The sequence below is a fragment of the Lentzea sp. NPDC102401 genome (assembly GCF_044765805.1).
In the GTDB taxonomy this organism is placed as follows: domain Bacteria; phylum Actinomycetota; class Actinomycetes; order Mycobacteriales; family Pseudonocardiaceae; genus Lentzea; species Lentzea sokolovensis.
In genome coordinates, this window is record NZ_JBIWKS010000001.1 from 111,891 (window position 1) to 338,269 (window position 226,379).

215 protein-coding genes and 1 riboswitch (2 of these 216 cut by a window edge) are annotated in these 226,379 nt (G+C 69.9%); of the genes, 106 read left to right on the forward strand and 109 right to left on the reverse strand.

Annotated features, from left to right (window positions below):
* Positions 1–468 carry the 3' end of a fatty acid desaturase family protein gene (locus tag ACIRG5_RS00590; protein WP_402898003.1) on the forward strand. 570 nt of this gene lie to the left of the window's left edge, so the window shows 468 of its 1,038 coding nt (coding positions 571–1,038); its start codon lies beyond the left edge, outside the window; the stop codon is at positions 466–468.
* A 1-nt stretch (position 469) separates the two neighbouring features.
* Here ACIRG5_RS00590 and coaA read toward each other — a convergent pair whose 3' ends face one another.
* From coaA to ACIRG5_RS00605, 3 genes are all read right to left on the reverse strand, one after another.
* The gene (gene coaA, locus ACIRG5_RS00595; RefSeq protein WP_402898006.1) at positions 470–1,432 is read right to left on the reverse strand and encodes a type I pantothenate kinase; all 963 of its coding nucleotides are present in this window, start codon (positions 1,430–1,432) and stop codon (positions 470–472) included.
* Between the two features lie 35 nt (positions 1,433–1,467).
* Positions 1,468–2,649: an acetyl-CoA carboxylase biotin carboxylase subunit family protein gene (locus ACIRG5_RS00600; protein ID WP_402898009.1), complete on the reverse strand. Its 1,182-nt coding sequence runs from the start codon at positions 2,647–2,649 to the stop codon at positions 1,468–1,470.
* Positions 2,650–2,848: 199 nt separating this feature from the next.
* The gene (locus ACIRG5_RS00605; RefSeq protein WP_402898012.1) at positions 2,849–2,995 is read right to left on the reverse strand and encodes a hypothetical protein; all 147 of its coding nucleotides are present in this window, start codon (positions 2,993–2,995) and stop codon (positions 2,849–2,851) included.
* A gap of 169 nt (positions 2,996–3,164) precedes the next feature.
* Here ACIRG5_RS00605 and ACIRG5_RS00610 point away from each other — a divergent pair, with 169 nt between their 5' ends.
* Entirely contained in the window at positions 3,165–4,118 is a 954-nt protein-coding gene (locus ACIRG5_RS00610; protein ID WP_402898015.1) for a zinc-binding dehydrogenase, read from the forward strand.
* On the opposite strand, the gene ACIRG5_RS00615 is transcribed toward ACIRG5_RS00610, so the two are convergent.
* Together ACIRG5_RS00615 and ACIRG5_RS00620 are read right to left on the reverse strand one after the other, a co-directional pair.
* On the reverse strand, positions 4,109–4,525 hold the full coding sequence (locus tag ACIRG5_RS00615; RefSeq protein WP_402898017.1) for a nucleoside deaminase: 417 nt from the start codon (positions 4,523–4,525) through the stop codon (positions 4,109–4,111). The two genes, ACIRG5_RS00610 and ACIRG5_RS00615, sit on opposite strands and share 10 nt — an antisense overlap.
* On the reverse strand, positions 4,522–5,349 hold the full coding sequence (locus ACIRG5_RS00620) for an LLM class flavin-dependent oxidoreductase (RefSeq protein ID WP_402898020.1): 828 nt from the start codon (positions 5,347–5,349) through the stop codon (positions 4,522–4,524). Before ACIRG5_RS00620 ends, ACIRG5_RS00615 begins: the two co-directional genes overlap by 4 nt.
* Positions 5,350–5,532: 183 nt before the next feature.
* On the opposite strand from ACIRG5_RS00620, the gene ACIRG5_RS00625 reads away from it, so the two are divergent.
* Both ACIRG5_RS00625 and ACIRG5_RS00630 read left to right on the forward strand, forming a co-directional pair.
* A complete protein-coding gene (locus tag ACIRG5_RS00625; protein ID WP_402898023.1) occupies positions 5,533–5,886 on the forward strand; it encodes a 4Fe-4S dicluster domain-containing protein in 354 nt (117 codons plus the stop codon).
* Positions 5,883–6,815 (forward strand): TetR family transcriptional regulator, encoded by a 933-nt coding sequence (locus tag ACIRG5_RS00630; RefSeq protein ID WP_402898025.1) that lies wholly within the window; start codon positions 5,883–5,885, stop codon positions 6,813–6,815. The genes ACIRG5_RS00625 and ACIRG5_RS00630 overlap by 4 nt, the downstream gene beginning before the upstream one ends.
* A gap of 13 nt (positions 6,816–6,828) precedes the next feature.
* Here the strand turns inward: ACIRG5_RS00630 and ACIRG5_RS00635 are convergent, their stop codons facing one another.
* Positions 6,829–7,089 (reverse strand): hypothetical protein, encoded by a 261-nt coding sequence (locus ACIRG5_RS00635; RefSeq protein WP_402898028.1) that lies wholly within the window; start codon positions 7,087–7,089, stop codon positions 6,829–6,831.
* Positions 7,090–7,307: 218 nt separating this feature from the next.
* On the opposite strand from ACIRG5_RS00635, the gene ACIRG5_RS00640 reads away from it, so the two are divergent.
* From ACIRG5_RS00640 to ACIRG5_RS00650, 3 genes are all read left to right on the forward strand, one after another.
* A complete protein-coding gene (locus ACIRG5_RS00640) occupies positions 7,308–9,284 on the forward strand; it encodes a cutinase family protein (RefSeq protein WP_402898031.1) in 1,977 nt (658 codons plus the stop codon).
* A 72-nt stretch (positions 9,285–9,356) separates the two neighbouring features.
* Positions 9,357–9,887 carry a hypothetical protein gene (locus ACIRG5_RS00645; RefSeq protein WP_402898033.1) on the forward strand — a complete coding sequence of 177 codons (531 nt, stop codon included), beginning with the start codon at positions 9,357–9,359 and terminating at the stop codon, positions 9,885–9,887.
* 9 nt (positions 9,888–9,896) lie between these two features.
* Complete coding sequence (locus tag ACIRG5_RS00650) at positions 9,897–12,929, forward strand: fibronectin type III domain-containing protein (RefSeq protein ID WP_402898036.1); 3,033 nt, start codon at positions 9,897–9,899, stop codon at positions 12,927–12,929.
* 41 nt (positions 12,930–12,970) lie between these two features.
* Here ACIRG5_RS00650 and ACIRG5_RS00655 read toward each other — a convergent pair whose 3' ends face one another.
* Entirely contained in the window at positions 12,971–13,657 is a 687-nt protein-coding gene (locus ACIRG5_RS00655) for an SDR family NAD(P)-dependent oxidoreductase (RefSeq protein ID WP_402898039.1), read from the reverse strand.
* 92 nt (positions 13,658–13,749) lie between these two features.
* Here ACIRG5_RS00655 and ACIRG5_RS00660 point away from each other — a divergent pair, with 92 nt between their 5' ends.
* Positions 13,750–14,358: a TetR/AcrR family transcriptional regulator gene (locus tag ACIRG5_RS00660; RefSeq protein WP_402898041.1), complete on the forward strand. Its 609-nt coding sequence runs from the start codon at positions 13,750–13,752 to the stop codon at positions 14,356–14,358.
* A 1-nt stretch (position 14,359) separates the two neighbouring features.
* Here the strand turns inward: ACIRG5_RS00660 and ACIRG5_RS00665 are convergent, their stop codons facing one another.
* The 3 genes from ACIRG5_RS00665 to ACIRG5_RS00675 form a co-directional block, all read right to left on the reverse strand.
* Positions 14,360–15,760: a radical SAM protein gene (locus tag ACIRG5_RS00665; RefSeq protein ID WP_402898044.1), complete on the reverse strand. Its 1,401-nt coding sequence runs from the start codon at positions 15,758–15,760 to the stop codon at positions 14,360–14,362.
* On the reverse strand, positions 15,760–18,231 hold the full coding sequence (locus ACIRG5_RS00670; protein ID WP_402898047.1) for a glycosyltransferase: 2,472 nt from the start codon (positions 18,229–18,231) through the stop codon (positions 15,760–15,762). Before ACIRG5_RS00670 ends, ACIRG5_RS00665 begins: the two co-directional genes overlap by 1 nt.
* Positions 18,232–18,405: 174 nt before the next feature.
* Positions 18,406–18,993, reverse strand: coding sequence for a transglycosylase family protein (locus ACIRG5_RS00675; RefSeq protein ID WP_402898050.1), 588 nt, complete (start codon positions 18,991–18,993; stop codon positions 18,406–18,408).
* Positions 18,994–19,347: 354 nt separating this feature from the next.
* On the opposite strand from ACIRG5_RS00675, the gene ACIRG5_RS00680 reads away from it, so the two are divergent.
* Entirely contained in the window at positions 19,348–20,862 is a 1,515-nt protein-coding gene (locus tag ACIRG5_RS00680; protein ID WP_402898053.1) for a catalase, read from the forward strand.
* A 48-nt stretch (positions 20,863–20,910) separates the two neighbouring features.
* On the opposite strand, the gene ACIRG5_RS00685 is transcribed toward ACIRG5_RS00680, so the two are convergent.
* The 5 genes from ACIRG5_RS00685 to ACIRG5_RS00705 form a co-directional block, all read right to left on the reverse strand.
* Entirely contained in the window at positions 20,911–22,098 is a 1,188-nt protein-coding gene (locus ACIRG5_RS00685) for a GAF domain-containing protein (protein ID WP_402898056.1), read from the reverse strand.
* A 112-nt stretch (positions 22,099–22,210) separates the two neighbouring features.
* The gene (locus tag ACIRG5_RS00690; RefSeq protein ID WP_402900819.1) at positions 22,211–23,344 is read right to left on the reverse strand and encodes a glutamate--cysteine ligase; all 1,134 of its coding nucleotides are present in this window, start codon (positions 23,342–23,344) and stop codon (positions 22,211–22,213) included.
* Positions 23,345–23,497: 153 nt separating this feature from the next.
* Positions 23,498–24,526: a ribonucleotide-diphosphate reductase subunit beta gene (locus tag ACIRG5_RS00695; protein ID WP_245822242.1), complete on the reverse strand. Its 1,029-nt coding sequence runs from the start codon at positions 24,524–24,526 to the stop codon at positions 23,498–23,500.
* Positions 24,523–26,886 (reverse strand): ribonucleoside-diphosphate reductase subunit alpha, encoded by a 2,364-nt coding sequence (locus ACIRG5_RS00700; protein WP_402898060.1) that lies wholly within the window; start codon positions 26,884–26,886, stop codon positions 24,523–24,525. Before ACIRG5_RS00700 ends, ACIRG5_RS00695 begins: the two co-directional genes overlap by 4 nt.
* A gap of 110 nt (positions 26,887–26,996) precedes the next feature.
* Positions 26,997–27,211, reverse strand: a riboswitch (cobalamin riboswitch).
* A gap of 47 nt (positions 27,212–27,258) precedes the next feature.
* Entirely contained in the window at positions 27,259–27,864 is a 606-nt protein-coding gene (locus tag ACIRG5_RS00705) for a GntR family transcriptional regulator (RefSeq protein ID WP_402898063.1), read from the reverse strand.
* Positions 27,865–27,969: 105 nt separating this feature from the next.
* Here ACIRG5_RS00705 and ACIRG5_RS00710 point away from each other — a divergent pair, with 105 nt between their 5' ends.
* The gene (locus tag ACIRG5_RS00710) at positions 27,970–29,406 is read left to right on the forward strand and encodes an FAD-dependent monooxygenase (RefSeq protein ID WP_402898066.1); all 1,437 of its coding nucleotides are present in this window, start codon (positions 27,970–27,972) and stop codon (positions 29,404–29,406) included.
* A gap of 7 nt (positions 29,407–29,413) precedes the next feature.
* Here ACIRG5_RS00710 and ACIRG5_RS00715 read toward each other — a convergent pair whose 3' ends face one another.
* A complete protein-coding gene (locus ACIRG5_RS00715) occupies positions 29,414–29,812 on the reverse strand; it encodes a VOC family protein (protein WP_402898069.1) in 399 nt (132 codons plus the stop codon).
* Positions 29,813–29,874: 62 nt separating this feature from the next.
* Here ACIRG5_RS00715 and ACIRG5_RS00720 point away from each other — a divergent pair, with 62 nt between their 5' ends.
* Positions 29,875–30,882 (forward strand): helix-turn-helix transcriptional regulator, encoded by a 1,008-nt coding sequence (locus tag ACIRG5_RS00720; RefSeq protein WP_402898072.1) that lies wholly within the window; start codon positions 29,875–29,877, stop codon positions 30,880–30,882.
* On the opposite strand, the gene ACIRG5_RS00725 is transcribed toward ACIRG5_RS00720, so the two are convergent.
* Both ACIRG5_RS00725 and ACIRG5_RS00730 read right to left on the reverse strand, forming a co-directional pair.
* On the reverse strand, positions 30,842–31,786 hold the full coding sequence (locus tag ACIRG5_RS00725; protein ID WP_402898075.1) for a glycoside hydrolase family 6 protein: 945 nt from the start codon (positions 31,784–31,786) through the stop codon (positions 30,842–30,844). The genes ACIRG5_RS00720 and ACIRG5_RS00725 overlap by 41 nt on opposite strands.
* Before the next feature lie 93 nt (positions 31,787–31,879).
* Positions 31,880–34,093 (reverse strand): glycoside hydrolase family 9 protein, encoded by a 2,214-nt coding sequence (locus tag ACIRG5_RS00730; protein WP_402898077.1) that lies wholly within the window; start codon positions 34,091–34,093, stop codon positions 31,880–31,882.
* Between the two features lie 310 nt (positions 34,094–34,403).
* Here ACIRG5_RS00730 and ACIRG5_RS00735 point away from each other — a divergent pair, with 310 nt between their 5' ends.
* The 5 genes from ACIRG5_RS00735 (at position 34,404) to ACIRG5_RS00755 (ending at position 39,906) form a co-directional block, all read left to right on the forward strand.
* The gene (locus ACIRG5_RS00735) at positions 34,404–35,687 is read left to right on the forward strand and encodes an ABC transporter substrate-binding protein (protein ID WP_402898080.1); all 1,284 of its coding nucleotides are present in this window, start codon (positions 34,404–34,406) and stop codon (positions 35,685–35,687) included.
* Between the two features lie 71 nt (positions 35,688–35,758).
* Positions 35,759–36,733, forward strand: coding sequence for a carbohydrate ABC transporter permease (locus tag ACIRG5_RS00740; RefSeq protein WP_402898083.1), 975 nt, complete (start codon positions 35,759–35,761; stop codon positions 36,731–36,733).
* A gap of 2 nt (positions 36,734–36,735) precedes the next feature.
* The gene (locus ACIRG5_RS00745; protein ID WP_319974231.1) at positions 36,736–37,557 is read left to right on the forward strand and encodes a carbohydrate ABC transporter permease; all 822 of its coding nucleotides are present in this window, start codon (positions 36,736–36,738) and stop codon (positions 37,555–37,557) included.
* Entirely contained in the window at positions 37,554–38,876 is a 1,323-nt protein-coding gene (locus ACIRG5_RS00750; RefSeq protein WP_402898086.1) for a GH1 family beta-glucosidase, read from the forward strand. Before ACIRG5_RS00745 ends, ACIRG5_RS00750 begins: the two co-directional genes overlap by 4 nt.
* Before the next feature lie 28 nt (positions 38,877–38,904).
* Complete coding sequence (locus ACIRG5_RS00755) at positions 38,905–39,906, forward strand: LacI family DNA-binding transcriptional regulator (protein ID WP_402898089.1); 1,002 nt, start codon at positions 38,905–38,907, stop codon at positions 39,904–39,906.
* A 41-nt stretch (positions 39,907–39,947) separates the two neighbouring features.
* Here the strand turns inward: ACIRG5_RS00755 and ACIRG5_RS00760 are convergent, their stop codons facing one another.
* The 6 genes from ACIRG5_RS00760 to ACIRG5_RS00785 form a co-directional block, all read right to left on the reverse strand.
* A complete protein-coding gene (locus ACIRG5_RS00760) occupies positions 39,948–40,439 on the reverse strand; it encodes a cupin domain-containing protein (RefSeq protein ID WP_319974234.1) in 492 nt (163 codons plus the stop codon).
* A gap of 6 nt (positions 40,440–40,445) precedes the next feature.
* Positions 40,446–41,441 carry a cysteine synthase A gene (gene cysK, locus ACIRG5_RS00765; protein WP_402898093.1) on the reverse strand — a complete coding sequence of 332 codons (996 nt, stop codon included), beginning with the start codon at positions 41,439–41,441 and terminating at the stop codon, positions 40,446–40,448.
* 22 nt (positions 41,442–41,463) lie between these two features.
* Positions 41,464–42,108, reverse strand: coding sequence for a serine O-acetyltransferase EpsC (gene epsC / locus ACIRG5_RS00770; protein ID WP_319974236.1), 645 nt, complete (start codon positions 42,106–42,108; stop codon positions 41,464–41,466).
* The gene (locus tag ACIRG5_RS00775) at positions 42,105–43,013 is read right to left on the reverse strand and encodes a DMT family transporter (RefSeq protein WP_402898096.1); all 909 of its coding nucleotides are present in this window, start codon (positions 43,011–43,013) and stop codon (positions 42,105–42,107) included. The genes epsC and ACIRG5_RS00775 overlap by 4 nt, the downstream gene beginning before the upstream one ends.
* A 96-nt stretch (positions 43,014–43,109) precedes the next feature.
* On the reverse strand, positions 43,110–43,880 hold the full coding sequence (locus ACIRG5_RS00780; protein ID WP_402898099.1) for an SDR family NAD(P)-dependent oxidoreductase: 771 nt from the start codon (positions 43,878–43,880) through the stop codon (positions 43,110–43,112).
* 46 nt (positions 43,881–43,926) lie between these two features.
* On the reverse strand, positions 43,927–44,508 hold the full coding sequence (locus ACIRG5_RS00785; RefSeq protein WP_402898102.1) for a TetR/AcrR family transcriptional regulator: 582 nt from the start codon (positions 44,506–44,508) through the stop codon (positions 43,927–43,929).
* Positions 44,509–44,561: 53 nt separating this feature from the next.
* On the opposite strand from ACIRG5_RS00785, the gene ACIRG5_RS00790 reads away from it, so the two are divergent.
* Positions 44,562–45,584, forward strand: coding sequence for an alpha/beta hydrolase (locus ACIRG5_RS00790; RefSeq protein ID WP_402898105.1), 1,023 nt, complete (start codon positions 44,562–44,564; stop codon positions 45,582–45,584).
* Positions 45,581–46,057 (forward strand): GNAT family N-acetyltransferase, encoded by a 477-nt coding sequence (locus tag ACIRG5_RS00795; protein WP_402898107.1) that lies wholly within the window; start codon positions 45,581–45,583, stop codon positions 46,055–46,057. Before ACIRG5_RS00790 ends, ACIRG5_RS00795 begins: the two co-directional genes overlap by 4 nt.
* Here the strand turns inward: ACIRG5_RS00795 and ACIRG5_RS00800 are convergent.
* Complete coding sequence (locus ACIRG5_RS00800) at positions 46,050–46,889, reverse strand: helix-turn-helix transcriptional regulator (RefSeq protein WP_402898110.1); 840 nt, start codon at positions 46,887–46,889, stop codon at positions 46,050–46,052. The two genes, ACIRG5_RS00795 and ACIRG5_RS00800, sit on opposite strands and share 8 nt — an antisense overlap.
* Before the next feature lie 102 nt (positions 46,890–46,991).
* On the opposite strand from ACIRG5_RS00800, the gene ACIRG5_RS00805 reads away from it, so the two are divergent.
* Positions 46,992–47,738, forward strand: coding sequence for an SDR family oxidoreductase (locus tag ACIRG5_RS00805; RefSeq protein WP_402898113.1), 747 nt, complete (start codon positions 46,992–46,994; stop codon positions 47,736–47,738).
* A 59-nt stretch (positions 47,739–47,797) separates the two neighbouring features.
* Here ACIRG5_RS00805 and ACIRG5_RS00810 read toward each other — a convergent pair whose 3' ends face one another.
* Positions 47,798–47,995 (reverse strand): hypothetical protein, encoded by a 198-nt coding sequence (locus ACIRG5_RS00810; RefSeq protein WP_402898115.1) that lies wholly within the window; start codon positions 47,993–47,995, stop codon positions 47,798–47,800.
* 61 nt (positions 47,996–48,056) lie between these two features.
* Between ACIRG5_RS00810 and ACIRG5_RS00815 the strand changes: the two genes are divergently transcribed.
* Both ACIRG5_RS00815 and ACIRG5_RS00820 read left to right on the forward strand, forming a co-directional pair.
* Entirely contained in the window at positions 48,057–50,006 is a 1,950-nt protein-coding gene (locus ACIRG5_RS00815) for a hypothetical protein (RefSeq protein WP_402898118.1), read from the forward strand.
* Entirely contained in the window at positions 49,970–50,326 is a 357-nt protein-coding gene (locus ACIRG5_RS00820; protein ID WP_402898121.1) for a 5-carboxymethyl-2-hydroxymuconate Delta-isomerase, read from the forward strand. The genes ACIRG5_RS00815 and ACIRG5_RS00820 overlap by 37 nt, the downstream gene beginning before the upstream one ends.
* On the opposite strand, the gene ACIRG5_RS00825 is transcribed toward ACIRG5_RS00820, so the two are convergent.
* From ACIRG5_RS00825 to ACIRG5_RS00855, 7 genes are all read right to left on the reverse strand, one after another.
* Complete coding sequence (locus tag ACIRG5_RS00825; RefSeq protein WP_402898122.1) at positions 50,323–51,276, reverse strand: SDR family NAD(P)-dependent oxidoreductase; 954 nt, start codon at positions 51,274–51,276, stop codon at positions 50,323–50,325. The genes ACIRG5_RS00820 and ACIRG5_RS00825 overlap by 4 nt on opposite strands.
* A 21-nt stretch (positions 51,277–51,297) precedes the next feature.
* Positions 51,298–51,906 carry a TetR family transcriptional regulator gene (locus tag ACIRG5_RS00830; RefSeq protein ID WP_402898124.1) on the reverse strand — a complete coding sequence of 203 codons (609 nt, stop codon included), beginning with the start codon at positions 51,904–51,906 and terminating at the stop codon, positions 51,298–51,300.
* Positions 51,907–51,916: 10 nt separating this feature from the next.
* On the reverse strand, positions 51,917–53,317 hold the full coding sequence (locus ACIRG5_RS00835; RefSeq protein WP_402898127.1) for a fatty acid desaturase: 1,401 nt from the start codon (positions 53,315–53,317) through the stop codon (positions 51,917–51,919).
* A 63-nt stretch (positions 53,318–53,380) separates the two neighbouring features.
* The gene (locus ACIRG5_RS00840) at positions 53,381–53,650 is read right to left on the reverse strand and encodes a hypothetical protein (protein ID WP_402898129.1); all 270 of its coding nucleotides are present in this window, start codon (positions 53,648–53,650) and stop codon (positions 53,381–53,383) included.
* A 30-nt stretch (positions 53,651–53,680) separates the two neighbouring features.
* Positions 53,681–55,615: a GH36-type glycosyl hydrolase domain-containing protein gene (locus ACIRG5_RS00845; RefSeq protein WP_402898131.1), complete on the reverse strand. Its 1,935-nt coding sequence runs from the start codon at positions 55,613–55,615 to the stop codon at positions 53,681–53,683.
* A gap of 45 nt (positions 55,616–55,660) precedes the next feature.
* A complete protein-coding gene (locus tag ACIRG5_RS00850; protein ID WP_402898134.1) occupies positions 55,661–57,976 on the reverse strand; it encodes a VIT domain-containing protein in 2,316 nt (771 codons plus the stop codon).
* Positions 57,973–58,539 carry a MerR family transcriptional regulator gene (locus ACIRG5_RS00855; RefSeq protein ID WP_402898137.1) on the reverse strand — a complete coding sequence of 189 codons (567 nt, stop codon included), beginning with the start codon at positions 58,537–58,539 and terminating at the stop codon, positions 57,973–57,975. Before ACIRG5_RS00855 ends, ACIRG5_RS00850 begins: the two co-directional genes overlap by 4 nt.
* 131 nt (positions 58,540–58,670) lie before the next feature.
* Here ACIRG5_RS00855 and ACIRG5_RS00860 point away from each other — a divergent pair, with 131 nt between their 5' ends.
* From ACIRG5_RS00860 to ACIRG5_RS00870, 3 genes are all read left to right on the forward strand, one after another.
* Positions 58,671–59,663: a hypothetical protein gene (locus ACIRG5_RS00860; RefSeq protein ID WP_402898139.1), complete on the forward strand. Its 993-nt coding sequence runs from the start codon at positions 58,671–58,673 to the stop codon at positions 59,661–59,663.
* Positions 59,660–60,184, forward strand: coding sequence for a GNAT family N-acetyltransferase (locus ACIRG5_RS00865; protein ID WP_402898142.1), 525 nt, complete (start codon positions 59,660–59,662; stop codon positions 60,182–60,184). The genes ACIRG5_RS00860 and ACIRG5_RS00865 overlap by 4 nt, the downstream gene beginning before the upstream one ends.
* Positions 60,185–60,265: 81 nt before the next feature.
* Positions 60,266–61,393, forward strand: coding sequence for a BMP family protein (locus ACIRG5_RS00870; RefSeq protein WP_402900820.1), 1,128 nt, complete (start codon positions 60,266–60,268; stop codon positions 61,391–61,393).
* Here ACIRG5_RS00870 and ACIRG5_RS00875 read toward each other — a convergent pair.
* Positions 61,371–61,808 (reverse strand): hypothetical protein, encoded by a 438-nt coding sequence (locus ACIRG5_RS00875; RefSeq protein WP_402898145.1) that lies wholly within the window; start codon positions 61,806–61,808, stop codon positions 61,371–61,373. The genes ACIRG5_RS00870 and ACIRG5_RS00875 overlap by 23 nt on opposite strands.
* A 93-nt stretch (positions 61,809–61,901) precedes the next feature.
* On the opposite strand from ACIRG5_RS00875, the gene ACIRG5_RS00880 reads away from it, so the two are divergent.
* Positions 61,902–62,975, forward strand: a complete 1,074-nt coding sequence (locus ACIRG5_RS00880) for a sensor histidine kinase (RefSeq protein WP_402898147.1) — start codon at positions 61,902–61,904, stop codon at positions 62,973–62,975.
* A gap of 9 nt (positions 62,976–62,984) precedes the next feature.
* Here the strand turns inward: ACIRG5_RS00880 and vanX are convergent, their stop codons facing one another.
* From vanX to ACIRG5_RS00900, 4 genes are all read right to left on the reverse strand, one after another.
* Complete coding sequence (gene vanX, locus ACIRG5_RS00885) at positions 62,985–63,593, reverse strand: D-Ala-D-Ala dipeptidase VanX (RefSeq protein WP_402898150.1); 609 nt, start codon at positions 63,591–63,593, stop codon at positions 62,985–62,987.
* Positions 63,590–64,606 (reverse strand): D-alanine--D-alanine ligase family protein, encoded by a 1,017-nt coding sequence (locus ACIRG5_RS00890; RefSeq protein ID WP_402898153.1) that lies wholly within the window; start codon positions 64,604–64,606, stop codon positions 63,590–63,592. The genes vanX and ACIRG5_RS00890 overlap by 4 nt, the downstream gene beginning before the upstream one ends.
* Positions 64,603–65,559 (reverse strand): D-isomer specific 2-hydroxyacid dehydrogenase family protein, encoded by a 957-nt coding sequence (locus ACIRG5_RS00895; RefSeq protein ID WP_402898155.1) that lies wholly within the window; start codon positions 65,557–65,559, stop codon positions 64,603–64,605. The genes ACIRG5_RS00890 and ACIRG5_RS00895 overlap by 4 nt, the downstream gene beginning before the upstream one ends.
* Before the next feature lie 69 nt (positions 65,560–65,628).
* The gene (locus ACIRG5_RS00900) at positions 65,629–66,267 is read right to left on the reverse strand and encodes a TetR/AcrR family transcriptional regulator (protein WP_402898158.1); all 639 of its coding nucleotides are present in this window, start codon (positions 66,265–66,267) and stop codon (positions 65,629–65,631) included.
* A 134-nt stretch (positions 66,268–66,401) separates the two neighbouring features.
* On the opposite strand from ACIRG5_RS00900, the gene ACIRG5_RS00905 reads away from it, so the two are divergent.
* Genes ACIRG5_RS00905 through ACIRG5_RS00915 form a run of 3 tightly spaced genes read left to right on the forward strand, consistent with a single transcriptional unit; the run spans position 66,402 to position 69,888 of the window.
* Positions 66,402–67,205, forward strand: a complete 804-nt coding sequence (locus ACIRG5_RS00905) for an SDR family NAD(P)-dependent oxidoreductase (RefSeq protein WP_402898160.1) — start codon at positions 66,402–66,404, stop codon at positions 67,203–67,205.
* Positions 67,206–67,207: 2 nt separating this feature from the next.
* Positions 67,208–68,335, forward strand: a complete 1,128-nt coding sequence (locus ACIRG5_RS00910) for a DUF5938 domain-containing protein (protein WP_402898162.1) — start codon at positions 67,208–67,210, stop codon at positions 68,333–68,335.
* Positions 68,335–69,888 (forward strand): long-chain fatty acid--CoA ligase, encoded by a 1,554-nt coding sequence (locus ACIRG5_RS00915; protein WP_402898165.1) that lies wholly within the window; start codon positions 68,335–68,337, stop codon positions 69,886–69,888. Before ACIRG5_RS00910 ends, ACIRG5_RS00915 begins: the two co-directional genes overlap by 1 nt.
* A gap of 2 nt (positions 69,889–69,890) precedes the next feature.
* Here ACIRG5_RS00915 and ACIRG5_RS00920 read toward each other — a convergent pair whose 3' ends face one another.
* On the reverse strand, positions 69,891–70,325 hold the full coding sequence (locus ACIRG5_RS00920) for a hypothetical protein (protein WP_402898167.1): 435 nt from the start codon (positions 70,323–70,325) through the stop codon (positions 69,891–69,893).
* A gap of 248 nt (positions 70,326–70,573) precedes the next feature.
* On the opposite strand from ACIRG5_RS00920, the gene ACIRG5_RS00925 reads away from it, so the two are divergent.
* A complete protein-coding gene (locus ACIRG5_RS00925) occupies positions 70,574–71,182 on the forward strand; it encodes a TetR/AcrR family transcriptional regulator (protein WP_402898170.1) in 609 nt (202 codons plus the stop codon).
* A gap of 425 nt (positions 71,183–71,607) precedes the next feature.
* Here ACIRG5_RS00925 and ACIRG5_RS00930 read toward each other — a convergent pair whose 3' ends face one another.
* Entirely contained in the window at positions 71,608–74,607 is a 3,000-nt protein-coding gene (locus tag ACIRG5_RS00930) for an MGH1-like glycoside hydrolase domain-containing protein (protein WP_402898173.1), read from the reverse strand.
* 24 nt (positions 74,608–74,631) lie between these two features.
* On the reverse strand, positions 74,632–75,789 hold the full coding sequence (locus ACIRG5_RS00935) for a glycosyltransferase (protein ID WP_402898176.1): 1,158 nt from the start codon (positions 75,787–75,789) through the stop codon (positions 74,632–74,634).
* A 43-nt stretch (positions 75,790–75,832) separates the two neighbouring features.
* Between ACIRG5_RS00935 and ACIRG5_RS00940 the strand changes: the two genes are divergently transcribed.
* Positions 75,833–76,486, forward strand: a complete 654-nt coding sequence (locus ACIRG5_RS00940) for a methyltransferase domain-containing protein (protein ID WP_402898179.1) — start codon at positions 75,833–75,835, stop codon at positions 76,484–76,486.
* On the opposite strand, the gene ACIRG5_RS00945 is transcribed toward ACIRG5_RS00940, so the two are convergent.
* Together ACIRG5_RS00945 and ACIRG5_RS00950 are read right to left on the reverse strand one after the other, a co-directional pair.
* The gene (locus ACIRG5_RS00945; RefSeq protein ID WP_402898182.1) at positions 76,443–77,066 is read right to left on the reverse strand and encodes a cation transporter; all 624 of its coding nucleotides are present in this window, start codon (positions 77,064–77,066) and stop codon (positions 76,443–76,445) included. The two genes, ACIRG5_RS00940 and ACIRG5_RS00945, sit on opposite strands and share 44 nt — an antisense overlap.
* Entirely contained in the window at positions 77,059–77,376 is a 318-nt protein-coding gene (locus ACIRG5_RS00950) for a metalloregulator ArsR/SmtB family transcription factor (RefSeq protein WP_319974273.1), read from the reverse strand. Before ACIRG5_RS00950 ends, ACIRG5_RS00945 begins: the two co-directional genes overlap by 8 nt.
* A 252-nt stretch (positions 77,377–77,628) precedes the next feature.
* On the opposite strand from ACIRG5_RS00950, the gene ACIRG5_RS00955 reads away from it, so the two are divergent.
* Positions 77,629–78,207 carry a class I SAM-dependent methyltransferase gene (locus tag ACIRG5_RS00955; protein ID WP_402898185.1) on the forward strand — a complete coding sequence of 193 codons (579 nt, stop codon included), beginning with the start codon at positions 77,629–77,631 and terminating at the stop codon, positions 78,205–78,207.
* Here the strand turns inward: ACIRG5_RS00955 and ACIRG5_RS00960 are convergent.
* Positions 78,194–78,883: a TetR/AcrR family transcriptional regulator gene (locus ACIRG5_RS00960; protein WP_402898188.1), complete on the reverse strand. Its 690-nt coding sequence runs from the start codon at positions 78,881–78,883 to the stop codon at positions 78,194–78,196. The two genes, ACIRG5_RS00955 and ACIRG5_RS00960, sit on opposite strands and share 14 nt — an antisense overlap.
* A gap of 52 nt (positions 78,884–78,935) precedes the next feature.
* On the opposite strand from ACIRG5_RS00960, the gene ACIRG5_RS00965 reads away from it, so the two are divergent.
* On the forward strand, positions 78,936–80,360 hold the full coding sequence (locus tag ACIRG5_RS00965) for an MFS transporter (RefSeq protein ID WP_402898191.1): 1,425 nt from the start codon (positions 78,936–78,938) through the stop codon (positions 80,358–80,360).
* A gap of 91 nt (positions 80,361–80,451) precedes the next feature.
* Complete coding sequence (locus tag ACIRG5_RS00970) at positions 80,452–81,813, forward strand: alpha-amylase family protein (RefSeq protein WP_402898194.1); 1,362 nt, start codon at positions 80,452–80,454, stop codon at positions 81,811–81,813.
* 50 nt (positions 81,814–81,863) lie between these two features.
* Here ACIRG5_RS00970 and ACIRG5_RS00975 read toward each other — a convergent pair whose 3' ends face one another.
* The 4 genes from ACIRG5_RS00975 to ACIRG5_RS00990 form a co-directional block, all read right to left on the reverse strand.
* Positions 81,864–82,985 carry a S1 family peptidase gene (locus ACIRG5_RS00975; protein ID WP_402900822.1) on the reverse strand — a complete coding sequence of 374 codons (1,122 nt, stop codon included), beginning with the start codon at positions 82,983–82,985 and terminating at the stop codon, positions 81,864–81,866.
* A 170-nt stretch (positions 82,986–83,155) separates the two neighbouring features.
* The gene (locus tag ACIRG5_RS00980; RefSeq protein ID WP_402898197.1) at positions 83,156–84,256 is read right to left on the reverse strand and encodes a zinc-binding dehydrogenase; all 1,101 of its coding nucleotides are present in this window, start codon (positions 84,254–84,256) and stop codon (positions 83,156–83,158) included.
* Positions 84,253–84,666: an acyl-CoA thioesterase gene (locus ACIRG5_RS00985; protein WP_402898200.1), complete on the reverse strand. Its 414-nt coding sequence runs from the start codon at positions 84,664–84,666 to the stop codon at positions 84,253–84,255. Before ACIRG5_RS00985 ends, ACIRG5_RS00980 begins: the two co-directional genes overlap by 4 nt.
* Positions 84,667–84,679: 13 nt before the next feature.
* Entirely contained in the window at positions 84,680–87,049 is a 2,370-nt protein-coding gene (locus ACIRG5_RS00990) for a LuxR C-terminal-related transcriptional regulator (protein WP_402898203.1), read from the reverse strand.
* A 188-nt stretch (positions 87,050–87,237) separates the two neighbouring features.
* On the opposite strand from ACIRG5_RS00990, the gene ACIRG5_RS00995 reads away from it, so the two are divergent.
* Positions 87,238–88,089 (forward strand): alpha/beta hydrolase family protein, encoded by an 852-nt coding sequence (locus tag ACIRG5_RS00995; RefSeq protein ID WP_402898206.1) that lies wholly within the window; start codon positions 87,238–87,240, stop codon positions 88,087–88,089.
* 279 nt (positions 88,090–88,368) lie between these two features.
* Here ACIRG5_RS00995 and ACIRG5_RS01000 read toward each other — a convergent pair whose 3' ends face one another.
* Together ACIRG5_RS01000 and ACIRG5_RS01005 are read right to left on the reverse strand one after the other, a co-directional pair.
* Entirely contained in the window at positions 88,369–89,004 is a 636-nt protein-coding gene (locus ACIRG5_RS01000) for a TetR/AcrR family transcriptional regulator (RefSeq protein WP_402898208.1), read from the reverse strand.
* Between the two features lie 4 nt (positions 89,005–89,008).
* Positions 89,009–89,866 (reverse strand): hypothetical protein, encoded by an 858-nt coding sequence (locus tag ACIRG5_RS01005; protein ID WP_402898211.1) that lies wholly within the window; start codon positions 89,864–89,866, stop codon positions 89,009–89,011.
* A gap of 539 nt (positions 89,867–90,405) precedes the next feature.
* Between ACIRG5_RS01005 and ACIRG5_RS01010 the strand changes: the two genes are divergently transcribed.
* The 11 genes from ACIRG5_RS01010 (at position 90,406) to ACIRG5_RS01060 (ending at position 103,451) form a co-directional block, all read left to right on the forward strand.
* A complete protein-coding gene (locus ACIRG5_RS01010) occupies positions 90,406–92,070 on the forward strand; it encodes an RICIN domain-containing protein (protein ID WP_402898214.1) in 1,665 nt (554 codons plus the stop codon).
* Positions 92,071–92,241: 171 nt separating this feature from the next.
* Positions 92,242–93,561: a glycoside hydrolase family 43 protein gene (locus ACIRG5_RS01015; RefSeq protein WP_402898216.1), complete on the forward strand. Its 1,320-nt coding sequence runs from the start codon at positions 92,242–92,244 to the stop codon at positions 93,559–93,561.
* Between the two features lie 11 nt (positions 93,562–93,572).
* Positions 93,573–95,012: a family 43 glycosylhydrolase gene (locus ACIRG5_RS01020; RefSeq protein ID WP_402898219.1), complete on the forward strand. Its 1,440-nt coding sequence runs from the start codon at positions 93,573–93,575 to the stop codon at positions 95,010–95,012.
* Between the two features lie 46 nt (positions 95,013–95,058).
* On the forward strand, positions 95,059–95,988 hold the full coding sequence (locus tag ACIRG5_RS01025) for an arabinan endo-1,5-alpha-L-arabinosidase (protein ID WP_402898222.1): 930 nt from the start codon (positions 95,059–95,061) through the stop codon (positions 95,986–95,988).
* Positions 95,989–95,998: 10 nt separating this feature from the next.
* Positions 95,999–97,468, forward strand: a complete 1,470-nt coding sequence (locus tag ACIRG5_RS01030; protein ID WP_402898225.1) for a family 43 glycosylhydrolase — start codon at positions 95,999–96,001, stop codon at positions 97,466–97,468.
* Between the two features lie 310 nt (positions 97,469–97,778).
* Positions 97,779–98,951 carry a hypothetical protein gene (locus ACIRG5_RS01035; RefSeq protein WP_402898228.1) on the forward strand — a complete coding sequence of 391 codons (1,173 nt, stop codon included), beginning with the start codon at positions 97,779–97,781 and terminating at the stop codon, positions 98,949–98,951.
* A gap of 43 nt (positions 98,952–98,994) precedes the next feature.
* Positions 98,995–99,957: a prolyl aminopeptidase gene (gene pip / locus ACIRG5_RS01040; protein ID WP_402898231.1), complete on the forward strand. Its 963-nt coding sequence runs from the start codon at positions 98,995–98,997 to the stop codon at positions 99,955–99,957.
* Positions 99,958–100,064: 107 nt separating this feature from the next.
* Positions 100,065–101,711 (forward strand): hypothetical protein, encoded by a 1,647-nt coding sequence (locus tag ACIRG5_RS01045; RefSeq protein ID WP_402898234.1) that lies wholly within the window; start codon positions 100,065–100,067, stop codon positions 101,709–101,711.
* A gap of 59 nt (positions 101,712–101,770) precedes the next feature.
* Positions 101,771–102,127: a hypothetical protein gene (locus ACIRG5_RS01050; protein WP_402898237.1), complete on the forward strand. Its 357-nt coding sequence runs from the start codon at positions 101,771–101,773 to the stop codon at positions 102,125–102,127.
* A complete protein-coding gene (locus ACIRG5_RS01055) occupies positions 102,124–103,011 on the forward strand; it encodes a WXG100 family type VII secretion target (protein ID WP_402898240.1) in 888 nt (295 codons plus the stop codon). Before ACIRG5_RS01050 ends, ACIRG5_RS01055 begins: the two co-directional genes overlap by 4 nt.
* Positions 103,008–103,451, forward strand: a complete 444-nt coding sequence (locus tag ACIRG5_RS01060) for a hypothetical protein (protein ID WP_402898243.1) — start codon at positions 103,008–103,010, stop codon at positions 103,449–103,451. The genes ACIRG5_RS01055 and ACIRG5_RS01060 overlap by 4 nt, the downstream gene beginning before the upstream one ends.
* A 10-nt stretch (positions 103,452–103,461) precedes the next feature.
* On the opposite strand, the gene ACIRG5_RS01065 is transcribed toward ACIRG5_RS01060, so the two are convergent.
* On the reverse strand, positions 103,462–103,935 hold the full coding sequence (locus tag ACIRG5_RS01065) for a YdeI/OmpD-associated family protein (protein WP_402898245.1): 474 nt from the start codon (positions 103,933–103,935) through the stop codon (positions 103,462–103,464).
* A gap of 81 nt (positions 103,936–104,016) precedes the next feature.
* On the opposite strand from ACIRG5_RS01065, the gene ACIRG5_RS01070 reads away from it, so the two are divergent.
* On the forward strand, positions 104,017–104,364 hold the full coding sequence (locus ACIRG5_RS01070; protein WP_402898248.1) for a hypothetical protein: 348 nt from the start codon (positions 104,017–104,019) through the stop codon (positions 104,362–104,364).
* A 20-nt stretch (positions 104,365–104,384) separates the two neighbouring features.
* On the opposite strand, the gene ACIRG5_RS01075 is transcribed toward ACIRG5_RS01070, so the two are convergent.
* Both ACIRG5_RS01075 and ACIRG5_RS01080 read right to left on the reverse strand, forming a co-directional pair.
* On the reverse strand, positions 104,385–105,251 hold the full coding sequence (locus tag ACIRG5_RS01075) for a hypothetical protein (protein ID WP_402898250.1): 867 nt from the start codon (positions 105,249–105,251) through the stop codon (positions 104,385–104,387).
* Between the two features lie 50 nt (positions 105,252–105,301).
* Positions 105,302–106,957, reverse strand: a complete 1,656-nt coding sequence (locus tag ACIRG5_RS01080) for a choice-of-anchor B family protein (RefSeq protein WP_402898253.1) — start codon at positions 106,955–106,957, stop codon at positions 105,302–105,304.
* Between the two features lie 135 nt (positions 106,958–107,092).
* On the opposite strand from ACIRG5_RS01080, the gene ACIRG5_RS01085 reads away from it, so the two are divergent.
* From ACIRG5_RS01085 to ACIRG5_RS01095, 3 genes are all read left to right on the forward strand, one after another.
* Positions 107,093–108,538 carry a phenylacetate--CoA ligase family protein gene (locus ACIRG5_RS01085; RefSeq protein ID WP_402898256.1) on the forward strand — a complete coding sequence of 482 codons (1,446 nt, stop codon included), beginning with the start codon at positions 107,093–107,095 and terminating at the stop codon, positions 108,536–108,538.
* A 99-nt stretch (positions 108,539–108,637) separates the two neighbouring features.
* Complete coding sequence (locus ACIRG5_RS01090) at positions 108,638–109,096, forward strand: peptidase inhibitor family I36 protein (protein ID WP_402898259.1); 459 nt, start codon at positions 108,638–108,640, stop codon at positions 109,094–109,096.
* Between the two features lie 181 nt (positions 109,097–109,277).
* Positions 109,278–110,201 (forward strand): ArsR/SmtB family transcription factor, encoded by a 924-nt coding sequence (locus ACIRG5_RS01095; protein WP_402898262.1) that lies wholly within the window; start codon positions 109,278–109,280, stop codon positions 110,199–110,201.
* On the opposite strand, the gene lnt is transcribed toward ACIRG5_RS01095, so the two are convergent.
* The 3 genes from lnt to ACIRG5_RS01110 form a co-directional block, all read right to left on the reverse strand.
* Positions 110,178–111,647 carry an apolipoprotein N-acyltransferase gene (gene lnt / locus ACIRG5_RS01100; RefSeq protein ID WP_402898265.1) on the reverse strand — a complete coding sequence of 490 codons (1,470 nt, stop codon included), beginning with the start codon at positions 111,645–111,647 and terminating at the stop codon, positions 110,178–110,180. The genes ACIRG5_RS01095 and lnt overlap by 24 nt on opposite strands.
* Positions 111,634–113,082 (reverse strand): polyprenol phosphomannose-dependent alpha 1,6 mannosyltransferase MptB, encoded by a 1,449-nt coding sequence (gene mptB / locus ACIRG5_RS01105; protein WP_402898268.1) that lies wholly within the window; start codon positions 113,080–113,082, stop codon positions 111,634–111,636. Before mptB ends, lnt begins: the two co-directional genes overlap by 14 nt.
* Before the next feature lie 67 nt (positions 113,083–113,149).
* A complete protein-coding gene (locus ACIRG5_RS01110; RefSeq protein ID WP_402898271.1) occupies positions 113,150–114,742 on the reverse strand; it encodes a sigma-70 family RNA polymerase sigma factor in 1,593 nt (530 codons plus the stop codon).
* Between the two features lie 148 nt (positions 114,743–114,890).
* Between ACIRG5_RS01110 and ACIRG5_RS01115 the strand changes: the two genes are divergently transcribed.
* From ACIRG5_RS01115 to ACIRG5_RS01125, 3 genes are all read left to right on the forward strand, one after another.
* Positions 114,891–115,808 carry a DUF6891 domain-containing protein gene (locus tag ACIRG5_RS01115; protein WP_402898274.1) on the forward strand — a complete coding sequence of 306 codons (918 nt, stop codon included), beginning with the start codon at positions 114,891–114,893 and terminating at the stop codon, positions 115,806–115,808.
* A gap of 84 nt (positions 115,809–115,892) precedes the next feature.
* Complete coding sequence (locus ACIRG5_RS01120; RefSeq protein WP_402898276.1) at positions 115,893–116,834, forward strand: hypothetical protein; 942 nt, start codon at positions 115,893–115,895, stop codon at positions 116,832–116,834.
* Positions 116,835–116,895: 61 nt separating this feature from the next.
* The gene (locus ACIRG5_RS01125; RefSeq protein WP_402898279.1) at positions 116,896–117,306 is read left to right on the forward strand and encodes a Calx-beta domain-containing protein; all 411 of its coding nucleotides are present in this window, start codon (positions 116,896–116,898) and stop codon (positions 117,304–117,306) included.
* On the opposite strand, the gene ACIRG5_RS01130 is transcribed toward ACIRG5_RS01125, so the two are convergent.
* Positions 117,284–120,067 carry a BTAD domain-containing putative transcriptional regulator gene (locus ACIRG5_RS01130; RefSeq protein ID WP_402898280.1) on the reverse strand — a complete coding sequence of 928 codons (2,784 nt, stop codon included), beginning with the start codon at positions 120,065–120,067 and terminating at the stop codon, positions 117,284–117,286. The two genes, ACIRG5_RS01125 and ACIRG5_RS01130, sit on opposite strands and share 23 nt — an antisense overlap.
* Positions 120,068–120,302: 235 nt before the next feature.
* Between ACIRG5_RS01130 and ACIRG5_RS01135 the strand changes: the two genes are divergently transcribed.
* The 6 genes from ACIRG5_RS01135 to ACIRG5_RS01160 all read left to right on the forward strand — a co-directional run bounded on the left by ACIRG5_RS01135 (position 120,303) and on the right by ACIRG5_RS01160 (position 126,863).
* Positions 120,303–122,144, forward strand: coding sequence for a sigma-70 family RNA polymerase sigma factor (locus tag ACIRG5_RS01135; RefSeq protein ID WP_402898283.1), 1,842 nt, complete (start codon positions 120,303–120,305; stop codon positions 122,142–122,144).
* Between the two features lie 25 nt (positions 122,145–122,169).
* Entirely contained in the window at positions 122,170–122,967 is a 798-nt protein-coding gene (locus ACIRG5_RS01140; RefSeq protein ID WP_402898286.1) for a lipoyl protein ligase domain-containing protein, read from the forward strand.
* A gap of 5 nt (positions 122,968–122,972) precedes the next feature.
* Positions 122,973–123,749 (forward strand): polyprenyl diphosphate synthase, encoded by a 777-nt coding sequence (gene uppS, locus ACIRG5_RS01145; protein ID WP_402898289.1) that lies wholly within the window; start codon positions 122,973–122,975, stop codon positions 123,747–123,749.
* Between the two features lie 35 nt (positions 123,750–123,784).
* Entirely contained in the window at positions 123,785–124,735 is a 951-nt protein-coding gene (gene ppk2 / locus ACIRG5_RS01150) for a polyphosphate kinase 2 (RefSeq protein WP_402898292.1), read from the forward strand.
* A 56-nt stretch (positions 124,736–124,791) separates the two neighbouring features.
* A complete protein-coding gene (locus ACIRG5_RS01155; RefSeq protein ID WP_402898295.1) occupies positions 124,792–125,502 on the forward strand; it encodes a type 1 glutamine amidotransferase domain-containing protein in 711 nt (236 codons plus the stop codon).
* Positions 125,503–125,648: 146 nt separating this feature from the next.
* On the forward strand, positions 125,649–126,863 hold the full coding sequence (locus tag ACIRG5_RS01160) for a putative glycoside hydrolase (RefSeq protein WP_402898298.1): 1,215 nt from the start codon (positions 125,649–125,651) through the stop codon (positions 126,861–126,863).
* A 2-nt stretch (positions 126,864–126,865) separates the two neighbouring features.
* Here the strand turns inward: ACIRG5_RS01160 and ACIRG5_RS01165 are convergent, their stop codons facing one another.
* Positions 126,866–127,456, reverse strand: a complete 591-nt coding sequence (locus tag ACIRG5_RS01165) for a TetR/AcrR family transcriptional regulator (RefSeq protein ID WP_402898300.1) — start codon at positions 127,454–127,456, stop codon at positions 126,866–126,868.
* Between the two features lie 63 nt (positions 127,457–127,519).
* Between ACIRG5_RS01165 and ACIRG5_RS01170 the strand changes: the two genes are divergently transcribed.
* The gene (locus ACIRG5_RS01170) at positions 127,520–128,932 is read left to right on the forward strand and encodes an aldehyde dehydrogenase family protein (protein ID WP_402898303.1); all 1,413 of its coding nucleotides are present in this window, start codon (positions 127,520–127,522) and stop codon (positions 128,930–128,932) included.
* Between the two features lie 296 nt (positions 128,933–129,228).
* On the opposite strand, the gene ACIRG5_RS01175 is transcribed toward ACIRG5_RS01170, so the two are convergent.
* Both ACIRG5_RS01175 and ACIRG5_RS01180 read right to left on the reverse strand, forming a co-directional pair.
* Positions 129,229–129,768: a GNAT family N-acetyltransferase gene (locus ACIRG5_RS01175; protein ID WP_402898305.1), complete on the reverse strand. Its 540-nt coding sequence runs from the start codon at positions 129,766–129,768 to the stop codon at positions 129,229–129,231.
* Positions 129,768–130,322, reverse strand: a complete 555-nt coding sequence (locus ACIRG5_RS01180; RefSeq protein ID WP_402898308.1) for a CGNR zinc finger domain-containing protein — start codon at positions 130,320–130,322, stop codon at positions 129,768–129,770. Before ACIRG5_RS01180 ends, ACIRG5_RS01175 begins: the two co-directional genes overlap by 1 nt.
* Before the next feature lie 83 nt (positions 130,323–130,405).
* Between ACIRG5_RS01180 and ACIRG5_RS01185 the strand changes: the two genes are divergently transcribed.
* The gene (locus tag ACIRG5_RS01185; protein WP_402898310.1) at positions 130,406–131,344 is read left to right on the forward strand and encodes an EamA family transporter; all 939 of its coding nucleotides are present in this window, start codon (positions 130,406–130,408) and stop codon (positions 131,342–131,344) included.
* On the opposite strand, the gene ACIRG5_RS01190 is transcribed toward ACIRG5_RS01185, so the two are convergent.
* Complete coding sequence (locus tag ACIRG5_RS01190; RefSeq protein WP_402898312.1) at positions 131,341–132,369, reverse strand: AraC family transcriptional regulator; 1,029 nt, start codon at positions 132,367–132,369, stop codon at positions 131,341–131,343. The genes ACIRG5_RS01185 and ACIRG5_RS01190 overlap by 4 nt on opposite strands.
* Before the next feature lie 71 nt (positions 132,370–132,440).
* On the opposite strand from ACIRG5_RS01190, the gene ACIRG5_RS01195 reads away from it, so the two are divergent.
* The 4 genes from ACIRG5_RS01195 to ACIRG5_RS01210 are packed head-to-tail and all read left to right on the forward strand — an operon-like array spanning position 132,441 to position 137,081.
* Positions 132,441–133,886, forward strand: a complete 1,446-nt coding sequence (locus ACIRG5_RS01195) for a flavin-containing monooxygenase (RefSeq protein ID WP_402898315.1) — start codon at positions 132,441–132,443, stop codon at positions 133,884–133,886.
* 3 nt (positions 133,887–133,889) lie between these two features.
* On the forward strand, positions 133,890–135,533 hold the full coding sequence (locus ACIRG5_RS01200) for a GMC oxidoreductase (protein WP_402898318.1): 1,644 nt from the start codon (positions 133,890–133,892) through the stop codon (positions 135,531–135,533).
* Entirely contained in the window at positions 135,523–136,134 is a 612-nt protein-coding gene (locus tag ACIRG5_RS01205; protein WP_402898321.1) for an acetoacetate decarboxylase family protein, read from the forward strand. Before ACIRG5_RS01200 ends, ACIRG5_RS01205 begins: the two co-directional genes overlap by 11 nt.
* A 50-nt stretch (positions 136,135–136,184) precedes the next feature.
* Positions 136,185–137,081, forward strand: coding sequence for a dienelactone hydrolase family protein (locus tag ACIRG5_RS01210; RefSeq protein ID WP_402898324.1), 897 nt, complete (start codon positions 136,185–136,187; stop codon positions 137,079–137,081).
* A gap of 224 nt (positions 137,082–137,305) precedes the next feature.
* Here the strand turns inward: ACIRG5_RS01210 and ACIRG5_RS01215 are convergent, their stop codons facing one another.
* Together ACIRG5_RS01215 and ACIRG5_RS01220 are read right to left on the reverse strand one after the other, a co-directional pair.
* Positions 137,306–139,768, reverse strand: a complete 2,463-nt coding sequence (locus tag ACIRG5_RS01215) for an ABC transporter permease (protein ID WP_402900825.1) — start codon at positions 139,766–139,768, stop codon at positions 137,306–137,308.
* Complete coding sequence (locus tag ACIRG5_RS01220) at positions 139,768–140,514, reverse strand: ABC transporter ATP-binding protein (protein ID WP_402898327.1); 747 nt, start codon at positions 140,512–140,514, stop codon at positions 139,768–139,770. Before ACIRG5_RS01220 ends, ACIRG5_RS01215 begins: the two co-directional genes overlap by 1 nt.
* A gap of 144 nt (positions 140,515–140,658) precedes the next feature.
* Here ACIRG5_RS01220 and ACIRG5_RS01225 point away from each other — a divergent pair, with 144 nt between their 5' ends.
* Genes ACIRG5_RS01225 through ACIRG5_RS01250 form a run of 6 tightly spaced genes read left to right on the forward strand, consistent with a single transcriptional unit; the run spans position 140,659 to position 146,095 of the window.
* Positions 140,659–141,210: an RNA polymerase sigma factor gene (locus ACIRG5_RS01225; protein WP_330278117.1), complete on the forward strand. Its 552-nt coding sequence runs from the start codon at positions 140,659–140,661 to the stop codon at positions 141,208–141,210.
* Entirely contained in the window at positions 141,207–142,001 is a 795-nt protein-coding gene (locus ACIRG5_RS01230) for a zf-HC2 domain-containing protein (protein ID WP_402898330.1), read from the forward strand. The genes ACIRG5_RS01225 and ACIRG5_RS01230 overlap by 4 nt, the downstream gene beginning before the upstream one ends.
* An 8-nt stretch (positions 142,002–142,009) precedes the next feature.
* Positions 142,010–142,777, forward strand: a complete 768-nt coding sequence (locus ACIRG5_RS01235) for an ABC transporter ATP-binding protein (RefSeq protein ID WP_402898333.1) — start codon at positions 142,010–142,012, stop codon at positions 142,775–142,777.
* Entirely contained in the window at positions 142,774–144,132 is a 1,359-nt protein-coding gene (locus tag ACIRG5_RS01240) for a hypothetical protein (RefSeq protein ID WP_402898336.1), read from the forward strand. Before ACIRG5_RS01235 ends, ACIRG5_RS01240 begins: the two co-directional genes overlap by 4 nt.
* On the forward strand, positions 144,129–144,644 hold the full coding sequence (locus tag ACIRG5_RS01245) for a hypothetical protein (protein WP_402898338.1): 516 nt from the start codon (positions 144,129–144,131) through the stop codon (positions 144,642–144,644). The genes ACIRG5_RS01240 and ACIRG5_RS01245 overlap by 4 nt, the downstream gene beginning before the upstream one ends.
* Positions 144,645–144,697: 53 nt before the next feature.
* The gene (locus tag ACIRG5_RS01250) at positions 144,698–146,095 is read left to right on the forward strand and encodes an alpha/beta hydrolase (protein ID WP_402898341.1); all 1,398 of its coding nucleotides are present in this window, start codon (positions 144,698–144,700) and stop codon (positions 146,093–146,095) included.
* A 75-nt stretch (positions 146,096–146,170) separates the two neighbouring features.
* Here the strand turns inward: ACIRG5_RS01250 and ACIRG5_RS01255 are convergent, their stop codons facing one another.
* The 4 genes from ACIRG5_RS01255 to ACIRG5_RS01270 all read right to left on the reverse strand — a co-directional run bounded on the left by ACIRG5_RS01255 (position 146,171) and on the right by ACIRG5_RS01270 (position 149,701).
* Complete coding sequence (locus ACIRG5_RS01255; RefSeq protein ID WP_402898343.1) at positions 146,171–147,004, reverse strand: TetR family transcriptional regulator C-terminal domain-containing protein; 834 nt, start codon at positions 147,002–147,004, stop codon at positions 146,171–146,173.
* On the reverse strand, positions 147,001–148,380 hold the full coding sequence (locus tag ACIRG5_RS01260; RefSeq protein ID WP_402898346.1) for a flavin monoamine oxidase family protein: 1,380 nt from the start codon (positions 148,378–148,380) through the stop codon (positions 147,001–147,003). Before ACIRG5_RS01260 ends, ACIRG5_RS01255 begins: the two co-directional genes overlap by 4 nt.
* Before the next feature lie 66 nt (positions 148,381–148,446).
* Entirely contained in the window at positions 148,447–149,304 is an 858-nt protein-coding gene (locus ACIRG5_RS01265; protein WP_402898349.1) for a hypothetical protein, read from the reverse strand.
* Between the two features lie 4 nt (positions 149,305–149,308).
* Complete coding sequence (locus ACIRG5_RS01270) at positions 149,309–149,701, reverse strand: hypothetical protein (protein WP_319974894.1); 393 nt, start codon at positions 149,699–149,701, stop codon at positions 149,309–149,311.
* Between the two features lie 221 nt (positions 149,702–149,922).
* Between ACIRG5_RS01270 and ACIRG5_RS01275 the strand changes: the two genes are divergently transcribed.
* A complete protein-coding gene (locus ACIRG5_RS01275) occupies positions 149,923–150,369 on the forward strand; it encodes a hypothetical protein (protein WP_402898351.1) in 447 nt (148 codons plus the stop codon).
* A gap of 2 nt (positions 150,370–150,371) precedes the next feature.
* Here the strand turns inward: ACIRG5_RS01275 and ACIRG5_RS01280 are convergent, their stop codons facing one another.
* Positions 150,372–151,259 carry a DMT family transporter gene (locus ACIRG5_RS01280; protein ID WP_402898354.1) on the reverse strand — a complete coding sequence of 296 codons (888 nt, stop codon included), beginning with the start codon at positions 151,257–151,259 and terminating at the stop codon, positions 150,372–150,374.
* Positions 151,260–151,359: 100 nt separating this feature from the next.
* Here ACIRG5_RS01280 and ACIRG5_RS01285 point away from each other — a divergent pair, with 100 nt between their 5' ends.
* Together ACIRG5_RS01285 and ACIRG5_RS01290 are read left to right on the forward strand one after the other, a co-directional pair.
* Complete coding sequence (locus tag ACIRG5_RS01285) at positions 151,360–151,932, forward strand: helix-turn-helix domain-containing protein (RefSeq protein ID WP_330278114.1); 573 nt, start codon at positions 151,360–151,362, stop codon at positions 151,930–151,932.
* A 21-nt stretch (positions 151,933–151,953) separates the two neighbouring features.
* Positions 151,954–152,715, forward strand: a complete 762-nt coding sequence (locus ACIRG5_RS01290; protein ID WP_319974346.1) for an NYN domain-containing protein — start codon at positions 151,954–151,956, stop codon at positions 152,713–152,715.
* 10 nt (positions 152,716–152,725) lie between these two features.
* Here the strand turns inward: ACIRG5_RS01290 and ACIRG5_RS01295 are convergent, their stop codons facing one another.
* The 9 genes from ACIRG5_RS01295 to modA form a co-directional block, all read right to left on the reverse strand.
* On the reverse strand, positions 152,726–153,748 hold the full coding sequence (locus tag ACIRG5_RS01295; protein ID WP_402898357.1) for an LLM class flavin-dependent oxidoreductase: 1,023 nt from the start codon (positions 153,746–153,748) through the stop codon (positions 152,726–152,728).
* Positions 153,749–153,796: 48 nt separating this feature from the next.
* The gene (locus ACIRG5_RS01300) at positions 153,797–154,570 is read right to left on the reverse strand and encodes an HD domain-containing protein (protein ID WP_402898360.1); all 774 of its coding nucleotides are present in this window, start codon (positions 154,568–154,570) and stop codon (positions 153,797–153,799) included.
* Between the two features lie 54 nt (positions 154,571–154,624).
* Complete coding sequence (locus tag ACIRG5_RS01305; RefSeq protein ID WP_402898363.1) at positions 154,625–155,782, reverse strand: PrsW family intramembrane metalloprotease; 1,158 nt, start codon at positions 155,780–155,782, stop codon at positions 154,625–154,627.
* Entirely contained in the window at positions 155,779–156,408 is a 630-nt protein-coding gene (locus ACIRG5_RS01310) for a hypothetical protein (RefSeq protein ID WP_402898366.1), read from the reverse strand. Before ACIRG5_RS01310 ends, ACIRG5_RS01305 begins: the two co-directional genes overlap by 4 nt.
* A gap of 85 nt (positions 156,409–156,493) precedes the next feature.
* Entirely contained in the window at positions 156,494–157,108 is a 615-nt protein-coding gene (locus ACIRG5_RS01315) for a cysteine hydrolase (protein WP_402898369.1), read from the reverse strand.
* Positions 157,109–157,161: 53 nt separating this feature from the next.
* The gene (locus ACIRG5_RS01320; protein ID WP_402898371.1) at positions 157,162–158,019 is read right to left on the reverse strand and encodes an NAD-dependent formate dehydrogenase; all 858 of its coding nucleotides are present in this window, start codon (positions 158,017–158,019) and stop codon (positions 157,162–157,164) included.
* The gene (locus tag ACIRG5_RS01325; RefSeq protein WP_402898374.1) at positions 157,974–159,017 is read right to left on the reverse strand and encodes an ABC transporter ATP-binding protein; all 1,044 of its coding nucleotides are present in this window, start codon (positions 159,015–159,017) and stop codon (positions 157,974–157,976) included. The genes ACIRG5_RS01320 and ACIRG5_RS01325 overlap by 46 nt, the downstream gene beginning before the upstream one ends.
* The gene (modB, locus tag ACIRG5_RS01330; RefSeq protein ID WP_402898377.1) at positions 159,014–159,811 is read right to left on the reverse strand and encodes a molybdate ABC transporter permease subunit; all 798 of its coding nucleotides are present in this window, start codon (positions 159,809–159,811) and stop codon (positions 159,014–159,016) included. The genes ACIRG5_RS01325 and modB overlap by 4 nt, the downstream gene beginning before the upstream one ends.
* Positions 159,808–160,605, reverse strand: coding sequence for a molybdate ABC transporter substrate-binding protein (gene modA, locus ACIRG5_RS01335; RefSeq protein WP_402900831.1), 798 nt, complete (start codon positions 160,603–160,605; stop codon positions 159,808–159,810). Before modA ends, modB begins: the two co-directional genes overlap by 4 nt.
* Before the next feature lie 120 nt (positions 160,606–160,725).
* Between modA and ACIRG5_RS01340 the strand changes: the two genes are divergently transcribed.
* The 4 genes from ACIRG5_RS01340 to ACIRG5_RS01355 all read left to right on the forward strand — a co-directional run bounded on the left by ACIRG5_RS01340 (position 160,726) and on the right by ACIRG5_RS01355 (position 163,771).
* Positions 160,726–161,682 (forward strand): threonine/serine dehydratase, encoded by a 957-nt coding sequence (locus ACIRG5_RS01340; RefSeq protein WP_402898380.1) that lies wholly within the window; start codon positions 160,726–160,728, stop codon positions 161,680–161,682.
* A 4-nt stretch (positions 161,683–161,686) separates the two neighbouring features.
* On the forward strand, positions 161,687–162,394 hold the full coding sequence (locus tag ACIRG5_RS01345) for an ankyrin repeat domain-containing protein (RefSeq protein WP_402898383.1): 708 nt from the start codon (positions 161,687–161,689) through the stop codon (positions 162,392–162,394).
* Positions 162,395–162,614: 220 nt separating this feature from the next.
* Positions 162,615–163,340 (forward strand): anti-sigma factor domain-containing protein, encoded by a 726-nt coding sequence (locus ACIRG5_RS01350; protein ID WP_402898386.1) that lies wholly within the window; start codon positions 162,615–162,617, stop codon positions 163,338–163,340.
* A gap of 44 nt (positions 163,341–163,384) precedes the next feature.
* Positions 163,385–163,771: an NAD-binding protein gene (locus tag ACIRG5_RS01355; RefSeq protein ID WP_402898389.1), complete on the forward strand. Its 387-nt coding sequence runs from the start codon at positions 163,385–163,387 to the stop codon at positions 163,769–163,771.
* Positions 163,772–163,822: 51 nt separating this feature from the next.
* Here the strand turns inward: ACIRG5_RS01355 and ACIRG5_RS01360 are convergent, their stop codons facing one another.
* The 3 genes from ACIRG5_RS01360 to ACIRG5_RS01370 form a co-directional block, all read right to left on the reverse strand.
* Complete coding sequence (locus ACIRG5_RS01360) at positions 163,823–164,476, reverse strand: fasciclin domain-containing protein (RefSeq protein ID WP_402898392.1); 654 nt, start codon at positions 164,474–164,476, stop codon at positions 163,823–163,825.
* 160 nt (positions 164,477–164,636) lie between these two features.
* Positions 164,637–166,133 carry a molybdopterin-dependent oxidoreductase gene (locus tag ACIRG5_RS01365; RefSeq protein ID WP_402898394.1) on the reverse strand — a complete coding sequence of 499 codons (1,497 nt, stop codon included), beginning with the start codon at positions 166,131–166,133 and terminating at the stop codon, positions 164,637–164,639.
* Positions 166,134–166,209: 76 nt separating this feature from the next.
* Positions 166,210–167,037 (reverse strand): hypothetical protein, encoded by an 828-nt coding sequence (locus ACIRG5_RS01370; RefSeq protein ID WP_402898396.1) that lies wholly within the window; start codon positions 167,035–167,037, stop codon positions 166,210–166,212.
* A 185-nt stretch (positions 167,038–167,222) separates the two neighbouring features.
* Here ACIRG5_RS01370 and ACIRG5_RS01375 point away from each other — a divergent pair, with 185 nt between their 5' ends.
* The 3 genes from ACIRG5_RS01375 to ACIRG5_RS01385 all read left to right on the forward strand — a co-directional run bounded on the left by ACIRG5_RS01375 (position 167,223) and on the right by ACIRG5_RS01385 (position 169,420).
* Positions 167,223–167,672, forward strand: coding sequence for a nuclear transport factor 2 family protein (locus ACIRG5_RS01375; protein ID WP_402898399.1), 450 nt, complete (start codon positions 167,223–167,225; stop codon positions 167,670–167,672).
* Positions 167,673–167,707: 35 nt separating this feature from the next.
* On the forward strand, positions 167,708–168,322 hold the full coding sequence (locus tag ACIRG5_RS01380) for a TetR/AcrR family transcriptional regulator (RefSeq protein ID WP_402898401.1): 615 nt from the start codon (positions 167,708–167,710) through the stop codon (positions 168,320–168,322).
* A gap of 333 nt (positions 168,323–168,655) precedes the next feature.
* Positions 168,656–169,420, forward strand: coding sequence for an ANTAR domain-containing response regulator (locus ACIRG5_RS01385; protein ID WP_402898404.1), 765 nt, complete (start codon positions 168,656–168,658; stop codon positions 169,418–169,420).
* On the opposite strand, the gene ACIRG5_RS01390 is transcribed toward ACIRG5_RS01385, so the two are convergent.
* A complete protein-coding gene (locus ACIRG5_RS01390) occupies positions 169,356–170,381 on the reverse strand; it encodes a hypothetical protein (protein ID WP_402898407.1) in 1,026 nt (341 codons plus the stop codon). The genes ACIRG5_RS01385 and ACIRG5_RS01390 overlap by 65 nt on opposite strands.
* 65 nt (positions 170,382–170,446) lie before the next feature.
* On the opposite strand from ACIRG5_RS01390, the gene ACIRG5_RS01395 reads away from it, so the two are divergent.
* The 3 genes from ACIRG5_RS01395 to ACIRG5_RS01405 are packed head-to-tail and all read left to right on the forward strand — an operon-like array spanning position 170,447 to position 173,435.
* On the forward strand, positions 170,447–170,917 hold the full coding sequence (locus tag ACIRG5_RS01395) for a (2Fe-2S)-binding protein (RefSeq protein WP_402898410.1): 471 nt from the start codon (positions 170,447–170,449) through the stop codon (positions 170,915–170,917).
* A complete protein-coding gene (locus tag ACIRG5_RS01400; protein WP_402898413.1) occupies positions 170,914–172,941 on the forward strand; it encodes a molybdopterin cofactor-binding domain-containing protein in 2,028 nt (675 codons plus the stop codon). Before ACIRG5_RS01395 ends, ACIRG5_RS01400 begins: the two co-directional genes overlap by 4 nt.
* A gap of 26 nt (positions 172,942–172,967) precedes the next feature.
* Positions 172,968–173,435, forward strand: coding sequence for a MarR family winged helix-turn-helix transcriptional regulator (locus ACIRG5_RS01405; RefSeq protein WP_402898415.1), 468 nt, complete (start codon positions 172,968–172,970; stop codon positions 173,433–173,435).
* Between the two features lie 90 nt (positions 173,436–173,525).
* On the opposite strand, the gene ACIRG5_RS01410 is transcribed toward ACIRG5_RS01405, so the two are convergent.
* Positions 173,526–174,560, reverse strand: coding sequence for a LacI family DNA-binding transcriptional regulator (locus ACIRG5_RS01410; RefSeq protein ID WP_402898418.1), 1,035 nt, complete (start codon positions 174,558–174,560; stop codon positions 173,526–173,528).
* A 204-nt stretch (positions 174,561–174,764) separates the two neighbouring features.
* Between ACIRG5_RS01410 and ACIRG5_RS01415 the strand changes: the two genes are divergently transcribed.
* Genes ACIRG5_RS01415 through ACIRG5_RS01430 form a run of 4 tightly spaced genes read left to right on the forward strand, consistent with a single transcriptional unit; the run spans position 174,765 to position 179,212 of the window.
* Entirely contained in the window at positions 174,765–176,021 is a 1,257-nt protein-coding gene (locus ACIRG5_RS01415; protein ID WP_402898421.1) for an extracellular solute-binding protein, read from the forward strand.
* 19 nt (positions 176,022–176,040) lie between these two features.
* Positions 176,041–176,952 carry a carbohydrate ABC transporter permease gene (locus tag ACIRG5_RS01420; RefSeq protein ID WP_402898424.1) on the forward strand — a complete coding sequence of 304 codons (912 nt, stop codon included), beginning with the start codon at positions 176,041–176,043 and terminating at the stop codon, positions 176,950–176,952.
* 4 nt (positions 176,953–176,956) lie between these two features.
* The gene (locus ACIRG5_RS01425; protein WP_402898427.1) at positions 176,957–177,844 is read left to right on the forward strand and encodes a carbohydrate ABC transporter permease; all 888 of its coding nucleotides are present in this window, start codon (positions 176,957–176,959) and stop codon (positions 177,842–177,844) included.
* 18 nt (positions 177,845–177,862) lie between these two features.
* Positions 177,863–179,212, forward strand: coding sequence for a GH1 family beta-glucosidase (locus tag ACIRG5_RS01430; RefSeq protein WP_402898430.1), 1,350 nt, complete (start codon positions 177,863–177,865; stop codon positions 179,210–179,212).
* Here ACIRG5_RS01430 and ACIRG5_RS01435 read toward each other — a convergent pair.
* The 3 genes from ACIRG5_RS01435 to ACIRG5_RS01445 all read right to left on the reverse strand — a co-directional run bounded on the left by ACIRG5_RS01435 (position 179,187) and on the right by ACIRG5_RS01445 (position 183,187).
* Complete coding sequence (locus ACIRG5_RS01435) at positions 179,187–180,557, reverse strand: alpha/beta hydrolase (RefSeq protein ID WP_402898433.1); 1,371 nt, start codon at positions 180,555–180,557, stop codon at positions 179,187–179,189. The genes ACIRG5_RS01430 and ACIRG5_RS01435 overlap by 26 nt on opposite strands.
* Positions 180,558–180,620: 63 nt before the next feature.
* Positions 180,621–182,093, reverse strand: coding sequence for a phytoene desaturase family protein (gene crtI / locus ACIRG5_RS01440; protein WP_402900834.1), 1,473 nt, complete (start codon positions 182,091–182,093; stop codon positions 180,621–180,623).
* Positions 182,094–182,110: 17 nt separating this feature from the next.
* Positions 182,111–183,187 (reverse strand): polyprenyl synthetase family protein, encoded by a 1,077-nt coding sequence (locus ACIRG5_RS01445; RefSeq protein WP_402898436.1) that lies wholly within the window; start codon positions 183,185–183,187, stop codon positions 182,111–182,113.
* A gap of 142 nt (positions 183,188–183,329) precedes the next feature.
* Here ACIRG5_RS01445 and ACIRG5_RS01450 point away from each other — a divergent pair, with 142 nt between their 5' ends.
* The 4 genes from ACIRG5_RS01450 (at position 183,330) to ACIRG5_RS01465 (ending at position 186,456) form a co-directional block, all read left to right on the forward strand.
* A complete protein-coding gene (locus ACIRG5_RS01450; protein ID WP_402898438.1) occupies positions 183,330–184,256 on the forward strand; it encodes a phytoene/squalene synthase family protein in 927 nt (308 codons plus the stop codon).
* Between the two features lie 13 nt (positions 184,257–184,269).
* Positions 184,270–185,232, forward strand: coding sequence for a DUF5914 domain-containing protein (locus ACIRG5_RS01455; protein ID WP_402898441.1), 963 nt, complete (start codon positions 184,270–184,272; stop codon positions 185,230–185,232).
* Between the two features lie 73 nt (positions 185,233–185,305).
* Complete coding sequence (locus ACIRG5_RS01460; protein WP_402898443.1) at positions 185,306–185,593, forward strand: WhiB family transcriptional regulator; 288 nt, start codon at positions 185,306–185,308, stop codon at positions 185,591–185,593.
* Positions 185,590–186,456, forward strand: a complete 867-nt coding sequence (locus tag ACIRG5_RS01465) for a MerR family transcriptional regulator (protein WP_402898446.1) — start codon at positions 185,590–185,592, stop codon at positions 186,454–186,456. The genes ACIRG5_RS01460 and ACIRG5_RS01465 overlap by 4 nt, the downstream gene beginning before the upstream one ends.
* Here the strand turns inward: ACIRG5_RS01465 and ACIRG5_RS01470 are convergent.
* From ACIRG5_RS01470 to ACIRG5_RS01500, 7 genes are all read right to left on the reverse strand, one after another.
* Complete coding sequence (locus tag ACIRG5_RS01470) at positions 186,453–187,898, reverse strand: cryptochrome/photolyase family protein (protein ID WP_402898449.1); 1,446 nt, start codon at positions 187,896–187,898, stop codon at positions 186,453–186,455. The two genes, ACIRG5_RS01465 and ACIRG5_RS01470, sit on opposite strands and share 4 nt — an antisense overlap.
* Positions 187,895–189,106, reverse strand: a complete 1,212-nt coding sequence (locus ACIRG5_RS01475) for an NAD(P)/FAD-dependent oxidoreductase (protein WP_402898451.1) — start codon at positions 189,104–189,106, stop codon at positions 187,895–187,897. The genes ACIRG5_RS01470 and ACIRG5_RS01475 overlap by 4 nt, the downstream gene beginning before the upstream one ends.
* On the reverse strand, positions 189,103–190,626 hold the full coding sequence (locus ACIRG5_RS01480; protein WP_402898454.1) for an FAD-dependent oxidoreductase: 1,524 nt from the start codon (positions 190,624–190,626) through the stop codon (positions 189,103–189,105). Before ACIRG5_RS01480 ends, ACIRG5_RS01475 begins: the two co-directional genes overlap by 4 nt.
* Positions 190,623–191,315, reverse strand: a complete 693-nt coding sequence (locus ACIRG5_RS01485) for a class I SAM-dependent methyltransferase (RefSeq protein WP_402898457.1) — start codon at positions 191,313–191,315, stop codon at positions 190,623–190,625. Before ACIRG5_RS01485 ends, ACIRG5_RS01480 begins: the two co-directional genes overlap by 4 nt.
* Positions 191,302–191,619, reverse strand: coding sequence for a lycopene cyclase domain-containing protein (locus tag ACIRG5_RS01490; RefSeq protein ID WP_402900837.1), 318 nt, complete (start codon positions 191,617–191,619; stop codon positions 191,302–191,304). Before ACIRG5_RS01490 ends, ACIRG5_RS01485 begins: the two co-directional genes overlap by 14 nt.
* Entirely contained in the window at positions 191,612–191,938 is a 327-nt protein-coding gene (locus tag ACIRG5_RS01495) for a lycopene cyclase domain-containing protein (RefSeq protein WP_402898459.1), read from the reverse strand. Before ACIRG5_RS01495 ends, ACIRG5_RS01490 begins: the two co-directional genes overlap by 8 nt.
* Positions 191,939–192,039: 101 nt before the next feature.
* A complete protein-coding gene (locus tag ACIRG5_RS01500) occupies positions 192,040–192,501 on the reverse strand; it encodes a hypothetical protein (protein WP_402898462.1) in 462 nt (153 codons plus the stop codon).
* Between the two features lie 220 nt (positions 192,502–192,721).
* Between ACIRG5_RS01500 and ACIRG5_RS01505 the strand changes: the two genes are divergently transcribed.
* Positions 192,722–193,309 (forward strand): histidine phosphatase family protein, encoded by a 588-nt coding sequence (locus ACIRG5_RS01505; protein ID WP_402898465.1) that lies wholly within the window; start codon positions 192,722–192,724, stop codon positions 193,307–193,309.
* A 282-nt stretch (positions 193,310–193,591) separates the two neighbouring features.
* On the opposite strand, the gene ACIRG5_RS01510 is transcribed toward ACIRG5_RS01505, so the two are convergent.
* The 3 genes from ACIRG5_RS01510 to ACIRG5_RS01520 are packed head-to-tail and all read right to left on the reverse strand — an operon-like array spanning position 193,592 to position 196,598.
* Positions 193,592–194,935, reverse strand: a complete 1,344-nt coding sequence (locus ACIRG5_RS01510; RefSeq protein WP_402898467.1) for a PEP/pyruvate-binding domain-containing protein — start codon at positions 194,933–194,935, stop codon at positions 193,592–193,594.
* Positions 194,923–195,525, reverse strand: a complete 603-nt coding sequence (locus tag ACIRG5_RS01515) for a transcriptional regulator (protein WP_402898470.1) — start codon at positions 195,523–195,525, stop codon at positions 194,923–194,925. Before ACIRG5_RS01515 ends, ACIRG5_RS01510 begins: the two co-directional genes overlap by 13 nt.
* Positions 195,522–196,598 carry a TetR family transcriptional regulator gene (locus ACIRG5_RS01520; RefSeq protein WP_402898473.1) on the reverse strand — a complete coding sequence of 359 codons (1,077 nt, stop codon included), beginning with the start codon at positions 196,596–196,598 and terminating at the stop codon, positions 195,522–195,524. The genes ACIRG5_RS01515 and ACIRG5_RS01520 overlap by 4 nt, the downstream gene beginning before the upstream one ends.
* A 158-nt stretch (positions 196,599–196,756) precedes the next feature.
* On the opposite strand from ACIRG5_RS01520, the gene ACIRG5_RS01525 reads away from it, so the two are divergent.
* Together ACIRG5_RS01525 and ACIRG5_RS01530 are read left to right on the forward strand one after the other, a co-directional pair.
* Positions 196,757–197,602, forward strand: a complete 846-nt coding sequence (locus ACIRG5_RS01525; RefSeq protein WP_402898476.1) for an NAD-dependent epimerase/dehydratase family protein — start codon at positions 196,757–196,759, stop codon at positions 197,600–197,602.
* Positions 197,603–197,733: 131 nt separating this feature from the next.
* Positions 197,734–198,243 carry a LuxR C-terminal-related transcriptional regulator gene (locus tag ACIRG5_RS01530; protein WP_402898479.1) on the forward strand — a complete coding sequence of 170 codons (510 nt, stop codon included), beginning with the start codon at positions 197,734–197,736 and terminating at the stop codon, positions 198,241–198,243.
* Positions 198,244–198,261: 18 nt separating this feature from the next.
* On the opposite strand, the gene ACIRG5_RS01535 is transcribed toward ACIRG5_RS01530, so the two are convergent.
* From ACIRG5_RS01535 to ACIRG5_RS01555, 5 genes are all read right to left on the reverse strand, one after another.
* Positions 198,262–200,580 carry a hypothetical protein gene (locus tag ACIRG5_RS01535; protein ID WP_402898480.1) on the reverse strand — a complete coding sequence of 773 codons (2,319 nt, stop codon included), beginning with the start codon at positions 200,578–200,580 and terminating at the stop codon, positions 198,262–198,264.
* 201 nt (positions 200,581–200,781) lie between these two features.
* Complete coding sequence (locus tag ACIRG5_RS01540; RefSeq protein WP_402898483.1) at positions 200,782–203,142, reverse strand: bifunctional salicylyl-CoA 5-hydroxylase/oxidoreductase; 2,361 nt, start codon at positions 203,140–203,142, stop codon at positions 200,782–200,784.
* Entirely contained in the window at positions 203,139–204,725 is a 1,587-nt protein-coding gene (locus ACIRG5_RS01545) for an AMP-binding protein (protein WP_402898486.1), read from the reverse strand. The genes ACIRG5_RS01540 and ACIRG5_RS01545 overlap by 4 nt, the downstream gene beginning before the upstream one ends.
* Positions 204,726–204,750: 25 nt before the next feature.
* Positions 204,751–205,644 carry an acyl-CoA thioesterase gene (locus ACIRG5_RS01550; RefSeq protein WP_402898488.1) on the reverse strand — a complete coding sequence of 298 codons (894 nt, stop codon included), beginning with the start codon at positions 205,642–205,644 and terminating at the stop codon, positions 204,751–204,753.
* Entirely contained in the window at positions 205,641–206,123 is a 483-nt protein-coding gene (locus tag ACIRG5_RS01555) for a cupin domain-containing protein (RefSeq protein WP_402898490.1), read from the reverse strand. Before ACIRG5_RS01555 ends, ACIRG5_RS01550 begins: the two co-directional genes overlap by 4 nt.
* A 40-nt stretch (positions 206,124–206,163) precedes the next feature.
* On the opposite strand from ACIRG5_RS01555, the gene ACIRG5_RS01560 reads away from it, so the two are divergent.
* The 3 genes from ACIRG5_RS01560 to ACIRG5_RS01570 are packed head-to-tail and all read left to right on the forward strand — an operon-like array spanning position 206,164 to position 208,360.
* Entirely contained in the window at positions 206,164–206,580 is a 417-nt protein-coding gene (locus ACIRG5_RS01560) for a RidA family protein (RefSeq protein WP_402898493.1), read from the forward strand.
* Between the two features lie 58 nt (positions 206,581–206,638).
* Positions 206,639–207,490 (forward strand): fumarylacetoacetate hydrolase family protein, encoded by an 852-nt coding sequence (locus tag ACIRG5_RS01565; protein WP_402898496.1) that lies wholly within the window; start codon positions 206,639–206,641, stop codon positions 207,488–207,490.
* 15 nt (positions 207,491–207,505) lie between these two features.
* The gene (locus ACIRG5_RS01570; protein WP_402898498.1) at positions 207,506–208,360 is read left to right on the forward strand and encodes a PaaX family transcriptional regulator C-terminal domain-containing protein; all 855 of its coding nucleotides are present in this window, start codon (positions 207,506–207,508) and stop codon (positions 208,358–208,360) included.
* Here the strand turns inward: ACIRG5_RS01570 and ACIRG5_RS01575 are convergent.
* The gene (locus tag ACIRG5_RS01575) at positions 208,357–208,857 is read right to left on the reverse strand and encodes a M15 family metallopeptidase (RefSeq protein ID WP_402898501.1); all 501 of its coding nucleotides are present in this window, start codon (positions 208,855–208,857) and stop codon (positions 208,357–208,359) included. The genes ACIRG5_RS01570 and ACIRG5_RS01575 overlap by 4 nt on opposite strands.
* 110 nt (positions 208,858–208,967) lie before the next feature.
* Here ACIRG5_RS01575 and ACIRG5_RS01580 point away from each other — a divergent pair, with 110 nt between their 5' ends.
* The 3 genes from ACIRG5_RS01580 to ACIRG5_RS01590 all read left to right on the forward strand — a co-directional run bounded on the left by ACIRG5_RS01580 (position 208,968) and on the right by ACIRG5_RS01590 (position 211,160).
* On the forward strand, positions 208,968–209,312 hold the full coding sequence (locus tag ACIRG5_RS01580) for a hypothetical protein (RefSeq protein WP_402898504.1): 345 nt from the start codon (positions 208,968–208,970) through the stop codon (positions 209,310–209,312).
* A 14-nt stretch (positions 209,313–209,326) separates the two neighbouring features.
* A complete protein-coding gene (locus ACIRG5_RS01585; protein WP_319974899.1) occupies positions 209,327–209,812 on the forward strand; it encodes a glutathione peroxidase in 486 nt (161 codons plus the stop codon).
* A gap of 499 nt (positions 209,813–210,311) precedes the next feature.
* Positions 210,312–211,160 (forward strand): BTAD domain-containing putative transcriptional regulator, encoded by an 849-nt coding sequence (locus tag ACIRG5_RS01590; protein ID WP_402898505.1) that lies wholly within the window; start codon positions 210,312–210,314, stop codon positions 211,158–211,160.
* On the opposite strand, the gene ACIRG5_RS01595 is transcribed toward ACIRG5_RS01590, so the two are convergent.
* The 5 genes from ACIRG5_RS01595 to ACIRG5_RS01615 all read right to left on the reverse strand — a co-directional run bounded on the left by ACIRG5_RS01595 (position 211,131) and on the right by ACIRG5_RS01615 (position 216,234).
* Positions 211,131–211,649: a flavin reductase family protein gene (locus ACIRG5_RS01595; protein WP_402898508.1), complete on the reverse strand. Its 519-nt coding sequence runs from the start codon at positions 211,647–211,649 to the stop codon at positions 211,131–211,133. The genes ACIRG5_RS01590 and ACIRG5_RS01595 overlap by 30 nt on opposite strands.
* 9 nt (positions 211,650–211,658) lie before the next feature.
* Complete coding sequence (locus ACIRG5_RS01600; RefSeq protein WP_402898511.1) at positions 211,659–213,743, reverse strand: tetratricopeptide repeat protein; 2,085 nt, start codon at positions 213,741–213,743, stop codon at positions 211,659–211,661.
* Between the two features lie 11 nt (positions 213,744–213,754).
* Positions 213,755–214,960, reverse strand: a complete 1,206-nt coding sequence (locus ACIRG5_RS01605) for a hypothetical protein (protein WP_402898514.1) — start codon at positions 214,958–214,960, stop codon at positions 213,755–213,757.
* A 298-nt stretch (positions 214,961–215,258) separates the two neighbouring features.
* Entirely contained in the window at positions 215,259–215,381 is a 123-nt protein-coding gene (locus ACIRG5_RS01610; RefSeq protein ID WP_402898517.1) for a hypothetical protein, read from the reverse strand.
* 1 nt (position 215,382) lies between these two features.
* Positions 215,383–216,234: an alpha/beta fold hydrolase gene (locus tag ACIRG5_RS01615; RefSeq protein WP_402898520.1), complete on the reverse strand. Its 852-nt coding sequence runs from the start codon at positions 216,232–216,234 to the stop codon at positions 215,383–215,385.
* A gap of 122 nt (positions 216,235–216,356) precedes the next feature.
* On the opposite strand from ACIRG5_RS01615, the gene ACIRG5_RS01620 reads away from it, so the two are divergent.
* A complete protein-coding gene (locus tag ACIRG5_RS01620; RefSeq protein ID WP_402898523.1) occupies positions 216,357–216,941 on the forward strand; it encodes a CGNR zinc finger domain-containing protein in 585 nt (194 codons plus the stop codon).
* On the opposite strand, the gene ACIRG5_RS01625 is transcribed toward ACIRG5_RS01620, so the two are convergent.
* On the reverse strand, positions 216,920–217,597 hold the full coding sequence (locus tag ACIRG5_RS01625) for an alpha/beta fold hydrolase (RefSeq protein ID WP_402898526.1): 678 nt from the start codon (positions 217,595–217,597) through the stop codon (positions 216,920–216,922). The two genes, ACIRG5_RS01620 and ACIRG5_RS01625, sit on opposite strands and share 22 nt — an antisense overlap.
* 121 nt (positions 217,598–217,718) lie before the next feature.
* Between ACIRG5_RS01625 and ACIRG5_RS01630 the strand changes: the two genes are divergently transcribed.
* From ACIRG5_RS01630 to ACIRG5_RS01645, 4 genes are all read left to right on the forward strand, one after another.
* A complete protein-coding gene (locus tag ACIRG5_RS01630; protein WP_402898528.1) occupies positions 217,719–218,153 on the forward strand; it encodes a cupin domain-containing protein in 435 nt (144 codons plus the stop codon).
* Positions 218,154–218,216: 63 nt separating this feature from the next.
* Positions 218,217–218,933 carry a spermidine synthase gene (locus tag ACIRG5_RS01635; protein ID WP_402898531.1) on the forward strand — a complete coding sequence of 239 codons (717 nt, stop codon included), beginning with the start codon at positions 218,217–218,219 and terminating at the stop codon, positions 218,931–218,933.
* 57 nt (positions 218,934–218,990) lie between these two features.
* On the forward strand, positions 218,991–220,100 hold the full coding sequence (locus ACIRG5_RS01640; protein WP_402898533.1) for a VanZ family protein: 1,110 nt from the start codon (positions 218,991–218,993) through the stop codon (positions 220,098–220,100).
* Positions 220,075–220,482, forward strand: a complete 408-nt coding sequence (locus ACIRG5_RS01645) for an SRPBCC family protein (RefSeq protein WP_402898536.1) — start codon at positions 220,075–220,077, stop codon at positions 220,480–220,482. Before ACIRG5_RS01640 ends, ACIRG5_RS01645 begins: the two co-directional genes overlap by 26 nt.
* A 4-nt stretch (positions 220,483–220,486) precedes the next feature.
* Here ACIRG5_RS01645 and ACIRG5_RS01650 read toward each other — a convergent pair whose 3' ends face one another.
* Positions 220,487–222,595, reverse strand: a complete 2,109-nt coding sequence (locus ACIRG5_RS01650; protein ID WP_402898539.1) for an alpha/beta fold hydrolase — start codon at positions 222,593–222,595, stop codon at positions 220,487–220,489.
* Positions 222,592–223,665 (reverse strand): class I SAM-dependent methyltransferase, encoded by a 1,074-nt coding sequence (locus ACIRG5_RS01655; protein ID WP_402898542.1) that lies wholly within the window; start codon positions 223,663–223,665, stop codon positions 222,592–222,594. Before ACIRG5_RS01655 ends, ACIRG5_RS01650 begins: the two co-directional genes overlap by 4 nt.
* A gap of 106 nt (positions 223,666–223,771) precedes the next feature.
* Here ACIRG5_RS01655 and ACIRG5_RS01660 point away from each other — a divergent pair, with 106 nt between their 5' ends.
* Positions 223,772–226,379: the 5' portion of a helix-turn-helix transcriptional regulator gene (locus ACIRG5_RS01660; RefSeq protein ID WP_402900840.1), read on the forward strand. The gene runs 47 nt beyond the window's last position; only the first 2,608 of its 2,655 coding nucleotides appear in the window; its start codon is at positions 223,772–223,774; its stop codon lies off the right edge, out of view.

The following is a 226,379-nucleotide window of genomic DNA, read 5'->3' on the forward strand; positions in this document are numbered from 1 at the left end:
GAACTGCGCAACCCGTGGCGCGAGGCCGCTCTCCAGCTCCTGCCACTCGCCGCGTACCTCGCGGCGGCGTTCATCGTCCTGTCGCCCGTGAAGGCACTCGTGTTCATCGCGGTGCACCAGGGCCTGATGGGCGTCTACCTGGGCTGCTCGTTCGCGCCGAACCACAAGGGAATGCCGATCATCGCCGAGGGCCAGCGCCTCGACCACCTCCACAAGCAGGTGCTGACCTCGCGCAACGTCACCGGCGGCCTCTGGGTCGACGCGCTGCTCGGCGGCCTGAACCACCAGATCGAGCACCACCTCTACCCGCACATGCCGCGCCCCAACCTGCGCCGCGCGCAGCCCGTCGTCGAGGACTTCTGCGCCCGGCACGGCATCCCGTACAGCAAGACCACCATGGTCCGCTCCTACGCCGAGGTGCTGCGCCACCTGCACGACGCCGGAGCGCCGCTGCGTCAGGCGAGCTGAGCTACAGCTTCCGCAACCGGACCCGGTCCACCCGGTGGTCAGGGCCCTTCTGCAGCACGAGATGGGCCCGTGACCGCGTGGGCGCGATGTTGCGCACGAGGTTCGGGCTGTTGATCCGGTCCCAGATGTCGAGCGCGGTCCTGCGCGCGTCCGGCACCGACAGTTCCGCGTACCTGCGGAAGTAGGAGGCGGGGTCGCGGAAGGCGGTGCGCCGCAAGGTGAGGAACCGGTCGACGTACCACTTCCTGATCAGGTCGTGCTCGGCGTCGAGGTAGATGGTGAAGTCCAGGAAGTCGGCCACGAACACCGACGGCGCGTCCTCGGTGCGCCCGGTCCACGTCTGCAGCACGTTCAGGCCCTCGACGATGAGGATGTCCGGCGTCGAGACCCTCTCCACGTCGGGCAGCACGTCGTAGACCAGGTGCGAGTACTTCGGCACCTCGACGTCGTCGCGGCCGGAGGTGATCTCGTCCAGGAACCGGATCAGCCGGCGCACGTCGTAGCTCTCCGGGAAACCCTTGCGGTCCATCAGGCCGCGCTCCTTCAGCACCGCGTTCGGGTGCAGGAAGCCGTCCGTGGTCACCAGGGCGACCTCGGGATGGTTCTCCCACCTCGACAGCAACGCCCTGAGCACGCGCGCCGTGGTGCTCTTGCCGACCGCGACGCTGCCCGCGATCCCGATGACGTACGGCGCCTTCACCGGCTCGCGGCCGAGGAAGTCGTTCGCCACGTGGTGCAGGCCCTGCGTCGCGACCACGTACAGGTTCAGCAACCTGGACAGCGGCAGGTACACCTCGGTGATCTCCTCGACCGACAGCTCCTCGTTGAGGCCTTGGAGATCGGTCAGTTCCTCCTCGGTCAGCGTCATCGGCGTGGACTGTCGCAACCGCGCCCATTCGGCCCGGCTGAAGTCGAAGTGGCCGACCGCCGCACGGTCCCCTGTGGACAATTCCGAAGTGGACAAGCTCTCTCCCCGATCGTCCGCGTACCGGACCAGTCTCAGCTGAACCAGGCCAGATCGCCAACGGCGGCGACGTCCTGCGCGAGCCGGGCGGGATCGCGGTGCCACAGCAGCACCGAGGCGCCGATCAGCCCGCCGCCGGTCTCGTTGCCCTCCCTGGCGGCCCTGCGGACGTGGACCTCGTGCCCGCTCGCCAGACCGCTCAGGTCCGGGCCGGGCTCGTGGAACCTCGTGCCCGGCATGACCGGCGGCCACAGCCAGGCGGCCTGCAGGTCCTGCGCGACCGGTTCCGGCACCGGCAGCCCGGCCTGCATCCGCAGATTCGCCACCTCCAACTGCACCCCGGCGTGCAGAAGTGCCAGTTCCGACACCAGGGCGCCCGGTGCCCGGCCGGCGACCTCCAGCACCACCATTTCGCCATCGGTGTTCACCGCGAACTCGGTGTGCACGACGAAACTTCCCGAACTGCCCAACGCGCGCACAACGCGTTCGTTCATCTCGTGCGCGGCCTCGGTGAACTCCGACTCCCGTTCGGTGGCACCACCGAGGGTGCGCCCGGAGTGCACGCCTACCAACGGCCCCAGGTACCGGCCCACCTGCACCGGGGTGAGCTCGCCGTCCCGCACCAGCGCGTTGACGTGGTGCAGCGTGCCGTCGACGAACTCGTCGACCTGCCAGCCCGGCTCGCCGTCATGCCCGGCCAGCCAGTCACGCAGGTCCTGTGGCGTGTGCAGGAACGTGATGCCGCGCGAGTTCGCCTCCTGCCGCGGTTTCGCCACCGCCGGCAGGCCGATCTCCTCGAGCAGCAACTCGGCCGCCTCCGCGGTGACGACGGGTTCGAAGGCGTGGAACCGCGGCACCCGCACCCCACCGGCCGCGAGCAGCCGCTTCATGACGACCTTGTCCAGGTAGGCCGCCGGCCGGCGCGGATGCCGCGGCGCGAGGCCCAGTTCCTCCCGCAGCCGGGCGCACTCGGCCAGGCAGTACTCGTCGTTCGTCACGACCTCGACCGGTCCCTCGAAGCCGCGGATCTGCTCCAGCCACTTCTCCCGGTCCAGCACGGTCACCTCGGGCGCCGGGCCGGTGACGTCCTCGCGCAGCACCCCGTCCGCCGGGCCGTCCGTCAGCACGACGAGGTCGAACTCACCGGGAGGGAACGCCACGGACGGCGCGACGGTGAGCGGCTGTTTCGACTGCAACGCGACGATCGTCGTCCTCATCGATGATCTCCCCCTGCTCACGCGCGGACACCGGTCCCGGTCGAGCCTTCCGGAACCGCGCCCCCGCCCGCCAGCACCGCGGCAGTGGGATGGACCACGTCGGAGGCGGTGCCGTTGGTGGAAGCACCATGACCTGCGCCAGAAGCTCCACTGTGGACTTTCACAGAGATGAACGGGACTTGGTGATCGACACTTCGCCTCAGTGGGCACTCGCCCGCAGCTCGCGGACCAGCTCGCGCACGGCGAGGGAGTGCCTGGCCGCACTCGTGGTCACGTGGACCAGCCTGCGCGTCGGCCGGTCAGGACCGAGGCCGGCGAGCTCCACCCCCGGCGGTGGACCGATCACCGTGAGCCGCGGCAGTCCTGCGTCCGCCAGCAGGTGCGGATGCCTCGCGTGCCGCGTCCAGGATGTGTTCGCGGTTGTACCGCGCGTCGGAACGCACTGTCTGAGACAAACGACCGGGCATGCTCTCACTTCAGCGAAACGGACGGGTGCGTCCGTTAGTTTCGCGGTCGTGAGAGCTGTTGCGGTGCAGGAGTTCGGCAGTCCGGAGGGGATGGCCGTGGTCGACCTCGCCGCCCCCGTTCCAGCGCGGGGGCAGGTCTTGATCGCCGTCGAGGCGATCGGGGTCGGCGGGGTGGACGTGGTGATCCGGCGCGGTGATCTCGCCGCCTACGGGTTCCGCGAGGGCCATGTCCTCGGCGGTGAGGTCGCGGGCACGGTGATCGCGGCGGGCGACGACGTGGACGCGTCCTGGATCGGGCAACGGGTGTGGGCGGCCACCGGCACCGGGGGTGGCTACGCCGAGTACGCGGTCGCCGCGGACTTCGTCGCCCTTCCGGCGACCCTGTCCGCGGTCGACGCGGTGGCGCTCGGCAGCGCCGGACTCGTGGCGCACTTCGGACTCGCGCACGCCCGGTTCGCTCCCGGCGAGTCCGTGCTGGTGCGTGGCGCGTCGGGCAGCCTCGGGATCATGACGGTGCAGCTGGCGGCACTGGGTGGCGCCGGCGCGGTCGCGGTCACCACTTCCTCGGCCGCGCGGGGCGAACGACTGCGCTCGCTCGGGGCGACCGAGGTGCTGGACCGCTCAGGTCAGGGAGGCCAGGCCGGTTACGACGTCATCATCGACGTCGTGGCCGGGCCGGACCTGCCGTCGTTCTTCGGCAGGCTCAACCCGAACGGGCGCATGGTCGTGGTCGGCGCTGTCGCGGGCCAGCCGCCGGACGACTTCGGCACCCGGATGATGGGCGCGTTCCAGAAGTCGCTGTCGTTCGCGACCTTCAGCGCCTCCACAGTGTCCGAATCGGACGGACGAGCGGTGCGGACCGAGCAGTTCGCCGCAGCCGCGCGCGGCGCACTGCGGGTGGTGGTGCACGAACAGCTGCCGTTGACCGAGGCCGCGCTCGCGCACCGGAAGATGGACGCGGGCGAGGTGTTCGGCAGGATCGTGCTGATCCCTCAGGGGTAGTAGCCCTTGACCGGGATCCACGCCTCCTCGAACAGGTGCGGTCCGTCGGCCGGCACGTCGGCGAAACCGCCGGAGGTCCTCAGCATGTTCAGCTGACTGCCCGACAGCGCGAACACCACGTGCCCGATGCCCGACCGGGCCAGCGCTCCGGCGCACATCCCGCACGGCTCGCAGCTCGTGTACATGGTGGTGCCGGCAGCGGTGGCCGCGTCGAGCTTCTGGGCCGCCCAGCGGGCCAGCTTCAGTTCGGGATGGGCCGTGATGTCGTCGTCGGTCAGGCAGGAGTTGCGTTCCTCCGCCAGCACCGACCCGTCCGGGCCGACCAGCAGCGACCCGAACGGCGGGTTGCCTCCCGCCCTCGCCTCCGCCGCCAGTGCGATCGCCCTGCGCAGGTGTTCCTCGTTCACCGCATCTCCTTTCGCACCGCGGCCAGCGCGTGCCACGCCGCTTCCGGACGCCGAGTCTCCTCCGGATCACCGAGGAACGGGTCCAGGACCACGGCCTTCGCCCCGTCCGCGCGCAGTCGTTCGAGGTCGCCGACGACCTGGTCCAGCGTGCCCTCCCCCAGCCTGCGGTCGTCGAGCGGCTGGTCGGTCAGCCGCAGCAGGATGCGCGGCGCCAGTTCGGGCAGCGGCCGGTCCTCCGCCGCCGCGACCTTCCGCAGTCGCGTCAACGACTCCTGCCACCCGTCCGGGGTCTGCCGCAGCGGGTGCCAGGCGTCGCCGAGCAGGACCGCGCGCCGCAGGCCCGCGTCGCTGTCCCCGCCCACCCAGATCGGGATGTCCCCGGCGCGGTAACCCTCGTCGCGCCACGCCTCGCGCACCGTCGTGATCAGCTCGTCGGTGAGCTTGCCGCGACGGCCGAACTCGACGCCCAGCGCCTCGAACTCCTGCCGCGCCCAGCCGACCCCGACGCCGAGCACGAACCGGCCGCCGCTCAGTTCCGCCAGGTTGGCCGCCATTCGCGCGACCAGCAACGGGTGCCGGTACGGCGCGATCAGCACGGTCGTGCCCAGGGTGATCCGTTCCGTGACACCGGCGAGCCACGCCAGCGTCGTGAACGGGTCGTAGAACGGGGCCGGGTACTGCTGCGCCACGTCGGGCGTCACCACCACGTGGTCGGACACCATGAGCAGGTCGAAGCCCAGCCCTTCCACCGTCCGCGCCCAGTCACGCAGCACGGCCGGACTGGTGCCGGGGCCGAAGTTGGGGACGTTCACGCCGATCAACACGTGATCAAGACTAGGCGCACCCGGTCTGCCGCTGAAGGGAGTCTTCACGGCTTGGACCGTTTCGGCCGTGGAATCCACGGTAGGCCAAGCGACTCGACCGTCCCGAACTCGACCCCGCCCAGCACCACCGGATCACCTCCGGCGGGCTGGACGAGGTGTGGGCACGACCGGAGGAGCACTGACGTGATCGAACTGGTGTCGGCGGAGCGATGCATCACCTGCGACAAGTGCATCGAGGTGTGTCCCACCAACGTGTTCGACCGCGGTGAGGACGGGCTTCCGGTCGTCAGCAGGCAGTCCGACTGCCAGACGTGCTTCCAGTGCGAGGCCAACTGCCCGGCCGACGCGCTGTTCGTCGCCCCGCAGACGCACCCGGTGCCCGCGGAGTCGTTCGCGCACGACGAGGAACACCTGCGGCACACCGGTCTGCTCGGCAGCTACCGCAGGGAGATCGGCTGGGGCAGGGGACGCACGCCGGGGGCCGCGCGGGCGATCGGCCCGGCGCTCTCCCCTGCCAGCCCGCCGCTGATCTCATGAGCACGGCCGCGTCGGTCGTGCTCGGCACGGTGTTGCGGCAAGGGCCGATCCCGCGCAGTGCCATCGCGCGCACGTCCGGGCTGAGCCCGGCCGCGGTCACTCGTGCGTGCGCCGCGCTCGCCGAGCTGGGCCTGCTCGTGGACATGCCGCAAGCCGCGCCGTACCAGGGGATCGGACGGCCGCAGGTGCCGGTGGACGTCGACACCGGCAGGCACGTCGTGGCGGGCATCCACGTCGCACACCCGTACTGCACGCTGACGTTGCTCGACCTGCGCGGAAATGTCCTGGCCCGCCGGACGATCCCGCACGCCGACCCGGACGATCCGCACGAGGTGCTCAGCACGGCGGCCGACGAACTGCTACGGCTGAACATGGCCGACCGGCAGCGCGCCGACGCCCGGCGCAACTACGAGCGGATCCTCGCCGTGGCCGAGCAGGAGGTGGCCACGCACGGCGGCGGCGCGTCGCTGGAGCAGATCGCCCGCGTCGCCGGGGTCGGCTCGGCGACGGTGCGCCGGCACTTCCCCACCCGCCACGCCCTGCTGGAAGCCGTTTCAGCGCAACGGATCGAGGCGCTGTGCGAGCGGGCCCGTGAACTGGACGGCGTGGGCGACAGCAGGGACTCGTTGCTCGCCTGGCTGGACGACCTCGTCGCGTACTGCGTCGCCGCTCGCGGGCTCGCCACCGCCCTGGCCTGCGAGGGCGACCCGGGGAACGGCAACTCGTGCGCGTCCATGGTCGCGGAGGCCTCGGAACCGTTGCTGCGCCGCGCGATTCGGAACGGCGCGGTCCGCAGGGGCGTCACCGCGATCAAGCTGGTGACGTTGATCGTCGGCATCGTGATGGTCACCGAGCACCACCAGGATCCGGCCGCCTCAGCCGAACGGCTGTTCGCACTGGCCGTGGCGGGGATCAGCCCGGCGCGCTGACCGCACGCGTACGTCAGGCGTCGGTGGACAGGCTCACGACAACGCCGGTCTGGCCCGCGGGGACCAGAACACCCACCGCCCTGAAGCGCTCACCCTCGGCGACGACCTCGACGCTGAGCATCGGCAATCCGGGAGTGTCGAAGAACGGGCAACTGCCACCGAAGCCAGAGGGCGGCTCCGGCGGACGGCGGTAACCGGCCGCCACCGCGACGTCGATCTGCTCGCGCAACACGGCCTCAGCCGGGCCGGGGCGCAGCGAAAGGATCACGAGCATCGGCGTTCCAGCCAGACCGGCACCACCCGAGCGACGTTCGGCCACAAGGGTGCCTCGCCGTGCTCCGATCAGCCCGGCGACAGCGGCGTTTCGGCGGCGTGCGACAGCGACTGCCCAGCGGCGGCGAAAGAAAACCTTGATGGACAACGAAACACATCCTATGCGCACCCCCTGCGTCATCTGGGGGCGCGGCTCGTGAGTCGTGGAGAGGCCTGGCCATGGCCAAGTTTCGTGTGCTCAAACCATTCCTAATCATCGTAGCGCTGCTGTGCGGTCTCCTGCCGCTGCTCTCCTCAGCGGCCAGCGCCGATCCCGACTGTCCTGACGTCCTGGTGCTCGGCTCCCGCGGCTCCGGCGAGGACGCGGCGGGGTACGACGGTCTCGGCAAGCCGGTCGAGGCGTTCTGGCGGGAGTTCCGTCCACTTGTGCCCGCCGGCAAGACGGTGAAGGTCTGGCCGAACCCGTACCGCGCGGTCGCCGTCATGGGCCCGTTCGCCTGGGTGAACGGGCTGCTCACCGGTGCGTCCAACGGCAACTGGTTCCTCTACAAGAACTCCGTGCGCGACGGCGTCACGAAGCTCCGGCAGGAGATCACCGACCGGGTGGCCGCCTGCGGCACCCGCACCCAGCTCGTGCTCGCCGGCTACAGCCAGGGCGGCCAGGTCACCGCCGAGGTCTACGAGAACCTGCCCGCGACCGCACGGGACCGCGTGCTCGGGATGGTGCTGTTCGGCGAACCGAAGTTCAACTCGGAATCCGTCGCCGCGGAAGGCAACTTCGAGGTCGGCCGGAACGGTTCGCTCGGCACCCGCGCCGAGTACCAGCACCCCGGTCCGGTGCTGTCCTACTGCCACGCGCTCGACCCGGTCTGCCAGGGTTTCTTCGACTTCAACCGGCGCCTGCCCAAGAAGCTCGCGTTCGACGGCGCCCAGCACACCAACTACCCGACGCTCGGCGACAGCCCCGGCGGCGCCACCTATCCGCTGCAGGCGGCGCGGTCGTTCGCCAGCAAGCTGCGTCCGGCACCTCCGGCCGGCACGCCGACCGCGGTGATCACGCCGGTCGACGCCGCGGTCGTCGGTGAGCGGTTCGCGATCACCGCGGCCCAGTCGCAGGATCCACAGGACCGGAAGCTGACCTATGCGTGGGATCTCGACGACTCCGGCCAGTTCGCCACCGTCACCCCCTGCCCGATCGTGCACGCCACCTTCACCTCCCCTGGCGGCAAACGGATCGGACTGCGCGTCACGAACGACGCGGGCCAGAGCGCGACCACGCACGCCGTGATCGGCGTGTTCGACCCGGACAACTTCACCGGCCCGCCGGGCAAACCGACCTCGGTCACGGCCACGGCGTCCGCCGACCAGACCAAGGCGACGCTGTCCTGGAACGCCCCCGCAGACGGTTCTCCTGCCGAGGCGTACGAGGTGCTCACCTCCGACGGCGACCTGTTCGACTACGTCGACCACGGCGGCAGTGCCTCGATCACCCTGAACGCGGCGGACCTGCCGGTGTCGCTCATGGTGCGGGCGACCAACCGCGTCGGCAACGGCGCCCCGTCCGATCCCGTGGCCGTCTCGGTGGCCGGACCTGGCAAGCCGTCCGGTGACCTCAACGAGCTCTGGAACACCTACGGCGACCAAGGTGGACACTGGACCGGCGGCGACCGCACCGCGTCCGTGCGGTTGCCGGACGGACGCACCGCGTGGCTGTTCTCCGACACGTTCCTCGGCACGGTCAACCCAGACCACAGCCGACCGGCCAACACCCCGATGCCGCGCAACACCCTCGTCGTGCAGAACGCGAACGGCAGTCTCGGCACGACCCTGCACGGCGGCACCACGCAGGCACCCCGGTCGCTGGTCGAGGTCGACGGGTCGAGCACCGTGTACTGGGTGGGCGACGGCATCGTCGAAGGCGGCGCGCTCAAGGTCCTCTACAACCGCTACGAGACCACCGGCGGAGGCGGCCTGGACGTCCAGACCGCCGGCACTTCGCTGGCCACGTTCAGCCTGCCGGACCTGCGGCTCACCGAACTGCGGGCGCTGCCGTTGAGCGCGAATGTCGCGTGGGGTTCGGAGATCGTCACCGACGGCGGCTTCACCTACGTCTACGGCTCCGAGGACGTCACCGACGGCCCGAAGGCGGCCAAGGTCGCACGCACGACGAGTGTCGGTGGCACGTGGGAGTTCTAGACCGGCTCGGAGTGGTCGGCGCAGGAGTCCGCGGCCGAGCGGATCGTCACCGGCGTCGGCACCGCGTTCTCGGTGACGAAGATCGGGAACGAGTACGCGCTCGTCACGCTGGACAGCAACACCGCGTTCAGCTCCACCGTGGTCGGCTACTCCTCCGCCACGCCAACAGGTCCGTTCACCACGCCCCGCACGCTCTACCAGGCGCCGGAGGTGAACGCGGGCGGCAAGCCGATCATCGTCTATGACGCGAGCGTGCACACCCAGTACACCTCGGGCAGCCGGATCACCCTGTCCTACAACGTCAACAGCCTCAACCCGGACGACAACCTCGCCGACGCACGGATCGACCGGCCGCGGTTCGTCAGCGTCGACTGGACACCCGGGAACCCCACCGACGTGCCTGCCGCTCCCACCGACCTCGCCGCGCGCGACAACGGCGACGGCACAGCGACGCTCACGTGGCGACCGGCGACCGAGGCCGGCGTCGTGTACCGGGTCTACCAACGGGATCTCACCGCCGGGCAGCGCAGCTTCACCCGGATCTCGGCGGCGTACCCGACACCGACGGCCCACCTGGGTTTCCTGCGCGACCAGCACCAGTAGGAGTTCCGGGTGACCGCGGAGGCGTTCGGCGGCGAGAGTCCGCCGTCCAACACCGCCGCACTGACCGTGCACGTCGGAAAGCCGGACCCGCCGACCCGGCTCACCGCCGTCCCGAACGCCAAGGGCCAGGTAGCTTTGTCGTGGACGAAGTCGCCGAGCCCCGGCCTGATCGTCTACAAGGTCCTGCGCCGCGACGTCACCGGCGGTGAACCGGACTTCCAGCCGATCAACTTCCCCGATCCCGGCAAGAACACCGTCACCGACAAGGACCTGACACACCAGCACGTCTACGAGTACAAGGTCACGACGAACCGCAGCGGCCAGGAAAGCGATCCGTCCAACGTCGTCCAGGCGACGGCGTTCTACGCGCTGCCGGGAGCGCCGCACGGGCTGACCGCGACCAGCCGCGCCGACGGCCAGATCGACCTCCGCTGGCAGGCGCCGGAGGAGAACGCCTGGTACTGGGTCTACGTCCGGGATCTGACGATCGGCCAGTCCGACTACACCAAGCTCGAATACCCGATCACCACGTGTTGTGCGTTCACGGTGGGCCTGTTGCAGCACAACCACCGCTACGAGTTCGCGGTGTCCGCGATCAACCGCGGCGGCGAGGGCCCGAAGTCCAGCCCTGCCACGACGACCTCGACGTATCCGGCGCCGCAACCGCCCACCGGACTGACCGCGACGGCCTGCGACGGCCAGGTCACCCTGAAGTGGACCGCGAGCCCGATCAAGGACGTCTTCTACTGGATCTACCAGCGCGACCTCACCACCGACGAAAGCACGCTGACCAGGCTGCCGTTCCCGCTGTCGACGTGCTGCGAGTTCACCGCGGGCCTGCTCGCGAACGACCACCGGTACGAGTTCGCGGTCAGCGCCGCGAACCAGGCGGGCGAGTCAGCGAAGACGCCGTCGGCGGAGGCGACGCCGCGCGCCCCGTTGCCCGCCAAACCGACCGGCATCACGGCCACGCCGCAGACCAACGGCACCATCAAGGTCGACTGGCAGGAGGCCACCGCCGGCGTTCTGTTCAACCTGTACCAGCGGGACGTGACGGCAGGTCAGGACTTCGTCAAACTCCCCTACCCCGTCAGCGAATGCTGCACGTTCACCGCGGGCCTGCTCACCCACGACCACGTCTACGAGTTCAAGGTGGGCGCGGTCAACGGCACCGGCGAGAGCCCGCACTCCGACGTCGCCAGGGCCACCGCCCGCTTCTCACCCCCACCGGCGCCGGGGAACCTGCGGGGCGGCTCGGCCGGCGACGGCACCATCGCGCTCAACTGGGACGCGGCCGGGCCGAACCTCTTCTACTGGGCCTACAAGCGGGACGTCACCGCGGGTGAGAGCTTCCAGCGTGCCGCCTTCCCCACCGACAAGACCGAGGTCAGCTTCGGTTCGCTGGTGCACGGACACGTGTACGAGTTCCGGGTGACCGGCGAGAACGCCGCCGGTGAGGGCCCGGCGTCGAACACCGTGCAGGTGACGTCGTACGGCGGGCTGCCCGCGCCGCCGGGCGGTCTGTCCGTCACCGCCGGCGACGGTCAGGCGACGCTGACCTGGGCGGCGAGTCCGACCAGTGGTGCGCAGTACTTCGTGTGGCAACGCGACGCCACGGCCGGGCAGTCGTGGCAGCGCCTGCCCGTCCCGGTCAACTGCTGCTCGTTCACCGCGGGCCTGCTGGCCAACGGGCACACCTACGAGTTCCGGGTCACCGCCGCGAACGTGTCCGGCGAGAGCTCACCGTCCAACGTGGCCAGTGCGAGGCCCATGCCGCCACTGCCGGCCGCACCGGGCGGGCTCACCGCCACCGCGGGAGACGGCCAGGTCACCCTGCGCTGGAACGCCAGCCCGTCACCGAGCGTCCTGTACTGGATCGAGTACCGGTCGAACGGCGGCTGGACGCGTCTGCAGTACCCGCTGTCCACCTGCTGCACGTTCACCGTGCAGTACCTGACCAACGGCACCAACTACCAGTTCCGGGTGTTCGCCACCAACCTGTCCGGCGACAGCGCACCGTCCAACGTGGCCGGAGCGAGGCCGATGCCGCCACTGCCGGCCGCACCGGGCGGGCTCACCGCGACCGCCGGCGACAGCCAGGTCACCCTGCGCTGGAACGCCAGCCCGTCACCGAGGGTCCTGTACTGGGTCGAGTACCGGGCAGCCGGTGGCAACTGGACGCGTCTGCAGTACCCGCTGTCGAACTGTTGCGCGTTCACGTTGCAGTACCTCGGCAACGGCACGAACTACGAGTTCCGGGTGTTCGCCACCAACCTGTCCGGCGACAGCGCACCGTCCAACGTGGCCGGAGCGAGGCCGATGCCGCCATTGCCGGCGGCACCGGGCAGCACGTGGCATTCGATCGAGGGCAGCCGGATCAAGCTGCAGTGGTGGGCGTCCACGAGCCCGAACGTGCTCTACTACGTCTACTACCGGACCGGGAACGGGGCCTACAGCAGGCTCTACTACCCGTTCAGCCAGACGTTCGCGTCCATCCCCACCTTCGGCCCCGCCATCTACGAGTTCTACGTGACCTCGGTCAACCTGAGCGGGGAAAGCAGACAGTCACCGCACACCGTCGTGCGCTACAGGCCGCCGGACAACACGTCGAGCTGCGCCAGCGCCTGGGGCAGCGGGCTGGACCTCGGCAACCCGCCGCCGGGAATGCCGCTCCAGTACGACTTCCCCAGGTCGTCGATGTGCGGCTACCGACGCGGCGACCGCATCGACTACACCAGATCCTGGAACGCCGCCGGGGAGAAGGTCCTGTACGGCACGTTCCAGTACCAGGTCGTCGACTGCCAGACGAACACGATCGTGCTGGACCGACCGGTGAGCTACTCGATCCCTGACGGGGCACCCAGGGAGGGCTTCTCGGACAGCGGGTGGATGCCGATCAACTGGACGCACACCTACCGGATCCACGTCTGGGGACACGGACGCGTGTGGATCGAACTCACGCCCGAGTTCCCCTTCAGCGCGAACTTCAGCACGGAGGACTCCTACCATCGGCCGTTCGACAGCTGGAGCGGATGCTTCTGATCTGACAGCGGTGGCGAGGAGGATCGCCTCCTCGCCACCGTTCACCAGGGCAGTTCGCCGGACTCGTCCTGCAACGTCCCGGTCGGCCCGTCCGGCCCGAAGGTCGCGAACCGCACGACGACCCTGGCGCTCTCCTCCACCGGCCGGCCGATTCCGAACGCCGCGGTCATGTCGGTGGCGGTCGCGCCGGGCTCCAGCGCGTTGAACCTGATGCCCGGATGAGCCTTGGCGTACTGCACGGTCAGCATGGTCGCCGCCGACTTGGAGGCGGCGTAGAGCGCGAGCGGCAGGCCGAACTCGGGCCGCTCGGGGTTCGTCACCGCCCAGAACGACCCCAGGCTGCTCGAAACGTTGACCACGTTCGGGTTCGAGGACTTCCGCAGCAACGGCAGGGCCGCCTCCGTGACGCGCACGATCCCCACCGCGTTGGTGTCGAAGGCGCGCAGTGCCATGGGGCCGTCGAGGGCTTCGGTGGCGAGGATGCCCGCGTTGTTCACCAGCACGTCGAGCCGTCCCTCCTCGGCGTCGATCGCGGCCAGCGCGGCGGCCACCGAGGCGTCGTCGGTCACGTCGAGCTGGACGAACCGGGCGCCGAGTTCGGCCGCGGCCTTCTCGCCGCGTTCGGTGTCACGCGCACCGACGTAGACGACGTGGCCCAGGTCCAGCAGTTGCCTGGCGGTCTCGAAACCGATGCCCTTGTTGGCCCCGGTGATCAGCGTGATGGTCATGCGCTTCTGCCCCTCAGTTCTAGAGCGATCACTTCAGAACTCGACCGTAGCACGTTCTGCAGCGATCACTTCAGAAGAGGTAGGCTGCGCAGGTGACGACCACTCCGCGCCGTGCGACCGGCCGCCCCAGGGGGTTCGACGCCGACGAGGCGCTCGACCGCGCCCTGCTGGTCTTCTGGGAACAGGGCTACGAGGGGGCCAGCCTGGCCAACCTGACCGAGGCGATGGGCATCTCCACGGCCAGCATGTACGCGACGTTCGGCAACAAGGAGCAGTTGTTCCGCAAGGCCCTGGAGCGCTACGACGAGGGCCCGAGCGCGTACGTGCCCCTGGCCCTGGCGGAACCGACCGCGCTCGGCGTCGCCAGGGCGCTGCTCGCCGGCACCATTCGCACCACCACCCGCCCGGACCAGCCGCACGGGTGTCTGGGCGTGCAGGGTGCGCTGGCCACCGGTGACGCCGGGCGGGAAGTGCGCGCTCTCCTCGTCGACTGGCGCAAGAACGGCTTCGCGCGCATCCGGGAGCGGTTCGAGCGAGCCCTCGCGGAGGGAGATCTGCCCGCGGGCACCGATCCCGCGCTCCTGGCTCGCTACGTCGCGATCCTGCAGCAGGGCATCGCCGTGGAGGCCGCCGGCGGCGTCGATCCCGCGGAACTCCAGGAACTCGCCGACGCCGCCCTGCGCAACTGGCCGCTGCCCTGACTCACAGCTCCGTGTTGATGATGGCCTCCACCAGCACCTCGCCGTCTTCGGTCAGCGTGACTCCCCCGGCGTCGACCGACACGAGGCCGCGTTCGGCCAGGGAAGCGAACTTCTCCCGCCACGGGCTCTCGTGCAGGGACCTGCCGTACAACGCGCTGTGCAGATCGGCACGAAGTGGCTGCAACGTCGACAGCGCCATCTTGACCGCACGAGCCTCCTGCGCGGTGGCGTCGAACCCCGTCGCGGAGCCGAGCGGCACCCTGCCCTCGTCGACGGCCTGGGCGTAGTTCTTCCAGTTCACGTCGGTGATCGCCTCGGAGGCGCGGCAACTGGAGCTGCCACCGAGGCCGATCGCGACCTCGGCCTCCTGCTTGTCCTGGTCCACCATGATGGACTTCCACTTCTCCGGTCCGAGGCCGTCACGGGCGAAGTACATGGTGGGGTGCTCGGTGTAGCCGGCGGCGCGCAGGCCGTCGGTCAGCACCTCGCGCATCCGGTACTGCTCCTGCAACGTCGGCCAGAAGTGACCGTCCTTGACGAGCTTCTCGCGGTACTGCGGCAGCTGCCACGGCGCCGGCTGCTCCCCCGCCACCCCTGTCCTGGTCTCGGCGTAGGACTTCAGGTGCAGCTTCGTGCACACCACGGCGGTGATCTCGTTCTCCAGCACCACGTCGAGGTCGCGTTTGACGCTGTCGACGGTCTGGTCCAGCAGGCCGTACATCAGGTCGATGCTGACCCACTCGAAGCCGGCGGCCTGCGCGTTGCGGACGAAGTCGACGCACATCTGCGCCGAGTGCTCGCGGCCGCACTCCCGCAGCACGTCGTCGTCGAACGACTGCACGCCGCTGGACAACTTGGTGCAGCCCAGTTCCCTCAGGGTCTCGAGTTTGGCAGGGGTGAACGTGCTCGGGTCGCCCTCGAACCGGATCGTCGTGTCGTCGGTGAACCCGAAGTTCTCCCGGTAGAAGTCGAGCAACCGGCGGATGTCCTTCTCCGGCAACAACGACGGGGTGCCGCCGAAGACGTTGAACTCACCGACCGGCGCCGTCGCCAGCTCCGGCACGCGTTGTAACCAGAGCTCGGCCTCCCGGATGTTCCAGTCCACCCACTGCGTCAGCTTCTGCTCGTTGCGGCCGCCCTTGACCAGCACGACCGGGTACTGGCAGAAGCGGCACTTGTAAGCGCACGTGGGGATGTACGACCAGAGGTGGATCGGCGCGGTGCCGACGAGCTGATCGGTCAGGTCGTCGAGGAAGTCGTCGACGCCGTAGCCCTCGACGTTGCCGGGGAACACGTGCGCGCCGAACGGGTCTTCGGTGACGTAGTCGAGCAGGTGGGCGTTGGCGGGGTCCTGCAAGGCCGCCCACACCCTCGGTTCGGAGTTCGTCAGGACTCGGTTCATCAGAACACGCCTCCATTGCCGAAGTAGTTGTGCGCCTCCCCCGATTCGCGGTCCTCGCAGTAGTACTTCACGAACTCCGCGAACCTGGCGGCCGGTACCGAGTCGAAGCACTGCGGCAGCGGTGGCGGGAAGCCGATGTCCTCGCCGACCGTCGCGCGCAGCCGGGCGAAGATCTCGTCCCGGAACTCCAGGTACAGGCGGTACGACGGCGTCTTGTACGAGTGGATGGACAGGAAGTCGGTCACGCTCATCTCGGCCTTGATCTCGGCGATGCGCTCGCCCAGGCGGCGCGCGAGGTCCTCACCGAAGAACTCGACCACGGCGTCCTCGTCCAGAAAGGACGGTGTGAGCAGCACGGGGAGGATGGTGTTCTTCGGGGTGAAGTCCTTGATGGAGAACTCCCAGGCCTGCACCGCTTCTGCCTCGGTCAGGTCGACCGTCACCGGCGGCGCCTCCGGCCGGATGTCCCGCATGACGATGATGCCGTCGTTGCCGTACGCGCGGCCCGTGATGACCTCGTCGATGGCGTGGTTGACGCGCCGCGGGTTGATCTCGACCTTCGACTTCGGTGCGTAGGTGATGTCGTGGCCGGAGCCCGCGACCCGGATGCCGAAGTCCCAGTCGTCGGACAGGTGGTTGACGAACCGGCCGTGCTGCAGCTGGTAGAAGATCTCGATGCCACCGACGTCCTCGTAGGCCTCGCGCTCCACCGCGAAACCCTTGCCGTCGGGAAAGCCGCCGAACAACGAGAACGTCACCGCCCGGCACCGCAACGTGCGCTGGATCGCGTCCCAGAGTCGTGGCCTGCCGACGAAGTGCTCGGCGTTGTAGTAGTAGTCGCACACGCCGATCGCGGCCTTGTCCTTCTCCATCGCCGCGAGGAGCTCGGTGAGCCAGCGACGGTCGACCCGGCAGTCCGCGTCGGCCGACATCAGGTAGAAGCGCTCGCCGGGATCCTTCCGGTTCCTGCTCCTGCGCACCGCGAACTCCATGCCCGCCCGGCGCGCGCACGCGACGCCCTGCTCGCGTTCGCTGATCACCTGGATGTCGACCGGCGAACTCTCGGCGAACCTGCGGGCGATCTCGACCGTGTCGTCCGTGGAGTTGTTGTCCACCAGCACGATCTCGTAGGTGCTGGGATCGATGTCGTCCTGGTTCCGCAACGACAGCAGCACGGCGTCGATGTTCGCGGCCTCGTTGTACACCGGCAGCACCACGCTGAGCCGGACCTCCGCACCCATCGCGGGCGGGTACAACGTTGTCACCAGCTCGTCCGCGACCTCGCGGGTGTGCGTGCCGAGTTGCCGGTTGTGCGCCACCACTTCCGCCCGCCTCTCCGCGTTCGTCATGAGATCGTGCACCTGCCGCGCGAACTCCGGCGTCGGCAGGTCGTGCTCCAGGATGTCGAGGACCGGGGCCTCGAAACCCGCGTACACCGTGTCGTACAGGGCGTAGCGGCTCGCGATGTACGGCACGCCGGCCGCGATCGCCTCGCCGATGGGGTTGCCGTAGCTCTCGTAGTCGTACGACGTCAGGAACGACACGACGTCGGCGTGCGCGAGCAGGTCGCGTACCGAGAACTCCGCACTGGCCGACTCGCACGGCTCCAGCACACCGCCGAAGACGACCGGCACCCGAAGCTCTTCCGCGAGTGCACGGAGTTTCGCAGTCTCGGCCGGGTTCTCCTCGGTGTCGCCCGCGATGAACAGGCACGTGCCCGGGAGCTGGGCCACCAGGTGCAGGTCCCGGTCGATGCGCTTCTGCGGGATGATCCTGGTGAACCTGGCGATGATCTTCGTGTCCGGCGCGATGCCGTGCCGTTCACGGAAGTCCGGCCGCCCTGGCCGAGTCGGCGGGGTGAAGGTGTTCGGCAGCACGTCGAGATTGCGCAGCTGCGGCATCCATTCGAGCGTGCGCCGTTTCGCTTCCCCGTGCAGGGCGAAGTAGTGGATGTGCGGCGAGTTCACCATCGGAGGCGTTGCCGGATAGGGAAAGCTGCCGTACTTCGCTGGCTCGCTCTGCCACATCAGGTCGTGATCCCGCCACAACACGAACCGGCCGAGCTCGTGCGCGGCGCCGTATCTCGCGATCGCCAGATACAAAGCCTTCGTGTAGGCGACGTTCTCCGGCAGCGTGCCGTTCTCGACCACCACGAGCGTGACGCCGCGGTCCTCCCAGGTCCGCACGATCGCGTCGGCGAGTTCCGCGGTGACGCGATCGGTGTCGGGTAACTCGTTGCGACGCACGGATTCCAGTGTCGCGGCCACGAATTCCCGGTCGTATCCCGCAATGCGCGCGACGCCGTCGACGCGGTCGAGCGTCACCCAGTCCGGCACGCGTTCGTGCCGGTAGTCCTGGAAGAAGCGTCCTTTGTCGGCCTTGATGTCGTACCCGAGATCGAGATGAACGCGATAACCCTGGTCCGCGAAGGACTTGGTGGTCTTGAGAAACTCGACGACCACACCGGACATTGCCGTGGCATCGAAAGAAACACCCCAAAGAGCCGGCATTGGCTGCTCCGTTTCGAGTGAGTCACTCTCACTCGAACCTAGCATGGAAGCGCTTCCCCACCAGATCGCGTCTCAATGGGCTCGATGCCGAACGGACCGCTCACCACGTTCGGCGGTGAGCGGCCCGTTCTCGCGTCACTTCGTGGCGATCCTGTCCCCGACCCTGATGAGGTCCGGGTTGGTCAGGAACCGGGAGTTCTTGGCCACCAACGCCTGCCAGCCCCCGTCGACGCGGAGTTCGGTGGCGATGCTGCTCAGCGTGTCACCGGCTTTGATCGTGTAGTCGCCGTCCGGGTTGCTCGCCGACGGCGCGGCCACCGGGACCACGGGCACCACCCGTGACACGGCCTTGCTGCCGACCGGGACGTGCCGCTGCCGGACCGGCTGCGGGCTGCTGCCGCCGCGCCGTCCGCACGCGCCCCACGCTCCGATTCCCTGGCTGGCCAGCACGCGTTCCGCGACGCGGATCTGCTCCTCGCGGGAAGCCTGGTGGGCGCTGCCGGTACCGCCGTTGGCCTGCCAGGTGGACGGGCTGAACTGCAGTCCGCCGGAGTAGCCGTTGCCGGTGTTCGTCGACCAGTTGTTGCCGCTCTCGCACTGCGCGATCCGGTCCCAGTCGACCGACGGCGCGGCGGAGACGATGGTGCTGCCCGCCGCGATCAGTGCCGCCGTGGAAGCGGAGAGAAGCAGGACGCGGGCGGTGGTGGCGCTGAGATGACGCATGTCCCTTTTCGGGCCCCGCCGCGCTCTCGCCGCGAACGGCGCCTGTCCGGCGGAGACGTGTTCCGTGACCTGGAACAAGGCCCGGCCGCTGGACAGGTGAGCGCACGGCGGGCCCTGGTGCTGCAGCGGCCTTGCGGTCGCTGGCAGGACCGTAAGAACGCCGGGCCGGATCCGCACGTCCGGACGCGAGCAAGATCACTCGATCGGTGATGATCACGAACTTCGTGTTTCGGCTTCGCGCGACCGTGTTCACGGTGGACGTGTTTGCGTCACCGCCGTGAGGTCGATCCGTCGGTCAGCGGCTCGCCAGTCCGCCTATCGCACCCGTGTGCGCCGAGCAGCTGAGAGGAACCGATGTCTGACCTTCCCACCACCAACGACGCCGGCATCCCGGTCGAGAGCGACGAGCACTCGCTCACGATCGGCGCCGGTGGCCCGATCGTCCTGCAGGACCACTACCTCATCGAACAGATGGCGCAGTTCAACCGCGAGCGCATCCCGGAGCGCCAGCCCCACGCCAAGGGCAGCGGCGCGTTCGGCAGGTTCGAGGTGACCGCGGACGTGTCGGCGTTCACCAGGGCGGCGGTGTTCCAGCCTGGCGTCACGACCGACGTGCTGGCCCGGTTCTCGACCGTCGCCGGTGAGCGCGGCAGCCCCGACACCTGGCGCGACCCTCGCGGGTTCGCGCTGAAGTTCTACACCTCAGAAGGTGTGTACGACATGGTCGGCAACAACACGCCGGTCTTCTTCATCAAGGACCCGATGAAGTTCCAGCACTTCATCCGGTCGCAGAAGCGGCGGGCCGACAACAACCTGCGCGACCACGACATGCAGTGGGACTTCTGGACGCTGTCACCGGAGTCCGCGCACCAGGTCACGTGGCTGATGGGCGACCGGGGCATTCCGCGCACGTGGCGGCACATGAACGGCTACAGCTCGCACACCTACATGTGGGTCAACGCCGCCGGTGAGCGGTTCTGGGTCAAGTACCACTTCAAGACCGACCAGGGTGTCGAGTTCTTCACGCAGGACGAGGCGGACCAGCTCGCCTCCGCCGACACGGACTACCACACGCGCGACCTGTTTGAGTCGATCGCGAAGGGCGACAACCCGAGCTGGACGCTGTTCGTGCAGCTCATGCCGTTCGACGAGGCAGCGGGCTACCGGTTCAACCCGTTCGACCTGACCAAGGTCTGGCCGCACGGGGACTACCCGCTGACCGAGGTCGGCAGGCTGACCCTCGACCGCAACCCCACCGACCACCACACCGAGATCGAGCAGGCCGCGTTCGAGCCGAACAACCTGGTGCCCGGCATCGGCGCCAGCCCGGACCGCATGCTGCTGGGCCGGATGTTCGCCTACGCCGACGCGCACCGGCACCGTATCGGCGCGAACTACAAGCAGATCCCGGTCAACGCCTCGAAGTCGCCCGTGCACAGCTACAGCAAGGACGGAGCGATGCGCGTGACGAACGTGTCCGACCCCGTCTACGCGCCGAACTCCAAGGGCGGCCCGCGCGCCGACGTCGAGCGGTACGGCACACCGGCGGGATGGGCGGCGGAGGGCGACATGGTGCGCGCCGCGTACGTCTCGCACGCCGAGGACGACGACTGGGGTCAGGCCCGCACGATGGTCCGGGAGGTCCTGGACGACGACGCGCGGACGCGGCTGGTCGACAACATCGTCGGCCACCTGCTCAACGGTGTGTCCGAACCGGTGCTGGTCCGCGCGTTCGAGTACTGGCGCAACGTCGACGAGGACCTCGGCAAGCAGGTCGAGGCCGGGGTGCGCGCGAAGCAGGACGAGAAGGACCCGAAAGCGGAGAAGCAGGCGAACCCGGCACGCGAGAGCATGCAGCGAAAAGCCTGAACCAGGCCGTGAACGGGCTGGACGCCGTTGCTCGTCCAGCCCGTCGGCTCACCGGTTCCGGTAGGCCGCCAGACCGCCGAGTTCCTCGCTGGCGATGTAGACCGACCGCACGTGGATCAGGGCTTCCTCGACGTGGGCGGCACAGCCCCAGGCCGAGTCGCCCCACGAGTCGGCGACCTTGACCTCCGCCGCCGCCGTGCACCCCGGCCTGCCGCCGAGCTGGCAGTGCTCGGGGTGCGGCGTGGCGGCCTGTTCCGCCGCGGCCGCGCGCAGCTGGGCGGCGAGCTCGGCCGCGGCGGTGGCACGCTGCTCGGCGTCGGCGCGCAGTTCCTGCTCCGCGCGCATCGCCTCGGCCAGGCGCGCTTCGGCCGCCTGCTTCGCCTGCTCGGTGTGGTGGCGTTCGATGGCCAGGGCCGCGGTGCCGGCGAAGACGCTGATGAGGGCCAGGTCGGTGTCCTGCGGCGCCCGCGCGGTCCGGTGGTACATCGCGAACGTGCCCAGCAGGCCGCCGTCGCGCGCCAGGATCGGCGTGGACCAGCACGCGCCCAGCCCGGCCTGTCCGGCCAGGTGGCGGAAGTCGTTCCAGAACGGGTCGGTGGCGATGTCCGTGACGATCACCGGTTCCCGCCGGTGCGCCGCGGTGCCGCAGGAACCGACGCCTTCGCCCGTGGCGATCCCGTCGATGGCCTCGTTGTAGAACGCGGGCAGGCTGGGCGCGGCGCCGTGCCGCAGGTGCAGGCCATCGGGTTCGGCCAGCAGCACGGACACGAGCACCTCCTCCGGCGCCAGTTCCTCGATGCACCGGGCCATCCCGTCGAGCACCTCGGTCAGCGGCGCCTGCCGGGCGATCTGCTCCAGCAACGCGCGGTGTTCGGCCATCAGCCGTTGGGCGTGCTTGACCTGGGTGGTCTCCACGCCGATGACCGTCACTCCGGCCACGTCGCCGGCCGCGTCCCGGCGCGGTTCGCAGTTGAGGTCGAAGAACGCTTCCCGCGCGTGCGGCCCGGTGCCCAGCACGGCCCGGACGTCACGGCCGGTGCTCGGCTCACCGGTGCGGTACACCTCGTCCAGCAGGGGGTCGAGATGGGTCCGGTCCTCGCCGATGGTGGCCAGGAACGCCGGATTGGCGGTCTCCACCGCGTGTGCCGGCCCGGTGAACGCCGCGAAGATGGCGGCGGACTGCCCAAAAAGTGTCCTTACGTCCTCGGTCTGTTCCTGCGTGCCAAATGCGCTCACGGCGCGCCCTCTCGCCATGCGTCACAGGCTCGCTGCTTGACCTCGGACGCTCTTCTGCTGCCCCGCTCCACGGCGAGTTGCTGCGATCGTACGCACCGCTGACGATCGTCGATCACGAGCACTTCTGGCCGGGCTCGGCGCGGTCGGCGTTGTCGACGTCCAGCAGGCCGAGCAACGACTCCACCCTGCCCCCGCGGAACACCTGGCGCTGCCGGTCCGCACCGCATCCGTCGCCGTCCAGCAGCCGCAGACCTCGTTGCACCGCAGGCAGATCACCGTTGGACTCCAGCACAGGGGTGAGGCTGCGCACCAGGTCGTCCAGCTGCTCGCGCACCGGCCGCGTCTCGCCGGACAGCACGTCGAAGGTGTCACCCCGCAGGCCGTCGTTGGCCACGCCCCAGCACGCCTGTCTCAACGTCTCCTGTGGAACGTCCCGCGCCGGCACACCGCGTTCCACGTCGACCACGGCCTGAGCGACCAGGGCACGAACGAGTGCCGCGAGCAGCACCGCCTCGTCCGCGGTCGCCGCGACGTCCGCGACCCGCACCTCCACGGTCGGCAGGTCGGTGGCGGGGCGGACGTCCCAGTAGACCATCGCCCGGTCCAGCGCCGTGCCGGCCTTGATCATCGTGTCGGAGACCTCTTCGTAGTGCTGCCACGAGGTGAAGAACGGCGGCGGGCCGGACACCGGCCAACGCGACCAGATGGTCGAACGCCAGCTCGCGAAGCCCGTGTCCTCTCCGTCGGAGTACGGCGAGTTCGCGGTCACCGCCGACAGCACGGGCAACCAGGGCCGCACGTGGTTGCACACCTGCACGGCCGTCTCCCGGTCGGGCACGGCGACGTGGACGTGGCATCCGCAGATCAGCTGCTGCTCGGCGAGCGCACCGAACTCGCGGGCGATCCGCCGGAACCGCAGGCTGTCCGTGATCTCACCGGTCGCGCGCCCCAGCGGCGGCGCCCCGACTGCGATGGCCCGGCATCCCGCCGTTCGCGCGGCCTGCGCCACCAGTCGACGCAGGTCGAGCAGCTCGCGGTGAGCCTGCTCCGCGTCGGCGCACACCGTTGTGTTGATCTCCACCTGCGCCCCGGTCAGTTCGTGCTGCAGATCGAGGCCGAGCTGTTCCCGTGCGACGGCGACCACCTCGTCCGCACGGTTCACGGCGACGCCGGTCGCCGCATCCACCAGGAGGAACTCCTCCTCGACACCGAGGGTGGGACTCCACGCGTCCTTCGCTGACGCCATTTCCACGTCTCACCAACCTGCTCTGGGCGCGGTTGCGCGCCGGGGATTCCGGGAACCGGCGAATACCCCTTTCCCACCAGGGGAAACCCCACCAACGGCCAGCGGTGCCCCTGACCGGCTCTTCCCGGTCAGGGGCACCGCTGGCCGCACGACTCAGAAGTCCTCGTCGAACGCCACCGTGCCGGTCACACCGACCTGGTAGGCCGACACCCGCCGCTCGAAGAAGTTCGACAGCTCCTGCACGTCCTGCAACTCCATGAACGCGAACGGGTTCTTGGAACCGTAGATCGGCTCGATGCCGAGCACCTGCAGCCGCCGGTCCGCGACATGCTCCAAATAGGACCGCATGTCCGCCACCGACATGCCGGCGACGCCGCCACCGAGCAGGTCCTCCGCGAACTGCACCTCGGCGTCGACGGCCTCGCGCAGCATCTGCTTGACCTCCTCGTACAAGGAGTCGTCGAACAGGTCCGGCTCCTCGCGGCGCACGGTGTCCACGACGTCGAACGCGAACGCCATGTGCATCGACTCGTCGCGGAACACCCAGTTGGTGCCCGACGCGAGACCGTTCAGCAGGCCGCGTGAACGCAGGAAGTAGACGTAGGCGAAGGCGCCGTAGAAGAACAGGCCCTCGATGCACGCCGCGAAGCAGATCAGGTTGAGCAGGAACGACCTGCGGTCCTCCCGCGACTCCAGCCGCTTGAGGTCCGAGATCGAGTCGATCCACTTGTAGCAGAACTCGGCCTTGGCGCGGATCGACGGAATCGTCTCGACGGCGGCGAACGCCTCGATGCGGTCGTTCTCGTCGGGCAGGTAGGTGTCGAGCAGCGTCAGGTAGAACTGGACGTGCACGGCCTCCTCGAACAGCTGCCGCGACAGGTAGAGCCGGGCCTCCGGCGCGTTCACGTGCTCGTAGAGGTTGAGCACGAGGTTGTTCGCGACGATCGTGTCGCCGGTCGCGAAGAACGCGACGAGCCGGTTGACGAGGTGCCGCTCGGCCTCCGACAGCTTGTTCAGGTCGGCGAGGTCCGAGTGCAGGTCGACTTCCTCGACGGTCCACGTGTTCTTGATGGCGTCACGGAAACGCTCGTAGAAGAGCGGGTAGCGCATCGGCCGCAGGGTGAGGTCCATGCCGGGGTCGAGCAGGGCGTTCTGACGGGCGGTGCTGGCAAGCGTGGTCACTGGCAGGCCTCACAGGACTCGGGGTTTTCCAGGGAGCAGGCGATGGCGTCGTCCGACGTCACGACGGGCACCGCCGTGGTGGTGGTCGTCGTGGTCGCCTGCTGGATGCGCGTCGCCGGACGGGAGCGCAGGTAGTACGTGGTCTTGAGCCCGGCTTTCCAGGCGTAGAGGTACATCGAGGAGAGCTTGCCGATCGTCGGCGAGGCGACGAAGAGGTTCAGTGACTGGCTCTGGTCGACGTACGGGCCACGCGCGGCGGCCAGTTCGATCAGCGCCTTCTGCGGCAGTTCCCAGGCCGTGCGGAACAACGACCGCACGTCCTCCGGCAGTTCCGCGATGCCCTGAGCGGAGCCGTCGTCCTGCTTGAGCCGGTTGCGCACGGCCTCCGTCCACAGGCCGCGGGACTTGAGCTCGCGCACCAGGTAGGAGTTGATCTGCAGGAACTCACCGGACAGCGTCTCGCGCTTGAACGTGTTCGACACCTGCGGCTCGATGCACTCGAAGCAGCCGGCGATCGAGGCGATCGTCGCGGTCGGCGCGATCGCGATCAGCAGCGAGTTCCGCAGGCCGTGCTCGCTGACGCGTTCACGCAGAGCACTCCAGCGCTCGGTCTGCGTGGGCGTGACGCCCCACAGGTCGGGCTGCAGATCTCCCTTGGCTGCACGGGTTTCCCGGAACGCCGGGTGCGCACCCGCGGACGAGGCGAGCTCCGCCGACGACTCCAGCGCCGTCAGGTAGATCTCCTCGGCGATGCGCGTCGACAGCTCGCGGGCCTGCGGCGAGTCGAAAGGCAGGCGCAGCTTGAAGAACACGTCCTGCAGACCCATGACACCGAGACCCACCGGGCGCCAGCGCGGGTTGGACCGCGCCGCCTGCTCGGTCGGGTAGTAGTTGATGTCGATCACGCGGTCGAGGAACACGACGGCCGTGCGAACCGTGGAACGCAGGCGCTCCCAGTCGACGGAACCGGCGGTGTCATCGACATGGGCACCGAGGTTGACCGAGCCGAGGTTGCAGACCGCGGTCTCCTCGTCGCTGGTGACCTCCAGGATCTCCGTGCAGAGGTTGGACAGGTGCACCACGTTCGACGGCGACGCGGTCTGGTTGCACGTGCGGTTCGCGGTGTCCTTGAACGTCATCCAGCCGTTGCCGGTCTGGGCGAGCGTGCGGATCATCCGTCCATAAAGGTCACGAGCCTTGACCGTGCGGACGGCGCGGCCGGCCTCCTCGGCGCCGCGGTAGGCGCGGTCGAACTCGTCGCCCCACAGGTCGACCAGCTCGGGGATCTCGTCCGGGTCGAACAGCGACCAGTCCGCGTCCGCCTCGACGCGGCGCATGAACTCGTCGGGGATCCAGTTCGCCAGGTTGAGGTTGTGCGTGCGGCGCGCGTCCTCACCGGTGTTGTCGCGCAGCTCCAGGAACTCCTCGATGTCCGGGTGCCACGTCTCCAGGTACACGCAGGCGGCGCCCTTGCGCCGGCCGCCCTGGTTGACCGCGGAGACCGACGCGTCGAGCGTGCGCAGCCACGGCACGATGCCGTTGGAGTGGCCGTTCGTGCCGCGGATCAGCGCACCGCGCGAACGGACCCTCGACCACTGCACGCCGATGCCGCCGGCGAACTTCGACAGCCTGGCGATCTGCTTGTAGCGGTCGTAGATCGACTCGAGCTCGTCGCGCGGTGAGTCCAGCAGGTAGCACGACGACATCTGGGTGTGCTGGGTGCCGGAGTTGAACAGCGTCGGCGAGCTGGGCAGGTAGGCCAGCGACGACATCAGCCGGTAGAAGTCGATCGCCTCGGTCGCCGTCTGCGAGAGACCGCACGCGACGCGCAGCAGCCAGTACTGCGGCTGCTCGATCACCGAACGCTTCGCGGGGTGGCGCAGCAGGTAGCGGTCGTAGACCGTGCGCAGGCCGAAGTACTCGAACCGCCGGTCGCCTTCGAGGTCGATCGCGTCGTCGAGCTTGCGGGCGTTGGCGGCCACGAACTGCGCGGTCGCGTCGCCGATCAGGCCTTCGGCGTGGCCGAGCGCGATGCTCTGGCTGAAGGACATCACGCCCTGGCGGCGCACTTCCTTCTCGATGAACGCCGCGAGCAGACCGGCGGCGAGCTTGGAGTACTCGGGCTCCTCCGACACGAGCGCGGCTGCCGTCTGGATCGACAGCCGGTCCAGTTCCTCGGTGGTGGCGCCGTCGTAGAGACCGCTGATCGTCTTGGTGGCGACCCGCAACGGGTCGACGTCGTGCAGACCGACCGTGCAGCGCTCCACCGCGCGCACGATCTTGTTCAGGTCAACGGGTTCCAATGAACCGTTGCGTTTCTTGACGCGCATAGTGGTGGTGACCGTGTCGACCGCCGTCACTAGCTCTCTCCTCGCGAGCTCGGGTGGCCACGGGGACAGCGAGGAGTGAACGGGCGCGCGCGACCGCCACGTCCTCCCGCCCTCCCTCGGGGCCGCGGACACCCGCACGCAGGCACGTGCGGGGCGCTGGCAGGTCTTCGGACTCGTGGGCGAGCCTGTCGCCAGGCGCCTACCGGCCGTCGCTTCCCAGACATCGCGATGTCCAGTGCTTTCTGACGGCTTTCGTTCCCACTCACCGCTGCGGGGCAGTCCCGGACTCACACCGGGTTCCCTCTTGCGACGACCGATCTGGAGGATCGGCCGAACCAGCTTCGGAGCACAATACATGGGCGCGGTCGAGCCACGAGCAACTACATCTAGTGGGCGTGTCGCTCAGTTGGCCCAGAGGACGTCGGTCAGGGCGCGCAGGCTGTTGTGGATGTGGAACGACATCGCCAGCGCGGCCCTGTCCTCCTCCCCGTCCGCGATCGCCTGACAGATCACGCCGTACTCCTGCATGGTCACCGCCAGGCGTTCCGGCGAGCGGCGGGCCGCCTGCCGCAGCCGTCGCAGCTGTCCACGCAACGCGCCGAGCGCCTCGCCGAGGTAGGGGTTGCCGGCCGCCTCGTCGATCAACGCGTCCAGCCGCTCGATCAACTCCTCGGGGTCGCCGCCGGCGAACTCGGCGTGCAGGTGCGCGAACCGGGAGCGGTCGTGGGCGCGAGCGCACATCTTGACCGCGTACGTCTCCAACGCCTCCCGCATCTGGAACAAGTGCCTCACGTCGTTCAGCGCCACCTCGGCGACGAACGCGCCGCGCCCCGGCGTGATCCGCACGAGGTTCTCCCGCGCGAGTCGCTGGATCGCCTCCCTGAGGGGCGTGCGGGAGACACCGAGCCGTTCGGCGAGACGCACCTCGTTCAGGTGCGCACCCGGCGCCAGATCCCACGCCACGATCTCGTCGCGCAGCTGTTCATAGGCTTTGAGACTTTGACTCACGATCCCTGTATACACGGCGAATACACGGCTCACCATATATCGCTTGCGGCCAGATCCGGGGAGCTCCACACTGGGCCGCCGATACCGGGGCTGAACGGGTGGTTCATGTTCGATGTGATCATTGCCGGATGCGGTCCGACCGGCGCGATGCTGGCCGCTGAACTGCGGCTGCACGACGTGCAGGTGCTCGTTCTCGAAAAGGAACCGGAGCCCTCGTCGTCGTTCGTGCGCATTGTCAGTCTGCACATTCGCAGTCTGGAAATCCTGGTGATGCGCGGACTGCTGGACCGCTTTCTGGAACGCGGCAGGCAGCGCCCGGTCGGCGGAGCCTTCGGCGCCATCCCCACACCCACGCCCGACGGCCTGGACTCCACGTTCACCACCATGCTCGGCATCAAGCAGCCGACCGCCGAGCAGTTGCTCGCCGACCACGCGATCGCACTGGGCGCCGAGGTCCGGCGCGGTGCCGCGGTGATCGGGTTCGAGCAGGACGACGAGGGCGTGACCGTCGCACTGGCCGATGGCGAGCGGCTCCGGTCGCGGTACCTGGTCGGCTGCGACGGGGCCCGCAGCACGGTGCGCAAACTTCTCGGCGTCGGATTCCCAGGTGAGCCCTCGCGGCACGACACGCTGATGGGCGAGATGAAGTTCGGCGCACCGGAGGACGAGATCGCCGCCAAGATGGCGGAGATCCGCGAAACCAGCAAGGTGTTCCACCTCGGACATTTCGGGGACGGGATTTATCGCGTTGTGGTCCCCTGCTCGGAAGCCACCGAGGATCGCGCGGAACCGCCGACCATCGATGATTTCCGGCGGGAACTGCGCGCCGTCGCCGGAACCGATTTCGGCGCGCACTCCCCGGGCTGGTTGTCCCGTTTCGGTGATTCCACCCGATTGGTCGAGCACTACCGGATCGGGCGGGTGCTGCTCGCCGGCGACGCGGCGCACATCCACCCGCCCGCCGGTGGCCAGGGCCTGAACCTGGGTGTGCAGGACGCGGTCAACCTCGGCTGGAAGCTGGCCGCGCAGATCCGCGGCTGGGCGCCGGAGACGTTGCTGGACAGCTACCACGCCGAACGTCATCCGGTCGCCGCCGACGTCCTGGACAACACCCGCGCCCAGGTCCAGCTGTCGTCTCCCGAACCGGGCGCGCAGGCCGTGCGCAGGCTGCTCACCGAACTGATGGACATCAACGAGGTGAACCGGCGGCTGATCGAGAAGATCACCGCGATCGGCATCCGCTACGACTTCGGCGAGGGCCCCGACCTGCTCGGCCGCCGGCTGCCCGACACCGACCTGGCCCAGGGCCGCCTCTACGACCGGATGGGCCAGGGGCGAGGTCTCCTGCTCGACCGCACCGGACGTCTGGCCGTCGAGGGCTGGTCGGACCGAGTGGATCTCCTCACGGATCCCGTTGCGGCACTGGACGTTCCGGCCGTCCTGCTGCGTCCGGACGGGCACGTCGCCTGGATCGGCGAGGACCAGCAGGACCTGAACGACCACCTCGTCCGCTGGTTCGGCAAGCCGTTCACCGCCTCCTGACGAGCCGTCAGCGCGCGAACTTCTCGATGGCGGCCGCAGTGACCGGGGTGAAGAAGTTGACGAGGTTGCCGTCGGGGTCGCGGAACAGCAACGAGCGGTTGCCCCAGGGCATCGTGGTGGGTTCGGTGACGACGTCCTCCACGAAGCTCGTCAGGTTCTCACGCACGGCGTCCACGTCGTCGACGAGGAACTCGATGATGACGCTGCGGTTCGCGCCCGGCTCCGCCGATCCGGGCGCGAACAGGCCGACGGTGCGGGTGCTGCCGATCGCGAGGGTGCCCGAACGGGTGCTGAGCTCGGCGAAGTCGTCGCTCGCCCAGTTCGCCCGCAGGCCCGTGGCGCGCTCGTAGAAGCCGACGAGCCGGGTGACGTCGCCGGTGATGACACGGATCGAGATGAAGTCCATGACTGCACGCTAGAAGCGATACCGGACAGAATCCGCCCGGTATCTGCGGAATACTTTCGGGCATGCCCAGGCCCACCGCCCGCGTCCTCACCCTGCTGGAACTCCTGCAGTCGGGAGGCGTCCGGACCGTCGCCGAACTCGCCGACCGGCTCGGCGTGGACGAGCGCACCGTGCGCCGGTACGTCGAGCACCTCGTCGATCTCGACGTGCCCGTCGAGTCGGTGCGCGGCCGTTACGGCGGCTACCGCCTCGCTTCCGGCTACCGCATGCCACCGCTGATGCTGAACGACGACGAAGCGCTCGCCGTGCTGCTCGGCCTGGTCGCGGGGCGCCGATCCGGTTTGACGACGGCCACGAACACAGCCGGTGAGACGGCGGCGGCGAAGATCAGGCGCGTGTTGCCGCAGCGGCTCGGCGGCAGGCTCGACGCCGTCCTCGGCTCGATCGCCTTCACCGCGCCCGAAGGTGAGCCCGCCGCACCTGACGCCACCGTCCTGCTCACGATCGCCGACGCGGTGAGCCACCGTCGGCCGGTCTCGATCCGTTACACCGCAAGGGATGGCCGGCACAGCGAACGCACGCTGCACCCGTACGGGCTCGTCGCCCACTCGGGCCGGTGGTACGTGACCGGCGCCGATCCCGCGATCGGCGAGGACCGGACGTTCCGGCTGGACCGCATCGCCAGTGCACGCACGTTGCCCGGCTCGTTCGACCCGCCAGAAGGAGTCGACGCGGCGGAGCGGGTCCTCAGTGGACTCGCCACCGCCGCTTACCGGCACGAGGTGACGCTGCGGATCCGGGGAACGACCGAACAGATCCGCACCCGGCTGCCCGCGAGCGTCGCGATCATCACCGAGTCGGCACCCGACTGGTCTCACGTCGAACTGCGGGTGGAACGACTCGACTGGCTGCCCGGCGTCCTCGCGTCACTCGACCTGCCGTTCGTGATCGAGCGACCGGACGAGTTGCGCGACCTCGTGGAGGCACTGGCCGACCGGCTCAGGGATTCCGCCCGGCGCCGCCAGGTCGTCAGACGCCGTCGATCAGCCGGACGGCCAGATCGGGGTTGAACGTGCCCGCCGGCGTGGTCGGCGCGATGCCGCACGGGCCGTCGGACACACCCGGTGTCTTGACCCACAACAACAGGTCGGCACCGCCACCGATCTGCGGCGCCACACCGAGCTTGCGACCGGCCGGGTTGCACCAGCCGTCACCACGCCCGTTGCCGTTGCGGCTGGTGTCCACCACGAATCCGGCCTGATAGCCGAGGAAACCGTTGACCTGACCGGCGTAGCTCGTCGACTGGCTCGTGGTGTAGTAGTTCGACACGTTCACCGAGAACCCGCGCACGTTCCGCACGCCGGCCTCGTTCAGCCGGTACGCGATGGTGGACGGCGACACCCAGCCGGCGTTGCCGCCGTCGAGGTACGCGTACGTGTTGGGGGCCTTGGCCTTGAGCTGCTCGGTGGCGTACTTGAGCAGGCCCGCCATCTCCGTCCGCTGCGCCGCCGTCAGGCAGTCGTAGGCGGCGAGCGCGTCCGGTTCGATGATCACCACCGCGGGCTTGGTCCCGATCCCGGCCGCGAAGCCCGAGATCCAGGTCCGGTACGCGCCGGCACTTCCGGCGCCACCACCGGAGTGGCCACCGCAGGCGTCCCTGTTGGGGATGTTGTAGGCGACCAGGACGGGGAGTTCGTCCCGGCCGTCGGCCGCGCCCGCGTAGTTGGCCACGGTCGAGCCGATGGTGGAGTCGTTGCCGAACCAGCGCGCGATCGGCCGGGAGCCGATCGCGGTCTGGATCCGCGCGGACCTGGAGTCACTCGGGTTGTTCCGGGCCCAAGTGGCGGGCGCGGAGTTGGGATTGACGTAGAAACCGCTGGTCAGGTCGAGCGGGCTGGCTGCTGTGGCAGGGGTGGCCGGGGACAGCAGCAGGACCGCGCAGACCGCGATCGTCGAACGGGCAATCCACCGCACTGTGGATCTCCTCTCGGATGGACTCTTCCTCTCACCCGCCGCCCGCCCGGCAGTGCGCGGGGCGAGCGGCGGGAGTTCTCGTGGACGGGACGGTCAGCGGGTGTCGGCGAACGCCGCGACCCAGGCCAGGGCCGAGTTCCAGTTGATGGCGACCTCGTTCGTGGACCACGACCCGAGTTCGTCGAGGTAGCACTTCGCGGGCGCGCAGCCCGGCAGGTTCTGCTGTGCCACCGGGTCCTGCAGGCCCGAGTTGGGGCCGCCGGCGAGCGACCCGGCGGGCGGGTTCGGCATCCTGGCGTCGACCTGGTTGGCCCAGTGCCGGTGGTGCTGGTTCCTGCTGGCCTTCTCGCCGTAGCCGCTGACGAACGACTGGTTCAGGCCGTTGCGGCCGAGCAGGTAGTCCATCGACTCCAGCGCCGCGTCGCTGTACTTGCGGTTCAGCGTCGTGTCGTAGGCCATCGCCATGATCATCGACGCGGTGAGCGTCGCGCTGGTCGAGCCCCAGGCGTACAGGCCGTCCGCGGGCTTGGACGGGTTGGGGTAGCCCTGCGACCTCAGGTCGCGCAGGTGGCCGTCTGCGACGTTGATCACCCGCGCGCGGGCGGTGATCACGCGGTCCAGCGGGAACTGCAGCGGGAGCCGGAGGATCGTGAGGTCGGCGAGGCCGCCGGTGTCCTTCCAGGAGAACCCGGCCGAGGTGAGCTTCGTGGTGACCTTGTTCAGGTACTCGCGCTTGCCGGTCGTCCCGTAGAGCTCGGCCGCGGCCCACGAGAACTCGTCGGTCACGTTGGTGTCGTCGTAGGCGCCACCGCCGACGCCGTCCTCTTTCGGGGCGTACTTGGCCGGGTTGGCCAGGGCGGCCTTCCAGGCGGTCTCGGCCGCGGCGAGGCACTTGTCGGAGAACGCGCGGTCCCAGAGCTTGTAGACGCGGGCGCACTGGGCACCGGCGGCGGCGAGGTTCAGGGTGGCGGCCGTCGACGAGGCGTGCAGGTACCGCGGCTGCGGGTCGTTGCCGGGCAGCATCGGGTGACCGGTCCAGGCCAGGTCGTGGATCTTGTGGTGAACCATGCCCGCGAGCGGTTCGCCCGCCGGGACCTGCATCTTCAGCAGGAACTCCATCTCCCACCGCGCCTCGTCGAGCACGTCGGGCCGGTGGTTGTCCTGCTCGGGGATGGACAGCAGGCCGTCCCGGAAGCCTTCGACGTCGAGCGTGTAGAGCGACCGCTCGTAGGTGTCCATGAGCTGCCACGCGGCGAGGGCGCCGTTGACGACGTACTTGCCGTGGTCGCCCGCGTCGTACCAGCCGCCGCTCACGTCGAGCGAGTAGTCGCACTCCCCCGGCAGGCACGGCACCGACACGTCGCCCTGGTTCGGCGCCACACCAACGTGTCCAGCGGGGCGCGCGTACGCCTCACCCACGTACTTCGCCTCGATCGGGATGCCGCTGCGGTTGTGGTAGAAGTACGCCAGCGAGTCCCGTCGGAGCTGGTCATAGGGCTTGTCGGCGATGTCGAACGGGTAGCTGCTCTGGTCGCCGACCGTCAGCCTGTAACCGCTTCCAGCCTTCTTGTAGGCCGAGAAGTCGGCGATGTGCACGTGGTCGCGCGTCATCGCGTCGTCGCCCTTGACCTGCGTTTTCCCGGCCTGGACGACGGCTCCCGCGGCGTCGCGCAGCTGCCAGTCGACCGGCGTGGTGGAGCTGTTCACGATCGACGCGCGCTTGGTGCCCGCCGTCGGGTAGGCGTGCTGGTTCGTGCGCACCGGTGAGCCGTAGTCCCAGCCACCACCGGGCGGGATGACGCCGCCGGTCAGCGACACGTCGTCGATGCACAGCGTGTACGGCTCAGCCGACGCGCCACCAGCCTGGATCGCGACCTGGCCGCCGGTGCGAGTGGCCACTGTGGACGTACCGGTGAACTCGAACGTCTTGGGAGTACCGGTGAGTGCGGCGGCCTTGTTCAGGATCGTGGTGTTCGGCGCGACGGACAGAGCCACCGCCGCCCGCACCGTGACGCTCCGGGAAGCGGTCGCGGTGAAGCGCAGCGTGTAGGGCTGACCGGCCTCCAGCGGGATGTCGTTCTGGCCGATCATCGCCGTCCACGGGTTCGCGGTGCCGCCGGGGATCTGCGCGCACAGCCTGCCGCCGGCCACTGTGGACGGAGCGATTCCGCTGCTCCACCACGGGGTCTTCACACTGTCGAACTTGCCGTTGAGCACGCGCTCATAGGGCTCGGCCGCGGTCGCGGGTGCCGCGATCGTGGCGATCAGGACGAACGGAAGGCCGGTTGCCACCAGCCTGGTCTTCACGGACATACCGGGGGCCTCTCGAGGTCGACTGTCTCCCGGCGCGACCGCAGCGTCGAGGCGAATGTTCACCCACCCGACCCCGCGTGTCAACGATCCCGCGTCATCGAAATGTGACCGGCGCTACCTCTTCACATCCGGATGGCCTCGTGGTTACAGTCCTGTAAGCGCTCACAGTTTCCCCCGATCCCGGTGGGCGCGCACCGGCCGAAGCCGCAGCGTCGCAGCAGGTGAACGGTGTTCCAGTGGTCTGTCAGACGGCCAAATTCGGGTGTTAGCGCTTGCAGGCCATCCGCCAACCGGAGGTTCTTCGATGGGTGTTCGACCGAGGCGCGCTCTGCTCGCCACAACTCTGCTCAGCTCGCTGGTGGCCGTGTCCGCGTGTGGCGGCGCCGCCGACTCGGCGTCGTCGGGGGACGTCACGCTGATCGTCAAGACCTTCAGCCAGTTCGGCTACGACGAGCTCTACGAGGAGTACGAGGCGAGCCATCCCGGCATCAAGATCAAGGAGGAGAACATCGGCAAGCTCGGCGACTACACGCCGAAGCTGCAGCAGTGGCTCGCCACCGGGAAGGGCGCCGGCGACGTCGTGGCGATCGAGGAGGGCATCCTCTCGCAGTTCATGGCGAAGCCCGACCAGTTCGTGAACCTGCTCGACCACGGCGCCAAGGAACTCTCCGGCAACTTCCTGCCGTGGAAGTGGCAGCAGGCGTCCACTTCGGACGGCAGCAAGGTCGTCGGCCTCGGCACTGACGTCGGCGCGCAGGGCATGTGCTACCGCAAGGACCTCTTCGAGGCCGCGGGCCTGCCCACCGACCGGGAGGCGGTCGGCAAGCTCTGGCCCACCTGGGACGCCTACCTCAGCACCGGGAAGCAGTTCAAGGCCAAAACTCCCGGCGCCGGGTTCTACGACTCGACCGGCGGTGTCTACCTGAACATGCTGATGCAGTCGGGCGACCACACCTACTACGACGCCACGAACAAGCTCGTGATCGACTCGAACTCCGCCGTGCGGGCCACCTGGGACAAGTCCGTCGAGATGGTGAGGGCCGGGTTGTCGGCCAACATCGAGATGTGGAGTCCACAGTGGAACGCGGTCTTCAAGAACGGCACGTTCGCCACCATCCCGTGCCCCTCCTGGATGCTCGGCACGATCGAGAAGCAGGCGGGCCCGGAGAACAAGGGCAAGTGGGACGTCGCCAAGGTGCCGGGCAACGGCGCGGTGCGCGGCGGTTCGTTCCTCGCGGTGCCGGCGCAGAGCACGCACCAGAAGGAGGCCGCCGAGCTGGCCAAGTTCCTGACCAGCGCCAAGGGACAGACCACGGCGTTCAAGGCGAAGAACAACTTCCCGTCCTCGCCGCAGGCCATCGACGACCCGGCGGTGCAGGACTTCAAGAACCCGTACTTCGGCGACGCGCCCGTCGGCAGGATCTTCGGCGAGAGCGTGAAGGCGCTCAAGCCGGTCTACCTCGGCCCGGACAACAACGCCATCGGTGACCGCGTCGGCAACGCGCTTCTCGCGGTGGAGCAGGGCAAGCTCCAGCCCGACGAGGCCTGGGCCAAGGCCGTCGACGACGCAATGCGCCTGGCCAAGTGACGACCTGGCGGCCGGGGCGCTGCGGAGAAACCCGTCCCGGCCGTCATCCCCACACCACCTGAGGACACAAGTTGGTGACTGATCTGCGGCCGAGGACGGCCCCAAGCACTCCGGCGGCCGGGAGCAGGCCTCCCGAGCAGCCACGTTCCCGGCTGCGCGACCGGATCTCCCGCGTCGAGGTGAAGTGGTCGCCGTACCTGTTCATCGCGCCGTTCTTCGTGATCTTCGTGGTCTTCGGGCTGTTCCCGCTGATCTACACGGCCTGGGTGTCGTTGCACGACTGGGACATCACCGGCGCGGGCGCGTTCGTCGGACTGGACAACTACGTCACGCTGTTCGCCGACCCGGACTTCTGGAACGCGGTCGTCAACACCCTCGGCATGCTCGTGCTCGCCACCGTGCCGCAGTTGCTGGGCGCCCTGGTGCTCGCGAGCCTGCTCAACCAGAAGCTGCGTGCCGTCACGTTCCTGCGGATGGGCGTGCTGCTGCCGATCGTCACCTCCGTCGCGGCCGTCGGCATCGTGTTCAGCCAGATCTTCGACCGCGACGCCGGCATGGTGAACGGCCTGCTGGGGCTGGTGAACGTCGACGCGATCGACTGGCGCGCAGACAAGTGGTCGTCGTGGACCGCGATCGCCACCATGGTCAACTGGCGGTGGACCGGCTACAACGCGTTGATCTACCTCGCGGCCATGCAGGCGATCCCGAAGGACCTCTACGAAGCGGCCACTGTGGACGGTGCGGGCAAGATCAGGCAGTTCTGGAGCATCACGGTTCCGAACATCCGGCCCGCGATCGTCTTCACCGTCATCATGTCCACCATCGCGGGCATGCAGCTCTTCACCGAGCCGCTGATCTTCGGCCAGGGCAGCTTCGCCATCTCCGGCGGCAGCCTGCGGCAGTTCCAGACGGTGTCGATGTACATGTTCGAGAAGGCGTTCCGGGACTTCGACTACGGCTACGGCTCGGCCGTCGCGTGGATGATCTTCCTGCTGATCACGCTGCTCGGCGTCGTCAACTTCCTGATCACGCGGAGGTCGAGGTAGCCATGCGCAAAACCCATCCCCTGGTCTACTTCACGCTCCTCGCGGGCATCGTGCTGTCGGCGTTCCCGCTCTACTGGCTCTTCGTCGTCGCCACCCGTGCCAACGACGTCGTCGGCGACTGGCCACCACCGCTGGCGCCCGGCCCGAACTTCGGCGACAACGTCGGCAGGCTGTTCGCCGCGGAGGACGCGAACTTCCTGCTGGGTCTGTGGAACTCGCTGCTCAGCTCCGCGGTGATCACCGTCTCGGTCGTGTTCTTCTCGTCGCTCGCGGGTTTCGCGTTCGCCAAGCTGAAGTTCCGCGGCCGCAACGGACTGCTGCTCGTCATCCTCGCGACCATGATGATCCCGGTGCAGATGGGCATCATCCCGCTGTACATGATCATGGTCGAACTGGGCTGGCAGAACCGGATGGAAGCGATCATCGTGCCGGCGCTGGTGTCCGCGTTCGGCGTCTTCCTGATGCGCCAGTACGCCGAGCAGGCCGTTCCGGACGAGCTCATCGAGGCCGCGCGCATCGACGGGTGCAGCACGTTCCGCACGTTCTGGAGCATCGTGCTGCCCGCGTTGCGTCCCGGCGCGGCGGTGCTCGGCCTGTTCACGTTCATGGGTGCCTGGAACGAGTTCCTGTGGCCGCTCGCGGTCCTCGAAGCGGACAACCCGACCGTCCAGTTCTCGCTCTCGCAGCTGTCCACCACCTATTACACCGACTACACGCTCATGTTCACCGGAGCGCTGATCGCCACCGTGCCGCTGCTGCTCGTGTTCGTCGCGTTCGGTCGCCAGATCATCGGCGGCATCATGGAAGGGGCGGTCAAGGCATGACCACGTTCGAACCCGGTTTCCTCTGGGGCGCGGCCACGTCCAGCTACCAGATCGAGGGCGCGGTGGCCGAGGACGGACGCGGACCGTCCATCTGGGACACCTTCTGCGCGACACCGGGCAAGGTCGACAACGGCGACACCGGTGACGTGGCCGCCGACCACTACCACCGCTATCCCGAGGACGTCGCCATCATGCGCGAACTCGGGCTCGGCGCCTACCGGTTCTCGATCGCCTGGCCACGGATCCAGCCGCTCGGCACCGGCAAGGCCGACCAGCGCGGGCTCGACTTCTATTCGAGGCTCGTGGACACGTTGCTGGACAACGGCATCCAGCCGTGGCCGACGCTCTACCACTGGGACCTGCCGCAACCGCTGGAGGACGCGGGCGGCTGGCCGGAACGCGACACCGCACTGCGGTTCGCCGAGTACGCGCAGATCGTGCACGAGACGCTGGCGGACCGCGTCACGCACTGGACGACGCTGAACGAGCCGTGGTGCTCGGCGTTCCTCGGTTACGCGACCGGCAGGCACGCCCCCGGCCGCCAGGACCCGGCGGCGTCGATCCGCGCCGCCCACCACCTGTTGCTGGGCCACGGACTCGCGGCACGGGCCATGCCCGACGCGCGGGTCGGCATCACGCTGAACCTCACCCACGTCACGGCGGGTTCGGCCACCGAGGCGGACCTCGACGCCGCACGCCGGATCGACGGCATGCAGAACCGGCTCTTCCTCGACCCCGTGCTGCTGGCCGAGTACCCGGACGACGTGCTGCGGGACCTGGAGCCCATCACGGACCTCGACCACGTCCAGGACGGCGACCTCAAGACCATCGCCGCGCCCATCGACTTCCTCGGCGTGAACTACTACTCCCCCATGCTCGTCGGCCACGGCACCACCCCGTCGCCCTCGGCCTACGTCGGCTCCGAGCACGTCCGGCACCTCGACGGGGGCCGGCCGCGCACGTCCATCGGCTGGGAGATCGACGCCGGCGGGCTGTTCGACCTGCTGCTGCGACTGGACCGCGACTACCCCGCGATCCCGTTGTACATCACCGAGAACGGCGCCGCGTTCGACGACGAGGTGCACGACACCGGCCGCGTCGCCTACCTGGACGGGCACGTGCGGGCGTGTGCGGAGGCCGTGGCGAAAGGCGTGGCGCTGAAGGGCTACTTCGCCTGGTCGTTGCTCGACAACTTCGAGTGGTCCTTCGGCTACGCCCAGCGGTTCGGCCTGGTGCACGTCGACTACGACACCCAGCGCCGCACCCCGAAGGACAGCGCCCGGTGGTACGCGGACGTGATCGCGCGAGGTGCACTGTGAGCGCTTACAACATTGGTAGGGTGCGGCCATGAACACCCGGCCTCCCACCTTGGAGGAAGTGGCGCAACGCGCGGGAGTCTCGACCGGCACCGTGTCCCGCGTCATCAACAACGCGCGCCACGTCAGCGAAAAGTCGAAGCGCGCGGTCCAGAGCGCCATCGCGGATCTGGGCTACGTCCCGAACACCGCCGCCCGCTCACTGGCGAGCCAGCGGCGCGGCGCCGTCGTCCTGGTGATCTCCAGCGACGACCCGGCGATCTTCGCCAACCTCTTCTTCGCCGAGGTGATCAGCGGCGTCAACGCGGCACTGGAGGAGACCGACCTGCACCTGATGCTGCTGCTCGCCGCCTCGAAGCGCGGCAGGGACAGATTCGCGCAGGTGCTCCAGTCGCGCGGCGCGGACGGCGTGATGCTGCTGGCGCTCAAGGAGAACGACCCGCTGTCGAAGATGGCGGAGGACAGCGGTCTGCCGGCCGTCCACGGTGGACGCTCGCTCGACCGCGCACCGCAGTGGTACGTCGACGCCGACAACCGGGGCGGCGCCCGCACGGCCGTCGAACACCTGATCTCCTCCGGCCGCACCAGGATCGGCACGATCACCGGCGAGCTCGACACCCACGCCGGCATGTCGCGCTACCTGGGCTTCCGCGAGGCCGTCGTGCTGGCGGGCCTGAGCGACGAACGCGTGGCACACGGCGACTTCAGCGAGGCCAGCGGTGCCGCGGGGATGAAACTCCTGCTCGACGACCACCCCGACCTGGACGGCGTGTTCGTCGCCTCCGACGCCATGGCCACCGGGGCACTCGCGGTGTTGCGGGAACAGGGCAAACGGGTGCCCGAGGACGTCGCGGTCGTCGGTTTCAACGACATCGTGACGGCGCGGCACACCCAGCCCGCGCTGACCACCGTCCGGCAGCCCATCGAGGCGCTCGGCCGGGAGATGACCAGGATGTTGATCCGGCTGCTGAACGGCGAACAGCCGACGTCGCTGATCCTGCCGACCGAACTGGTCGTGCGCGACTCGGCCTGAGAAGGGTGGCGGGTGCCCGGAAACGGGCGCCCGCCGTCAACTCAGTGCCTGCCCCAGCCCGGAACGGTGCCGTCGATGGCGACCTCGAACTGGTCGTACTTCGCCATCAGGGTCAGCAACTCGTCCTCGGTGGGCTGGTTGCCGTCCGCGTACATCTCCGAGAGGCCCCGGAAGTACTCCTCGCGGTTGAGCGCCGGCGTGAAGATGATGAGCATCGTGGCCTGGTCCTGGTACGGGTTGTGGAACCCGTGCGACACACCCATCGGGACGTTCACGTACGTGCCGGGGGGCGCGGCGAACGACTTGCCGTCGAGGTGGAGCTCCACCATGCCGCTCAGGACGTAGAACGCTTCCAGCTGCTCGTTGTGCACGTGCGGCGAGGCACCGGGAGCTCCCGCGGCCATCCGGTGCTCGTACAGGCCGAGGCGCCCGTCCGTCTCACTGCCCCTGGCCTTGAAGGTGGTGTGGGTGGTCGTGCCGATCTGCACCGACTCGCCTTCGCCGGGAAGCAGGATGTTGGACACTTGCGTCATGTCTGTTCACTCCTCGTTGATGGCTGCGGGCGTCTCGCCGCTGTCCGTCGTGTCTTCCTGGTTGAACCACGAGAGGTACCGCTCGCCCGTGTCCGGGAACACGGTGACCAGGTTCTTGCCCGCGTACTCCGGCCGTGCGGAGAGCACCCGGCAGGCGTGCGCCGCCGCGCCGGAGGAGACCCCGACCAGCAGCCCCGCGGTTCGCGCGAGTTCCCTTGCCGTGCTGTAAGCGTCCTCATTGGACACCGCGAGGACCTCGTCGATCAGGGCCACGTCCGTCGTCGGCGCGACGAAACCGCCGTTGAGGCCCGGGATGCGGTGCAGACCGCCCCATCCCTGACTCAGCACCGGTGACCCTTCCGGCTCCACCGCGACCACGCGGATGCCGGGGTTGCGCTCCTTCAGGTACTTCGCGGTGCCGCTGAGCGTTCCGCCAGTGCCGACACCGCAGACGAAGACGTCCACCTCGCCGTCGGTGTCGTTCCAGATCTCCGGTCCGGTGGTGGCGTAATGCGCCGCCACGTTGTCGGAGTTCTCGTGCTGGCAGGCGAACCACGACCCCGGCCGTTCGCGGGAGAGCTCCTCGGCCTTGGCGATCGCCGCCACGTACCCCTCCTGGTACGGGGTCAGCACGATCTCCGCGCCGAACGCGCGCAGCAGCTGGATGCGCTCGCTGGTCGCGCTGTCCGGCAGGACGATCACGCACTTGTACCCGCGGGCGGCCGCGATGGCCGCCATGGAGATGCCCGTGTTGCCCGACGTCGCCTCGACGATCGTGCCACTGCCCCTGGTCAGGTCCCCGCGCTCTTCCGCGCCGTTGATCATGTAGAGCGCGGCGCGATCCTTCACGCTGGACAGGGGGTTGGCCATCTCCAGCTTGGCGTAGAGGTTCGCGGTGGTCACGCCGAGGTCGAGCCGGACGGTGGGTGTGCCGCCGATCAGGTCCACGAGCGAGTGCGCGGGCGGTCGTCTGGTGAGGGGCTGACTGACTCGGGTGTTCACGCGAACTCCGATCGGTTAGTTGTCACCACGTGGGGAACACGGCCTGGGCGCCCTTGTGCCGCAGTCCCGTGATCTGGACGGGATGACGGGCTCTGGCGGCCTTCACCACGCCACGCGTCGACCTCAACGCGGGCACGGAGAACGGCGCCAGGACACGCGAGTCCGCCGGTACGTCACGGATGACGAGTGCCTGGGCGCCGACCACCGAGTCGTGGCCGACCGTGATCGGGCCGAGCAGCGTCGCGTTCGCTCCGACGACGACCCGGTCGCCGAGCTTCGGATGCCGCCGTGAGCCCTCCGGCCGTTGGTTGTCGTGCCACCACCCGACCGCGCCGAGCGTCACCTGGTGGAAGATCGTGACGTCCTCACCGATGATGACCGTCTCGCCTATGACCACGCCTGCGCCGTGGTCGATGAAGAAGCCACGGCCGATCTCCGCACCGGGATGGATCTCGATGCCGCCGGTCAGCAGCCTCGCGATGACCATGACCAGCCGGGCGCTGCGCCGGTGACCCCGCAGGTGCAACCAGTGCGACACGCGATAGCCCCAGATCGCGATCACCGTCGGGTGCAGCAACGCCTCGCTGCGCGACGTGATCGACGGGTCGCGGTCGAGGACCATGTCGAGGTCCGCGGTGATCGCGCCGAGCAGCGCCCGCGGGTTCACCGGACCGCTCCCGCCTTCTCCGGGGTCTTGCGGAGCTGTCCGAGCCTGTTCTCCGCGTAGGCCACGCCGACGAGCACCACGAGGCCGCCCGCGATGAGGTTCCACGTGACGTGCTCACCGAGGAACAACACGCTGACGAGCACCGCGAACACCGGCACGACGTAGTTGACCGCCGATGCTGTGGTGGCCCCGACGTCGCCGATGAGGCGGAAGTACAGCACGTAGGCCAGACCGGTGCTCAGCAGGCCGAGCAGCACGATGCTCATCGTCACCGGGCCGGTGAAGCTGGGCGTGCGCCAGTCGAGGAACGGCGTCACGACCGCCTGCAGCACGGCCGCCGCGACGAGCTGCGACGCGGCCAGCGACAGCGGCGCCAGGCCGAGCGGCGACAGGTACTTCCGCACGTAAACGAAGCCGATCGCGTAGCTGACGGCCGCGCCGAAACAGGCCAGCCGCCCGCTGAACGAGCCGAGCGCCTCGTCCCACGGCCCGATCAGCAGCACCACGCCGATGAAGCCGAGCACCAGGCCGACCGCCTTGCGGGGGGTCGCCCGCTCGGTCGGCAGAGCGGCGGTGGCGAGCGCCAGCGTCAGCAACGGGCTGGCGCCGATCAGGACGCCCGCGATGCCGGCGCCGGTGGTCTTCTCGCCGTAGGACAGCAGGAGGAACGGGATCACGTTGCCGAACAGGCCGGCGGCCGCGATGTGCCCCCAGATCTGGGCGGAACGCGGCAGGGCGACCTTGCGGACGGCCGCGATGGAGAGCAGGACGGCCGCGCCCAGGATGAGTCTGCTGAGCACGAGCTGTCCCGGTGTCAGACCTTCCAGGGACACCTTGATCAGGGTGAAGCTGCTTCCCCACAGCAGCGCCAGCAGCAGGAAGCGCGCGACGGATGCCTTGTCCATTGCTTCTCGATTCGGATCATCTGTCAGTAGTCGTTTGGACACTTCAACAGATGCTCCTAGGGGCTCACTAGAGCGAGCCCCGTCAGTGCGAGGAGATCAGCCGGCGACCACCGCGACCCCGGTCCGCCCGCCGTCGACGTCGATCACGGTGCCGTGCACGAACGCGGCGTCGTCCGAGGCCAGGTAGACGGCGGCCCCGGCGATCGCGTCGGGATGCCCGGACCGGCCCGCCGGCGTGCCGTGCATCATCACCTCGCCGGGGTGGACGGTGGCGGGGTCCCAGTCCGGCGAGACGACCACGCCGGGCGAGATGGCGTTCACCCGCACGCCCTGCGGGCCGAACTCCGCCGCCCACGCGCGGGTGAGCGTTTCCACGGCGCCCTTGGTGGAGCTGTAGAGCGAGCCGCGCGGCACGGCCAGGCGGGCGATCCACGAACCCAGGTTGATGACCACGCCGGAACCCGCGCCGATCATCGCGGGAACCAGGGCCTGGGTCAGGAAGAACGGGGCCTTCACGTTGACGCCGTAGACGCGGTCGAAGGTCTCGTCGTCGGTGTCGAGGGTGCCCGGCGACGGGTAGATGCCGGCGTTGTTCACGAGGATGTCGACGCGGCCGCCCAGCAGCGTCAGGACCTCCGCGGCCAACGCGCGACTCGCGGCGGACGAGCCGTCCAGGTCGGCGCGGACGAAGTCGGCCCGGCCGCCGGACGAGCGGATCTCGTCGACGACCTCCGCTCCCCTGGCCTCGTCGCGCCCGGAGACGACGACGTGCGCGCCCTCGTGGGCGAAGGCGATCGCGATCGAGCGGCCGATGTTGCTGGTGGAACCGGTGATGAGGGCGGTCCTGCCCTGCAGTCGTTGTGCCATGCACTCGAAGCTAGGTCCGCATTTTTGGACCCGCAAGTCCAGGACTTCAGCCGCGCAGGTAGTCGATGACGAGGTCGATGGCCGCCTCCAGATGGGTGACGTCGCCGGTCGACCGGAGCACCTGCACGCCGCCCTGGATGCCCGCGATCAACGCCGCCGAGACGCGGTCGGCGTCCACCTCGGAGCGCACCAGACCCGCCTGCTGCATCTCGGCTACACCTTCGCGCAACTCGGCCTGCCACCGTTCCAGGAGCGTGCCGATGACCTCGTGCGCACCCGGCGTGCTGTTGAGCTGACCCATCAGCACGCCCAGCGGACAGGTGCGACCCTGCGCCCGATAGCGGGCCACGACCGAATCGCGCCAGCGTTCCCAGGCGGCCCACGACGTCAGGGCGCTCAGATGTGGCTGCTGGTCCGAGAGCACACGGGCTGCCTCGAACCGCGCCACGGCGAGGAAGAGCTCCTCCTTGCCGTCCGGGAAGTAGTGGAAGATCTGACCCTTGCTGGTGCCGGTGATCGCCCGGATGTCGTCCAGAGTCACGCCGGCCGCGTCATCGCCGCGCAGGTACGAGGCCGCCCCCTCGATGATGCGCTGCCGGGTCGCCTGCCCCTTCGCCGTGAGCTTCATGCCCGCAGAATACGTTTTCTGGACCACCTGGTCCACTGTGGTTGACTGAGTCCATGCTGCCTTGGGAGGGACCTCTCGCCGGCCGGCTCGACCGGCACACCGTCGAGTCGGCGTTGCTGCGCGACAACCCGCTCGGAGATCCGCACGAGCGGCCGCTGTGGGTGTACGTGCCGCCGGGCTACGACTCCGGGACCGAGCGCTACCCCGCCGTCTACATGATCCAGGGTTACACCGGGCACGTGCAGATGTGGGCGAACCGCATGCCGTTCCGCCAGCCGTTCATCGAGACGGCCGACGCGGTGTTCGCGCAGGGAGCCCCTGGCTGCATCGTCGTGTACGTCGACGCGTGGACGTCGTACGGCGGTTCGCAGTTCGTCGACTCGCCTGGCACCGGCCGCTACCACTCGTACCTGTGCGACGAAATCGTGCCGTGGGTGGACGAGCACTACCGCACGATCCCGGACCGCGAGTCGCGGGCGATCGCGGGCAAGTCGTCGGGCGGGTTCGGCGCGATGATCACGCCGATGCTGCGGCCGGACCTGTTCGGCGCGTTGGCCACGCACGCGGGCGACTCGCTCTACGAGCTCTGCTACCTCGCGGACTTCGGCAAGGCCGTGCGGGCGTTGCGCGGGTACGACAACGACGTCCAGAAGTGGTGGACGGACTTCCAGAGCCGCACGGCGTTCACCAAGCCGGAAGACATGGACCTGCTCGGGATTCTCGGGGTGGCGGCGTGTTTCTCGGCAACCGAGGACGGCACGCCGGAACTGCCGTTCGACTCCGTCACCGGAGCGCTCAGGCCCGAGGTGTGGCAGCGCTGGCTCGACTGGGACCCGGTGCGGATGGTCCCTGGGCACGCCGACGCGATCCCTTCGCTGCGGGCCGTGTGGATCGACGCGGGCACCAGGGACGAGTACTTCCTCGACCTGGGCGCGGAGGCGTTCCGCAGGGAGATCGCGCTGGCCGGGATTCCGGACGAGCGCGTGCACTTCGAGCTCTTCGACGCGGGCCACGGCGGCATCGACTTCCGATATCCCCTCTCGCTGGCGTGGCTCGCGACTAGGCTCGCTCGATGATCGGTGAAGTGACGTTGCGCGGCGTCGAGGACGCGGACCTGGACGTGTTGTTCGAGTTCATGCGCGACCCGGAGGCGGTGCGGATGGCCGCGTTCACCGCCGAGAACCCCGACGACCGCGAGGCGTTCGACGCGCACATGCGCAGGATCCGGGCGAACCCCGAGACCCTCAACCACGTGATCCTCGGTGACGGGGTGGTCGTGGGCAGCATCGCCAGCTTCGTGATGGAGGGTGACACCGAGGTCACCTACTGGATCGACCGCGCGGTCTGGGGTCAGGGCGTCGCCGGACGGGCGCTGGCGTTGCTGCTCGAACGCGTGTCGGTCCGGCCCCTGCACGCCCGCGCCGCCAGTGACAACGTGGCCTCCCTGCGCGTGCTGACGAGAGCGGGGTTCAAGCCCGTCGGCACCGACATCGGCTATGCGGCGGCACGGAAAGCCGAGATCGAGGAGACGATCCTCGTCCTCAGCTGACGAACTTCTCCGTGCCCAGCACGCCGAGCAGCTGCAACTTGTCGAACGCCTCGGTGCGCGGCGGCGCGGTCAGCACCAGCAACGCCTGCGACTGGTCCTCGGTGAACAACGCCTGGCAGTCCACCTCGATCTCGCCGAGCTGCGGGTGGATCAGCACCTTGTGGTCCTCGAACCGCTTCGAGACCTCGTGGCGTTCCCACAGTTCGGCGAACTCCTCGCTTTCCTTCTGCAGCGCGCGAACGAGCTCACCGGCTCGTGAGCGCGGGCCCATCGAGGCGTAGGCGGCACGGAGGTTCGCCACCTGGGTGCGGCTCTGCCGGTCGCGGTCGTGCTCGGGGTAGATCAGGCGCTCGTCCTGGTCGGTGAACCAGCGGTAGATCCCGCTGCGGGCGTGTCCGGTGAAGTGCGAGGAGTCGCCGTACAACGCCTCGGCGAACCGGTTCTGCACGAGGACTTCGCTGAGGTTGGACAGAATCAGCGCGGGCGTGTCGTTGAGCCGGTCCAGCACCCGTTGCAACGCGGGGGCGACGTGCGTGGGAGCGGACCGGGGTGACGGGGCGTTGCGACCGGCGACGCGGAACAGGTAGTCGCGTTCGTCGTCGCTGAGCCGCAGAGCGCGGGCCAGCGATGCCAGCATCTGCTCGCTGGGCTGCGGGCCGCGTTGCTGTTCCAGGCGCGTGTAGTAGTCCGTGGACATGGCGGCCAGCGCCGCGACCTCCTCGCGCCGCAGCCCCGGTGCCCGCCTGCGCGCACCCGCCGGCAGGCCGACGTCCTCCGGCCTCAGCTCCTCGCGGCGGCGGCGCAGGAAGCCGGCCAGTTCCTTCCGATCCATGCACCCCAGTATCCGGGGCCTGGCCGGTTCAACCAGGGATCGCCGATCCCCCGATATGGGCTCTCTGGCGAGGTACCAGCGATCCGGCCGAAACTCGGTGCCATGGACATCACCGGAAACACCGTCTTCATCCCCGGCGCCACCAGCGGCATCGGCCTGGCGCTCGCCCTCGCCCTGCGCGAGCGCGGCAACACCGTGATCGTGGGCGGCCGGCGCACCGAACTGCTCGACCGGATCGCCGCCGAGCACCCCGGTGTCGAGACCGTCCGCATCGACACCGCCGACGCCTCCAGCGTCCAGACCGCGGCCAAGGACGTCATCGCCCGCTTCCCGTCGGTCAACGTGCTGGTCACCATGGCCGGTGTGATGCGCGTCGAGGACTGGCACCGCCCCGAGTCGTTCCTCGAGTCCGCCGAGGGAATCGTCACGACCAACGTGCTCGGCCCGATCCGCCTGATCGCCGCGTTCGTCGAGCACTTCCAGTCGCTGCCGGACGCCACGATCATGACCGTCTCCTCCGGCCTCGCCTTCGCGCCGTTGAAGATCACGCCCAGCTACAACGCGTCCAAGGCCGCCATCCACATGCTCAGCGAGTCGCTGCGGCTCCAGCTCGCCGACACGTCGGTGAAGGTCGTGGAACTGGAACCGCCGTCGGTGCAGACCGACCTGTTGCCCGGCCAGGCCGAGAACGAGCAGGCCATGCCGCTCGACGAGTACGTCGCCGAGGTCATGAGCATCATCGAGACCCAGCCCGACGCCCGCGAGATCCAGGTAGAGCGCGTGAAGTTCCTGCGCTACGCCGAGGCGCGCGGCGACTACGACCAGGTCGTCGCCGCGATCAACGGCTAGGACCCGCACCGCAGGTGACGCTCCGGGGCAGGCGTCCTCCGAGGCCTGCCCCGCGCCGGTCACGGGCCGCGGGCGAACTCCCGGAACGTGACCGAGGTGATGTGACCGGCCATGCAGGCGTTCACGACATCGTCCACAGCGGACAGTTCCACGAGCCCACCCCGCCACTGCTCCGCGGCGACGGGGTCGAACCGAACCGGCTCTGCCCAGTTGCGCGGCGAGGACGGCAGGGATGTTCTCGTGAAGCGAGGCCGCATGATCTAGGCTGGCGGGACATGATCGCCCGTTGGCGGTCCGATTCGAAAAGAAGTCGCCTGGATGTCCCAGGATCTCTCGCCCATGGTCGACAACGTCCCGTGGGAGTCTCTGCAACACCACTACGGCTCCGCAGAGGACATTCCCGCTCTGCTCCTCGCCAGTGCCACCGACCCCGATGCATTCGGTGAACTGCACAACAAGGTGTTCCACCAAGGCGGCGGAATCCTCTCCTCCGCACCACCTGTGCTCCCTGTTCTCGTGCTGTGGGCGCATGATCCCGGTTTCCCTCATAGGGACGCGGCCATCAGGTTCATCGGCGACCTCGCCCAGACCGCGCGTGGGTCCGACGCCGAGTACGTCAACGCCGCGTGGCCGGCGGCATGGCAGGAAGCACTGCCGCAACTGCTCGGCCTGCTCGCGGACCCCGATCCAGTAGTCCGCAGAGCGGTCGCGTCCCCGTTGGGACAGGCCGCCGACCAGGCCGCACTCGTGTTGCCCGCGTTGCTCGCGAGGTGGCACGAGGAACTCGATGAGGCGGCCCGCCTCAAGTACGTGCTGGCCGCCGCCCAACTGCTGCGCGACACGTCCGAGGAGTGGCCGGTGGAGGTGATCGACTGGCTTTCCTCCCTGCACAGGAACGAAAACCCCGCGCTCCGGTTCGCCGGCGTGCTGGCGGCACGTCGCTGCGGGCTCGGTGGCCGCGACCCCCGGCACGTCGACGAGGCCGCTTCCTACCTCTCCACCGCGGATCTGGCTGTGTGGCACGACGTCTGGCCGGTGGGAAGACGGGTCGTCGGGCGGCTTCTGTGGTGGACGAACGACATTCTCGACGACGACCGGGACGGCCGAACCAGGTTGGCCGCAGCCCTGCTGGACAGCGGCGATCCAGACCGCCGCACCAACGCACTGACCACCGCCGCAGCTGTGATGGAGCGCTGGCGTTCCCCCGTCACGACGCTTCTGCCGCTCGTCGCGAACCGGCTGTCCGATCCCGACTCCCGGCAGCGGCGGTCTGCGTCCTCGATCCTCGCGTCCGCTGGCCAGGCGGCCGCGCCCTGGACGGCACAGCTGCTCGCCGCGTGCGATGACGAACCCGGCGTGGCCCTGCCTGCCCTGCAGGCCTTGGTCAAGATCGGCGCTCCCGAAGCCGTCGGCCTGGTCGCGGACCTTCTCCACGCACCCGGCCACACGCTCTCGCGCACCGCCGGATGCAACGGCCCGTCGCTGCCCGACCTGCTCACGCTGTTACGCCCTGCCGCCGCGCGACTGCTGCCGAGTGTCCGGCGGCGACTGACGTCGTCGAGCACGCTCGTGGAGCAACGAGACTTGCTGCTGGTGCTGGCGGAGTGGGGTCCTGACGCCCGGGACGCCCTCGTGGAGATCGCGTCGTTCCTCGGAACGGAGGCAGAAGGCTGGGCTTTGGACGCCCTTGTCGCTTTGGACTCCGCGGAAGCGCGCGAGGCGGCACTACCCGCGATCATGGCCACCACGGACGTCCCGATCTCCGCGAGGGCGGCTGTACGCCGGTGGAAGATGACCGGCGAGCCCGAAGAACTCCTGCTTCACATCCAGGCGGACGACCCCACCTTGCGTGGGTACAACGAAGTTCTGGCACAGCTCGGCCCGGCAGCGGCTGGTCTGGCGGACCGGCTGCGCGAGCAGGCCGCCCTGTGTCGCGGGTGGCAACGGATGAAACTCCAGTACGCGCTGTGGCGGATGACCGGAGACCCTGAAGACGGGCTCTCGGTCGCCATGGCCGCGAGGTCGGCGCTCCGTTCGGACGGGGTCTTCAGCCGCAACGCCATTCGCGCGATCGGCAAGCTCGCGTCGCTGGGCTCCCTCGCCGCACCGGTCGTGCCCGCCTTGCGGCCGTTGCTCCACGGGGACGTGCGTCCCACCAAGGGAATCCCAGATGATGATCGGCTGTGCGAGACGGTCCGCGAGGTCCTGGCAGCCGCCGGTAGCGTGAGCCCATGCCACAGATCACCGTCGAGTACTCCGCCGAACTGAGCGACGCGTTCGACCGCCGCGCCTTCGCCCTCGCGTTGCACCGGGCCGTCGGGCCGCTGGTCAGCGCGGAGGTGTCGGCGTTCAAGACGCGGTTCCGGCAGATCGAGGAGTCCGTGATCGGGGACGGGTCGGCGGCGGCGATGATCCACGTCAGGGTCGGGTTGCTGACCGGGCGGTCCGTCGAGCTCAAGCAGGAGGTCGGGCGGGTGAGTCTCGGGATCGCCCGGGATCACCTCAAGCCGGTCGAGGGGTTGCCGACCCAGGTGACGCTGGAGGTCTACGACATGGACCGCGAGCAGTACCAGAAGGTGGTTCTCTAGGGCAGGATCCCGACCGCGCTGGTGCAGTACTGCCAGAACGCGACGACGTCCTCGGGCTTCTCGCCGGTGGTGGGCAGCAGGTGTGTCGGGCGCGCGCGGCGGTCGTGCCAGAACTGGCCGGAGCGGGGTGCGGGGGTGGTCGCGGCCAGCCAGACGATTGTGTCCGCGCCCTCCTCGGCGGTGCGCAGGAACGTCTTCGTCAGCTGATGGAAGCCCGGCAGCGAACCGGCGACGCCCGGCGTGTCCGCCCAGCCCGGGTGCATGGCGTGCACGCCGATGCCTTCCTGGGCGTAGCGCTCGGTCAGCAGTGGGGCAAGCGTGACCTGCATGCGTTTCGTGCGGGCGTAGGCGGTCGCGCCGCGGTAGTCGCCCTCGCGGTACTCGGGGTCGTCGGCGCGGAGGCGTTGGGTGTACATGCCTCCTGACGAGACGAGCACGACTCGCGGGTCCGGGGAGGCGGCGAGCAGCGGGCGCAGCAGGTCGGTCATCAGCAACGGGCCGAGCACGTGCGTGGCGAACGTCAGCTCGTGGCCGTCCGGGCTGGTCTTGCGCTCCGCGGGCAGGACGCCGGCGTTGTGCACCAGAACGTCGAGGCGGTCGTCCTGCATCTCCGCGGCGAACCGGCGCACGGACTCCTGGCTCGACAGGTCGCAAAGCCGGATCTCCACCTCGGCGCCGGGTACCGCGGCGACGATCTCGTCGCGAGCGGCCGCGCCCTTGCGTTCGTCGCGCACCACCAGGACCACCTCCGCGCCGAGGCGGGCCAAGCCCAGCGCGGTCGCCTTGCCGATGCCCGTGCCGGCTCCGGTCACGACGGCTCTCCTGCCGCGCAACGCGTCAGGCGACAGGTCGGGCCAGCCTCGGCGGCGGAGCTGGAATCCCAGCTTCGAGTAGCCGGGGACCACGAGCCGGTCCGCGACGGTGTCCAGCACGCGGAACAGTCCGCTCACCCGCTTCACCCCTTGCGTTCGTCACCCGTAGCGAAGCGGTTTCCTCGCGGGCTCTTCCAACACACGTGACGCGAGCCACGCGAGGCCGTCGGCGGTACTGGCCGGGGTGCCCGTCGGCTGGATGACGTGGCTGAGCACGGTACGGGTCATGAGGTCGATCAGCACCTCGATCTGCTCGCCCGTGAGGCCCGGCCGGTAGGACTCGACCCGCGCGGCGAGCATCGTCTTGACCTCGATCAGCAGGGTTTCTGCGTGGGTGGTCAGCAGCGGCACCAGTTCGGTGTCCGCGCCGTGCGTCGCCGAGGCGATGGCGCGGACCAGCAGGTTGTCGCGGGCCAGGTCGAGGACGTCGCGGACGGCGTCGTAGATGGCCTCGACCAGGTCGTCGGCGTGGCGGTCGAACGCGGCGCCGATCGCGGCGAGGAACCGGCCGAGCTCGTGGGCGAGCATGGCGTCGGCCAGGGTGTTCTTCGAGCCGATCTCGTTGTAGACGGTCTGGCGGCTGACCCCGACCTGCTCGGCGAGCCGCGTCATGGTGACCGCGGCCCAGCCGTCGCGGGCGGTCATCTCGATGGCAGCCTCGATGATCGGCTGCCGACGGCCGGAGGTCGCCGCTGAAGTCCCGCCCATACGAGCGATCCTAAGCCGTGCCGACGCGTCCCGGCGCCACGAAGTCGATCTTCTCGCGCACCCCGCAGTCCGGGCAGCACCAGGAGTCCGGGATGTCCGCCCACGGCGTTCCGGCCGGGAAGCCCTCGCGCGGGTCACCGGTCCTCTCGTCGTAGACGTAGCCGCAGCCCGGGCACATGCCGCCCGCGGTCGCGTCGCCACGGGTGTCGGTGACGACCTCCTCGCCGGTGTCCACGCCGCCGTAACGGGCCAGGACCTTCGCGCGCCTGCCGGGCTGGATGTTGGCTCGGCCGATGTCGCCGCCGAAGTGGCCCTGCACCCGCGGGTCCATCACGCGCCGCCACAGCGGCGGCACCAGGGCCAGCAGGATCATGCCCGCGTAGCCGGTCGGCAGCACCGGGGACTCGGCGAAGTCGCGCAGCGTCTGGTAGCGCCGGGTCGGGTTGGCGTGGTGGTCGCTGTGCCGCTGCAGGTGGTAGAGCAGGACGTTCGTGGCGATGTTGTTGGAGTTCCAGCTGTGGCTGGGATCGACCCGCTCGTACCGCCTGCGGTCCGGTGCCCCGACCTTCTGCCGCAGCATCCCGTAGTGCTCCATGTAGTTCACGACCTCCAGCAACGAGAAGCCGATCACCGCCTGGATCAGCAGGTACGGCACGATGCCGGCGCCGAGCCAGATGATCATCGCCGCCCACAGCACCGCGGACATCAGCCACGCGTTGAGCACGTCGTTGCCCAGGCGGTACGGGTGCCGGTCGCGCCGCCCGTAGCGCTTGCGTTCGAGGCGCCACGCGGACTTGACCGAACCGAACACGGTGCGCGGCCAGAACCGGTAGAAGCTCTCGCCCACCCTGCTGCTCGCCGGGTCCTCCGGGGTCGCGACCCGCACGTGGTGGCCGCGGTTGTGCTCGATGTAGAAGTGGCCGTAGAAGCTCTGCGCCAGCGCGATCTTGGACAGCCAGCGCTCGTGACTCTCCTTCTTGTGCCCCAGTTCGTGCGCCGTGTTGATGCCGATGCCGCCGATGCACCCGATCGACACCGCCAGGCCGATCTTGTCCACAACGGACAGATCTCCGCGCGCGATCACCCAGAACGCCACCACGAACCCGACGTACTGGATCGGCAGGAACAGGTAGGTGATCCAGCGGTAGTAGCGGTCGTTCTCCAGCCGCTCGATCACGTCGTCGGGAGGGTTGCTGCGATCGAGTCCCGCGAAGAGGTCGATCGCCGGGACGATGACCAGCACCACGATCGGGCCGATCCAGAACCACACGCCCCAGCCCGTCGCCGCGTGCATCCCGATCGCCAGGAACGCCAGGGACGGCACGACCAGCCCCAGCAGCCACAGGTACCGCTTGCCGTCCGTCCACTGCTCGGTTGAGCCGACGGGCACCGTTGCCTTCATGTCGCTCATGCCACGCTCCTCAGGAGGTTGACAGAACGGTAGGACATGTAAAGCCGATTTGACAAGAGATCACTATTTGTAAACCGCGAGCAGGGTCGTGGCGCGCCTCCTGTAGGCGACGGCCGACACCGCCAGGCGTACGGGCACGCCTGGAAGCACGGCACCCAGAGCGGCAGTGATGTCGTGGACGGTCCGCAACGGCGAACTTCCGCGCCACACCACGACTTCGACGCGGATCTCGTCCTCAGAGGACAGTTCGACGCTGTGCACGGCCGGGTGGCACAGGGCGGTCTGCTCGACGAGCGACAGCTGATCGTCCTCGGGCAACTGGCGCAGGGTCACGAAGTCAGGACGGCACAGATCCCTGGTACGTCACGCTCGTTCACCGAATCGAGGTACGACGCCGTTCAACCGCAGATGAGCGAGCAACGGCTGGGAGTGGCTGTGCAGGTTCGCGACGGGGTAGGCCTGCATCGCGGTGCCGAAGTCGGGCAACGCCCACGTCTCGCCGGGACGGTCGCTGTCCGGCGCGAGGTAGCAGTCGGGGCCGGACAGCGTGCCCGTCCACACGTCTGGATAAGCCGCCGTGTGCGCGTGCAGGGTCATGCGCCGCCACTCGTCCCAAGCCAGGTCCGGGAAGTAGCTCGAGGCCGCCCAGATCAGGGTCATGTTGACCGAGAACCACACCTGGCCGTGCGTGCCGTCGGGAACGGGCCAGCGATGACGGGCGCCCAGCGGCGAGCCGGCCCGGCACGTCTCGTCGATCGTGGTGAGCAGTGCGCGCGCTTGGTCCGGAGTGGCGGCACCGCACAGGATCGCCCACGGCTGCATTTCCAGCCACAGGTCGCGATCGCCGACGACCTTGCCGCCAGGGCCGTGTGCGCGCCGGAACCAGCGGCCGTTCCACTCCCCCGCGACCAGCGAACGGAGCGCGGCGGCGCGTTCGCGTGCCTCGGCGGCCGTCGCGTCATCGCCCAGACGTTCGGCGAGGTCCGCGTACAGCGGAAGCACCCAGGCCGCCATCGCCGAGTTCAGAACCGACTCGCCGCGCTCGATCATCAGCTCACGGTCCACACCGGACTCTTTGATGGCGAGGTCGTTCCAGTCGGCGTTGAGGATCCGGACGTGGCCGTGCTCCCCCACGCCCACCTCGTCGACGAAGAACCGGAACTGGCACCGCAGGTTCTCGGCGAGCGGAACAGGATCGGCGCCGTGACACGGGTGGTACGGCACGGGCTGTTCGAACGCGGCGAGATCGCCCGTCGCGGCGGCGTACTCGGCGGCGAGCCAAAGCGCCCACAGGTTCTGGTCGGACGGGCGGAACAGCTGTGTCCACGGTTGTTTGCGGCCGTCGAGCGCGTACGGGAGGTCGCCGTCCGGGCTTCCCCAGGCACAGGTGTTGCGCAGCACCGACAGGGCGAGGTCCGGTTCGAGGTGCACCAACGGCAGGGCGTGTTGCAACGGATCCCTTGCGGCGCCGTTGAAACCGTGCCGGAACGAGTAGGCCGATCCCTGGTTCAGCGTGTGACCGCCGAGCACACCGTCGACGCAGGCAGCGCCGGTGAGGAGGGCCGCGTGCCAAGGGATCTCAATGGCGGCCTCGGGAGCGCGGCTGGACGCACCGGACGGGAGCCGCTCGCGCAGTCCCGCCAGACTGGCCGCGTAGATCGTCACCGGGTCGGCGGGATCGTCCAGCAGTCCGAACCGGAACCACACCGTCGTCCGCTTCCCTGGCGGCACATCCAGCTCGCTCCTGACCACCAGTGACCCGGCGGTGGTCTCCGCCCGTTCGCCGCCGAAGTTCTCCAGCGCCACCACGGGTGCGTCCGGCGGAGCATCACCGCGCACGGGTCCGAATTCCAGATCCACGAGGCGCGGCCGCACGACCCACTCCTCGGTCCACGACCGACGCAGCGCCACATCGCCCCGGTTGAGCACGTCGACCCTGATCAACACCCACGGCACCTCGCCCTCCGGGCACAGCACCGTGCGTTCGATCTCGACGTCACCCGAAACCACCGCCATCCGGCAGAAGGTCGGCCCGAACAGCTTCGCGGAGGAGACGATCGGCAGATCACCGCACCGCGCGACACCGGTGTGCTCGGCGATCCACCGGCACCCGAGGTGCTCGTCCCAGAGCCCGAACAGCCCGTCGCTGTCGGCGACCAGGGTGATCCGGCGGTTGCCCAGGTGCACCCGATGCGTCGACGACGGCGGGTCGATGATCGGATCCCACGGCCGAGGGCCTGCCCGGTACTCGAACGTGGGCAGACCCTCGACTGTCGTCCACTCACCGAACGCGCTCACACGGGAGAGCGTTCCGGCACGACCACCCGGCGGGCAATCGTCCGATCAGCGCCAGAACCTGCGGCGGCGCTCCGGCTCGGCGGTCTTCCCCGCCACGAACCCCCGCAGCACCTCCAGCGCCCGCGCCCAGAGCACGTCGACGTCTCCCCCGGCCGTGATCTCCGCGACCAGGCCGTGCAACGGCGCGTGGGCATCGCCCTGCCGACCGGCGATCAGGGTGCCGAGCCGGCTGGCCAGGTCGGCGAGCAGGTCGCGACGCTCCCACGAGGGCAGTGCCACGTCCTTCTCGAGGCGCTGAACCTCCAGCGCGACGATCTCCCGCAGGTCGGCGGGTTCCGCCGGCACGGGCATGGGCATCGGCGGCGGCACTGGCATCGACACGGAGTCGCGCATCCGCTTCGGCGCCGCTGCCCTGGCCATCGGCGCGGCGGCCACGGCAGGCGGTGGCCCGCCGTAGCCGCCACCGGGCGCGGCACCGGCGAAGCTCGCCGCCACCGGCATCGCGAACCCCGGCGTCGGACGCTCCCATCCGGCGGGCTGCTCGACCGGCTGCACGACCCGGTGCACCGTCCCGTCGGACACCACCCGCTCGTCCACCGCCACGAACGCGGTGAAGCGGCACAACACCCCGAACTTCAACGAGGTCTGGACGATCGACGACTCCAGCGTCCGGTCACCGACCGCGTACCGGTCCTCCAGATCACGCAGCGCGGCACGGGCCCACTGCGCCCGGACGGCCGGCGACGTGTGCTGCTGAACGGCCACAGTCTCCTGCCAGTCCGCGCCGTCCCTGGTCCGGCCGCGCACGCTGAACGACTCCGGCGCCGCACCCCGGTACCGGCCGAAGGCGACCAGCGGCACGCCTGGATAGATCGCCGTGGGCTGCCGGGGCAGGTCGGACGACGGCGACAACACCACGTCGGTGACGACGGGCGCGCCGATGCGCCGCTGGATGTGCGTCATCGCCTCGTCCAGCCGGTCCTCGCTCTCGACCAGTTCGCAGCGGCCCGCACCGGCGGCGGCGAGCCTGCCGAGGAAGCCCGCGTTGACGGCCGTGTCGATGCCGACGGCGTGGATCCGCGTTCGGTTGATCATCGGCGCGATGTCGCGCAGCATCTGGTCCTCGTTGCCGACCTGGCCGTCCGTGACCAGCACGAGAACGGGATCGCGCTCCGAGGTCGCGTCGGCGAGCAGGCTCAGGCCCTGCCGCAACGGCTCGTACATCTCGGTGCCGCCACGGGCCTGCACGGCCGCCAGGTGTTCGACGGCGCGGAACCGATGCCGGTCGGTGGCCGTGACCAGCGCCGAACCGAGAGTCTCCGGCCGTTCCAGGCGATCGTCGAAGGTGATCACGGAGAACGTGTCGTCCGCGGTCAGCGTGTCCACGATCCGGGCCGCCGCGCGCCTGGCCGCGACCATCTTCCAGCCCGACATGCTGCCGGAGCGGTCGAGCAACAGCACGACGTCCCGCGCACGGACCGGCGCCTCGGGCTCGGGCGGCAGAACGGTCAGCTGGTAGGTGCCCTCACCGCTGTCGTCCAGGTCCGGCACGCACACGACGGCGGAGCTGTTTCCCCGGTACGCCAGGCGAAGCACGAAGTCACGGTCGACCCGCTCACCCGGCGCGACCGTCACGGTGTCGCCCTCGGCGACCACGGTGTGCAGGCTCGACCGCACCTCGCCGAGCTCCAGGCCCGCCGGGTCGATCTCCACGCCGATGCCCAGCCGCACGGGATTCGGGAAGCCCGGCAGCAGCACCGGCGGCGTGATTCGGGAGGCGTCCGGCACGACGTCCGTGTCCTGCACGTACCCGTCACCCACTGATGGGCCCTCCAGCGGCGTGCCCGGCACGTACCTCGGTGCCACCACGAGCGGGAACCGGAACGTGGCCGCGCCGTCCTCGAACACCAGCGGTCCCACCATCGTCAGCTCGACGGTGACCCGTTCGCCGGCCGGGATGTTGCCCACGCGCATGGTGAAGACGTCGGGCCGTTCTTCCTCCACAATGGACGCTCTCTTGCCCGCGGCGATCGCGTCGTCGTAGGTCTGGCGGGCCTGAGCGCGTTCCTGCAGATCGGCTTCCACCGTGCGGTCGCCCGCGGTCATCTTCATGCCGGTGACGGCGGCGCGATCCGGCAACGGGAACACATAGGTCGCTTCCAGAGCGATGTCATAGGTGTTCACAAACCCGGTCGTCAGCACGACGCGGCCGACGAGGCCGGTGATCGCCGCTCGCACGTCGAGCCGCTCCAGCGGCAGGTTGCCGCGTTCGGTGCGCAGCGCACCGACACCCGCGTCCTCGGTCGTCCGGCCGATGCGGTCGGCTTCGGCGGCCTTCATCGGGGCGACGGAGATGGTCATGACGAGTCCCTTTCGTTGAGCAGGCCACGGGCGGCGAGCAGGTCGAGCAGTGGCCGGGCGGCGGCGGCGATGTCGGCGCGGTCGGCGGCGGTCGGCGTCCCCGGCACCAGGACGACGGCACCTCCGCCGAGCGCGACGCCGTTGAGCGCGAACGCCTCCGGAGGTGCGGGTGGAGCGGGCGGTGCGGCCGCCGGTTCGGCCCAGAACCTCGGGCGAACGGCCTCCGGCTGCGGTGCCTCACCGGAGTCGAGCAGGTGGTCCGGGACTCGGGCGACGGCCGCCAGCGTCGTGTCGGTGGCACCCGCGAGCTCCGCCTGGATGTCGGCCAGCGTCCTCCCCTGCGACTGAAGTCTCTTCACCGCCACGAGCTGGAGCAGGTGGCGCTTCTCGTACAACGCGGTGCGGCCGCGCATCGCCGATGGCCGGTCGACCAGCCCCGTCGTCGCGTACCAGCGGACGGCCCGCCTGTCGGGCACGTCCCGGACACGGCCGTTGGGCGCGCCCGAGTACTCCGCCGTCAGCGCGGCGGAGACACGGTCCAGCAACTCGTCGAGCGTCCACACCCCTCGATACTGACACTGCAACCATGACAGTGTCAACGTCGAAACCGATGATGTTCACGCCTGGTAGCCGGGTAGGGTCCAGCGCGTCCGCGTGCCCCTGCAAGCCCACCCCACATGAGGACGGAGAGCGAGTGACCACGGACGAGGTCGGCACCCTGACCGACCACCGCGCCGAGTTAGGCCGGTTGAGCACCAAGAAAGCCCAGATCGTTTACGCGCTGGAGAACATGCCGCGCGGTGGAACGGTCGAGGACGTCCGGCGCTGGCTGCACAAGCAGGGCCAGGTGGTACCCACCGCTTCCCACGCCAGGACGATCGTGAACGAGTGGCGTGCCCGCAACGGCATGACCGACACGGGCGGTCACGTCCTGCTGACACCGGAACTGATCGCCGAGCTCGACCAGGCGGATGCCCCCTCCCGCGCTCCCGAACCACCCGCAGAGCCAGCGGAGCCGTCGAAGCCCGCCGGTGCCAAGGGTTTCTACGCCGTCGCGCTGATGAGCATCGGCGTCAGCGTGGACACGTCGTGGCGGTTCTTCGAGCAGCGCCTGGGCATCACCGACGTCGTGGAGCGGGTCGTCCTGTTCTCCGTGATGGAGGCGGCGCTCGTCGCGTGCGGCTGGGCCATGCGCGGTGGCGTGCGGCGGGACGGCCGTCCCGGCCCCGCCCGCCTGGTGGCGTGGGCGCTGACGGCGTTCGCCGCCTTCGCGGCCTTCAGCCTGTCCGGCCCGGTCGCCGGTACCGCCCGCGTCCTGCTCGGACCGGTCCTCGGCCTGGTGATGCTGCACCTCGCGCTCGGCATCGAGATCCGCGCCTCGCGTCAGCGCACGACGACGTGGGCACGCGTGGGCCGCGAGCTCCGCGAACGCCTGTTGTCGTTGCTGGGCCTGGGCGACGACCACCGGGACGCCGCCGCGCGCACCCGTGACAAGGCGGCCTTGCGCGCCGCGAAGCTGGCGCTGGCCAGCCGGTGGACGCCGCGCCGAAAGGCCCGTCTGCGCAAGGCACTGCACGCGTCGCACGTCGCTCACGACCCCACCCAACGCGACCGGATGCTGCGCGAACTCGGCGTGCTCCAGCACGCGGACGAGCTCGCCAAGATCTCCCAGCCGTCGCCGTGGTGACTCCTGTCCTGATCTCCGACACCGGACTGGCCGCGGAGATCGCCGGCCTGATCAACCGCGTGTACGCCGAGGCGGAGAAGGGGATCTGGCAGGAGGGCAGCGCCCGGACCTCCCAGGAGGAGGTGGCGGAGCTCATCGCCACCGGGCAGATCGCGGTGCTCAGGTCGGCCGACCGCATCGTGGGTTCGGTGCGCGTGCACGAGATCGAGGACGGCGTGGGCGAGTTCGGGATGCTGGTCGCCGCGCCGGAAGAGCGCGGCGCCGGCATCGGCCGTGACCTCGTGTCGTTCGCCGAGAACTGGGGCCGTGAGCGCGGCTTCGCGGAGATGCAGCTGGAACTGCTGGTGCCGCAGGGGTGGGCGCATCCGGTCAAGGAGTTCCTGCGCGGCTGGTACACGCGGATCGGCTATCAGGTCGTGCGCAAGGACAGCCTGGAAGATGCGTATCCGTTCCTGGTGCCGCGCCTGGCGTGCCCGTGCGACTTCCTGGTCTTCCGTAAAGATCTCGATCCCAGTACGTGAACTCTCAACCGGTTTGATCGAGGTGCGAGGTACCGTCCGCCTCCTAAGCCGAGTTAGAGGAGACGAACCGTGCGTCGTCGTATGCGTGGCACAGCCGTGGCCGCGATCGCGCTGACCAGCCTCATGGCGGTGAGCGCCTGCGCGAAGGACTCCGGTGGTGGCACCACGCCCACCGCGTCCGGCAGCGCCTGCGAGTTCTCGACGCCGCCCACCGCACCCGCCACGTCGAGCACCAGCGCCGCTACCGGTGACAAGGTCGACGGCAGCGCGTTGAAGATCGGCCTGGCCTACGACATCGGCGGCCGCGGCGACGCGTCGTTCAACGACCTCGCCGCCCTCGGGTTCGACCAGGCGATCAAGGACATGGGCGTCAAGAAGGAGAACACCCGCGAGCTCTCCGCCGCGCCGAACGAGGACGAGGCGGCGAAGCAGACCCGCCTGCGCCAGCTTGCGTCCGAGGGCTTCAACCCGATCGTCGGTGTCGGCTTCGCGTACACCGAGTCGCTCAAGGTGGTCGCGCCGGAGTTCCCGAACGTCAAGTTCGGCCTGGTCGACTCCGCCGTCGAAGGCGCCACCAACGTCACGCCGCTGGTCTTCGCCGAGCAGGAGGGCGCGTTCCTCGCGGGCGTCGTCGCCGCGTACCAGAGCAAGAAGTGCCATGTGGGCTTCGTCGGCGGCGTGGACATCCCGCTGATCCAGAAGTTCGAGGCGGGCTACAACCAGGGCGCCCGCACCGCAGCGCCCAAGGTCAAGATCGACAAGAAGTACATCACCCCGGCCGGCGACTTCACCGGCTTCCAGGACCCGCCGAAGGGCCAGGAGGCCGCGAAGGGCCTGATCGACAAGGGCGCCGACGTCGTCTACCCGGCCGCCGGCGCGTCCGGCATCGGCGTGTTCGCCGCGGTCAAGCAGGCGGGCGTGCTCGCGATCGGCTGCGACGCCGACCAGTACAACCAGCCGGTCGTCGCCGCCAACCGGGACGTCATCGTGGCGTCGAGCCTCAAGCGCGTGGACGTCGCCGTCTACGACTTCTTCCACGCGGCCGCCGCCAACAACCTCTCGGCGCTGCCCAAGGTCTTCGACCTGAAGGTCAACGGCATGGGGTACGCGACGTCGGGCGGCAAGATCGACGCGACGCTGCAGGGCATTCTCGAGGGCTACAAGAAGGACATCGTCGACGGCAAGATCAAGGTCGCGGACACGCCGTAGGGCTCATGCCGTTGGCCGATGCGATGAGCGTCATCGGCCAACGGACGTCCTCGCCTTCGTCCCGGCGGCTCAGCGCGATGGTCAACTGCTCGCCGGTAAGCCGCCCGTTGGCGACGCACGACCGCACGAGAGACCGCACCTCATCGTCCACAGTGTCCGGTTCGTGCTCCCACAGCTTCAACGCGTGCAAGGCCGCACGCCGTGACAGGGCCGAGTCCGTCGCGTACCAGTGGCCGGTGCGCCAGGCCCGGTGAACGCCGAGTTCCAGGGGCCCCGCCAGTTCAGCGAGGAAGCTCAGCGTCGCGCGGTGGCCGATCGGGTGGTGCCGGCTCACGCACGAGCACAGTGCCGCGACGCGTTGTCCGTGCGCGAACCTTCTGTCGCGCACCCTGCGCGCCTGCCCGGTGAACCCCACCAGCCGAGGCTACTGACCACGCGCAACCGGTTTGGATACGCGGGCGATATGGCCCATCCCCTAGCCTCGCGGGACGGGCTGGGGGAGGCTTGCGTGGACAGGGCACCAGGTGTGAGCGTTCGCCTCAAACTCACGATCAGCTACGCCGGTTTCCTCGTGGTCACCGGGATCCTGCTGATGGTCGCGGTGCTGGTCTTCTACAAGTACCTCCTGCCGGACGGCTGGATCCAGACCCCGACCGGCGACTTCTGGATCTACCCCGACCGGCTGCTCGGCGCCTTCGCCCCGTTCATCGTCGGCGTGCTGTGCTTCCTGCTGGTGTTCGGGCTTCTGGGCGGCTGGTTCCTGGCCGGGCGCATGCTCGCACCGCTCGACCGCATCACCGACGCCACGCGCGTCGTCGCCACCGGTTCGCTCTCGCATCGCATCGAGTTGCCGGGGCGTTCGGACGAGTTCCACGAGCTCGCGGACGCCTTCGACGCCATGCTGGCGCGGTTGGAGACGCACGTCGCCGAGCAGCAGCGGTTCGCGGCCAACGCCTCGCACGAGTTGCGCACTCCGCTGGCCGTGACTCAGACGTTGCTCGACGTGGCCCGGAGGCACCGCGACTCCGACGAGCTCGTCGAGCGGTTGCACGTCGTCAACGCGCGGGCGATCGACCTGACCGAGGCGTTGCTGTTGCTCAGCCGGGCCGATCAGCGGTCGTTCGTCAAGGACCGGGTCGACCTGTCGCTGGTCGCCGAGGAGGCCACCGAGACGTTGCTTTCCCTGGCGGAGAAGCACGGTGTCAGCATCGAGACGTCCGGCGGCCTCGCTCTCGCCGTCGGCTCACCCGCGTTGTTGTTGCAGATCACGACGAACCTCGTGCACAACGCGATCGTCCACAACCTCGCCGAAGGCGGCACCGTGCGGGTCGGCACCGCGGCCGGGCCCGCGGTCGTCACGCTCACCGTGGAGAACACCGGCGAGCAGCTCACGCAGCACCTGGTGTCGACGCTGACCGAGCCGTTCCAGCGCGGTGCCGAACGTGTACGCCGCCATCACGCGGGAGTCGGGCTCGGGCTGGCGATCGTCAAGAGCATCACCCACGCACACGACGGCACTCTCACCCTCGCGCCTCGAACCGGTGGCGGGCTTCGCGTCACCGTGCGACTGCCCGCACCGTGACTCGATGCTTCAGCCGATCGGGAAGTCGAAGTAGGTGTCCGGGTAGGGCTCGTCGATCAGGGTGTAGTGCCACCATTCGCTGTCGTAGCGGTGGAACCCGCAGGCTTCCATGATCGAGCAGAGGTGCTGCCGGTTAGCCGTTTCGACCTCACCGACTCCGACGGCACCGTGATGCGAGATCGGGTCCATCAGGTCGTGGTCGCCGCCCATCGGCACGAGTTCGCCGGTGGTCAGGTGGTAGAGCGTCAGGTCGACGGTGCTGCCTCGACTGTGCCCTGATTTCCTTGCCACATAACCCTTCTCGAACATCTCGGCCCTGGTGATGTTCGGGTGGTACCGCTCCTTGGTCCTGCCGTCCTCGGGTTGGTGAGCCCAGCGCAGGAAGCAGTCCACGGCGCGTTGCGGGCGATAGCCGTCCCACAGCAGCAGGCCGAAGCCGAGCGACTCGGCCTTCTCGTGCGCCTTCTCCAGCGCGGCGGTCAGGGCGCGTGTGCCCACGACGCGGTTGACGAGGTAGCCGTCGACGGGTTTGCCGGTGAAGTTGTCCCACGTGGCGTACTTGGCGTCCCAGCGGATTCCGGGCGCGCACTCGTCCACGAAGACGAAGTCCGGGTTCACTGGAACCTGCCCGTCAGCGCCAGCGACACCAGCCGGTCGATCACGTCGCCGAGCGACAGGCCCGCGGCCGCCATCATCCTCGGGTAGCGGCTGTAGGAGGTGAGGCCGGGCATGGTGTTGACCTCGTTGAGGACCACCTTCCCTTCCGGCGTCAGGAACATGTCGACCCGCGCGAGGCCGGAGCAGCCCAGCGCGCGGTAGATGATCTTCGCCGTCTCCTGCACGAGTGCGCGCGACTCCGCCGGGATGTCCGCGGGCACGATGAACGCCGAGTTCTCCGAACCCGTTTCGGGCGTGCTCTCCTGGTGGATGCGGAAGAAGCCGTGGGTCAGCGCGACCCGGTCCAGTTCGCCGGCGACCAGGTCCAGGTCGTTGCCCAGGATCGAACAGCCGATCTCGCTGCCGGCCACGGCCTCCTCGATCAGCACCTTCGAGTCGTACTGCCGGGCGACCTCCACCGCGACCGCCAGTTCGTCCTCCGTGGACACCTTGGTGACGCCGAAGGACGACCCGGAGCGGGCCGGTTTGACGAACACCGGGTAGGTGAGCTCGCCGGGTTCGATCTTCTCGTCCGGCGTCACGGTCCAGAAGTTCGGCGTCGCCACGCCCGCACTCCTGGCGACGACGTACGTGAGGGACTTGTCCATGCACAACGCGGAACTCTGGACGTCACACCCGATGTACGGGACGCCCGACAACTCCAGCAGGCCCTGCATCGCGCCGTCCTCCCCCAGCCTGCCGTGCAGCACGGGGAACACGACGTCCAGCCCGATCGACTCGAACCGGTCCTCGTCGAGGACGAGCAGGCCGTCAGCGGAGAGCACGACCGGGCGGCCGTCCGGCGCGTCCGGGCCGTCGCACAGCCTCCAGTCGCCGCCGCGGGTGATCTTGATCCAGAACGAGTCGTACTTCGCGGCGTCGAGGCTCCCCGCGACCTCCCGCGCGGACTTCACCGAGACGGGATGTTCCTCGAACGACCCGCCGAAGATGATTCCGATCTTCACCTTGGTCATGCTCTTCCCCCGAATTTCAGGCAGTTGATGAGACTGTTCTCCACGGTGTCGCTCAGTGCGTGGTCCGTGTAATAGGCCGTGTGCGGACTGATGAGCACGTTCGGCATTCCCTGCAACCGCAGCAGCGGTTCGCTGTCGATCTCGCGGGCACGGCAGTCGGTGTAGAAGATTCCCTCTTCGCCTTCCACGACGTCCAAAGCCGCGCCGCCCAGCCCACCGCTTTCCAACGCCTCGACCAACGCTTTGGTGTCGATGAGCGGACCGCGTCCGGTGTTGATGACGACCGCGCCGCGTTTCATCGAACCGATTCGGTCGCGGTCCAGGAGATGATGGGTTTCCGCGGTCAACGGCGTGTGCAGCGTGACGATGTCGCACAGCCGCAGCAGTTCGTCCAGCGGCACGTAGTCGGCGGAGTTGCGCGGCCTGCTGTCGTGGGCCAGCACGCCGCAACCGAAGCCGCGCAGCCGGTCCAGGACCGCCACGCCGATGCGTCCGGTGCCGATCACCCCGACGGTCAGGTCGCGCAGTTCCTTGCCCCGCACGGCCTGAAGCCGATAATCATGCAGGTCAGCAAGCCTAAGAACGGACTTCATGTCGCGGATGACCATCAGCATCAACATCACCGCGTAGTCGGCGACGCTGTCGGGTGAGTAGGCGATGTTCCCGACGGTGATGCCCACGCTCTCGGCGTACTCGACGTCGATGTGGTCGAAGCCGACGCTTCTGGTGGAGATGTAGCGGACGCCCGCGCGACCGAGCGCCGAAAGCGTGGCGCGAGTGATGCGGGTTTTGTGGCCCACGCTGACACACTGGTTTCCGCGTGCCAGTTCAGCGTTGGCCTCGGATACCGCGTCCTCGACGATGGTCGGTGTCACGCCGCAGCGGGGTGCCATTTTTCGGAACAGGACGGCCTCGTCCTGCCCGCACCCGTAAATCGTGATGCCCGTTGCCATGCGCCTCAGTCAAGACGGCACGGCGTTGCCGGCTCGTATGCGGTTTTCGATATGCAGGCGATATGGCCGCTATTCGGCCTTGGTCACCATCAGACCGATCGCGGCCGGCAACTCGACCCGCAACCGGGCGACGTTGTCCGCGTTGCCCGCCAGGTGGTTCAGCAGTGCCCGCTGGAAGATGCCGTCGAGCGTCACGTAGATCATGGAGGGCGATACGGCGACCGTGCCACCGACCAGTTCGGCGTAGCGGCTGACCACGCGCCACACCATGTCCTCGCGGTGGCCGTCGATCTCCAGCACGTCCGCGCGGAACGACTCGTCGAACAGGCTCTGGTTGCGCAGGTCGTACCAGAGGCGGTGCAGCGTCGCGTCCTGGCCGAGGGTGTCGAAGAACATCGCCACGAACTCGTCGCGCAGCTGGTCCGCCGTCGCGGAGGTGGCCACGACCTCGTCGTAGCGCGTCACGCAGACGACCTCGTACTGGCGGACGGCCTCGGTGATCAGGTCCCGCTTGTCCGCGAAGTAGTAGTGCAGGACGCCGTGGGAGAACTCGGAGTTCTGCGCGATCTCCCGCAGGCTCGTCCGCGCGTACCCCAGCTCGGCCAGCGTGTGCAGGGTCGCCACGGCGAGCTCGGTCCGCCGGGCGTCGAACTTGTCGACCTGCCGGCGGGTGATGCGGTCCTGCTTGCGCGAAACGACATCCGTCACGCCTCGGATCCTAACGCTCACCACGACAAAACTTGACCATTCGTCCAAACAATCTTGGACAGTCGTCAAAGAAAAACTTGACGACTGTCAAGGAAAAGCTAGTGTGTGAGCCATCTCACCGAGGAGGCGACTCAATGACGAGTTATCAGCTGAGCGGACGAAAAGCGCTGGTCACCGGGGGTGCGCGAGGACTGGGCGCGGGCATGGCCCAGGCCCTGGCGGAGGCCGGCGCGGCGGTGCTGATCGGCGACGTCCTGGAGGAGGAGGGCAAGCAGACCGCCCAGGCGTTGCGCGACTCGGGCGCGACGGCGGAGTTCGTTCCGCTGGACGTCACCGACGACGCGAGCTGGGCCTCGGCGGTGAGCACGGCGGTCGACGCGATCGGCGGTCTCGACATCCTCGTGAACAACGCGGGCATCGAGATCACCAGCCTGATCACCGAGCTCGACCCCGCCGACGTCCGCAGGATGCTCGACGTGAACGTCCTGGGCACCGCCCTCGGCATGAAGCACGGCCTGCGCGCGATGCGTCCCGGTGGCGCGGCGGGCAACGGCGGCTCGATCATCAGCGTCGCGTCCGTCGCGGCGACCATCGCCTTCCCCGGCATCAGCGTCTACTCGGCGACCAAGTCCGCCATCGACCGGCTGACCAGGGTCGCGGCCGCGGAGTCGGGCAAGCTCGGCTACGGCGTGCGCGTCAACTGCATCTACCCCGGCCTCACGCCCACCGCCATGGGCAACCAGCTGGCCGTCGACTGCGCCCAGCTGGGCCTGTTCCCGTCGGTCGAGGCCGCCGTCGGCGCGGTCATCGAGCTCACCCCGCTCGGCCGTCTCGGACAGGTCGACGACATGGCCGACGCCGTGGTGTTCCTCGCGTCCGACGCGTCCAAGTTCATCACCGGAGCGGGTCTTCCGGTCGACGGCGGAATGGGAATGTGACCGTGCCTACTGACAAGCCCGTAGTCGTTTATGGAGCCTCCGGCTACACCGGACGCCTGATCTGCGAGTACCTGCGCGAGTACGGGATCCCGTTCCTCGCCGCCGGCCGCGATGGCAAGAGGGTCAAGGAGACCGTCGACGCCGTTCCCGGCATCGACACGGTCTCCTACGACGTCCTGGAGGTCGAACACACCGAGGCGGCGCTCACGGAGGCGTTCACCGGTGCCAAGGTCGTGCTCAACACCGTCGGCCCGTTCTCCCGCTACGGCCACGAAGCGGTGCGGGCGAGCCTGAACGTCGGCGCGCACTACACCGACACGAACGGCGAGCAGGACTGGATGATCGACACCGACGCCCAGTACGGCGCCGAGTTCGCGAAGCAGGGCCTGCTGCTCTCCCCCGGCATCGCGCAGATGTACACGGTCGGCGAGATCGCCGCGCAGATCTGCCTGGAGCAGCCCGGACTGGACACTTTGGACATCGGGGTGTTCTGGAAGGGTTATCCCACCGTCGCCTCCACCAACACCATCCTGACGAACGCCGCGTTCTCGAAGGCCTTCTACCTGGAACAGAACGAGTACGTCGAGTGGCCGGCCGACGCCGGTCTCTACGAGCTCGTCGTACCCGGCCAGCACGAACTGGGCCTGGCGCTGCCGTGGGGTGGAACGGCTCATCCGGTGTGGTTCAAGCGGGATCCGCGGGTGGCGTCGGTGCGCGCGCTCGGCGGCGTGTTCAACCGGCCGTTGATGCAGGGTGTGCCGCAGATCGTCGCGGCGGCGCTGGAGCAGATGGAAGGCAAGTCGGACAAGGAGAAGTACGAGATCGTCGACGCGTTCTCCGCGCAGGTGCGCAGTGAGATGCCGCCGCGCGAGAACCCGCGGATCAACATCTCGCTGGACTCCGTGCACGCATCGGGTCCGCTGGGCCGCGCGCATTGCGTGATCCACGGCAACTGCAACTACAAGCAGACGGCGTTGTTGAACGTGCACGCCGCCGTGCACCTGTTGCAGGACGCGCCTCGCCGCGTCGGGTTCGCGTCCGGCTGCCAGGCGTTCGGGCACCGGGAACTGCTGGGCGCGCTGCGGTCGTTCGGCCTGGTGCTCGACCCGATCGTCGAAGTGCACCGCTGATGCGCCTCTGCGACTACCTGGACAAGGGCGCGTCGCTCGGGGGCGACGCGCCCTGCCTGACCATCGGCGGGGTCTCGCAGAGCTATGCCGAGGTGCAGCAACGCTCCCGTGCGATCGCGGGAGCGTTGCAGGGCAGCGGAATCGGCCCCGGCGACCGGGTCGCGGTGCTGAGCGCGAACGATCCGCTCGCGCTCACGTGCGTGTTCGGCATCTCGCGGGCCGGCGCGGTGTGGTGCCCGGTCAACCCTCGCAACGAGGCGGCGGAGAACCGTGAACTGCTCGACCTGTTCGGGTGCCGGTGCCTGTTCTTCCAGGCGAGGTTCGCGCCGCTCGTCGACCGCATCCGCGGCGATCTGCCGTCGCTGACCACGCTGGTGTGCCTGGACGGCGAGGTGGAGGGCGCGGTCACGTTCGCCTCCTGGCTTTCGGAGCGCGGGCGTGAGCCGGAACCGGTCTCCGTCGCTGACGACGATCTGTGCGTGCTGGCGGGCACCGGCGGCACGACCGGGCGTCCCAAGGGCGTGCGGCTGACCGGGCACAACCTGGAGACCGCGACCGCGCTGACGTTGATGAGCTACCCGTTCAGCGCGCGGCCGCGCTATCTCGCGCTCGCCCCGCTCACGCACTCGGCGGGCGTGCTCACGTTCCCGATCATGTCGCTGGGCGGCGAGACGGTGATCATGCCCGCGCCGGACCTCGGCGAGTTCCTGCGGCTGATCGAGCACCACCGGGTCACGCACGCGTTCCTGCCGCCGACCGTGATCTACGGCCTGCTCGACCACCCCGCCCTGGACTCGACGGAACTCGGTTCACTGCAATGCCTCTGGTACGGAGCCGCGCCGATGTCCCCGGTGCGGCTCACCGAGGCGCTGCACCGGATCGGGCCCGTGATGGGACAGCTGTTCGGCCAGACCGAGGCGCCGAACATGATCGCCACCCTCGCCCCGGCCGACCACTTCCTGCCAGACGGGTCGATCGCGGTCGACCGGTTGTCGTCAGCGGGCAGGCCCACGCCGTTGACGCAGGTCGCGATCATGGCCGCGGACGGCACACTGCTGCCCGCAGGTGAACGCGGCGAGATCGTCGTGCGCGGGCCGTTGGTGATGGCCGGGTATCACGAGAACCCGGCGGCCACGGCCGAGGTGAGCGCTTTCGGCTGGCACCACACCGGTGACATCGGCTACCTCGACACCGACAACTACCTGTTCATCGTCGACCGCGCCAAGGACATGATCATCACCGGCGGGTTCAACGTGTACTCGGCCGAGGTCGAGCAGGCGTTGCGGGCACATCCGGCGGTCCAGGACAGCGCGGTGGTCGGACTGCCCGACGCCAAGTGGGGCGAGCGGGTGACCGCCGTGGTGCAGCTGCGGGTCTCCGGTCAGGCCGACCCCGACGCGTTGATCGCGTTCGTGAAGGAGCAGCTGGGCAGCGTGAAGGCGCCCAAGCAGGTGGAGATCTGGCCGGACCTGCCGCGGTCGAAGGTGGGCAAGGTGCTCAAGGCCGAGATCAGGCAACGGCTCGCCGCATCGTCCTCCCTCGAAGTCCCTTGACGTCACCGGCTACCGGACGGTTTTCGATTCGTGACAGCCCCGCCCGGGATCACGAGGATGAGGGACATCACCACGAGCAGCCCCAGCAGCACGACGTTCAGCGCGCGGTCGAGCGGCTCGTACATGTGCAGCATCGTCAGGTGGTAGAGGAAGTGCAGGGTGTTGAACACCAGCAGCGCGGCGCCTGCCAGCGGCACGACGGCCGGTTTCCTGGCGTGGGCCAGCGCCATCAGGCTCAGCGCGGTGAACGCGAGGTAGGCCGCGCCGATGTCCTTGGCGAAGTGCTCGTTGTACGGACCGAGTTGCGGTAGCCAGCGCAGTCCGAACCCCGGGAACGTGTCGAACCAGGTCCGCGTGGCGAAGTAGGCGAAGATCCCGACGTACGCGGACGTGACCGCGATGAAGGCCAGGCTGATCCGGTCAAGCAGAAGTTTCACGAGACGGTCCTTTGTTCGCGTTGCAGGGCTACCCGCATTGCCGCGCTCTCCTCGGGTGCCCACGACATCAGGTGGACGAGGTGGCGCTTCGATTCGTGACAGCCCCGCCTGAGATCACCCCCGTCAGCGGTACGGCTGCCGGTTTCCTGGCGCGAACGCGTTGCTGGTCCTGTCCCCGAGGTCGCGCCGGCCGGTGCGCGATTCCACCTTCGGTCGCTGAGCGGAGATCGACGGGTAGCGTTCTGGTGGTGGAACCTGTCGCGCTGCCGTTGGGCCGTCCTCGGGAAGAGCGGGCCGATGCCGCACGCAACCGCGCCCATCTGATCGAGGTCGCCCGCGAGATGGTCGCGGAACTGGGCGTGGACAAGGTCACGATGGACGGGCTCGCCGAACGCGCCGGTCTGGGCAAGGGCACCGTGTTCCGGCGCTTCCGCACCCGTGCGGGCATCTTCCACACCCTGCTGGACGAGGAGGAGAAGCTCTTCCAGGAACGGGTGATGACCGGGCCGCCGCCGTTGGGTCCCGGTGCGCCGGCGGCCGAGAGGCTCGCGGCGTTCGGACGCGCGCGGCTCGAGTTCCTGATCGAACACACCGCCCTGGCACGTGCCTCGCTGGACCCCGGCCAGCCCGTCCCCGCCGGGGACAGCCCCTCGCTGTTCCACGTCCACATGCTCCTGAGCGAGGCGTGTCCGGACGACGCCGCGAGCGGCACCCTCGCCCTTCAGCTCGTCGCCGCGCTGGAAGGGCCGATCCTGCTCTACCTGCGGACGCAGGACAGCGACGCGCCCGACCCGGAAGCCGTGGTGCACAACCTGATCACCAGCTGGCAGGTCCTGGTCGAGCGCGTCTGCGGCTAAGGGCCCGCAGAAGTCTTGTCCGGAACCTCAAGACTCGTTGGTCGCGAATGGCGTCTGCAAGTACTACCAACCCTTGATCGAATCGCCCTGGACTACACCCAACATGTTCGTTGCCTGCCGAACCGGCAGGTCCGGGAGCTGTTGGTAGTAGAAAAGTGCTTGTTGATGTTGAGTTGGTGGTACTTGCAGACGCCATCAGGACCAGGCGCAGCCGGGTTGGCGAGTCACGGACAGAACTTTTGGAGGCTTGCTCAGGCGCCGGAAATCCGCTACAGAAGCGGTTCCTTCTCGGCGGCGTGTCGCGCTCCGACACGCCGTACCCGAAGTTCACGCGGGGACCCTACGTACCGCATGAGAGTACGTAGGGGCCCCGCGTACCGCATTGACGAGCCGGGAATTAGACAGCGGATTTCCGACTCAGGACACTACGGGTAGCGGGCCCGCACGGTGAAGCGGTCGATCGTCAGCGCGCCCGCGTCCAGCCGCAGGCCGAGAGCCGGTGCCCACCCCGCGACCACCGAGGGATCCACGGCGGACCCGATCGGGGCGGACCGCAGCAGCGTCCACCGGCTCGCGTGCTCCTGCCAGCTGGTCAGCTGACCGTTCTCGACCACCACCGCGAGCCGGTCGCCCGGTGCCCAGGTCAGGCTCGCGCAGCACCCGCCGGTGGCCTCGTCGCCCCGGCGGACGCCGTCCACGGTCACGTCGACGCCCGACGCCTTGCCCGCGTTGTTGAACCAGGCCAGGGCGAAGTCGCGGTTGCCGGCGGTCTGGCCGAGGAACAGGCTGTCCTCGGGAGCCGAGCCCGCGAACGACCTGGGTTCGACGACGACGGCGGTCCCGCGGGCGTCCCCGGTCACCGGCGCGGCCAGTACCGCACCGGCGCGACCACCGGCTGAGGCGGTCAGCACGCCGTCCGCGACCTTCAACGTCGGCGGCGGTTCGCCGAACGGGCCGTCCACCCGGTAGGAGGCCACGCCGGAGTCGAACGTGTCGTCCCACACGACGGTGCCGTAGTCGGCGGGATCGAACACGGTCTGCGCCGAGCTCAACGAGGACGTCACGCCACCCGAGCCGGAAGCCGTTGCCAGCAAACGAATCGGCGCACGCTCTCCCAACCGCAGGCCCGCAGGTGCCGTGACCCGCCACCGGGTCACGAGGCTTCGGCCCGGCGCGAGCTGCGCGGCGTAAGCCGAACTGAGCGGCACAGCGTTCCACCCGGCAGGCACGGCGAGAGATGCCCGGACGCCGCGCAACGGTTGCTGCGCCTGCACTGTCGTGGTCGTCTCGACCCCGCCGGCACGGACGGCGAGATCATCCGGCAGCGACGCGCGCAGACCGCGGACGGCCGAGCGCCACGACGAGAACGACGTGATGCCCACAGCTCCGCCATCGGCACGGCGCGGCAGGATCCGCACCCGGCTGGTGGTCAGCGCCGGTTGCACCAGGACGCGGTTCACCTGACGCGCGACCGGTTGCGCTGGAGTTCTCAGCTGGCCCGGTAAGTCACGCCATTGGCCGTCCCAGTACTGCAGGTCGAACGTCGTCGGCACCCGCACTCCCCCGCCGTCGTCGTAGAACACGACGCGCAGGTCGGAGATCTGGGTCGGCGCCCCGAGGTCGACCTCCAGCCAGTCCGCGGCGTTCGGGCTGCCGTACGAGGTCCAGCGCGTGCCGGGCACGTCGAGGTGGAAGTCCTGGCCGTCGATCGCCTTCGTGGGCGGGTCGGCGCTGTAGCTGTAGGACGCGCGGGCGGTGGGGAACCCGGTCTGGCTGACGTTCGCGAAGTCGTCGACCAGCTCCGGAACGTCCGCCGAGGTACGCGCCGGGATGGTCAGGCGCACCGCTGCCAGACCGGCCTGGGTGTGGGTGAGCCTGCCGTCGACCCAGACGCGCAGACCTGCGCCCTTGCCGTAGCGGCTGCCGTCCCTGTCCCACAGCACGGTCAGGTTGTGGCCGTGGTACGGCACGTTCTCGACGGCGAAGTGGTTCCAGGAGTCCGGGACCAGCGGCGCGATCGACACCGTGTTGCCGAGCTGCGGCCGGATGCCGAGCAGCCCGGAGAGCACGTTGTCGTTGAAGGTCGAGTGGTTGTAGTCCTCGCTGTGCCCCTTGCCGTCGTACAGCCAGCGGTTCTCGTCGGGGTGGTGCGCCTCCGCGACGTAGGGCTCGCCGTTCTTGCGCTGCGTCAGGGCATAACCGCGCAGCACCGCGAGGTAGTCGTCGCGGTCGACGTACGGCTGGCTCGGGTAGTCGATCAGCAGGTTCGCCAGCGCGGTCAGGGTCTGGCTGGTGGCGAACGGCCAGCTGGGGCCGTTCCAGCGGCAGCACCCGTTCAGCGCGTCGCGCATGAACCACGGGCTGCGGCGCTCGGCGGTGGTCGGGCCGTAGGGAGACGCGAACCCCTGCGGATCGGTCAGCTGCGCCCACGCCGCGCTGTTCGCGGCCGGTGGCATGTGGAAGTACCACGGCACGAAGCCGATCTCCTCGCGGTCGGCGAGCTTCGTGCGGCCGGGGTTGTTGTCGCGCATGACGTGCTTGTAGAACTTGCCGGCGTCGTCCCAGAGCCACCGCTCCTGGTTCGCGCGCAACGCGTCGGCGGCCTGGTCGAACGGACGCGCGCCCGCGGCGTCACCCCGTGCCCTGAACAGCTGCGCGATCGCCCGTGCGTCGCCGTACTGGTAGGCGTTGAGGGTCGGCCGGAAGCCGTCGCCGCCGTGGTAGGGATCGGGGCTCTGGTACGAGCTGGCCGTGTACTCCATCGCGTCCCACACCGGCGTCTGCCAGTAGAGGCCCAGATCCTGGTCGAGCTGCGGCGACCAGCGCTGCCACTGCCGGACCAGCTCGGGCAGCCGGTCGGTCGCGAACTGGGAGCGGCCGTCGACCGCAGCACGGGCGGCCACGGCGTCGGCGGCCCAGAACGAGTACTGGTGGGCCCAGTCGGTGGTGTTCTTGTTCAGGAAGTCGGTCGCGGGCTTCGGTCCGGCACCCGACCCGCGCAGCCAGTAGTCGACGTAGTCGTCCAGGTAGCGGTGATCACGCAACCAGCGGCCCTCGTACACGTGATGGCCCGCCGCGGCGACGATTCCGCCGTTCGGCGCCGAGTAGCCGACCGGGCCGAGGAACTCCGAGATGATCCAGCCGTCTTTCGGGCCGGTGTACTTGAGCGCCTCGCGGTAGGTCCGCCAGCGGTAGTAGTAGGTGTCGCGGATCTCCCGGTCGGGAAGGTCCACGAACGGGATGTTGGCCTCGTACCAGGCCGGCTCCGGGACGTTCCCCAGCAGTTCGGAGTGGTTGAGGAAGTTCGTCCCCGCGCCGACGGCCGGGTACAGGTCGGGCGCCACAGCGCGGTCTTGCTGCGCCACCGCCGGCAGGGTCGAGATCGATAACGCCGCCACCACGAGCATCGTCATTGACACGCGCATGGGCCCATTGAAGTGGGAGCGCTCTCAACGCGCAAGACTCAACGCAGTCCGACATACCTCCACAGGATCTCGAACATCGGCGATCGTCGCCGCCGCGAGAGCCGCCGCAGACGCGAACCCGGGGTCGCCCAGCACACGCGTCACCGCGTCCCGCAGCCCGTCCACGGTGGACGGCCGGACGATCACGCCACTGCCCTGCCGCGCGACCCGGCAGGCCATCTCCCACTGGTCGCCACCACCCGGCACGACCACGACGGGAACTCCGGCCCGCAACGCCTTGACCAGCATTCCGTGCCCGCCACCGCACACCAGCACCGACGACTGGCGCAGCAGTTCGTCCTGCTTGCCCGGCCCCGACCGCACCCACTCCGGCAGTCCGGCGGGAGCCGGGGCGAACGTGGACACCACCGCCCGGACATCCATGTCCCGCAACGCTTCCAGGGTCATCTCGGCCATGCTCTCCGCCCCCGTCCAGGCCGTGGACGGAGCCACCATCACGAGCGGGGCAGCACCGGGCGGCGGGATCAGCGTCGCCCGGCTCGCCTCCCACAGCAGCGGTCCGACGACGTGGGCGTCGCGCGGCCAGTCCGGGCGCGGCACCTCCAGCGCGGGCAGCGTCGCGATCAACCGCGCGGCCGGGCCGGGCTCCTTCGCGGTGAGGCCGATCCGTTGCCGCACAACGGCTCGCTGCCGTTCACCCTGACGCAGCGACCTGGCCGTCATCGCCCGCAGCAGCGCGTCCCGAAGCTTGCCGCGCACACCGGTTCCGGCGGCCAGGCCGCTGCCCATCGGCGGCAGCCACTTCGACGGCTCGTAGAGCGGGTGCGGCGACAGTTGAACCCAAGGCACGCCGAGCAGTTCCGCGGCCATGCTCGCGCCCAGGGCGAGAACGTCGCAGACCACCAGATCCGGTTCCAGCTCAGCGAGTTGCGGGGCGAGTGCCGACGCCAGCACCGCGGCCTGATCGTGCAACGCGCGCCCGAGATCCGGCACGTCCCGCAGGTCGTCGAGCGACAGGCCCGGGACCCGTGACGCCGTGATCCCCTCGGCGGTGGCGGGCTCGACCCAGCGGTCGCCGGTCAGCAGGATCGGGGTGTCCCCGGCCTCCGTGAACCGCAGGCACAACGCGATGGCCGGCACCACATGACCGGGATCGCCCCCGGAGACAACGACGACTCGCACGGGGCAGATCCTGCCCTGTTCGCGCTGGTGTTGACTGGACGGCATGGACCAGGCCCGCTGGCAGACGTACTGGGATCGCAAGTCGGCGAACTACGACGCCGAGATCGGTGTTCTGGACCGCCGGGTCTTCGGCGACTCGCGCCAGTGGGCCTGCTCCCAGGCCTCCGGTGAGGTGCTGGAGGTCGCCGTCGGCACCGGCCTCAACCTGCCGCACTACCCCGCCGGCACCACGGTGACCGGCCTGGACCTGAGCGAGCAGATGCTCGGCCTCGCCCGCACCCGTGCCGCTGACCTGGGCCTGGAGGTGACGTTGCGGCAGGGCACCGCGCACGCCCTGCCGTTCGGCGACGGCTCGTTCGACACGGTCGTGTGCACGCTGGGCCTGTGCGCGATCCCCGACCACGAGACCGCGGTGGCCGAGATGGTGCGGGTGCTGCGACCGGGTGGACGGCTGATCCTGCTCGACCACGTCGCCAGCACGTCCCGGCTCGCGCGAGGCGTGCAGTGGCTGGTGGAACGGATCACGGTGCCGATGGCGGGCGAACACTTCCTGCGCCGTCCGTTGCACCTGGTCGAGGCCCGCGGCCTGATCGTCGAGCAACGGCAGCGCTTCAAGCTCGGCGTGGTGGAACGGCTCGTCGCCCGCAAACCGGTCAGCAGCAGTGGTGGCCCCGCCACGCCTCCCGGCCTTCTTTGACCGCCACGACGGCGATCACCAGCGCCGCCAGCGGGTCGGCCCACCACCAGCCGAACAGGCTGTTGACCACGAGTCCGACCAGCAGCACCGCCGACAGGTAGGTGCACAACAGCGTCTGCTTCGAGTCCGCCACCGCGCTCGCCGACCCGAGTTCGCGCCCGGCCCTGCGCTGAGCGTAGGACAGGCCGGGCATGACCAGCAACGAGACCGCGGCCAGCACGATGCCGACCGCCGAGTGCTCCGCCCGTTCCCCCTGCAGCAACGACAGCGCGGACTCGACCGTCACGTACGCCGCCAGCGCGAAGAACGACACCGCGATCACCCTGAGCGCCGCCCGTTCGCGGCTCTCGGGATCGCGCCCGGCGAACTGCCAGGCCACGGCGGTCGCCGACACGACCTCGATGATCGAGTCCAGCCCGAACCCGATCAGCGCCGTCGAGCCCGCCACCGTGCCCGCCACGAGCGCGATGACCGCCTCGACGACGTTGTAGGTGATCGTGGCGGCGACGAACATCCGGACCCGGCGGCGCAGCACGAGCTTGCGTTCGTCCACGGCGGGTGCGCAGCAGGTGTCACTCATCGACGCAGTCCGGTCCGGGCTCGACGGCCAGCACGACGTCCACGAGTTCGCTGATCGCGCGCTTGAGGTGCTGGTCCGCGAGTTCGTAGCGCACCTGCCGGCCCTGGTAGGTCGCGACGACCAGGCCGCACCCGCGCAGGCAGGAGAGGTGGTTGGAGACGTTCGACCTGGTCAGCTCCAGCTTCTCGGCGAGTTGCGCGGGATAGCCGGGGCCGTCGAGCAGGGCGATCAGGATGCGACACCTGGTCGGGTCCGCCAGTGCGCGGCCCAGCCGGGCGAGGGCCGCCTCCCGCGTCTCACACGTCAGCATGGGCGGAACAGTACAGCGCTGGCTGTAGTACAGCCAGCGCTGAATAGTTGTTCAGGGACGGACGCGGTCGGTCGCACAGCCGACGAGGAGCATCACCAGGACGGCCGCGAGCGCGTGGTCGCCACTGAGCGCGCAGATGCACGCGAGTGTGAGCCAGAGCACAAGCCTCATGGACCGAGGTTAGGGACCGTACGACGGAGATCGCATCTCATTTGGGCAAGGCTTGATGGTCGCTTAGGCAAAACTGAGTCCGTGACGACGCGAGAGTTCTGGGACGAGCACGCCGCGACGTTCGACGACGAGCCTGACCACGGACTTCGTGACCCACGGGTGCGCGACGCCTGGGCCCGCCTTCTCCTGCCGTTCGTCCCCGCGGAGTCGTCCGTGGCGGATCTCGGTTGCGGCACCGGCAGCCTGTCGGTCCTGCTCGCCGAGGCGGGCCACGACGTGCACGGCCTGGACCTGTCCGAGGAGATGGTCAAGGCCGCCCGAGCCAAGGCGTCAGGCGTGTCCGCCAGCTTCACCGCGGGCGACGCGGCTCGTCCGCCGTACCCCGAGGCGTCGTTCGACGTCGTGCTGGCGCGGCACGTGCTGTGGGCGTTGCCGGATCCGGCGGCGGCGCTGCGGGAATGGGTGTCGTTGCTCCAGCCGGACGGCGTTCTCCTGCTGGTGGAGGGCCACTGGTCGACCGGAGCCGGACTGACCGCCGCGCAGACCCGTTCGCTGGTGCTCGGGGTCCGCACGGAGGCCGTGGTCACCCCGCTGACCAGCGAGGACCTGTGGGGACGGTCGATCGACGACGAGCGCTACCTGCTGGTCAGCCGGCGGTAGTCAGGCCGTCGAGCAGCAGCCGGAGCGCGAACTCGAACCGCTCGTGCCCCTCGCCGGAGTTCAGCGTGTCCACGTGCTCGACGACGTGCGGGAAGCGGCTCACCGGCAGCATCCGCAGGCGTGCGAGCATCTCGGCCCGGTCCGGCTGCCCGCCGCGCAACGACGACTCGTACGTGTAGCCGCTCACGTACAGGAGCACGGCGTCGATCGCCCAGGCCGCTGACCGCGGTGACACGCCACCGGCCAGGAAGATCCCGAGCAGGCCCTCGGTGATCCGGAGCGTGTCGAGGTTGGCGGGCGGGGCGGACAACGCGGCCCTCGCGATCCCGGGATAACGCAGGAACTGGTCGCGCAGCTGACCGCAGACGTCGAGGACCTGCTCGCGCCACCGTTCCGCGTCGGGAGCGGGCACCGACACGTTCCTGCTGAGCGTCCCGATGAGCAGGTCGTCGAGGTCGGCCTTGTTGCGCACGTGCGCGTAGAGCGAGGCGGGCCCGGTCTGCAGCGCGGCGGCGACGCGGCGCATGGTCAGCGCGTCGAAACCCTCGGCCTCGACCAGCGTCAACGCTGTGGTGACGATGCGGCCGACCGTGATCGGTTCCTTGCGCGCCGGGACGGGTTCCTGCTCCAGCTCGGCGATCTGGGTCGCCCACTCCTCGCGGGACTTGCGGTTCATGTGACCAGCCTACCAGTTGACTCGAACAGTGTTCGTCAGTAGAACAGTGTTCGTGACTACCTACGATCTCACGCAGCCCGGACTGCGCTCACCTCGATCCCTGCGGGAAGCGTGGATCGCCCTCGCCGGGCTCTCCGCGGTGTTCCTGTTCGAGATGCTCGACAACTCGATCCTCACCGTCGCCCTGCCCACGATCGGCCGCGACCTGCACGCCTCGACGACCGCGCTGCAGTGGGTGTCGAACTCCTACGCGGTCGTGTTCGGCGGCCTGATGCTGGTGTTCGGCGCCGTGGCGGACCGCGTCGGCCGCCGCCGCGTGATGCTCGCCGGACTGGCGCTTCTAGGGGTGGCGAGCCTCGCGACCCTGTTCGTCACGTCCGTGAGCGGGCTTATCACCGTGCGTTCAGTGATGGGCATCGCCGCCGCCATGACCACGCCGGGCTCGATCGCGCTGGCGTTCCGCCTGTTCCAGGCCGACGACCTCCGCGTCCGCGCGATGACCCTCATCTCGACCGTGGGCCTCGTCGGCCTGGCGATCGGCCCGCCGCTCGGTGGTTTCCTGCTCGCCGTCGCGCCCTGGCAGGCGTTGCTGCTGATCAACGTCCCGATCGCGGTGCTCGCGTTCATCGGCATCGGCCGCGGCATCCAGGCCGACACGGACCTGCACCGCGGTCCCGCCGACTACCTCGGCGGCCTGCTCGGCACCGCGACCATCGCACTCGCGCTGGTGGTGCCGACGCTCTTCGTAGAAGGCTCGTGGCTGGCGTGGGCCGCCACAGCACTGACCGTCGTGACCGCTGTCCTGTTCGTGGTTCGCGCGCGCACGGCCAGCCATCCGTTGCTGGACCTCAAGCTCGTCGCCCACCCGTTGGTCGCCAGCGGCCTCGCGTACAAGGCCGCGACCGGACTGGCGGCGGCCGGTCTCACCTACCTCGTGACGCTCCAACTCCAGCTCGACTGGGGCTGGTCCCCCGCACTCGCCGCCGCCGGCATGCTGCCGCAGGTCGCCGTCCTCATCGCTGCGGGCCCGCTGGTCAACCGCTTCGTGCGCTGGGCGGGCCTCGACCGGGCCGCGTGGCTCGGCGCGCTCTGCGTCGTCGCCGGACTGGCCGTCTACGCGCTGCTCGGCCGCCTCGGCTACGCACCGGTCGCCGTCGCCCTGGTGCTGGTCGCCATCGGCATCCGCGTGGTCGGCGCCGTCGCGGGCGTCAACGTCCTCAAGGGCCTGCCCGAGAACCGGACCTCGATCGGCGCCGCCCTCGTCGACACCGCGTCCCAGGTCACCTCGGCCGCGGGCGTCGCCGTCAGCGGCACGGTGCTGGCGGTGCTGTTCGCCGGCGGCATCGCACAGCCGGGCTGGACGAGCGTGCAGACCGCGCAGTTCGAAAGCGCTGTCACGATCGGCGGCCTCGCACTCACCGCGATGGCCGGTGCCCTCGTCGGCTGGGCGTACCTCCGGGCGCGTCGCGCGCACTAGGCCGAATTACTCCGGAAAGTTCTTGCAGCGCTATGCCCGGTGTGCCTGCGGGTGCTACGACCTTCAATGAACCCTGCAGCAAGGAGACAACGTGGTTTCCTCGGCTTCGCGCACCCTTCTAGCGGTGCTGCTGATCGTCGGACTGTCCACACCGGTGCAAAGTCTTGCGGCGCCACCGGGCGCCAAGGACGTCACCGTCACCCTGTTCCAATGGCCGTTCGCCCGCGTGGCAACGGAATGCACGAACGTTCTCGGCCCCAAGGGCTACGGCTACGTCGAGGTCTCCCCCGCGACCGAGCACGTCCAGGGTCCGCAGTGGTGGACCAGCTACCAGCCCGTCAGCTACCGGATCGCGGGCAGGCTCGGCGACGAGACCGCGTTCCGGAACATGGTCAGCACCTGCCACAACGCGGGTGTGAAGGTCATCGCGGACGCGGTGATCAACCACATGAGCGCCGGATCCGGCACGGGCACCGGCGGTTCCGGCTATTCGAAGTACAACTATCCCGGCTTCTACAGCGACTGGGACTTCCACGGGTGCCGCTCGGCGATCAACAACTACCAGGACCGTTACAACGTCCAGAACTGCGAGCTCGTCAACCTGTCCGATCTGGACACCGGCAGCGACTACGTGCGCGGGACGATCGCCGCGTACCTGAACCGGTTGATCGGTATGGGCGTGGACGGGTTCCGCGTCGACGCGGCCAAGCACATCGCGGCCGCGGACCTCGCCGCGATCAAGGGGAAGCTGAGCAACCCCAACGTGTTCTGGGTGCACGAGGTGATCTACGGCGCGGGCGAGGCAGTGCAGCCCGGCGAGTACACGGGCTCCGGTGACGTGGACGAGTTCCGCTACGCCTACGACGTCAAGCGGATCTTCCAGAACGAGAACCTGGCCTACCTGAAGACGTTCGGGCAGTCGTGGGGCTTCCTGCCGAGTGGGCAGGCACGGCCGTTCGTCGACAACTGGGACACCGAACGCAACGGGTCCACGCTGACGTACAAGGACGGGTCGACCTACACGCTCGCGAACGTCTTCATGCTGGCGTGGAACTACGGTGCGCCGCAGGTGTATTCGGGCTACGAGTTCACCGACAAGGACGCGGGCCCGCCCGGCAACTCGCTCTGCTACAGCGGCTGGAAGTGCCAGCACGCGTGGACGCAGGTCGCGAACATGGTGGCGTTCCGCAACACCGTCGCAGGCACCGACGTGAACAACTGGCAGGACAACGGGTTCGACATGATCGCGTTCGGCCGCGGCAACAAGGGTTTCGTCGCGATCAACCGCGAGACCTTCGCGGTGAACCGCACGTTCCAGACCGCGTTGCCCGCCGGGAGTTACTGCAACGTCCAGGAGAACGGCTGTGTCCGCGTGACCGTCGACTCGCAAGGCAGGTTCACGACGACGCTCGGCGCGGGAACCGCGCTCGCGTTGCACGTCAACGCACGCTAGGAGATCACCGGCTGTCCACCACGCGAAGTGGTGGACAGCCGGGAGTCTCATCAGGCGGTGTGCAGCCTCAGGCCGTAGACGCTGAGGATCTCGTTGATCGGCTGGAACCACGTGCGGCCGCCGCTGGAGCAGTTGCCGTAGCCACCGGACGTGACGCCCTGGGCCTGGTCACCGGTGATGAACGAACCACCGGAGTCACCACCCTCGGCGCACACCGAGGTGCCGACCATCTGGTAGACCGCGCCCTGCTGGTAGTTCACGGTCTCGTTGCGGCCCTGGATCACGCCGCAGTGCCAGTGCGTCGTCGAACCGGAGCGGCACACGGAGGTACCGACCGGCGCCTCCCACGAGCCGCGCACCAGCGCGTCGCTCACGGTGCCCCAGCCGAGCACGACGGGCACGGTCCACCAGCCACCGCCGGTGCGAACCCAGGCGTAGTCGTTGCCGGGGAACGACGAACCGGCGAAGTTGCCCTGGTAGGAGCGGTCCCAGCCGTAGACGGCCGCGCCGTTGCCGCCGCAGTGGCCCGCGGTGACGTAGCCGCCGTGCACGGAGAAGCCGATGGAGCAGCGGACGTTGCCGGTGTAGTACGGGTCGCCGCCGACCGTGCCCGCGGCGAACGTCTGCGGCTGTTGGACGCCCTCGGTGCGCACGGTGATGGCGCCGAACTGACGTGCCTTGTCCAGGAAGGAGGCCACCTCAGCGGTCTGCTTGCCCGCCTCGACGCTCACCACGACGGTGCCGGTGCGCGCGTCGGGACGCCAGCTCGCGACCGCGGACGGCACCGAGCCGGTCGCGGACAGGGCGTCGAGGCGGTTCTTGTGGGCCGCCATCGAGTTCGCCGAACGGCCGACGACAACGGCTTCGGCACCGGTGGCCTCGACCTTGCGGGCGACGGAGGGGTCCGTCACCGCGACGACCAGGCGGTTCTTCGTCTCGTCGAACCAGCTGCCGGCGAGTGCGGCACCGGCCTCGCCTTCGGCGCGCGGGACGAGGACCGACGCGCGTTGTTCCTTCTCCAGACGCAGGCGCGCCTGGCTCTCGGTCAGCCCGAACGCCGAGCTCATCGCGGTGAGCAGGCCGGGTGACATCTCCTTCTCCGACGCCTGGGCCGGAACGGTGAACGTGGACCCGACCAGCACGAGTGCCAGCGCGGGCACGATTCTGGGCATGGTGAAGCGCATGCTCTTCTCCTTGTCCGTGCAGGGATCGCCACCCGCCCCGTTGCGAATGGCGACGAACATGAGAGCGCTCTCACCGTGCAGCAGGCAGACCTCGGTGGTCAACAGGTGACACCGGAACTGTCCTGCCCGATTCCTGCCCGGATGGGCCGAATTGGGCGTCACTCCATGACGACGACCTGCCGGACGGCCTCCCCGGAGGCGAGCTTCGCGAACCCGTCGTTGATCTCGTCCAGCCCCAGCCGCCCGGACAACAGGCCGTCGACCGGTAGCCGTCCCGCGCGGTAGAGGTCGACGAACCGCGGTACGTCCCGACGCGGCACGCACGAGCCGAGGTAGCTGCCTTTGAGCGTGCGTTCCTCGGCGACCAGGTTCAGCGCGGGCAGAGACACGGTGCGGTCAGGGTGCGGCAGGCCGACGGTGACCGTGGTGCCGCCGACGGCCGTGGCGGCGTAGGCCTGTTCGAGCACCGCGGCGACGCCGGTCGTGTCGATGACCTTGTCCGCGCCACCACCGGTCAGGTCGCGCACGTGGGCGACGACGTCCGGGCCGCCCGCGGCTTCGTGCGTCGCGCCGAGCGTGAGGGCGAGTTTGCGCTTGTGCTCGACCACGTCCACCGCGATGACCTGCGTGGCACCCGCCGTCACGGCCGCGAGCACGGCCGCCAGGCCGACGCCGCCGAGCCCGAACACCGCGACCCGGTCCCCCGGTTTCACCTCGGCGCTGTAGAACGCGGCTCCCGCACCGGTCAGCACCGCGCACCCGAACAGGGCGGCGATGTCGAACGGCAGGTCGTCCGGCACTCGGGTGGCCGACCTGTCGGAGATCACCGTGTACTCGGCGAACCCGGACACGCCCAGGTGGTGGTGCGGACGCGTGCCGTCCGGGAGCGTCCAGCGCCGCTGTCCGCTGAGCAGCGTGCCGTCGCGGTTCGCCGCGGCTCCCGGTTCGCACAACGCCTGACGGCCCGACGCGCAACGGCGGCACGCACCGCACGCGGGCACGAACGACAGCACGACGTGGTCGCCCGGCGCGAACTCGGCGTTCGGACCCGCCTCCACGACCTCGCCCGCCGCCTCGTGGCCGAGCACCATCGGCAGCGGCCGGATGCGCGAGCCGTCGATCACGGACAGGTCGGAGTGGCACAGCCCGGTGGCGTGCACGCGCACCAGCACTTCACCGGGACCGGGCGGGTCGAGTTCGAGCTCCACGATCTCGAGCGGCCCGCCGACTCCGGTCAGCACCGCGCCTCGCGTCTTCACGCCACCACCAGACCTTCCATCGCCGTGCGCAGGTGCGCGGGAATCTCCACCGGTTTGCGCGTCGCCCGATCCACGAAGACGTGCACGAAGTGGCCGTCCGCCACGACGTCCTCGCGTCCCTCGAAGAAGAACCCGACCTCGTAGCGCACGCTCGACCGGCCGAGGTGCCCGACGCGCAGCCCGGCGTCCAGCGCCTCCGGGAACGCCACCGAGGCGCGGTAGTTGCAGTGGGACTCCACGCAGAGCCCGATCTGCTGCCCGGCCTGGATGTCCAGCCCGGCGCCGATGAGCCACGTGTTGATCACCGTGTCCATGAACGCGTAGTGGACGACGTTGTTCACGTGGCCGTAGACGTCGTTGTCCGCCCATCGGGTCGGAATCCGCTGCCAGTGCCGGTACTGCTCGCGCACACAACCTCCAAGATCAATCGAGTCTCCTGGTGAGCTCGACCCTCGACCGCACGCCGAGCCGCGCGAAGATGTTGCGCAGGTGGTGTTCGACGGTGCGGTGGCTCAGGAACAACCGCGCGGCGACCTCGCGGTTCGTGGCGCCCTCTGCGACCAGCCTGGCGATCTGCGCCTGCTGCGGCGTCAGGCCGGGGTGGTCTCTGGGCTCGCTCGTGGAGTCGCCGGCCGCGCGCAGTTCGGCGCGGGCCCGTTCGACCCAGTGATCAGCCTGGTAGGACTGGAAGATGCGCACGGCGTCGCGAAGATGTTCGCGCGCCGCCTTGGGCTTGCGCCCGCGCCGCAACCGGTTCCCGTACAGCAGCTCGGTCTTGGCGAGTTCCAGTGCGGTGCCGCTGGCGCGGTGCAGCCGGATGGCCTCCTCGAAGTGCTCGTCGGCCGTTCCGGTCTCCAGCAGGCCGTGGCAGCGGTGCGAGAGCGCCATGCGGGCCGTGCTTCCCGTCGCGCCGGCCCACTTCTCGAACGGCTGGAGCGCTTTGTCCGCCGTGGACGGCTTGCCGCACGCCACAGCGGCCTCGACCACGTGCGGTGCGGCCATGACCTTGATGCCGGCGTGGCCTGGCTGCAGCCGCAACCGGTCCAGCGCGTCGGCGGGCCGGTCGCGGGCCAGGTCGACGCAGGCGAACGCCCACGCGCCGAACGTGCCGGGCCGGGTGAGTCCGCGCTGGGTGATGTGCTCGGTGGCGATGTCGATGCGGTCCAGCGCCGTGTCCGCGTCACCTCGGAGCGCCGCCAGCAGCGCGAGGATCGTCAGGTGGTCGACCACGGCGTTGTGCTGCCCGATCGCCGTCGCCGCGTGCACGCCCTCGGTGGCCGCCGTCAGCGCCGCCGCGTGCTGGTCCAGCAGCAACGCCGACAACGCCCGGTACACCAGCGCCCACGGCACCAGCGCGACGAACCCGCTCTCCCGCGCCGCCGTCACCGCACTGGTGGCCATCTCGTGCGACCGGGTGGCGTCCCCGAGCACGTAGGCTGCCTGGCTCGCCCAGATCCGCGCCTGCGGTCCGGGGACCTGATCGGCGAGGTCGACGACGGTGCGCAGCGCGGGCAACGCCTCGTCGTGCCGTCCGTCGAACGTCGCCAGCATGCCGGTGAGGTGGTCGAGCGTGAGCCGGGTGCCGGGTGCCTCGTCGTCGCGGCGGATCTCCCGCGCGAACTCGGCGACCGCGGTGTAGCGGCGGTGGTCCCCGGCGATGCTCGCTGCCTCACCGGCGAACCCCAGCGCGGCCACCGCGAGTGCGCGACGGGTGCTGACCAGGCCTTTCGCGGCGCGCACCAGACGGTCCGCCGCCACGTCCGGGAGGCTCTCACCCAGGTCGATGCCACCGACGACCAGGTCCATCAGCGCCCTGAGTTCCGGGGTGTGGGTCATCCGGACCGCCGTGCGCAGCACGGCCCGCGACCGGTGCGGCGCTCCGTGCGCCCAGTGGTCGGCGGCGGCCTTGAGCAGGCGGTCCGCCTTCTTCTCGGGGTCGGTCGTCAGCCGGGCCGCGCGGTCGTGGTCGCGGGCGGCGGTGGCGAAGTCGCCACACAGGCGGGCGTGCTCGGCGTGGGTGGTGAGGACGTCGGCGAGTCCGGTGTCCTGCGTCGTGACCGCCTGGTGCCACGTGCGCCGGGCACCGGGCGGCAAGGTCTCCGCGAGCTGGGCGTGAGCTCTGCGCCGCAGCGGCAGCGGCACGTCCACCTGGAGCGCGGATCGGACCAGCCTGCGCGGGTCGACCAACGGGCCAGCCTCGATCACCGCGTCCAGGTCGAGTGCCTCGGCGTCGATCTCCTCGTCCACCACAGCCAGCGCGACGACGTGCTGTGCCTGGGGCGAGAGAGCGTCGAACCGGGCTCGCCATCTCAGCCGCAGTGAGCTGTTCTCCGGCAGCATCTCCGGCGCCGGTGCGATGCCTCCGAGCTGCGCGGACGTGAGCGAGCCCGCCAGCTCGACCAGCGCCAGCGGGTTCCCGCAGGCGAGGTCGGCGAGGTCCGCGGCGAGGGTGGCGGGCAGGCCGGGCACCAGGTCGTGCAGCACCCGCAGGCTCGTCGCCGGGTCCAGCGGGTCGAGCGTGACGCTGGGCAATCCGCACGCCTCGCCCTCAGTCGCAATGAGCAGTGCGGCCCTCGTACCGACGACGTCCCGTGCGAGCTGAACGAGGTCGTCGTCGAGTTCGCGGACGTCCACGCACAACAACGCGTCGTAGGTCTGCCGCACGGCGTCGAGCAGCGCCGTCTTGCCTGAACCTGCTTCTCCGCGCAGCACGAGCACCCCGCCGCGCCCAACGCGCGCACGGTCCACCAACGCGTCCACGGCGACGCGCTGCCGCTCTCGGCCACGCAGCATCGGACCAGTCTTACGGCGGTAGCGGCTCCTCCGGAAGAGGTAGGCGCCAAATTCACCTACCACCGTTAGTTTTGCCACCGAAGTTGTTCGTCGAGACCGGTGGTTGCACCGATGCGGACCCGGCGGCCGGGGCAGCAGGGTCGAGGTCGTTCCTCCCCTGTTCCCTGCCGAATGAGGTGTACAGCGCTGTGCAACTCCGCACCCTGATTCCCATCGCACTCTCCCTGGTGCTCGTCACGGGCACTGAAGCCCGAGCGGCGGACAACCCGTTCGAACGCGGCCCCGCGCCGACCAACTCGAGCATCGAGGCGACACGCGGCTCGTTCGCCGTGTCGGAGACCTCGGTGTCGTCACTGGTGGGCGGCTTCGGTGGCGGCACGATCTACTACCCGACCAGCACCTCCGCCGGCACGTTCGGCGCCGTGGTCATCTCCCCCGGCTACACCGGCACGCAGTCGAGCATCTCGTGGCTCGGCCCGCGCCTGGCCTCGCAGGGCTTCGTGATCTTCACGATCGACACGAACACGATCTACGACCAGCCCGACAGCCGCGCGTCCCAGCTCCTGGCGGCACTCGACTACCTCACCCAGCAGAGTTCCGTCCGCACCCGGATCGACTCCTCGCGCCTCGGCGTCATGGGCCACTCGATGGGCGGTGGCGGAACCCTGCGCGCGGCCAGCCAGCGCCCGGCCCTGCAAGCGGCGATCCCGCTGACCGCCTGGCACACCACGAAGAACTGGTCGACCGTCCGCGTCCCGACCCTGGTCGTCGGCGCCGAAAGCGACTCGGTCGCCCCGGTCGCGTCGCACTCCGAACCGTTCTACACGTCACTGCCGTCCACTTTGGACAAGGCGTACCTGGAACTCAACAACGCCTCGCACTTCGCACCCAACTCGTCCAACACGACGATCGCGAAGTACAGCATCTCGTGGCTCAAGCGGTTCATCGACAACGACACCCGCTACGAGCAGTTCCTCTGCCCGGCGCCGGGACGCAGCACGCTGATCGAGGAGTACCGGGACACGTGCCCGCACTCCTGATCCTCTGAACACGGGTCGCGGCGCCAACCCGAGCGCGGGGCGCCGCGACCCGATCCAGCGTTCACCTCCACGGGTTCGAAGCCCAGGGCCTGGATCTTCACCGTCCACCGGCCCGCGCGTCCCGAGGATCTTCAGGCCTTCCGGCAGGTGGAGGCTCCCGTTGTAGCTGTCCTGGGCGGGGCCCCTCGCCCGGAACTCGCCGATCACCCTGATGCGGTCACCCACCGTCGAGCCGACCTGGAGCACCTGTCCGGACCTCCCGCAGGAAACAGGTGCTAATTAGCGCGTCTTCCTGGTCGTCTTGCGGAGTTTGCCGCGCAGTGCGCGAAGGGCGACCGGCCCGAGGTCGTCGACCACCTCGATGAGCACGGCCAGCCGGTCGAGCGCGTCCAGAGCCGCCATGGCCCCGTCCGGATCGACGCCCTCGTATAGCTCCAGACCGATGAAGCCGGCGCTCACCGCGCGGGCGAGACCCGCCGTGTCGATCAACTCGGACACCGGCGAGCCGGTCAGCAACCTGGTCAGGGCGCGCTCGATCGGGATGATCCACAGCTGTAGCGACGCCGCGGTGGCCTCGGCGAGCTTGGGGTCGGTCTGGGCGCCCGCCAGCAACTGGGCGAGCACCATGACGTTGCCCTGGGCGCTCTCCTCGGTGTGCAGGGCGCGGCCGAGCGAGAGGAGCTGTCGCAGGTCGGTGATCTGCTCGAGACGTTCGGCGAACAGTTCGACCCTGGCCTGTGTGGCGGCGAGGCACGCGGCCTGGAGCAGGTCGTGGACGGTGCCGAAGTGGTAGAAGACCAGCGCCTGGTTGACCTCGGCGGTGGCCGCGATGCTCCGCGCCGTGGTGCCGGTCAGGCCGTGCGTGCGGATGGTCTCGATCGCGCCGTCGATCAGGCGTTGTCGGGTGTCGGCCACGGCATCACCGTAGAGGCCCCCGCAGACGTCGGCGCAGCGCCTCGGCGATCCCGTGCCCGTCCCCGGGATCGAGCGCGGCGAAGATCACCGCCTGCACGGACGCCACGAAGAGATCCCGGTTCTCCCCCGTGTCGTCACCGGCACCGGCGACCTGCTGCGCGAAACCCGACGTCTGCGCGGACACCATGAGGCTGAGCTTCCGCGCCGTGACGCCCGGCCGGAACCGCACGTCCAGCAGCCGCAGGCCCTCCTCGTACACCGGGATCCAGCGCGTGGAGTACGCGTCCAGCATCTCCCGATAAGCCTTCGTGGCAATGGACTGCCACTTGGCGTCGATCGTCAGCGAGAGCTGGAACAGCCAGTACCTGGCCAGCCGGCCGCGCATCCGCAGGTCGTGGGTGGCGATCTTCGCGATGAGGTCGGTGAGGTCCAGCCTGCCGTCGCGCACCTTCGGCAGTTCGGCCAGCGCGCGGCGCGGACCGTAGTCGAGGAAGTTGCTCCAGCGCGGTGCCGTGCACGTGTACTTGATGAGGCACATGAAGAAGTTCGCCATGCCTCCAGACCCCGGCCAGCGATCGCGGAACGCGCCCTCACCGACGTGGGCGACGTCGGACAGTTCGGCGGCGACCCGGGAGGCACGGCGCACCACGATCTCCCGCGTCAGCCGGGCGCCCGCGAGTTCGTCACGACTGCGCGAGTTGCGGCCGGACAACTGGTCGTCGATCTCCTGGAGCCCGCCTTCGAGGAACACCATCGTCGTGACGTAGGCCGACCGGCGTGGATTGCGCGGATCGGCGAGGCTGGAACGGGAAATGTGCTCCCCGAACACTTCCGGCCAGTCGACTTCGTCGTTGAAGCGCACAGGACCCCCTGGAGATCACCTCATTGCAGCACAGGGCCCGGACCACCGGCAACGCTCTCCTCGGACCCTCCTGAACAGGAGGATGACGCGCGCCACCTCAGGCCTCATCGTGAAACCACGGGGAAAACGAGTGAAAGGAGACTCCGATGCAGATAACGGTGGAGACCTCGTTGTTGTCGGTGCGCCTGATCGAGATGCTGCTGGTCGTGCTGGCGGCCGCGGTGTGCGGAGGACGCCGTCGTCCTCGACCTCCGCGGTGAAGCGGAACACCGGGACGATCAGAAGTTTCATGGTGATGAACTCGGGGACCGCCTATTCTGTTCACGAGTGTGACCAGCGGATATTTCCCGCTCACGCTCGTTGATCGATTCGATTGGCGGTGACCTGGCCATTCGATTGATTCGACCGCGAACATCGACCGCACTCACATATTCTCGACGTTTGACCTCAGCCGGAGAATGCCCATAACATCCGACCGGAAACCGCCGCGCATTCCGAACGGAAACCCCTTTCTCTCAGCGTTGAGAAGTGGAGTCCTCATGGGCATTTCACAACAGCTCGCGCGACGCCGTGTTCGCGCCGGGCTCGTCTCGGGCGGTGCCGTCGTCGCACTGGTCACCGTGCTCGCCGCGTGGCCCGGCATCGCCGCGAACGCGAACGCCGCGGGCACCTACGTGCTGAAGAACGCCGGCAGCGGCCAGTGCCTCGACGCGGGAACGAGCCCGTCGAGCGGAACGCAGCTGCGGCAACAGGCGTGCGCCGGCCAGGAGTGGGTGCTGACCGAGGTCAGCGGCGGGGTCCGGATCACCGCCGGCGGCCTGTGCGTCGGCGTGCGCGACGCGTCGACCAGCGCGGGCAAGCCGGTCCAACTAGAGGCGTGCACCGGCGCTACGAGCCAGGTCTGGGCGCTGACCCCGAACGGCAGCGACCACCGCCTGGTCAACGCCAACGGCGGCAAGTGCCTGAACGTCAAGGACAACGCCACCACGCCGGGCGCGTTGATCCAGACCAACTCCTGCGACGGCACCGCCACCAAGCAGTGGACGCTCGCACCGAACGGCGGTCCGACCAGCACGACGACTTCGACAACCACCACCACGACGACCGGCACGCCACCCGCCAACGCGTTGTACGTGTCGCCGACCGGTCGTGACGACGCCTCCGGCACGATCTCCGACCCGACCACGCTGACGTCCGCGCTCCCCCGCGTGGCCGCGGGCGGCACGATCTTCCTGCGCGGTGGCACGTACAGCTTCTCGCAGACCGTGACGATCCCGCCCACCAACAACGGCACCGCGAGCGCCCGCAAGAAGCTGGCGGCCTACCAGGGCGAGAAGCCGGTGCTGAACTTCTCGGCGCAGACCGAGGACCCGGCCAACCGCGGCCTGGCCGTGAACGGCTCGTACTGGCACGTGCAGGGTGTCGTCGTCGAACGCGCCGGGGACAACGGCATCTTCGTCGGCGGCAGCTACAACATCTTCGAACGCACGATCACCCGGTTCAACCGCGACACCGGCCTGCAGCTCTCCCGGATGCTGTCCAGCACCCCGAAGGACCAGTGGCCGTCCCACAACCTCATCCTCAGCGCGGAGTCGCACGACAACGCGGACTCCGACGGCGAGGACGCCGACGGGTTCGCAGCCAAGCTCACCTCCGGACCCGGCAACGTGTTCCGCTACTCGGTGGCGCACAACAACATCGACGACGGGTGGGACCTCTACACCAAGTCCGACACCGGCCCGATCGGCGCCGTCACCATCGAGGACTCGCTGGCCTACAAGAACGGCACGCTGAGCAACGGCGGCCAGGCCGGCAACGGCGACCGCAACGGCTTCAAGCTGGGCGGCGAGGACATCGGCGTGAACCACGCGATCACCCGCACGATCGCCTACGACAACGGCAAACACGGCTTCACCTACAACCGCAACCTCGGTTCCATGACCGTGTCGAGCAACCTGAGCATCGACAACGACGAACGCAACTTCTCGTTCGACGCGGGCAGTTCGGTGTTCCGCACCAACACCTCCTGCCGCAGCGGCAGCGGGAGCAACGACAAGGTCGTCGGCAACTCCGACTCCTCCAACCAGTTCTGGGCGGGCACCAACGGCTCCCGCTGCTCCGCCTACACCGGAGCCCTCGGCTGGTCCTTCGCCTCCGACGGCAGGCTCGTCGTCACCCTCGGCGGAAAGCCCGTCGCGTTCTGACCACATCGTCGAATCCTCGTCGAACGGCCTTCGACGAGGATTCGACGACAGACGCGTTGTTATCGCTCACTTCACGCGCGAACCGTGAGCAGCATTGCCATGAGACACAGCTGTGTCACATAGTGTTAACGCTAACCGCCCGGAGCCTCCAATGACGCAAGGAGCCGGCCCATGCGTTTCGCAGTCGTCGCCGCACTCGTCGCCGGTGTCCTCGTCCCTGGTCCGGCGGCATCGGCCGCCGGTCCCGTGCCGCACTACGTGATGACCGCGTTCACGAACAGCAGCGAGTCGAACATGTACGTCTACGACTCGGCGAACGCGACCAGCTTCACCCAGGTCAAAGCCAACGCCTACACGCCGCCGTCGGGACTGATCCGCGACCCCAGCGTCATCCGGCACACCGACGGCTACTACTACCTCGTCCACACGACGAACTGGACGGGCGACACCATCGGCTTCGCCCGCAGCGCGGACTACGTGAACTGGACGTTCCTGCGCAACGTCCGGGTAGGACTCAACGGGGCCACCGGCAGCACGTGGGCGCCGGAGTGGTTCAAGGACTCCGACGGCAGCGTGCACGTGGTCTTCTCCGCGTCCACGGCCGGAACGGCGGGACAGTTCCGCCCCTACCGGATCAGCGCGACGAACAACGATCTCTCGGCGTGGAGCAGCCCGGTCGCGCTCGGCATCCCGGCGAACTTCATCGACAGCTTCCTGGTCAAGGTCGGCGGCACCTACCACAACTTCCTCAAGAACGAGACGACGAAGTACATCGAGCACGCCACCGCCACGTCGCTGAACGGGCCGTGGACCTTCGTCGGCACGGGCAACTGGGCGGGCTGGGGCTCAGGACTCGAAGGGCCCGCGCTCGTGCGGCTGCCCGACGGCCGGTGGCGGATCTACTTCGACCAGTACGGCCAGCGGCGGTACTTCTACGCCGACAGCACGAATCTCAGCAGCTTCGGCGCCAAGACCGAACTGGCCGGGTTGTCCGGCACCGCGCGGCACTTCACGGTGCTGCGGGAGGACTCCGGCGACGGCACCGCGGTGGCGACGGGCGCCCGGTCGTTACGCTCGGCCAACTTCCCCGACCGGTACGTCCGGCACCGCGACAACCTCGCGTACGTCGATCCGGTGAGCTCGTCGAGCACGCAGCCAGTGCGCCAGGACGCGACGTTCACGGTCGTGGCCGGTCTGGCGAACGCGGGCTGCTACTCGTTCCGGTCGGTGAACTTCCCGGACCGCTACCTGCGGCACTACGACTTCCGCGTCCGGCTGGACACCGACAGCGGTGACGCGGTGTTCGCCCGCGACGCCACCTTCTGCGGCCGGGCCGGTCTCGCGGGCGGCGGGAGCACGTCGTTCGAGTCCTACTCCCACCCCGGCCGGTACCTGCGTCACCAGAACTACGCACTGCGCGTCGACTGGCGCACCTCCGACTCGGCGTTCGCCGGTGACGCGTCCTTCACCGTCACCGCGCCACTGGCCTGAAAGGACAGTCTATGAAGACGGTTCTCCTCCGCCTGGCCGTGCTGGTGCTCGCCGCCGTCACCTGCGTCGCCGGAATGCCCGTGCCCCAGGCTGGTGCGACGCCCGCGGTGCGGTACACCAACCCGATCGCGGAACGGCGTGCCGACCCGCACGTCTTCAAGCACACCGACGGCTTCTACTACTTCACCGCGACCGTTCCGGAGTACGACCGGATCGTGTTGCGCCGCGCGACCACGATCCAGGGACTGGCCTCGGCGCAGGAGACGGTGATCTGGCGCAAGCACTCCAGCGGTGAGATGGCCGCCCACATCTGGGCGCCGGAGATCCACTTCATCAACGGGAAGTGGTACGTCTACTTCGCGGCGGGCCGCAGCGACGACATCTGGCGCATCCGCATGTACGTGCTGGAGAGTTCGAGCGCCAACCCGTTGAGCGGACCCTGGACCGAGCGCGGCCGCATCACGACCCCGTGGGACACCTTCTCGCTGGACGCCTCGACGTTCGTGCACAACGGCGTGCGGTACCTGACCTGGGCACAGCAGGAACCGGGAATCGCCACGAACTCCAACGTCTACCTCGCCCGCATGGGCACGAACCCGTGGACGATCACCGGCACGGTGACCCGGCTGGTGGTGCCGTCGCTCGCCTGGGAGACCCGCGGGTACAAGGTGGCCGAAGGTCCGGCGGTCCTGCAGCGCAACGGAAAGGTGTTCCTGACCTACTCGGCCAGCGCCACCGACGCGAACTACTGCCTCGGCCTGCTGACCGCCTCGGCGTCGGCAGACCTGCTGAACGCGGCGTCGTGGACCAAGAGCGCCAGTCCGGTGTTCACCAGCAACGACGCGACCGGTCAGTACGGGCCCGGACACAACTCGTTCACGGTGTCCGAGGACGGCACCAGCGACGTGCTGGTCTACCACGACCGCAACTACCGCGACATCAGCGGCGACCCGCTCAACGACCCGAACCGCCGCACCCGCGTGCAGAAGGTCTACTACAAAGCCGACGGCACACCGGATCTCGGCATCCCGGTCCCCGACGGGCCTACCCCGGTCAGGCTCAGGTCCTATGCCGCCGCCGACCGCTTCGTGCGGCACTGGGAGTACCGCGCACGCCTGGAAGCCGGCGTGGCCCCGTTGGCCGACTCCCAGTTCAAACTCGTGACGGGACTGGCCGGCTCCGGCGCGGTGTCGCTCGAGTCGACCAACTTCCCGGGCTACTACCTGCGGCACCGCGACAACGAGCTGTGGGTCGAGCGAAGTGACGGCAGCACGCTGTTCCGCAACGACGCCAGCTTCCTGCAACGCGCGGGGCTGGCGTCCGCGTCGGCGGTGTCGTTCGAGTCGGTGAACTTCCCCGGCCGCCACATCCGCGTCAGCAACGGACTGCTGTACCTGCAGGCGGTCAGCGACGCGCAGGGACGGTCGGACGCGACGTTCGTGCTGGAGTGACATGAGTGCCTCGTGGAAAACCACTCTGAGAAGAGCCTTACTGTCCGTGGCGGTGGTCCTGATCACCACGGTGGCCACGGCACCGCACGCGTCGGCCTATCCCCTGCCGGGCCGGGTCACCGGTGACATCAGCGTGCACGACCCGAGCGTGGTCAAGCGCGCCGACGGGAGCTACCTGGTGGCGCACACCGGCACCAACATCGCGCTGAAGACCTCGACCGACCGGATCGCGTTCCGCAACGCGGGGTCGGTGTTCCCCGGCGGAGCGTCGTGGACCACCCCGTACACCGGTGGCGGCACCACCCTCTGGGCGCCGGATCTGTCCTATCGCGACGGACGGTACTGGCTGTACTACTCGGCTTCGACGTTCGGATCGAACCGGTCGGCGATCTTCCTCGCCACCAGTCCGAGCGGTGACTCCGGCACGTGGACCCACCGCGGCCTGGTCGTCGAGTCCAGGACGTCGGACAACTTCAACGCCATCGACCCCGACCTCGTCGTGGACGACCAGGGCCGCTGGTGGCTGAGCTTCGGCTCGTTCTGGTCCGGCATCAAGATGGTCGCGCTCAGCCCGTCGACCGGCCTGCGGTCCGACTCGGTCGTCCGCTCGGTCGCGGGCAGGAACGGCGGCCCGATCGAGGCGCCGAACATCGTCGAACGCGGGGCGTACTACTACCTCTTCGTCTCGTTCGACCACTGCTGCCGGGGCGCGTCCAGCACGTACCGGGTGGTCGTCGGCCGCTCCACCAGCGTCACCGGCCCCTACGTCGCCCGTGACGGCACGGCCATGACGTCCGGCGGTGGCACGGAGGTCCTGGCCGGTCAGGGCAGCGTGCACGGGCCGGGGCATCAGGACGTCCTCACCGATGCCGACGGTGACGTCCTGACCTACCACTACTACACCGACTCCGGCGCGTCACGGCTCGGCATCAACCTGCTCGCCTACGACTCGGCGGGCTGGCCGTTCCTGCGGTGAGGAGAAGACCTTGACCTCGATCAGCGGCTCGCGCAGCACCATCTTGGCCGCCACTGTCCTGCTGCTGAGCGACATCACCGTCGCCGTGCTGACGGTGGCGGCCGCAGCGGTCGTGGACACCAGCGCGTCGTACGCGTTGGTCAACCGCAACAGCGGCAAGGCGCTGGACGTCTACGAACTGTCCACTGCGGACGGTGCGCGGATCTCGCAGTACGCGCGAAATGACGGCGCCTGGCAGCAGTGGCAGTTCGTCGACTCCGGGGGCGGCTACTACCGGGTGAGGTCCCGGCACAGCGGCAAGGTCCTGGACTTCCCGTCGGCCGCGGACCGGGCCGGGCTCGTGCAGACGACGGACGCCGGCCGTTCCGGTCAGCAGTTCCGGCTGGCCGACTCACCGGACGGGCACGTCCGGCTGGTCAGCCGCGCGAGCGGCAAGGCCGTCGACGTCCTCGACTTCTCCGCCGCCAACGGCGCGCAGGTGATCCAGTGGCCCGACACCGGCGGCACGAACCAGCAGTGGCAACTGGTGAGGATCGGCGCCCCCGGCAACGTCACCAACCCGATCAAGAGCAGCGGCCCCGACCCGTGGCTGCAGTTCCACAACGGCTACTACTACCTGGCCACCACGACGTGGAACTCCACGATCACCATGCGCCGCTCCCGCACGCTGGCGGGCCTGTCGAGCGCGGCGGACACCGTGGTGTTCAACCTGTCCGGCCGGCCCAACGGGTGCTGCACCATGTGGGCGCCGGAGTTCCACCTGCTGAACGGCCGGTGGTACCTGTACTACGTGGCCGGGCAGAACGTGCCCGACTACAACCCCACCCAGCGCCTCCACGTGCTGGAGAGCGCGGGCTCCGACCCGATGGGCCCGTACACGTTCAAGGCGGACCTGGGCGACACGTGGGAACTCGACCCGAGCATCCTGCAGCACAACGGGAAGCTGTACCTGATGGGCAGCGCGATGGACGGCACCCAGAGCCTGACCATCACCCCGCTCTCCACCCCGTACACCGTCAGCGGCGCGCGGCGCACCATCTCGCAGCCCACCCTGGCGTGGGAGCGGCAGACCGCGCCGGTCAACGAGGGCGCGGAACCGTTGTACCGCAACGGCCGCACCATGATCGTGTACTCGGCGAGCGCCTGCTGGGGTCCCGACTACAAGCTCGGCCTGCTCACCCTCACCGGGTCCGACCCGCTCAACCGCGCGCACTGGACGAAGTCGCCCACCCCGGTGTTCCAGCGCAACGACGACCACGGCGTGTTCGCTCCAGGCCACAACGGGTTCTTCAAGTCCCCGGACGGCACCGAGGACTGGATCGTCTACCACGGCAACACGAGCGCCTCGGCCGGCTGCGGCATGGAACGGTCGACGCGCGCGCAGAAGTTCACCTGGAACGCCGACGGCACCCCGAACTTCGGCACCCCGGTCCCGCTCGGCGCGCAGCTCCCCGCGCCGTCGGGCGAACCCACCGGATGACCCGGCAGTCCTGATCAACCGGGTCTCCTGGCTCGCGGTACGACAGCGACCGGCCGGCACGCTCACCGGCGTGCCGCCCGTCACCGTGCCGCCGAATCGCCCCCAACCTCGCGAAACGTGAGAGAGTGGACATCTCCGCCCGCCCAGGGCTCATCCCCGGTGGCGCGCCTTCACCCCGGAGCGGACGCCGCCTCATCCAGGCGCGTTTCACCGCTCCCGGTCAGTTCGCACCATTCCACGCCCAGGACCGGGCACCAGAACAACCCCACGAGGGAGATCTCCCATCACCGCTTCCGCGCTCACGCCGACCTTGGCCGCTCCTCGCACCCTCACCGACATCTACGGCCCTGACATCGCCGTCTGCGCGCGCCCCGCCCAGGAACCGGCGGTGCCGTCGAGCAGGCACCGGATCATGCGCGACGTCCTGTCCGCCCGCCCTCTCGCCGTCGCCGCCGGCACCCCCGTCATCAGCAGCGCGGGCGGCACCGAACCCAACCTGATCGCCGCCCTCCGCGACGGCGGCCTGCCCGTCGGCACCGACCCGCGCGAGTTCCGCACCGAGGCCGAGTTCGCCACCCGCGTCACCGAGGCCCTGAGCGACGGCCTGCGCCTGTCGATGGAATACCCGCAGCCCACGAGCCTGTACCCGGACGAACGCTCCGTGAAGAGCGCCGAACTCGTCGGCTACCTCAACAACAAGGCCAGCATCAGCACGTTCGTCGCTCCCCGCTTCCAGGCCCGCCGCGAGATCGTCGCGACCGAGGACCTCGCCCTGGCCGCGCCCGCCGAGAAGTCCTGGGTCCTCAAGGCCGCCACGAACGCCGCGCACGGCGCCAGCCTCGACGTGTACCTGCACCGAGCGGGGGACCCGGTGGCGCTGCCCGCGTTCACCGGCATCCTCACCGAGGTGGTCGTCGAGGAGTACCTGAGCATCCACCGCAACTGGGGCGTCCAGCTCTACGTCGCCGCCGACGGCCAGGCCCGCCTGCTCGCCGTGACCGACCAGCGCATCGACTCCGACGGCATCTACACCGGCGGCCGCTTCGGGCTCGTCGTCCCTCTGCCCGCCGACCTGCTCGTCGAATGCCTGGCGATCGCCCAGCGCGCCGCCGACGTCGGTTACCGCGGCATGTGCAGCCTCGACTGCGCCGAGACCCACGACGGCAGACTCGTCATGCTCGACCTCAACTTCCGCATCACCAGCGGGTCCATCCCGTTGCTGGCGCTGCACACCATCCGCCCCGACGCCCTCGACCGCCCGTCGGAGTCCACGAAGATCACCACCACCGCGTCAGTGGCCGCGCTGCTCGCCGCGTTACGACCCGCACTGCTGCGCGGGGGGCTCCTGGTCACCGGCGGGCACGACACCCGCCGCACCGACAACCCGATCAAGCAGACCACGGTGCACCTGCTCGTCTTCGGCGACGATCCCGACGACGTCGCCACCCGGCGCGCCGCGCTGGAAGCCATGTACAACCACTGACGCGGGCGGGTGCGCTCACGCGGCGGTGAGCGATCATGGTCGCATGGCGAGTATTTCCGGCGACGGGCGTTATCCGTCGAGTGAGCCGCACGAGTCAGGCATGCTGGAGGTCGGCGACGGTCATTCGCTGTACTGGGAGGTGTCGGGCAACCCCCGCGGCAAGCCGGCCGTCGTGCTGCACGGCGGCCCCGGTTCGGGGAGTTCTCCGAGGACGCGGGGCCTGTTCGACCCGGACCGCTATCGCGTGGTCCAGTTCGACCAGCGCAACGCCGGGCGCAGCACCCCCTCGGCGACGGACCCGGTCGTCGACCTCTCGGCGAACACCACCCAGCACCTCGTCGCCGACATCGAGGCGCTGCGGGTCCACCTGGGAATCGAACGCTGGCTGGTGGAGGGTGGCTCGTGGGGAGTCACCCTCGCTCTCGCCTACGCGCAGGCGCATCCGCGGCGGGTGACCGAACTGGTGCTCGCGGCCGTGACCGACGGCGACCGCCGCGACACCGACTGGATCACCCGTGACATGGGCCGCGTCTTCCCGCGCGAGTGGGAACGGTTCCGCGACGGCGTGCCCCCCGCCGAACGCGACGGCGACCTGGCGGCCGCCTACAGCCGGCTGCTCCACGATCCCGACCCCGAGGTCCGTGCCACGGCCGCGCACGAATGGTGCCTGTGGGAGGACACGCACATGTCGCTGGCCCCCGACACGGCCCCTTCGCTGTCGGTCGCCGATCCCGCCTTTCAGCTGGCTTTCGCCCGTCTCGTGACCCATTTCTGGTCCCACGGCTGCTTTCTGGAAGAGAGGCAGCTGTTGCGTGACGTCGAACGGCTCCACGGGATCCCCGCCGTGCTGATCCACGGGCGTTACGACGTCAGCGGTCCGCTCGGCACGGCCTGGGCGTTGCACCGGGCCTGGCCGGGAAGCGAGCTCGTGGTTCTCGACGACACCGGTCACGGCGGCGGCAGCATGAGCGCGGCGATCATCGCCGCCACCGACCGCTTCGCCTGAAGCCAAAACCGTTCAGGTTGCTTCGATGCCTGACGAACGTCGCTGTTCGGCGGGTGGCGGGCCCTGCTAGCCTCCACGCCACTTTCCTCGACCTGGTGGGATGAAACGTGTTCGACGCTGATGACCTGCCCGCCTTCGAGCCGCCGGAGTTCGACGACGAGCACCAGGACGAGAGCGACGTGGAACGGCCGCCGTTGCGCGGCAGCACGGCACCGCCCGCCGGACTGCACGAGGTGGACTGGGCGGCCCTCGACGACGCGTACGGCACGGCCGACGAGACGCCGTTGTTCATCGAGGCGCTCACGAGCGACGACGCCGGTGACCGGAGTTTCGGTGTGTACGGCCTGTATTCGGCCACCACGCACCAGGGTTCGGTCTACTCGGCGTCCGAGGCCGCGATCCCGTTCCTCGCCGAACTCCTCCGCCGGGACAACGCGATGGCGTTGGTGTTCCTGGCCCGGATCGCCGTCGGCGAGACGCATTTCGTGACGCGGCCCGACGACATCGGCAAGGCCACCACCGAGTACGCGGGTGTGGTCGCGGAGTTCGCCGCCGACGTCGAGGCGATGTGGACCCGCACCGGCGACGACGAGGCGTTGCGGCTGCTGGTGTTGCTGGGGAGGGCTCCGAAGGAACTGCCCGCGCTCACACCGGACGCGACCGCGGGACTGTGCCTGGCCCACGGTTTCCTCGCCGCGCGGGACAACGGTGTCACCCCAGGCAGCGCGAAAAGCACCGACGCGCGAGTGGAACACGTTGCCGCGGCACGAGATCTGATGGCCACCAGCCCGTCGCTGTACGTGCGGGGCGCCGCCGCGGCGTGCGCGGTCTATTCCGGATTCGCCGACGACGACTCGCTGGCGCTGCTCCACCACCTCGCGCAGGGCGAGTATCCGGTACGGGACGTGTGGGCGGCGGACCTCGCCGAACTGGCCGCCTCGGCGTGGACCTTCGGCACTGACGACGACGGGCTGCTGGCGGTGTCCGGAAACGACAGGCCGAACCTGCACACCCGGTTGCTGGAGCGGATGGCGCGGCAGTTCCGTCCCAGCGGCGCGGTCTACCGCCCGTTGCCGCCGGAGGAGCTGACGGCGGCCCAGCGCACGACCCTGGAGACCGCGCTGCGGGCCGCGCCAGAGGCGATCACCGGGGTGGACTCGGACTACCTGTGGATCGACGTGCCCTCAACGGTGGCGGCGGCACACCGGTCGCTCGGCACCGCGGGCGGCGAACTGAGCCGGCGCACGTCCCGGGGTCTGCTGTGGTACGTGCTGGAAGACGGCCTGCTCGCCCAGGACGACAGGGCGTCCGCGCTCGCCGCCCTGGCCGAGGTGGACGCGTGGGCCGCGCTCGGCGAGGTGTTCGCTGCCCGGCGGCCGGACGGCGTTGAGGAATCGATCAGTCTGACCGTGCGCCACCTCCACGGCGACGACCGTGAGAACGCCGCGACCCTCGCGCTGTGCTCGATCTTCGCCGACGCGCTCGCCGGCCATCGCCACCAGGCGGAGGCGTTCCTCGACGAGTGGTTGCCGAGAGTGTCCGAAGTGGACGGTTACGACCTGGCGTTCGGCGTCCCCGCCCAGCGCATCGGCACGGCGCTGGCGGCGTTGGCCCGCTCCGGCGGGCTGCCGGCGCGCTTCCACCCCATGATCAAGCCGTACCACCGCTTTCCGGAGTACTCCAAGGTTCCGCTGCCGCTGCTTCGTGAACTGGCGGACGTGCTCCCCGCGGACTCGCGGTCATTCATGTCGTGAATGGGGTTTTTTCGCCAAACGCGACGGAACCGCACTTTGCGGCATGCATCATGACCGCCATGGGTGAGAAGTTCCACGTCGTGCCGGATGAACTGCGCGGCTACAGCGGGCTGCTCGAACGTCAGGCCGAGCACTTCCTGACGATCCGGGAGCACGCGATCTCCAAGGGTGGGGACACGTCCGGGTTCACCGGGCTGCTGTCGCTGCTCGATCCCGTCGTGGTCGGGGTCGCGCAGCTCTACGGCGAGACTCTCGAAGCCGCCGGCCAGAAGATGACCCAGGACGCCGAGTCGCTGGTCAAGTCGGCCCGCGCCTACGAGAAGGCGGACGAGATCGGGGTCTGCCTGATCGACACCGCGGGCGGCAGGTCGGAGCCGCCGTCCTGGCTGGCGCGGTACCTGGGGGTGGGCGAATGACCGGCCCGGTGTGCAACGGCTACCAGGACGTCGAGGATCCGAACGTCGCGCTGCGCGCCGCTCCCGACGACCGGCCCGGCCGGCAGACCGTCAAGGAGCTGATCGAGGCCGCAGGGTGGAAGATCCAGGGCGTCAACTGGATCTACCAGCAGGTCACCGGCGACGATCTGGTGCGCGACCTGGTCATGCCGCTGGCGGGTGACTTCGAGAAGATCGACGCGAACGCCGCCGCGTGGGACCGGGTCGCCAAGGCGCTGGACAACGTGCGGCACAACGTGAACAACGGCATCGAGGAGCTCTCGCCGAGCTGGGACGGCGGCGCCGCGCAGAGCTTCGAGAACCGCGTGCGTCGCACGTGGACCACGGCGATCGAGTGGGACTCGCAGATCGCGAAGTTCATCGGCGACCGGTTCAAGAACATGGCGAGCTCCTGCCGGTCGGCCGCGAAGCTCGCGCTGACCCTGCTCGACAAGATCTGCGACAAGCTGATGAAGGCCGCGATGACCGCGTGGATCCCGATCGTCGGCTGGGGTCGCGCCGTCTGGATGGTCTACGACGTGGTCAACATCGTCGACCAGGTGCGCAAGCTCATCCAGTCCATGCAGACGCTCATCGAGGGCGTCAAGGGCATGATCAACGGCATCAAGCTGTGGGGCACCGCGCTGGCCAAGATTCCCGACGTGCGCGACGTCAACGACTTCTTCGACGTGGTCGACACGTGGCAGGACGGCACGGAGAAGTTCGGCGACGGCACGGCCGCCGTGGGCAGTGGCGCGTGGGGCATGGCCAAGAACGGGTACAAGGCGCGCGGCAAGTACACCGACGCGTTGAAGGAAGAGCGTTGGGCGGAGCCCAGTTCGTCGAGTTCGGGCGGTGCGGAATGACGTTCCCGTACGACAGCGCCCGTCAGCAGTTGCAGGCGTGGCAGAAGGATCTCGACGCCAGGGGCGCGCAACTGGAGAAGGTCGCCCTGGAGGCGTCCAGGGTGCAGACCCGCGGCGCCGACCTGTCCCCCGCGGACATCGCCGCGATCGAGAAGTTCGCCCGGTCGAAGGACGCGCCGAACGCGCTGAAGGACCTGCAGCGCAAGGTCGACGCGGGCCAGATGTCCTGGCAGGACATCACGTCCGGCAGGGCCGTGCACGATCCCGACGTGCGACGTGCGATGCAGACCAGCATGCCGTCGCTGAAGCGCGCGTACACGGGGATCAAGGAGGGCCAGAACCTCGACGAGATCATCGTGGCGGGTCAGCAGCGCGCACGGCCGTCGCGCGGCGACTTCGACGACGACGCACCGAGCGACTTCACCGAGGACGCCTTCTAGCCTTGGCGCGTCAGGACAGTTCGGCGATGATCTTCTCGATCCGCCGCACGCGGGTCTCGGGTTGTTTCGCCGCCGCCACGGCCTCGGCCCGTTGCCGCTGGTTGCTGTAGGACAACGCGGTGAACGCGGCACGGACCGCGGGGTGCTGATCGAGCGCCACCGCGAGGTCGTCGGGCACCTCGACGGTGCGTGCCGCCAGGTCCGGCTCCAGCGTCACCGCGACGGTGTCCCCGGCGGCGACGCCCGCGGCCTCCCGGTTGGCGGCGCTCAACGGCAGCATGAAGTCGCCGCCGTACACCGCCACGGTGCTGCGGTAGGTGTGGACGCCGATGGTCGCCGCGACCCTGGGTTTCCTGCCCTGCCCGAGCGCCTCGACCACGTCCGCGGGGACGCGGAGCCCGGTCGCGGTCTTGCCGTTGAGCTCGACCAGCGTGGTGAACGTGTGGCGCGTCGAGGTTCCTCCTCCGGGCGATCGGCTGTTCACCCGGATAGTAGGCACGGACTGGGCTGTTTCGTCCCACCCGATCCGGGTGTTCACGTGGTGTGATCGACCGGTGTCGAGAGGGTGGAACGGGTCCGCCGCGAGTACCTGTCGGTGCTGGACCAGGGAATGCTGCCCTGTCCCGCGATCGGCCGCTCGCCGTCGCTCGACACTCCCTTCGGGACCATGCCGCTGATCATCGGCGTCGGCAGGTGGATGGCCGAGTGCCACGTGGGGCACAGCGACCAGGCCACGGCGGCGGACTGCGCCCGGCACCGCCGCGCACGATCCCCTGGGAAGACGTGGCTCCGCTGGCTCGAGGCCGGAACTGAGCACGGCTGGCTGGTCAGCCTGCTCGACGCGGACGACCCATGGCTGGAACAGGCCTACCAGGGCGAGCGCTACCAGTCCGACAGCGGAACGTGCCGATGAACCGACGTCGCCGCAACGGGTCAGCCGACGTCGACCGTGAAGGCCGCCCGGTGCACCTTGCCGCCGTGGGCGAACTCCAGGAACAACCGGTACTCGCCCCGGTCGGCGAAGACGGCCTGGAAGCTCAGTTCGCCGTTGTTCAGCGGAATGCCCGCCAGTTCGACCGGGTGCAGGTGTGTCGCCGACAGCAGCATGGTGTGGAAGCCGGTCATGTGGCCGTTGGCACCGAGGTGCGGTTCCAGGGAACTGACCGGCTTGCCGTCGGGTCCGCGGATCGACAGGCGCAGCACGTGCGGGTTCATCGGCGTCGGTTGTGCCGGGGAGTCCGCGCGCACCACGGTGTAGCCGTCGGTGGTCGTGGCGCCGTCCGACGGGGCGGGCACCGGAGCGATCGTGGTGTCGCCGGGGACGCTGAACGGCACGCCGAGCACGACCGGGTGGCGTGGGTCGGCGGTGTCGAGCGGCACGAACTCCGCGAACATCCGGTAGGCGCCGCCGTCGGGCAGCGAGAGCGTGGTGTGCCAGGTGTCGCCGTCCAGAACGGGATGCAGGTGCTCGAACACGTTCATGTCCTCGCGGACGGCGAAGAAGTGCATCTGCTTGGTCTGGTTGTCCAGGAACCTGGTGACGGGTTTGCCGGCGCTGTCGAGGATCCGGAACGCCACGGGCACCGCCGTGCCGCGTGATTCGGGCATGGTGACGCGGTCGAACCGGTAGCCGCTCTCCACTTCGGACAGACCGTCGCTGTGCGCGGCGGGCATGACGGGACTCATGTTCTGGTGCTGCATGGGCGAAGCGGTCCGGGCGAACAGCATGATCCCGCCGCCTGTCACCACGGCGACGGCGAGCAGGGCGAAGAACCAGTCGGCGAAGCTCAGTTTGCGCATGATCACTCCTGAGCCGTGGGTGGCCGGTGCCGGCCACCCACGGCCTCGTCTCAGAACTGAAGGCTCCACGCGTCGATGTAGCCGACGTCGGAGCGGTAGACGTCCTGCACCTTGAGCTGCCACGTGCCGGCGGCGTCCTCCGCGGAGGCGTTCACCTCGTAGGTGGCCACGACGTTGTCACCGGAGTCGTTGCTGGAACCCTTGAGCCGGAACGCCGTGCCGTCCGGTGCGACGAGGTCGATCACCAGGTCACCGCGGTACGGGTGCAAGATGGCGACGTTCACCTTCAGGGCTCCCGGCGCCTTGCCCGGAACACCGGTCACCGTGACCGGCGACGTCACCGCGGCGCCCGCGTCCGGAATGGACACGTCGGCCGTGTTCTCGAACTTGCCACCGGTGGGCGGCGGTTCGACGGCGCCGAGGTTGGGCTTGACCACGACCAGGCCCTGCTCGATGCCGTTGACCAGGACGATGCCACTCGCGAAGTACGGGTAGTTGCTCCACGCCCCGTTGAACTTCGCCTCGTTCGCCGCCGGGTAGATGTCGAAGTACCCGGCCTCCGTCAGCTGCGCCGAAGCCACGTTGCTGACGTCGAGGATGCGCAGACCAGCCTGGTAGTTGGCCTGGTAGGAGTACTTGCCCTTGATGTACTGGTTGTGGTCGATGGCCGTGGCCGGCGAGTTGTAGACGCCGGTGTGCACGGGGTTCGCCAGCGACGCGAGGTCCCAGATGTAGGTCTTGGTGCGCTTGTCGGTGCCGCGCGACTCGTCGAGCTCGTCGTCGAGCAGGAAGTAGCGCTGGTCCTCGGTGAGCCAGCCCTGGTGCGAGTACTGCGCGCCGGAGTAGGCCTTGCGCGCGATCTGGACCGGCTTGGCCTTGTCGGTCACGTCGACGATCGTCAGCGTGTCCTCGTTGGAGTTGAAGCAGATCTCCCGGCCCTTGTAGGCCGCGTCCGGGCCGCGGTAGATCACGCACTGGTTGTCGTGCGTGTAGCCGTCCTGCGCGACGCAGCCCGCGTTCTTCGGCGACTTCGGCGTGCGGATGTCGACCATGTGCGGGCCGCCGCTGCACGTGTTGGAGCCGATCGCGTACGCGTACCCGGTCTCCTCGTTGATGGCGATGTTGTGCGCCGGGCCGAAGTCCTTGTACAGGGCGTCGGCCGTGAACGTCTGCGGCGTCGTGATCGTCCGCAGGCGGGTCAGGTCGAACACCTGCATCCCGTGGCCGGTGATGAAGTCGGCGACGATGAACGCGTGGTCCTTGTAGACCTTCATGTCACGCCATGAGCTGCTGCCGCCGTTGGACGGCAGGTTGCCCAGGAACTTGGGCGCGGTGGGCGTGCTGACGTCGACGAACGCCGTGCCGTTGGTGCGGCCGACGATCGCGTACTCCTTGCCGGAGGACGGGTCGGTCCAGCCCCAGATGTCGTTGCCGTTGCCACCGCCCATCGCGGACAGCGGCAGCACGCTGAGCAGGTCGACGTTCTTGCAGGGGTAGATGTCGGCCTTGCCGTCGACACACGGGACGCCGGCGGCGGCCTGTCCGGTCACGGCGTGCCGGTCCGCGGGGAGGTGGTCGGCCAGGAACGTTCTGGCCGCCGCCTGTCCTTCTGCTGTGTTCGGGTCGTGGGCGGAGGCGCCCGTCATCGAGAGGGCGACCACTGAGGCCGTCAGGACGGCCAGCGCCCCCGTGCGCAGGGATTTCATGCAGCTCTACTCCTCACGACCGGGAAGCAGGGGGTTTCCCGGTCAGACACAGACGGTAGAAGCGGCGGGTACTGCCCGTGAACCATCGTTCGTCTGGTTCGGGTGGAATGTGGATCAGATCGATACGCTCGCGTGATGGACAGCAGCCGGCAGACCCGCGTGCGCCAGGCGTTCGACGACTTCTTCGCTCCCGCCGAGCCGAAGTCCGCGAGCTGGGTGCTCGACCTGTTCCAGCACACGGCCGCGACCGTGCCCGCGTACCGCAAGCTCCTGCGGGAGAACGGCATCGACCCCGCGAGCATCAGGACGTTCGAGGACTTCCAGCGGCTGCCGTTGCTCGACAAGGCGAACTACCACGAGCGGTATCCGCTGCCGGAGCTGTGCCGCGGCGGACGGCTCGAGGACTGCGACATGATCGCCGTGTCGTCGGGATCCAGTGGCAGGCCGACGATCTGGCCACGGTCGCTGGAGGACGAGTTGCACGTGGCGCGGCGGTTCGAACAGGTGCTGGTGGACGGATTCCACGCGGACGAGCGCACGACGCTGGCCGTGGTGTGCTTCCCGCTCGGCACGTGGGTGGGTGGGCTGTTCACCCAGGCCTGCGTGCGGCATCTCGCGGCGAAGGGCTGCCCGATCACGGTCGTGGCTCCCGGCAACAACAAGGCCGAGATCCTGCGGGTGCTGCCGGAACTGGCGCCGCACTTCGAGCAGGTCGTGCTGCTGGGCTACCCGCCGTTCGTGAAGGACGTCGTCGACACCGGGCTCGCGCAGGGCGTCGACTGGCCCGCGTACCGGATCAAGCTCGTGCTCGCGGGCGAGGTGTTCAGCGAGCAGTGGCGTGACCTGGTTTCGCGACGGGCCGGAATCGCGGACCCGATCAGTGACGTCGCTTCCCTTTACGGCACAGCGGATTCCGGTGTGCTGGGCAACGAGACAGCGCTGTCCGCGGGCATCCGCCGGTTCCTCGCCGATCATCCGGAGAAGGCACGGGAGGTCTTCGGCGACTCGCGGCTGCCGACGCTCGTGCAGTACGACCCGGCGAGCCGGTTCTTCGAGGTGCACGACGGCACGCTGGTGTTCACCGCGGACGGCGGGATCCCGCTGATCCGCTACCGGATCGCCGACGAGGGCGGGCTCCTGGAGCACGCCGGCCTGCTGGCCCACTGCGCCCGCAACGGCTTCACTCCCCCACCTGGTCCGGAGCTGCCGTTCGTCTTCCTCTTCGGGCGGTCGCTGTTCACGGTGTCGTTCTTCGGCGCGAACGTCTATCCGGAGAACGTGACGGTCGGACTGGAGCAGCCCGGTATCAGCGAGACGGTGACGGGAAAGTTCGTGATCGAGTCGGTCGAGAACGAAGATCGCGATCGGCTGTTGCGGATCACCGTCGAGACCGCGCCGGATGCGACGGCGGACGCGGCGGTGATCGCGGAGGCGGTGCGGGCCCAGTTGCTGCGGCTCAACAGCGAGTTCGCGCACTACGTCCCGGCCGAGCGGCAGTTGCCCGAGGTCGTGTTGCGACCGGCCGGAGATCCGGAGTACTTCCCGGCCGGCGTGAAACACAGGTACACCCGACGGCCGTGAAATGTGCTTTTGCACCACGAAGCAATAGCTTTCTTCCAGATCCTCCCTCTGCTTAAAGTGACGTCGGCCGAATTCATTTCGGGTTTAGGGAGGAATCCTTTGAGGTTCGTTCGGCGTATTTTGCTGGCGTTGATGCCGCTCGCCATGCTCTTCACCGTCGCTCTCGCGGCACCGAGCGCTCAGGCGGAGGCTCCGGTCGCCGAGGCCGCCGCTGTGGGCGCGGCGTTCGACTCCGAGACCGGCCAGGCTCTCGCCGCCTGGGACTGCAACACCGGCAACATCTGCTTCTGGAACGGCTTCGGCGGCACCGGCGGCCGCTGCATGTGGGACGTGGCGGACTCGGACTGGACCTCGGGAACCTACAAGTGTTCCTGGGCCACGACCAAGGAGGTCAAGTCCGTCTACAACCGGGGGACGTCCTCCGCCAAGGGCGTCAGGTTCTACCGCAACACGGGGTACAACAACTCGATCGGTTGCACGAAGCAAGGTCAGAAGGGTGACCTCGCCGGCACCTACCAGGTGCGTTCGCACCAGTGGGTCAGCACCAGCTGCGGCTGATCCGGCCTGATGGCACAGAACCGGTCTCGGGGCCCTGGTCCCGAGACCGGTTTTCGTTGCGTAATTCGGCGGAGTGACACGCCGGGTATTGTTGTGCGCGGTGACCTGGCCTGGGGAGGTTGCTGTGTTGCGCATCCATTTTTCGCTTGGCGATCTGGAGCGTACGCAGGTAGCAGAAAGGGTGGATCCGCTCTGGGAAATGGTGTTCAGCTGGCTTCGGCTGACCGAACTGGACAGCGGGTTGTTGCTGCAGCCGTGGCTGCGTCACATCCGCCGCAACGGCGACCGGCAGGTGATCACGTCCGGCGTCCGCATGCTGTCCGTGCTCGCCCCGCTGGGGCCGTACTTCCCGGATTTCCTCACGCCGCCGGAGGGCGCGCACGGCCTGGGAAGCGCGCTGGCCGCGATCCGGTCCACGCCGCGGCACCGGTTGCGGGAGGAGTTCGGGCGACTGGAGGACGTGCGTCCCACACCGGAGTGGACGCGTCCGCTGGCGGCGGGCGACGGTGAGTCCCTGGTGGAGCTCACCGAGGCGTTCGCCCGCTACCACTGCGCGGTGATCGCGCCGTACACCGATCTGATCGAGGAGGCCGTCGAGACCGATCGTGTGCACCGCAACGGCGTCGCGGGGTCCATCGAGGGACTGCTGCGGGGCATGTGGCCGTTGATGAACTGGCGGCCGCCGGTGCTGGAGGTCCAGTACGCGTACGACCGGGACCTGCACCTCAACGGGCGTGGGCTGCGGCTGGTGCCGTCGTACTTCTGCCGCCGCACCCCTGTCGCGTTCGCCGATCCAGGGCTCCCTCCGACCGTGGTGTACCCGTTGCACCACGACTGGACCTGGCAGCGGCAACTCGACAGCGGCCGGCGTGAGCAGGGCGCGCTCGCGGCGTTGCTCGGCAACACCCGGTCCGCCGTGCTGGCGGCGGTCGGTGCCGGAGCGACGACGACCGAACTGGCGGAACGCCTCGGGGCGTCCCCGTCCTCGGTCAGCCGGCACACGAGCGTGCTGCGCGAGGCGGGGTTGCTGACGACGGAGAGACAGGGGTTGTCCGTGCTGCACCAGCGAACTCTGCTGGGGTCAGCCCTGCTCGGCAAGAACTGAGGCGCGGCGGCGCCTCCACAACCCGATCACGCACGCGGCCAGCGCCGCGCCCGTGAGCAGGACGTGGATCGCGCCGCCGAACCTCGTCGCGAACGTCAGGTCCGTGCGCAACGGCACGGTGTCCACCATCAGGTCGTCGGTGAACATCCCGGTCGACTGCACCACGCTGCCGTCCGGGCGCACCACCGCGCTCACCCCGCTGATCGCCGCGACGACGACCGCGCGGCCGTGTTCGATGGCGCGCAGCCGGGCCATCCCGAGCTGCTGGTAGGTCATCTCGCCACGGCCGTACCAGGCGTTGTTCGTCGGCACCACCAGCAGTTGCGCACCGTCGGCCGCACTCTCGCGCAGCACGTAGTCGTAGGCGACCTCGTAGCAGATGCCGACACCCACGCGCGTGCCCGCGATGTCGAGCACGCCGGGTTCGGTGCCCACGTCGAGATCCGGTTGGTCCGCGAACGGCGTGAAGATCCGGGCGAGCGGGCGCAGCGGGATGTGCTCGGCGAACGGGACGAGCTCCTGCTTCGCGTACGACTTGCCCGCCCCGGTCTTCGGATCCCAGGCGATGACTGAGTTCTGCCCGTTGCGCAACGCGCTCACCAGGGTCGGCATGCCGAGGTCGGCGATGGCGCTGTCGAGCACCTGGTCGCGGTCACCGGTCCTGGTCGCACTCTCCGGCCACACCACGAGATCCGGCTTCGGCAGCGCGCCACCGCGGACCAGCGCGGCCAGTTCGGCGGTCTTGCGCAGGTGGTTGGCGCGCAGGGTGGCGGCCTCGGTGAGCAGACCGAGGCCGAGGTCGGGGGCGTTGCCCTGCACGACGCCGACAGTCCGCTGCCCGGTCTGGGCCTCGATCGAGATCAACGGGCTGACGGCGAGCGCGGCGACGATCGGCACCAACGCCCAGGCACGGGTCCAGCGGGGGAACCAGGCGGCCAGGCCGAACCCGGTGAAGACCACCGCGAACGTCACCAGCGGCGCGCCACCGATCACGGCGAGCCGCGCGAACGGGCCGTCGACCTGGCCGAACGCGACGCGGCCCCACGGGAAGCCGTTGAACGGGATCAGTCCGCGCGCGGTCTCCTGCAGCACGAACAGCGACGCGGCCCACACCGGTGCCGCGGGCAGCCGGGAGACGAGCGGGAACAGCGCGCAGACAGCGCAGACGAACAACGCCATCAACGCGCTGAGCACCAGCCACGGCCACGGCCCGAAGTCGTCGCCGAGGAAGTGCTGGATCCACCACAGGTGCGGCAGGAAGAACGTCAGCCCGAACACGAACCCGAGGCCCGCGCTGCGACGCGCGCCCGCGCCCTTCAAAGCCAGCCACAGCACCACGAACGCGGGCACGGCGAGCCACCAGAGCGTGCGCGGCGGGAAGCTCAGGGCCAGCGCGCCGCCGGCCAGCGCCGCCGCGCCGTACCGAACGATGTCAGGCTTGCGCAACGGACACCCTCGCCCGGCGCAGGACGAGGTACGCGCCACCGACCAGGGCGATCCCGAGGACGTAGGCGCCGATCAGTTCGGGCACGCGGCCCGCGAAGTTGCCCGCGAGCGGCGGCACCAGCAGCGCGAAGACCCCGGCGAGCACGGCGACCCCGGTCCGCCACTTCCCCACCGGCAGGCACGCGGCCAGCGGCAGCACCGCCCACAGCAGGTACCACGGCTGGATCACCGGCCCCAGCACCACGATCAGGCTCATCATCATCCCCAGCGCCGTCACCTCGGACACCCTGCCGCGCAGCTGCCGGTCGATCACCACCGCCACCCCGCACAGGATCAGCACGAGCCCCGCGATCCGTGCCGAGGAGATCATCGCCTGACCGCTTTCCGGCCCGAACACCGCACCCGCCAGATAGCCCGGCCAGTTGGTCGGCGCCATCCAGCTGTTGACCTTCGAGGGCGTGCCGAGCGCCTGCACCCAGCCGAAACCGGACATGCCCGCCAGCGATGTCACGACCGACACCGCCACGGCGGCCACGACCATCCCGAGTCCCGCGGCGACGAACCGCACCCAGCCGCCGCCCAGCCTGCGGGCCAGTGCCGTGCCGACCACCGCGAGCGCGACCAGTGCCGGCAGCTTGACCTGAGCACCCAGCCCGATGAGCACGACACCGGCCGTCAACGGCCACCACTTCAGTTCGGGCAGTGCGTGCAACGCGATGACAGTGCCCGACAGCATGAGACCGAGCATCAACGCGTCGTTGTGGACGCCGCCGATGAGATGCCACAGCACCAACGGGTTCATCACGCCCAGCCACAACGCCGCGCGCTCCGGCACGCCGGTCATGGCCGCGAGCCTCGGCACCGACCACACGACGAGCAGCAGGCCCAGCACGGCGACCAGCCGGTACGCCACGATGCCGGCGACCGGATCCCCGCCGGTGATCTGGGTGATCGAGCGTTCGACCGTGGTGAACAGCGGCCCGTACGGCGACGGCGTCTCGCGCCAGTAGATGCCGACCCGTGCCACCGCCTCCGCGCTCGCCCCGACCGCAGGACTGACGACGTTCGGGTCGAGGCCGTTCGCCGCCACCTCGCCCTGGGCCAGGTAGCTGAAGACGTCTCCGCTGAACAGCGGCGGGGCCACCAGCAGCGGCCCGCACCACCACGCCAGCGTCCTGCGCAGCCACGGGGCGTCCGGCCTGGTGCGGCCGAGCAGCGTCCACGCCAGCACGACCAGCCCGGCGCCCGCGATCGCGACCCCCAGCGCCAGTCCCCCTGCTCTGGCGCTCACGGCCCACGCACCCGTGGTGAGCAGGAGCGCGCCGCCGAAACCCGTCCAGCGCAACAGTTCCGGGGTGTCGGTGGTGACCGCGGTCGGCCAGCGGTAGGTGACGGTCTGCACGGAAGAGACAGTGCTGTCCGGACGGATCGTCACGCGTCCGACCGTGGTCGCGTTCCCACGTACGACTTCAGGATGATCTTTTTTAAATGTGCGTTGCGGCTCAACTTCCGGCGAAGTCGTGCGTCATCCACACGGTTCCCTTGGCGTCGCGGATCACGACGATGCCGATGCGGGTGGACGACTTGCTCAGGATGTTCTTGCGGTGGCCGTCGTTCGGCGGCTTCTCGTCGATCATGCCCTGGGTGAGGCCGAGCGCCATCTTGGAGATCGCATCGACGTTGTCCTTCACCGGGCCGCCCATGCCGACGTTCTCCGCGACGGAGCTCCACTTCACGCCCGCCGCCGTGCTGCGTTCGCCGAGGCCGCTCTCGCCGGGGCACTGGTGCGACAGGCCGCAGCCGTTGCTCATCATCGCCCTGGTGTGGCGGTCGGCCGCGGTGACCAGCGCCGGGTCGACCGCCAGCGCGGGCAGGCCGGCGTTCGCCCTGGTCTCGTTGATCAACGCCAGGACGCGTTCCTCCGGGGTGGCGGCGCGCACGGGCTCGGGTGGCGCGGTCGTCGTGGTCGTGGTGGTGGTCGTCGTCGTGGTGGCACTGGACGACGGCGCGCTCGACGTCGTTTCCGCCGCCTGTGACGAGGACGTGGTGAGAGCGAGGGCCTGGGTGGTGTTCGGCCCGGCCACGGCGGCAGGAGGGTCGGAGGGCAGCAGCACCACGGTGCCGACCACGCCGACGAGCGCGCACACGGCTGCCGCGCCCGCCACCACGAGGACGGGCTTGCCGCCGGCGATGCCCGCGAGCTTGCCGAAGACGCCGGTGGGTTCCGCGAGGTGGGCGGCGTGGGTGGGATCGGGCCCGAGGTCGGACGCGTACGCGACGGCCTCCGGTGTGACGTCCCGCAGGCTCTCCAGCAGTCGCGGCAGGTAGGCGGCCGGGACCACGAGCAGCGCGGCACCGGTCAGGATGCGCTCGACCGGCATCGCGTCGTCCACGCCGCGCCGACACCGGCCGCACTCGTCGACGTGCCGCAGGAGCCGCTTGCGCCACAACGGGTTCGGCTCGCCGTTCCAGCCCTGCGCGGCCCGGTCGAGCCCGGCGCAGCGCGGTTCCATCGACAACGCGCGCACCAGGTGCCGGATCGTCTCCAGGCGGCCCTTCAACCTGCTGACCCGCACCGTGACGGTGTGCGCGCCGAGGTCGAGCGCGTCGGTCACCTCGGCCCTGGTCAGCTGCCCGACGCGTTCGAGCGTCCACAGCGCCAGCAGTTCGCGATCAGCCGGATCGAGCCACCGCGCGGCCTCGTCGACCTCCCGGCGCTGCTGGGCGAAGTGCAGCCGCGACAACGCCACCTCGACGAACTCGGCGCCAGGATCGGCCCGGTCGTACTCCTCCAGCGGGGCGGGGGCCAGGTCGCGGCGCCGGTAGTGCTCGCGGACCTGGTTGATCGTGACGGCCACCAGCCAGGACCGGAACCGCTCTGGCTCCCGCAGCGCGTCGATGCCGCGGATCACGCGGACCATCGTCTCCTGGACCACGTCGTCCACCTCGGCGTCGGCGTGCAGCGCCCGACCGGCCACGTTGTAGACCAGCGGCAGGCAACCCGCGACCACGGCGTCGAGCGCCGCCCGATCACCGGCCCGCGCGGCCTCCACCTGCTCCGCGTCCACCTGCCCCAGCCACTCCCGACCCGTCACTTCCGCACCCTTCGCCGACTGATCCTGTACGCCATGGGAGACCGGCGAGTCTCACCTCAGGTCACAGAAACCGGGTCCATAAGTGATCCAGGTCACGCACTGGCTGAGCGACGGCACCGCCTCATGAGGCCCGATTTAGAGTCTGCGCATGCTGGAGATCGTGGTGCGGACGGAGACCGGGGAACGGCACGTCCGCGTGTCCGCCGAGGAACTGGCCGGGCTGGTCGAGCGCATCGGCGGCGACGGCGACCGGTTCCTGGTGGTCCAGCGAGCGCCCGACCTGCCCGACGTCTTCGCCCAGGTCTGGCACGCGGCCGGCGGCGACTACTCGGTGGAGCACCGCGACGGCGGCGCCGACCGGCACTTCGAGACGACGGCCGAGCAGCCCGGTGCCGTGATCGCGGCGCTCACCGGCTGGGCCCGCCGGGAAGCCGGGTGGGACAGCGGTCTGGCCTGGTCGCCGCTGGGCCTGCCGCCCGCCCGCGAGGTGCCGCCGCTCGAACTCGGCGACCAGGAGCACGAGGAGCTGGAGACCCGCGTCCGCGAGGCGCTGGCCGGCGGCTACTGCTCCCGTGCCCAACTGGCCGAGCTCGCGGAGGACTACCTGGTCACCGAGGACCGCCGGCCGGTGTCACGCGAGCAGGCGCAGGCGCTGGCCGACCGGTTGTGGCTGGAACGGGTCGCGGAACAGCAGTCCTGGCAGGGCGAGACAGATCCCGAACGGCTCACCCGCGCGTTCACCGTCCTGCAGCACAACGGCATCACCGCCCGCGAGAACTTCACCTGCTGCCGCGGCTGCGGCCAGGCGGAGATCGGCGCCGAGGCCGGGCCGGGCTCCCGCGGGTTCGTCTACTTCCACTCGCAGTGCACGGAGTCCGCCGCGGCAGGTCACGGGCTGACGCTCCTGTACGGCGGCTTCGACGGCTCGTCCGAGACCACCACGGCCATCGGCGACGAGGTCGTGGCCGCCCTCGAAGCAGCTGGCCTGAACACCCGCTGGGACCGCGACCCCGGCCGGTCGATCACCGTCACCCCGCTGGACTGGCGCCGCCGCCTGATCGGCTGAGACCGGGGACAACAGCACGACAACCTCGCCACAACAGCGCGGAGGTACTCCTTCATCGGCAGACCACAACCGATGGAGGACATGGTGAAAGCCAAACTGGCAACGGCGCTGGCGGGCTTGCTGGCGGTCGCGGCGCTGATCGCGCCGGCAGCGAGCGCCACGCCGTTCCAACGTGACGTCTTCGTGCGTGACAACGTCAGCGATGTGGGCAACGAGCCCAGCGCCGGCAGCATCTACTACAGCCCCGACATCAAGGTGTGCTCGACGCCGGTGCTGTGCGCGGTGTCGCAGAACCCGGTCGTGGGCGTGAACAACTACGTGTTCGTCACGCTGAGACGCAAGCCGGGCGGCATCGGCTTCGTGGACGGCAACCTCCACCTGTACCGCAGCAACCTCGGCGGCGGCACGGCCTGGCCGGGTGGCTGGACCTACATCGGCACCGCGGGCTCGTCCGTGCCGGTCGGCGGCACCACCGTCATGATCACCTGGCCCGGCTGGAACGTGCCCGGCCCCGCGCACTTCTGCCTGCTCGCCCGCTGGGTGTCGAACGCGGACCCGATGACGTTCGCCGAGGGCGCCAACACCCAGCTCAACGCGCAGCGGAACAACAACATCGCGTGGCGCAACGTCGACTCCGTGCGGGTCCGCCCGTTCGAACCCGTCCGCGTGCCGTACACGATCGGCAACCCCGAGCGCGCCGACGCGAGGCAGAACCTGATCTTCGAGCAGCCCCGGCCGTTCGCCGGCACCGCGACGATCGACCTCGGCCAGGAGCTCACGGCTCGGTGGAAGGCCGCCGGCGGGAGGGCCACCGGCGTGAAGCAGGTCGGCGAGACGCAGTTCCAGCTCGTCGACACGAAGGCGAGCATCGACGGGCTGGTGCTCAAGGGCGACGAGCGGATCGAGACGGCGCTGACGTTCGCGACCGACAGGGAGGCAGGTCCGGCCGAGCTGCACGTGCGCCAGGTCGACGTCCAGGGCACGGATCTCGGCGGAGCGCAATACCTGATCAACGAAAAGGACTGAGTATCAATCCCGGTGGGTCCGTCTCCGTTGTTCGGAGACGGACCCACCGAAAGGGTTGTCAATGAAGACCATCATGGTGTTGTTGCTGCTTCTGCTGGGAATCGTGCCCGCACACGGAGCAGCGGGCTGCGAGCCGCCGGACTGCCCGGACGTCGTGGACGCGCTGGACGGGCCGGTGCACGAGTCGGCGGAGGAGTACACGGCGGTCCTGCGGGTGCGCGACGGCAAGGCGGGGCAGAACATCGAAGTGACCTACAGGTTCGTCGACGGCACCGCGAAGCTGGGTGAGGACTACCAGGCCGCGCCCCGCGGAACGGTCACGATCAAGGCGGGCGAGAGCCAGGCCGGTGTGCCGTACAAGGTGCTGCGGGTGACCGGGCAGCAGAAGAAGTTCACGCTGGAGATCACGTCGGTGAAGCCGGGCCAGATCGGCAAGCGCGTCGCCGTGTTCACGATCGCCGGCAGGCAGTGAACAGCGTGACGGCCTGAGCCCAGTGCCGTGCGGCCTCGGTCCACCGCCCGCACCGGCCCTCCAGGCCGGCGAACGTGCGGTGGACCCGGGCCAGCTCGAACTCGTCCCGCGCCTGGGTCCTGGCCGTCAGCGCGGCCGCGAGGTGGTCACGGGCGGCGGTGAGGTCGCCGAGCGCGAGGTCGGCCTCGGCCAGCTCGCGCAACGTCGACGCCTCGCGGTGCCCGTCACCGAGCGCACGGCACACCACGAGCGCGCCGGTGAGGCATTCCCTTGCCACGGAGGGATCTCCGAGCGCGAGGTGGGTCACGCCGAGGCCGGTCAGCGCGTCGGCTTCGAAGCGGTGGTCGGTGATCTCGCGGCTGATCCGCAGCGCGTCGCCGAAGAAGCGCAGCGCTGGTTCGAAATCGGCGAGTCCGTGGAAGGCGTTGCCCAACGACATCAGCGTCGCCGCCTCCAGTCGCGGGTTCTCCTTGGCGCGGAACGTTTCCAGCGCCGCGAACAACGGTGAGGCCGCCAGGTCCGGCTTGCCCATCCGGACGTAGGTGTAGCCGAGGTTGCGCCGGGCCAGCGCCACGCCCACCTCGTCCCCAGCCGCGCCGTGCACCTCCATCGCCGCGCGGTAGGACTCCAGTGCCAGGTCGAACTGACGCAGCTCGGAGTGCGCGTTGCCGATGTTGTTGTGCAGCCGCGCTTCCCCGCGCAGGTCGCCCGCTTCGCGCACCAGGACGAGCGCCTGTCGTTGCACCACCATGGCTTCGGCGATGCGGGAGGTCATCTGCAGCGCGATGCCCTGTCCCCGCAGCATCTCGGCCTCGGCACGCTGGTCGCCGAGCGCGCGGGCGGCATCCACGGCGTGCTCGCACTGTTCGACGCGCGCCGCCCAGTTGCCGCGTGCCTCGAAGTAACTCGTCAGCAGGTACGCCAGCTGCCACGTCTCGCGATGCAGGCCGGACCGTGCCGCCATCCGGATCACGTGCAGCACGTTGTCGCGTTCGGCGTCGAGGTAGGCGAGCACCTCGACGCGGTCGGCAGCGAACGGGAGGTCGTCGCAGGGCGGTCGCGTCACGAGGTCGTGGCGCGGGTTGAGCACCTCCCCCGCCGCGTGCGCGATCGTGAGATAGCGGTCGAGCAGACGCTCCGTCCCGTCGCCGAGGTCGCCGCTCTGCCGGGCGAACAGCCGGATCAGGTCGTGCAGTGCGTACCGGCCGTTGCCCATCTCGCTGACGAGGTGCGACGCGACCAGTTCGTCGAGACCCGGCCCCATCGCGTCGGCGAGGTCGGCGGGAAAGCTCGCGCCCGGATGTTCGCCGAGCACGCGGAACAGCCGGGCCGCCTGCGGGCTGAGCGTGCGGTGCGCGCTGGCGAACACGGTGCGGACCGTGCGGTCGTCCCCGTCGACCGTCAGCACGTCCAGAGGGTCGTTGCGGGTCAGCTCGCGCACGAGGTCGGCGATCCGCCTGCCGGGCCGGATCGCGAGCCGCGCGGCCGCGATGCGCAACGCCAGCGGCAGCCGTCCACAATGGACGACCAGGTCCGCGGTCGCGTCGGATTCCGCGCACACCCTGGGCTCTCCGAGGATGTCGGCCAGCAGGTCGCGTGCCTCCGGCTCGCTGAGCAGGTCGAGGCTCACGGTGTGCACGGCGTGGCGCGTGCCGAGCGCCGAGAGGGTGTCGCGGCTCGTGACCAGCAACAGGTTCCCCTGGTCGCCGGGCACGAGCGGCAGCACGTCCCGGGCGCGACGAACGTCGTCGAGCAGGATGAGCACCCGCTTGCCGTGCAACAGGGTCCGGTACAGCGCGGCTGGATCGGCGGGGACGCGGTCCGCGGGAACGCCGAGGCTGTGCAGCATCTCGGTCAGCGCCTGGGCCGGCGTGAGTCGTTGCAGGTCCAGGAACACCTGCCCGTCCGGGAAGCGGTCGGCGACGCGCCGCGCCCACTCGACGGCGAACGTGGTCTTGCCGACCCCGGCGACACCGGAGACCACGACGATCGGTGGCAGACCCGCGAGGGCGGCGAACTCGGCCGCGCGACCGGTGAAGTGGCCGGCGCGGGCCGGCAGCTGGGCGGGTTTCGCGCTGTGCAGCACGGGATCTCGGCGCAGGATCGCGGTGTGCAGCGCGAGGAGGTCAGGCCCGGGATCGACGCCCAGCTCGTCGGCGAGCCGATGTCTGAGTCTTCGGAACACCTCCAGCGCGTCCGCGTGCCTGCCGTCGCGGTGCAACGCGCGCATCAGCAGGCCGACGAGCCGTTCCCTGGTCGGATGGCCGACCACCAGCCGTTCCAGCTCCTCGATCGCGTTCGGCCGGTCCAGCCGATCACCCCAGTACGCCTCCACTGCGGCGATCCGCTGCTCCCGCAACCGATCGATCTCCGCGCGGCCCCACCCGAACAACTCGGTGCCCGCCAGCGGCTCGCCCCGCCACAGGCTCAGGTCCCTGGTCCGGTCGAACGCCGCCGCGTCGACGGACGCGTCGAGCTGGTAGCCGCCCGGCCTGGTCATCAGCGCGCCGGGCATCCCGCAGTCGGCGAGCGCCTGCCGCACCCGCGCGACGTGACTGTGCAACGACCTCACGGCCGTGCGCGGCGGATCGTCTCCCCACAGCGCGTCCACGAGACGGTCGACCGCGACCGGCGTGCCCGCGTGCAGGGCGAGTACCGCGACGATGCTGCGCTGCCGGGCACCGGTCAGCACCGCGCGGCCGTGCGGGCCGCACACCTCGACCGGCCCAAGGATCCTTACCTCGCCACCTGTTCGCCGCACATCGCGTTACGTTAGCCCGCTCAATTGCCTGGTGGCAGCGCTGATCGTGGGACGGAACCGGCAGTTCGCCGCCGCCGCACGACCACCGTCCGGCGGGCGGAACGGGGCGGCGTCACCGACCCGGCACTGGCCGGTGCCACCGCCGTCGGCTACAAAGCCCTGGAAGTTTCTGTTATCGCCGGGCGCCGGGGACATCTCCTGGTCAGAGGACCTTGGACCGGCAAGTGAGGTGGGCATGGCAGCACCGGAGGAACCCGGCGTCGCGACGGTGGTGGCCGCGCGCGACGGCGACCAGCGCGCGTTGGACGACCTGGTGAGCGGGTACCTGCCCCTCGTCTACAACATCGTCGGGCACGCGCTCGGCGGTCACGCGGACACCGACGACGTGGTCCAGGAGACCATGCTGCGCGCGGTGCACGGGCTGCCAGGGCTGCGTGATCCCGCCGGGTTCCGGTCGTGGCTCGTCGTGATCGCGATGAACCAGATCCGCCTGCGGCACCGCGAACGGCAGCGCGTGCCCGTCACCGGGCCGGTGCCGCAGGACGTCGCGGATCCCGGCGCGGACTTCGTCGACCTCACGATCATGCGCCTGCAGCTGTCCGGGGAGCGCCGTGAGGTCGTCGCGGCCACGCGGTGGCTCAGCGAGGACGAGCGCGAACTGCTGTCCCTGTGGTGGTTGGAGGCCGCCGGGCGACTGACCCGCACGGAGGTCGCCGACGCGCTGGAACTGACCCCGCAGCACACCGCCGTGCGGGTGCAGCGGGTCAAGGCTCAGCTCGACGCCGCGCGCATCGTCGTGCGGACGCTGGAACGCACGCCGCGGTGTCCCGAGCTGGCCGACGTCGTCGCCCAGTGGGACGGCGATCCCAGTCCGTTGTGGCGCAAGCGGATCGCCCGGCACAGCCGGGAGTGCATCCGATGTGAGCGGTGCGGGTACGACCTGGCGTCGGTCGAGGGGCTGCTCGCGCGGCTGCCGCTGGTGCCGCTGCCCGCCGCGCTCGTGTTCGACCCGTCCACGCTGGTCGTCTCCCCTGTCGGCGCGAGTCCTGTCAGCGCTGGTCCGGTCGGCGCGAACCCGGTCACCGGTGGCAAGGCCGGCCTGTTCCTCAAGGGCGCGCTGGCGAAGTCCATTGCGGCCGCGGCGGCCACGGTTCTGGTCACGGGCGTCGTGGTCGCCGTGCTGCCGTCTGGCGAGGAACCGGTCGCACAGGCGATCTCGGCCGTCACCCGGACCACGTCCACACCACCACCTCCCACCACCGCTCCCCCGTCGTCGGTGTCGTCCTCGGCGCCGCCCTCGACGACGACGGCCACCCAGCCCGCTCCGCCCGTCGTTCCCGTCACGGCGTCGGTGAAGAAGGGCGTCAGCACCTGGAACTTCGACGGCGTCGGCAAGGCGCTCACGGACGTCCGTGCGGGCTGGTACTACAACTGGGCCGCGCAGACCGACGGCATCGCGACGCCGCCGAACGTCGAGTTCGTGCCGATGATCTGGGGCACGAAGTTCACCGACGACGCGACCCTCGCCCGCGCCAAGGCGAACGGCAAGGCGCTGCTCGGGTTCAACGAGCCGGACTTCCCCGAGCAGGCCAACATGAGCCCGGAACAGGCACTGGACCTGTGGCCGAAGCTCGCGGCGACCGGCCTGCGGCTCGGCAGCCCCGCCGTCGCGCACAGCGGGGACAAGGCGGGCGGCTGGCTCGACCGGTTCATGACCGGCGCGGCCCAGCGCGGACTGCGCGTCGACTTCATCGCGGTGCACTGGTACGGCTCCGACTTCAGCGACGCGGCCGTCGGTCACCTGAAGAACTACCTCGACGCGGTGCACGCGCGGTACGGCAAACCCGTGTGGCTCACCGAGTACGCGCTCATCGACTTCTCCGGCGGCGCGGCGCGCTTTCCCACCCAGGCCCAGCTCGCGGCGTTCGCCCGCGGGTCGAGCGCGATGATGGAAGGCCTCCCGTACGTCGAGCGCTACGCCTGGTTCGCGCTGCCCGCCGAGAAGCCCGGCACCGGCCTCTACGCTCCGGGCGGTACCCCGAACGAGGCAGGCAGGGCGTACCGCGAGGCGGGCTGAGCAGGTCGTGGTCGAGAATCACGGCGTGCCGACTCAGAACCCCCGTCTGCTGATCTCCGGGAGCACCGGAGGCGCCGTCGCCGACCTGGTGATCCCGGCACTGCTGCTGCGCACACCCGGCGCGGCGTGGTCGCAGCTCGTCCACATCTACGTTCCGCGAAGCCCGACCGTCGCGTTCAGCGGCCGCGACCTCCGCTCGCCCGGCATCACCAAGGCCACCGAACTGGCCCGTGAGGCGGGATTCGAGCCGGTGGTCCGGTCGCCGGGCGGGCGGATGGTCGCCTACGACAGCGGCGCCGTCGTGATCGACCACCTCGACAGCACGACGGACATCCGCCAGGCCGGTCGCTCGACCTTCGCGGCGAACGCCGACAGCCACGTCCGGGTGCTGCGCGCACTCGGCGACGTCGACGCGCGCATCGGCGAGGTGGACGGCGAGTACTGCCCCGGCGAGTTCAGCATCAACGTGGAGGGCGACACGAAGGTCGTGGGGTCGGCGCAGCGCGTCACCGCCACCGGTTCCCTGTTCAGCACGGTGGTGCAGGTTGTCGTTTCGGACCGGGTGCGCGCGGTGATCACGGACGTGTCGGAGGCGCTCGGCTACGACCTGCGGCAGAGTTCCATCGCGGGTCTGGCCGACTACGCCCCCGCGCTGACCGCCGACGAGGTGGCCGCGGCGTTCGTGGCCGACTACCGCGACAGGCTCGACATGACCGACGGACAGTTGCCAGCCGAGGTCGTGACGCACGCGTCGACCGCCACGCCGAGCGGCACGTCGCCCTTCCACGTCGACGACTGGACGCGGGCACACCCGGTAGCTTGATCCGCGTGAAGATCATCCGTGACGCCCTGCAGGAGCTCTACACCCGCCGGCTCCGCAGGCAACTGCGGACCGCGCCGTTGCCGAGGCACGTCGCCATGATCATGGACGGCAACCGGCGCTGGGCCAGGCAGGCAGGCCTGGTCAACGTGAGCCTGGGCCACCAGCACGGCGCCGAGCACGTGCGGGACGTCATGGGCTGGTGCGAGGACATCGGCATCCGCCACATGACCGTGTACCTCGCGTCCGCCGACAACCTGCACAAGCGCGACGACGCCGAAACGCGGTTCCTGCTGGACGTCATCGAGCGCATCGTGATCCGCAGGGCCGTCGAGTCGGATCGCTGGCAGGTGCACGTCGCCGGCCGCCTGGACCTGCTCCCGGACTCCACCAGGAGCGCGCTCAAGCTCGCCGTGGAGGACACCCGCGACCGGGGCGCCGAGTTCCACCTGACCATGGCGGTGGGCTACGACGGCCGCAACGAACTGGTCGACGCCGTGCGCTCGCTGCTCGACGACAGGGCCAGTGCCGGAACGAGCCTCGAAGAGCTGGCGTCGACGCTGACCGCGGACGACATCTCCCGGCACCTCGACACCGCCGGGCAGCCCGATCCCGACCTCGTGATCCGCACCAGCGGCGAGGTGCGCATGTCCGGTTTCCTGCTGTGGCAGGCGGCCCACGCGGAGCTGTACTTCTGCGACGTCCACTGGCCCGGCTTCCGCCACCTCGACTTCCTGCGCGCGCTGCGCTCGTACGCCGCCCGGCACCGCCGCCGCACGACCTAGTTTTCGGCGCCGTTACGTCGGGTATGTACGAATTCGTGACTGTTGATTCCGCAGAACTGCTCGCCGAGGGTTACACCGCCGAGTTCCCGGACGACGACGAGCCCGTTCTCCGGGACGCACACGGCCGCGAAGTGCTCACCTGGCAGGAGAACTACCCGTTCACCGAACGGATGCCGCGTCCCGAGTACGAGCGGCTCAAGCGGCTGCTGCAGATCGAGTTGCTGAAACTCCAGCACTGGGTCGCCGAGACCGGGCAGCGTCTCGTCATCCTCTTCGAAGGCCGCGACGCCGCCGGCAAGGGCGGCACCATCAAGCGGTTCACCGAGCACCTCGACCCTCGCGGCGCGCGCACGGTCGCTCTCGGCAAGCCGGGCGAACGGGAACGTGGCGAGTGGTACTTCCAGCGCTACGTCCGTGAGCTGCCCACCGCGGGAGAGATCGTTCTGTTCGACCGGTCCTGGTACAACCGCGCGGTCGTCGAGCACGTCATGGGATACTGCACCAAAGCCGAGTACGACCTGTTCATGCGGCAGGCGCCGGAGTTCGAGCGGATGCTCGTGGAGGACGGCGTGCTGCTGGTGAAGCTGTGGTTCTCGGTGTCGCGCACCGAACAACGGACCCGGTTCGTCATCCGCCAGATCGACCCGGTGCGGCAGTGGAAGCTCAGCCCCAACGACATCAAGTCGCTGGACCGCTGGGACGACTACACCGAGGCCAAGGTCGCCATGTTCCGCTCCACGGACACCGAGATCGCACCGTGGACGGTCGTCAAGAGCAACGACAAGAAGCGGGCCCGCATCGAGGCCATGCGCAGCGTCCTCGCCCGCTTCGACTACGCCGACAAGGACACCGGCGTGATCGGCACCCCGGACGTGCGCGTCGTCGGCGCCGCCGCCACGTTGCTGGAGGAGGGCGAGGACGACACCGCGCTCAGCCCCACCCCCATCGCTCCCGGCACGGAGCACGGCCCAGGGCTTCATCCCTGACGGCGAGATCCGTGATCGTGCCCTGTCCGAGGTGAGGCGGGTGGCAGGATCAGCTCATGCGCGTGCTGCTTCCTTTGCCCGACCAGGACTTCGACGTCACCGAGGTGGCGGTGCCGTGGCGGGTGCTCACCAACGCCGGGCACGAGGTCGTCTTCGCGACCGAACACGGCGGCACCGCGCCGCGGGCCGATCCGTTGCTGCTGACCGGTGTCCTGTTCGGCAGGCTCGGCGCCGAGGCCGAGCCGAAGGCGTTCTACCGCGACCTGCTCGGCTCCCCCGCCTACCGCTCGCCCCTGGCGTGGGGATCGGTGGTGCCGGAGGAGTTCGACGGGCTGGTGCTGCCCGGCGGGCACGCGCCCGGCATGCGGCAGTACCTCGGTTCCGTGGAGCTCCAGCAGGTCGTCGCGCGGTTCTGGGCGTTGCGACGGCCGGTCGGCGCGATCTGTCACGGCGTGCTGGTGCTCGCCCGCGCCGGGGTGCTGGAGGGGCGGCGCACCACCTGCCTGCCGAAGTACATGGAACGGGCGGCGTACTTCTCGACGGCGTGGCTGCGCGGGCGGTACTACCGGACCTACCCCGCGTACGTGCAGGACGAGGTCGTGGCGTCGGGCGCGGTGTTCGAGCGCGGGCCGGTCGAGCTGAGCCGGCGTGGCACCGCCACCGACGACGGGCCCGCGTTCGTGGTGCGGGACGGCGACTACGTGTCGGCGCGCTGGCCGGGCGACGCCTACCTGTTCGCGAGGACGTTCGCCGAACTGCTCGGCTGACGGTCACCCGTCCAGGTTGGACGGTCGCACGCAGGGTGTGATTTTTTCACGGCGCCGCGTCACAACAGGTGATTTGCGGCTTCAACGACACCTCCACGTCTCGGAACGGGTACCTGTCCCACAGATCTTCCGAGCGGGGAGGCACGATGCTGGAGAAAGCAGGCAAGGTACGGGGATTTCTGCCGATAGTGGCACTGCTGGCGGGTCTCACCTCGCCCGCGGGCGAGGCCGCACCCGTGGCACGCACCCAGTCGTTCTGGCTGCACCTGAACAGCACGCCGGTGGACGACGCCACGATCGCCACCGAAGCCGAACGCCGCGCGCACATCGTGCTGAACGCGTGGGAGGGCGATCTCCTGCGCAAGCTGAAGGCCGCGAACCCCAAGGTCAGGGTGTACGTCTACAAAGACCTCTCGTCCACGCGCTCCTACGCGTGCAAGAAGGGCGAGGACGACGCCCACCTGCCCGCCGGGCTGGGCTACTGCGCGGTCCGCGAGTCCAATCCGGACTGGTTCCTCAAAGGACCCGATGGAGAGGAACTCTCCTACTCCGGTTACGAAGGCCACGAGCAGATGGACGTCGGAAATCCCGGCTACCGCAAAGCCTGGGTCACCAGCGTCGTGACGAGCGCCAAAACCACCGGATTCGACGGCGTGTTCATCGACAACGCTCTGTACACGTGCGACGCCTACCACGCCGGCGTGTGCCCGGCGAAGTATCCGGACAACGCGTCGTTCCAGGCGGCCTACAAGGGCATGCTCGCCGAGGTCCGGAGCGGATTCACGGCCGCGGGACTGCTCTCGGTGGGGAACCTGACCAACGCACGTCTGCACGCGGGCGGCTGGGAAGCCTACGGCGCCTATCTCGACGGCGGGTTCGACGAGTGGTGGCTGACGTTCTCCAGCGACAGGCTGCTGGAGGACTACCCGGAGGGCTGGCGCAGGCAGGTCGCCGAGATCACCGCCCACGCGACCAGCGGCAAGATGACCTGGGTGCAGCCGCACTTCGACGCGGGCGACACGCAGGCCTTCCGATACGCGCTGGCCAGTCTGTTCATGACCACCAGCGGGCACGCCGCGATCGCCGAGGTCGCCAAGACCGACGGCTACGCGGGTCCGACGCCGTGGCACCCCGAGTACGACTGGGACCTCGGGCACCCCGCCGGCGCCTACCGGGCGGTCGCGGACAAGGTCTACCGCAGGGACTTCACCTGCGGCATGGCGCTGGTCAACGCCAACCCGACCGGAAGCCCGCAGACCACGGTCTCGCTCAACCGCACCTACCGGGACCACGACGGCAGGTCCGTCACCTCGGTCAGCCTGCCGGGCACCACCGGCGTGCTGCTGCGGGCGAACTGCTGAGGTCAGGCCCCCGTGATCACGGCGAGCAGCATGCGGAGCTCGGCTTCGGCGGCGTGAGGGGCGTCGGCCTGGACGAAGACCGATCGGGCCAGTGCGGTGCCGATCAGCACCAGCGTCAGGACGTCGATCTGGGCGCTCTCGACGGCGGCGGCCAGTTCCCCGCGGCGGACCGCCTGGGCGATCAGGGCGCCGAGCTGGTCGCGGACCGCGAGGTAGACGTCGTCGTGCAGGATCTGCCGCAGCTCCGGGTCGTGCGCGGCCTGGCCCATCAGCGACAGCAGCGCGGGGCCGGTGGCCGCTTCGAGGATCCTGCGCTTGCGCGAGAGGAGCTCCCGGACGTCGCCTTCGAGGGTGCCGGTGTCGATTCCGCTCAGTTCCGCCTGGGCGATGTGCCTGGCCACGGCTCCGGCGAGTGCCTGCTTGGACGGCCAGCGGCGGTAGAGGGACGCGGTGGAAGCTCCGGCCCGCCGGGCGACCTCGGTCGTGGTGAACGCGGCCCACCCCGACTCGTTCAGGACCTCGATCGCCGCGGTGATCAGGGCCGCGTCCACCCGCGGGTCCTTCGGGCGCCCCTGCGCGGCCTTCGTCGTCACCTCGTCCACTGTACCGGTCGAGAAACGAAAAGGATCTGTTTCGTATTGCGGTACGGTGGGGCCATGCCCACGACGACAGGTGTCATCCCCGCGGTCGTGTCCGACGCGCGCAAGGTCTTCGACTCCGGCACCACCCGCTCCCGCGCCGCCCGCGCCGCCGCTCTCCAGGCGTTGCGCGCGATGGTCACCGAGAACCAGCGGGACTTCGAGGCCGCCCTGTGGAGCGACCTGCACAAAGGCGCGGGCGAGGCGCAGCTGACCGAGATCAGCGTCGTGCTGGCGGAGATCAGCCACACGCTGCGCCACCTGCGGAAGTGGACCCGTGCCCGCCGTGGCCCCGTGCCGATGGCGCTGTGGCCGGCGCGGGCCCGGCTGGTGTCCGAACCGCTCGGCGTGGTGCTGGTGATCGCGCCGTGGAACTACCCGGTACAGCTCCTGCTCGACCCGCTGGCCGGCGTCCTGGCCGCGGGCAACACGGCCGTCCTCAAGCCGAGCGAGCTGGCGCCGGAGACGTCCGCGCTGATCGCGAGGCTCGTGCCCGCGTACTTCCCCGACGGCGCCGTGCGCGTGGTCGAAGGCGGCGTCGAGGAGACCACCGAACTCCTGGCCCAGCGGTTCGACCACATCGTCTTCACCGGCAGCGGCGCGGTGGGCCGGATCGTGATGCGGGCCGCGGCCGAGCACCTGACCCCGGTGACGCTGGAACTGGGCGGCAAGTCGCCGGCCTGGTTCGACGACGACGCCCACCTGGACCAGGCCGCGCGGCGCCTGGTGTGGGCGAAGTTCACCAACGCCGGCCAGACGTGCGTCGCCCCCGACTACGTGATGACCACACCCGACCGGATCCCCGCGCTCGTCGGCGCGTTCCGCAGGGCGATCGAGGACCTCTGGGGTTCCGATCCGCGGGCGAGCGGGGACTACGGCCGCGTCGTCAACGAACGGCAGTTCGACCGGCTCGTGGCCCTGCTGGACGGCACGGACGTCGTGATCGGCGGCGAGCACGACCGTTCCGAGCGGTACATCGCGCCCACCGTCGTCGTGGCCGGAGAACGTGCAGTCGGCCCGGACGCCGCTCATCCCGTGCTGCGAGAGGAGATCTTCGGTCCGATCCTGCCGATCGTCGCGGTGGAGTCGGCCGAGCGCGCGATCGACATCATCAACAGCTGGGACAAGCCGCTCGCCCTGTACGTGTTCAGCTCGTCGGCCCGCACCCGCGGCCTGTTCGAGCGACGAACCTCGTCCGGCGCGGTGGTCCACGACGCGGGCCTGATCCACGTGGCCGCGACCGGCCTGCCGTTCGGCGGGGTCGGCGCCAGCGGAATGGGCGCCTACCACGGCCCCTACTCGTGGCGTGCCTTCTCGCACCTCAAGCCCGTGCTGCGCAAGCCGCTCGCGCTCGACACGCTCCGCCTGGCCCAGCCACCGTTCCGCGGCCTGGGTCCGCGCCTCGCCCAACGCCTGATGCGTCGCGGATGATGTCGTTCCGGCTCACCGAAACCCGTTGCCGTGCTTGGATCGTCCCCTGTTCTGGGACTGACTCGAACGGGTGTCGTGGGTCGCGGGAATCGTCAGCGCGCTCATCGCGCTCATCGCGTCGTTGATGGCCGCGCCGAGGCCGTGCGGCGCCGGGTGCGCGCCGTCGTGGTGTCGGTGTCGGTGACATTCGTGTTCATGGCGACCGTGGGCGTCCTCGAGCGACCGCGAGTACACCTTCGTCGCCGAACGCGCGGGCGGCGATTGCGCCGCCACGGAACTGCGCGTGCGCACCGGATTCACGTTCGACGGCTAGTGGCATCGGTTCGCAAACGGGCGTGCAGGTGCATGTCGTGCCAGCCGTCCGCGTGCCGCGCGGATCCCCGCAGCGTTCCCTCGACCGCGAACCCGAGCTTGGCGGCGACCCGGCACGACGCCGTGTTGGCCGTCGAGTGCTCCAGCGAAACCCTGTGCAGCCCAAGCGTTTCGAACGCCCACTCGGTCAGGGCGTGCGCGGCACGGGCGGCGATTCCGGCACCGCGGGCCTCCGGCAGCACCCAGTAGGACAGCGCCGCCGACGCCTCGACCAGCGAGAGGTGCCGCAGGCCGGCCTGACCGATCGGTTCGTCGTCGCGGCTGATCGCCCAGCTGGCGGCCGTCTCGCCGGCCCAGCGCGACGGCCAGGCCGCTATCCAGTCACGGGCCTCGTCGCGCGTGTCCATGCGCCGCACGTGCCACCGTTGGATTTCGGGGCAGCTGAAGGCTTTCAACACCGCGTCGACGTCACTTTCACGCCACGGCCGCAAAGTCAGACCGCCGGCCTCGATACGCGGTTGCATCAGCGACCGTCCGCTTTGCGCTCGCGGAACGCGATCATGTTCATCCGGTTGCCGCACCGCACGCTGCAGAACCGCTTGAGGCCGTTGCGGGACAGGTCGAGCAGGAGGCCCTCGCAGTCGTCGGCCGTGCAGACCCGCAGGCGGTCCATCTCGTTCATGCGGATCACGTCGATGAGGGCGAGCGCGGCCTCCACCCGCATCCGTTCGGCGAGCGGCGAGCTGGGCTCGGTGGCGTGCATGTGCCAGTCGAGGTCGTCGTGCCGCACGAGGTGGGGCAGCGCCTTGGCGTCGCGCAGCATCTTGTTGACGGCTTCGACGGCGTCGTCGCGACCGAGGGACCACACGCGCCGAAGCAGCGCACGGGTCCGATGGACGTCCTTCAGCTCAGCCTCGTCGCCGTCGATGCGGCCGGTGTAGTGGAACCGGCCGAGCAGGCCTTGCAGTTGCGCGACCGTGCCGAGCTCGTCCTCGCTGGTCCGCGACGCCGACGGGTCGGTGTTGCACAGCGCTACGACGAACGCCAGCGACTCCTCCGTGTCAGGGGCAAAACGCAAATTGACTCCTTACCGAGACCGGCCTAGCGTCAGGGGTATCAGTCAGATTAGGCCATGACATCGTCCGGCGCCGGGAGGCAACCATGGGGAGTCCGTCGAAGTCCACCGGCCTGATCGCGGCCGCGGTCTCGTTCATCTCGTTCGGCACCTCGGGCGCGTTCGTCAAACCCCTGCTGGAGGCCGGCTGGTCCCCCGCCGCCGCCGTCACGGCCCGCGCGCTCACCGCCGGGCTGGTGCTGCTGCCGTTCGTGATCGTCCTGATGCGCGGCAGATGGGCACTGTTGTGGCAGGCCCGGTGGCCCGTGCTGGGCATGGGCCTGGTCGGCGTCGCGATCACCCAGGTCCTCTACTTCGCCGCCATCCAGCGGATCCCGGTCGCGACGGCGCTGCTCATCGAGTTCCTCGCGCCGCTCATCCTGGTCGGCTTCACCTGGGCGGTCAGCAGGCGCACGCCCGCACCCGTCGTGCTGATCGGTTCGGTGCTCGCGGTCGGCGGACTCGTGCTCGTGATCGGCCCCGGCGCCATCCAGGCTGTCGACCCGATCGGTCTCGCGGCCGCGTTCGGTGCCGCCATCGGCTGCTCCGTCTACTTCGTGGTCGCCGCACGCCCCAACAACGGCCTGCCGCCGGTCGCGCTGGCCGGGGCCGGACTCCTGCTGGCCGCGCCCGTCCTGGCTCTGGTGGGTGCCACGGGTCTGCTGCCGTTCACCGCGACGTTCGGCGACGTGCCCCTGTTCGGCAGCCCGGCGGCCTGGTGGGTGCCGCTGCTCGTCGTCGCGGTCGTCGGCACGGCACTGGCCTACGCGAGCGGCATCACCGCCTCGGGGATCCTCGGGTCGCGGCTCGCGTCGTTCATCGCCCTGCTGGAGGTCGTGTCGGCCTCACTGTTCGCCTGGCTCCTGCTGGGCGAGGGGCTCGCGCCGTTGCAACTGCTCGGCGGTCTGCTGATCCTCGGCGGCATCGCCTCGGTCCGGGCCGAACGGCAGAAGGTGGAGCCGGAAGCCGAGCCCGCGCTGGTCTAGTGGCGTGGTCGGCCGTACCTGCTCGGGGTCACCCCGAACCAGCGCCGGAACGCGTGGATGAAGCTCGCGGCCTCGGCGAATCCGAGTTGGCCCGCGACCGCCTCGACCGACATCTCGCCACGCGAGAGAAGCCGGACGGCCCGCTTCGCCCGGACTTCGTCCAGCAGCGCCTGATAACTCGTGCCCGACGTCGCCAGCCGGCGGCGCAGGGTGCGCGGACTGACGCCCAGCGCGCGGGCCACGACGGGCATCGTCTCCTGGAACCTCACCGAGGACTCGAGCAGGCGCCGCACCTCCTGGGCGACTCCCGGGCTCTCCCGGCGGCGGGTGGCGAGGGCGCGGCACTGCTCCTCGCACGCCGCCGTCGTCTCGGGACTCGCGAGCCGGAGCACCTCGGCCAGCACGGCGACATCCACGACGGACTGGTCGGCGTCCGCCCCGAACCGCGGGCGGACGCCGAAGACCTCCTGGTGCTCGCGCTCGTCCTCGGGTGGTGCGTGCCTGAAGTCGACACCCAGGACCGGCACGGCACCGGTCATCAGCTCCCCCACGACCGTGTGGATCGCGGCGAGGTCCCGTTCGGCGAGGAACGAGGCCACGTCGCCCGGCAGCGCACCGGCGTCGAGCGCCAGCACCAGCCGGTCGCCGTCGATCACGGCGGAGGGAGCGGTGAACGCGAAGCTGAGATCGAGGTAGCGCAGGGCGGTGGTGATCGCGTCCTGGAGGGTCGCCGCGCTGAGGAACGCGTAGCCCAGCACGCCGAACGTCGTGGCGTGGTAACGCCGTCCAACGGCTACGCCCGCGTGCGGCAGGCGAGCGGCGAGGTTGCGCACGACCGTCAGTTCCTGGTGGGCGTCGATCTCGGCGACCGGGTCGGCGAGCAGGGCGGGGTCGATGTCGCTGCCCTGCAGCAGGCTGCCCAGCGGCACCCCGTGCTCGGCGCCGAAGCGCACCAGGAGCGCGACGCTCGCGATGCCGCGGGGGAAGTCCCAGTGCCGGACGACCGGCTCGGCCAACGACGTCATGGCCGCGATTGTCAACTTCGCGGCCGGTGTTGTCCTGGTGCGAACGGGTGGTTGTTCCTAGCTTCGGTGAGGTGACAGCGAACCCCGAGGTGGTCGTCATCGGTGCCGGATTCGGCGGGCTGGGTGTGGCGTTGTCCCTGCGCAGAGCCGGGTTCGAGCGGTTCACCGTGCTGGAGCGGGCGAACGAGGTCGGCGGGGTGTGGCGGGACAACACCTATCCGGGCGCGGCGTGCGACGTGCCGTCGTCGCTCTACTCGTACTCCTTCGCTCCCAGCACCTCGTGGCCGCGCCGGTACGCGGCACAGCCCGACATCCTGCGCTACCTGCGCGACACCGCGGCCGTGGTGCGCGACCGGATCAGGTTCGGCGCCGAGGTGGTGGCCGCGACGTTCGACGAGTCGCGACTCCGGTGGAGCGTCGCTCTGGCGGACGGCGGTGTCGTCGAGGCCGACGTGCTGGTCTGCGCGACCGGGCAGCTGACCACGCCGTCGATCCCGGCACTGCCCGGACTCGGCAGCTTCGCCGGAGAGGTGTTCCACAGCGCTCGCTGGCGGCACGACGTCGATCTGCGGGGCAGGCGGGTGGCCGTGGTCGGCACGGGAGCGAGCGCGGCGCAGTTCGTGCCGGAGATCGCGCCCCTCGCCGGGCATCTGACGGTCTTCCAGCGGTCCGCTCCGCACGTGCTGCCGAAACCCGACGCCCGGTTGTCCGGCCGATCGCACCCCACGAGGCTGCGGGCCGCACGAGCCGGTGTGTGGCTCGGGGGCGAACTGCTGACCGGTCTCCTCAACGCCGGACGGCTTTCGCGCCGGGCGGTCGCGGCCGTCGCGGCGGCCCACCGACGGGTCCAGGTCCGCGACCCCGCGCTGAGGGCGGCACTGCGGCCCGACACCGCGCCGGGGTGCAAGCGGGTGCTGTTCAGCAACGACTGGTACCCGGCCCTCACCCGGCGGAACGTCGGCGTGGTGGCCGAGCCGATCACCGAGGTCACCGAGCACGGGCTGCGCACCGCCGACGGCCGCGACCACCCCGCGGACGTGCTGATCTGGGGCACCGGGTTCGCGGTCTCCGGTTTCGGGACGCCGGCGCGGATCACCGGCAGGAACGGCAGGAGCCTCGCCGAGGCGTGGAACGGGCGCCCACGGGCCCACCTGGGCCTGACCGTGCCCGGTTTCCCCAGTCTCTTCCTGATCTACGGCCCGAACACCAACCTCGGGGGCAACTCGGTGATCACCATGATCGAGGCGCAGTGCCGGTACGTGGTGTCCGCGGTGCGTCACCTCGCGGAGACCGGCGCGGCGACGCTGGAGGTGCGGCACGACGTCGCGGCGGCGTTCGACGAGGAGATGACCGCCAGGCTGACGAAGAGCGTGTGGAGCACGTGCTCGTCGTGGTACCGGACCGCCGACGGAACGATCACGACCAACTGGCCCGGCGGGACCCTGGAGTACCTGCGCCGCACCGCACACCTGCGGACGTCGGACCACGAGCCCGCCCGCACGACCGCGGACGTGTGACCCGTGGACTACGACGTGCTCGTGATCGGGTCGGGGTTCGGCGGCGCGGTGACCGCGTTGCGGCTGACCGAGAAGGGCTACCGCGTCGGCGTGCTGGAGGCCGGGCGGCGCTTCGCGGACGACGAGTTCCCGGAGACGTCCTGGCAGGTGCGCGACTACCTGTTCGCCCCACGTCTCGGCTGCACCGGCATCCAGCGGATCACCCCGCTGCGCGACGTCGCCGTGCTCAGCGGAGCAGGCGTCGGCGGTGGTTCCCTGGTGTACGCCAACACCCTGTACCGGCCTCCGGCACCGTTCTTCCGGGACTCCCGATGGGGCCGCATCACCGACTGGGAGGACGAACTGGCCCCGCACTACGACCAGGCGGCCAGAATGCTCGGCGTGGTCGACAACCCGTGCCGGACCGCCGGCGACCGGCTCCTGCGCGACGTGGCGACCGACCTCGGTGTCGGAGCGACGTTCCGGTCCTCCCGCGTGGGAGTCCACTTCGGACCCAGTGGCACGGACCCCTACTTCGGCGGCGCCGGTCCGCGGCGGGGCACCTGCGTCGGATGTGGCGCGTGCATGACCGGGTGCCGGCACAACGCGAAGAACACGCTGCCGAAGAACTACCTCCACCTCGCCGAACGAGCCGGTGCACAGGTGTGGCCGTTGACCATGGCCGTTGACGTGCGGCCTCATCTGCACGGCTACCGGGTCGTGACCCGGCGCACCGGAGGACGGGCGACGCGCACGTTCACCAGCAGTCACGTCGTGTTCGCGGCGGCATCGCTGGGCACGCAGCGCCTGCTGCACCGCATCCGCGATCGCGGCGGGCTGCCGAACCTGTCGTCCCGGCTCGGTCTCCTGTGCCGCACCAACTCCGAGGCGGTCGTGGCCGTGCGGGTGCCCGGCGGGCGGGTGGACAACTCCCGCGGCCTCGCCATCACCTCGTCGATCCACCCGGACGCCGACACGCACGTCGAGGTCGTCCGGTACGGCAGGGGCAGCAACCTGATGGGACTGCTCATGACGACGCTCGTCGACGGCGGTCCGGCGAGGGTGCGCCGCGGCCTCGCCCAGTTGCTGCGAGAACGCGGCTCGGTGCTGCGGATGCACACTCCCCGCGCGTGGTCGGAGGAGACGATCGCGTTGCTGGTGATGCAGAGCCTCGACAACTCGCTCACCACCGTGACCCGGCGCGGGCGGATGACCACCAGGCAGGGCGAGGGCACGCCGAACCCCGCCTGGATCCCGGCCGGGCACGACGTGGCGCGGCGGCTCGCGGCCAAGGCGGGCGGCGCCGCCAGAGGAGCGTGGACCGACCTCGTGAACGTGCCGCTGACCGGCCACCTCATCGGCGGCTGCGTGATCGGCGACTCCCCCGAGACCGGCGTGATCGACCCGTACCAGCGGGTGTACGGCTGTCCCGGCCTGCACGTCGTGGACGGGTCGGCGATTCCCGCCAACCTCGGCGTCAACCCGGCACTGACCATCACCGCGCTGGCGGAGCGGGCGATGTCGTTGTGGCCCAACAAGGGCGAGCCCGATCCACGTCCGGAGCCCGGTTCCTCGTACCGGCGCGTTGCCGCCGTGGCGCCGCGGAGCCCGGCCGTTCCTCACACGGCGCCCGGTGCGCTGCGCCTGGAGGTGTCCGATGTCGAGTGAGTGGCCTGCGCAACCGTGGGATCTGCACGGGCGGGGCTGGCTCACCGTGTGGACGGCACCACGTTCGGCGATCTCCCTGCCATCGCCGGACGTGGTGCCGCTGACCCTGTTCGGCCGGGTGGTCGTGGTGTCGGCGTTCGTCGACTACCAGCCACCCGGCGTGCTGGCCTACCACGAGCTGATGGCCGCGGTCCTGGTGCGCCGCAAGGCCCGTCCCGGACTGTCCATTCTGGACATCTGGGTGGACGACACCACGTCCCAGCGTGGGGCGCGGGCGATGTGGGCGATCCCGAAGCTGCTGGCGGACTTCGACTTCTCCACCGAACCGCTCGCCGCGACAGCGCGCGGTGACGAGCCCATCGCCGCCGCGGACGAGACCCGCAGGTCGTCACGAACGTTTCCCGTCCGGCTGACCACGTCGGTCTGGCAGTCCGCTGAAGGCCAGGCGAAACGCACCGAACTGCGCACCTCCGCCCGCGCCGGCCTGACCCGGCTGCGCTGGCGCATCGCGCCGGGCAGCGGACTCGGCTGGCTCACGGCAGCCAAGCCGCGGCTGCACCTGTTCGTCACCGACCTGCACATGCGATTCGGCTCCCCCTGACGACGCGGCACCACAAGTGCCGCGCGGACCGATCACACGAGGAGAAGCTCATGCGAGTTCTCGCGATCACGCTCGCCCTGATGGCCTCGACCCTGGCCACCCCGGCAGCCTTAGCCGCGCCACCGGACTACGGCCTGCCAGGCTCGTACCCGGTGGCGTACAGCGATGTCACGGCCGTCGCGGGCGGCAGGTCAGTCCCGGCGCGCGTGCACTACCCGGCGACGGCCGCGGGCGTGAACCAGCCGGTCGCCACCGGCAGGTTCCCCGCGATCGCGTTCGGGCACGGCTTCTTCCAGGCCACGTCGAAGTACACCAGCACGAACACGCACCTGGCCTCGTGGGGCTTCGTCGTCGTGGTGCCCACCACCCAGGGCGGCCTGAGCCCCAGTCACAGCGCCTTCGCCGACGACCTCAACACCGGACTCACCTGGCTCGTCGCGCAGGACGGCACCGCGGGTTCGCGCTTCCAGAACCACGTCACCACAACAGCATTAGGTGCTTCAGGACATTCCATGGGCGGAGGCGCCGCCGTCCTCGCGGCCGCGCGCAACCCGAAGATCACGGCGATCTCGACCTACGCGGCGGCGGAGACGAACCCCTCAGCCAAGGCAGCGGCGGCCACCCTGAAGGCACCCGCGCAGTTCCTCGCCGGCTCGCAGGACACCATCACCCCGGTCGGTGAGCACCAGCAGCCGATGTTCGCGGCGAAGGCACCGTCGAAGCAGCTCCGCACCGTCACCGGCGGGTTCCACTGCGGCTTCATGGACTCGTCCGGACTGTTCTGCGACAACGGTTCCGTCACCAGGGCGGCTCAGCTCGCCGCCGCCAAGCGGGTGCTCACCTCGTGGTTCCGCTATCACCTGGCTGGCGACGCGGCCGCGCGCGACTTCGTCTGGGGCCAGCCTGCCCGCACCGACGCGGCGGTGACCTTCGAGGGAACGGAATAACCGGGAAGGAGGCCCCCAGGCCGGACCTGGGGGCCTCCTCCGGCCAGCCCGGCGAACGACAGCGCGACCGCCGGGTCCTGCGGGACTCCCCTGTACGAGCCGGTGCTCGTCACGCCCGCCGGCCGACGGCGACGAGCAGGATGCGGCCCTGCGAGGTCTGCACGAGCTTCGGCCGCGGACCCACGTGGTCGGACAGCAGACAATTCCGACAAGTCGTGACGGCCTCAACGATCGGACATGCCCGCGACGATCGAGGCCGAGGCCGCCCGCCGGGCCGGAAGCACCGCCGCGAGCACCCCGGCGACCGCGACCGCCACGAACAGCGCCGCCAACTGCCCGTACGGAACGGACACCGTCATCTGCAGATCGTCGTCACGTGACACCGCCACGACGAGCAACGCCGCCGACGCCGTCCCGGCCACCGCGCCCAGCACGGCACCCGACAACGCGATCAGGATCGACTCGACGACGAGCATCCCGCGCAGCTGCGCACGCGTGAAACCCAAGGCGCGCAACAGGGACGATTCCCTGGTGCGTTCGAACACGGACAGGGTCATGGTGCTGGCGATGCCGAGCAACGCGGTCAGCACGGCCAGGCCGATCATCGCCCACACGAACGCGAGCAGCCGGTCGATCTGGGCGGTGAACTCGGCGCGGGTGTCGGCGAAGCTGGTGATCTTCGCGGTCGGCACGGACTCGACGGCCGCGTCCAGCACCGTCCTGCCGTCCGCGCCGGGAGCCATCTTCACCGAGATCGTCTGCACGCCCTGTCCCGGCCACGTCGCCAGGTCGGCGTAGGCGTCCAGGCCGGGTCCGGACTTCGTGAGCGCGACGACGCGCAGGTCTTTCGAGACCGTGCCGACGGTCGAGGTGATCACCGTGCCCACGTCGACGCCGAGCGAGCGCGCGATCTCCTCGGTCAGCGCGATGCCGTCGCCGCGCACCGCGGACAGGTCCCCGCGCACGACCTCCGGGCGGATCAGGGTGCCCAGCGAGGACGGCGTCACCGCGGCCAGTCCGATCGTGCGCTTCCTGTCCCCCACCGCGACGACGAGGTTCTCCGTCCGTTCCGCGCCGGCCGCCTCGACCCCGGGACGTGCGGTGATGCGGTCCAGCAGCGACGCGGGCAGCGGCCGGTCGTGCACGGCGCTGCTGACCTCGTAGTCGGCGGGGAACTGCTGGGCGAACGTGCTGTCCCTGGTGTCCTTCACGGAAGTCGCCATCACCGTCAGCATGGACACCACCGCGACGCCGACCAGCAGCGCCGACATGGTGGCGGCGGTGCGGCGGGGGTTGCGCCCGGCGTTGCCCGCGGCCAGTGCGGCGGGGACGCCGAACAGCGCCCGGGGCACCGCGCCCAGCCCGCGGATCAGGGGGCCGACCAGCAGCGGACCGGCCGTCACCACGGCGCCGAGCAGGAACAGGCCCGCGCCGACCGCGAACGCCATGGCGAGCTTCGGACCCGACGACTGGGTCAGCGCCAGCACGGTGAACAGCGCGGCGATCGACCCGAGAACCCCGGTGACCACGACGCGCGCCCGTCCGGTGCGCGACACCTCCTCGCGGCTGTCCACCTGCGTGCGCAGCACCTCCATCGGCGCGACCCGCGTCGCCCTGCGCGCCGGCAGGAACGCCGCCACCAGCGTGACGCCGAGACCGACGGCGAACGCGGCGGCCACCGCCGGGCCGCTCACCGGCAGCCGCACGGGCGACGAGCCCAGCATCGACTGCAGTGCGGCCGCCAGGCCCACGCCCGCGGCCAGGCCGAGCACGGACGCGACCATCCCGATGACCGCCGCCTCGAGCAGCACCGAGCGGAAGACCTGCCCGCGCCCCGCGCCGATGCTGCGCAGCAGGCCCAGCTCACGGGTGCGCTGGGCGATCAGGATCGTGAAGGTGTTCATCACGACCATCGCCGCCACCACCAGCGCGACCACCGCGAACAGGCTCATCGCCAGTGCGATGTCGTCCCCGCCCTGAGCGGCGAGCAGCATCTCCGTGTACGTCGCACCGGTGCTCACGTAGAAGTCTTGCCCTAGCGCCGTTTGCAGGCGTTCGGCCAGCACCGACTGGTCCACTCCGGACGAACGCACGACCACGTGCGCGCCGTAAGGAGGCTCGGCCGGGTCGACGAACCGCGCGATGCCGGGCATCAGCAGCTCTGCCGTGCCGGGGCGTTCCGCCGTGCCCGTGTCGTAGACGCCGCTCACCGTGAACCGCTCCGGCGCCGAGTCCCGGCCGAGCAGCACGACTTCCGCGCCCACACTCAGGTTCCGGTCTCGGGCGGTCTGCTCGCTCACGGCGATCTGCCCGGCGGCCGGGAACGCGCCCTGCACCACCTCCTGCGCGCGCAACGACGGATCGGCCGCCAGTTCCACCAGGTCGGCCTCCTCGGCCCGGCCCCGCGCGCCCACGATCGGCACCGCGACGGTCTGCCTCAGCGCGATGGCGGCGACCCCGTCGACGCGCGCGATCGCCGCGATGTCCAGGACGGCGTCGCGTTCCGGCTCGACCACCGCGTCGACACCGCGCGCGGACCGCGCGAACTCGTCCCGCAGGGTGGCCTGCAGGGCGTCGGCCAGCACCATCGTGCCGGACACGAACGCCACGCCGACCACGATGGCGATCGACGACAGCACCAGGCGCAGGAACCGCGCCCGGATTCCGGCCAGCGTGGTTCGCAGCATCACGCCCCCAGCTTCGACAGCGCGGCCAGGACGTCCTCGGTCGTCGGCCAGTAGATCTCGCCCGCCACCCTGCCGTCGGCGAGCAGCACCACGCGGTCGGCGTACGACGCGGCGATGGGATCGTGGGTCACCATCACCACGGTCTGCCCCAGCTCGCTCACCGAGGCGCGCAGGAACGCCAGCACGTCCGCGCCGGTGTGGGAGTCGAGGTTGCCGGTCGGTTCGTCGGCGAACACCACGTCCGGCCTGCCCACCAACGCCCGTGCGCACGCCACGCGCTGCTGCTGGCCGCCGGACAGCTCACTCGGCTTGTGCCGCAACCGGTCCCGCAGGCCGAGCATGTCGATGACGCGCGCGAACCACTCGCGGTCGGCGGTGCGTCCGGCCAGCCGCAACGCGAGCAGGACGTTGTCCTCGGCCGTGAGCGTCGGCAGCAGGTTGAACGACTGGAACACGAACCCGATCCGGTCCCGCCGCAGCCGGGTGAGCGCCTTGTCGCCCAGCGACGTCAGCTCGGTCGAGCCGATGTGGACCGTCCCGGAGTCGGCGGTGTCCAGGCCCGCCAGGCAGTGCAGCAGCGTCGACTTCCCCGACCCGGACGGGCCCATGATCGCGGTGAACTCGCCGGCGCGGAACTCCGTGCTCACGCCGTCCAGCGCGCGCACCGCGGCCGGGCCCCTGCCGTACACCTTCACCAGTTCGTGGGACGAAACCGCCCCGCGAACCTCCACTTGGGACACTGCCATCGCACAGGCTCCACTTCTCCGGGATACGAGCGGCCAGACGGCGACGCCGCCGGGCGCGGTTCTCCGGAAGCGGATTTGTGACGCACGCCACAGCAATGTGAGAACCTCGCGCGCGATACCGACGTCTTGCGGAGTGTGAGAGCGATCCGGGAAAAGCCCGCCGAACTCGACGAGGAGCAGCTCGTGCGCCGTGTCGCACGAGGTGACCGCGCTGCGTTCGAGGAGCTCTACCGCCGCAGCGCGCCGTGGCTCACGGTGCGCCTGCGTAGGCGGTGCTCCGACGAGCAGATCGTCGCCGAGGTGCTTCAGGAGACCTACCTCGCCGTGTGGCGGGCGGCCGGCGCCTTCGCCGGCAGCGCGACCGACGGCACCGCGGTCGGCTGGCTGTGGACCATCGCCGCCCGCAGGCTGATCGACGCGTTCCGCAGACGGGCGCACCACGCCCAGCCGCCGAACGCCGCCGCGACCGAGCCCGCCGCCCGTGCCGCCGAGGACGAGGTGCTCGAAGGCGTGGTCGGCGACGAGGTGGGCGACGCGTTGCGCAGACTGGCCCCGGAACTGCGGCAGGTGTTGCAGGCGATGGTGCTCGACGGACTGTCCGTCCGGGAGACGTCGGTGCTGCTCGGGGTGCCGGAAGGCACCGTCAAGACCCGCGCCAGGCGGGCGAGGATCGCGATGCGGGAGGCCCTGTCATGACCGCGCACCACCCAGGAGAGCAGCTGCTGCTCCGATACGCGCGGGGCGACGAGGACATCCCCGCCGACGAGCTGTGGGCCGTCGAGTCCCACCTGGAGACCTGTGCGGCGTGCCGCGGCCGCCTCGCACCCGAACCGGTGGCGGACGCGGTGTGGCTGGAACTCGCGCCGTTGCTCGACCACACCCCGCAGATGGCCCCCGCACGGCCGTGGCGCCGCCGCCTCGCCGCGTGGGTGTCGCCCGCCGCCGGACCGTGGCTCGCGATGATCCTCGTCGTCACCTTCGTCGCCGTGCTGCTCGACCGGCTCACCTCTCTCTCACCCGACCGCGTCTCGTTGGTGCTGCTCGTCGCCCCGGTGCTGCCGGTGCTGGGCGTCGCCGCGTCCTGGAGCAGGGCGATGGATCCGGCGTACGAGCTCGCCGCCGCCACGCCCCGCGCCGGACTGCCGCTGGTGTTGCGCCGCACCGCCGCCGTGCTCGCCGTGGTGGTGCCGGGCCTGTTGGCGGCCGGATGGTCCAGCGGCGCCTCGCTCGCGCAGTGGCTGCTGCCGTGCCTGGCGTTCACCGCGGGCACCCTCGCACTCGGCGGGCTGGTCGGCGTGACCCGCGCGGCGATCACGCTCATCGCGCTGTGGGCCGTCGCGATCGTCGCCCCGACCGTGGTGCTGAGCCGCACGTCCGTCGCGTTCGCGCCCGCGGCCGTCCCGGTGTGGGCCGCGGCGCTCGCGCTCGGCCTGCTCGTGATCGCCCTGCGCAGGACCGACTTCACCCGCCTGCGGGCCAACCGATGAGGAACGACATGACCACCCCCACCACGTACGCCTGGGAGATCGCCGCCCACGACCTCGCGGTCAGGGTCGGGCGCAGGCGCATGGCCGTCGACGGCGTCACCCTCACGATGGGCCGCGGCGTGCACGGACTGCTCGGCCCCAACGGCGCGGGCAAGACGACGCTGATCCGCGCCCTCGCCACCGTGCTGGGCCCCACCTCCGGCACGCTCACCCTGCTCGGTGGCCTCGACCTGCGCGAACTGCGCCGCCGCATCGGCTACCTGCCCCAGGAGTTCGGCTACTACCGGCGGTTCACCGTGCGGGAGTTCATCGAGTACATGGCCTGGCTCAAGGAGATGCCCACCCGCGACATCCCCGCCGCCGTGCAGCGCGCCGTCGAACGCGTGGGTCTCGCCGACCGCGCCGACGACCGCCTGAAGACGTTGTCCGGCGGCATGCTGCGGCGTGCGGGCATCGCCCAGGCCATCGTCAACGACCCCGAGATCCTGCTGCTCGACGAACCGACCGCCGGGCTCGACCCCGCGCAGCGCATGCGGTTCCGCGAACTGCTCGTCGAACTCGGCACCGACGCCTGCGTGGTCGTGTCCACCCACCTCGTCGAGGACGTCGCCACCGCGTGCACCGACGTCGTACTGCTCGCCGACGGCAAACTCGTCTTCCAGGGCACGCCGGCCCAGCTAGCCGCAGCCGGAACCGACGACCACGCAGGCGACAGCTCCATCGAACGCGGCTACACGGCACTCCTCGCCGCCCCGAAGCGGCAGGGATCGTGGTGAAGGCGCTGCGCGTCGAACTGCGGCGCTCACTCGCGCCGTGGGCGGGCCTGGTCCTCGTCGGCGCCGCGGTGGCGTTGCTCTACTCGCTGAGCGCACCGTGGTGGAAAGGCCCGGAGGCGTGGGACGAGCAGTGGCACTCGGCCGCCCAGTGGGTGCGCTTCCTGCTGGTGTTCCTGTGGCCGATGGCCGTCGGAGCGGGCGCGATCGCGGGCCTGCGCGACCACCGCGCCGGCACCGACGACCTCTTCGCCACCACCGCGCGCCCCGCCTGGCAGCGCGCCGCCGCCACCGCGGGCGCGCTCGCGTGCTGCCTCGTCGCCGCGTACCTGCTGGTGTTCGCGCTCGGCGCCACCCTCGTCGTAGCGCACGGCGGCTACTTCCACCTCGCCTGGCTCCCCATCACCGCGGTCGGTGCACTCGCCGTCGTCGCGGGCGGTTGGCTCGGCATGGGCGTCGCGCGCGTCTTCCCGTCGGTGCTCACAGCACCACTGCTCGCGTTGAGCTCACTGATCGCGCTCGTGTTCCTGACCATCTCCCAGGACCCGGTCGCCGAGCCGGAAGTCTTGGTGCCGAACCAGATCACGCTGCTCTCCCCCGCGCTCGTCGCGACGCGCAACGTCTACGACACGGTCGCCACGGCCGCGAACACCGGCCAGGCGATCTGGCTCACCGGCCTCGCGCTCACCGGCTTCGGCCTGTACGCCGCCGTCACGACGCGCCTGCGACTGCTCGCGTTGGTGCCCGTGGTCGTCTCCGCCGCCATCGCGCTTCCGCTCCTGCCGGCCAGGACGTTCGTGCTCAACGAGGCCGCCTCCGCCGCCGTGTGCCGGGGAGACGTGTGCCTGAGCCGGATGCGCGAGTCCACACTGGACGCGTTCGCGCCGGTGGGCGAGGAAGCGTTGCGCCTGCTGGCAAAACTGCCCGGCGCACCGACTTCCGTTCGTGAAGTCCCTTACCCCGAACAACGACAGGGTGGCATTCTCCGCACCGCCGACGTCGTGCCGGTGCACTTCAACGGTGACGCGTTCAGGCTCGCCAAGCCGGGCGACTGGCTCGCCGTGCTCGTGGCGGGTGGCGGCACGCCCACCTGCTTCGGCGAGTTGGACGACAACGACAAGGCGATCCGCGAGGCCGCCGCGCGCACGGCCGTCGCCGCCTGGTTCACCGGCGAGTTCAAGCCGTTGCCCGACCACCGTTTCATCCGCGATGGCGCGGCCGAGCCCGCCGCCCGCGCCTGGGCGGCGTTGCGCGCGCTGCCCGCCGACGAGCAGGTGGCGCGGGTGAACGCGACCCGCGAGGTCGGACTGTCCTGCCAGGGTGATCAACTCGCGGTGCTCACGGGCGGCGCTCCGTGAGAGCACTGCTGTTGTACGCACGATCCCGGCAGATCCCGGCATCCTCTGCGGTAGCGGCACTCTGCTGCCTGCTGGTGCACCTGGTCGCTCCGGTCGCGGACGCCCGGTGGTCGGCGCTGGCGATCACCACCGCCGTCTCCGCCTTCGCCATCGGGCTCACCGGACAGGACGCCGACCTCGACGCCACGTCCGCCTGGCCGTGGCCGGCGTACGGGATGGCGCACGTCGTCGCCATCATCGCCGTCACGACCGCACTCGTCAGCTCCATCTCGCCGTGGTCGTTCGTGTTGCGTGGATCTGTCGGCCTGGTCGGACTTGCCGCGCTCGGTGCCGCGTTGTTCGGCGGGTATCTGGCGTGGACGCTGCCGTTCGCATGGTTCACCGTCACGTTCTTCGCCGACAGCTGGCTGCTCGCCCCGACCGGTTCCGTCGTGGCGGCGTTGTCAGCAGTGGCGTTCGGCGTGACCGGCACGACCGTCTACGCTTTGATTCGGTCACCACTGAAGCAATAGTGACTTATGCCACACAGAGAACCTCGAATCAGGCCCTGATCGTCTTGCGGGACATGAAGATTCTCGCGATGGCGCTCACCATGGCGCTGCTCCCGATCGCCCCGGCGTCCGCGACTGCCGCGTTGCGGTTCCAGCCGTGCGCGGACGTTCCCGAGGCCGACTGCGCCACGCTCACCGTGCCCGTCGACCGCGACCACCCCGACGGCCCTCAGGTCGCGCTGGCCGTCGCGCGGCGCAAGGCGACCGACCCGGCCCGCCGCATCGGGGTGCTGATGGTCAACCCCGGCGGCCCCGGCGGTTCCGCCGCCCAGTACGCCAAGGACGCGCCGAAGGTCTTCAGCGAAGAGGTGCTCGCCCGGTTCGACGTCGTCGGCTACGACCCGCGCGGCGTCGGCGACAGCAACCCGATCTACTGCGACACCTCCGCCGTGGGTCTCCCCTACCCCACCGGCCGCCCGGACACCCCGGAACGCTTCGCCCAGCTCACCGCCTACAACCACCGGCTCGCCGAGGACTGCCGCACGCGCACAGGCCCCGTGTTCGACCGCGTAGACGCACAAAGCGCCGTGCGTGACATGGACGACCTGCGCAAGTCGTTGGGAGAAAAGCAGATCACCTACTACGGCATGTCCTACGGCACGCTGTACGGCCAAAAGTACGCCGAACGGTACGGCAAACACGTGCGCGCCATGGTGATCGACAGCGTCGTCGACGCCAGCCTCCCCCTGGACGGTCTCCTGACCGCGGGTGCCCGCGCGGGCGAGGACATCTTCGCCGAGTTCGTCCGCTGGTGCGGCACCACACCGACATGTGCGGTGCACGGCAAGGACATCCCCGCGCTCTACGCCGGCCTGCGAGCCCGAGCCACCCGCGGCGAACTGCACGTCCCCGGCGCCCCGGACCAGGCCCTGACCCCGACCGAACTGGCCAACCGCACCGTCCGCTTCGGCTACGGCCCGGACTTCCCCCGCATGGGCGAGTACTTCAGCACCCTCGCCGCCCAGCCCGAGGCGAGCTTCGGCACCTCGACCCGACGAGCCCAGGCCGTGCTGTGCCAGGACTTCACCGGCCACCCGGCCAGCGCCACCGACGTGACCACAATGGACTCCCACGTCCGCGCCGCCGCCCCGAACGTCCAGGCCTCGCCGATCTGGGACCAGGCACTCACGTGGTGCGCCGGCTGGCAGGGACCGACCCTCAACCCCGCACGCCCCTGGCACCCGGTCACCACATCGCAGGTCCTGATGCTGAACTCGCTGCACGACCCCGCGACCGGCTACGAGAGCGCGGTCAGCGTGCACCGGCAGGCCCGCGGCAAGGCGACGCTCGTGACCTACGAGGGCACCGGACACGGCGTCTACGCCCGCACCCCGTGCACCCGCGCGGTCACCGACGCCTACCTGCTCGACCGCACCGTGCCGCGCGACGGACTGCGCTGCCCGTCGATCTGACGCGGCGGGCAAGCCGGTCGTGCGGTCGAGAACGTGGTCGTGTCCGCCACCGAGCAGGCGGGCGTACGTCAAGTATCAGCCGGTGAGGACGAGGTCCGGTTCGAACGCTCGCAGCAGCAGGTCGCGCATGCGATCGGACCGCATCTCGGTCGACGACGCGAGGATCTGGACCGCCAGCCCGTCGGCCATCGCGATGAAACGATCGGCGAGGGACTCGACGTCGGCGCCACCGCACAGGCCTTCCGCGCGGCACTCCCCCAGCAGGTCCACGACGATGCGGCGCCAGTCCGAGTAGACCAGGCGCTGGACCGGGCGCAGCCGCGGTTCGAGCATCGCCTGACTCCAGAACTGGACCCACACCGACCACTCGTCCACGTCGTCGGTGGCGACCGGGAGCTGGACCTCGACCAGGCGGCGGAGCTTGTCACGCGCCGACGTGGCCTGACCGAACTCCCGTTCCACGCGAACGCGGAAGCTCCGTGCGTAGTGCTCCATCGCGGCGTGCAGGACCGCTTCCTTGGTCGGGAAGTGGTAGTGCACGGTCGCGGTGCTCGTGCCGCAGTGGCGTGCGATGTCGGACACGCGCACGTTGTGATAGCCGCGCCGGGCGATCAGCACGGTGGCGGCGGCGAGGATCTGGTCGCGGCGTTCCTGCGCCGTCACGGCGTCCGCGCGGTCACGTACGGACTGGGGCACAACGGGTTCTGGGCCGGCGCCTCGCGTCAGGTAGGCGACCGTCACGGAGCAGGCCTGAGCGATGGCCGCGATCTCCTCGTCGCGCAGCCGCCTCGTGCCGCGCAGGGCCTTGGACAACGCCGTCGGGTCCATGCCGATGCGCACGGCCAGTTCGCGCTGCGACAGCGCCACCGCCCGCAGCGCCGTCCGCACGCGCGAGGACAAGCCGGTCATCTGGCGATCTTCAACGCGGTCATCACCTCATCGGCGGCCCGCTCGCCGGAGGTGATCGCGCCATCGATGTAGCCGTTCCAGACCGACGCGGTCTCGGTGCCCGCCCAGTGCACGTTGCCGGTCGGCGCACGCCAGCCGTGCTCGCCGTATTCGCTCCAGCCACCGGGATACACGAAGCACGCGTAGCCGCCGATGGTCCAGCCGTCCTCGGACCAGGCCATCTCGGTGTAGTCGATCGGCATGCGCGCACGGGTTCCGGCGACCTCGGCCAGCGTCGTGAGAACGTCGGCACGCCGGACCGAATCAGGCGCGGCGGCCCAGCGGTCGACGCGGTCGCCGTAGATGAACGCGACGAGCACGCCGCGAGAGGCGTCCTCAGGCGAGTTGTCGAACACGACGCCCACCGGGTTGCGGTTGTAGAGGGTGGCGATGCCGGAGCGATCCTTCTTGCGCCAGAACGGTTCCTCGTAGACCGCGTGGATCTTCGCGACCCGTCCCATCGGCGTGTGACCGGTCCAGCCGCGACGCGCCTGCGGCAGCACGGGCTCGAACGTGATCCGCCCCAACGCCGCCGGGGGCACGGTGACGATCGCCCGCCGTGCGCGGACCATTCCCTTGCCGGTCACCGCTTCGACGCCGTCGGAGACGTGCCGGATCTCCCGCACCGGCTCGTCCAGCCGCACAACACCGGGCATCGACGCGGCCAGCGCCCGCGCGAGCGCGTCCGCGCCGTCGGCGAAACGGGACTCCTGCGCGCTTCCGGTGATCTCCATCAACTGCCCGCACCCGCCTGCCGAGGCCACGTAGAACAGCACGTGGAAGAACGAGATCTCCCTCGGCTCGCAGCACCACACGCCCTGCACGGCGAGCGCCAGCCTGCGCAACGCGTCCTCGTCGCTGGTCTGCGAACCGAAGAACTCCTCGGCGGAGAAAGCGTCGAACTCGGCGAACCGCGGCGTGAGCCACGGCCGTTCCAGGTCGACGGTCAACGCGAGGTCGTCGAGCGACTTGATCACGCGGTGGTAGTCGTCGATGCCGGGACCGGACCTCGGCACGGCGCCGGAGTAGTCGGTGCGGGTGTCGTCGTGCCACACCTCGACGTGCTGGCCGGTCTCCCACGTCGGGAAGGTCGCGCAGCCGAACTTCGCCGCGAGCTCGTGAAAACGCTTCTGCGCCGGGCCGATCCACTGTCCGCCGTGGTCCACGCGCACCCCGGACGACAGCTCCTCGCTGAACACCCGGCCGCCCACCCGATCAGCGGCCTCCAGCACGACGACGGCGAGTCCGGCGGCCGTGAGGCGGGACGCGGCGGCCAGCCCCGCGTAGCCGGCACCGACGATCACGACGTCGGTAGAACGCTGATCCAGTCCAGTCACGCCGCACACGATTGGGCAACGCTGACCCGCCAGTCAAGCTCCGGACGAGAATTGCGATCCGGCCACCTACCGAGGCGGGAGGATCCGGTGGATCACGGGCAGCACGAGCGATCTCGGCGGATCCCACACGTGCCGATCCTCGAACGGCCACGCGTAGGTCAGGGCGCCGTCGCGAACGCAGTCGAGCAACCCCGGTGCCTCGAGTTCGCGCGCCGACCACTCGTAGAGCCGCTGCATTCTCGGCACGATCATGCCGAAGTCGACGAGACGGGCGAACCCGTGTTCCTGGGCGAGGTAGTACCGGACGTCGTCGCGCAGCGGGTACTGGTCCGGGAGCACGCGGGAGAGCTGCAGGAAGATCCCCGTCATGCCCAGCCGGGGGTCGCCGAGCAACGGCGCGAGCGCGCGCATCCAGCCCAGTGACATCCGGGGCGCGGCCACCAGGGCGTGCGTGTAGAGCACCCGGCACAGGATGACGTTCATGAAGAACCGCTCGGGCTCGCTCTCGGCCTCCGCGAGCGAGCGGTGCTCCAGGTAGGCGGCGACCACGCTCCCGTTGTGCGCGCGGTACCAGGCCTCCGCGGTGGGGTTCAACGCGAACGCCAGCCACTGGGCGGCCGAGTGCGACGACGGCGGGCCACCCAGCCCGCCGCTCAGACCGACCGCCTCACACCCGTCGCGGAGGATGCGCTCGTTCACCTCGCGCCACCATGGGCTGCCCGGCCGCGCGTGGAACGCGGGTTGCAGCACGCCGCGCCCCAGCTGCCAGCGCATGAACGACCGCGCCGCCCGCCGGAACGGCAGGTGCTGGGGTGCCTGGCCGAACGGGCCGTAGTAGCAGCGCTCCATCAACACCAGCCGGCCGGCGGGGTCGTCGCGGACCATCGCCACCCGCTGGTCGGCCCAGGCCGCGGCCTCCGCCATCACGCTAGAACTGGTCGCCGCTCGTCAGCTGGTGCTCCATCGCGTCCGCACGGCCGACCAGCAGCGCGAGCGGGCGTTCGAACTCCTCGCGGACGCTCAGGTCCTCCAGCGGCACCACGTGCTTGAGCAAGGCGAGACCGTCCACCACGGCCGCTCCGCCGACCTGCGGCTCGCCCGCCAGTTCGAGGAACCGGCGCAGATCGACGTCGGCGGCACGACCGACCGGCGAGGAGATCTCCACCCACGCCGTGCCGTCGAGGTCCGGCAGGTGGTGCACGGAGACCTGCTGCGTCCGCTCGCCGTCCGTGGCGAGCCGGAACCGCAGCCAGGCGTCGGTCTCCTCCAGCACCTCGTACCGCAGCCGAACATAGTTGATCACTTCGACCCAGGACGTCACGCCCGGTTCCGCCTCTCTCACGGCTTTTCCCATCACCACCGTAATGCGGGCACAGGGCGTTCGTGTTGCTTTGGACGATCGTGTCGGAGCGGTGTCACAACCGAGACGTACGGCATCGAACCCGTTCCGACCTGCGGATTGCAGAAAACCCGCAAGCCATCCGTCAAGGCCCCCACCGCACCATTCCCCGGTACCGCAGGAACCTGAAGGGGGAACACCGGATGAGGATCTTGACCAGACTCGGCGTGGCGCTGGCGGCCGTCACCGCGCTCGTGGCGACGACGGGCGGCGTGGCCTCGGCCGCGACGGCCGGGTATTACGTGGCCGCGAAGCACAGCTCCGGCCGGGTCGCCGCGAGCTCGGGCGGCGACCTGACCTGGTCGTCGTCACTGCGCACGGTGACGATCAGCAACGCCTACTTCTCGGTCATCGCCGGCGAGTGGGGCGACGTGTCCTGGCAGGGCTACCAGGGCAACACGGAGGTCGACTCCGGCACCTGGAAGGAGCTGGACCAGCGCGGGCTCGGCGGCCGGACGGTCAACTACAAGCCGTTCACGCTGACGGCGGACGTTCCGGGCGGAATCACCAACGTCCGCATCACCGTGCGGGACATCGACCACCAGGTCGTCGCCAAGGTCCACTGCTACTACTACATGACCAGCTGCTGACCTCAGCCGAACTGGACGAGCAGCGAACCGGCGACGAGCAGTGAGAGCCCGGCGACGCGAGCGGGCGTGAACGGCCTGCGCGGCATCCGGAACAGTCCGCGGTGGTCGATCAACGCCGAGGCGAGCTGCTGTCCGGTGACCGTGAGCACCACGGTGGTCGCGGCGCCGATCTCCGGGATGAGCAGGAACGTCGCGGTGACGTAGGCAGCCGCACACCCGCCGCCGAGCCAGCCCCACCACGGCATGTCCTTGAGGGGTGCCAGGTTCGGCGGCGGCGTGCGGTTGAACAGCAGCACCACCGCGATCGCGAGCGTCGCCACGACGAAACTGATCAACGCGACGGCGATCGGCGCGTGCAGGTCGGCGCGCAACCGGGCGTTGATCGCCCCCTGCACCGGAAGCACGGCGCCCGCGACGATGCCGAGGCCGATCCAGCCCACGTGCCTGGTCTTCGGCCGGGCGATCACGGTGATCCCCGCGAGCACCGCCACGGCACCGACCACGATGCCCGCGGACAACGGCTTCTGGTGCAGGCCGAGCAGTCCGAACAGGTCCAGCACCACTGACGCGAACATCTGACCGGTCACGAAGAGCCCGACGGCGGCGAGCGCGCCCAGCCGAGGGAACAACAGGATGCCGCTGGTGATGTAGAGCGGGCTGGCCAGTCCGCCCAGCAGGTGCCACGGCTCGACGTCCGGCACGAGCGCCACCGCACCGATCGTGCCGGTCGCCACCGCGAGCACGGCGAGCACCGCCGCGGCGAGACCCAGTTGCAGCGTCGACGCCCCGTACGGCGTGCCGACCGCCTTGGTGAGCTGCAGGTTCGCTGACGCCTGCACGGCGAGCAGACATCCGACGAGCAGCGCTGACCCCAGTAACGCGAAGTACACGACAACAACCCCCAATAAGTGGACACGGTGTCCGCTAATCCAGGGTAAGCACGAAGTGGACGCCCTGTCCACTTGTTCGGTGATCGCGTACGATCCGTTCATGGTCATCGGGCAGCCACCGGCCAGGGAACGCGCCGACGCGGCGCGCAACCGGGCGCGCGTGCTGGCCGCCGCCGAGGAGTTGTTCGCGACCAAGGACGCCCGCCAGGTCACGATGGACGAGATCGCGCGTGCCGCCGGCGTCGGTCGCGCCACGCTGTACCGCCGCTACCCCGACCCGGCGTCCGTCGCCGCAGCGCTGCTGGACGAGCACGAACGCGTGCTGCAGGAACAACTGATGGGCGGTCCCCCGCCGCTGGGTCCCGGCGCGCCACCGGCCGAGCGGCTCGCGGCGTTCTACACGGCCATGACGGGCCTGCTCGAACGACACCTGCACCTGGCGCTCGGAGCGGAGACCGGCGACGCCCGGTTCCGCACCGGCGCCTATGGTTTCTGGCGGCTGCACGTGCTGGCGCTGCTGACCGAGGCCGCCGCGCCGGACCCGAACGGCCTGGTCGAGGTGCTGCTCGCGCCGCTGGCCCCCGAGCTCTACCAGGAACAACGACGGCGCGGCCTGTCCCCGCACCAGATCACGGCCTCGCTGACGTGGCTGAGCCGGCTGCTGAACACCTGAGAACGAAGGCGGACCAAAAGCGTGGCCACTGCCAATGAGAGCGCCGTGAAACTCGCGGTGCTCATCGACGCGGACAACGCCCAGCCCTCGATCACCGAGGCGCTGCTGGCCGAGATCGCCAAGTACGGGACCGCGCACGTCAAACGCGCGTACGGCGACTGGACCGGCACCAGCCTCAAGGGCTGGAAGGACCACCTGCTGGCCCAGTCGATCCAGCCCATCCAGCAGTTCGCGTACACGACGGGCAAGAACGCCACCGACGCGGCGATGGTCATCGACGCGATGGACCTGCTCTACTCCGACCGCTTCGACGGCTTCTGCATCGTCTCCAGCGACTCGGACTTCACCCGTCTCGCCGCCCGCCTGCGCGAGTCCGGCCTCACCGTCTACGGCTTCGGCGAACGCAAGACGCCCAAGCCGTTCGTCGCGGCCTGCGACAAGTTCGTCTACGTCGAGAACCTCGCCTACCCCGAGGCCGCGACCCCGGCCGAGACCCCGCTGCTGCCGAAGTCGACGACGTCGGCCGCCCAGCTCAAGGGCGACACGACGCTGGTCAAGCTGCTGCGCAACGCCGTCGAGGCGGCGTCGGACGACGACGGCTGGGCGACGCTCTCCGCCGTCGGCAGCATCATCACCAAGCAGCGCCCCGAGTTCGACTCCCGCACGTACGGCTACTCGAAGCTCAGCGACCTGATCACCGCGACCACGTTGTTCGAGGTTGACCGCCGCGGGCCGCGCGAGGGCAAGCAGTCGGCGGTCTACGTGCGCGACCGCCGACGGTGACGTCCTTCGGTCAACGCCAGCCGAGTGCCGGTGCCACGTGCGTGAGGATGTTGTCCAGCACGTGCACGTTGAACTCGACGCCGAGCTGGTTGGGCACGGTCAGCAGGAGCGTGTCGGCCTCGGCGATCGCCTCGTCCTCCGCGAGCTGCTCGACCAGCACGTCCGGCTCGGCCGCGTAGGACCGGCCGAAGATCGCCTTGGTCGGCCCGTCGATGAAGCCGATGGAGTCGGTGCTCCTGCCGTCGGCGCCGAAGTACGCGCGGTCGAGGTCCGTGGTGAGCGCGAAGATGCTGCGCGACACCGAGACCCGCGGCTCGTGCTCCCAACCGGCCTCGGTCCAGGCCTTGCGGAACGCCCTGATCTGGTCGGCCTGCTGGACGTGGAACGGCGCGCCGCCCTCGTCGAACTTCAGCGTCGAGCTCATCAGGTTCATGCCCTGCTTCGCCGCCCACACGGCGGTGCCGTTGGAACCGGCGCCCCACCAGATCCGGTCGCGCAGGCCCGGCGCGTGCGGTTCGACGCGCAGCAGTCCGGGAGGGTTCGGGAACATCGGGCGGGGAGCGGGTTCCGCGAAGCCTCCGCCCTCCAGCACCTTCAGGAACAGCTCGGTGTGCATGCGGGCCATGTCGGCGTCGGTCTGGCCCTCTGCGGGCTGGTAGCCGAAGTGCCGCCACCCGTCGACGACCTGCTCGGGCGATCCCCGGGAGATGCCGAGCTGGAGCCTTCCGCCGGCGATGAGGTCGGCGGCGCCGGCGTCCTCGACCATGTACATCGGGTTCTCGTAGCGCATGTCGATCACGCCGGTGCCGATCTCGATGCGGTCGGTCTTCGCGCCGATCGCGGCGAGCAGCGGGAACGGCGAGGCGAGCTGCCGCGCGAAGTGGTGCACCCGGAAGTAGGCGCCGTCCGCGCCGAGTTCCTCGGCGGCCACCGCGAGGTCGATCGACTGCAGCAACGTGTCCGCCGCCGACCTCGTCTGCGAGTGCGGGCTGTCCGTCCAGTGCCCGAACGACAGAAAACCGATCTTCTTCATACCGTCCAAGATAGTTCAACTTTCAAGTAAATGCCCATGACGCGTGCGTCACGCCCGGCGGAGCAGCCGATGCGTGCGCCGGACCGCCGCCAGACGCTCGTCACCGTTGATCGCGAGCGCGCGGACCACCGGGGCGTCGGGGCCCCTGCGCTGCCGGATCTCGGCCAGCCTGCCGTGCACCGTCGTCGGGTACCCGTCCGGGCCGGTGCTCATGTCGCAGTACCAGAGCGCGTCGCGGAGCCGCCCGCGGTTGTCCGGGAACTCCCCGAGGCCGTCGGCGAGCCCGACCAGCCCGGCGACCGCCGCCGCGCCCGAGTGGTGCGCGACCAGGCCGCAGATCCGTTCCGAGACGCCCGCCCGCCGCAGGTAGCGCGCCCCGTCGAGCGAGTGCAGGCCCGTGTCGGTCAGCTCGGCCGCGTAGCCGATGTCGTGCACCCACGCCGCTGCCACGAGCAGCTCGCGTTCCTCTTCCGGCAGCACCCGTGCGACGTGTTCCGCACGACGCGCCACACCTGCCGTGTGCGCCCAACGGCGTGGCAGCTCCGCGGCGAGCAGGCGGCGGGCCGTGTTCCGCGCCCAGCTCGACAGGAACGTCCCTGGCGTCTCCTGCGCCGGGAACGCCCGTGCGAAGGCTCGCACCTCACGGGCCACGAACAACGGCACGTAGTCCTGCAACCGCGCGCCGCCGAACCGCGCCCGCGCCCGTTCGATCCACTCGTGCACGATGCTCGGCGGCACGTCGTGGAACTCGCGGACCAACCGGGACTCCAGACGCCGGATCCGGTCGTCTACCTGGCTCACAACCTCCGCCGTGATCGTCACGCCGTCCACGGTAAGCCTTCCCACCGGATGGCGAGAGGGTCCCTTCGAAGGGTTCTACCGGACGCCGCGCAGGCGCAGCAGCTCGGCACGGGCGTGGGCGACCTCGTTCGTCTCGCTCCCCTGCGCGCGGGCGAGTTCGCGGGCGAGATCTGCCGTCGCGTCCAGCAGGTGCCGCGTCCGGCTCCGGCTGTGCACCAGCTTCCGGAACGCCCTGCGGTCCTTGCGGAGACCGCTGACCGCCGCGAGCAGCGCGGGATCGATGACGCCGGCGTCCGACTCCGGCTGCAGCAGCATGCGGATCCAGATCCGCTCCTGCGTGGCCGCGTGCCGCAGGACGTAGAACAGGGTGACGAGCTCGACCGCCGCGATCACGAACGGCAGCGTGACGGCGAGAGCGCCGATGCCACCGCTCAAGCCCGCCATGTCGTCCCACGCGAAGTGGAACACCACGGCGGTCAGCATCGTCAGGACGCCGCGCGGCACGTTGCGCTCGCCCGGCGTGCGGCCGAGGACCCACATCAGACCGGCGCAGAAGATGGCGCTGAACAACGCGTGCGACACGATGCCGGCGGCGCCGCGAATCAGGAAGATCTGCAGCGACGAGCCGATCTGGTCGGTGCCGAAGGTCTGTGCCGCGCCGTTGTAGACGTAGAGCACGTCCTCGAAGACCTGGAAGCCCAGGCCGATGAACGCGCCGATGATGAAGCCGTCGTAGGCGCCGCGCACCAGTCGCGGGGCGAGGCCGATCAGCAGCACCAGGCCCAGGGCCTTGCCGAACTCCTCGTTGATCGGCGCGGTGAGACCGGCGGCCCAGTCCGAGGCGAACGCGGTGCCGCCCAGTTTCGCCCAGATCTCCAGCAGCGCGGTGTTCGCCGGCAGCGCGATCCAGAACGTCGCCGCGAGGCCACCCCAGGCGAACGCCGCCGCGAGCAGCGTGCCGGGCTGTGCGGTGTAGCGGTTCTGGTGGCGCAGGAGCAGCAGCCAAGGCACCAGATACAGGCCGAACAGCAGCACGCCACCAGTCAGCGCCGGGCTGTAGAAGTGCACGCCGGGACCGAAGTAGCGCAGCATCGCCAGCGCGCCGCCGCCCACGCCCACCAGGTAGATCCAGAACGCCAGGTTGCGCGGCTGCACGAGCCGGAACGGCTGCCCCCAGCCCGACTGCTCGATCGCGGCGAGCTGCGCGGTCTTCGCTTCGGATGTCGTCGTCATCGGACCGCTCCCGGGGTGATGCTGCGCAGGAACGTGCCCACCGTGTCCTGCCGGCGCTCGAACTGCCCTGGCGCCGTGCGGACCCTGACCAGCAACGCGGGTGCCGCCTCGGCCTCACCGGATGCGGTGGTCATCTTGAACGCGACGTCGAGCGCGTCCCCGTTCGGCGAGGTGCCGGCCAGCGAGACGCCGACCAGCCCGGCCGCCGTCGTCACCGTGCCGCGCGACCCGTCGACACCCGGCGTGTCCCCCTCCGAGCGCAGGACCTGGTCGAGGAAGGCGTCGGCGGTGCCGGTGAACGACGTGCCCCGCAGCGTGATCGTCGCGCCACCCGTCGCCAGCTGGACCTGAAGCGCGGCCGGGGACACCGAGCCGGCACCGGCCAGCGTGCCGCTCTCCAGCTGCCAGCCCACCGGCGGCACCGCGGTCGCGCCGTCACCGAGATCCAGCACGTCACCGGCGCGGATCTCGTTGTGCCACGGGATGGCCGTGTTGAGGGCGGGCAGTCCGCAGAGGAGCAGCAACGCGATCACCAGAACGCTCAGGGCGGGCGCGAACGTCCGCCGGTCCAGTCCGAGGAACCGGTGTTCGACCGGCACCCACCCTCGCGGTGCTGCGTCCGTCATCCGAAGCCCCTCTCACGCCCGTGCCCGGCACCACTCGACCACAAAAGGCCGCGCCAGGCAGGGCGTGATCCACTCCGGCCGCCGATCAGGTCAGAGCCGCGATCACCTGATCGGAGCTGACCGGCAGCGAGAACATCGGGTAGTCGTACGTGATCGCGTTGTCGTGCTCGGCGACCGACGTGGCCGCGACGCAGTCGGTGAGGGTGATGACGCGATAGCCGTTCTCGTAGCCGGTGCGCATGGTCGACTCGACACAGCAGTTGGTGAGGAACCCGCCGAGCACGATCGTCGTGATGCCCTTGCTGCGCAGGATGAAGTCGAGGTTGGTGCTGGCGAACGTGTCCAGCCCGCGCTTGCCCTCCACGACGATGTCACCGGGCTGCGGCGCGAGCTGGTCGGTGATCGCGGCGCCCCAGCTGTCCTTGACGAACGCGTTGCCGTCCACGACGCCCTTGAGGATGCCGTACGGGTGCGCGGAGATCTCGTGGTAGCCCTGCGCGAACGTGATGGGCGCGTGCATGATCGTCGCGCCGGCGGCGCGGGCCGCCGAGACGACCGCGATGGTCCTGTCGAGCATTCCGGTCTTGTCCATCACCTCGGACACCGCGCCGTGCAGCACGCCGCCCTCGCTGGTGAAGTCGTTCTGGTACTCGATCAGGACCACCGCGGTCGTCTTGGGGTCCAGCGTCAGTTCGCTCATGGACCCCATCCAACGTTCGCGACGAACCCCGGAGCAATCGCCAGACCGGGTGTTCAGCTGTTCGTGGAGTACGAGTGCGCGCCCGTGCCGGCGAGCTTGCCGGCCGTGTACCGGGCCTGTGCGGACAGCGAACTGCCGGAGATGTGCGGGGTCATGCCCTGGTGCGGCATCGTGCCCCACGGGTGGTCGGACGGCGCGGGCTGCGGAGACCACACGTCGCCGGCGTATCCCACGAGCCGGCCGCTTTCCAGGGCGCGCACGACGGCGTCGCGGTCGGCGATGCGGGCGCGAGCGGTGTTGATCAGGTAGGCGCCGGGCTTCATCGTCGCGATCAGATCGTCGCCGAACAGTCCCTCGGTCTCGGGGTGCAGCGGCGCGTTGATCGTCATGACGTCGCAGTGCGGCACCATGTCCGCCGTCGACTCGTGGAACGTCAGGTTCAGCTCGCGCTCGACGCTCTCGGGCAGGCGGTGCCGGTCGGTGTAGTGCAGGCGCATGTCGAACGGCGCCAGGCGTTTCAGCACCGCGAGGCCGATGCGTCCGGCCGCGACCGTGCCGACGTGCATGCCCTCGACGTCGTGGGAACGGGCCACGGCGTCAGCGATGTTCCAGCCGCCGTCCAGCACGATCTGGTGCGCGGGAACGAAGTTCCGCACCAGGTTCAGGATCGACATCACCACGTGCTCGGCGACGCTGATGCTGTTGCAGTACGTCACTTCCGCCACCGTGACGCCGTGCTCGATCGCGGCGTCCAGGTCGACGTGGTCCGACCCGATGCCCGCCGTCGTTGTGGTACCTCGACCTTCCTCCTGGGATCGGCACGCTGTCCAAGCGAACGTCCCTGTCGCGTGACAGCCGCCGGCTGTCAGACCGGATAGACGTGGACCTCGGTCGCCTTCACCGCCGCCCACAACTCGTCGCCGGGACGCAGCCGCAGCTCGGCGAGCGTGGCCGTGGTGATGTCCGCGAGCACGTTGGGCGCGCCGTCCAGGCAGACCCGGGTCGTGTGCGCGTGCTGTTCGATCGCGGCGACCGTGACCGGCCAGACGTTGCGCGGACTGCCCTCCGGCTTCGCGGCGTGCAGGCTCACGGCGTTGGGCGGGAACACGACGTGCACCGGACCGTTGACAGGCCTGGGAATCGTGAGCCGGCCGCCCCCGTCCAGGTCGACGTCCATGCTCGTTGCCTTGCCACGGTAGAAGTTCAGGCCGACGAGGTTCGCGACGTAGTCGGTGCGCGGCTGACGAGCGACCTCGGCGGGCGGTCCGGACTGCACGGCACGGCCGCCTTCCAGGATCACCAGCCGGTCCGCGAGCACCATGGCGTCCAACGGATCGTGCGTAACGAGCAGCGTGTGGCCGCCGAAGTCCGCGAGGTGACGACCCAGCTCCGTCCGGACCTGCAGACGGGTGCTCGCGTCCAGCGCGGCGAGCGGTTCGTCGAGCAGCAGCAGACTCGGGCCGGTCGCCAACGCCCGTGCCAGTGCGACCCGCTGGGCCTGACCTCCCGACAGGGAACGGGGTTTCGTCTGCGCGTACCCGTTCAGCCCCACCCGGTCGAGCCAGCGCGACGCCTCGGCTCGTGCTTCGGCGCGGCGGGTGCCGCGAGCTCTGAGTCCGAATGCGACGTTCTCCAGCGCGGACATGTGGGCGAAGAGCAGGTAGTCCTGGAACACCACGCCGATCGGCCGTTTCTCGGCGGGCACGAAGCCCGCGCCGTCCCAAGTGGACTCGCCGACGGTGATGTGCCCGGAGTCCAGCGGAAGCAGCCCGGCGAGGGCGCGCAGCGCGGTGGACTTGCCCGCGCCGTTCGGGCCGAGCAGTGCGACGACCTCGCCCGGCGCGATCGTCACGTCGAGGTCGAGGGAGAACGTGCCGCGCGTGACGCGCAGCTCCGCGTTCAGGCTCATGTCGGCCCGCTGATCCACCGGTCGCGAAGACCGGCCAGCACTCCGACGGACACCAGCAGCAGCACGATGCTCAGCACGATCGCCGCGTCCGGATCCGTTTCCAGGGCGAGGTAGACCGCCAGCGGCATGGTCGTCGTCTCGCCGGGGAAGTTGCCCGCGAACGTGATCGTCGCACCGAACTCCCCCAGCGCCCGCGCCCAGCACAACACCGCGCCCGCCACCACACCCGGCAGCACCGACGGCAACGTCACCCGCCGGAACGTCAGCCACCTCGAGGCGCCCAGCGTGGCCGCCGCCTCCTCGTAACGCGGATCGGCGGCCCGCAGCGCGCCCTCGACCGAGATCACCAGGAACGGCATCGCCACGAACGCCTCGGCGATCACGACCCCGGCCGTGGTGAACGGCAACGAGATGCCGAACCACGCGTCCAGGTGCTCCCCGATCAGGCCGCGGCGGCCGAGCACGAGCAGCAACGCGACACCACCTACGACCGGTGGCAACACGAGCGGCACGGTGACGAGCGCGCGCAGGAACCCGCGTCCCGGCAGGCCGGAGCGCGCCAGCAGCCAGGCCAGCGGGATGCCGAGGAACAGGCACAGCACCGTCGCCAGCGAGGCGCAGATCAGCGACAGCCGCAGCGCCTCGCCGACCTCGGCGCTGAGCAGCGTGGTCAGCGAGGTCCACGGCGTCCTGACGAGCAGCCCGGCGAGCGGCACCAGCAGGAACGCCAGCCCGAGCACGGCGGGCAGGACGAGAACGACGGGGAGCCGTCCCCGCACCCGGTTGCGCGTCACGGGTTGTCGAAGCCCGCCGCGCTCAGCACCGTGCGGCCCTTGTCGGACAGCACGAAGTCCACGAACGCCTTGGCCGTGGCGGCGTTGGGCGCCTTGGCCAGCGAGGCGATCGGGTAGTCGTTGACCACCTGCGCCGACTCGGCGAACTCGATGCCCTCGACCTTGTCGCCCGCGGCCTTCACGTCGGTCCGGTAGACGAGCGCGCCGTCGACCTCGCCGAGCGAGACCTTGGTGAGCACGGCCTTGACGTCCTGCTCCAGGGTGTCCGGCGCGGGCGTGACCTTGGCGAGCTCGAAGACCTTCTTCGACGCGGCGCCGCACGGCACCTGCTCCGCGCAGAGGGCGATCTTCTTGCCGGCGTTCGCGAAGTCCGCGAGTCCGGCGATCCTGCCGGGGTTGCCCTTGGGCACCGCGATCGCGAGCCTGTTCCTCGCGAACGTCCTCGGCGCGTCCGTGATCGTCCTGGTGTCGGTCACCTGCTTCATGTTCGCCGGCGCGGCGCTCGCGAACACGTCGGCGGGAGCGCCTTGGTTGAGCTGCTGGGCGAGCGCCGAACTGCCGCCGAAGTTGAACTTGACCTTCGTGCCGGGGTGGGCGGCCTCGAAGTCCTCGCCCAGCTTGGTGAACGTCTCCGTCAGCGACGCGGCCGCGAACACAGTGACGTCACCGGTGACAGTCGGCGTCTCCGAGCCCGACGCGGGCGCGGCGGCCTGCTGGCCGGAGCCGCACCCCGCGAGCACCAGCGCGGCTGAGGCGACCACGCTGATGAACCTGATGGACTTGCTCTTCCGCAGATTCGGCACCGTCACATACTAGATGCCGCTTTCACGGATGCAATCCATCCCTTGAGGGGCTTCTGCGGACCACGTCCATGAGGCGGGAGGCGATCCGCGGTTCGCCCTAGGGTGGGCGGCATGGCGGAACTGCTGACCATCGACGACGTCCGGGCCGCGGCCGAGGTGCTCGACGGGCGGGTGCTGCGCACCCCGACCCTGCCCTCCCCCGGCCTGTCCGCGCTGTTCGGCGTTCCGACGACGGTGAAGCTGGAACTGCTGCAACGCTGCGGCTCGTTCAAGACGCGCGGCGCGTTCGCCAAGATCCTCTCGCTGTCCGCCGAGGCACGGGCGGCGGGCGTGGTCGGGGTCAGCGGCGGCAACCACGGGATCGCACTGGCTGACGCCGCGCACGAACTCGGCGTGGCCGCGACCGTCGTGATGCCCTCCTCGGCACCCGCTCGCTCCGTCGAACTCGCTCGTGCGTCCGGCGCGGAGGTGCGGCTCACCGACGGGCTGGCGGCGGCGTTCGCCCTGCTCGACGACCTGGTGACGGCGGGCGCGACGCTCGTGCACTCCTACGACGACCCGATCGTGGTCGCCGGCCAGGGCACCGTGGGGCTGGAGTTCGCGACCGACGCCCCGCACGTCACCGACGTGCTGGTGAGCATCGGCGGCGGAGGGTTCGTCGCGGGCGTCGCGACGGCGTTCCACGCGCTCGTGCCCGGCGTTCGCGTGTGGGGCGTCGAGGTCGAGGGCGCCGACGCGATGCACAGGGCGCTGGCCGCGGGCGGGCCTGTCGAGATCGCGCCGACGTCGATCGTCTCGACCCTCTCGGCACCGCACGTGTCGCAGCTGACCTACGACCACGCCGTCGCGCTGGTCGAGGACGTCCTCGTGGTGTCCGACGCCGACGCCGTGCGGGGGTCGATCACGCTCGCGGAGACGCAGAAGGTGTGGGCCGAGCCCGCCGCCGGGTGCCTCGTCGCGGCGGCGCCCACGGTGCTCGACCGGGTCGGTCCCGGCGCGCGGCTGGGCATCGTGGTGTGCGGCGGGAACACGACTTTCGCGGACGTCGTCCGCTGGACGGAGAGCTGACCAAGTGCGACACGACGATCCACTTGCGCAGGCTGTCGTCATCGCCGTCCGCAGCGGCGACCTGGCCACGTTGCGGCAGTTGCTGGCCGGCCACGCCGACCTGGCGACCGCGCGGATCGTCGATGACGGCGGCAGCGCGCGAACCCTGTTGCACGTGCTGACGGACTGGCCCGCCCGGTGCTCTCACGGCGCAGAGACAGTGGCGCTGCTTGTTTCCGCAGGCGCCGACGTCAACGCACGGTTCCAAGGTGCACACAACGAGACGCCGCTTCATTGGGCCGCGAGCGCCGACGACGTCGCGGTGCTCGACGCACTTCTCGACGCCGGAGCGGACATCGACGCCGACGGAGCCGTGATCGGCGGTGGCACTCCCCTGGCCGACGCACGGGCGTTCGCGCAGTGGAACGCCGCTCACCGGCTCGTGGAGCGCGGTGCGACGGTCACGTTGACCGATGCCGCCACGCTCGGTCTGTCCGATCGGCTTGAGCGTCTTCTCGTTGGCGCTGCTGGAGAAGACGTGAACGCGGCGCTCTGGGGCGCGTGCCACGGTGGTCAGCGGGAGTGCGCGGAACGGTTGCTGGCGGCGGGTGCGGACGTGAACTGGCTTCCGCCGTGGGAACGCGTCACACCGCTCGACGCCGCCGTGCGCAACGGATTCGAGGACGTCGCGGAGTGGCTGCGTGGTCGCGGCGGCAGACCGGCGACGGGGTGACGCGTCCCTGTGCGTCCGATTCAACGCGGACGCACAGGGACGTGCGTGGCGCCGTCCCGAGCCGGCTGAACCGCATCTGGCGGATCCGCGCGTTCTACATCCGCGCCGCACCGCCGAATCGGATCGGACCGACGACCCGATCCACCCGATGGAGTGACCACCTGGCCCTGGGTTGATCTTCGCGAGCAATCCGTTCATCGGACGGCTTCGAAGTAGCAGCGTGAAACCGGGAAGAACGCGTGCGATCAACCCGCACCTGCTGACCGGTGCCCATGCTCTCGGCGCGCTTCCCGACGCCGAGCGGGTCGAGTTCGAAGCGCACCTGGGCGCGTGCCCGGCCTGTGCGGACGAGGTGGCCGGACTGAGCGAGACCGCGGCCAGGCTCGCCGGCGCTGTCGCGCAGGTCGTTCCGAGCGCTCTCCGGCCACGGCTGCTGAACGCGGCCCGGCACGTGCGGCAGGTTCCGCCGAACTCCGAGATCAGGGCTGTCTTCTCACGGCGGCAAGGCTTCCGGCACGCCGCGGCGCTCATCTCGGCCGCCTGCGTGGCCGCTGCGGCGGTGGCTGGCGTGCACGGCGCGCTGAACGCGACGAGGATCGCCCCCGTCGTCGTCTCTCCGCGCACTCAGACCGGCGATCTCCTGGCGGCACCGGATCTGCGGCTCGTCACCTCGGCCGCCGGTACCGCGGCGATGTCGCGCAGCCGCGACGAGATGCTCTTCCTGGCGGACGGCCTGCGGGCGTTGCCGCGCGGCCGCGTCTACCAGCTGTGGCTGGTGGACGGCGACGGTCCACGATCAGCGGGAACCCTGCGGCCCGCGGGCACGGCGATGTCGTTGCTCGTGACCGGGATCGCGGGGGTCGGCGAAGCGCTCCTCACGGTCGAGCCCCTGGGCGGGTCGCCTGGTCCGACGAGCGCGCCGGTCCTCACCCTCGACCTTCACTGAATCGGACGCCAATCCGGTTCGACCGGCGCACCGAATACCTGGTCGTGACCGATCACATCCTCGTCATCGGATACGGCGACACCGGGCGCTGTGCCGTGAACTCGGTGCTGGCCGCTCAGCCGGACGCCCGGCTGACCGTGCTGGACATCGACGCGTTCGCGGTCGTCGAGGCGACGGCCAACGGCGCCACCGCGATCCTCGGCGACGGACGGGACTGTCTCGCGCTGGACGAAGCCGCGATCGACGCCGCCGACCGCGTGATCATCGCGGTGCCGGACGACCTCTCCGCCTTCCTGATCGCCCGTGCCGTGCGGCCGTACAACCCCGACGCGGTGATCGTCGTGGTCATCCGCGAACAGGAGAACCACGCGCTGTTCCTGTCGTCCGGCGCGACGTCAGTCCACATCAGACCTCCCGACGAGCGGACATGAGAAACTCCGGAAACAGCGGTGCTGTTTCCGGAGTTCGTGGTGCTGTTCTGCTTACGCGGGAAGCAGGACCGAGTCGATGAGGTAGACGGTCGCGTTCGCGGTCTTCACGCCACCGCAGATCACGTTGGCGTCGTTGACCTTCAGCGCGTCCTTGGAACCGGTGACCTTCACGGTGCCGGTCTGCACGGTCTTCTGGTCTCCGGCGATCTTGTCGGGCGTGATCTGGCCGGGGACGACGTGGTAGGTCAGGATCTTGGTCAGCAGCGCGTCGTCGGTCTTGAGCTTCTCGATCGTCGCGGCGTCGATCTTCGCGAACGCCGAGTCGACCGGCGCGAACACGGTGAACTCCGCACCGTTGAGCGTCGAGACCAGGTTGACCTTCGGGTTGAGCTTGCCGGACACGGCGCTCACCAGCGTCGTGAGCAGCGGGTTGTTGCTGGCGGCGACGGCGACCGGGTCAGCGGCCATGCCACTCACGGAACCGGCGCCGGACGGAACCTGCTTCGCGTAGTCGGCACAGCCAGGGCCGACGAGGTCCTTGGCCGGGTCGGCCATCGCGGCGGACGACGGCGCCGTCGAGGTGGCGGAGGTGGGCGCGGTGCTGGAGCTGCTGCTCGCCGTGTCACCCGAGCCGCAGGCAGCTCCGAACAGCGCGAGCGAAACAGCGCCGACGGCCAGAACGGTGTTGCGGACGGTCTTCTTCATGACAGGACATCTCCAAGAGTGTTCGGGCAGTTGCTGGTGATTCGCCGCCCCGAGGGGAACGGATTGGCGCGGTTATCGATCCGTTACCGAACCTGTCGAAAACCACGCTCCACCAGGGAAAACACTTCAATCATCCACAGTGGACCGAAACGACGGGCGGCTAACCGACCGAGGTGAAGACCATCGAGTGCCAGCCGGTCGCGCCGTCCGGGATGGGGGCCGCGCGCTCGTTGGTCTGCGTGTAGCCCTTCCGGTCGGTGGCACGGCATTCCACGGTGTGGTTGCCGGGCTTCAGGTCCAGTTCGATGCGCCACATCCGCCAGGTGTCGACGTTGACCTCGGTGCTGAGCGTGGTCTTCTGCCACGGCCCGCCGTCCACGCGCACCTCGACGCCGTCGATGCCGGTGTGCTGGGCCCAGGCGATGCCCGCCACGACGAACCGGCCCGCCGGCACCCGTTCGAAGGACTTCGGCCGGTCCACCCTGGACATGACCTTGACCGGCGCCTTCTTGCCCCAGCCGCGCTGCGCCCAGTACGGGTCGAACGCGTCGAAGGTGGTGAGTTCCATGTCCACCAACCACTTCGTGGCGGAGACGTACCCGTAGAGACCGGGCACGACCATGCGCACCGGGAAGCCGCGCTCCAGCGGCAACGGCTCGCCGTTCATCCCGATGGCCAGCATCGCGTTCGATCCGGGCGCCATGATCGACTCGACCGGAGTGCCGCACGTCCAGCCGTCCACGCTGCGCGTCGCGAGCTGGTCGGCGCCGGGCCGCACGCCGGCGTCCCGCAGCAGGTCGGGCAGGGAGACGCCGATGAAGTTCGACGTGGAGATGTACGGGCCGCCGACCTCGTTGGACACGCACACCAGCGTGATGGTCTTCTCCACCAACGGGCGCCGCAGCAGGTCGTCGTAGGTGAGCACCATTTCGTTGTCCACCATGCCGTGCACGCGCATGCGCCAGTCCTCCGCCCGCAGGCGAGGCACGGTGAGCGCGGTGTCGACGCGGTAGAACTTCTCGTTCGGCGTCAGGAACGTCGGCGTGCCCTCGCGGGCGAAGTCGGCGTCGAACGGGATCTCCGGCGCGGTCTCCTCGGGGCGCAGCTTGATGCCGCGCCGGGAGGCCTCGACGTCCACGCGACCAGCGAGCAGCTGCCCGCCCACGGCCGCGAGTCCGGCGCCCGCCGCGATCGCCGCCGTCGACAACAGGAACTTCCTTCTCCCCTGCGCCACGACCGGCGCCTGGGACCACAGCCAGCGGAAAGCGGCGACCCCGACCACGAGGCTGGCCAGCGGTGCGATCACCGACCACGCGGTCGTGGTCGGCCTGGCCAGCACGGCGGCGATCCCGAGCAGCCCCAGCACACCGGCGAGAGCGGTACCGGGCCACGGACTGCGGCGGGACACGAGCCCCGCCACCACACCCAGTGCCGCGAGCACGACCGCCATGCCGGCGAGCAGCACCAGCTTGTCGTTCTCCCCGAACGTGCGGACGGCGAAGTCCTTGACTGGGTGGGGCGTCAGGTCGATCGCGGTGTTGCCGACCGCGAGGAACGGCGAGGCCAGCGGACTCACCAGCCCCGCGACGAGATGCCCCGCCGCCAGTGCCGCGGCCACCGACACCAGGCCGATGAGGATCGTTCGTGTTGCCTTCACACGGGTGGTTCGGAGCCGGCCGCTCACCGGATTGGCTGATGAGCGTCGCCCACCACATCGGGCGACGCTCACCCCGTCACGGCTTGGTCAGGCGCACCAGGAACCCGTCGTGGTCGGTGTGGCTCATGCCGTACTTGGAGGTGCTGACGAACGCGATGTCGTTGGAGAACACCACGTGCTGCACGTCGTTGTCCCCCTTGCGGATGTGGCCGGGCGGGACGCAGTTCTGCGCGTTCTCCGGATCGGAGGTGTCGTACTCCAGGTTGAAGTCGCCACCGACGATCGTCTTCCCGGTCACGCCCTCAGCCACCCGGATCTGGGGGACGACGTCGAACAGCAGGGACCGGCACTGCGCGAGGGCGACCGGCTCGCTGCTCGCAGACAGATGCGTCGCGCATCCGAGGTGGTCACCGATCGCGTACGCGCACACGTACGTCCGCTGCTCGTTGCCGCCGTCCTGGCTGGCATACCTGCCGCTGTAGGTTTTCACGCCCTGGTAGTTCGCCGCCGCCACCCTGCCGATCACGGCGTTGCCGTAGTCCTGACCGTTGGCGCACTTCACCGGCGCACCGGTGTCCCTGCGCAGCGCCGGCGCGAACTGCGAGTACACCCGGTCGCCCGGCCACGCCTTCACGAGCGACGGCACCAGGTGGTCGGGCAGGTCGTTGGCGCAGATCTCGTTCAGCGTCACCATGTTCGGGCGCAGCCGGGCGATCAGGTCGGCACCCTCGACGATCGATCGGCCCTGCGCGTAGCAACTCACCCCGGGAACACCGCTGTTGCACAGGTTCAGCTGGAGCTCCCAGAACCGTTCCGCGGCCGCGGCGGGCGCCGCCGATGGGACCAGCACTCCCAGCCCGAACGCCGCCGCGATCATCAGAACCGCCGCACTTCGTCGACTCATTCGTCCTCCGTTGATGGAGTCCCCCGCAGATGCGTCCCGCTCCGGCCCATCCCCGGAGCGAACCGCCACCGTCGTTCTACACGTCGTGCGTGCCTGCCGGAGCGGGATCGAGCGTTCCCGGTTGCCGTTCACGACAACCTGTCGTAATCTTTTGCGACAGGTTGTCGCAAAACCCGGGAGTCACCGTGAACACGCTCGAAGATCGCGCCGAACTCGTCGAACTGATCAGCCACTACGCCGACATCGCGGACCTGAAGGAGTTCACGACCCTGCCGGGCCGGGTCTTCACCGACGTGCTCACGCTCGACTTCGAGTCCGTGACGGGCATGGCGCCGATGACGATCCCGCTCAGCGACTACGTCGAAGCCCTTCGCGCCAGCTTCGCGCCGTTCAAGGCGACGCACCACGCCATCACCGGCCACGTGATCGACCTCGACGGCGACACCGCGAAGATCCACGCGCACGTCCGCGCCGAGCACTGGCTGCCGGCCGGCACCGGCCCCTGGCTGGTCGTCGGCTTCTACGACAACGAGGCGGTCCGCACGCCGGACGGCTGGCGGCTGAACCGTGTCAAGCTGACCGCCGTCCACCAGGAGAATCAGCCGACGATGCCGGACGTAGCGCCCGCGCGGTAGCAGGCGGTCCACCCACGACCGAGGAGAGCGATCAGATGCCGCGGATTCGCGCCGCCACCATCGAGGAACACCACGAGATGGTGTGGGCGGACCTCACCGAGGCGATGCGGCAACTGCTGCTCGAACGCGACTACGAGTCGATCAACATGGGCCACATCGCGGCCCAGGCGGGACTCGCACGCAACACCCTCTACAACTACGCCGCCGACAAACGCACGCTCGTCCTGGAACTCGCCCGCCGGGCGAGCCGTCCCCTGGCCGAGCAGGTGGCCTCGATCGCCGCGCGCTCACCGGACCCGGCCGCGGTCCGGCTGCGGGAGATCATCGAGGTGATCCTGTCCGCGTCCACGAACCACGCCATGCGACTGATGGTCCTCCCGAACTCCGGCTCGCTGGTGGCCGATCTGCCGGACGGGCCGGACAACCCGTTCACCACGCTCGTGGTCGAGGTGGAGAACGTCGTCGAGGACGGTCTCGCCGGCGGTGAGTTCCACGGCGTCGAAGACGTGCGGCTCACCGTGGAACTGCTCTCCGGGGCGATGCGCGCGGGCATCGAGCGCATCAGCCGGGATCCAGCCGCCCTCCCGGCCACGATCCGCGCGGCGCAGCAGATCGTTCTCGCCTCCCTCGGCCCTTCGAACGGAACCTGACCTCGCATGAAGGTCCACGCGTTCGCGGCACACGAAGCCGGCCGGGAACGTGACCGCGCCGTGTGAGAACGGCACCAGCGGGGTACTGACACAACGCCGAACACGCGCGTGTTCGCACCGGAGAACCGCTTTCGGGCGGTTCGGCCGGCGTCGGCACGGGACGTTGAGACCTTGCAGCAACCCGCCGCCGGCGCCGGTTTCAGTGCGTCCGTTCCGAACCGTGCGTTGCCCGTGGCCGTACGATGCGCTGAACGCGCGTCAAGCAGCCGGCGCCGTGGACTCCGCAGAGGCAGAAGGGGCCGCGGCATGGCGGACTACGTGCAATCAGGATCGGTGAGATCGATCGACGGCGAACGCCCCGATCCGATGGTGCGACTGGACGAGACCGCCGAGGCGCTGACCCAGCTGCACGACGCGTTCACCGGCGAGGAGTCGCTCGACGACGCGTTGCAGCGGGTCGCGGAGATCGCGGCCAGGGCTGTGCCCGACGCCGACGCGGTGACCGTCTCCGTGGTCACGGATGACAAGCCGCACACGGCCGCGACCACGGATCAGCGGCTCGTCGAGCTCGACCAGAAGCAGTACGACTCCGGTCGAGGGCCGTGCCTGGAGTCGGCGCTCGACCTGACGCCCGTGCGGGCGGTGATCGGCGAGCACCGCGAGGCGTGGCCCGAGTTCGACGCCGCGGCCGAGGAGGCCGGTGTGCGCGCGTACCTGTCGGTGCCGGTCGTGCTGCCGGCCTCGGACGACTCCGAAGCGCGGCACATCGGGACGTTCAACATCTACAGCTACGCGGCGAAGGCCTTCGACCCGTTCGACGAAGGCCTCATGCAGCTGTTCACCACGGCCGCGTCCGCCACGATCACCAGTGCCCAGCGGTGGCAGCACTCACAGGGCCAGGTCAAGCAACTGGAGCGGGCCCTGGGCTCGCGCGCCGTGATCGACCAGGCGAAAGGTGTGCTGATGGCGGTGCACTCGTGCAGCGCGGATGACGCGTTCGAGCTGCTCGTGGCGGAGTCGCAGCGCCGGAACGTCAAGCTCCGCGACGTCGCGGCGAAGCTGCTCGAGTCGGTGACGCGGCAGGACGAGCCAGCCTGACGCCCGCCCAGATCAGCACGGCGAGCACCCCGACCAGCAGGTACTCGATCAACGGGATCCGCACGACCTCGTCGATTCTGCCGAGCCCTCGCCAGGAGTAGACGGCGAGGGCGGCGACCACGAAGGTGCCGCCGATCCACCACCGCGTCGCCGCGCTGAGGCCGACGCCGTGCATCTGGGTGAGCACGAAGATCGCCACGAACCCGAAGAAGAACATCGGCCACATCCCGTTCGGACCGGAGTTCATCACGGCGACGAGTGTGCCGTGCGCGGCCACGAGCAGTTCCAGGGTCAGCGTCCACCAGCGGTTCGTGTGGGATGTCGTGAACATCAGACTGCTCTGCACGAGCAGCAGGAACATGTAGAAGAACCCGATGAGGTGCCCGCTCGAGGACTCCATCGGGTGGTACCAGAACGTGTAGATCGCGGCCCAGCTGAACAGGTAGCCGTGGTAGCGGCGGGCGAACCCGACGACCTGCGCGGAGATCGGCGCCGACCAGGTGAGAACGAGGCCGCGGCGGCGGTTCTCCATCAGCAGGACGACCACGAGCAGCAGGACGACGGAGCCCTGCGAGCTGAAGATCGAGACGTCCTGGGCGAGGCCGTCGTAGAACACCTGCGTCTGCAGGGCGTGCAGGCCGATGAACGCGCCGTTCGCGGCGAGGGCGACGACGTTGATGCGGTGCAGGCCGGTGGTGTAGCGCCGGACTCGGGTCTGCGCGTAGTAGATCAGGCCCCACGACACGAGTTGGTGCGCCGCGTAGCCCAGCCAGGCGGACGCCCTGGTCCAGAAGGTCGGGTCCGGCAGCTTCCAGTAGTACCAAGAGGCCCCCTGGTCGGGCAGCAACGCGATGCCGTGCAGCCGCTGACCCAGCACCCACACCAGGCCGGTGAGCAGCGCACTCGCCGCCACACCCCACACCAGCACGCTTCTATCAAGCCGCCGCATATCGTTCAGCATGCTGAGCATTATGCACGGTTCGTCATGATACGTTCAGCGCACTGAGCAAATCAGGAGGCAGCGCGGTGGCCCGATATCTGTTGCGCGTCAACGGTGAACGACACGAGGTGGACGTCGAGGGCGACACTCCCCTGCTGTGGGTGTTGCGGGACGAGCTGGGGCTGACAGGGGTCAAGTACGGGTGCGGGGTCGGCCTGTGCGGCGCCTGTACGTCCCATGTGGACGGTCAGGCCGCACGGCCCTGCGTGCGCACGGCGGCGGACAGCGTGCAGACCCGGATCACGACGATCGAGGGGCTGTCGCGCGACGGGGACCACCCCGTGCAGCGGGCGTGGCGCGAGCTCGACGTGGCGCAGTGCGGCTACTGCCAGCCCGGCCAGGTCATGGCCGCGGCGGCGCTGCTCGCCCGTGATCCGGACCCGGACGACGCGGCGATCGACGAGGCCCTGCGCGACAACGTGTGCCGCTGCGGCACCTATCCGCGCATCCGCGCCGCCGTGCGCCGCGCGAGCCGGATCATGCGGGAGGAACGATGATCAGCAGGCGGACGTTGCTGCGGGGCGCGGGAGCCGGCGCCCTGATCATCGCGGTGCCGGTGCCCGCGCTCGCCGCGGAGGGCCTCGTGCCGAACGTCTTCGTGCGGCTGGACGACGCGGGCCGGATCACCGCGACCGTGCCCCGTCCGGACACCGGCCAGGGCGTGCGGACCGTGGTCGCGCTGATGGTCGCCGAAGAACTCGCGGTCGAGGCCGCCGACATCACGCTGGAACAGGCGCACGGTGACACCGAACGCTTCGGCTCGCAGGGTGTCGCCAACTCGACGTCCGTGCGGCAGCTCTCCACCCCGATCCGCACGGCCGCCGCGACCGCGCGCTGCCTGCTCGTCACCGCCGCCGCGCAACGCTGGCGCGTGCCGGTCGGCGAGTGCACGGCGAAGGACGGCGCCGTGTGCCATCCCCGCCGGGGACGACTGCCGTACCGGGCGCTCGTGCGCGCCGCCGCGGCTCTCGACCCCGCCACCGTGCCCGTCGAGCTCACGCCGCCGGAGAAGTGGCGGCTGCTGGGCAAGACCCGTGGCGGCCGGGTCGACGCCCGCGACGTCGTCACCGGTCGCGTCCGGTACGGCATCGACTCGCGGCCTGCCGGCGGCATGGTCGCGGTCGTGGCCCGCCCGCCGTGGATCGGCGCGGTTCCCGACACGATCGACGACACCGCGACCCGAGCCCTGCCCGGCGTGGTCGACGTCCTGACGCTCACCGCGCCGGGCGAGGGCCAGGGTGGCGTCGCGGTGATCGCCAGGTCGACCCACCAGGCGTTGCGGGGCCGTGACGTGCTGCGGATCACCTGGCGCGGCGGCACACCCGGCGCGGACAGCCGCGCGTGGCTCGCCGATCTGCACTCGGCGTTGCCCGCGCAGAGCCCGATCAACGGCCTGCAGCGGGTCTATCAGATGCCACTGCTCGCGCACGCGCCGATGGAACCGATGAACGCCACCGCGCACGTCCGTCCGGATGGCGTGACCATCTGGGCCCCGACGCAGGACCCCGGCGGGTTGCGCACCCAGTTGGCGCGTCAGCTCGGCCTGCCCGCGACTGCGGTGCGGGTGGAGACGGCGGCGTCCGGCGGCGCGTTCGGGCGGCGCATCGAGCCTGATCCGGTGCTGGAGGCGGTGGCCTGCTCACGACGCGCGGGCGCGCCTGTCCAGGTGCTGTGGACACGGGCCGACGACATGCGCAACGACTCCTACCGGCCGATGTCGGTGCACAGGATGTCCGCGGAGATCGGTGCCGACGGCCTTCCCGTCCGCCGGGCTCACGAGGTCGTCACCTGGCCGCTGACCGTCCTGCCGATCTTCACCAACCCCGCGCTGATCAAGGCGAGCGGTGACCACTTCCCCTACGCCGTGCCCGGCGACGTCACGGTCACCGTGCGGCCCGCACCGTTGCGCACCGGGTTCTGGCGGTCCGTCTACGCGGGGCAGTTCCTCTACGCCGAGGAGAACTTCCTGAGCGAGATCGGCACGAGGTCCGGCCTCGACCAGGTCGCGCTGCGCAGGACGCTGCTGCCCGCGGGTTCACGGCTGCACAAGGTGCTCGACACCGTCGCCGACCGCGCCCGCTGGAGCACGCCAACGGCGCCCGGCACCTCGCGCGGCGTGGCCTGCCTGGAGGAATATGGTTCCGCGATCGCGGTGATCGCCGTCGCCGAACCGGGATCGCGCCGGGTGCTGCGCGTGCACGCGGCCGTCGACGTCGGGGTGGCTTTGCACCCGTCCGGGGTCCGCGCCCAGGTGGAGGGCTGTGTGGCCGACGCACTGTCCACTGTGCTCGGTGCGCAGATCACCGTCCGGGAAGGACACGTCGCGGAGTCGTCGTTCGGCGACTACCGGTGGGCGCGGATCACCCAGACACCCGACATCGACGTCACGATCGTGCCGTCGACCGCTCCACTGGGCGGCCTCGGCGAGCTCGCCTACCCACCGGCGGCCGCGGCCATCGCGGCGGCGCTCGCGGGCGACACGCCGGTGACGGGCATGCCGTTCGGGACCGACGTGGGGTGATCGGGCGGGTCTGGGATGATGGCACCGTGGCGCAGGGAGACGAGCCGGCGGTGCCAGGCCGCCCGGACCAGGTGGACGTCGACTCCTGGCCGACCGGCAGGCTCCTGTCGGTCGCGGCGCGCGTGGTCGAGAAGCGCTTCGAGGACTTCCTGGCGGGCCGCGGCCTCACCCACGCGGGCATGATCACCCTGCACCACCTAGCCGACGGACCGCGTTCCCAGCGCGAGCTCGCCGTGCTGTGCAGGGTCACCGACCAGACCATGAGCCGCACCATCGAGCACCTCGACCGCGGCGGCCACGTCGTGCGCAGCCAGGACCAGCAGGACCGCAGGCGCACGTCGGTGAAGATCACGCCTGCCGGTCGCCGCGCCCTCGCCGCCGCCCGCCGCGAGGAACGCGAGTCCGACACGCTGCTCGGCGCCGTGGACGACTACGAGCACTTCCGGCAGCAGCTGATCGCACTCATCGCGGCCGCCACGTCCACAAGAGACTAGTGGCCGGTCCGACGGCGAGTTCGCCCGGCCACGCTCAGGGGGCACCTCACCTGACCGCGAGTCCGCCCGGCACCCTTCCAGCCAACGGGACTAACGCGCTCCGCAGGAGTCCCTGACGACCAGCTGGGTCGGCAGCACCACGGGCTCTTCGCGCCCGGCACCGGTGATCATGGCCATGATCGCCTTCGCCGCCGCCACCCCGAACCCCGGCTTGTCCTGCGCCACCGTCGTCAGCGCCGGATCGACCACCGAGGCGATCTCGATGTCGTCGAACCCGACGAGCGCCAGGTCCTGGGGCACGCGCAGGCCGGCGGCACGGGCGGCGAGCAGTGCGCCGACCGCCATCTCGTCGCTGGCCGCGAACACCGCGGTCGGCGGCTCGTCCAGCGCCAGAAGCCGGTGCGTGGCAGCGGTTCCGCTCGCCCGGTAGAAGTCACCGGCGACCACGTAGTCGTCACGCGGCTCGACGCCCGCCTCGTGCAGTGCCGTGCGGTAGCCGGAAACACGGGCCTGGGAAGGCTGGTTGCCCGGCGGGCCGGTGATCGTGGCGATCCGGGTGTGGCCGAGCCTGACGAGATGACGGACGGCCGACAGCGCGCCGCCCACGTTGTCCGACGTCACGTAGGTGGCCCTGGGTCCGTCGACGGCGACGTCCAGCGCGACGCACGGAAACCCCGACTGCGCAAAGGATTCGAACGCGTCGGCATCGGAGCCGCTGTCGATCAGGACCAGCCCGCCGAGGTGGTGGCGGCGGGTCATGTTCACGTAGCCGACCGGGTCCGCGAGTGACGCGCCGACCTCGCGGGAGTCGCCGCTGGTCGCGAGCATCAGCAGGTGGTAGCCGTGCGCGCTGAGCGCGGACTTCAGTCCTATCAACAGGTCCTGCAGGTACGGGTGCCGCCAGCCGGGCCTGCGGTGGTCGGTGTCCCAGACGAGTCCGATCATCGTGGACTGCTTCGTCGACAACGCCCGCGCGGACTCGTTGGGCCGGTAGTCCAGCTCTTTCGCGACCCGCAGCACTCGTTCACGCGTGTCCTCGTTCACCGTGTCCGGCTGGTTGAAGACGCGCGACACCGTCGCCACGGACACGCCGCAGAGCTGGGCGATCTCTCGCCCGGTCGCCATTCCGGCCTCCCGATTTACCGTAAGCGGTTACATAGACCCTACGAGCAGCACTTCCCCTAGTCAAACGGGTGCGGAAGTTGATCTGTTTATCATCTCGTTACTTGACGGACACCGCGTAACACCGCTGTCATTGGCGCCACACACCTTCTCCACGAAGCACTTCTTCTGCTTCAGCGCGCCCAAAAACCAACGGAGGCCTGGAAAATGCGCCCCAAAGCACTCGCCCTCGGCTGCGCCGCGGTGGCGACCGCCCTGGTGCTCAGCGGTTGCGGCAGCGACGCCGCGTCCGGCGGCAAGACGAAGCTGACCATCGGGTTGTTCGGCAACTTCGGGTACGCCGAGCTGCTCAAGGAGTACGCGGCCGCGCACCCGGACGTCGAGATCTCCGACCGCACCGCGTCCTACTCGGACCACCACAAGAACCTCGCCGCGCACCTCGCCACCAGCAGCGGCGCCGCGGACATCGAGGCGGTCGACACGGGGTACGTCAACCAGTTCAAGGCCACCCCGGACAAGTTCGTCGACCTCAACACCAAGGGCGGCGACCAGCTGAAGGACCGCTGGCTGGGCTGGAAGTGGGAGGCCTCGCTCAGCAAGGACGGCAAGCAGATCGGTTACGGCACCGACATCGGCGGCCTGGCCATCTGCTACCGCCGCGACCTGTTGCAGAACGCCGGGCTGCCCGCCGACCGCGACCAGGTCGCGGCGCTGTGGCCGACCTGGCAGGACTTCATGGCCGCGGGCAAGAAGTTCCAGGAGAAGGCGCCGGAGGGCGTGAAGTGGTTCGACGGTGGTCCGACCGTCCTCAACGCGATCGTCGGCCAGGCGTCGGTCGGCTACTACGACAAGACCGACAAGATCGTCGTGGGTGACAACAAGGAGGTCAAGGCCGCCTGGGACCTCGTCGTCGACGGCGTGCAGTCCGGTCTGTCGTCCAAGCTGCTGTACTCGACGCCCGTCTGGAACACCGGGTTCAAGCAGGGTCAGTTCGCGACGGTGACCTGTCCCGCGTGGCAGATGGCCAAGATCAAGGACCAGGCCGGTCCCGAGGCCGCCGGCAAGTGGGACGTCACCTCCGTGCCCGGTGGTGGCGGCAACTGGGGCGGCTCGTACCTGACGGTTCCCAAGTCCGGCAAGAACGTCGACAAGGCCGTGGAGCTGGCGGCGTGGCTGACCGCGCCCGAGCAGCAGGCCAAGGTGTTCAAGAGCGCCGGGTTGCTGCCGTCGATCCCGAAGCTGTACGAGGACCCGTCGATCGTCGACTACAAGAACCCGTACTTCAACGACGCGCCGATCGGCAAGCTCTTCACCGACGCGGCCAAGAAGCTGAACCCGCAGTACCAGGGCCCGAAGGCCGGTGACATCCAGACCGCGATCGGCAACGCGATGCAGCGCGTCGAGCAGGGCAAGCAGAACGGCGACGAGTCGTGGCGCCAGTTCGTCGGCGACGTCCAGAAGTGACGAGCTGACCATGGTTCTGATGGACAAGACGGCCAGAAGACACCGGTGGGACACCAAGTTCGCGCCGTACGGATACGTGACGCCGTACTTCCTGATCTTCGGTGTCTTCGGGCTGTTCCCCCTGCTCTACACCATCTGGGTCTCGCTGCAGGACCGCAACCTGCTCGAGTCGGACGCGGCGACCTTCGTGTGGTTCGACAACTACGCGAAGCTGATGGCGGACCCGTACTTCTGGAACGCCATGGGCAACACGCTGAGCCTGTGGCTGCTGACGACGGTCCCGCAGATCATGTTCGCGCTCTTCATCGCACAGCTGCTCAACCGCAAGGTCCGCACCCGCACGCTGTTCCGGATGGGCGTGATCCTGCCGAACATCACCTCGGTGGCGGCGGTGACGATCATCTTCGCGCAGCTGTTCGGCCGTGACTTCGGCCTGATCAACTGGGTGCTGGAGCTGTTCGGTGCCGGGCAGATCGACTGGCAGGCTGGCACGGCCAGCTCCCACATCGCCATCGCCGTGATGGTGGTGTGGCGCTGGACCGGCTACCACGCGCTGATCTTCCTGGCGTCCATGCAGGCGATTCCGTCGACCCTGTACGAAGCGGCCACCCTGGACGGCGCGAACGGGCGGCAGCAGTTCTGGCGGATCACGGTGCCGTTGCTGCGGCCGCAGATCATCTTCTCGACGATCATCGCGACCACCGGCAACATGCGGCTCCTCGCGGAGCCGCTGCTGTTCAACCCTGGCGCCGCTGCCGCGACAGGTGGCTCGGACCGGCAGTTCCAGACCGCCGCGCTGTACCTGTACGAGCAGGGCTTCACGAACTACGACTTCGGCTACAGCTCGTCGATCGCGGTCGTGCTGGCCATCGCCACGGTCATCGTCGCCGGTCTCGGCTACCTGGTGACCAAACGGATCCGGACGGAGTGACCCCATGACCGCAGTGCTGGAGCGCCCAGCGCCCGTGCGGCCCGCGGGACCCTCGGCGAGGGCGCGCAGGCTGGCCAGGCGTGTGGCGGGGCCGTGGACGTACGCCGGGCTGATCGCGATCCTGGCCGGGTCGGCCTTTCCCGTGTACTGGTCGTTCGTGGTGTCCTCGCAGACACCGGACGCGATCGACAGCGTGCCGCCCGTCCTGGTGCCGGGCGGCCACCTCTTCGCGAACATCGCCCGCGTCTTCGACACCACCGACTTCGCGCTGGCGCTGATGAACTCGATCATCGTGTCGGGCACGGTGACCATCTCGGTGGTGCTGTTCTCGACGCTGGCCGGGTTCGCCTTCGCCAAGATGAAGTTCCGCGGCCGCAACGTGTTGCTGCTGCTCATCATCGGCACGCAGGCGATCCCGACCGAACTCGGCATCATCCCGCTCTACATGATGATGAGCGAGTTCGGCTGGGCCGGCGAGATCCACGCGGTGATCGTGCCGGGACTCGTGACAGCGTTCGGCGTGTTCTTCATGCGGCAGTACTTCGAGCGGGCGATCCCGGACGAGCTGCTGGAGGCGGGCCGGATGGACGGGTGCCACTCGCTGCGGCTGTTCTGGCACGTCGCGCTGCCCGCGGCTCGTCCGGCCGCGGCCGTGCTCGGGTTGTTCACGTTCATGCAGGCGTGGAACGACTTCTTCTGGCCGCTGGTGGTGCTCGTGCCGGAGAACCCGACAGTGCAGACCGCTCTGTCCACTTTGGCCAGTGGTTACACCACCGACTACACGCTGGTGCTGACCGCCGCGACGATCGGCACGATCCCCGTGCTGGCCGTGTTCCTGTTGTTCGGCCGCCAGATCGTCGGCGGCATCATGTCGGGTGCCGTCAAGGGCTGATCTTCTTTGGAGACTGTTGTGAGTTTTCCGGCCGGCTTCCGCTGGGGCGTGGCGACCTCGGCCTTTCAGATCGAAGGGGCGGCCAGGCTCGACGGCCGCGGTCCGTCCATCTGGGACACCTTCGCACAGGTTCCCGGTGCCGTCGCGTCCGGCGACACCGGCGACGTGGCGGCGGACCACTACCACCGCTGGGCCGAGGACGTGCGGCTGCTCGTCGACCTCGGCGTCGACGCGTACCGGTTCTCGGTGTCGTGGTCGCGGATCCTGCCGGAGGGCAGCGGACGGATCGAGCAACGCGGCCTCGACTTCTACCGGCGCCTCGCGGAGGCGTTGCTGGACAACGGGATCGAGCCGTTCCTGACGCTGTACCACTGGGATCTTCCGCAGGCGCTGGAGGACCAGGGCGGGTGGCGCGACCGCGACACCTCCCACCGGTTCGCCGACTACGCGGCCCTGGTGCACGAGGCGCTCGGTGACGTCGTCACCAAGTGGACCACGCTGAACGAGCCGTACTGCTCGTCGGTCGTGGGCTACGGCGAAGGCCGCCACGCGCCCGGCGCTCGCGAGGGGCACGGCGCGCTGGCGGCGGCGCACCACCTGCTGCTCGGTCACGGACTCGCGGTGCAGGCCATGCGCGCCAACGGTTCCGGCGGCGAGTTCGGCATCGTGCTGAACCAGTCCCCCACCGTGCCGGTCAGCGACTCGCCCGCCGACGTCGCCGCGGCCAGCCGGCAGGACTGCCTGCTGCGGCGGCAGTTCACCGACCCGCTGTTCGGTTCGGCGTACCCGGACGAGATGACGTCGATGTTCGGTGAGATCAGCGACTTCTCGTTCCGGCACGACGGTGATCTGGCGATCATCGGCCAGCCGCTGGACTACGTCGGCCTCAACTACTACTACCGGCTGCACGTCGCCGACGCGCCGCGCCGCGAGCCCGACCCGGCCAAGCGCACGGCCCACGACATCGGTGTCGACACGACCCAGCTCCCGGACGTGCCGCGCACCGGCATGGGCTGGCCGGTCGAACCCGCCGGTCTCACGACCGCGCTCACGGACCTCAAGGCCCGGCACCCCGGCCTGCCACCGATCTACGTCACGGAGAACGGCTGCGTCTACCCGGACTCGGAGGGGTTCGAGGACACCGAACGCATCTCCTACCTGCGTGACCACATCGCGGCGGCCCAGGCCGCGGACGTGGATCTGCGCGGCTACTTCTGCTGGTCACTGCTCGACAACTTCGAGTGGGCGCACGGCTACAAGCACCGGTTCGGCCTGGTGCACGTCGACTACCAGACGTTGCAGCGAACTCCGCGTGCCAGCTACCAGTGGTACCGCTCGTTCATCACTGCGGCACGGCAGGACAACTGATCGCGGGAGTCACCAGGTCGAGCAGGTAGGCGTCGACGTTGGTCCGCGTGCAGGCACTGCGGGGGTAGGCGATGTGGCCCCAGCCCTCGTAGGTCAGCAACGCGGTGTTGCGCGGCGCCTGCCGCTTGATGCTGACCGCCCACGCGTACGGGGTCGTCGGGTCGTACTTGGCGTTGAGGACCAGGATCTTCGGCGCGCCGGAGATGTCGAGGCGGTGGGGCGGGTTGGCGGGCGGTCCGGGGACGCCGACGCACGCCATGGCCTCGTCGTGGCCGAGGAAGCTGCCGCGCATGATCGGTGAGCGCCGCAGTTCCTCGGCCCGCAGCCGTTCGTAGTCCCGGAAGTTCCTGATGCGCAGCGAGAAGTCCTGGCAGACGGTGGCGAGCCGGACCGACTCGTAGTTGGGCTCGAACGCCTGGGTCCGCACCGTCTGCCCGGCGATCAGGTCGGCGGCCCGGAGCCAGTCAGGACCTCGCAGCGCGAAGTACATGCTGTCGAGCAGGCCCTGACGCCCTCCCGGCTCGCCATCGGCCCGCACGAGTGCCGCTTCCCAGGCAGCCCTGACGTCCTGCCCGTGCAGAACGCAGTCGGTCGAGCTCTGACACCACTTCGCGAACTCCAGGAACGCGTCGTCGCCGGCGGCCGCCCGGTCCCCCACGAACCGCCGGGCGTCCACGCTGTGGTCGACCACGCTGTCGAGGACCATCGCGCGGACCTTGCCGCCGAACTTCTCGCCGTACGCCTGGCCGAACACCGTGCCGTACGACAGCCCGAAGTAACTGATCTTCCGCTCACCCAGCGCCCGCCGCGCCGCGTCCATGTCCTGCGCGACGCTGGCGCTGTCGGCGTGGTCGAAGATCGGCCCGCTGCGCTCGCGGCACTTCGCCAGCACGTTCTTGTTGTGCTGGAGCAGCGCGGCGAACCCGGCCTCGTCTTCCGGATAGATCGACGGCTGCCCGTCCATGAGGTCGGCACACCGCAACGGCAGGCTGTTCCCGGTGCCCCGCGAGTCGATGCCGACGATGTCGAACCGGGCGCGGACCTCCGGACTGAACAGGCCGGAGAGTGCGAACTCCGCTGCGGAACCGCCGGGTCCACCGGGGTCGACCATCAGCACGCCCAGACGCCGCGCCGGGTCGGTGGCCTTGTGCCGCCCCAGCGCGATGTCGATGCGTTCGCCGTGAGGCTTCCGCCAGTCCAGCGGCACGCTGAGCGTTCCGCACTCGCCGTCGGGGTTGTCCTGGCAGGGCGCCCAGGCGATCGACGGCGCCGGTTCGGCGTGCGCCGCACCTCCGGTGACCACCAGAACCACGGCGGCGACGGATGCCGCCAATGCCCGCCTCATCGTGCGCAAGACGCCCCCTCGAGCTTTGCCCTGAAGCGGCTCACCCTACGAGAGAAAGCGCTCTCACGGTTGCTCCGGACGCCGGAGCCGTTCGGCGGCCAGCCGTCCCGAGATCAGCACAGGCGGGATGCCGACGCCGGGCGTGGTGCCGCTGCCCGCCAGCACGACGTTGCCGTCCCTGAACGGCAGGTTGCGCGGCCGGAACGGGCCGGTCTGGCCGAACGTGTGCGCGGCGGAGAACGGCGTGCCGGCGGCCTGGCCGTCGCGTGCCCAGTCGTCCGGGGTCACCACGGCGAGCGGTTCGGCGTCGACGAGGAGCTTGCGCGCCGACATCTCGTCGACGAGTTCTTCGGCGTACCGGCGCGCCATCGCGTCCCAGCGCAGCGGAGCGGCGTCGAGGTTCGGGCAGGGCGCCAGGAGGTACTGCAGGTGCCTGCCCTCCGGCGCGAGTGCGGGATCGGTGAGGGTGGGCGTGGTGAGCAGCAGCGACGGGTCGCTCATCAGCCTGCCCTGCCGGATGATCTCGTCGAACGTGCCGTCCCACTTGTCGCCGAACGAGATCGTGTGGTGGGCGAGGTCGTCCGCCACCCGGCCGGCGCTGAGGTGCACGACCACCGCGGACGGCGACCAGCGCAATGGCCGGATCCGGCGCGGTTCGCCGTGCAGCAGCCGGGTGCTCTGGGCGGGTCCGGTGGCGAGAACGACGGCGTCGCAAGGGAACCGGGTGTCGGCCGTGCGCACGGCCGTGACGCGGTGACCGCTCCGTTCGAGCTCCTCGGCCTCCACGCCGTAGTGGAACCGCACCCCCGCGTCGGCGGCGGCGTCCGCCATGGCCTGCGGCACAGCGCGCATGCCGCCGCGCGGGAACCACACGCCCGCAATGGTGTCCATGTAGGCGATGACGGCGTAGGCGGCGAGAGCGTCTTTCGGTGCGACACCGGCGTAGAGCGCCTGGAAGGTGAAAACGCGCCGGAGCCGGTCGTCGTGCAGGAACCGGCCCACCGCCTTGGCCAGCGAGCCGAAGCCGCCGAGCCGGGCGAGTGCGAGCAGGTCGGGGCCGGCGAGGTCGAGCGGGGAGTCGAAGCTCGCGCCGATGAACCTGTCCCGTTCCACCTCGTAGAGCCTCGTCAGCCACGCCCGCAGGTCGCGGTACCCCTCCGCCTCCCGGTCCCCAGCGAAGTCGCGCACCGCCTGCTCCATGCGGTCCGCGTCGGTGTGCACGTCCAGCGCCGTGCCGTCGGCGAACGTCGCGCGGTAGGCGGGGTGCAGCGGCAGCAGTTCCAGGTGGTCCTCCCGCCGCCGGCCGACCGCCGCGAACGCGTCGTCCAGCAGTTCCGGCATGGTGAGCACGGTCGGGCCGGTGTCGATCCGGTGACCGCCGATGTCGCGACGGCCCGCGAGCCCGCCGGGGTGCGGCCGTCCTTCGAGAACCGTCACCTCGTGCCCCGCACCGCGCAGGTGCAGCGCCGCCGACAGCCCGGAGAGTCCCGCGCCGACCACGACCACACGATCCGTGCGGCCCTTCACCACGTGCACCACTGCGTTCCCCTCGCTCAGGTCGTTCGTGCCACGGCACGGCCGGCGAGGTGCACCAGCTCGTGACGGGCGTCGTCGTCGATGGCCGCGCGGTCCAGCGCCGCGATCCCCGATCCGGCCAGTCTCTCGATGTGCTCCTCCACCGCGGCGACGGCGCCGAGTTCCACGAGCAACGCGCACACGTCCCTCACGGTCCGTTCGCTGACGGTCCCGCTCTCCAGGCAGCGGCGGAGCAGCCGTTGCGCCGCGGGTCTGCCCTGTGCGCGGGACAGCGCGATCGACATCAACGGCGTCCGCTTGCCCTCCCTCAGGTCCTCCCCCACCGGCTTCCCGGTGACCGAGGGGTCGCCGAACACCCCGATCAGGTCGTCCCGCAGCTGGAAGGCGACGCCGATGTCGTGGCCGTACGCGCGCAGGCAGTCGACGACGTCGTCGTCAGCCCCCGCGAGGGCGGCTCCGAGGTGCAGCGGCCGTTCCACCGTGTACGCGGCGGTCTTCAGCGCGGCCACCCGGACGGCGTGCTCCAGCGACTCCTCGCGCCGTGCGACGGCCAGCAGGTCGAGGTGCTGTCCCATGATCATCTCGGTCCGCATCGCCTGCCACGGCCCCCAGGCGCGGCTCAGCGCCTCGGCGGGAAGACCGGCGGTCACCAGCGCGTCGTCCGCCCACGCCAGCGCGAGGTCGCCGACCAGGATCGCGGCCGAGTCGCCGTACCGGCGGGCGCTCGCGGCCCACCGTTCCCGCCGGTGCAGCGCGGCGAACGACTCGTGCGTCGACGGCCTGCCCCGTCTGGTCGCCGAGCGGTCCATCACGTCGTCGTGCACCAGCGCGCAACACTGCAGCAGCTCCAGCGCCACCATGGCCCGCACCACGGCGTCCACCGGAGCGGCGCCGCCTGCCGCACGCCATCCCCACCAGGCGAACGTGGGCCTGATCCTCTTGCCACCGGCGAGGACCAGTCCACGCAGCTCTGCGGTGAGCTCGCCCGCCAGGTCCTGGCGGGCGAGCAGGAACTCGTGCAGTGCTCCGTCGAGCAGGGCGTGGAAGTCGTCCACCCGCGACGTGCGAGCGTCCACGCTGGTCAGCAGCGACATCGGCGTTCCTCGGAAGTCGGTGGGAGTTCGATGCTCCGAGCTAAGCAGCGCGGTGCGGAGTCCGCATGATGAGCACCGTCGTTGTGCGGAACGCAATTCGCGGACTTAGCGTGGAGGAACCTCCTGCTCGAAAGGACCCCTGATGTCGGCTGAGCGCGAACTGGATGCCGCGGGCGTCACCGCACCGGCGTTGCGCGACGCGTACCGGCGCTGCCGTGAGCTCAACGCACTGCACGGCCGCACCTACTACCTGGCAACGAGGTTGCTCAGCCCGGAGCAACGTCCCGCCGTCCACGCGCTGTACGGGTTCGCCAGGTGGGTGGACGACGTGGTCGACGACGTCCACAGTGGAATCGACGACAAGGCCGCCGCGCTCGGCGCGATCGACGTTCGCCTTCAGAAGGCGCTGAAGGACGGGGCGACGGACGACCCGGTTCTGGCGGCGCTGATGGACACCGTGCACCGCTACGACATCCCGGTCCAGCACTTCCAGGACTTCATGGAATCGATGCGGATGGATCTCACCGTCACCGACTACCCCACTTATCGCGACCTCGAACAGTACGTGCACGGATCCGCCGCGGTGATCGGCCTGCAGGTGCTCCCGGTGCTCGGCACCAGCGTGCCCAGGGAGGAGGCCGAACCGGCCGCGGCGGCGCTCGGTGTCGCGTTCCAGCTCACCAACTTCATCCGCGACGTCGGCGAGGACCTCGACCGCGGCCGGGTGTACCTGCCCGCGGACGAGCTCGCGGCGTTCGGCGTCGACCGGGAACGCCTGCTGCACGCGCGGGCGCAGGGCAGAGCCGACCAGCAGGTACGGGCCGCCCTGCGTGACCAGGTGCGCAGGGCGCGCCAGGTCTACGAGCGGGCCTGGCCGGGCATCGGCATGCTCGCGCCGCGGTCGAGGCCCTGCGTGCTCACCGCCTACCGGCTGTACGGCCGCATTCTCGACCTCGTCGAGGGCGCGGACTGCGACGTGCTGTCACGCCGCGTCGTCGTCTCGAACGGCAGGCGGCTCGCGGTCGCCCTGCCCGCGCTGGCGAGGGCGGTGTTCGCCCGTGCGGCCTGACGAGAGGAAGTCGATGCGTGACCGGATCCCGTTGCGGATCTACTCGAGCCCGCCGTGGCGCGAGCAACGGCCGACGTGGCAGGACGCCAAGCCGGCGCTGATCGAGGCCGCGCTCAAGCGCGCCACGGCGCGCCCGTCCGGCAACTGGTTCGTCGCGGGCGCCAGCAGGGACGTCGTGAAGGGCAAGCCGTGCGGCCGCACCATCGCGGGTCAGGAGGTCGTGCTCTGGCGCGGGCCGCACGGCGTGCTCATGGCGGGGTCCGGCTCGTGTCCGCACCTCGGCGCTCCGCTGTGCGACGGCGCCGTGGCCGAAGGCAAGCTGATCTGCCGCTGGCACGGCCTCGCGCTCGACGGCACGCGGTTCGGCGCGTGGACGCCATTCCCCGCGCACGACGACGGGGTGCTGGTGTGGGTGCGGCTGGACCGGGCGGGTGGTGAGGAGCCGCTGGACGCTCCCGTGCTGCCCGAAAGGCCGCCGGCGGGGTCGATCGACGCGGTGGCCACGCTCATCGGCCGGTGCGACCCCGAGGACGTCGTCGCCAACCGGCTCGACCCCTGGCACGGCGCGTGGTTCCACCCCTACTCGTTCGCGAACCTGCACATCCTCGAAACCCCCACGGAGGTGGAGGACCGCTTCCTGGTCGAGGTCACCTTCCGCGTCGCCGGACGGGTCGGCGTGCCGGTCATCGCCGCGTTCACCTGCCCGGAGCCGCGCACGGTGGTGATGCACATCGTCGAGGGGGAAGGCGAGGGCAGCGTCGTCGAGACGCACGCGACGCCCATCCGCGACGGCCGGACCGCCGTGGTGGAGGCGACCATCGCGCACTCGGACCGGCGCGGCTTCGCGCTGGCCAGGCCGGCGGCGGGGGCGTTGCGGCCGGTCATGCGCTGGGCAGCGGCACGATTGTGGCGCGACGACCTGGACTACGCCGAACGCCGGTACACACTACGCCAGGCGGGTCGCTTCCCCGACTGAGCCCCCAAGTTGCGTCGTTTCTGAGTCGATTTTACGATGGGCGCCCATCGAGGGTCGACTCAGAGGACGTGCCATGCCCGAACTGTCACGATTGCCCCAGCCGGTCGCGGAGTCGTGGGACTGGCAGCTCGAAGGCCTGTGCCGCGGAATGGACAGCGCCTACTTCTTCCACACGCCCAACGAACGGGGCTCGGCGCGAGACCGGCGCGAGGCCGCGGCCAAGGCCATCTGTCAGCGTTGCCCGGTCATGGAAAAATGTCGTTCGCACGCGCTGGAGGTCCAGGAGACCTTCGGCATCTGGGGCGGACTCGGGGAAAGTGAGTTGAGGGCGATGCTCGCGAAACGCGCCCGTAGGACGTGACCTACACACCGCGCGCGGTGGCGGGGATGCTCGGCATCGCCCCGACCACGCTCAGGACGTGGGACCAGCGCTACGGACTGGGTCCCTCCATCCGCACCGACGGCGGCCACCGTCGTTACGAGGAAGCGGACGTCGACGTGCTGCGCAGAATGGTGGTGCTGACCGGTCAGGGGGTGTCGGCGGCCGCCGCTGCCGTGCTGGCACGCCAGAAACCGGCGGCCCGCCCCAGCCTCCCGCTCTCCCCGCTCGGCTCCGAGGACGCCGTCCTGGCACGGCGGAGCTTCCTGGCCGCGGCGAAGCGCCTCGACGAACCGATGATGTCCGACCTCGCCGGGAAGCTCATCACCGACCACGGCGTCGTCTCCGCCTGGGAGGCGGTCTTCGTCCCCTCGCTGGTGGAACTCGGCGAACTGGTCGCCGAGACCGGCCAGGGTGTGGAGATCGAGCACCTGGCCAGCGGAAGCGTGCTGTTCGCCCTGCGCGGGATCCCTCGTGCGAGCGGTCCCGGCGTGCTCTCCGCGCTGCTGTCCTGCGCGCCGGACGAACAGCACTGGCTGCCACTGGAGGCACTCGGGGCGGCACTGTCCGAACAGGGCCGCGGGTGGCGCAACCTCGGAGCCCGTGTGCCGGCCGACGCCCTGTACGACGCGGTGACCCGTCTACGGCCCGCCGTCGCGCTGGTCTGGGCGCACCGGCCAGAACTCGCGCTGCGGGTGCCACTGGAGGAACTCGGAGCGCGACCGGGCACGGTGCTCGCGGTCGCGGGATCCGGGTGGGACGGTCTGGCGCTGCCGTCGTTCGTCCACCGGCCGGCCACGCTGACCGAGGCGATCCAGCTCGTGCTGGACCGCACCGACGCCTAGAAGACCTCGCGGTCACGCTCCCGCACGCGCACCTCGTCCAGTTCCGCGATGCGACGCAGCCCCTGCACGGCCCGCGCCATGCGGTGGTTTCCGCTCACCTGTTCCTCGTGCCGGTCGAGCCACGCCCAGTACCCGGCGGTGAACGGGCACGCGCGCTCACCCGTGCGCCGCTTCGGGTCGAACCAGCACGTGCCGCAGTGATCCGTCATCCGGTTGAGGTAGGCGCCGCCGCTCAGGTACGGCTTGGTCGCGATCACGCCGCCGTCCGCGTGCTGGCTCATCCCGATGACGTTGACCGGCATCACCCACGGGAAACCGTCCACGAAGGACGTGACGAACCAGTCGTTGAGCGCGGCGGGGTCGTAACCCCGTTGCAGCGCATGGTTTCCCAGCACCATCAGCCGTTGGATGTGGTGCACCCAGCCGTGGTCGCGCACTCCTTCCAGGGCGGTCCGCAGGCACGCCGCGCGCACCATGGCCGGCCGCAGCTCCGCCCACCACGACGGCAGCTCCGCCTTGGCGCGGAAGCCGTTGCGCCGCGTGTACTCCGGACCGAGGTGCCAGTACAGGTGCCACACGTACTCACGCCAGCCGAGCACCTGCCGGACGAACCCCTCGACGCTCGCGAGCGGCGCGGCACCGTCGCGGTAGGCGTCCTCCGCCGCGTAGACGACCTCCAGCGGGTGCAGGAGTCCGTGGTTGAGCGGCACCGACAGCAGCGAGTGCGCCATCGTCCAGTCCTTGGCCAGGACGGCGTCCTCGTGCGGGCCGAAGTGAGGAAGCCGGTCGCGCAGGAAGACCTCCAACGCGGTCAGTGCTTCCTCTCGCGTGATGGCGAAGCGGCGCGGACCGTCCCTGCCCACCGTGGGCAGGTCCATCGCGTCGAGGTCGGCACGCACCTGCGCGTCGATCTCGTCCTCCTCCGGCCACCACGGCGCCGGAACGCCGAGCCGTCCGCGTTTCGGCGGGGGTTCGCGGTTCTCGGTGTCGAAGTTCCACCGGCCGCCCACCGGGACTTCGCCGTCCATCAGCACGTCGAAGCGGGTGCGCTGGTAGTGGTAGAAGTCCTCCATCAGGAAGCGCTCGCGCGGCCCCGCCCACGCGGTGAACTCCTCACGGGACAACGCGAACGCGGGAGTGGGGTGCACTTCCACGCCGAGTTCGGTCAGCATCTTCTGCGCGGCGGCCGAACCCGGTTGGTAGGCGACCAGTGGGCGGTCCAGTTCGCGGATGGCGTCGCCGTACGTGTTCGCGCGCACGAGCGTGATGCGATCGGGGTACTCGGCGGCGAGATGACGCATGCCGGACAACACGAGGTGCAGCTTCTGCCGGTGGTACGGCTTGCGGCGCAACGCCGCGGCCGACTCGATCAGCACGATCTCGTCGTGGCCGGAGTGGAACTGCGGTCCGAGCTGGTCGCCGAACAGCAGCAACGTCGTCACTGATCACCACGCAGGTCGGCCAGCACGGCGTGTGCGGCTCTGCGTCCCGAGTGGAGTGCTCCCTGGATCGAGCTGGTGTCGCGGTGATCACCACAGACGTATCGGCGGCCACCCGCGCGGACGGACTGCTTCAGCCGGTGCGGCGCCGTCATCGCGGGGATCGCCTGCGGGATGTCGTACCGCCGTAGCACCTCCCACCGGCTGGTGTCCGTGCTGTACAGACGATCCAGGTGCGCTCGGACGGCCCGCTCGTCGGCGTCGCCGAGCACCGAGGCCTGCACGAGCGGGGCGTGCGGCGAGTACGGGCGCGACACCTCCGACATCACCGCCGTGTTCACGACCGGGCCACCGCCGGCGTCGACGACCAGGCAGCCGTCGCGCAGCGGTGACCTCGGCGGCCGGAAGTACCACGTGGTCACGCCGTTCCAGCGGGGTTCGGTCAGTCCCGGCAGCAGGCGGGCCGCGGTCGTGCCGTCCGTCGCCACCACCACGGCGTCCGCGGCGATGCGGCCGCCCTCCTCCAGGTCCACGCCGTTGTCGTGCACGGCCCTCACGGCGGTCTGCAGGCTGATGGCGTCCCTGGGCAGGCGTTCCGCCATCGCCTTCGGCAGCTCCCCCATCCCGAGCGCGGGCACCGCGGCGCCGCCTCGGGCGAAACTGCGCCACACCAGGTGGAAGAACCTCGACGACGTGCTGAGCTCCCGTTCCAGGAACACGCCGGACAGGAACGGCCGGAACACCGCCTCGACCGCGCGGTCGGACACTCCCAGCCGCCGCAGTTCCTCGCGGGTCGTGCGGTCCTGCGCGATGAGCAACGGCCGCACCGGGCCGAAGGCGTCCGGGCCGGAGAACCGGGCCACCGCCGCCACGTCCCGCACGCCCAGGACGTGCTGGCGCAGGAAGCCGTCCCACGCGGACGGCCCGCTGCGCGGATCGGCGAGCAGGTCGTGCCGGCCGTCGTCGTGCACGAACGCGCCCGGCCTGAAGTGCCGCAACGGCAACGGATCGAGCCCGAGCCGCTCCAGTTCGGGATAGGCGGGCAGCATGATCTGGAAGCCCCGGTCGAACCGCACGCCGTCCTCGACGTCGGTCCGCACGCGGCCGCCGACCTCGTCCCCCGCTTCCAGCACGGTGACCTCGACGCCCGCCGCTTTGAGCTCCAGCGCGGCACTCAGGCCCGCCAGACCGGCTCCCACCACGACGATCACAGCGTCCTCCAGCGTCGGGCGACCGAGCGCAGCAGCGGCACGCGGCCCTCGGCCGGCACGGTCCACAGCTCGGTGCCCGCGACGCCCCAGCGGCTGAGCAGGTGGTTGGCGGCGGCGAACCCCGTGGTGGCGGCGCGTTCCATGAGTGCGACGGGCAGGTCGATGCGCACGAGATCGCCCGCGACCACCAGGAAGTCGTCCGGTGTCCGCACTCCCGGCCGGTTCGCGTAGCCCCCGGCCGGGAACAGCGGGCAGTCCTCGCGCAGCTCGTGCCGTTCGTCGATGATCCCTGCCCGCTTGGTCTCCGGGTAGACCTCGGTGAGCTGCTCCCAGAGGCGGGCACGGGCCGACCGTTCGTCCACATCGGACGGAAGTGCGTATCCGTGCAGTTCCACCACCGAGCCGCCCGTGCGGGCCGCCCACGCCCGTGCCTCGTGCTCGTAGTGGTCGAGGACGCTGATGTTGTCCAGCAGGTCGTGCCCGCCGGTGCCGAGGAAGCCCGGCCGGTCCGGGTCCACGGGCGTATCCAGCCAGTACCGCGACACGAGGAACCGGGGCGCGGTGCGCAGCCCGCCGACCTTCTCGCGCCACGCGGTGTCACCGAGCGTGGGCGACTCGCCGACGAGTGCCCGCAGGCCTTTGACGTCCGCGGCGAGCACCACGGCGTCCGCCTCGATCGCGCCGTCGCCGATGGTGACGGAGAACCGCTTCTGCTCGCCCGGCTGCACGGACCCGACCTCGACGCCCGTGCACACCGTCGCGCCCAGCAGGGCGAGGTGGCGCCGGAGCGGCTCCCACAGCCCGTGCGGGAAAGGATCCGCGGCCACGTCGAACAGCAGCCCCTCGTCGGAGCCGAGGAAGTAGATGTGGAACATCACCGCGAGCTCCGCGGCCGACATGCGGGTGGGGTGGGCGAAGAAGCTGCGGGAGAACACCTCGAAGGCGAGGGCGTGCGCGGCCTCCGGGAAGCGGATGCGTTCCAGGTAGGTCGCGGCGTCGATGCCGTCGAGTTCCTCGTACACCCGCGGCACCGACACGTCGAGCAACGACAGCGCGGCCCGTGCGTTCACGTCGGGCAGGTCGCGCCAGCGGAACGTGGGACTGCTGCGGAGGAAGGCCAGCGCGTTCCACGGCACAGCCGTCGGGAGGTTCGCGAAGCTGTCCCGATGCCCGGAAGCGTGCTGCAGCGGGTAGTCCGGCAGTCCGACGAGGGCACGTCCACTCGGGTCGACGCGCTTGAGCAGGGAGCGAAGGTTGTAGTACTGCCGGAAGAACGCGTGGAAGCCGCGCGTCATGGTGGCGTCGCTGCCGTCCGCGAGCCTGGTGCTCCAGCCGCCGACCCGTCCGCCGAGGTAGTCCTCCCGTTCGCACAGCACGACCTGCGCCCCGCGTTCGGCGAGCAGGGTCGCCGCGGAGAGACCGGCGATGCCACCGCCCACCACGGCGACCACGGGGGCGTCCCCGTCGAACTGCGCGCGCCCGGCCGGAGCCGGGATCCGCACGGCCTTGCGATCCCTCACCGCTGCTCCTGTTCCGGTGCGTGGCCGCGGAAGGTGTGCACCACGCCGAGCTGCAGGCCCGGTAGCGGCGCGCTACGCACGCCGACGAAGCCGTTGCGCCGCAACCGGTCCCGCAGCGCCGTCGCCCCGTCGAAGTCCATCACGCTGCGCCACAGGTACGTGTAGAGCGAGCGGTCGCCGGTGGCCAGCCAGCCCGCCGGCACGATGAACCCGCACAGCGCCGTCCACACTGCCGTGCTCAGCAGCGAGTCGCGCACCGAGTACTCGTGCAGCACCAGCGTTCCGCCGGGTTTGAGCGTGTCGCGGATCCGGCTCAGCGTCGCGTCCGGCTCGGGCAGGTTGCGCACCAGGTAGGCGGCGAACACCGCGTCGAACGGCCCCTCGTCCACGTCCTCGGCCCGGCCGTGCACGAACCTCACGGTCGCCGGCCAGCGCTTCTCCCGCGCTCGCTCGATCATGCCCGCCGAGGCGTCGACGGCGACGATGTCCACGCCGGGCGCGGCGGCGACCAGGGCGGCCGTGGAGGCGCCCGTGCCGCAGCCGAGGTCGAGCACCCGCATCCCGGGGCGCAGGCCGAGCGCTCTCGCGGACCGGCGCAGCGCCTGGTGATAGCCGGGATTGAGCCCGACGAGGAAGTCGTAACCACGCGCCGCGCGATCGAACTTCGCCGGCACCTCAAGCTTGTTCACGCGCCACCCTTCCCCGTTCCCACAGCAACAACACGGCGGTGACCATGGCGAACCCGTAGAGGAAGTCCTCCACCGGGATGTCCCACGGCACCCGCACCCCGCTGATCGCCCAGTCCGCGTACAGCACGACGGGCGCGTCGAGCTTCGTCAGCCATCCGTCCACCGGCACCTGGAACCCGAGCACGATCGCCATCGTGACCCAGTAGGCGGGCCGGGTGAACAACCCCGTGCGCAGCAGGCAGAACTCCAGCAGCAGCACCACGACGACCGCCGCCATCGCGGCGAGCGAGTACTCCTCAACCATCACGCAACCAACGTTCCGAACGCCCGCGCACGGCCTCGTAGGTCAGCACCGCGCAGAGCGGGATCGCCAGGAAGAACAGGACTTCCTCGATCGGCAGCACCCCACCGATCAGCACACCCGTCGTCGCCTCGGGGTGAAAGCTCCAGTGCCCGCGCAGGATGGCGACGACATCCCAGACCGCCAGGACGAGCAGCACAGGTGCGATGGCGCGCGCCAGGTCGGGAGCACGGCGGTAGACACCGCGTCCCATCCACTCCAGCGGCACCGTGATGAGCACGCACACGCCCAGCACCACCAGGTATTCGTACTGGCTTCGCATCGCCGACCTCCCGCAACGACCGTATGGGCGGCGCGGCGAGTCTGCACAACGGCGAGAGGACTTTCATGCGATTCGTTGGCGGAGAGAGGTTCCACTGCCTGTCAGGTCGTCTCCGCCTTGGAAATCGCGTAATAGGCGTCCACCGTGTCACCGTCGATGCCCACGTAAGTGTCGATCCACGCCGCAGCGGCGCGCACGAGCACCAGCAGCGCGTCGAACCGCTGTTCCTCCGCCAGCACCCCCAGCGCGACCACGACGCGTCCGTCGTCACCGCAAGCCAGGCCGCTCAGCACCTCCGAGGCCACCTCGGCCGCCTGCGCGGGGATCTCCTCGCCCGGCGTCGCCGGCACGGAGACCGGAATGCGGACGGACGGATCGAGCGATCCGCGCGGAACGCCGCGCAGCAGGATCGCCGCGCACGTGTCGATCGCGACCATCCTCAACCGCTCGTCCGATGCCAGACACCGCACGGCCTCGATGGACCACCGGTGATCACGCCTGTTGATCGCGCCCACGGCGGCCAGGGTCACTTCCCTGGCCTGCACGTCGTCGAGCCGCTGCATCGACTCCCTGCCTCCTCCACAGTCGGCCCCGACTGGAATGCGCCCCGCGCACCACTTTGTGTCACTACAACGCAGCAATGGTCGAACGGCCTCAAACACGCTGCATGACGAGTGGCCGACAGTTCACCCGTCCGCAGCAGCGCATTCGATACGACTATCGACTCATTTCGACACCTCAGATGTTGATACCATCCGGATGTTCACAACCTGGGGGGACGACATGGCGACCAGACACCTCTACGTCGTGCGGCACGGCGCAGCAGACCCGTTCGGCGAACTCACCAGCACCGGCGAACAGCAAACGCACCTGCTCGGCGAACGCCTGGCCCGCCTGCCGATCGACACCGTGTGGCACTCACCCCTGGCCAGAGCCGTGAGCACCGCACGAATCCTGGGCGAACACCTGCCTAACGCCACCGTGGCCGAGGCAGCCGAACTGGTGGACCACGTACCGCACGTGCCGGAGGAGATGCCCGCGGCGTGGGCCGGTTTCTTCGACGGCTTCGACGCAGCGGAAGCCGCTACCGGCGCACGCCTCTCACAGGCGCTGGTAGAGCGGTTCGCCCGTCCCGCCGAGACCGAATCGCACGAGGTCCTGGTGACGCACGCCTACCAGGTCGCGTGGCTGGTGCGCGACGCCCTAGGCGCCCCGCCCGCCCGATGGCTGGCGATGAGCTGCGGCAACACCGCGCTGACGGTGATCCAGCAGCGCACCGGCACTCCGCCGACCCTGGTGCTGTACAACGACATGAGCCACCTGCCGGAGGAGCTGCGCTGGACGGGCTTCGGCCAGGGCCCGCGACCGTGAGCCCACGGCCGAACCGCTGACGCCGCCGGTCCCTCCGCGCGGCTCACCTCGACGAGACCAGCCACCCCGTCTCGCACGGCGGCCTGGCCGCAGACTTCACCGAGACCGCAGAGCACACCGTCACCGCGCTCGAAGTGGGCGCCGAACCCGTCACCGGCCCGCCAGAACAACGAGAACCCAGCCCGGCCGCCGACCAGGAGCGCGGCGTCAGCTTCGCTGCCGGTCGGACCGGAGCACCAGAACGCGCGCCGCGGTGCTCACCAGCCCGCCAACAGCGAACGATCAGCCCGGCCGCCGACTCCGAAGCACGGCCTGTGCGGCGACGAGGCGTTCCGACTCGCCGCGCTCCGACCGGTCCCCCGACACCTCGTCCGCCCAGCCGAGCAGCCGGTGCAGATGAAGATCCTCAGCCGCCGTCACGACGCGAGGCCGACCGAGAGCGACCTCGCCGCCGGTCCCGTCGATGCTGATCAGCTCTCCCACCCCGACAACGCGCCCGCCCACCGTCACCGACTCGGCGCCGACCACGAGATCGACCACCCCCACGACGGCGGGCTTGCCCATCGACCGCGCGACCACCGCGGCATGGCTGGCCGGACCGCCCCGCGCCGTGACGATGCCGGTGGCCGCCGCCAAGCCGCGGATGTCGGCCGGTGACGTCTCCGGCCGCACCAGAACCACCGGGCCGTCGGCCGCCATGCGGACCGCCTCGTCGGCCGTGACCGCCACCCGGCCCGACGCCACTCCCGGGCACACGCCCAGTCCGCGCGCGATGACGTCGGCATCCGGGGCGATCCGGGACGTGCGCACGTGCTGGAGGTGCTGGGGCGAGACGCGAAGGAGTGCCTCGGCACGGTCGATCAGGTGCTCGTCGGCGAGGTCGGTGGCCAGGCGGACGGCGGCGGCTCCGGTGAAACGGCCCGGCCTCACCTGCAGCAGCCACAGCTCGCCCGACTCGTAGGTGAACTCCACGTAGCAGGCGTCGCGGTAGTGCTGTTCCAGGCGGCGCAGTGCGGCCAGGAGTCCCTGCCACACCAGTGGTTCGCGGTCGGCCAGATCGCGGACGGGGTGGGTGAGCGAGCGGCCGGAGACCACGTCGGAGCCCTGGTGGCCGAAGAGGACTTCGCCGAACGGGACGTTGGCGCCGGTGTCGGGATCGCGGCTGAAGGCGACTCCGGAGCCGCTGTGATCGTCGCGGTCGCCGAACACCATTTGCTGCACGACCACGGCGGTGCCCAGGTCGTGCGGGATGCCGTGCAGGGTGCGGTAGGTGCGGGCGCGAGGTGTGTCCCACGACGCGAACACCGACTTCAGCGCCTCGTCGAGAGCCTCGGGAGTGGGGTGCAGGTTGAGGATCGTGTCCATCATGCCGGGCATCGACACGGCTGCGCCGGAGCGCACCGAGACCGACGCGCCCAGTGTGTCGACGGCGGTTGCCAGCTCTTCGCGCAAGCCGGCGGGTAGCCGGCCGTCGCGGAGGAAGGCGCGGCAGGCCTCGGTGGTGACGACGACGCCGGCGGGCACCGGCAGGCCGAGGCGGTGCAGCAGCACGAGGCCGTGAGCCTTGCCTCCCACTACTTCCGGCGGTTCGTCGAGCGCTGCGGAGAGGTGTCTCACCCAGACCATCGGGCGATTCCCAGCGTGGCGAGCAGGTCCTCGTGCAGCTCGGCCCACACCGTGTGGAACGAGTCGATCGTGTCGGCCAGGTGCTCCAGCTTCCCCGCCTGCGCACGGGCCAGAGCGAGAGCCAGGCGTGGTTCGTAGCGGGCGAACCTCGGGACGGCTGCGGTCAGTGCGGCGATGACCACTACGGCGCGGGCGTGGAAGTCAGCGAACAAGGCGAGTACTCGGGCGTCGTAGGCGGTGTCGGTGTGGTCGTTGACGACGCCGTCGACGGAACGGACCTGCCACGCCGTGCAGAGGTCCAGCAGTTCGGGGTTGAGCACGAGGAACGCGTCGAACGCCTCGGACAGCGCGGGGCGGGTGCCGGCCGACTCCAGCTCGGCCTTGATGCCGGACGCGTCGGCGGCCCGGCCGGACTCGGTCAACGCCCAGCCGCCGAAGCCCTTGTGGTGCGCGACGAGACCGGCGACCGCGAGATCGATCAGCTCGGACTCCACTTCGGACTCTTCCAGCCCCGTGAACGACGCCACGCGGGTGAGTCCGGTGGTGCCGACGCAACGCAACGCGTGCAACACCAACAGGTTCGTGCTCACGACGTCGCCTCCCGCCTGCGCGCACCGGCCGCATGGCCCGCGCCGCGCCCATCAGCTCGGGCGACGATCACGCCGTCGCGCACGCTGACGGCGGACTCCGTGTCGTCGCCGGGATCCGTGAGGCCGATCGACGACGCCACCAGCGCGCCGTCGTCGAGCACCAGCCGGACGTGCGGCCAGGCCTCCGGCGCGAACACCCTGCGCAGGCACCCGACGGCATCGCTCACCCGGAGCCGGACGAGGCGGCCGGTCTCCTCCGCGTCGCCGGTGACGACGACCACCGTGACCTGTTCGCCGGACTTCCCGGACCGGACGGCTTCCTCCGCCGCAGCCAGGCGCCCCGCGCCCAGCACCACCACGAGACCGTCCGAGAGGTCGACCTCGTCACCGCTGATCTGGTCCACGAGACCTTCGGGGGCGGTCCAGGCGTCCGCGCACGTCCGTGCCGGAGCGACGTAGGGCAGGTGCGGAGGAGCCCAGGTGTCCTTCAGGTCGATCGTGCCCAGGTGCCGGCACGCGTGCGCCACGTCGAACGGGTCGCCGAACCCCGGCGACGTCTCGGCCCGGTGCCCCGCCCCGTCGAGCAGCGTCAGCACCAGCTCGGCCAGCCGCACCTGCCGGACCGGCGCACCGCGTTCCAGGGCGATGGCCAGCAGCAACGCCTCCAACCGCGCCAACTGTGCCAGCACCGCCGGACCGTGCTCGTCCTCGAACACGCCGTCCAGCGAACGCAACTGCAGCCGCCCGCCCGGTGCCGAGTCGCCCACCAGCGGCAGCCGTTCGAGCCAGACCCTCGCGAACACGCCCAGCGCGTCGACCCTCGACGACGGCGACACGGACGCCCGCGGCTCGCCGGAGGCGCCCTTCTCGATCTGGTCGATCAGCACGGCCAGGTACAGGGCCCGTTTGCTCGGGAAGTTCGAGTACACCGCGCCGCGCGTCAGCTCCGCCCGCTCGGCGATCCGGTCGACCTTGGCAGGCACGAAACCGTGCTCCGCGAACTCCTCCCTCGCCGCCGCCAGCACCGCGGCACGCGTGCGCGCCTGCTGCTGCACCCGAGTCAGCCGAACCATCGCCACTCCCGCCGAATGCATTTGGGATGTTCTCATCATCCAGATTACCCGAACCTTCGAGTGCGATGCCCTGCGGGTATGAGGGACGACCTGGCAGGTCTTGGACGGTCCGCCGAACTCCGCAGAGGCTGGAGGCACCACGAAGGAAGGAAATCGCCATGAAGGTGTTCATCACCGGGGCCTCCGGCTACATCGGCAAGGCCGCGGTCGCGGCTCTCCTGCGCCACGGGCACGTCGTCGAGGCACTCGCCCGCACCGACACGTCAGCGGCGGCCGTGCGCGAGACCGGAGCGACGCCGGTGAGCGGCGGACTGTCCGATCTGGACGTCCTCACCGCCGCCGCGAGCCGCGCGGACGCCGTCATCCACCTCGCGCAGGCCGACAGTGCCGAGGCCGACCTCGCCGCCGCCACCGCGATGCAGGACGGCATCGGCGCGGGCACGTACGTCCACACCGGCGGGACCTGGGTCTACGGCGACACCGACGGCATCGCCGACGAGGACGCCGCCTGGAACCCGCCGTCGATCGTCGCGTGGCGCAAGGGCGTCGAGGAGAAGGTCCTCCCACGTGGCAGGTCGGTCGTGATCAGGCCCGGTCTGCTGTACGGCGGCGAGAACCGCCTGATCGACATCTTCTTCACCCGGCCCGGCAGGGAACGCGGCGCGATCGCCTACCTCGGCGACGGCACGAACCACTGGTCGCTCGTGCACGTCGACGACCTCGCGGAGTTGTACGTCGCAGCTCTGAACGCCAAAGCCGGCTCGGTGTACAACGGCGTCGGCGGAGTGGACCCGACCACGTACGAGATCGCCACCGCGATCAGCCATGGAGCCGGCCTGGAGGGCAAGACCGTCTCGCTCTCCCTCGACGAGGCCCGCGCGCAGATGGGTCCGATCGCGGACGCGTTCGCGCTGGACCAGCGATTCACCCCGGCACGCGCCCAGGCCGAACTCGGCTGGACGCCCCGGCACACCGATCCGCTGGCGATCTTCGCGCAGGGCTGATCAGAGCGGCTTCGGCGCGTTCTCCAGCCTGAGAACACGGCGGCGATCAGGCGCCGCCCCTGGGCCACGCCGATGTCGTTGTTCGGGACGCGCCGGAGGAAGCTCATCAGCCTGATGATGTCCGCGGGGTCATGACCAGGCGCGATCGCGCCCTCGGCCGCGCAGGCGTCGACGAGCTTCGTGACCGCCGCGGTGGCCAGCCCCCAGGACGCCCGGACCATCTCCTGGGCCGCCCCGCTGTGCAGCGTGTCGCCGAGGCCGCGCTTGAGGCGGATGTAGACCGACAACATCTCGGACCACTCCACGAACGCGGCCTTCTCCGACGGGTTGCGGGGCCGGCACCTCGTCGGCGGCGCCGGTCACGCGCGTCGCCGCCGGTCGCCCGGCGCTCGACCCGGAGGTGGTGGGCAGGCTGCTCGGCCGGCCCGCCACCGGGTCACTCACCCCGCGCGAAACGCGAGGTCCTCGGGCTGATGGCCGAGGGCTGTGCGAACGTCGCGATCGCGCGGCGGCTCTGGCTCACCGAACGCACGGTCGAGACCCACATCGGCAGCATCATGGCCAAGCTGGGGCCGGCCGCCGACGTGGAGGAGCACCGCCGGGTGCCGGCCGTCCTGACCTGTCTGGCCGAGTTCGGCTGATGCTCCTCCACTGACGACTCAGCCCAGCACGCAGAGCAGCGAACAGGCCTTCGCGGACGACCAGTCGCTGTACACGCGCGTCCCGTTGACCGGCGTGTACTTCGCCTTCGCCTTGTTGGTCAAGGGGAACAGCGACAGCAGCGCGTAGGTCGAACAGTGGACCTGCTTCGACTCACCGGGCTGCAGCGTGAACGGCCCGGTCTGGCAGGCCGGTTCCACGTCATCGACCAAGTGGGCGTCGACGATCGCGACCGGGCCGTTGTTCGTCACGGTGATCCGCCAGTACGCCGTGGCGTTCAGCAGGCCGAGAACGCCCACGGGCGCTTGCTTCAGCCACGGGCCAGAACCGCCCGCCTTGCAGTTGGCGGGTGTGTACGAACCGCAGATCTCCTTGTTCACCACCACGTTCGGCATGCATCCCGCACCCGGTGCGACCTGGCGGGTCACCGTGTTGGACGAGAACGCGCCGGTCGCGTCGGTTCCGTTCGCCGTGTTCGCGACGGACGTGACCGCGCACTCCGCGGAAATGGTGGTGCGGAAGCACACCTGCGGCGCGTCGCCGTTGAACTCCACGGCCAGTGACGGCTGGTTGCCGCCACCGAAGTCCGCGGCGTTGTTCAGCACCAGCGACGCCGTGAGCGTCAGCGAGGCCGCCGTGACGCCGGTCAGGTCGACCGTCCCGTCAGGGGCCAAACCCGGTACGGTGACGGGGTTTCCGCCACCGTCCACGGCCTTCACTGTGGACGCGCCGAGGTTCACGTTCGCCGGTGTCACGCCGACGAGCCGCGCCTTGGTGTAGGTGGTGGTGTGCGGTTTGCCGTCGCAGTAGAACTGCGCGGGGTTGAGCGACACGGAGGCGCCACTGCGTACGCACGGCGACGCCCCCGTGTCAGGATCCATCGAGAACAGCACGCCCGCGTCACCCAGGCCGAGCAGACAGCCGGTGGGAGCGTCATAGGCGTAGCCGTAATCCCTGGTGTTGCCGTTGTTGACGGTTGGGTGGGTGATGCGCGAGGGCACGCCGGCGCACGACGTCCCGGTGCTCCAGTCGTGGCAGACCGTCGCGCCGATGTACGGGCCACCCCAGATGCCGAAGTAGCTGCGCACGCGGTCGCCGGTGCGGACCACCTCCGGAGTGAACACCAGGGTGTTGCTCTCCAGTCCGGTCACGCCGTTGGGCAGAGGCGAACCGTCGACGGCGTAGCAGGTGGTGACGTTCGTGGCGCCGGCCGTGCTCGCACACGCACCGGTCTCCGCACCCGTTGTGCCGTAAGCGGTGAAGGCGTTGTACTGGTAGTTGGCCGCGGGCCCGAGCGGTTTCGGCGACGGCCAGCCGGCGCAGGCGCTCGTCGTACCGGGGTCGAAGCAACCCATCACCGGGGTACCGCTGTTCATGTTGGACGACGACGCGAACAGCTTTCCTCCGGCGACGGCCAGCGCGCCCAGGTAGTAGCCGCCATGGTTGGTGAACGGCACGATCGGCGCGTAGGGCTGGCCCCCGCACGCGCTCTGCGAAGCGGGCGTCCAGCACAGCACCTGGCCGGAGTTCGCCACGCCGTAGAGGTTTCCACCGATCTGGACGAGTCCCGCCATCTCGAACGTCTGCCCGGACCGGTTCGTCAACGGCCAGTAGCCGCAGTTGCCGGGCGCGGCCAGGTCGAGACAGCCGACACCGATCGACGAGGCCGTGACCGCCGAGTAGTACACGCGGGCGGGGTTCGCCGAGTCGCGGACGTACTGCGGCGCCATGGGACTGGCGATGTCGCCGGTGTTGCCCGTGCCGAACGGACCGGATGCCGTGTTGAGCGGTTTCGGCCACGGACCGCCCGCGCACAGCGCGTTGGTCGTGAGGTCGGTGCACACCAGCTTCGGGGCCGCGGCGGCCGAGTGGTGGTAGACGTTCCACGCCTGCAGGCGGCCGTCCGGCGTGCGCTGCAGGATCGGGGTGAAGCCGTCACCGCCGGTCGAGCTCGCACTGGCCTGCACGGGTGGGGTGAGCAGGCTGGACAACGCCTTGCCACCGTTGCGCACGTTGGGGTTCGTGGCGGTGACCGGGTTGCCCTCGGTGCCGGTCCAGCCCGGCGGCACCTGCAGCGAACCGGCCAGGAGGGTCTGGCCGGGGCCGATGGGGTCGGTGATCGTGGCGGCACCGTTGGCGCCGTTCGCATAGGACACGACCCAGGTGGCGTTGTCGCCGTGGGAGGCGGGATCGGACACGCCCTGCACGGACTTGGTGAGCGTGGAAACGGGTGGCTGGGCGGCCACGGGCACGGCGGCCGTGAGCGTGCTGCCAGCGAGCACGCCCGCTAGCAGCATTGCCGGCAAACGTCTTCGCACGAGCAGGTCCCTTCAGCGGTGGCGGAGTTCGGGAAACTGACCGCCGACGCTAGGGATCGCGCCCGTGCTCGAAAAACCCCCTCACCCGCGTGCGTGGGAGGTCTGCCCCATCAGACCAATGCGGATGCTAGGAACATGTGACCGGACAAGAGATTCCAATTCATAGCCGAATGAAGTTTCACCTGAACGCGGTCGATGTGCCTATCGGAGAACCGAATGCTCGCGATGCGGCGTCCAGCGCAGGTGGACGTTGCGGTCCGGTGGGTCCGCCCGCAGCAGCGACAACCTCGGCCGGACGGCGTCGGTGCGCGCCGACGGCGGTTTGCGGCTGCCCGCCCGGTACTGGACCGGCCACTCGGCGCGAAAGTCCTGTTCCGCGGCCGCGTGCAGGGTCCAGTGCGGGTCGTAGAGGTGCGTGCGGCCGAGCGCGCACAGGTCGGCGCGACCCGCCAGGAGGATGGAGTTGACGTCGTCGTACGAGGCGATGGCGCCCACCGCGATCACAGCGGCCCCGGTGACCTCGTGGCGGATCCGGTCGGCGAACGGTGTCTGGTAGCTGCGACCGTACGCCGGGCGCTCGTCCGCCGTGACCTGACCGGTGGAGACGTCGATCGCGTCGGCGCCGTGAGCGATGAACGCGCGGGCGATCTCCACGGCGTCGTGCTCGGTGTTGCCGCCGTCGACCCAGTCGGTCGCGGAGATGCGCACGATCATCGGCCGTTCCGCGGGCCACACCGCGCGGACCGCGTCGAACACCTCCAAGGGGAACCGCAGGCGGTTGCTCAAGGAGCCGCCGTACTCGTCAGTGCGCTGGTTCGCGATCGGCGAGAGGAACGACGACAGCAGGTAGCCGTGCGCGCAATGCAGTTCGAGCAGGTCGAAGCCCGCTTCGGCACCGCGTCGCGCCGCCGCCACGAATTCGGCGGTGATCCGCTCGCGGTCGACTTCGCCCGGGACGGCGTTCCCAGGGCCGTACGGCAGCGGTGACGGGCCGACGACGTCCCAGTTGTCCTCGGGCAGCGGCTCGTCCATGCCCTCCCACATCAGGCGGGTCGAGCCCTTGCGGCCGGAGTGGCCCAACTGGAGACCGATGCGGGCGGTGCTCCGCTCGTGTGCGAACGACACGATCCGCGCCCACGAGTCGCGTTGCTCGTCGGTCCACAGACCGGTGCAGCCCGGCGTGATGCGTCCTTCCGGCGAGACGCAGACCATCTCGGTCATCACCAGTCCCGCGCCGCCCATGGCCTTCGAGCCCAGGTGGACGAGGTGGAAGTCGCCCGGCACGCCGTCGACGGCCGAGTACATGTCCATCGCCGAGACGATCACGCGGTTCTTGAGTTCCAGTTGTCCCAGGCGGAACGGCTGGAACATCGCCGGCGCCGTGGTCGGAAGTCCTTGGGAGGCGGCGAAAGCGGCGTCGACGCGGTCGGCGAACTCCGAGTCGCGGGTGCGGAGGTTGTCGTAGGTGATGCGGCGGGACCGGGTGAGCAGGTTGAAGCAGAACCTCGTCGGCTCCTGGCCGGCGTACATGCCGATGTTCTCGAACCATTCCAGGGACGCCTGGGCGGCACGCTGCGTCGACTCCACGACGGGTCGGCGCTCGGTCTCGTAGGCCGTCAGCGCGGTCTCGACGTCGCGATGTTCGTGCAGGCACGCGGCGAGGGCGAGCGAGTCCTCCATCGCGAGCTTGGTGCCGGAGCCGATCGAGAAGTGCGCGGTGTGCGCGGCATCGCCGACCAGGACGAGGTTTCCGTCGTGCCAGCGCTCGTTGCGCACGGTGGTGAAGCTGAGCCACTTCGAGTTGTTGGCGAACACCTGATGGCCGGACAGTTCCTCGGCGAACAGCTCACGGACCCGCTCGACGGCGCGTTCGTCGGACGCACCCGGCGGGAACTCCTCGCCGGTGTCGAAACCGGCGCGGCGCCAGACGTCCTCGTGCATCTCGACGATGAACGTGGAACCGCTGTCGGAGTAGGGATAACCGTGGACCTGCATGGTCCCCCACGGGGTGTCCTTGATGAAGAACTGGAACGCCTCGAAGACCAGGTCCGTACCGAGCCACATGTACTTGTTGCGACGCGGGTCCACAGTGGAGTGGAAGACGTCAGAAGACCGCCGCACCACCGAGTTCACGCCGTCCGCGCCAACCACCAGGTCGTACGACTCGCGCAGGACGTCGACAGCGGGCGCGGGAGTCGAGAAGTGCACGACCACGCCGAGATCGCGGCACCGTTGCTGGAGCAGGCCGAGCAGCTCCTTGCGACTCATCGCCGCGAACCCCTGCCCGCCGACGGTGTGGCTCTCGCCGCGGTAGTGGATGTCGATGTCCGTCCAACGCGCGAACCGGCGCGCCATGGCGTCGGCGAACTCCGGGTCGGCGTTCTCGATCCCGCCGAGCGTCTCGTCGGAGAACACCACGCCGAAGCCGAACGTGACGTCGGATGCGTCGCGTTCCCAGATGGTGACGTCATGCGCGGGGTCGAGCTGCTTCATCAGCGCGGCGAAGTAGAGGCCACCGGGCCCACCGCCGACGATGGCGATCCTTTGGGGAGCGACCTTCATGACGGCACCTCGTCCTCGACGATCTTGCGGAGCGTGAAGCGCTGCAACTTGCCGCTGGCGTTGCGCGGCAACGACGTGCGGAACCGCACCTCGCGCGGGTACTTGTACGGCGCGATGGTCCGCTTCACGTGGTCCTGGATCTCGCGCGCCTTGGCGTCGTCCCCCAGCGTGCCGTCGCGCAGCACCACGAACGCGCACACGACCGAGCCGCGTTCGTCGTCGGGTTTGGCGACGACGGCGGATTCCAGCACGTCCGGATGGGTGTCGATGGCCTCCTCGACCTCCGGGCCGCCGATGTTGTAACCGGATGACACGATCATGTGGTCGCTTCTGGCGTGGTAGTGGAAGTAGCCGTCCTCGTCGCGGTGGAAAACGTCACCGGTGACGTTCCAGCCGCTCACCACGTAGTCCTTCTGCCGCTCGTCGTCGAGGTAGCGGCAGCCGACCGGGCCGATCACGCCGAGTCGTCCCGGCTCTCCAGGGCCCAGTTCCTCGCCGTCGGGACCGAGCACGGTGGCGCGGTAGCCCGGCACCGGCCGGCCGGTGGAGCCGGGCCGGATGTCGTCGCCGGCGGCGGAGATGAAGATGTGCAACAACTCCGTGGCACCGATGCCGTCGATCACCCTCAGTCCGAGCCGGTCGTGCAGCCGTCGCCAGGTCTCCTGCGGGATGTGTTCGCCGGCCGACACCGCGATCCGCAGTCCGGCGAGTTTTCCTTCCGTGCCATCGCGCAGGATCGCCTTGTACGCCGTGGGCGCCGTCGCGAGCACCGTGACTCCGTGTTCCTCCACCAGATCCGCGACCTGGGCGGGCGTGGCCGCCTCGGTCAGGAACGCGCAGGCACCGGCCCGCAACGGGAAGACGACGAGCATGCCCAGGCCGAACGTGAACGCGAACGGCGCCGTGCACGCGACGAGGTCGTTCTCGGTCAGCCGCAGCACGTGCCGGCCGAAGGTGTTGTCGATGGACAGGACGTCGCGGTGGAAGTGCGCGGTGATCTTGGGCGAGCCGGTGCTGCCGGACGTCGGCGCCAGCAGAGCCACGTCGTCGGCAGCCGTGTCCACCGCGGTGAACTCCCCCGGCTTGACCGCGGCGAGCACCTGGAGGTCGTCGTACGCGACCACGGTCAGCGACGGCAGGGCTTGAACGTCCTCCGCGAACCGCTGGTCCACCAAGGCGATCGCCGGACGGGTCCGCTCGACGATCGGCTCGAGTTCACGGGTGCGCAGCGCGGCCATCGTCGTCACGACCACACCACCCGCCTTGAGGACGCCGAGCCACGCGGCGACGGTCCACGGGGTGTTGGGCGAGCGCAGCAGAACCCGTTGCCCCGCGACGAGACCGAAGTCCTCGATCAGCACCTGCGCAATCTGGTTGGCACGCGTCCGCAGCTCGCCGTAGGACCAGACCTCGCCGGCGGGCGTGCGCAACGCCGCACGGTCGGCGCCGTACTTCGCCGCCGGGACGTCGATCAGCTCGGTGGCGGCGTTGAGGCGGTCCGGGTACTGGAGCTCCGGCGTCGTGAACTCGATCGTCGGCCATAACGCCGCGGGTGGGAGGTGATCGCGAGCGAAGGTGTCCATGGTGAGTCCTTCCGCGGGCGGCGGGTCAGGAAGCGCGGATCATGCCCTCCTGGGCAACGGTGGCGAGGTGCTGCTGATCGCGGGTGAAGAAGCGGCCGTGGCCCAGTCCCCTGCCCGCGTCGGCGGCGACGGCTTCCTGGACGTAGAGCAGCCAGTCGCCGATCGGACCCTCGCGGTGGAACCACATCGAGTGGTCGAGGCTCGCGGTGACGAGTCCCGGCCGGGCCCACGGCAGGTCGAGCACACGCAGGACGGGCTCCAGGATCGTGTAGTCGCAGACGTAGGCGAGCGCCGCGAGGTCCCGTTGGGCGTCGGTGAGTCCGTCGACCGGGCGCAGCGGGTCGAACGGCTTGATCCACACGGCCTGGTGCGGCACCTTCTCGCCCTCGACCGCGAGGTAGACCGGGCCGGGCACGTGCCGCATGTCGAAGCTGCGGCCACCCGCCCAGTACGCCTTCGACTCCTCGGTCATCGACCCGCCGGCGCGTTCGGCGAGGAAGTCCGCCGAACTGGGCAACTCCTCGGGACCGGGCAGGTCGTCGGTGAACTCGGCTCGGAAGCTGCCGCCTGGCTCGCCCGCGGCGAAGTTGGCCAGGCAGACGTAGAGGGGCTTGCCGTTCTGGTAGCCGCGGACCTGCCGGGTGCTGTAACCGCGGCCGTCGCGCAGCAGTTCCACCTCGTAGCGCACCTGCGCGCCGATGTCGGCCGGGCGCAGGAAGTAGCTGTGCATCGAGTGCAGCGTCTTGCCGTCGGTGACCGAACGCATGGCGGCGGCCGCCGCGGCGGCGACCAGGTCCCCGCCGTAGGCCTTGGGCCACGGGCAGGGCTGGGTGACGGCCGTGAAGGCGAGATCGAAGTGCTCCGGCTCGGCCTTCTCGAGCGTGATGGCCTCGGTGAAGACCGCCGAGGTCGGGCTCATCGGGTCAGCCAGTCGCGCAGTTCGGCGTCCGGGACGTCGTCGAGGTTCACGACGATGTTCTCCGGCGTCCGCGTGGTCATCCACGTCAGCGGGTTGTTGCGGTCGAGGTTGCACTCGATGTGCGGCATGAACGGCGGGACGAACACCCAGTCGCCCTCCTCCATGTCGAGGTAGTCCTCGAACTTCTCCCCGAAGTAGATCCGCGCGCGGCCCGACAGCACGTACCCGCCGGTCTCGGCCTCGCCGTGGTGGTGGGAGACCGAGCGGTAGCCGGGCTCGTTGGTGACCTTGCCGAACCACAACCGCGTGGCCGGGGTGTGCTGGATGCTCACGCCCGAGATCCGGATCGCGCCACCGGAGTTCGCGGTGTCCGGGTTCTCGGCGCCGCCGCGCGTCACGACCGGCGCGACCAGTCCGCTGGGCAGCCGGTACATCGAGTTGTCGCCTTCGAGCCGGTACTTGCTGAGGTCGGGCTCCATATATCGCATTCTTCACCGTCGTCAGATATTGTCAATACGCATGAGGCCCGTAGCAGTGAACCCGGCCAGCCTGCCCGCCCCGAGCGGGTACTCCCACGGAACGCTCGCCGGAAACACCCTCCACCTGGGCGGGCAGACCGCCCTGGACGCCGACATGAAGATCGTTCCCGGCGGCATCGTCGAGCAGTTCCGCCAGGCGTTCGGCAACGTGCTGACGACGTTGCGCGCGGCGGGTGGCGAGCCGGAAGACCTGGTCAGCATCACGATCTACCTCACCGACATCCCGGACTACCAGGCGCACGGCAGGGAGATCGGCAAGGTGTGGCGCGAGCTCGCCGGGCCCGTCTACCCGGCCATGGCCGGCATCGGCTGCACGGCGTTGTGGCAGCCAGAGGCCCTCATCGAGATCCTCGGCGTCGCCGTGATCCCGGAGGACCGGCTGGTCAGGCCCAGCTGAATCGATAGCGTTTTCATGATCTACGAAACATGAACGCGATATTCAGGGAGGTTCACGGGTGAGGCTGGCTTCAGTGACCGTCGACGGCGTGCGTCGTGGCGGCGTCGTGGACGGTGAGTCGATCGCGCTGTTGTCGTGCACGGTCGACGACGTCGTGCGGGGCGCCCCTGTCGAAACCGCCGAGGTGCTGCCGTTGGCTGACGTGCGGCTGGAATCGCCGTTGCACCGCTTCAACCGCGACATCCTGTGCACGGGCTGGAACTACTGGGACCACTTCGAGGAGTCGAAGGGCAAGCGCGAGGGACAGGATCCGGTGGAGCGGCCGCTGCGGCCCACGTTCTTCACCAAGGGCCCGGACACCGTCATCGGACCTTCCGACGGCATCGCCTACGACCCCTCGTTGTCGCAGAAGTGGGACTACGAGGCCGAGATCGCGATGGTCATCGGGCGCGACGGCCGGTCGATCCCGGAGGAGAAGGCGCTGGACCACGTGTTCGGCTTCCTCGTCGCCAACGACGTCTCGCAGCGCGACCTGCAACGCGCGCACGGCGGCCAGTGGCTCAAGGGCAAGAGCCTCGACGCCACCATGCCGCTCGGCCCGTGGCTGACCACCGTCGACGAGATCCACGACCTCGGAGGGTTCCGGGTGCAGTGCGAGGTCAACGGCGTGCTGCTGCAGGACGCGACCAGCGCGCAGATGGCGTTCTCGTTCGCCCAGATCATCGCCGAGCTCAGCCACGGCATGACCCTGCGCGCCGGGGACGTGATCCTGACCGGCACGCCCAGCGGCGTCGGCAACGCCCGCGAGCCTCAACTCTTCCTGCGCGACGGAGACGTCGTCGTGACGCGGGTCAGCGGGCTGGGCGAGCTGCGCAACACCGTCACGCTGACCGATCTCGGCGCGCGTTAAGCTCGGTCGATCGAGATGAGGGAGAGGGCACTGAACGTCGCGGACATGACCGTGGAAGCCGCGGCTCCCGCCGGGCGCGACCGGCTCGGCCCGCTCATCATCACGATCTTCGGCCTCTACGCGCGTGGCGAGCACAACTGGCTGTCCGTGGCTTCCGTCGTGCAGCTCATGGCCGATCTCGGCGTCGAGAGCCAGGCCGCGCGCTCGTCGATCTCCCGCCTGAAGCGTCGTGGCGTGGTCCGCGCCGAACGCCGCGACGGCGCCGGCTACGCCCTCGCCGAAGCCACCCTGGAAACGCTGGCCGAGGGCGACACCCGGATCTTCGAACGCCGCCGCGCGACCGCCGAGGACGGCTGGCTCGTGGTCGTGTTCTCCGTGCCCGAGTCCGAACGCGAGAAGCGCCACGCCCTGCGCACCAGCCTCACCCAGCTGGGCTTCGGCACCACGGCGCCCGGCGTGTGGATCGCACCCGGCAACCTCGCCACCGAGACCCGCCGCACCCTCGAACGCCGCGGGTTGTCCGAGTACGTGGACATCTTCAGCGGCCACCACTTCGCGTTCGGCGACCTGCGCTCAAAAGTGCGCGCGTGGTGGGACCTCGACGAGCTGACGGACCTGTACGCGGACTTCCTGCGCCGCCACCGGCCCGTCCTCGACGCCGGGGTGCTGTCACCGGAGCAGGCCTTCCAGACGTACGTGCCGATGCTGACCGCGTGGCGGCGGCTGCCCTACAGCGACCCCGGGCTCCCCCTGTCCCTGCTGCCTCCCGGCTGGAACGGCGTGACCGCGGAAGCCCTGTTCGAGCAGCTCAACACCACTTTGAGCGCACCGGCCCGCGAGCACGCCCTGGCCGTCATCCACGGGCGCTAGGTGGACTGCGGCTGCGGGCACTGGCCGCCAGGAGTCGTGAGCAGCTCGAAGTGCCACATCTCGTTGGCGTAGGCCTGGCACAACCCGTAGTCCGCGCCGTGCTGGATGAGCCAGTCGTCGGCGTTCGTAGGTCCGATGTCGATCGCCTTGCCCGTGACGTGCGCCGACTTCTCCGGCGGGAGCACCCACCGCCGGGCCTCCTCCTCACTGCGGTACAGCTCGACGGCCTCGTCCAGCAGCCGCCGCTGGTACTCGGCGCTGCGCCAGCCCGACGTCACCCGCAGCTCCACCCCGGCGAGCTTCGCGTCCGCCGCGGCCTTCCGCATCGCCGTCAGCAGCGCGGGGTCGAGCTTCGCGATGGCGGCGTGCTCGCCGTCGTCCAGCGAGATGCTCTCGTTCTTCGGGATGCTGCCGTCCTCGGTCACCCGCACCTGCGCGCTCGTGGACCGCGGCCCTGCGGGTGTGCAGGCCGTCACCATCACGAGCAGGAGCGCCATCCAACTTCCTTTACCAGCCACGACTTCGACTCTGACGCGGCGATGTCGCCGGACGGCCAGCGGAATGTGCTCGTTGTGCAACGAACCGCCGACTGGGTAGAACGGTGATCATGACGTCACGGATCACCGTCTGCCGGGGTTGCTGCTGCGGCACCGAGCGCAAGCACCCCGAGGTCGACCACGACCGCCAGCTCCAGGCGCTGCGCGCGAAGCTCGCGGACGTCCGGGTCGCCGACTGCCTGGACGCGTGCGAGGTGTCGAACGTGGTCGTGGTGCAGCCCAGCCCCGCCGCACGGGGCGCGGGGGCCAAGCCGGTGTGGGTCGGGTCCGTGCTGGACGACGACGCGGTGCGGGGCGTGATCGACTGGGTGGACGCGGGCGGACCGGGACTCGCCGCTCCCCCACCCTCGGTGAGCACGCGGATCGTGCCCGCTCCCGGCCCCAAGAAGACATGAACTACGTTGGTGGCATGGAGATCTACGACATCCCGGTGCACACTCTCGCGGGCGAGCCCGGCGACCTGAGCGCGTTGCGGGGCAAGGTGACGCTCGTCGTCAACGTCGCATCGAAGTGCGGCCTCACCCCGCAGTACGCGGGTCTGGAGCGGCTGCAGGAGAAGTACGGGACCGAAGGTTTCTCCGTGGTCGGCTTCCCGTGCAACCAGTTCATGGGCCAGGAGCCGGGCACGTCCGAGGAGATCGCCACGTTCTGCTCGGCCACCTACGGGGTGTCGTTCCCCCTGTACGAGAAGATCGAGGTCAACGGCCCCGGTCAGCACGCCGTCTACCAGGAGCTCACGAAGCACGCCGACGCCGACGGCACCGCCGGTGACGTGCAGTGGAACTTCGAGAAGTTCCTCGTCTCGCGTGACGGGCAGGTCCTCGCCCGGTTCCGCCCGCGCACCGAGCCCGAGGACGCCTCGATCACCGAGGCGATCGAGGCCGCCCTGCGTTGAGCGGCCGCGGACCGGCCACGCAGGTCCGCCCTGGACGTCCACAGTGGAATCGCGCTGAGCCGCGGCACCGCCGTTCGGGGCACTGGGTGAGCGCCGGCAATCTCGGCCTGCTCGACCAGGTGAAGGCGCTGAGGCCGGTCCACGACGACATCGCAGGTTCGGCGGGATTCGGCCGCCGAACCGGCGTTCGGCGCAGCACTCGAGGAAGGTCTGTTCGCGAGCCACGACTTCGCGCGCCGTCTCAAATCGCGCGGCGCGTGTTCACCCATTACAACGCTTGGCGCCAGCCGGTTCCGCCTAGGGGACGACGCACTGCGTCGGGTTGCCGCTCCTGGATCTCCGTTGCCAGGAAAGGGATCCCCCGCGCTGTCGACGCGCTACCCATCACCTGGTCCACCACGACATAGGTCGAACCGGCAGTTTCGGTGCGACCACTACCTCAAAGACCGTCGGCTGGTGAACACTCTCGGAGTCGGACATACCGGGAGGTGGCGTTCACGTGGCACCGGGAGACGAACCGCCGCAGTTCCGGGTTCTCGGTACGTTCGAAGTGTCGCGAGGCAACCGCCGCTGCACGCCGACGGCGCCGAAGCAACGGGCGTTGCTCGCGCTTCTCGCATTGCACGCCAACGAGTTCGTGCCGACCAGCCGCATCGTGGACCAGCTGTGGACGCGGGGTGCGCCGAGGTCGGCCGTCGCCGCGCTGCACGGTTACGTGACGGCGGTGCGGCGAGTGCTCACGCCGAGCTGGGTGAGCTCGCGAACGTCGCATCCCTTCCTGAACACGCGGCCGTCCGGGTACGTCCTGTGCCTGGAACCGCACCAGCTCGACCTGACCAGGTTCCGGGACCTGGCGAGACAGGGCCAGGTGGCGATGGCGGCCGGCGACTGCGCGCGGGCACGGGAGATGTTCGCCGTGGCCGTGGGCCTGTGGCGGGGTGCTCCGCTGGCGGACCTGCGCGAGACGGGGGCGTTCGACCTCGACATCTCGCGACTGGAACGGGAGTACCTGGAGGTGCTGCGCCACAGGTTCGACGTCATGCTCTGCAACGGTGACGGGCACCTGGCGGTGTTCGATCTCGAAGAGCTGTGCCGCACATACCCTTTGTGGGAGAGATTTCACGAGCAGCTGATGCTCGCGCTGTGCCAGGCCGAACGCCGCGCCGACGCGTTGACAGCCTACGCCAGGGCGTACCGGCTGCTGTCGAGCCAGGCCGGAATCGAGCCAGGGCCCCGGCTCCGGGCCCTGCACCAGCTCATCCTCAACGGGGAAGACCCGTTCGACCGGGGACACCGGCACGAACGGGTGCTCACCGGACTACAGCTGGCGCACACCGTTTCCCCTTAGCCGCCAGTCGAACAGGCGGCGGTAGAAGACGAGCGGCTCGGCCTCCCTCACCTCGGTGCGGGTGACTTCACCGATCAGGATCGTGTGGTCGCCGTGATCGAACATCGCGGTCACGTTGCAGCGCAGGTAGATCGGCGCCGCACACAGCCTTGGCACGGCTCCGTCCCACTCCCAGGCGATGTCGGCGAACTTGTCCGCGCCGCGGCTCGCGAACGTCCGCGCGGTGCGTTCCTGGGCGCTGCCGAGCACGTGCACGCCGAACTCCGCGCAGTGCGTCAACGGTTCGCGGCACCGAGAAGCGTGGTCGACCACCACCAGCACGGACGGCGGATCGACGCTGTACGAACAGATCGAGGACACCAGCAGCCCGCACGGCCGGCCGCTCGACTGACGGGTGGTGACCACGGCGAGTCCGGAGACCAGCCTGCTCATGGCGTCGGTGAACGTGGCCGCCGGCCGTGCGGCGGCCACGTTCTCCGTTGCTGTCACGGCGTTCTCCTAGCTGACCGACGCCGCGGCGCAGAGTTCCCTGCGCTGCCGGGCGTCCTCGTCGTCGGTCACCGCGAGCACCGCGTCGTAGTCGAGGATCGCCGCGTCCAGCTCGCCGGACTCCTCGTAGGCGACAGCGCGGTTGTAGCGGACCTCCGGGTTGTCGTCGAGCGTGATCGCCCGGCTCAGATAGCTGATCGCGTCGGTCAGTTCGCCAGACGCCACCGCGATCGTGCCGCGGATCGCCCACGCCTCCGCGAGCCGGTCGTTTCGCCGCACCGCCTCTGCCAGCGCCTCGGACGCCGCCGTGTACTCGTCCTGTTCGACCAGCAACTGGCCCTTGAGGCACAACAGGAGTGCGTTGTCCGGCGCCAGTTCCAGGGCGGCGGCCACATCGCGCCACGCCCCCTCGACATCACCACCGGCGAGCAGGTACCCGGCGCGGTTGATCCTGGCGTCGACGTGCCGCGGGTCCAGTTCGATGACGTAGCTGAAGTCGGTCATCGCGCCCTCGACGTCACCGAGCGCGAGCCGCGCGTCGCCGATGTTGTAGTACGCCTCGGGGAACGGCGGTGAGAGGCGCAGCGCCTCGCGGTAGGCCTCGATCGCCTCCTCGTCGCGGCCGAGCCTGCGCAGCACGTTGCCGACGTTGAAGTGGTGCTCGGGGAAGTTCGGATCCCGTTCGAGGACGTAGCTGTAGTCGGCGAGCGCGTCGTCCAGGCGGCCCATCGCGCCGTAGACCTGCGCCCGGTTGTAGCGCAGCACCAGGCGGTGCAGCACGTGCTCGTCCGGTTCCAGGTCGCGGTCCAGCCTGGCCATGCCGTCGTTGACCAGGGCGAGCGCCACCTCCGGCTTCTGCTCGCGCACCTCGACCAGTGCCAGCCCGTTGCGGGTGAAGACGGACTGGAAGGCTTCCTTCTTCGGGTCGGTGAGCTGGGACGCGATCGCGATCGCCAGGTTCATCCACGCCCGCGCTCGAACGTAGTCGCGCTCGGCCTCCGAGTAGTGCCGCGCGTGCAGCATCGCCGTGGAGTAGGCCAGTTCGAGGTGGATGGCCGCGTCCGTGGAGGCGGCGCGTCCCTCGAGGTAGAGCGTCTCCGCTTCGGCGGCGCGTCCGACGGCCGCCAGCACGATGCCGGTCTGGAACGTCAGGTGCCACCACAGGTCGGGATCGGTCTCCCGATCGGCTGCCGCCCGCCCGCGCAGGCCGTGGTCCGCCGCGGCCTGGTAGAGCCCGACCTTGTGGCAGTGGTCCAGCGCGACGCGCAACGCCTTCGCGCCCGCTCCGGCGGGGTCGCTGCCGTGCTCCAGGTGGTACGGGATCGCACCGAGGTGCAACGAGAACTCCTCGGACGCCGCGAGTTCCTCGGCTCGGGCGTCGTGCAGCGCGGCACGGGCCTCGGCGGTCAGTTCGAGGTAGGAGGCGAACACGCGCGGGTCATCGGCGGTGCCGTCACTGTCCACATAGGCCTGTGCCAGGTCACCTTCGAGAGACCTCTCCTGGACCGGATCGGCTTCGACGACCTGAGCGTGTGCGGCGATCGTCTGCGCCAGCGACACGTCGATCTCGCCGAGCGGGTCGGCCAGCGGCGCGCGGCTGGTGCCCACGACCACGGTGAGGTCCGGGATGTCGCCGCGGCGCAACAGGACCGCGATGAACTCCTGGTCGGACGCGTCGGCCTCATGCGCGTTCTCGATCACGAGGGTGCGCGGACCTCCGCCCAGGGCGGTGAGGTAGTCGCGCAGCAGTTCCGCCAGGCCGTTCGCGATGTTGCGGGTGTGCAGCCGCGAGTAGTAACGGGTGCGTTCGGCGTCCTGCACGGCCCATTCGAGCGTGTGCCAGGCGCTCGGCACCCGGCCCGCGAGTTCCGGCGTGGTCGTGAGGAGCTCGATGTTGTGCCGCTCCCCCAACTCCGGGCACCGTTCCAGCAGGTCGTCGGCGATCTGGCGCAGCAGCGACCCCGCAGCCGTGTACGGTCCGCGCAGCCGCCGGTGGGCGTCGAGGACCGCCCAGATCGGCGGCAGTTCCAGTGCGGCGAGGGCGTGTGCCCGGTCGCGCCGCCGGTCGGCGCGGATCCAGTAGCGGCTGTCCATGGTGCGTCCTTTCAGTGAATGACGTGGTGCAGACGACGGTCCCGGCGTGCCCGCACGCGTTCCCGGACCATGAGCCAGCCGAGCACTGCGCACTGCGCGATCGCCACGCCGCCGAAGACGATCGAGTCGAGCAACTGGGCCGTGGGCACCCCGTCCCCAGTGAGCCGCCCGATGACGCCGGTGACGAACCGGTAGAGCACGGGAGCGCCGGCGAGCACGAACGTCGTGAGACTGGCTGTGTAGCCGACGACGACGAGCCACGAGTACCAGCGCGCCACCTTGCGGTCGACCGGGTGCAGCGCCGACTCGTCCGTCTCCGGCTTCCCGAACAACCGCCGGACCCTGTTGCGGACCATCAGAAGTGCGGCCCCGTGCAGGTCGACGCAGCCGAGCACCGTGCTCACGAGCACGTAGATGTCCGTGCGCAGGTAGAGGAAGAACTGCCAGATGACGCGGAGCAGCGCGGCGAACGCGACGGCCAGCAGGAACCGGCCGGGACCCGACAGCGTGCCGTCCGCGTGCCGCGTCAGGTCGGCGGCGATGGTGCACGCGGCGATGCCGAGGACGTCGGCCAGCAGCCCGGCGACGATCGGCAGGTAGCGCTGCCGGCGCGGCACCGCCACGAGCCCGTCGAGCGAGGTCTCCAGCACGATGAAGTAGAGCCGCCGCCCGATGCGCAGCCTCGACCGGACGCCGAGCCGGCGTCCTGCCAGCGCGTGAAAGGACTCGTGCAGGAAAAGAAGGGGAATGGCGGCCAGGAACAGCCCGACCTGGATGACCATGTAATAGTCGGAGAAGAAGATGTTGTGATAAGTCGGCCGCAGGTCCGCGTTGAACACCATCGCGATCGATCCCCAGACGGCCACACCCGCGTACACGAACCAGGCCACCGGCGAGAACAACGCGGCGCCGAGTCCGCTGAAACGCACGGGCGCCGTCTCGGCGGCCACTTCCCCCGATTTGCGAATGAGGTCGAGCTCGTCCAGTCCGGCGACGACGTCCTCGATGTCGACTTCTTCCCCGTATTCGCGCTCGAACCATTCAGCGGCCTCGCGCGGGGTGTCGCCGTCGACCATCCTGCGCACGAGCGCGGCACCCTCACCGGGGAAGATGCCGTACGAGTCGACGTCGGGGCGACCGATCGTCACCTCGTCGCCGTCTTCCAGGAACACCAGCGGATGCAAGGGCACCGGCCGGTCCAGATCGATCTCGGTCACGACGTTCCTCCCCTGCGTCGGGCCGGATGCGCCGGGCCTCGGGAGCCCAGCGCATCCGCGTCGCGCCTTAGACCGGCTTGACGTTGTACTGCGAGCAGGCGGCCGCCGTGAGGCGAACCGGGCCCACCTTGCGAATGGTGATTCGCTTCATCTTGGCCTTGGTCTTCTCCATGAGTGCTCCTCCCTCCGATGTGCAACTGACATCGAGGAGTCTGCCCGCGCACTCCAAGAAAGCACCAAGAGCGCTCCAAAATCGATTGGCCCGTTCGAGCATTGAAATACGAATGGGCAGTATTGCTCAGATCAGCGCCCGATGGCCGTCACGCCACGAGCGATCAGGGTTGTTGCCGCTGCACTGCTCGGTCACCGCGCGGAACGTGTACCTCGCCGCGGTGCCGTTCAGGTTGAGCCACTGCGTCACGTCACGCGAAGGTCTTGGCCAGCACCGTGTTCACGTGCGCGGCGATCTCGTCGGCCGCCTCCTCCAGCGCGAAGTGACCGGTGTCGAGCAGCACGACCTCGGCGGAGGGCACGTCGCGGCGGTACGCCTCGGCGCCGGGAGCGATGAAGAACGTGTCGTTGCGGCCCCAGATGGCGAGAACGTTCGGCTGCCGTTCGCGCAGCCACGCCTGCCAGGACGGGTAGCGGACGGGGTTGGTCCGGTAGTCCCACAGCAGGGACTTCATGTAGTCGGCGCGGCCCGGCAGGTCGATGACGGCCTGGTCGGCCAGCGCCTGCTCCGGGTCGATGTGCTCGGGGTTCTTCGCGCCCGTGAGCCACTGGTGCCGCGTGCCCGCGAGGCTGACGACCCAGTCGACGGTGTCCTGGTGCTTGGCCTTGTCGCTCCACCAGCTGTTCAACCCCTCGGCGTCGGGGCCGAACCCTTCGGCGTAGGCGTTGCCGTTCTGCGTGATCACGGCCTTCACTCGCTGGTCGTGCTCCAGCGCGATCCGGAAGCCGACCGGCGCGCCGAAGTCGAACAGGTAGACCGCGTAGTCGCCGATGCCGAGCAGGTCGATGACCTTGCCGGTCACCTCGGCCAGCCGGTCGAACGTCGGGCTCTCCGGCAGCGGGTCGGACGAGCCGAAGCCGGGGTAGTCGATCGCGACGGTGTGCCAGTCGGCGGCGAGGCGGTCGATCAGCCGCACGTAGGCACGAGTGCTCGACGGGTAGCCGGGCAGCAGGACCAGGGTGGGCCTGCTCGCGTCGCCGGCCTCGCGGACGAACACCTTCAGGCCGTCGACCTCGACGTGGTGGTGGCGGATCGCGGGCATGTCGTCTCCTCGACTCGTTCTAATGGATAGAACGACCGTATACACGTTAGGTTTGCTCCCGCAAGCGCCGCTGGCGAGAATCTGCTAACGTCTCACTCGTTGCTTCAACCATTAGGAGAGGCGTGACCACGACACTGTCCGAGTTCCAGGCGGCGGGCTTCCCCATGGGCGCCGAGCCGCTCGTCGCGCTCGACCTGGTGGACACGCGGGCGTTGTGCCTCGACCCGGTCAGGGACTTCCTCGCGGACGAGGCCGACCACGCGAAGTGGTGGTCACTGCAGGCGGACCGGCTGCCCGCCGCACCACCACCGGCGATGAGCGCGACCCGACGGCTGCGTTCGGTGCTCCAGGACCTGTTCGACGCTCACCTGACCCGGCGCACGCCGGATCCAGCGCTGATCGCGGACCTCAACGCCGTCGCCGCCGCGGTGCCCACCAGCCCCAGGCTCGACGGATGGGGCAGCGAGGCGTGGGCCGGGATCCGGTGGCACGACGACTACAACGGCCATCCGGCGCTGGCCGCGATCGCGGGAGAGGCGATCCGGCTGCTGGCCGACCCCGTGCGGCTGGAGAAGCTGCGCGCGTGCGGCAACCCGGCCTGCTCCATGGTGTTCCTGGCCGAGAACAAGCGCCGGGTCTGGTGCGCCGCCAACGTGTGCGGCAACCGGGCCCGAGTCGCACGGCACTACGAGCGCACGCGCGCCTGATCCTTCGTGATCTGGTGCAGCAGCTCGGCGAGCGGGGCGGGCGTGGACAGGAACGGCGAGTGCGACGTCGGCAGGTGATGCACCACCGACGCGCGGGCGGCCAGTTCCTCCTGCACCGCGGGCGGCATCGTCTTGTCGTTGTCGCACACCAGATACGTGGACGGGATCGTGAGCCAGCCAGCGGCCCTGAGCCGGTCCGTGACCACTCGGGCGCTCTGCGGCCGCAGCATCGCGACGGCGCGCTCGGCGATCTCGGGATCGACGTCGCCGTAGAACTCGGCGAGGGCGTCGGCCGGCGGAGCGATCAGCTTCGTCTCGAACGGTGGCATGCCCGCCGCCTCACTGATCGACGTGCCCGCTTCGAGCATCCACGCCGCCAGGTAGACCAGGCGCGTCACGAAGGCCGAGCCCGCCGTCGCCTCGGTGACCGGGAAGCCGCCGTAGGAGTGCCCGACCACCGCGACCGGCCGGTCGATCGCCGCGATCGCGTGCCGGATGGCCTCCGCGTCCTCGTGCAGCCCGGCGGGCGAGCCCGAGCTGGGCAGGTCGACGGTGTGCGCGGTGCGGCCGAGGCTCCGCAGCTCCTCGATCACGAGCTCCCAGCACCACGAACCGTGCCACGCGCCGTGAACAAGAAGGATGTCAGGTAAGAGCATCTGTTCTCCCGCCAGGAAGCCGGAATCCTCTCACGGGCACGCCTCACGCCGAACAGGACCTGGCTAAGATCGATCACGCTGGCGGAGCAGGTGCCGCCACCGCATCCCCGGGGAGACGCACATGCGGACGATCAGCCGGCTCGCTCTGATCACGGCGGTCGTCGGCCTGTCGGCCGTCATGTCACCGGCCGTCGCGGGCGCGACGCCGGGGCGGGGGGTCAGCGCCGTCACGATCTTCGACCAGACGCTGGGCGACACCCAGTACGTGATCAGGGAGATCACCATCGCGCCGGGCGGTGCCACGGGCTGGCACTACCACCCCGGACCGGTGCGAGGCGTGGTCACGAAAGGCGTGCTGACCCACCACGACGCCGACTGCTCGGTGGACGGTGTGTACGGGCCGGGTCAGTTCATCAGCGAGCGCAGCGGCACCGAGTACGTCCACATCGGACGAAACCTCACGGACGCCCCGCTGGTGCTGACCGTGTTCTACGAGAACCCCGCAGGAGAGCCGTTGGCGGTCAGCACACCGAACCCCGGCTGCTCCTTCGAGTAACGCCCCGGCGACGAGCGGCACTGACCCGATCGGGTCCTGGTCAACGGGGTACCGTGCCGTCGCATGAGTGCTCGGTTCCAGGAACTCGACTACCGCCAGACCCCGCTCGGTGAGCTCACCCTCCGCCGCCGGCTCGATCCCGGCAGCGGCAGGGAGATCCACGAGATCAAGCTCAACGACGAGTTCCTGATGTCCAGCCTCTTCGTCGTCGCCGAGGTCGAACTGGCCTGCCTCGCACTCGCGGAACTGCCTGGGGACGACCTGAACGTGGTCGTGGGCGGCCTCGGACTCGGCTACACCGCGCAGACGGTGCTCGAAGACCCGCGGGTCGGCTCGCTGCTGGTCGTCGACGCCCTGAACGAGGTGATCGAATGGCATCAGCAGGGCCTCATCCCCGCGGGGAGGACGCTGGCGGCCGACGAGCGTTGCCGGCTCGTCCACGGTGACTTCTTCGAGCTGACCCGGTCCGGGCAGGGCTTCGACCCCACGGCGCCCGGCAGGCTGTTCGACGCCATCGTCGTCGACATCGACCACTCGCCGCGTCACCTGCTGCACCCGTCCAACGCGGACTTCTACGAACCTGAGGGCGTGCGGCGGATCAGCGACCTGCTCAGCCCTGGCGGGGTGTTCGCGCTGTGGTCCAACGACCCGCCCGAGGACGAGTACACCGCCACCCTCGCGACGGTCTTCACCGACGTGCGGGCCGAGGTCGTCAGCTTCCCCAACCCGATTCAGGGCCGCGATTCGACCAACACGGTCTATCTGGCCAAGCGCGCCTGACCCGTCCCGCGTCCGTTCGCCGCAACTTCGCGAATCTTGGTTTGACCACCGCCGTTCATGGGCATTGGACGGCTCATGATGGCGTCGTACTGGGAGACCGCCCGGACCGGTTTCCTGGCGTTCGTGGGCATCGGGTTGATGGTGCTCGTTCCGCTGGTGTTGCTGCACTACTTCCGGTTCCGGCGGGTGGAGCCGCGCAGGGCCTTCGTGCTGTACGGCCTGCTGGCCTACGGACTCGTCGCGCTGGCGCTGATCTTCCTGCCGTTCCCGTCCGACGTGGCGAAGCTGTGCACGGGCGACCAGATGCTGTCCACGGTCCCGTTCCAGTGGGTGACCGACATGAACAACAACATGGCGGCGTACGGGCGTTCCGGCGTCCTGGCGATGGTGCGGTCGCAGGCGTTCCTGCAGCAGCTGTTCAACGTGGCGTTGTTCGTCCCGCTGGGCATCGTGCTGCGCAAGGCGTACGGCAAGGGGCCGCTCGCCGTGATCGCCATCAGCATCGGGCTGTCGCTGGCCATCGAGGTCGTGCAGTACACCGGCAACCTCGGCTTCTACCCCTGCCCGTACCGGATCGCCGACGTCGACGACCTGATCTCCAACACCTTCGGCGGTCTGCTGGGGTGGATGATGGCGCCGGCCGCGTTCGTGGTGCCGAGGGTGCCCTCGTCGGACGAGTCGGCCGCGCCGATCAACACCGTCACCGTGCCGCGCAGGCTGCTCGGACTGCTCTCCGAGCTCGTGCTGGTGATCGTGATCGCGAAGCTCGTGCTGCACTCGGACCCGTTGTGGGCCGTCTGCGTGCTCGTGGCGTTCCGCGTGGTGCTGCCAGCCGCGGCGAACGGGATGACGATCGGCGGAATCCTGCTGCACTACCGGATCCGCTCCCAGGACGGGTCGCGCGCCAACCCGGCCCAGCTCGCGCTGCGCGAACTGCTCGGCCTCACCGGTTTCATGGCGTACGCGACGGTCGTGTCCCCGCTGATCGACATCGGCTGGTGGGACCTGATCGTCGTGGCGTTGTTCGTCGGCGGGGCGTTCGTCGTCCCGGTGTTCCGGCGCGACCAGCGCGGATGGCACGAGCACGCGGCCAGGACGGTGGACGTGTTCGCGGAACGGAAGACCGGGTACCCCGAGCCCCATGACGACGTACACGCACACAGCTGAAGCCGACATCCCTGCCGACACGCTGTTCGGTTTCCTGGCCGAGCCGCGCAACCTGCCCCGGTACTTCCCGCAGATGACCGCGGCCGAGCCCGAGGGCGGTGAGCAGGTGCACGTGGAGGCCGAGGTGCACGGCCACCACGTCGAGGGCGAGGCGTGGGTGCGGCCGGACGCCGGACGGCGGACCCTCGAGTGGGGTGCCGAGGGTCCCGACGACTACCACGGCGAACTCCAGGTCGAGGAGGTGGCGCCGGGGCGGTCGCGGATCACGGTGAGCCTGCACAGCGTCCGGGAGGCACAGGGCGACGAGGTGCAGCGCGGGCTGGAACAGACGGTCGCCGTGCTCACCCAGACCGCGGCAGCCGACGACCGCTCGACGGGCTGACTCCTCAGAGCAGCTCCGCGAGGAGAGCCGCGGCACGGGCCGCGCCGTCCGACTCGACTGGGAGGTAGGCGGTCTCGCGCCCGATCTCTCCGGCGATGGCGGCGGCCAGGACCTCGTGGTCGGCGACCTCCTCGTAGGTCATGCACCGGCCCGCTCCGTAGCGTTCGAGCCGGTGCCGGACGTGGAAGTTCTGCTCGAAGTGGTGGCGCAGCGGGACGAAGAGGAACGGGCGCCGGGCGGCGGTCAGTTCCATGCACGTGGTCAGGCCGCCCTGCACCACCGCCAGGTCGCACGCGGCGAGATGCCGGGGCAGGTCCGGCAGGTAGCCGCGGATCTCGACGCCGGGGTGGCCCGGCAGCGACGCCGGATCGATGCGGGGTCCGGTGACGACGAGGAACTTGAGTCCTGGCACCCGTTTCACCGCGGCGGGCACGGCGTCCAGCACTCGCCGCAGCAGCGACTCCCCCACCCCGGAGCCGCCGACCGTGACCACGCACAGCTTCTCGTCCTCGCGGACGCCGATCCGCCGTCGCAACGCGTCGCGTTCGCGTTCGTCGGGCGGGTCGAATCCCGTGACGTAGCCCGAGAAGTCGAAGTTCTGCTCCGTCCACTCGCGAATCGCGGGCAGGCCCTCGCCGAACGGCAGGGAGATCACGTCGTCCGGGTTGCCGACGAACACCGACCGGTCGCGCACGCGGCGCAGGCGGGCTCGTTGCTCGATCATGTCGAGGTTGTAGTCGGAGGTCAGGCGTTGCTCTCGGGCGCCGCCGTCGGGCATCGGGAGCCAGCCGACGAAGTCCGTCAGCCAGGCGAACGAGAACCGCTTGAGGGCGGGGTTCTCGTGCAGGAAGTAGTCGACGTCCCACGCCTCGTCGCCGATCACCAGGTCGTACGGTTCTGCGTCGAGAACGTCGTTGAACACCATGAAGTTGTTGACCAGCACCGCGTCCAGGCGCCGGAACGCCTCGAACACGTGCAGGTCGTGCTCGCCGGCGTCGTCCTCGACGTGGGACGACTCGTTCGCCAGCCACGCGGACGCCGGGTGGACCCGCTCCCCCGCCGGTCCGAGCACCTCGGTGACCGGGTGCTGCGCGAGCCAGTCGATCTGCAGGCGCGGGTGCAGTTTGCGCAGCTCGGACGCTATGGCGAGATCCCGCCGGGCGTGACCGAGGCCGATCGGCGAGCTCAGGTACAGCGCTCGCGGCGGCCTGGTGATCGCCCTGGACGACCTGGTGCGCCGGGCCACGGGATGCACCCGATCGACGAACTCCCTGATCAGCAGGTTGATCCGCACCGGATCGCGGGCGTGCACGCCGTGCCCGGAGTCGTCGAGCAGCACCAGCGAACCGCCGGTGAGCTCGGCGAGGCGTTCCCCGATGGCGTGCGGCCGGATGCGGTCGTCGGTTCCGTGGATCACCAGCACCGGGCACCGGACCTTGCGGCAGTCGTCCTCGATGGACCCGGAACTGTTGCGGCCCACAGTCGTGTCGACCAGCGTGGCGGGTTCGACCTCGTGCGCCCACCGCACGGCGTCCTCGATCTGCTTGGTGGAGTGGGGTTCGGGGAACATCCGCGCGAAGAACCAGTCGGCGAAGTCGTCGTAGCCGCCGTTCAGCCAGTGGTGCCGGTTGTACTTGTTGCCGTCCTCGGTCGACTCCCAGGCTGCCTTCTCCTGCGCCTGCGCACCGATGAGCGAGCCGCTGGCCGGGCCGATCACGACGATGCCGGTGACCCGGCCGGGGTGGTGCGCGGCCGCGAGCACCGACCAGGCGTCCCCGCGCGACAACGCGACGAGCACGGCGCGTTCGGTGTTCGTCGCGTCCAGGACGGCGATCGCGTCCGCCGCGCACTCGGCGTCCACATAGGACTCTCCGCCGGTCGGGCGGTCCGAGTCGCCGCACCCGCGTCCGTCGAAGGTGACCACCCGGAAGTGCCTTGCCAGGTAAGGGACCTGGGCCTTCCAGAACCTCGACGGCACGATCGACCACGTCGGCATCATCAGCACCGTCGGCCTGCCGGGGTTGTCGTAGACCCGGAACGCGAGCCGCACCCCGGCGCGCTCGGCGAACCCGGTCCGGTCTGCCTCGCGCACCGGGCGCGGCTCGGCTCTCACGGCCGGACTTCGAGGACCTGGTTGAACGGGGTCTGGGCCACGCCGGCGAACCGGGTGAACCCACCGGCCACCGCCACGTCGCGGATGCGCGCGGGCCCGGCCTGGGTGCCGAGCGCGAGACCGACGTCCTGCGACAGCGAGGCCGGCGTGCACAGCAGCGTGGAGAAGCCGTAGTAGGTGCGGCCGACGGGGTTGAGGTTGTCCTCGACGTGGTCGCCCGCCATCGGTTCGACGATCATCCACGTGCCGTCGGACGCCACCGCGTCCCTGACGTGCCGTGCTGCCCCGACCGGATCACCCATGTCGTGCAGGCAGTCGAACATGGTCACGAGGTCGTAGTCCCTGCCGCTGAACTCCTTCGCGGAGGCGACCTCGAACGTCACCCGGTCGCCGACTCCGGCGGCCGCCGCCCGTTCGCGGGCGATCTCGATCGACTCGGGGTGGTAGTCCGACCCGGTGAAGAACGACTTCGGGAACGCCTGTGCCATCAGGATCGTTGATGCGCCGTGGCCGCAGCCGACGTCGGCGACCCTCGCACCGGCCTGGAGTTTGGCGGTCACACCGTCGAGCGCGGGCAGCCAGCCCTCGATCAGGTTCGCCGCGTAGTTCGGCCGGAAGAACCGCTCGCAGCCGAGGTGCACGTCGGTGTTGTGCTCGTGCCAGCCGACCCCGGAGCCGCCGCGGGCCGCGTCCAGCACGCGTCCGGCGTCGTGCACGGTGCCCAGCGCGATCTGGAACATGCCGGGCAGGAACGCGGGGCTGTCCTCGACCGTCAACGCCACCGCGTGCTCGATCGGCAGCGTGTAGCGGCTGGTAGCGGGGTCGTAGGTGACGTAGCTGCCAGCCGCCTGGGCGTTGAGCCACTCCCGCGCGTAGGGCTCGGCGGTGCCGGTGCGGTCGGCGAGTTCGGCTGGGCTGATCGGGTCGCCGGACGCCATCGCGCGGTAGTAGCCGAGCTTGTCGCCCATGACGACGAGCGCGGCGTTCAGCGTGGCGCCCACCTCGTCGACGGCGCGGAACACGAACTGCATGAGCTTGTCGGTGTCTACCTCGGGTCTTGTGATCGTCATCTGCTCTTCCCTCCGGTGAGGGTCGGAACCTATGAGCGCCAACGGGACGGTCGCATCAGGTGCCCCACCTAGTCGCCTGGGCGTGCTTACACTCCCCCGTGTGCTGATGGGACGCGAGTCCGAGCGTCGACAGGTCGAGCGGCTCGTCGCGAGCGCCCGGCTCGGGCACGGAGGCGCCCTGGCCATCACGGGCGAGCCCGGTGTCGGCAAGACCGCGTTGCTGCGGTTCGCCGCCGAGTGCGCCACGGAGATGACCGTCCTGCAGGCCGCCGGGAGCGAGCCGGAGCGGGAGATCCCGTTCGGCGCCCTGCACCAGGTGCTGCGGCCCGCACTCGACCGTCTCGACGAGATCCCGGCACCACAGGCGCAGGCGTTGTCCGTCGCGCTCGCACTGAGTCCCGGGCCCGCGATCGACCGGTTCGCGGTCGGGGCCGCCACGCTGAGCCTGCTGTGCCGGTTCGCCGAACAACGGCCGGTCGCGGTGCTGCTGGACGACCTGCACCTGGTCGACCGGCCGTCGGCGGACGCGCTGGCGTTCGCGGCGCGCAGGCTCGTGGCCGACCCGATCGTGCTGCTGGCCACCACGCGCTCCCCTGATCCCGGACTGCCCGCGCTGCCGTTGTCCGGCATCGATCTCGCCGCCGCGGGTGAGCTGGTGTCGAGCCGTTCCGGCGCAGCCCTGTCACCCGAGTTGGTCGCGCGGCTGCATCGCGCGACGGCCGGGAACCCGCTGGCGTTGATCGAACTGGCCGCGCACCGGCTGGAGCACGTCTCCCCCGAGGCTCCGCTGCCGGTGTCGGCGGCGCTGGCCCACGAGTTCGCGGCGCAGGCCCGGTCGCTCGGCGAGGACGGGCGGGCGGCGGTGACCGTCGCCGCGGTGGCGGGCAACGACCTGCGGGTGGTCGCGAACGCGTGCCGGTTGCTCGGTGTCACGGTCGGCTCGCTGGCCGAGGCCGAGAGCGCCGGGCTGGTCCGGATCACCGACGGCCGGGTCGAGTTCCGTCATCCGCTGATCCGGTCCGCCGTGTACGGGGACTGCGATCCGCAGCGGCGCCGGTCGATCCACCGTGCGGTGGCTGAAGCCGTTGGGCCACATGACGCCGATCGGCACGCCTGGCACCTGGCCGAGGCCTCCGTCGGACCGGACGCGGGCGTCGCCGATCTTCTCGGGCGGGCGGCGGAGCGGGCCCACGAACGCGGTGCGCACGACGTCGCGGCCGCCGCGTACGAACGGGCCGCGCGACTGAGCCCGGACGTCGAACGGCACGCCCTGCTGTGCGTGACGGCGGCGGAGTCGGCGTGGCTCGCCGGCACCACGCCGCGCGCCGTCGCACTGCTCGACGAGAGCGGGTCCAACAGGACGAGGGCCTTGGAACTGCGCGGAGCGATCGCGGCGCGCACCGGATCGCTGACCGAGGCGCGCGACCTCTGCTGGACCGCTGCCCGTCAGTCCGGTGATCCGGACGAAGGTGTCGTGTTCCTGGCCGACGCCGTGAACGCGTGCTTCTACCTCGGCGACACCACGTCCGCGATCGCGCTGGCCCACGAGATCGAGGCGCTGCTCGAGCAGGTGACGACGCCGCGGGCGCTCGGGCTGGGCCGGATGGCGGCGGGTGTGGCCCGGATTCTCGCCAACCAGGGCGGTGCCGACCAGATCCGTTCCGCCACCGGCCTGCTCGCCGCCTCGCAGGAGTGGCGGGACGACCGGCGCAGGCTGTGGTGGCTGATGATCGGGCCGTTGTTCCTGCGGGACACCGACTCCGGTGCCGAACTCAGGCGCATCGTCGGACGGGTGCGCACGGAGGCGGCCGTGGGAACCCTGCCGTCGTTGCTGTTCCACGTCGCAAGAGACGAGGCGACCACCAACCAGTGGGTGCGGGCGGAAGCCACCTACGACGAGGCCACCAGGCTGGCACGGGAGACCGGTCAGGAGACCGATCTCGCGATGTGCCTGGCGGGCCTGGCGTGGCTGCGGGCACGGCTGGGCGACGAGGCGCGGTGCCGTGCGCTCGTCGCGGAGGCGCTACCCCTCTGCCGCTCCCGGGACATCCACATCGGACGGGTCTGGTCGCTGTTCGCGTTGGGAGAGCTGGAACTGGGGCTCGGCGATCCGCAGAAGGCGTTGGCGCACCTGGAAGAGCTCGCGGCTCTCCTCGACGACCTCAAGCTCACCGACCCGGACCTGTCGCCCGCGCCCGAACGCGCCGACGCGTTGGTGCGACTGGGCAGGCACGAGGACGCCTGGCAGGTCGCCCGGCGCTACCGTGCCGAAGCCGCCGCGAAGGGCCAGCCTTGGGCCATGGGACGGGCCGAGCGGACGATCGGCATGCTCAGCCCTGACTTCGGCACCCACTTCGAGGCGTCTTTGCGTTACCACGAAAGGACTTTGGACGACTTCGAGACCGCGCGCACCCGCCTCGCCTACGGTGCCCGCCTGCGCCGTGCCCGGCGTCGAGTGGACGCCCGGCCGCACCTGCACGCCGCCCTGGAGACGTTCGAGAACCTGCGCGCGGCCCGGTGGGCGGATCTCGCCGCGGTCGAACTCGGCGCGACGGGCGAGACGATCAAACGTCGCGCACCGGGCGAAACCCTCACCCCGCAGGAGTTGCAGGTGTCACTCCTGCTCGCGGAGGGCAAGACCACCCGCGAGGTGGCCGCCGCGTTGTTCCTGAGCCCCAAGACCATCGAGTACCACCTGCGCAAGGTCTACACGA

What these genes read in the sequence shown, in the direction of transcription:
- ACIRG5_RS00895 (WP_402898155.1), bottom strand. Translation starts at nt 65,559, where the DNA reads ATGGCAACGGGCATCACGATTTACGGGTGCGGGCAGGACGAGGCCGTC.
- ACIRG5_RS01115 (WP_402898274.1), top strand. Translation starts at nt 114,891, where the DNA reads ATGCTGGAGATCGTGGTGCGGACGGAGACCGGGGAACGGCACGTCCGC.
- ACIRG5_RS00990 (WP_402898203.1), bottom strand. Translation starts at nt 87,049, where the DNA reads ATGCTGCGTGGCCGAGAGCGGCAGCGCGTCGCCGTGGACGCGTTGGTG.
- ACIRG5_RS01085 (WP_402898256.1), top strand. Translation starts at nt 107,093, where the DNA reads ATGGACAGCAGCCGGCAGACCCGCGTGCGCCAGGCGTTCGACGACTTC.
- ACIRG5_RS00940 (WP_402898179.1), top strand. Translation starts at nt 75,833, where the DNA reads ATGGACCAGGCCCGCTGGCAGACGTACTGGGATCGCAAGTCGGCGAAC.
- ACIRG5_RS01010 (WP_402898214.1), top strand. Translation starts at nt 90,406, where the DNA reads ATGGGCATTTCACAACAGCTCGCGCGACGCCGTGTTCGCGCCGGGCTC.
- ACIRG5_RS01600 (WP_402898511.1), bottom strand. Translation starts at nt 213,743, where the DNA reads ATGGACAGCCGCTACTGGATCCGCGCCGACCGGCGGCGCGACCGGGCA.
- ACIRG5_RS00805 (WP_402898113.1), top strand. Translation starts at nt 46,992, where the DNA reads ATGGACATCACCGGAAACACCGTCTTCATCCCCGGCGCCACCAGCGGC.
- ACIRG5_RS01190 (WP_402898312.1), bottom strand. Translation starts at nt 132,369, where the DNA reads ATGACGTCGTTGGCCGAGCCGGTCGTCCGGCACTGGGACTTCCCCCGC.
- ACIRG5_RS01315 (WP_402898369.1), bottom strand. Translation starts at nt 157,108, where the DNA reads ATGAGCGAACTGACGCTGGACCCCAAGACGACCGCGGTGGTCCTGATC.
- ACIRG5_RS00735 (WP_402898080.1), top strand. Translation starts at nt 34,404, where the DNA reads ATGGGTGTTCGACCGAGGCGCGCTCTGCTCGCCACAACTCTGCTCAGC.
- ACIRG5_RS01340 (WP_402898380.1), top strand. Translation starts at nt 160,726, where the DNA reads ATGGCGGAACTGCTGACCATCGACGACGTCCGGGCCGCGGCCGAGGTG.
- ACIRG5_RS01645 (WP_402898536.1), top strand. Translation starts at nt 220,075, where the DNA reads ATGACGACGTACACGCACACAGCTGAAGCCGACATCCCTGCCGACACG.
- ACIRG5_RS01235 (WP_402898333.1), top strand. Translation starts at nt 142,010, where the DNA reads ATGACCACCCCCACCACGTACGCCTGGGAGATCGCCGCCCACGACCTC.
- ACIRG5_RS01310 (WP_402898366.1), bottom strand. Translation starts at nt 156,408, where the DNA reads ATGACGGACGCAGCACCGCGAGGGTGGGTGCCGGTCGAACACCGGTTC.
- ACIRG5_RS01455 (WP_402898441.1), top strand. Translation starts at nt 184,270, where the DNA reads ATGCGTGACCGGATCCCGTTGCGGATCTACTCGAGCCCGCCGTGGCGC.
- ACIRG5_RS01625 (WP_402898526.1), bottom strand. Translation starts at nt 217,597, where the DNA reads ATGCTCTTACCTGACATCCTTCTTGTTCACGGCGCGTGGCACGGTTCG.
- ACIRG5_RS00780 (WP_402898099.1), bottom strand. Translation starts at nt 43,880, where the DNA reads ATGGCACAACGACTGCAGGGCAGGACCGCCCTCATCACCGGTTCCACC.
- ACIRG5_RS00755 (WP_402898089.1), top strand. Translation starts at nt 38,905, where the DNA reads ATGAACACCCGGCCTCCCACCTTGGAGGAAGTGGCGCAACGCGCGGGA.
- ACIRG5_RS01135 (WP_402898283.1), top strand. Translation starts at nt 120,303, where the DNA reads ATGGCAGCACCGGAGGAACCCGGCGTCGCGACGGTGGTGGCCGCGCGC.
- ACIRG5_RS01305 (WP_402898363.1), bottom strand. Translation starts at nt 155,782, where the DNA reads ATGACGACGACATCCGAAGCGAAGACCGCGCAGCTCGCCGCGATCGAG.
- ACIRG5_RS01175 (WP_402898305.1), bottom strand. Translation starts at nt 129,768, where the DNA reads ATGCAACCGCGTATCGAGGCCGGCGGTCTGACTTTGCGGCCGTGGCGT.
- ACIRG5_RS00800 (WP_402898110.1), bottom strand. Translation starts at nt 46,889, where the DNA reads ATGGATCGGAAGGAACTGGCCGGCTTCCTGCGCCGCCGCCGCGAGGAG.
- ACIRG5_RS01550 (WP_402898488.1), bottom strand. Translation starts at nt 205,644, where the DNA reads ATGAGCCCGACCTCGGCGGTCTTCACCGAGGCCATCACGCTCGAGAAG.
- ACIRG5_RS00690 (WP_402900819.1), bottom strand. Translation starts at nt 23,344, where the DNA reads ATGGCGTCAGCGAAGGACGCGTGGAGTCCCACCCTCGGTGTCGAGGAG.
- ACIRG5_RS01655 (WP_402898542.1), bottom strand. Translation starts at nt 223,665, where the DNA reads ATGACGATCACAAGACCCGAGGTAGACACCGACAAGCTCATGCAGTTC.
- ACIRG5_RS01580 (WP_402898504.1), top strand. Translation starts at nt 208,968, where the DNA reads ATGACGTCACGGATCACCGTCTGCCGGGGTTGCTGCTGCGGCACCGAG.
- ACIRG5_RS01020 (WP_402898219.1), top strand. Translation starts at nt 93,573, where the DNA reads ATGAAGACGGTTCTCCTCCGCCTGGCCGTGCTGGTGCTCGCCGCCGTC.
- ACIRG5_RS01420 (WP_402898424.1), top strand. Translation starts at nt 176,041, where the DNA reads ATGGACAAGACGGCCAGAAGACACCGGTGGGACACCAAGTTCGCGCCG.
- ACIRG5_RS01160 (WP_402898298.1), top strand. Translation starts at nt 125,649, where the DNA reads ATGCTGGAGAAAGCAGGCAAGGTACGGGGATTTCTGCCGATAGTGGCA.
- ACIRG5_RS01545 (WP_402898486.1), bottom strand. Translation starts at nt 204,725, where the DNA reads ATGGACACCTTCGCTCGCGATCACCTCCCACCCGCGGCGTTATGGCCG.
- ACIRG5_RS00960 (WP_402898188.1), bottom strand. Translation starts at nt 78,883, where the DNA reads ATGAACCGCAAGTCCCGCGAGGAGTGGGCGACCCAGATCGCCGAGCTG.
- ACIRG5_RS01540 (WP_402898483.1), bottom strand. Translation starts at nt 203,142, where the DNA reads ATGAAGGTCGCTCCCCAAAGGATCGCCATCGTCGGCGGTGGGCCCGGT.
- ACIRG5_RS00835 (WP_402898127.1), bottom strand. Translation starts at nt 53,317, where the DNA reads ATGAGCGACATGAAGGCAACGGTGCCCGTCGGCTCAACCGAGCAGTGG.
- ACIRG5_RS00710 (WP_402898066.1), top strand. Translation starts at nt 27,970, where the DNA reads ATGTTCGATGTGATCATTGCCGGATGCGGTCCGACCGGCGCGATGCTG.
- ACIRG5_RS01250 (WP_402898341.1), top strand. Translation starts at nt 144,698, where the DNA reads ATGAAGATTCTCGCGATGGCGCTCACCATGGCGCTGCTCCCGATCGCC.
- ACIRG5_RS01575 (WP_402898501.1), bottom strand. Translation starts at nt 208,857, where the DNA reads ATGGCGCTCCTGCTCGTGATGGTGACGGCCTGCACACCCGCAGGGCCG.
- ACIRG5_RS00795 (WP_402898107.1), top strand. Translation starts at nt 45,581, where the DNA reads ATGATCGGTGAAGTGACGTTGCGCGGCGTCGAGGACGCGGACCTGGAC.
- ACIRG5_RS01080 (WP_402898253.1), bottom strand. Translation starts at nt 106,957, where the DNA reads ATGAAATCCCTGCGCACGGGGGCGCTGGCCGTCCTGACGGCCTCAGTG.
- ACIRG5_RS01215 (WP_402900825.1), bottom strand. Translation starts at nt 139,768, where the DNA reads ATGCTGCGAACCACGCTGGCCGGAATCCGGGCGCGGTTCCTGCGCCTG.
- ACIRG5_RS01435 (WP_402898433.1), bottom strand. Translation starts at nt 180,557, where the DNA reads ATGAGGCGGGCATTGGCGGCATCCGTCGCCGCCGTGGTTCTGGTGGTC.
- ACIRG5_RS00850 (WP_402898134.1), bottom strand. Translation starts at nt 57,976, where the DNA reads ATGACCATCTCCGTCGCCCCGATGAAGGCCGCCGAAGCCGACCGCATC.
- ACIRG5_RS00675 (WP_402898050.1), bottom strand. Translation starts at nt 18,993, where the DNA reads ATGCGTCATCTCAGCGCCACCACCGCCCGCGTCCTGCTTCTCTCCGCT.
- ACIRG5_RS00635 (WP_402898028.1), bottom strand. Translation starts at nt 7,089, where the DNA reads ATGCTCGTGATCCTTTCGCTGCGCCCCGGCCCGGCTGAGGCCGTGTTG.
- ACIRG5_RS01295 (WP_402898357.1), bottom strand. Translation starts at nt 153,748, where the DNA reads ATGAAGAAGATCGGTTTTCTGTCGTTCGGGCACTGGACGGACAGCCCG.
- pip (WP_402898231.1), top strand. Translation starts at nt 98,995, where the DNA reads ATGGCGAGTATTTCCGGCGACGGGCGTTATCCGTCGAGTGAGCCGCAC.
- ACIRG5_RS01510 (WP_402898467.1), bottom strand. Translation starts at nt 194,935, where the DNA reads ATGGTCTGGGTGAGACACCTCTCCGCAGCGCTCGACGAACCGCCGGAA.
- ACIRG5_RS01490 (WP_402900837.1), bottom strand. Translation starts at nt 191,619, where the DNA reads ATGGTTGAGGAGTACTCGCTCGCCGCGATGGCGGCGGTCGTCGTGGTG.
- ACIRG5_RS00830 (WP_402898124.1), bottom strand. Translation starts at nt 51,906, where the DNA reads ATGGGCGGGACTTCAGCGGCGACCTCCGGCCGTCGGCAGCCGATCATC.
- ACIRG5_RS00720 (WP_402898072.1), top strand. Translation starts at nt 29,875, where the DNA reads ATGCCCAGGCCCACCGCCCGCGTCCTCACCCTGCTGGAACTCCTGCAG.
- ACIRG5_RS01060 (WP_402898243.1), top strand. Translation starts at nt 103,008, where the DNA reads ATGACGTTCCCGTACGACAGCGCCCGTCAGCAGTTGCAGGCGTGGCAG.
- ACIRG5_RS00975 (WP_402900822.1), bottom strand. Translation starts at nt 82,985, where the DNA reads ATGCCCAGAATCGTGCCCGCGCTGGCACTCGTGCTGGTCGGGTCCACG.
- ACIRG5_RS01410 (WP_402898418.1), bottom strand. Translation starts at nt 174,560, where the DNA reads ATGGCGACCGGGCGAGAGATCGCCCAGCTCTGCGGCGTGTCCGTGGCG.
- ACIRG5_RS00915 (WP_402898165.1), top strand. Translation starts at nt 68,335, where the DNA reads ATGCGCCTCTGCGACTACCTGGACAAGGGCGCGTCGCTCGGGGGCGAC.
- ACIRG5_RS01570 (WP_402898498.1), top strand. Translation starts at nt 207,506, where the DNA reads ATGAGGGAGAGGGCACTGAACGTCGCGGACATGACCGTGGAAGCCGCG.
- ACIRG5_RS01505 (WP_402898465.1), top strand. Translation starts at nt 192,722, where the DNA reads ATGGCGACCAGACACCTCTACGTCGTGCGGCACGGCGCAGCAGACCCG.
- ACIRG5_RS01015 (WP_402898216.1), top strand. Translation starts at nt 92,242, where the DNA reads ATGCGTTTCGCAGTCGTCGCCGCACTCGTCGCCGGTGTCCTCGTCCCT.
- ACIRG5_RS00760 (WP_319974234.1), bottom strand. Translation starts at nt 40,439, where the DNA reads ATGACGCAAGTGTCCAACATCCTGCTTCCCGGCGAAGGCGAGTCGGTG.
- ACIRG5_RS00930 (WP_402898173.1), bottom strand. Translation starts at nt 74,607, where the DNA reads ATGCGCGTGTCAATGACGATGCTCGTGGTGGCGGCGTTATCGATCTCG.
- ACIRG5_RS01560 (WP_402898493.1), top strand. Translation starts at nt 206,164, where the DNA reads ATGAGGCCCGTAGCAGTGAACCCGGCCAGCCTGCCCGCCCCGAGCGGG.
- ACIRG5_RS00905 (WP_402898160.1), top strand. Translation starts at nt 66,402, where the DNA reads ATGACGAGTTATCAGCTGAGCGGACGAAAAGCGCTGGTCACCGGGGGT.
- ACIRG5_RS00745 (WP_319974231.1), top strand. Translation starts at nt 36,736, where the DNA reads ATGCGCAAAACCCATCCCCTGGTCTACTTCACGCTCCTCGCGGGCATC.
- ACIRG5_RS00890 (WP_402898153.1), bottom strand. Translation starts at nt 64,606, where the DNA reads ATGACCAAGGTGAAGATCGGAATCATCTTCGGCGGGTCGTTCGAGGAA.
- ACIRG5_RS00715 (WP_402898069.1), bottom strand. Translation starts at nt 29,812, where the DNA reads ATGGACTTCATCTCGATCCGTGTCATCACCGGCGACGTCACCCGGCTC.
- ACIRG5_RS01370 (WP_402898396.1), bottom strand. Translation starts at nt 167,037, where the DNA reads ATGAGTCGACGAAGTGCGGCGGTTCTGATGATCGCGGCGGCGTTCGGG.
- ACIRG5_RS01285 (WP_330278114.1), top strand. Translation starts at nt 151,360, where the DNA reads ATGGTCATCGGGCAGCCACCGGCCAGGGAACGCGCCGACGCGGCGCGC.
- ACIRG5_RS01125 (WP_402898279.1), top strand. Translation starts at nt 116,896, where the DNA reads ATGAAGACCATCATGGTGTTGTTGCTGCTTCTGCTGGGAATCGTGCCC.
- ACIRG5_RS00945 (WP_402898182.1), bottom strand. Translation starts at nt 77,066, where the DNA reads ATGAGTGACACCTGCTGCGCACCCGCCGTGGACGAACGCAAGCTCGTG.
- ACIRG5_RS01205 (WP_402898321.1), top strand. Translation starts at nt 135,523, where the DNA reads ATGTCGAGTGAGTGGCCTGCGCAACCGTGGGATCTGCACGGGCGGGGC.
- ACIRG5_RS01380 (WP_402898401.1), top strand. Translation starts at nt 167,708, where the DNA reads ATGCCGCGGATTCGCGCCGCCACCATCGAGGAACACCACGAGATGGTG.
- ACIRG5_RS00670 (WP_402898047.1), bottom strand. Translation starts at nt 18,231, where the DNA reads ATGTCCGGTGTGGTCGTCGAGTTTCTCAAGACCACCAAGTCCTTCGCG.
- ACIRG5_RS01495 (WP_402898459.1), bottom strand. Translation starts at nt 191,938, where the DNA reads ATGCGAAGCCAGTACGAATACCTGGTGGTGCTGGGCGTGTGCGTGCTC.
- ACIRG5_RS01425 (WP_402898427.1), top strand. Translation starts at nt 176,957, where the DNA reads ATGACCGCAGTGCTGGAGCGCCCAGCGCCCGTGCGGCCCGCGGGACCC.
- ACIRG5_RS01445 (WP_402898436.1), bottom strand. Translation starts at nt 183,187, where the DNA reads ATGTCGCTGCTGACCAGCGTGGACGCTCGCACGTCGCGGGTGGACGAC.
- ACIRG5_RS01525 (WP_402898476.1), top strand. Translation starts at nt 196,757, where the DNA reads ATGAAGGTGTTCATCACCGGGGCCTCCGGCTACATCGGCAAGGCCGCG.
- ACIRG5_RS01220 (WP_402898327.1), bottom strand. Translation starts at nt 140,514, where the DNA reads ATGGCAGTGTCCCAAGTGGAGGTTCGCGGGGCGGTTTCGTCCCACGAA.
- ACIRG5_RS00600 (WP_402898009.1), bottom strand. Translation starts at nt 2,649, where the DNA reads ATGAGGACGACGATCGTCGCGTTGCAGTCGAAACAGCCGCTCACCGTC.
- ACIRG5_RS00790 (WP_402898105.1), top strand. Translation starts at nt 44,562, where the DNA reads ATGCTGCCTTGGGAGGGACCTCTCGCCGGCCGGCTCGACCGGCACACC.
- ACIRG5_RS01635 (WP_402898531.1), top strand. Translation starts at nt 218,217, where the DNA reads ATGAGTGCTCGGTTCCAGGAACTCGACTACCGCCAGACCCCGCTCGGT.
- ACIRG5_RS01185 (WP_402898310.1), top strand. Translation starts at nt 130,406, where the DNA reads ATGGGGAGTCCGTCGAAGTCCACCGGCCTGATCGCGGCCGCGGTCTCG.
- ACIRG5_RS00870 (WP_402900820.1), top strand. Translation starts at nt 60,266, where the DNA reads ATGCGTGGCACAGCCGTGGCCGCGATCGCGCTGACCAGCCTCATGGCG.
- ACIRG5_RS00655 (WP_402898039.1), bottom strand. Translation starts at nt 13,657, where the DNA reads ATGACCATCACGCTGATCACCGGGGCCAACAAGGGCATCGGTTTCGAG.
- ACIRG5_RS01275 (WP_402898351.1), top strand. Translation starts at nt 149,923, where the DNA reads ATGAGGATCTTGACCAGACTCGGCGTGGCGCTGGCGGCCGTCACCGCG.
- ACIRG5_RS00665 (WP_402898044.1), bottom strand. Translation starts at nt 15,760, where the DNA reads ATGAACCGAGTCCTGACGAACTCCGAACCGAGGGTGTGGGCGGCCTTG.
- ACIRG5_RS01050 (WP_402898237.1), top strand. Translation starts at nt 101,771, where the DNA reads ATGGGTGAGAAGTTCCACGTCGTGCCGGATGAACTGCGCGGCTACAGC.
- ACIRG5_RS00785 (WP_402898102.1), bottom strand. Translation starts at nt 44,508, where the DNA reads ATGAAGCTCACGGCGAAGGGGCAGGCGACCCGGCAGCGCATCATCGAG.
- ACIRG5_RS01265 (WP_402898349.1), bottom strand. Translation starts at nt 149,304, where the DNA reads ATGGCGGAGGCCGCGGCCTGGGCCGACCAGCGGGTGGCGATGGTCCGC.
- ACIRG5_RS01585 (WP_319974899.1), top strand. Translation starts at nt 209,327, where the DNA reads ATGGAGATCTACGACATCCCGGTGCACACTCTCGCGGGCGAGCCCGGC.
- ACIRG5_RS01255 (WP_402898343.1), bottom strand. Translation starts at nt 147,004, where the DNA reads ATGACCGGCTTGTCCTCGCGCGTGCGGACGGCGCTGCGGGCGGTGGCG.
- ACIRG5_RS01460 (WP_402898443.1), top strand. Translation starts at nt 185,306, where the DNA reads ATGCCCGAACTGTCACGATTGCCCCAGCCGGTCGCGGAGTCGTGGGAC.
- ACIRG5_RS01390 (WP_402898407.1), bottom strand. Translation starts at nt 170,381, where the DNA reads ATGCTGAACGATATGCGGCGGCTTGATAGAAGCGTGCTGGTGTGGGGT.
- ACIRG5_RS01325 (WP_402898374.1), bottom strand. Translation starts at nt 159,017, where the DNA reads ATGAGCCTGAACGCGGAGCTGCGCGTCACGCGCGGCACGTTCTCCCTC.
- ACIRG5_RS00640 (WP_402898031.1), top strand. Translation starts at nt 7,308, where the DNA reads ATGGCCAAGTTTCGTGTGCTCAAACCATTCCTAATCATCGTAGCGCTG.
- ACIRG5_RS00820 (WP_402898121.1), top strand. Translation starts at nt 49,970, where the DNA reads ATGCCACAGATCACCGTCGAGTACTCCGCCGAACTGAGCGACGCGTTC.
- ACIRG5_RS00950 (WP_319974273.1), bottom strand. Translation starts at nt 77,376, where the DNA reads ATGCTGACGTGTGAGACGCGGGAGGCGGCCCTCGCCCGGCTGGGCCGC.
- ACIRG5_RS01640 (WP_402898533.1), top strand. Translation starts at nt 218,991, where the DNA reads ATGGGCATTGGACGGCTCATGATGGCGTCGTACTGGGAGACCGCCCGG.
- ACIRG5_RS01500 (WP_402898462.1), bottom strand. Translation starts at nt 192,501, where the DNA reads ATGCAGCGGCTCGACGACGTGCAGGCCAGGGAAGTGACCCTGGCCGCC.
- ACIRG5_RS01155 (WP_402898295.1), top strand. Translation starts at nt 124,792, where the DNA reads ATGCGCGTGCTGCTTCCTTTGCCCGACCAGGACTTCGACGTCACCGAG.
- ACIRG5_RS01520 (WP_402898473.1), bottom strand. Translation starts at nt 196,598, where the DNA reads ATGGTTCGGCTGACTCGGGTGCAGCAGCAGGCGCGCACGCGTGCCGCG.
- ACIRG5_RS01400 (WP_402898413.1), top strand. Translation starts at nt 170,914, where the DNA reads ATGATCAGCAGGCGGACGTTGCTGCGGGGCGCGGGAGCCGGCGCCCTG.
- ACIRG5_RS01630 (WP_402898528.1), top strand. Translation starts at nt 217,719, where the DNA reads ATGCGGACGATCAGCCGGCTCGCTCTGATCACGGCGGTCGTCGGCCTG.
- ACIRG5_RS00775 (WP_402898096.1), bottom strand. Translation starts at nt 43,013, where the DNA reads ATGGACAAGGCATCCGTCGCGCGCTTCCTGCTGCTGGCGCTGCTGTGG.
- ACIRG5_RS01360 (WP_402898392.1), bottom strand. Translation starts at nt 164,476, where the DNA reads ATGAAGAAGACCGTCCGCAACACCGTTCTGGCCGTCGGCGCTGTTTCG.
- ACIRG5_RS01615 (WP_402898520.1), bottom strand. Translation starts at nt 216,234, where the DNA reads ATGCCCGCGATCCGCCACCACCACGTCGAGGTCGACGGCCTGAAGGTG.
- ACIRG5_RS01055 (WP_402898240.1), top strand. Translation starts at nt 102,124, where the DNA reads ATGACCGGCCCGGTGTGCAACGGCTACCAGGACGTCGAGGATCCGAAC.
- ACIRG5_RS00810 (WP_402898115.1), bottom strand. Translation starts at nt 47,995, where the DNA reads ATGCGGCCTCGCTTCACGAGAACATCCCTGCCGTCCTCGCCGCGCAAC.
- ACIRG5_RS00815 (WP_402898118.1), top strand. Translation starts at nt 48,057, where the DNA reads ATGTCCCAGGATCTCTCGCCCATGGTCGACAACGTCCCGTGGGAGTCT.
- ACIRG5_RS00680 (WP_402898053.1), top strand. Translation starts at nt 19,348, where the DNA reads ATGTCTGACCTTCCCACCACCAACGACGCCGGCATCCCGGTCGAGAGC.
- ACIRG5_RS01210 (WP_402898324.1), top strand. Translation starts at nt 136,185, where the DNA reads ATGCGAGTTCTCGCGATCACGCTCGCCCTGATGGCCTCGACCCTGGCC.
- ACIRG5_RS01230 (WP_402898330.1), top strand. Translation starts at nt 141,207, where the DNA reads ATGACCGCGCACCACCCAGGAGAGCAGCTGCTGCTCCGATACGCGCGG.
- ACIRG5_RS01075 (WP_402898250.1), bottom strand. Translation starts at nt 105,251, where the DNA reads ATGCGCAAACTGAGCTTCGCCGACTGGTTCTTCGCCCTGCTCGCCGTC.
- ACIRG5_RS01555 (WP_402898490.1), bottom strand. Translation starts at nt 206,123, where the DNA reads ATGGAGCCCGACCTCAGCAAGTACCGGCTCGAAGGCGACAACTCGATG.
- ACIRG5_RS01530 (WP_402898479.1), top strand. Translation starts at nt 197,734, where the DNA reads ATGACCAGGCGCGATCGCGCCCTCGGCCGCGCAGGCGTCGACGAGCTT.
- ACIRG5_RS01170 (WP_402898303.1), top strand. Translation starts at nt 127,520, where the DNA reads ATGCCCACGACGACAGGTGTCATCCCCGCGGTCGTGTCCGACGCGCGC.
- ACIRG5_RS00630 (WP_402898025.1), top strand. Translation starts at nt 5,883, where the DNA reads ATGAGCACGGCCGCGTCGGTCGTGCTCGGCACGGTGTTGCGGCAAGGG.
- ACIRG5_RS01450 (WP_402898438.1), top strand. Translation starts at nt 183,330, where the DNA reads ATGTCGGCTGAGCGCGAACTGGATGCCGCGGGCGTCACCGCACCGGCG.
- ACIRG5_RS00750 (WP_402898086.1), top strand. Translation starts at nt 37,554, where the DNA reads ATGACCACGTTCGAACCCGGTTTCCTCTGGGGCGCGGCCACGTCCAGC.
- ACIRG5_RS01415 (WP_402898421.1), top strand. Translation starts at nt 174,765, where the DNA reads ATGCGCCCCAAAGCACTCGCCCTCGGCTGCGCCGCGGTGGCGACCGCC.